Here is a 195,695-nt window from a genome sequence, read left to right on the forward strand (position 1 = left end):
CGAAAGCACGTGTTCGGGCTGGGCCTGCTGCAGGTGCTGCTGACGATGTCCATCGCCACGGTCGGCGCGCTGCTGATCGCCCGGCTGCTGCTGCCGCCGACATGGCAACTGGGCTGGCAGACCGCGCTGGCGCTGTCGGGCGCGCTCACCATGAGCAGCACGGCCATCGTGGTCAAGCTGATGGCCGAGCGGCTCGAACTCGAGAGCGAGCACGGCAAGCGCGTGATGGGCGTGCTGCTGTTTCAGGATTTGGCCGTGGTGCCGCTGCTGGTGCTGATCCCCGCATTGGGCGCACCGCCCGAGGCGTTGGCCAAGGCGCTGGGCCTGGCGCTGCTGAAGGCGAGCTTCTTGATCGGCGTGCTGCTCTACGGCGGCCCGCGCATCATGCGCTGGTGGCTCACGCTGGTGGCGCGGCGGCGCAGCGAAGAGCTCTTCATCCTGAACGTGTTGCTGATAACGCTGGGCCTGGCCTGGCTCACCGAGCTGGCCGGCCTGAGCCTGGCGCTGGGCGCGTTCATCGCGGGCATGCTGGTGTCGGAGACCGAATACAAGCACCAGGTCGAGACCGACATCCGCCCCTTCCACGACGTGCTGCTGGGGCTGTTCTTCATCACCGTGGGCATGTCGCTCGACTGGCACATCGTGGTCGAGCGCTGGCTGCTGGTGGGCGTGCTGCTGCTGGTGCCGCTGGCGTTCAAGCTGGGGCTGGTGACGGTGCTGGCGCGGGTGCTCGGGGCCACCTCGGGCGTGTCGCTGCGCACCGGCCTCTACCTCGCGCAGGCGGGCGAATTCGGCTTCGTGCTGTTGACGCTGGCGCAGGAACGCAGCCTGCTGCCGCCGTGGCTGGCCAACCCGGTGCTGGCGTCGATGGTGCTGTCGATGCTGGCCACGCCTTTCATCATCATGTACAGCAACGCCATCGTGCGAAAGCTCGTGGCCAGCGATTGGCTGCAGCAGTCGCTGCAGATGACGAGCATCGCGCGCAAGACCATCAACACCGCGCAGCACGTGATCATCTGCGGCTACGGGCGCTGCGGCCAGAACCTGGCGCGCATCCTCGAACGCGAGGGCATTCCGTACATGGCACTCGACCTCGACCCTGACCGCGTGCGCCAGGCCGCCGCCGCCGGCGACTCGGTGGTGTTCGGCGACGCGGCGCGGCTGCAGGCCCTGATGGCCGCGGGCCTGGCGCGTGCCAGCGCGGTGGTCGTCACTTATCTCGACGTGCCGGGCGCGATGAAGGTGCTGGCCAACACGCGCGCCCATGCGCCGCACGTGCCGGTGATCGTGCGCACGCAGGACGACCACGATCTCGAAAAGCTGCAGGCCGCAGGCGCCACAGAGGTGGTGCCCGAGGCCATCGAAGGTTCGCTGATGCTCGCGAGCCATGCGCTGGCGCTGGTCGGCGTGCCGATGCGGCGCGTGATCCGCGTGGTGCAGGACCAGCGCGATGCCCGCTACAACCTGCTGCGCGGCTACTTCCACGGCGCCGACGACGACAACGCCGACGAGATCGACCACGAGCGCCTCAACAGCTTCACCCTCAACGCCGGCGCACGTGCGGTCGGCCAGACGCTGGAGCAGATGGCGCTGCACACGCTGGGCGTGCGCGTCGCCAGCCTGCGCCGGCAAGACGGCCAGCCCCGCGCGCTGGCCGACAACCCGGTGCTGTCAGACGGCGACACGCTGGTGCTGTCCGGCAAGCCCGCCGCGCTGGCGATGGCCGTGGAGCGGCTGCAAAAAGGCTGACGATCCGGCAGCCTTCGCTTCGGTCCCGGCCGATCAGTTGATCAGGCTCGGGTTGCGCTTTTCTTCTTCGAGTCGCTGCTGACGACGCACTGCTTCGCACTGCGCATGGGCCTTGAACTCGGGCTTCAGGCACTGGGCCGCCATGCACTGGGCCTTGGCGATGAAATTGCGGTCGCCGCACATGGCCTGAGGCTCGGCAGGGGCGGCAGGTGCCGGCGGCGGAGCGGGAGCGACGACCGGAGCAGCGGGTTCAGGCGCGTTCGACGGCTGCACGGCGGCGGTCGCCTGCTTACGCGGCTTGGCAACGGGCTTGGGTGCAGGTGCGGCTTCCGCGGCAGGCGGCGTCTCGGCTGGCTCGACGGGCTGGGGGTCCGCCGGCGCCGCGGGCGCTGCAGGCGGTGACGACTCGGTCGGCGGCGGCAGCGGCGGGGCCGCGGGAGCGGGGGCCTCGACGGTTGGCGCAGCCCCTTCGGCGGCGGCAGGCGCCTTGCGCGTCCCGTAGCCGTACCAGCCCGCGACGATCATCGCCACCGCAACCACCAGCAGGCCGAGCCACAGCAGGATCACGCGCTTGCGCGGCGGCCGTTCGACCGGTACGGACTGCCGGACCTTGGCCCGGCGTCTCTTCTTCATTTCGGGCTTCGAGGCCCAAGTCGACTCCAGCCCCGGCGACGCAGCGGGCGGCGCGGGCGAGCGCGGCAACCCGTCGTCGTGCACCATCAACACGGTCTGTGAGTGTTCGTCGTTCTGCCGCGCGGCGGGCGTCCGGCTGAAGAACGACGAGCGCGCGGGCGGCGGCGGCTCCTCCGGGTCGAACAGCGGCGCCGGAATGGTCGGCGCGCGCAACTGGGCGGGGGCGGTGGTGGCCCATTCGCGTTCAGGGCTCGGCGGCGGCGGAATCCGGTCTCCCGCGGCGGACAGCTTGACGCCGCAACTCCTGCAGAAATTCGCGCCGTCACGGTTTTCCGTGCTGCAGACCGGACAGATCAGGGCCATGGCTTACTTGCTGACTACTCTCTACTCTCGGGGTCCAGAACGGAAACTGGCTTGCTGGTCGACTATCCGGCGGTGGGCGATCGGGGTTTCGTCAGGTCACGGCAACGCGCTTGGAGCGGTGCGCCATGCGCTTGGCGATCACGGCGCCGAGCGCCATCGCGATCTCCAGTGCCATGTTGGGCTGGCGGTTCGACATTTCCGCAAAGCGGATCGCCGTGAGGCGCCACACACGGCCCGCGCCAGTGACCACCACGTTGGCCGAATGCGGCTGCCGCGAGAAGAACGAGCCTTCGCCGACCACCGAGCCGGGCGTGAGCACGGCCAGCCGCATCTGCTCCTTGCTGCTGACACGGTGCACGCTGATGGCGCCGCTCTCGATGAAGAACACCGAGCGGTCGGGCGTGCCCTGCTCGATCAATATGTCACCGACGCCGGCATCGATGGGCTGCAGATAGCCCGCCAGCGTTTCCCACTGCTGGACATTGAACGTCAACGCAAACGCGTCGGTGCTCATGTTCTCCGCGATGGCGCGGCTCAGGTTCTGGATTGACATGTTTCTTCGGCCCCCGATGTGAGCCGAAGTATCCGCGATGGCCGCGAGGTTCGGCTACAACTGTTTACGTTTTTCAGGTCGCCTGTAGTTATTTACCAATGCAGAAGCGCGAAAAGATGACCCCCAGCAGGTCATCCGCGCCGAATTCGCCGGTGATCTCGTTCAGGGCGTTCTGGGCCAGCCGCAACTCTTCGGCCAGCAGATCGAGCAGCTGGGCCTGTGCCACCAGGTGGCTGGCGGCCAGCGCCAGGTGCGTTTCGACCCGCGCCAGCGCCTGCACGTGGCGCGCCCGCGCGAGGTACACGCCCTCGGGCACGGCCTGCCAGCCGGCCATGGCCAGCAGCTGTTCGCGCAGGGCCTCGATGCCCAGGCCGGTCTTGGCGGACAGGGCGATGCCTTGCTCGGGGTTGGTAGCGGGCGCTGCGTCCTGCTTGTTCCAGACATCGAGCACCGGCACGCTCGCGGGCAGCTTCTGCCGCAGGCCGGCCAGGATCTCCGCATCGGCGGCGGCATAGTCGCCCAGGTGCGCGCGGGTGAGGTCGTGCAGGAACAGCACGGCATCGGCGCTTTCGATCTGGCCCCAGGCGCGCGCCACGCCGATCTGCTCGACCTCGTCGCTGCTCTCGCGCAGGCCGGCGGTGTCGGCCACGTGCAGCGGCACGCCGTGGATCTGGATGGTCTGCGAGACCACATCGCGCGTGGTGCCCGCCACCGCGCTCACGATGGCCAGTTCGGCGCCGGCCAGCGCATTGAGCAGCGAACTCTTGCCCGCGTTGGGCTGCCCCGCAATCACGACCTTGATGCCCTCGCGCAGCAACGCGCCCTGGCGCGCGCGCTGCTGCACGGCGGCGAGTTGCGACTGCAGCCTTGCCAGCTGCCCGGTGGCATCGGCCTTCTGCAGGAAGTCGATTTCCTCTTCCGGGAAGTCGAGCGTGGCCTCGACCAGCATGCGCAGGTGGATCAGCGCGTCGCGCAGCGTGTGGATCTCGCGCGAGAACGCGCCCGACAGCGAACGCCCGGCGCTGCGCGCGGCCGCCTCGGTGCTGGCGTCGATCAGGTCGGCAATGGCCTCGGCTTGCGCCAGGTCGATCTTTCCGTTGAGAAATGCCCGCTGGCTGAACTCGCCGGGCTCGGCCACCCGCAGGCCGGGCAGGCGAGGGCGGCCGGTGACGGGGTCGAGCTCGGCCGCGGCTTCGAGGCAGCGCGCCAGCAGCAGCTGCAGCACGACCGCGCCTCCGTGGGCCTGCAGCTCGAGCACGTCCTCGCCAGTGAAAGAGTTCGGCGAAGGGAAGTGAATGGCCAGGCCGTGGTCGACAGGCTCGCCGTCCGCATCGCGGAACGGCAGGTAGGTGGCCTCGCGCGGCTTGAGCACGCGGCCACAGAGGGCTTCGATCAACGGCGCCAGCTTCGCGCCCGACACCCGCACGATGCCGACCGCCCCGCGCCCCGAGGCTGTGGCGACGGCGACGATGGGATCGGTGGTGCGGGCGAGCATGGGCGGATTCTTTCAGCAAAAAGGGCCGCTGACGCGGCCCTTCGTGGGATGGCTGGGGTGGTGTGCGGCTACTTGGTGCCGAGCACGCCCAGTCGCTTGTTGATGAACCACTGCTGCGCGATCGACAGCACGTTGTTCGTGATCCAGTACAGCACCAGGCCGGCCGGGAAGAAGATGAACATCACGCTGAACGCGAGCGGCATGATCCACATCAGCTTGGCCTGCATCGGATCGGGCGGCGTCGGGTTGAGCCAGGTCTGGAACAGCGAGGTGGCCGTCATCACGACCGGCAGGATGTACCAGGGGTCCGGTGCCGACAGGTCGGTGATCCAGCCGATCCACGGTGCGTGGCGCATTTCGACCGACGACAGCAGCACCCAGTAGAGCGCGATGAACACCGGGATCTGGATCACGATGGGGAAGCAGCCGCCCATCGGATTGACCTTTTCGGTCTTGTAGATCCGCATCATTTCCTGCTGCATTTCCTGCGGCTTGTCCTTCAGCCGCTCGCGCATTTCCATGATCTTCGGATTGATGGCCTTCATCTTGGCCATGCTGGCGTAGGCCTTGGCGTTGAGCCAGTAGAAGGCCGCCTTCAGCAGCACCACCAGCGCGACGATCGACCAGCCCCAGTTGCCCAGGATGCCGTGCAGCTGGTTCAGCAGCCAGTACAGCGGCTTGGAGATGATCGCGAAGATGCCGTAGTCCTTCACCAGGTCCAGGCCGGGGGCGATGGCTTCGAGCTTCTTTTCTTCCTCGGGGCCGGCGAACAGCGCGCTGTTCACGACCTGCGTGGCGCCCGGGGCGATCTTCGGCAGCGTGGCCACCATGGCAACGGTGAAGAGGTTGTCGCCCAGGTCCTTCACGCGGAACTCGCGGCGCAGCTGCTCGCTGGCCGGGTCGCCCTTGAGCAGCCAGGCCGACACGAAGTAATGCTGCACCATCGCGATCCAGCCATCGTTGGCCGGCGGAGGCGGCTCGATCTTGCCCTTGGCGATGTCCTTGAAGTCGAGCTTGTGGAACTTCTTCTCGTTGGTGTACGCGGCCGGACCGGTAAAGGTGTTGGTGCCGAACATCGTGCTGGCGGCCACCGTGCCGTGGCGCAGCAGCTGCATGTAGAGCTGCGCGTCGCGCGGCTGGTCGCTCACGTTGACGACTTCGTGGCGCACGCCGATGGTGTAGTCACCGCGGTGGAACACGTAGGTCTTGATGTACTTCAGGCCGCCGACGGGGGCGCTCTCGAAGCCCACTTCCAGCGTGTTCTGGCCATCGGCCATTTCGCGCGGACCGGCCTTCGGCGTCATCGGCGTCAGGTGGTTGGGGAAGCGCTCACCGGTGTCGACCTGGTTCAGCAGGCCGGTCTGCGCGACGTAGCGCGTGGCGGACGAGCCGTTTTCGAACAGCACCACGTGCTTGGTGCGGTCGGCTTCGTCGTACTTCAGCAGTTCGAGGTGGTTGACCGTGGCGCCTTCGCTGTCGATCGTTGCCTTGAACAGGTCGGTGGTCACGTTGACCTGCTCGCGCGGCGCGGCCGCGGCGGCTTGCGTGGGCACGGCGCCCGCGTTGCCGCTGGTGCCGGATGCGGTCGGCACGCCGTTGTTGGCTGCAGGTGCGTTGGCTGGGGCGGCGGCCGTGGCGGCCGGCTTGGTCGACGGCAGGAAGGTCGGCTTGTTGCCGTTGAAGACCTGCCATTGGTCCCACAGCAGCACCAGCGAGAACCCAAAAATCACCCACAGTATCGTGCGGCGGATATCGTTCATGACGAAGACTTCTTGTCGGAGGAGAGAAGAGACGAAAACAGCGATCCTGACTTGTCAGTGCGACGCTGAGATTTCGGTGGAACCGGATCGTGGCCGCCCTGGCACCAGGGCTGGCAGCGCGCGATGCGGTGCAGAGTCAGGTAGCTGCCCTTGAGCGCGCCGTGCACCTCGAGCGCCTCGATCGAATACACGGAGCAGGTCGGCGTGAAGCGGCACGACTGGCCGAGCCAGGGGCTCAGCAGCAGGCGGTAGGCCTTCACGAGGCCGATCAGCAGGCGTTTCATGGCGAAGAGGAGGGAGCCGCAGGCGCCGCGGGAGTGCGCGCAGCCCGCGCCAGCAGTTGCTGGAGCTCGGCGCGCACGGCGGCCTTGAGCTTGTCCGAGGTGGCGCTCACGAATTCCTTGCGGTCGAAACCGGCGCGCAGGCGCACCACGTGCGCAGCACGCGGCAAGGCGACGCCGGGAGCGGCACTCACGGCGTAGATCTGACGCTTGATGGCATTGCGCGTGACAGCACGACGCGCCCAGCGCTTGGGCACCATGGCACCCAGCCAGACGTCGTCGGACGCGAACAACGGCTGTGCGCTCGATGCGAGATCGAGCGCACAGCGATGCAATGCGAAATGAGCAGTGCGCGCCACGGTGGCACCTGCGAGGACGGCCTGGAATTGCGCGCGGGTCTTGAGCCGCTGCATGGAAGCCGGGCTGTGCACGTCATTGCCGGTTGGACCGGAAGCGCTGGCTGCGGGAGCCTGCGCTGACGTGTCGGCTGCTGGCAACGGCAGGTGGTCTGCCGTCAGACGGCCAGGCGCTTGCGGCCCTTGGCGCGGCGTGCGTTGATGACGGCACGGCCGCCGCGGGTCTTCATGCGGACCAGGAAGCCGTGGGTACGGGCGCGGCGGACTTTGGATGCTTGGTATGTGCGTTTCATGATGGTTCCAGATTCCCTGATTTCCGCATGAAAAAACCTGCGGGCGCTGGGGAGCGTGTTTCGGATGGCCCCCGAAAGACGCAATGAGGTTTTCAGGGAAACCCGCAATTATCGCAAACATTGGCCGCCGGAACAATCTTCGAGCAGATTTGCGGGCCTTTCGACATGCCGGCCAGCGTGTGGATAAGGTTTTGACAAGTTAGAATGCCGAGCGCCTTCCAGCAGAGAATATCCACAATACCTATACCAAAAATGCCCGAGGGTCTCATCACTTTTTCAAGCGCCCATGTCGACTGACGGCATCGGCGAAAGCCTGTGGCAGGCCTGCGTCGACCAGCTCGCGCAGGAGCTGTCCGAGCAGCAGTTCAACACCTGGATCAAGCCCCTGACAGCGCAGGTCGCCGACGACCTGTCGCGCATGACGGTGTTCGTTGCCAACCGCTTCAAGCTCGACTGGATCCGGGCCCAGTACGCCGGCAAGATCGCCGCCATGGCCGAGAAGATGTACGGCCAGCCGGTTGCCATCGAGTTAGCGCTCGCTCCGCGCGAAGTGCCCGTGCGCTCTGCGCCCGTGGCCGTCATGACCGAAACGGACGTGCCGCGCGACGTGGCCGGACCGGGCGAGGAGCCGGCCGCGGCCGGCTTCAAGAACCGCCTGAATTCCGGCCTCACTTTCGACACCCTGGTCGAGGGCACGGCCAACCGCATGGCGCGCGCCGCGGCCATGCACGTGGCTGGCATGCCTGGCCATCTTTACAACCCGCTTTTCATCTACGGCGGCGTCGGCCTGGGCAAGACCCACCTGATGCACGCTGTGGGTAACCGGCTGCTGGCCGACAAGCCGGATTCCAAAGTTCTCTACATCCACGCCGAGCAATTCGTCTCGGATGTGGTCAAAGCCTATCAGCGCAAGACTTTCGATGAGTTCAAGGAGCGCTACCACTCGCTCGATCTGTTGCTGATCGACGATGTGCAGTTCTTCGCCAACAAGGACCGGACGCAGGAAGAATTCTTCAACGCGTTCGAGGCCCTGCTCGCCAAGAAGTCGCACATCGTGATGACCAGCGACACCTATCCGAAGGGGCTGGCGGACATCCACGAACGCCTGGTTTCGCGCTTCGATTCGGGCCTCACGGTGGCCATCGAGCCGCCCGAGCTTGAAATGCGCGTGGCCATCCTGATCAACAAGGCGCGCGCCGAATCGGCCGAAATGCCGGAAGAAGTGGCCTTCTTCGTCGCCAAGAACGTGCGCTCCAACGTGCGCGAGCTCGAAGGGGCGCTGCGCAAGATCCTGGCGTATTCGCGCTTCAACCAGAAGGAGATCTCGATCGCCCTGGCGCGTGAGGCGCTGCGCGACCTGCTGTCGATCCAGAATCGGCAGATCTCCGTCGAGAATATCCAGAAGACGGTGGCCGACTACTACAAGATCAAGGTCGCCGACATGTACAGCAAGAAACGCCCGGCCAGCATTGCGCGGCCGCGGCAGATCGCGATGTACCTGGCCAAGGAGCTCACGCAGAAAAGCCTGCCGGAAATCGGCGAGCTGTTCGGTGGGCGCGACCACACGACGGTGCTGCATGCGGTGCGCAAGATCTCGGGCGAGCGCCAGCAGCTCACCGAGCTCAACCAGCAGCTCCACGTGCTCGAACAGACGCTCAAGGGCTGACCGCCGAATGTCATCAAGGGTGCCCCTCGCGACAGCGGAGAATGGCGTCTTACAGGCTGATTCAAAGAGATAGAGAAGAGGAAGAAGACATGATCGTTTTGAAGGCAAACCAAGACAAAGTCCTCGCCGCGCTGCAGTCGGTGGCGGGCATCGTCGAGCGGCGTCACACCTTGCCGATCCTGGCGAACGTGCTGATCCGCAAGACCGGCGGCCAGCTGCAGCTGACCACGAGCGACCTCGAGATCCAGATCCGCACCACCGCCGAGCTCGGCGGCGACGAAGGCAACTTCACCACCACCATCGGCGCGCGCAAGCTGATCGACATCCTGCGCACCATGCCGGCCGACCAGACCGTGAGCCTCGAATCGAGCGCGAGCAAGCTGGTGCTCAAGGGCGGCAAGAGCCGCTTCACGCTGCAGTCGCTGCCCGCCGAAGACTTTCCGCTGGTTCAGGAAGCAGCCAATTTCGGCCCCGTGTTCAGCGTGCCGCAAAAGACGCTGAAAGACCTGCTCTCGCAGGTGTCGTTCGCCATGGCCGTGCACGACATCCGCTACTACCTGAACGGCATCCTGTTCGTTGCCGAAGGCAAGCAGCTGAGCCTGGTGGCCACCGACGGCCACCGCCTGGCGTTCTCGTCGGCCACGCTCGACGTCGAAGTGCCGCGCCAGGAAGTCATCCTGCCGCGAAAGACCGTGCTCGAAATGCAGCGCCTGCTGTCCGACGCCGAAGGCGCCATCGAGATGCAGTTCGCGAACAACCAGGCCAAGTTCAGCTTCGGCGGCATGGAGTTCGTCACCAAGCTGGTCGAGGGCAAGTTCCCCGACTACAACCGCGTCATCCCGAAGAACCACAAGAACACCGTCACGCTGGGCCGCGCGCCGCTCCTGGCCAGCCTGCAGCGCACCGCCATCCTGACCAGCGAGAAGTTCAAGGGCGTGCGCCTGAACATCGAGCCGGGCACACTGCGCATCGCGTCGAACAACGCCGAGCAGGAAGAAGCCCAGGACGAGCTCGACATCGACTACGGCGGCGACGCCATCGAAATCGGCTTCAACGTGACCTACCTGATCGACGCGCTGTCGAACATGGATCAGGACATGGTCAAGCTGGACCTTGCCGACTCCAACAGCTCGGCCTTGTTAACCATCCCCGAGAACGCATCTTTCAAGTACGTCGTGATGCCGATGCGTATCTAGCAGACACACCACGCAGCGCCTTGCGCATACAGCCCGCGGCCCTCCGCGGGTTTGCGCTTTCAAGAGGCTGCGAATTGAGCTTTTGAGAGCCCGAAATATCACGTGAATACCGTGAGAGTTAGAGGAATATCCGAATGAGTGCTGAAGAAAACAAGCCCGACGTGCCCCACACCGAGCCCGTCTACATCCCCGAGATCGACACCGTGGCCCCCGACACCAGCTACGGCGAAGGCTCCATCACGATCCTCGAAGGGCTTGAAGCCGTGCGCAAGCGCCCCGGCATGTACATCGGCGACACCTCCGACGGCACCGGCCTGCACCACCTGGTGTTCGAAGTCGTCGACAACTCCATCGACGAGGCCCTGGCTGGCCATTGCGACGACATCGTCGTGACCATCCACAGCGACAACTCGATCTCCGTTACCGACAACGGCCGCGGCATCCCGACCGGCGTGAAGATGGACGACAAGCACGAGCCCAAGCGCTCGGCTGCGGAAATTGCGCTCACCGAACTGCACGCCGGAGGCAAGTTCAACCAGAACAGCTACAAGGTGTCGGGCGGCCTGCACGGCGTGGGCGTGAGTTGCGTGAACGCGCTGAGCGTGATGCTGCGTTTGGTGGTGCGCCGCGAAGGCAAGATCCACGAACTCGAATTCAGCCGCGGCTTCGTGCAGAACCGCCTGCTCGAGACGGTGAACGGCGTCGAAGTCTCGCCCATGAAGATCATCGGCGACACCGACAAGCGCGGCACCGAGGTGCACTTTCTTCCTGACACCCAGATCTTCAAGGAGAACTCGGACTTCCATTACGAGATTCTCAGCAAGCGCCTGCGCGAACTGAGCTTCCTGAACAACGGCGTGCGCATCCGCCTGAAGGACGAGCGCACCGGCAAGGAAGACGACTTCTCCGGCGCCGGCGGCGTGCGCGGCTTCGTCGAGTTCATCAACAAGGGCAAGACCGTCCTGCATCCGAACTCGTTCTATGCCGAAGGCGAGCGCCCGGCCGACACCTACGGCGGCATCCCCGGCACGCACATCGGCGTCGAAGTGGCGATGCAGTGGAACAGCGGCTACAACGAGCAGGTGCTGTGCTTCACCAACAACATCCCGCAGCGTGACGGCGGCACCCACCTGACCGGCCTGCGCGCCGCGATGACCCGCGTCATCAACAAGTACATCGAAGAGAACGAGTTCGCGAAGAAGGCGAAGGTCGAAGTCACCGGCGACGACATGCGCGAAGGCCTGTGCTGCGTGCTGAGCGTGAAGGTGCCCGAGCCCAAGTTCTCGAGCCAGACCAAGGACAAGCTGGTGTCCAGCGAAGTGCGCGCGCCGGTGGAGGACATCGTCGGCAAGCTGCTCACCGACTACCTGCAGGAACGCCCGAACGACGCCAAGATCATCTGCGGCAAGATCGTCGAGGCCGCCCGCGCCCGCGAAGCCGCCCGCAAGGCCCGCGAAATGACGCGCCGCAAGGGCGTGCTCGACGGCATGGGCCTGCCCGGCAAGCTGGCCGACTGCCAGGAGAAAGATCCGGCGCTGTGCGAGGTCTACCTGGTGGAGGGTGACTCCGCCGGCGGCTCCGCCAAGCAGGGCCGCGACCGGAAGTTCCAGGCCATCCTGCCGCTGCGCGGCAAGATCCTGAACGTCGAGAAGGCTCGCTACGAGAAGCTGCTCACCAGCAACGAAATTCTCACCATGATCACCGCGCTGGGCACCGGCATCGGCCGTGCCGGCGCAACCACCGCGGGCGGCGGCGCGGACGACTTCAACGTCGCCAAGCTGCGCTACCACCGCATCATCATCATGACCGACGCCGACGTCGACGGCGCCCACATCCGCACGCTGCTGCTGACGTTCTTCTATCGCCAGATGCCCGAGCTGGTTGAGCGCGGCCACATCTACATCGCGCAGCCTCCGCTGTACAAGGTGAAGGTCGGCAAGGAAGAGCAGTACCTGAAGGACGGCCCCGCGCTCGACGCCTTCCTGCTCAAGGTGGCGCTGAAAGACGCGAGCCTGCAGACCGGCGGCGCTAACTCCACCACGCTGAGCGGCGATACCCTGGGCGAGCTGGCGCGCAAGCACCAGGTGGCCGAGGCCGTGATCGCGCGCCTGCGCAACTTCATGGACGCCGAAGCACTGCGCGCCATCGCCGACGGCGTGGCGCTCGACCTCGACACCACGCCCGCCGCCGAGGCATCGGCCGTGGCGCTGCAGGCCAAGCTGCGTGAGCTCAACACCACCGGCATTCCGGCCGAGGTGAGCAGCGAGTTCGACGCGCGCACCGACAAGCCGCTGCTGCGCATCAGCCGCCGCCACCACGGCAACATCAAGAGCAGCGTGCTCACGCAAGACTTCGTGCACGGCGCCGACTACGCCGCGCTCGCCGAAGCAGCCAACACCTTCCGCGGCCTGCTGAGCCCCGAAGGCGCGCTGGTCAAGCGCGGCGAAGGCGAACGCGCCAAGGAAGAAAAGGTCGACGACTTCCGCCAGGCCATGAAGTGGCTCATCGGCGAAGCCGAGCGCGCCACCTCGCGCCAGCGCTACAAGGGCCTGGGCGAGATGAACCCCGAGCAGCTGTGGGAAACCACGATGGACCCGACCGTGCGCCGCCTGCTACGCGTGCAGATCGACGACGCGATCGAAGCCGACCGCGTGTTCACGATGCTGATGGGCGACGAAGTGGAGCCGCGTCGCGAGTTCATCGAGCAGAACGCGCTGCGGGCGGCGAATATCGACGTTTGATCTTGTAGGTTCTCAGAGTAGATCACCCTTCAGATCAAGAAGACGGACAGGTACTCGAACACATGGTCCAGCGGCAGGTGATCCCTGAGTTGATCGAAGTCATCGAAGCCATCAGGCAGTGGCAAGCCAATGCCTTCGATCCCGTCCACCACCACTGCTCCTCCCCACGCTACTTGAGTAGTAGAGTTCTTCAAGACCTCACTGACCGTCATTCCGGCCCACAGCTTGCCCTCATAGCGGCCTTCGAACCTGGAGTTGCACATCACCGAGTAGATCAGTCGGTTCTCGCCATGGCCGATGGTGATCAATCCATCGTCGATGGATACGGCACCCTCGAAGACTTCCAGCACATGGTGGTTCCGGAGGCCATCGATTACCGTGTCGATGGAGGTCCGAAGAGCAATGCCACCGAGTGACTTGGCCGGCACGATAGCATTGGTCAGTCTCATGTTTCGCAGCTACCAGCCGATGGGCTCTCCGTCCTCGTCGGTGACGGAAACTTCCGTCCGGCTTCTGAGCCAGGAGAGGAATCTGAGCAGGTCCGCCTGGATACTAGGAGGACGGCTACTAAGTTCCAGCAGGATCTCTGATTGGAGTCCTGCAGAAAGATCCGGACGTCATAGGTCCAACGACCGTTCGCAGCCCTGTCTTCAAACCCCTGCAACCAATACTCGCTGCCATCGGTCTTCGAGAAAGTCGGGAGCATTCTGATCTGCGCCGACAGCCCTTCAGCATGCCTCGGGAGCCATCCAGTGTCCCGGAATGAAACGTAGAACTCTGCTGCCATAAGAAAGCGGTCAGGCGGCGAGAGACAGTTCAGTGATGGTCATGGGACAAATTCGGAGCCTGCGCGTGGCGGAGGGTAGATGTCGTCGGGAGCGGCTTTCGAGCCAGTATCTTGAAGTTCACTCTCGAAGACCATCCACGATTGATCGTCTATGGAAACAGCGTACCAGTTGCCTTCGGCGGTTGGTGAAATACCCAGAATGACGCCGCACTTGCCGTTGATCGCGCTGTTTTGCTGCGCCTTCGAACTCACCCTGACCGCGCTGAATAGGTCCATGTTGCTTTGAAGTGGCTGTCTCGATGGGCGTCTTGTTTCTTGGTTCGGACGGAGGCGATTGAAGCGCAGACGCTCGTCCTCGTGGCAGCCGGGGCCGTGTCAATCCTCGTGCGCGAAATCCTCGTACTCCCACGCGAAATAGCGCTGTAGCGCAGCGCACGAGTCTTCCCAGGTGTCACGCGTGCATTTTTCGAGGATATCCTCGATCGTCTGCCTGAGCAGTTCGTAGTCGAACTTCTCGACCACCAGCACGCGGTGCTCAGCGATCAAGAAGCCCTTGGCCCGGCGGCGCAGGGCCTCGGGTGTCGCAACCTTCACGCAGAACAGATTGCTGCCTCGTGCACCGTCGCTCATCGAGACGTCGAGGTCGAGCGTGGTGTAGGTGTCCTCGAGCGTTCGGGGGCGCCATTGCTCGAGCGGATCGGTCATTGTCGATGACATCTCCCGCAGGACGAGTTGGTACTTGGCTTTTCGCATGATTGTTCTCTGTCAGTGCACATCCAGGTGGACATTGCCGACGACATCGCCATCGGCGTTTTTCGTTTCGACGTTGACTTGCTTTCCAGTTCTTGACCACGGCCGACCGTTGACCCTGTCGAAACCCCTTTTCTCTGCCGGGAAGCGGAAAGTCCGCTTGCCATCGGCAGACACCAGGCCTTTGCCGTTCGACATCGGACGATGCTCCGGTCCGACGAAGGCCTTGCCCAGCTTCATCGCATCCTTCGGCGAAACGCTTCCGGTGATGCCTCGGTTTCCGCCCGCCGCAGTCTGGTTGAGGATGCGCTTCATCTTGTTGCGCATCGCTGTTGATGGCCCTAATCACGATTCCTCAACAAATTTGAGAACCTACAAAGCCGCTAGGCGCGCGTTTTCTTTGGCGTGGGACCAGCGTCCGTCGCCGACTCTTCATCGCGCAGCCGCCGCCACAGCGTGGCGCGGCTGATGCCGAGCACGGCGCAGGCCTTGGCCTGGTCGCCCTGCACCGATTGAAGCACCTCGCGCACGCGACGTAGTTCAGCGGCGCGGCGCGCACCCTTCAGCAGGCGCTCGCGCACGGGCGCCGGGCGAGCTTGGGTGCATTCGGGAAACACCTCCAGCAGACGGGCCCGGTCCAGGTTGCCGGCGGGCGCCAGGTAGCTGTGACAAGCCAGCAGGCGCTCGACCAGGTTCTCCAGCTCGCGCACGTTGCCGGGCCAACCGTAGCCCGCGGCCAGTTCCAGCAAAGCGGCGAGCCAGGCCGATGCCTGCGCTGCCGGTACGCCAGCCCTGCCGGCGCGGCGGGCCATTAGTTCGGCCGCCAGGAGTGCGATGTCGGCTTCGCGATCGCGCAGGGGAGGCATCTCGATACGCAGCACCGCGAGCCGGTAGTACAGGTCGCGCCGGAAGAGGCCGCGCTCCACCTGGGACGCCAGGTCGGCATGTGTGGCCGCGATCACGCGCAGGTCCACCGGCACGGCAGCGGTCGCCCCGAGGCGAAGCACCTCCCGCTCCTGCAGCACGCGCAGCAGCCGGGTCTGCAGCGCCAGCGGCATGTCGCCGATCTCGTCGAGAAACAGAGTGCCCGTGTGGGCGGCTTCGACCAGGCCTGTCTTACCGCCGCGCCGCGCGCCAGTGAAGGCGCCTTCCTCGTAGCCGAACAGCTCGCTCTCCAGCAGGCTCTCTCCCAGGGCGGCGCAGTTCACGGCCAGGAACGGCTGCGTCGCTCGCCGGCTGGCGGTATGAATGCCCTGCGCCACGAGCTCCTTGCCAGTGCCGCTCTCACCGACGATGAGGACCGTGGCCTCGCTTGAGGCGCATTGCGCAGCATGCTCGCGCACGCGCTGCGCCAGGGCGCTGTTGCCTGTGAATGCGTCAAGCCGGTATCGCGTGGGAGCGCCCCGCTGCCGCTGGTTGGCGCGCAGGTGGCGGTCCGCGCGCTGGATCACCGCCGGGTCGCGGCACACGAGCAGCGCGCCGGTGACCTCGCCGCCTTCGATGACCGGCGCGCGCCGGACCACCAGCGTACGCATGCCGATCTGCAGCACCTCCTCGGCCGGGGCCTCGCGCAGGCGCAGCGTGGCGCCGAGGTCCAGCACGGGCTCCACTTCGCCCAGCACGCGGCCCGCCAGTTCCTGGACGGAGGCTCCCAGCAGTTCCGCCATGACCGGGTTCAGCGCCTCGATGCGCTGCTGCAAGTCCACCGCGACCACGCCGTCCTGCAGCTGGCCGAGGACAGTGTTCAGCCGTTCGTGGCGCGCCCGCTCGGCAAGGCTGTGGCGCGCAAGATGGATGGCGTCCTGAAGCGCCTGGCGCACGGCATCGTCCGAATACATCAGCACGCTGGCGATGCCGGCTTGCTCGGCCAGGTCGGCGACCAGGCCGGGCGCGACCACTGCCTGGACGCCAGCCGCGCGCAGCGCCTCCACGCAGGCGGGGGCGTCGTCGGCACCCCGATAGCTGAATTGGGCGATGCCCATGCCGAACAGCGCGTCGAGCTGCGCCAGATGCTCCGAGGGACCGTCGAACGACACGAGCCCCACCCGGGGCGAGAGGGCGCGCGCGGCCGCCAGCGCACGCATCAGGTCGAAGCCGCGTACCTCCACCATGGCCACCGGGATGTCCAGATGCTGGCGCAGCCATTCGCCGCTGGCACCTGCCGCCACCACCGCATCGACCGGTGCGCGCGCATGCAGTTCGCGCACCGCTTCGACGGCCTCGTCGAAGGCAAGACCTACCAGTTCGATTTGCGCCTGCGCCGCCACCTCGGGTAACAGCCGCACCAGCACGCGGCCCAGTCGGTGGCGAGCCACGGCCACGATGCGAGGCCGGCGAGGCACAGCGGACGAATGGACAGGTGGCAGGACGAGTGCGTTCATTCGGCGAATTCTATGGTTTCAAAAGTGAAATGAATCTGAAACATCGCGCATTGAAAAACCACCGAAGAAAGTCACAAATTCCTTTTGGATCAATGACTTATATCCAACGACTTGCGAATCCGGTCTATGGCATAGCGCTTGCGCACCCTGGATAAGACCCCCCGTGGTCTTGCTTTCCCAAATAACCAGGAGCCAACCGTGAACTTCCGTCGCCTTTCTGCAGTGACATGCGCAACTGCCGCCGCCCTGGCTTGCACGCTATCTCTGAGCGTCCAGGCACAGACATGGCCTACCAAGCCGATCCGGCTGGTCGTGCCGTTCTCTGCGGGCGGTGCCAACGACCTGATGGCGCGCGCCGCGGCCGAAGGAGCATCGAAGCAACTGGGCCAGCCGGTGATCATCGACAACAAGCCCGGTGCGGGCGCCATCCTCGGCGCCGACGTGGTCGCCAAGAGCGCGCCCGACGGCTACACCTTCCTGGTGAGCGCGGCCGGCGTGGTGTCGAACAGCATGATCAAGAAGAACATGCCCTACAAAGACGAGGCACTGGTGCCGGTGGCCATGATCGCGCTGGCGCCCTCGGTGGTGGTGGTGCCGGCCAACGCGCCCTACAAGGATCTGAAGGAGTTCGTCGCCGCGTCGAAGAAAGCTGGCAACGGCTTCCACTGGGCCACGGCGGGCACCGGCAGCACGCCGCATTTCGTCGAAGGCATTCTCGAGACGAAGTACGGCAGCAAGCTCGACGTGGTGCCCTACAAGAGCGGCTCGGAGTCGATCACCGCGGTGCTCGGCAACCAGGTCGAGGCGACGTCGGAGGCCAGCATCGTGGTGCTGCCGTACATCAAGAGCGGCAAGCTCAAGGCACTGGCAGGCACGTGGACGCAGCGCATCTCGGCCTACCCCGAGCTGCCGACGGCGACTGAAGAGGGCTTCCCCGAGATCCGCATCGCGCACTGGGCCGGCGTGCACGCGCCGCGCGGCACGCCCGACGCCATCCTCGACAAGATGGCCGCTGCGATCGACGCAGCCATGAAGTCGCCGGAGACGGCCAAGCGCCTGAAGGACATGGGCATCGAGCCCATCGGCGGCACTCGTGCGAGCTTCACCAAGTTCGTCGACGAGGAGCGCGCAAGGCTCGGTGGCGTCGTGAAGGCCACCGGCATGAAGGAAGACTGAGAACCCCATGAGCACGACCAACGAATCTCCGAAGAAAACCCTGCGCCGGCTGGCCGAGGCACGCCGCAGCGTGCTGGTGCCGGGCGCGTTCAACGCGATGTCGGCACGCGTGATCGAAGACCTCGGCTTCGAGGCGATCTACATCACCGGCGCGGGCGTCACCAACATGTACCTCGGCCTGCCCGACCAGGCCTTCATGGGCCTGCACGAGATCGCCGAGCACACGGCGCGCATCCGCGACGCGGTGAACCTGCCGCTGCTGGTCGACGCCGACACCGGCTTCGGCAATGCGCTGAACGTGCGCCACACGGTGCGCGTGCTCGAGCGGGCAGGGGCAGACTGCATCCAGCTCGAAGACCAGGTCAGCCCCAAGCGCTGCGGCCACTTCTCGGGCAAGGCGGTGATCGACACCGACGAGATGCTCGGCAAGATCAAGGCGGCTGTCGACGCCCGGCAGGACAGCGACCTGCTCGTCATGGCCCGCACCGATGCGGCCGCCGTGCACGGCTTCGAGGCCGCCATCGAGCGCGCGCAGAAGTTCAGCGAGGCCGGCGCCGACATCCTGTTCGTCGAAGCCGTGACACTGGCCGACGAAGTGCGTGCGATGCCGCAACGCTTGAACAAGCCGCAGCTCATGAACATGGTGATCGGCGGCAAGACGCCGACCTTCGGTGCGCAGGAATTGGGCGCGCTGGGCTACGGCTTCGTGCTCTACGCCAACGCCGCCTTGCAGGGCGCGGTGGCCGGCATGCAGAAAGCGCTCACCGCCCTGCGGGACGACAAGCGCCTGGAGGAAGATCCCGCGCTGGTAGCCCCTTTCGCCGAGCGCCAGCGCCTCGTCGGCAAACCCCAATGGGACGCGCTCGAGCGTCTCTACATCTAGGCCCAGGCAGTGCCATGAACAGGCTTTCAACCGCAGAGATCCAGCGATCGGCGCTGCTGGTCATGGACTACCAGCCCGGCATCCTCGGCTTCCTTCCCGATCCGGCAACGCTGTTCGCGAAGATCATGCCGGTACAGCAGTTGATGCGCTCGCGAGGCGCGAAGGTGGGCTTCGTGCGCGTGGCTTTCGATGCGGCCGACCTCGAGCGCTTCCCCAGGCACAGCGCCATGGGCGCGCGCGTCAAGGCGGCGGGCGCCCATATGCATCTCGATTCCCCATCGACCGCCGTCCATCCGGATTTGGGCGTCGCGCCGGGCGACATCATTGTTCGCAAGACGCGGGTGGGCGCCTTCTCGACGACCGACCTTCACGCCCAACTGCAGCGCGCGGGCATCGAAACCCTGGTGCTCGCCGGCGTACACACCAGTGGCGTTGTGCTTTCCACGGTTCGCGAGGCGCACGACCTCGACTATCGGGTCATCGTCCTGTCGGACGCGTGCGCCGATCCGGATGCCAAGGTGAACGAGTTCCTGTTGCGCGAGATCTTTCCAAGACAGGCGACCGTGGCCACTACGGCGGAGTTTTGCGAAGCGATTTCGCCTTAGCTTCGGGCGCCGCGGACACGTCCTGCCGGGCGCTTGTCATTGGAGGTGCAGAGTCGAGACCTGCGAGCCTTCGGTGCAGGGGCCGTCTGAATATTCGGCCGTGCCGGAAGGCGTGACGCACTTGGTCACCGTAGAGCGAGCAGGCGCTGCCGCTACTGGCAACACATCGGAAGGGGTGGATGGCGAGGCCGGCAAGGCGGATGCCCGAACGGGCAGGGCAGCCGAACTCGCCGGTAGTGCATCGCCGGAGCGAGCGGTCGCCGGCGGCTGCCGAACGACCGCAGGGACCATGGCCGCCTGGACAGGCGCTCGCGCCGCGCGCTCCCTCAGCAAGTCCGTCAGTGCCACGTAGAAGAGGAACACCGCCAGCAATGCCAACGCCAGGCACGGCGCCCAATAGCGTTGCGACCCGAGGCCGGTTTCCGGCCGCCCGCTCAGTGCCGCGGCCATGCCAGGCCCCCGCTCTGCAACGTCCCCGCCAGCTTTGCGATTCCGCCAGTGCCGCTGGCCGCGCGCCCGATCAACGCACCGCCCGCTGCGCCCGCCACGATGCGCGTCAGGAACGACCGGCTGCGGCCCGCCGCCAGCAGCAGCAATACGCCCGCACCCAGCACCACGAAGTGCTCGCCCGGGTAATCCGCCCGCTGGGCGTCCACTTTCTTGAACTCTTCGATCGTCGATTCGAGGGTCATGGCTGAAGCTCCGTGTGTCCGTTCAGCAGTTCATATCGCGCGCCGCGATGCACCGCTGTAGGCGCGCACCCCTGCACGTTTGCGGATTCAGACGCCAAAACGCCGCATGACTCGGCGAAAAAGCACGGATCAGGGTTTCCGTGAGGTCTGTTAATAAAAGTAGCCCGCACGCGCGTCACACGGCCGTCATCAGCTATGAAAACAATAGCATTCAGTTCCAATCCGAAGATCGTTCCTCGTAAACGCTATATCTAGCCCGACTCTTGCTAAGCAAAATCCTCGACGGATTTCACGTCACGCAAGATCGAGGACCACACAGCAATGAACCCTACGCGTCTCCGCCGGCCCCTGGCCGCGCTGGTATTGGGCGGTACAGCAGCATTCCTCGGGGCCGTGACTTCGGCCCATGCGTTCTCGAACCCGCCCATCCAGGTGGCGCAGGGCATCGAATACATGTGCGGTGGCGCCGCCAGGGATGAAGCCGCATTCATGGAAATGGTGTCGCCGCGCTGGGCCGCGACCATCGAGTTCGGCGTGAGTGACGGCAAGGGCGCGCAGGTGGCCGGCTTTCCGGCCAAGGCCCTGATCGAGGTGCGCCAGAAATACACCGGCCAGGTCGTGATGGACGTGCAGTCGCAAGGCCCCTACATGCTGGCGCGCCTCAATCCGGGCGCCTACGACGTGAACGTGACGCTCGGCGGTCTCACGCTGACGCAGTCGCTGGTGGTGATTGCCGGCATGCCGGCGCGCACCTCGTTCGTCTGGCCGTCGAATTTCGACATGGCTTCGGTGACGCCGGCGCTGCCGCAGACGCAGGCCCTCGCGCAAACTTCCGCCGCCCGCTGAGCGGTCGGCCGCTCCGCTACCCGGCCTGGCAGGCCGGTCAGCCTTTCCTAAGTCACGCGCCGCACAGTGGCACCGTGGCTTCTCGCCACGACGACCAGGAAAGGATCCAGACCATGACCCCCCGTTTTCCATCATCGCGCACGATGCGGCCGCTGGCGGCCGCGGTGTTCTGCGGCGCTGTTCTGCTCGGCGCGCTTTCGTCGGCCCAGGCGGCGGTGAACCCGCCGATATACATGGCGCACGGCGTCGAGTACATGAGCGGCGGCATCGGCAGCGACGAGGCCCAGTTGATGGAGACGGTGTCGCCGCGCTGGCCCGCCACCTTCGAATTCGCTGTCAAGGACAGCAAAGGCGCCGACTTCGCGGCCAATGTGCACGTGACGGTGCGCGACAGCAGCGGCGTCGCATTGCTCGACAACGTGGTGTCGGGCGGCCCGTTCATGGTGGCGCGGCTGGACCCGGGCAACTACGAGGTCGAGGCGCGGATCGGCAGCCAGGTGCTGAAGCAGCCACTGCACGTTCTGCAGGGCGCGCCGACCAAGGCGACCTTCGTCTGGCCGGCGGGCACCGACATGGCTTCGGCCAGCACGCGCACGGTGCAGTAGCGCGGCGAAAGTGGGCGCCGGCACCGCATCCGGCCGGCACCCGCTTTGTTAGCTCCACCAGGCCATAACGCCTGCTATCCGGGCGCCTTGCGCTATAGAAAAAATAGCGATTGCGGCGTCTCCCGGTATCTTGAATGCGCGGCATGCGCCTTGCAGGTGGTGTATCCCGGGCAGTGCCCGAACCCATTGCCCCGATGCCGATCCGTCCCCTGAGCGCTCTGACCGCGCTGTTGCATGTCTATATAGCGCTGCGCCTGCTGCCCGCGCTGGCCATGCTCACGCCCGCATGGCCGCTGGCGTTGCTCGCGCTGGTGGTGTCGGCGGTGACGATTCCGCTGCCTTTCGCATCGCGCCGCATCGGGCGCGACGCATCGGCGGGCGAGGTGCTCAAGTGGGTCGGCCTGATCAGCATGGGCTGGTTCTCGTCGATGTTCGTGCTGACGCTGGTGCGCGATGCGGGCCTGCTGCTGACCTGGCTCGCGAGTGCGCTGGGCGGCGTGCAGGTGCACTGGAACGCCCTGCAGCCATGGAGCGCGCTGGCGGTGCTGACGATGGCCACGGCCACGTCGGTAATCGGTTTTCTCAATGCGCGCCGAACGGCCAGCGTGAAGCGGGTGGACGTGCCCATCCAGGGCCTGCCGCAGGCGCTCGAAGGCTTCACCATCGCGCAGCTCAGCGACATCCACGTGGGGCCGACGATCCGCAGCGCCTACATCCAACGCATCGTCGATGCGGTGAACCGCCTCGGCGCCGACGCCATCGCAATCACCGGCGACCTGGTCGACGGCACGGTGCCTGAACTGCGCGAGCACATCGCGCCGCTGGCCGGGCTGCGCGCGCGCCACGGCACCTTTGTGGTCACGGGCAACCACGAGTACTACGCGGGCGCGCATGCCTGGATCGATGAGCTGCGCCGGCTGGGCCTGAAGGTGCTGCTCAATGAACACGTGGTGCTGCAGACGCGCAACGTGCGCGGCGCGCAGACCGACGAAGAACTGTTCGAAAGCGCGCTGGTGCTGGCCGGCGTGACCGACTTCACCGCCGGGCACTTCGATGCTGCGCATGCCAGCGATCCGCACCTGGCGCTGCATGACGCACCGCCGCTGGTGCACACGCGCGTGCTGCTCGCGCACCAGCCGCGCAGCGCGGTGCTGGCTGCAGCTGCCGGCTACCAGCTGCAGCTGTCGGGCCACACGCACGGCGGCCAGTTCTTTCCGTGGAACCTGTTCGTGCCGATGCAGCAGCCCTTTACGGCGGGCCTGCACCGACTGCACGACATGTGGGTGTACGTGAGCCGGGGCACCGGCTATTGGGGCCCGCCGAAGCGCTTTGGCGCGCCTTCTGAAATCACCCTGCTGACGCTGGTGCCGGCAAAGCCCTGAGCGGCTCGCTCGATCAGGATTCCAGTTCGGCCAGCCGGCGGGCGTTGGAGGTGGCTGCTGCGTGAATCGGCTTGAGGCCTTCGCGCGCTATGCGTACCGCAATGCCTGGGAACTGGCTCGCTGCGTTGACCGTGCCGGCTGCCGACTGCACGAATGCGTCGCCATGCGCTGCCGCCTGGGCCGGCGTGACGCTGCCCGCCAGCGAGAAGAAAGCCGTCGTGCTCTGAACCCATTGCTGCAGCACGCGGTTGGCGAGCGAGAAATGGCTGCGGTGCCACTGCTTCACCATCGCAATGCCCGATTCGCTCGCAGCCGCGAGCTTCTCGTCGCCCATGAGCTGGAATTCCGCCAGGTCGGCCGCGCTAGGCGCGAGCCCGGCCTTGGCGATGCGCTCGGTCCGGATGCGGATCACCGAGCCGGAGGACAGCAGCATCTCGTTGGTCTTGAGCGCCAGGTCGAGCCACTGCATGAGCGGATTGGCCAGACGGGCGGCGGAGGTAAGAGACGACATGTGAGGCGGTGCGCTCGAAGGCGGTTGTAGGAGGTCGGACCACTATAGGCTTCGCTGGCTGCAGATGTTGCAGTGCAGCAAACCTGACTCCGCATTTTTGTTGATCAAGTCCCGCTTTCCGATGTGGAAATTACGTGCTGATCGAATATCGAACGCGGCGGAAACCAATGATGCCGACTTATTCCCACTTCATGCATTCAGAAGTCACATCGTGAGATGCACCGGCTGCGCTACACCTACCACTTCTAGCGCCCTGGCCTCGCCGGCACGCGCAGCCGCCTGGCCCTCGCTTCGGTGACCAGATAGCCCAGCGTGGCCACCACCAGCGGCAGCAGGTAATACAGGCCGCGATAGGCCAGCAGCGCGCCGAGCAGCTTCGCTTGTGGCACCTCGTGCGCGAGCAGCGCCACGAACACCGCCTCGAGCACGCCGAGCCCCGCCGGCACATGCGTGATGACGCCTGCCACCGCCGCCACCAGCAGCACCGCGAGCACCTGCGCGTAGCCGACCTGCCCCTGCAGCAGGAACCAGATCACGCCACCCATCAGCGACCAGTTGGTGCACGACATGGCCAGCTGCAGCAGCGCCATCGGCAGCCCCGGCACCTTGAAAGCATGGCCGCGCACGCGCCAGGTGCGCCCCTGTGCCGTGGCGCACAGCACCAGGTAGGCCAGTGCCGCCATCAGCAGCACCGCGCCGAGGATGCGCAGGCCCTCGCCGTCGATCTTCCAGCTGGGCGGCAGCGTCATCGGCCAGAAGCAGAAGGCCGTGCCGGCCACCACGAGGTAGCCAAGCCAGTTGGTCAGCATGCTGAAGCCGAGCACGCGCGTGATGGTGTCGTTCGCAAGCCCCAGGCGCGAATAGAGCCGGTAGCGGAACGCCACGCCGCCCACCAGCGAACCGAGGTTGAGGTTGAAGGCGTAGCTGATGAAGGTCACGCCCATCACCGTGCCCGTGCCGAGCCGGTGCCGCGTCAGGTGCCGGCCCAGCAGGTCGTACGTGCTGTAGAGCGCAAAGCTGCAGGCCACCAGCGCGCCGGCCGCGAGCAGGAAGATGAGAGGCAGCGCGCGAATGGCGTCGAGCACCTCTTCCCAATCGATGGTGCGCGCCTGCCGCACGAGCAGCCAGGCGATCAGCGCGAAAAAGCCCCACATCGCCGCGCGGCGGGCCCAGGGCCACCAGCTGTGGCGGGAGAGTGCCATCGTGCTCATTGCGATACGGCCTTTCCGCTCAGGCGGTTTCCGTCTGCGTAGCACCGCCGGCCGGATTGCTGCGCCCGGTGTCGCGCCGGCTCGCAAGGTCGGTGGCCTCGGCCGGCGTCAGGCGCGGCACATGGCGCGGCAGGCGGCCCAGGAGGGCCGGATACCAGCGCAGGATGTGGAAGACGAAGAAGCTGCGCACCAGCCGCCAGCCGCTCCATTCGCTGGCGAGGTCGGCCGCCTCCACCTGCTTGCAGCTGTGCTGCATCAACTGGTCCATGCGCTCCCACAGCACCTTGTTGAAGGCTTCGTCGCGCACGATCACGTTGGCTTCCAGGTTGAGCGACAGGCTCAGCGGGTCGAGGTTGCTCGAACCCACGGTGCTCCACTTGTCGTCCATGAGCGCGACCTTGCCGTGCAGCGGGCGGTCGCAGTATTCGTAGATGCGCACGCCGGCGTGCAGTAGGTGGTGGTACAGCATGCTCGCGGCGGTCTTCACGATCGGCATGTCGGGCTCGCCCTGCAGGATGAGCCGCACGTCCACGCCGCGCCGCGCCGCACGCCGCAGCTCCTTGATGAAGCGGTAGCCCGGAAAGAAATACGCATTGGCGATCACGATGCGCTCGCGCGCCGTCCGGATCGCGGCGCGATAGTGGCGCTCGATGTCGTTGGTGTGGCGCCGGTTGTCGCGTGTGACGAACATGGCTTCGGCCTCGCCGGCGCGCACTTGCCCGGCGCGCGGCGCCTGCTTCAGCCGGCGGCGGAACCAACCCGCGCCCTTGCCGCCGAGCGCGATGGCGCGCAGCACGAACTGATGGACCTCCGCCACGATCGGCCCCGCGAGTTCGACCGCATAGTCCTGCTTGGCCTTGGGGCCGAAGTCGAGCAGGTGGTCCGCCGAATAGTTGATGCCGCCGACGAAGGCGCGCGCGCCGTCGATCACCACGATCTTGCGGTGCATGCGGCGAAACACGTTGAGCCGCTGGCCCATGAAGCGCTGCCCCGGGTCGAACACACGCACCTTCACGCCGGCCGATGTCAGGCCTTCGATGAACTCCCGCGAGAGATCGGGCGAGCCGAAGCCGTCGATCAGCACATCGATCTTCACGCCGCGCTGCGCCGCTTCGCGCATGGCGGCATGAAGCTGCATGCCCACCTTGTCCTCGAACAGGATGAAGGTCTCGATGATCACCTCGCGCTGCGCCTGCCGGATGGCGTCGAACACGCGCGGGAAGAACTCCTCGCCGTTCTCCAGCAGCTCGATGCGGTTGCCGCCGATCCAGCGGTTGTTGTTGTTGCTCATGTCTTGCCCGCTCACAGGTCGATGTCCGCCACCAGCGGGGCGTGGTCCGACAGGTGCGACCACGGCCGGCGCGGCAGCACCACGGGCGCGTGCACGCCGGCATTGCGCACGTAGATGCGGTCCAGCTGCAGCACCGGGAAACGCGCCGGAAAGGTCCTGGCCGCGCGGCCGTGGGCGTGCACGAACACCTCGCGCAACGCGGCGCCTTTTTCCAGGATGTCGTGCGCGCGGCCGCGCCAGTCGTTGAAGTCGCCCGCCACGATCAACGGCGCATCGGACGGCACCTCGTCGCGCACGATGTGGCACAGCAGTTCCAGTTGCTGCTCCCGGTGCGCCTCGGCCAGCCCGAGGTGCGCGCAGATCACATGCACGTCGACGACGCGGCCCGGCAGCCGCAGCACGCAGTGCAGCAGGCCGCGCTTCTCTGGGCCGCTCACCGAAACGTCGTGGTTGCGGAAATGCACGATCGGGAATTTCGAGAGCACCGCATTGCCATGGTGGCCTTTCGGGTACACCGCGTTGCGCCCGTAGGCGAACTGCGGCCACATGGTGTCGGCCAGAAATTCGTAGTGCGGCGCCTCCGGCCAGTTGTTCACCCTGCGCGAATGGCGCGAGTGGGTGCCCAGCACTTCCTGCAGGAACACGACGTCGGCCCCCACGGTGCGCACTGCATCGCGCAACTCGGGCAGGATGAATTTGCGATTGAGCGCGGTGAAGCCCTTGTGGGTATTCATCGTCATGACCTTGAGCGAGGTCGGCAAGACCGGCATGGCCGCCGCGGCGTCGGGAATGGGCGAAGAAGACATCGTTGTGCGGGTTGTACGTGGCCCCGCGCGCGCTGACTGTAGGAACGCGCCACCTTCTTCGGACCCATTCGCCCCTTTCGCTGCGCGGCGGCGGGCTCCCCATGGCGGCCGGCTCCTACAGGCAGGCCTGCCGCACCCCCACACGACGGGGATTTCACCGCTCCTACGGTGAATTCAGGGCTCGAGAAAAGCAGCCCGCGTTTTCATCCACCGATATCGATACAAGCCACAAGGAGCAAGCCATGAAGCAAGTCACTTTTCGCGCCACGGTTCTCGCCGCGCTGCTGGGTACGGCAGGCATCGCCCTGGCCCAGACCACGTCCATTCCCGCCCAGCCCGATCCCTCGGCAGGCGGCGAAGCCAGCACCATGACGCCGGCCGGCGTTGCCAACCCGCCGCAGCGCCCCGACAACTCGATGCCCGCATCGCGCGAAGCGGTGAGGGCCGAGGCCCGCGCTCAGAACCGCAGCAACGCCACCACGATGGTGCCCAAGGGCGAGGCAACGACCATGATCAACCACCAGCCGAACGCCATGCCGCAGCCGACCGGCGAGATGTCGCGCGCTGAAGTCAGCCAGACAGGGCGCAAGGTCAAGCCGCAGTTCGGCCAGAAGGGCGAGCGCCCGAACGTGGTGACCAACCCGACGGACAAGGCCGGCACCGGCACGCCGGACTAATCGGCAAGGCGGCCCGTCAATGAAAAAGCCCGCAACGCGAAAGCGTTGCGGGCTTTTTCTTCGACAGCGCCGTCACCGGCGCGTCGCGGGCGGGGGTCAGCCCTTGGCGGGTGCCGGCGCACCGCGGTGGCCGTCATGACCGCGATGGCCATCGTGGCCACGGGGGCCGCCGAAGTGCGCGGTCTCGGCGTCGAAGGTCTTCTGCTGCTCGGGCGTCAGCGCGGCATAGAAGGTCTTCGTGGCGTCGGCACGCTTGGCGAACATCGCGCTGCGCTCGGCCTGACGGGTCTGCATGCGTTCCAGGCGCTCCGGCGTGGTCAGCTTGGCGAACTCGGCGCGGTCCATGTGCGGGCGCGGACCGGCGGGCGGCTGCGTCGCGGTGGTGAAGGAGCTCCACGCGCCTTCCTGTGCCGAAGTGAGCTTGAGCTTTTCCTTCAGGGCGGCAAGACGCTTGGCGCGGTGCTCCTGCATGCGCTCCATGCGCTTGGCGGGGTCCATGCGCTTGTGCTGCGCCTTGGGCGCGGCGGCGCTGTCGGCCTGGGCCACCGCGGCGGCGGGTGCGGAGGGAGCAGCGGCCGGCGCTTGAGCAAAGGCGCCCGAAGAGGCGAGGGCGGCCGAACCCAGCAGGCTGGCCCAGACGATGCGTTGGCGAAGAGAAATCATGAGAGTTGCTTCCTTTCGAAGAAGCCCGCCACCGATGGGCAGCAGGTGAGACGAAGTGTGGAAGAGCTCTGTGTCGCGCCAGTTAGCCCTGCGTGAGCTTGCGTAAAGAATGATGAACCGCGACCGTGGGCACAACGCATGGCGTGACTTATTGCCTCGATTGGCCGGCCACAGTCGCTTCAGGGGTGAACAGGCTCAGCCCAGCTTGCCGTTCTGGAAATCGTGCACGGCTTGCTTGACCTGCTCCTGCGTGTTCATCACGAAGGGCCCGTATTGCACGATGGGTTCGTGCAGCGGCTTGCCGGCGATGAGCAGCGCGCGCGCCGGGCTGTGGTTGGTTGCGCCGGCGCGCAGCACCACGCCGTCGCTGCCCGCGTCGTTGGCCAGGATCGCCATGCGCCGCGTCGGAATTTCGCTGCCCGCGATCCACAGCGATTCGCGGAACACGTAGACCAGCGCGTTGTGATCGTCCGGCAGCGGCTGCGCGAACTCGGCGCCCGGCGGCAGCGTGATGTCGAGGTACAGGGGCTCGGTGTGCTCTCGCCGCACCGCACCCTCGATGCCGTGGCTTGCGCCAGCAATCACGCGCACGTGCGCGCCGCCGGTGGTGGTGAACTCGGGAATCTCTTCGCTCTGGACGTCGCGATACCAGGGCTCGCGCATCTTGTCTTTGGCAGGCAGGTTGAGCCACAGCTGAAAGCCCTCCATCAGGCCTTCTTCCTGCTCGGGCAGCTCGCTGTGCACGAGGCCGCGGCCGGCGGTCATCCACTGCACGCCGCCGTTCTCGAGCAGCCCTTCGTGGCCCTCGCTGTCGCGGTGGCGCATGCGGCCCGCGATCATGTACGTGACGGTCTCGAAGCCGCGGTGCGGATGGTTAGGAAAGCCGCCGATGTAGTCGCCCGGGTTGTCGCTGCCGAAGGCATCGAGCATCAGGTACGGGTCTAGCCGCTTCTGCAGGGGCTGCTGCAGCACGCGGGTGAGTTTCACGCCGTCGCCGTCGCTGGTGGAAACACCGGCCACGATGTGGTCGATGCCGCGCGGCGTGGCGACGGGATCGGTGGGGTGGTTGGCGTGGTGGTTGGCATTCATCATGCGTCCATGGTGGCACTAACGCGCCCGCCGCGCCACCCGCCCCGTCAAGGCCACTGCTGGCGCTGCCAGTAGCTGTACTTCCAATGCGTCTCGAAGCCGGCCCGGCGGTAGAGCGACAGCGCCGGGTGGTTGTGTGCGTCGACCTGCAGGAAGACCCGCTCGAAGCCGCGCGCCGATGCGGCCTGCGCCAGCCCGGCGAGCACGCGCCCCGCAAGGCCGCGCCCGCGTTGCGCCTGGTCGGTGCGCATGCCGTGCACGCTGGCCCAGCCGTGGCCGAACGCCATTGCGCCGGCCGCCAGCGTGCGGCCGCCTTCGCGCACGCTGGCATAGAGCGTGCCCTTGGCCCGCGACAGCATCCGCACGCGATGGGCGCCGTCCACCGGATCGAAGCCCTCGCCGAGGAACAGCGCCGACCAGGCGTCGTCGGGCGCGCGGTCGACATCGGCCAATGCGCCGCCCGGCGCGACCACCTGCCGCATGCGCTGCACCGACCCGATCTGCACGCAGGTCGGGCTATCGCCGATGTAGTGCCGCCGCTCCAGCTCGGCGCGCAGCCCGTCGAAGCAGGGCGCGTCGGCCAGCCGCAGCGCGGGCACGACCTGGCGGCTGTCGTAGCGGTCTTCGATGCGGTCGAGCGTTGCGTGGTCGACCGCGCTGCGGTGCAGCGGCACGGCCGATCTGGCGCGCTTCACGGTGCCGCCGGCAAAGGGCAGCAGCCAGCCGTCGAGCTCCTCGGTCAGGTCGGGCGACACGGCCGCGATGGTGGCGCGCTCGATGGCTTCGATGTCGGTGACGTTCAGTGTCCTGGTGTTCATGGCGTGGCCTCCGGCGCCGTGAACTTCGCCGCGGCCACGCCCTTGAGCAGCGCTTCGCGCTGGTTCCGGCTGATCCCGCGGATGCCCTCGGCAACCCACTTGATGCGGTCGGCGTCGATGTGGCCGTCGCGCCGCCATTGCTCGAGCACGGCCTGCGGCTTGTGCAGCATGGCGGCGAGCCACACGGCCTGCGCCGGTTCGAGCGTGCGTGCGCTGCGCTTGAAGTAGCGGCGCGCCGCGGCCTCGGCGCCGCAGATGTTGCCGCCCCAGGGCGCGTTGTCCAGGTACAGCTGCAGGATGCGGGCCTTGCCCAGCGTCTGCTCCATCTCGACCGCGTAGAGCAGCTCGCGCAGCTTGCGCTCGGCCGTGCGGTCGCTGCCCGTCACCAGCAGCTTGGCCAGCTGCTGCGTGAGCGTGCTGCCGCCGCGCCGGATCTGGCCGGGCTTCTGGTTGTTGTCGATCGACGCGAGGATCTCGGTCAGGTCGTAGCCGCTGTGGGTGAAGAAACGCTGGTCTTCGGCGGCGATGACGGCGCGCGCCAGCCAGCTGTCGTTGGCGAGCTTGGCCGAGGGGCCGCAACTGGTGCGCGCGTTGAGCATGGCTTCGGTGCCCAGCCCCTCGACGGTGAACTGGCTGATGACGGGTTGCACGGCGAAGGTGGCCTCGGGCAGCACGAACTGGCCGCGCAGCGCCAGCGTGCCGCCGATGCGTGCGCGCTGCAGTTCGGGCAGGGTGGGCACCAGCACCGCGTACCAGCGCGCGATGGGTGCGTCCTGCACGCTGGCGTTCAGATGAATGTTCTTCGGCGCGAGCCTGCCGTCCCAGTTGCCTTGCAGCCGGGTGGTGTCTGTGCCTTGGGGCGTGGCCTCGAAGGTGCCGTTGAGCGTGTTGCCGTCGCGCTTCACGGTGGCGACCAGGCGCTCGACCCTGATCGGCTGAGTGCCGAGCGCCGGCACCTCTGCACTGCAAGGCGCGCACTGCATCTCGAGCAGCTCGCCGGCCGGCTTCCAGGCGAAGCGCACGGTGCCGAAGCTGGTGTCGAGCGAGCGCCCGTCGAGGTAGGGCGCGAACCACGACGAGGTGGCCACGCGCACTGCGGTCGGAATGCCGATCTCGAAATTCAGCGGGCCCGTCTTCACCGTGGTGCTCCACTCACCCGCAGTCGGCGCGAGCGCCAGCTTGACTATCAAAAAGATAGCTACACACGCTGTAATGACCAAGGCCAGCAGGCCATAGAGCACGAATCGCAGGATCTTCTTCAAGGCACGTTCTCGGATCGTCAGATCGGTTTTGCCACCGTGACAGCTTGCCACGGCCCATGGGATTGGCCGCTGGCCGCTGCCCAGTACCAGCTTGAAGTGTCTGTGAAAGCAGTGCCCCGGGCATCGACGATGCGCTCGCAAACGCGGATTTTTTGCGCGCCGTGCCGTTGCGCAACAAAACAGCGCCACATGCGCTCCTGTGCATCGCGTTCCAGGCGCGCCTGTTCGATGCGGTAGCCCAACGCGCGATAGCAATCGGTCGCCGGGTGCAGCATGCGCGTGGGCTGCGCCACTTCGCGCATCACCAGGGTCTGCGTGCCGTCGGTCATGCGGCCGATGGCGCCGGGGAAGCGGTCGGCAAAGCGCTGCTCCACGTCGCTCAGGGCCAGCGGGCGCAACGGAACGCCATCCCACTCGCCAGGCCATTCGTGCGACATCACTGCAGCAACCGGTTCGGCTGGTGCGCGCATGGCCGCGGTCGCCGACCACAGCACGCACAGCACCATCGCCAGCGCAAAGGCTGTCTTGTGGCCGATGCGGTTGATGAAATGGTTTGCAAACCAACGTTCAAAGAACGGTGTCGACATGGCGGCTTCCTTGGGTGGTGATCAGGCCTGGAATGGGGTGTTCGGCAGCTTGGGGTTCGGACTGCGCCGGCACCATGAGGCGGGCGATGGCGCCGCACACCACGGCCAGCACCAGCAGGCCCAGCGCGTTGTGTGCCCACGGCGCAAGCGGATGGCCAGCGCCTTCGAAGGCGATCAGCACGCTGTTGCGCACGATGTTCCCGGCCAGCACGAAGAGGCCGACCATCGGCAGGCGGCGCATGAAGGCGCGGTCGCTGCGGCGCGCCCACAGTGCGACGGCGCAGGCCGTGAAGTAGCCGAGCCACACCATCTGCACGCCCGAGCAGGGCGCATCGACGATCACCAGGCGGCCATCGATCATCAGGCTCGTGCCCTCGCGCGCCACGTCGAAGCCCGGCGCCAGCAGCCAGCGGCTGACTTCGGCCGTCAGCACGCGCAGCGGATAGCCGGCATAGAACTGCAGCGACGACAGCAGCGGCAGCGCGAGCACAGCAAGGCCAGCCACCGGAAACGCCGCTACACGGCGCGGCAGAAAAGCCAGCAGCCCGCAAGCCAGCGCCAGCACGGCCACCAGCCCGGCCGCGAGCGGCGGCAGCGCGGGCACGAAGCCGAGCCCCGTGCGCAGCAGCGTCGCGAGCATGGTGCCAGCGCCGGCCAGCGCGAGCCAGCCCAGCCGCGGCGAGGCGCGCAGTTCATGCCGGCGGCTCCAGGTCAGCGCTGCGAGGGCGAGCAGCGCCAGCAGACCCATCGGATCGTCGGAGCCGTCGCGCATGCGCTGCACCATCCAGACCCAGGTCGGCATCAGCGCGATGAATTGCAGCCCCAGCCAGCCGGCGGCCGGCGTGCGGTCGATGTGGATGCCCCAGTCCACGATGCGCGGGTGGCGGTGGGCGAGCGTTGCCAAAGACATTTTTCTTCTCTCTCTTTTGCTTTTGTTCAAGCAGTGAAACGACGCGCGTCGCTGCGGCGCGCACGGCGGCGCAGCATCGCGAGCATCGACAGCACCACGGCGATGGCGCCCAGCGATTCGGGTTCGGGCGTGCTCGGCACTTCGGCGCCCAGCGCGAGATTGCTCACGCCCTGCGGCATCGGCAGCGGCTGGTTCACGCCCACGCTGTCTTGCGGCGCCACGTTGCGCACCACCTTGTCGACGGCGATGAAGCTCGTGTACTGCGTGAGCAGGCTGTACTTCAGGCCGAGCTCGGTGATGCGTTCCTTGAAGGCCGTGCCGCCTTCCAGCGTTTCCTGGTCGCTCAGACTCTGGATGCGGTGGCGTGCCCACAGCGTGCGAAGCGCGGCGGTGTCCTGTCGGGTGCGGTCGTCGATGCGAACTTCCTGGCGGTACGGGCCGCTGGCGCTCTGGCCTTCGATGATCACGCGGCCCTTGGCTTCGCCACGCCATTTGCCGAACACGATCACCGGGCGTTCGCCGAGCACGTCGGGCAGGGCCTGCGGTTCCACGTCGTACACATCGAGCCCGCCGAAAGTGGCCTTCACGCTGGTGAGCACCGGCGACTCGACCATGCGGCGAAACCGCGCGGCCTGCTCAGGCGCCTGCACCGGGTCGGTGATGATGAAGGGCTCGCCCATGCCGGCGCGTGCAATGCCTTCCATCAGGCTGCGGTTGACCGACGAACCAATACCGAAGGCGAACACATTGGCCTTCGAGAGGTTGTTGCGCACCAGCTCGAAGGCTTCACGCTCGACCGTCACGTAGCCGTCGGTCACCACCACGATGCTGCGCGATACGTTTTCTTCCTTGGGCTCGGCGTACGCGCGCTTGAGCGCAGGAATGAGTTCGGTGCTGCCGCTGCCGCTGTAGTTCTGGATGGTGGCGAGCGCCTGTTCGATGTTGGCGCGCGTGGCCGGCACCGACTTGGGCGAGAGCATCTTGTTGCTGCCCGAGAACAGCAGCACGTTGAAGGTGTCGCTGGGGCGCAGCCCGCCGATCAGGCGTTCGAGCACCGTCTTCGCGGTGTCGAGCGGAAAGCCGTGCATCGAGCCCGAGATGTCCACCACGAAGATGTAGTCGCGCGGCGAGATGGCGCTGGCGGCCACGGCCTTGGGCGGCTCGACCATCGCGAGGAAGAAGTTCTCCGCGTTCTCGCCTTGGCCCTTGTAGAGCATCAGGCCCGATTCGATTTTTTCGCCCGCCAGGCGGTAGTCGAGCACGAAGTCGCGGTTGTCAGCGGGGCGACCGTCGGCCTTGAGCGCGATGTCGGCGTGCTGGTCTTCGTCGCTCTTCTTCACGTCGATGGTGTGCGTGGCCGAGCGGATTTCCTTGATGCCCATCGGCGTGTCGATACTGGCCTTGAGCTTGAAGCTCGTGCTCGGCGCCACGCCAGCGGGCAGCGTGGGCTGCGCGACCCACTTGGCCTGCGCGTTCTCCGATTGCGGCGAGTTGTAGCGCGGCCCGACCACGGTCGGAAACACGAACTGGTAGTTGCCCGACTGCGGCACCAGCAGTTCGGTGTAGCGCAGCTCCACCTTCACGTCGTCACCGGGCAGGATGTTGGCGACGTTCATCTGGAACACGTTGGGCAGGTGCTGCTCGAGCAGCGCGGCGGTCTTGCCTTCCTTCTTGGCGGTGTCGTATTCGATCTGCGCCTGCTGCTTCTCGCGGATCTGCGCGGTGATGAGCCGGTCGGCCAGGCGCACGTTGAGGCCGCTCACGGCAGCCTTGGTCGAGCCGGGGAAAACGTACTTCGCTTCGATGGCGCGCTGGCCTTCGTTGCGGTAGGTCTGCGTGACCGTCACGTCGGCGATCACGCCCGAGATCTTCACCGAGACCTCGGTGCCCTTCAACGGCAGGCGGTCGACCGAGGGATCGTCGCTCTTCACGAAGAAATAAGGGCTTTCGGTCTTCAGGCGCGGGCCGGCGGGGGCTTCCTGCGCATGCGCCGGGCGCACGCCCATGGCGATGAAGCCCGCGGTCGCCAGGCTCACGGTGGCGAGCCAGAGCCAGCGGCCGGGACGTGGGGTGGTGATGTGGGCATCCATGGCGGGGGTCCTTGTCCGTGCGAACTTGCACAGCCGCAACTGTCGGCACCACGCGAGAAGGCAGTTGGAAGGCTTCTTGAAGTCGAAAACACCCGAGCCCGGCTCTGTGAAGTCTGTGTGAAGCGAAGCGGCGCGCACGCTTCACACGGCCTTCGGATCGCGCGGCGAGCATCGCGGCTTCGCTACAGACGAGGAGAGAAAAAATGCTTCAGTTGTTGAAGGCCCTTCAGAGCTCGGTGCTGGCCAAGGTCGCCGGCCTGTTCTTCCTGCTGTTGCTCCTGTGCATTCCGCTGGGGGAGATCGACTCGATCAACCGCGCCCGCGGCGAGAGCCAGCGCGAAGCAGCCGACGAGCTCGCCGCCACCTATGCGGGCCGCCAGACGATGGTCGGCCCGCTGCTGCTGGTGCCGTATGTGGAGCGCTGGATGGAGCCGCTGCGCGACGCACAGGGCAAGGTGATCGGCCAGGAGCCGCGCAGCAAGGAAATGGCCCACGTGGTGTTCCCTGACAAGCTGCACATCGAAGGCACGATGGCGCCGCAGGAGCGCTATCGCGGCATCTTCAAGATTCCGTTCTACACGCTCAACGCTGCGCTCACTGGCGGCTTCACGGCCTTCGACCCGAAGGCCGTGCCGCACAGCGAGTCCGACTCGAGCATCGAATTCAAGGCTCCCTTCATTGCTTTCAACGTGAGCGACCTTCGTGGCCTCGACGGCTCGCCCGCGATGACGGTGGGCAGCGAGACACTGCGCTTCAAGCAACGCGTGCCGGGCCTGGCCGACGGTGCATGGTTTGCAGACGGCATCCACGCGCCGCTCACCGGTGCAGCGCTCAGTGCATGGCAGGCCAGCACACCGATCGCGTTTGAAATGAAGCTCGGCCTGGTCGGGCAGGACACGCTCTCCATCGCGCCCATCGCCGAGGAAACGACCGCGCATCTGACCTCGCCCTGGGCACACCCCAGCTTCGGCGGTCGCTTTCTCGCGGCCGAGCGCAGCGTGACGCCGCAGGGCTTCGACGCGCACTGGCGTGTGTCGTCGCTCGTGACTTCGGCTCGCGAACAGGTACGCGCGGGTCTCTCGGGTCGCGGCAACGCCGCTGAAGCCGCCACCACCCAGGCACGCCAGAACATAGGTCCGCTGCAGACCTTCGACGTGTCTCTCGCGCAGCCCATCAACGTGTATTCGATGAGCACGCGCGCCGGCAAGTACGGTGCGCTGTTCATCGGGCTGGTGCTGATGGCCGCCTTCATGTTCGAGCTGTTCCGCAAGCTGCGCCTGCATCCGATCCAGTACGGCCTGGTCGGCCTGTCGATCGCGCTGTTCTTCCTGCTGCTGCTCGCGCTGTCGGAGAAGCTCGCGTTCTGGATGGCATATGCGGGTGCCGCCACGGCGAGCGTCGCGCTGCTGGCCGTGTACTTCAGCGCGGTGCTGGGAGGCTGGCGGCGCGGCCTGTCCTTCGGCGCCTTCGTGGCGCTGCTCTATGGCGCGCTCTACGGCCTGCTGGCTTCCGAAAGCAACGCACTGCTGCTCGGCGCGCTGTTGATCTTCGGCATGCTGGCCACGCTGATGCTCGTCACGCGCAAGGTCGACTGGTATGCGCTCTCGCGGCGCGTGGAACCGGCACCGGAAGCGCAGGCGGCATGAGACTGCTGCGGGTCATCGCGAGTGCATCGGGCTGGCTGGCCCTGGCCACACTGTGGTTCTGGGCCTGGCACCTGAAGGACCCGCATCTGCGCTTCATGCGCGCGTGGGAACTGCCTCTGCTGTTGGCGATGCTGGTGGCCGGCATCGCAATCGCCTGGCGGTTTGCACGGGGCAACTTGCGCCCGGTCGCTCTGGGCCTGGCGTTCGCGGCCTTGCTGACTGCCCTGTGCAACGAAGCGGCATCGCACCAGCACCGGGCCGAAGTGAATGCATCGGAGGGCCCGCTCGCACAGGCGCTGGGCGCGCATTTCATCGTCGGGTACGACGATGCGAAAAACCTGCGAGAGCTGGCCAGGAAGGGGCTGATCGGCGGAATCTTCGTAACCGGCCGCAATGTAAAGGGCCGCACGGCCGCTGAACTGCGCGATGAAATCGAGGGCCTGCAGGCATTGCGCCGCGAAGCCGGCCTGCCACCGCTGATCGTCGCAACCGACCAGGAAGGCGGCTCGGTTTCGCGTCTCTCGCCACTGGTCGAACGCCAGCCTGCACTCGCCTCGCTACTCGACGCCGATGTGCCCGACAACGAGCTCACACAACGCGCCCATGCCTACGGCGCGCAACAGGGCAAGGCGCTCGCGGCTCTTGGCATCACGCTCAATTTCAGCCCAGTGGTCGACCTGCGCCCCGGCCGCGCACCGGGCCGCTGGGACTTCCACACCCGCATCGACGAACGCGCGATCTCGGCCGACCCCGCCATCACTGCGCAGGTGGCGCTCGCTTACGAGCTGGGCCTTGAATCCGCAGGCGTTCGCGGCACGCTCAAGCACTTTCCCGGCCTGGGCGGCGTGGCCGAGGACACCCATCATTTCGCCGCCGAACTGCGCACGCCTGTCGCCCAACTCGCGGCGCACGACTGGAAGCCGTTTCAAGACGTGTCGAAACATTCGGATGCCGCGATCATGCTCGGCCATGTCATCCTTGTAGAGTTCGACGCCGAATATCCGGTCTCTTTCTCGCGCAAAATCGTGCAGCGGGTGATTCGAGGCGAATGGGGCTACCAGGGCCTGCTCGTCACCGACGATCTCACGATGGGCGCAGCCTATAACCGCGGTCTTTGCGATGCCACCGTTCGCGCCCTCGGCGCAGGCGTGGACCTGTTGCTGATCGCCTTCGACCACGACAAGTATTTCGATGCCATGCATTGCGCGCTGCAGGCTGCGCGGCAAGGCACGCTCGACCTCCCGATGCAGGAACGCAGCAGCGCGCGGCGGCTCCAATCCTTTCGCTAGCCAGTAAGCAGCCAACTCTTATGTTCAAACGCTCAAGCTCCAAACCTTCCGACGACGGCAATGCGGCGTCCAACGAACCCCGCGCGCCATGGAAGCGCATTGCCGGCTGGGGCGCCATCGCGGTCGGCTCCGGCGCGCTCGTGGTGCTGGTCGCAGCCATCGTCGCGGTGGTCGCCATCTATCCGAAGCTGCCCGACGTATCGGAGCTCTCCGACTACCGGCCCAAGCTGCCGCTGCGCGTGTACTCGACCGAAGGCCAGCTGATCGGCGAGTTCGGTGAAGAGCGCCGCAACCTCACGCCCTTCGCCAACATTCCGAAGGTCATGAAAGACGCGGTACTGGCTGTGGAAGACGCGCGCTTCTACGACCACGGCGGTGTGGACTACAAGGGCTTCCTGCGCGCAGCGGTGGCCAGCCTGAAGGGCGGCCGCAAGCAGGGCGCGTCGACCATCACGATGCAGGTTGCGCGCAACGTGTACCTGAGCTCGGAGCGGACGATGAGCCGCAAGACCTACGAGATCCTGCTGGCGCTGCGGCTCGAACGGCAACTCACCAAGGACCAGATCCTCGAGATCTACCTGAACCAGATCTACCTGGGCAATCGCGCCTACGGCTTTGCGGCCGCGGCCGAAACCTATTTCGGCAAGCCGCTGCAGAACGTCACCGTCGCCGAAGCCGCAATGCTGGCCGGCCTGCCGAAGGCGCCCGGTGCCAACAACCCCGTGGCCAACCCGCGCCGCGCGCGGGCGCGCCAGCTCTACGTGATCGACCGCATGCAGGAAACCGGCTTCATCACCGCCGACCAGGCTGCAGAAGCCAAGAAGGAAGAACTGCACCTGCGCGACGCCGCCGATCCGAACCGCCTCCATGCCGAGTACGTGGCCGAGACGGTGCGCCAGATGATGTACGCGCAGTACGGCGACAGCATCTACACCAGCGGCATGAAGGTCTATACCTCGCTCGTGGCGGCCGACCAGGCAGCTGCCTACAGGTCGCTGCGCAAGGGCATCATGGACTACGAGCGCCGCCAGCCCTACCGCGGCCCCGAGAGGTTCGTCGACCTGCCGACCGAGCAGAAGGAAATCGACGAAGCCGTGGACGATGCGCTGGCCGAACACCCCGACAACGGCGATGTGGTTGCGGCCGTGGTGCTCGACGCGAACGCGAAGGAAATCAGCGCCGTGCGCGCGAACGGCGAAACCATCCAGATCACGGGCGATGGCCTGAAGCCCGCGCAGTCGGGCCTCGCGGCGAAGGCGCCGCCGAACATCAAGATCCGCCGCGGCGCAGTCATCCGCGTGGCGAAGACGCCGAAGAACACCTGGGAGATCACGCAGCTGCCCGAGGTCGAAGGCGCCTTCATCGGCATGGATCCGCGCAGCGGTGCCATCAAGGCGCTGGTCGGCGGTTTCGATTTCGGCAAGAACAAGTTCAATCACGTGACGCAGGCCTGGCGCCAGCCGGGTTCGAGCTTCAAGCCCTTCATCTACTCGGCCGCACTTGAAAAAGGCTTCACGCCCGCAACCGTGGTGAACGACGCGCCGCTGTACTTCGACGCCAGCGCCAACGGCGGCCAGCCGTGGGAGCCGAAGAACTTCGAAGGCACCTACGAAGGCCCGATGCCGCTGCGCACCGCGCTGATGAAGTCGAAGAACCTCGTCACGCTGCGCGTGCTGGAGTCGATCGGCGCGCCCTATGCGCAAGACTGGATCACCAAGTTCGGTTTCGACAAGGACAAGCATCCTGCCAACCTGCCGATGGGCCTGGGCGCCGGCTCGGTCACGCCGATGCAGATGGCGGTGGGCTATTCGGTGTTCGCCAATGGCGGCTACCGCGTCAATCCGTACCTGGTCACGCGCGTCACCGACATGAGGGACAAGGTCATCATGGAAACCGAGCCGCCTGTGCTCGACGAAGCGCGCCGCGCCATTCCGCAGCGCAACGCCTTCATCATGGATTCGCTGCTGCAGAGCGTGGTGAAGAACGGCACCGGCTTCAAGGCGCACCAGGCCCTGAAGCGCGACGACCTCTACGGCAAGACCGGCACCACCAACGACTCATTCGACACCTGGTTCGCGGGCTTCCAGCCGACCATGGTCGGCATCGCGTGGATCGGCTACGACACGCCGCGCCAGCTCGGCGTGCGCGGTGAAACCGGCGGTAGCCTGAGCCTGCCGATCTGGATCGGCTACATGCAGACCGCGCTGCAGGGCGTGCCGGTGACGCAGCCCGCGGAACCGCCTGGCGTGGTGAACGTCGATGGCGAGTGGTACTTCGACGACTTCACGCCGGGCCACAACGTAGCGAGCCTGGGTCTGGAAAGCGAAGCGCCGCCACCGCCGGCCGAAGAACTCACGGGTGCGCCCATCGGAGCGCCGCCAGTACCGGAAGAACGCAACAGGATCCTCGATTTCTTCCGGTAAGTCGCAAAGCTGAAAAGAGAAGGCGGGTCGCGGTGCCTACACTCGGTGCTGCTTCCCGCCTTCTCTTTTTCTTCTCCACGCATCCATGGAAATTCTTACTCTGGTGGCACTCTTTGCCGCTGGCTTCTACATCCTCAAGTCCAGGGAACAGCGCATGCGCATCGCGCTGCTGGCCAGCCACCTCGGCCGCTACCAGATCGAAAGGCTGATGGAGAGCCTCACCTCCGGCTACATGCGCTGCCTCGGCGAAGACGACGCCGAGCGCCGCCAGCAGATCTGGCACCTGCTCGACGCCACCGAGGAAAAGCTCTCCGCCCAGTTCGACAGCTTCGCCGCCGAGTTCTCGCGCATGCCCGAACCCGCCACGCGCGTGAGCAAGCTGCCGGTGGCCATTCCGCTGTTCACACAATTCTTTCCGGGTTCGACCTTCGATGTGCGCCAGGCCCTGCTCATCCACGCACGCGGCGTTGCCGGCGTGATGCGCAACGAAGCCGGGCGCACGCCTAAATCGAAAGCCTTCACCATGTCGGCCGAGCTGTTCCTGATGCAGCACACCTGCCACTGGTATTGCCGCTCGAAGACGGTGGCGTCGGCTCGCATGATCGGGCAGCACCAGACGCAGTACCTGCAGGCGCTCGGGGCTGTGAGTCCGGAAACTCGCAGCGCCTATTGCGCGCTGATCGGCCACCCTCAGTGATGTGACAACAACGGCAGCGTGAGCGTCGCCACGGCGCCACCGCGCGACGCGTTGCCCAGATCGATCCGGCCGCGGTGCAATGCCGCGATCTCCTTCACGAACGCCAGCCCCAGCCCCGTGCTCTTCTTCTGGCTGTGCGGCCTGGCGAGCGAATAGAACTTCTCGAAGACTTTTTCCTGCGCGTATTCCGGAATGCCCGGGCCGTGGTCGCGCACGCTCACGCGGGCCAGCTTCGACGTCGTTTCCAACGTGAGCAGAACTTCGCTGTCGCGCGGTGAAAAATCGATGGCGTTGTCGAGCAGGTTGCTGATGGCGCGGCGGAGCAGGAAGGGGTCGCCTTCGGTGCGGGCATCGTCGCGGATGTTCACGAGCAGTTTGATGTTGCGCTTGGCTGCCGCGGGTTGTGCGCTGGCGGCGATGTCCTCGATCAGCGAAGCCAGCACCACCGGTTCTGTGCGGTCCAGCGTGCGCCTCGTCTCGAGCGCGGTGAGCTCCATCATGCGGTCGACGATTTCCTGGATGCGTTGCGTCTCGCGTTCGATGTTCTTCAGGAATCGTTCGCGCTCGGCATGCGGCATCGACGGCTCCTGCAGCAGCTCGGCCGCGCCGCGGATGGCCGAGAGCGGGCTTTTCACTTCGTGCGTAAAGGTCTGCACGTAGTCGGCCACGTAGTTGCGGCCGGTGAGGGCATCGCGCATTTCGCTGAAGCCGGTGCGTACGCCGTCGACCGCGCGCCGCGCCATGCGCACGAGGCTCAGGCTGCGCTGCGCGCGCACCCAGGCCCAGTAGTCGCGTATCAGGCCGAAGGGCCGCACCAGCCAGATCGAGACGATGAGCGTGAGCAGCAGCAGCGCGAGTGCCGAGCCGACGCCCACCCAGATGGTGCGCACGCGGGCGTCTTCCACGAACTGGCCGAAGCTCTGTACCGGCTTGCCTACGCTGACCATGCCGACGATCTCGTTGTTCCAGCGGATCGGTGCGCCCACGTACATGACCGAAGTGCGCGGGTCGCCGTCGACATCGCGCGAGGTGCGCGCGCCGTACAGGCCGGCGAGCGTGCGGCTCACGTCGGCCCACTGCGAATAGTCGGCACCGAGATGCCTGCCGAGCGAATCGAACATCACGCGGCCATTGCGGTCGGTGACGTACACGCGCAGTTCGACGCGGCTCTTGTGCAGGTTGTAGATCTGGGCGGAGAACTCGCGCGCGTAGACCGTTCGGAACAGAGGCTCGAGCCGCGCCGTGTTGATGGCACCGGCGATCACGTCCTGCTCGACCAGGCTGGCCACCAACTGCGAGGTTTCGACCAACGATTCCTCGGCCGATTCACGGTAGCGCGGGTCGATGTCGGAAACGACGCGGTAGAGCAGGAAGGCGATGCCCGCCGTGTAGATCAGCAGGATGCCGATGAAGATCCGCGTGCGCCGGGTCACGACGCCTTGGCGGGCAGTTCTTCGTTCAGTGCGTAGCCGGTGCCGCGCAGCGTGCGGATCGGCTCCACTTCCGGCGCGATTGCCTTGAGCTTGGCGCGCAGGGTCTTGATGTGCGCGTCTACCGTCCGGTCGAAGCTGTCGCTGGAATCGTCCCAGACAAGTTCGAGCAGTTCGTCGCGCGTGAAGACGCGGCCGGGCCGTTGCACCAGCAGTCTGAGCAACCCGTATTCGTAACGGGAGAGTTCCAGCAGGCGTCCGTAATAACGAATCTGCATGCGCTCGTTGTCGAGCGAAAAGGGCAGTGCGGGTGCCTGTGAGCTCGCTGGAGGCGTCTGGGCCTGGATTTGATGGGGTATCCCATGGTTTGGAGCCGCGCCCGCTGTGGAGGCTCCTGCGCCGTTTCTGGCGCTGCGCCGCAGGATAGTCCGCACGCGGGCGACGAGTTCGCGCGGCGAAAACGGCTTGGCGATGTAGTCGTCCGCGCCCAGTTCGAGGCCCACCACGCGGTCTATTTCGTCGCTGCGGGCCGTCAGGAACACCATGGGCACCTCCGGGCCGCCCATGGACTGGTTGAGCGCCTGGAGGCGCTTGAAGAGCTCGAAACCATTGAGATCGGGCAATCCGATGTCCAGAATGGCCAGCGCCGGGGGTTCCTGCGCGAACTGGGCGATGGCTTCTTCGGCCGTGGCGCACCAGACCGGAATGAACCCGTCGCTCTTGAGGACGTACTGCAGCGTGTCGGCGATGCCTGATTCGTCTTCGGCAATCAGGATCCGGGGTTTGAAGCTCATCCACGAATGTTACCGAGGGGAGTGGAACGGGAGGACTGGTTTTGTTCAAAGGCGCCATTGACTGGCGCGGCCGTTCGCGGCTTTTTTTTCGCGCGCAGCTTTCCCTTTCCCTGTCTTCTTATTCTTCTTATTCAAATTAGTAGTAGTAGATAAGGGTTGCCCTCTTCTGTGGACATGCCGTTTTTTTCGTTATGTGACAAGCACTTGTCATGGCTCTGTCACTGTGCGCAGCTGCGCTTCCGGTTTGTACCCGCCACATGAACAACATTGGGTAACCGATCCGGCCTGTGGATAAGCCATGGCTTGTTCAAAAACTGTCCCCAGAGTTGTGCTTTGACTCCTTCCGGAAAATCTGCGAAAGGCGGTTTTTCCCCGGAGAAATTCATTGCTGAAAATTTGGGCGATCTGTAGATTTCCCTTTTAAATCAAAGGCTTGCAACTCCGCTACACAGAAGTACCAACGTTATCCACAGAGTTACTCAAGGTTTGTGGGGAGAAGCTCGCCGGAACCTTCCGGCCCCTTCGACGACCGAACCTGATCCTTCATATTGCGAAATGTTGAACATGACACCTTCAGAAACAAAGTCGATAGTTACCCTGAGCCTTCTGGCTGCCTTTGTCGATGGTGAGAAGCACGAGCGTGAACGGGCCGAGATCAAGCGGATTGCCGAGGGCCTGTCGCAGGCCGACGGCCTGAACCTGCCGACGCTGTACCAGGACGTGCTGATGAAGCGCGTGTCGTTGGCCTCGGTGGCCGGAGAGCTGAAAAGCAGCGAAGCCAGGCAGCTCGCCTACGAGATGGCGGTGTGCGTGTGCGACGCGGACGGCACGCAGTCGGAGGCGGAGCGCATGTTCCTGGCCGATGTGCGCACGTCGCTGGGGCTGGATGCTTCGGCGGCCGCGTTTTCGCAGCAGGCCGAAGACATTGCGGCGGTGCCTGTTGCTGCTGCTGCCGGCACCGCGGTTGCGGTGCCATCGACGCCGAATACGCCCGACACCGCCGAGCTCGACAAGTCGATCCTCAACGCTGCAATCCTCAACGGCGCGCTGGAGCTGCTGCCCGAGACGCTCTCGACCATGGCGATCATTCCGCTGCAGATGAAGCTGGTCTACCGCATCGGCCAGTCGTACGGCTATCAGCTCGACAGCGGCCACATCAAGGATTTCCTGGCCACGGTCGGCGTGGGCCTGACTTCGCAGTACCTGGAGCAGGCCGGGCGCAAGCTGCTCGGTGGCCTCCTTGGCAAGGTTGGCGGTGGATTGCTTCGCGGGCTGGGCAATCAGGCCGTGAGCTCGGGGATGAGCTTTGCTTCGACCTACGCACTGGGCCATGTGGCCAAGCGCTACTACGCCGGCGGCCGCACGCTCTCTACGCAGATGCTGAAGGACGCGTTCTCGGGCGTGGTGAAGGAAGGGCAGAGCCTGCAGACGCAGTACCTGCCGGCCATCCAGGAAAAGGCCCGCACGCTGGATGCAGGCAAGGTGCTGTCGCTGGTGCGGGGCGCCTGATCTAGACCTTGCTCAGGTCGTCGAGGATGGGGCAGTCCGGCCTTGCGTCGCCGTGGCAGCAATGAACCAGGTGGGCCAGCGTGTTGCGCATGGATTGCATGTCGGCAATGCGCTGCTCCAGTTCACCAAGATGCTTTTCGGCGATGCGCTTCACGCTCGAGCTTGCGCGCCGACGGTTGTTCCACAGCCCGACCAGCTCCGCGATTTCTTCCATCGAGAAACCCAGGTCGCGCGAGCGCTTGATGAAGCGCAGCGTGTGGATGTCGGCCTCCCCATATTGGCGGTAGCCGCTCTCGGTGCGTGCCACCGCCGGCAGCAGGCCCAGCCCTTCGTAGTGGCGGACCATACGGGCCGACACGCCGGAGCGCTGCGCCGCTTCGCCGATGGCGACGTGGCCCGTCGTCATTGAACCGCGTAGCCCGCGTTCTCGATCGCGGCCACGATGTCCTTGCGCGGCTGTTCGCTCAATACGTCGACATGGCCCGTTTCCAGATCGACCGTGACCTGCGCTTCGGGGTCCACCGTTTGCACCGCGTTCTGCACCGCGCTCACGCAGTGGCCGCAACTCATGCCCGTGACCTGGAATTTCTGGCTCATCGTGGTAGCTCCTTGAAAGTGATTGACTGAGGGCGCAAGTTTGAACCCTCTCACGATGTCAATGTCCAGCGCAGGGGCACTGAATTTTTTCGCTTGACCTTGCCATGGTGTGAGGCTTTAGCCTTGGCGCATGGAAAAAGTTCTGCAGCAGCAAATCCCCGGCACCACCACGCTCGACCTCTCGGTCGGCGGCATGACTTGCGCCTCGTGCGTGATGCGTGTCGAACGTGCTCTGAAAAACGTGCCGGGCGTGCAAGACGTGAGCGTGAATCTCGCGACCGAATCGGCCCGCGTGGTGACAGGCGGCAACGAAGACATGGACGTCCTGCTGCGCCGAGCCGTACGGGCCGCAGGCTACGAGCCGCGCGCGGCGAGCACAGCGGCCGAAGAAGCCGCGCTGTCGCCATGGCACGGTTTCGGCCCGGTCGCTGTCGGCCTGGTGCTTTCGATTCCCTTGCTGGCACCGATGCTCGGCGATCCTTTCGGGCAAGACTGGATGCTGCCGCCATGGTTGCAGCTGCTGCTCGCAACGCCGGTGCAGTTCTGGCTGGGAGCGCGCTTCTATCGCGCGGGCTGGCATGCGGCAAAAGCGCGCACCGGCAATATGGATCTGCTGGTGGCGCTCGGCACCAGCGCAGCCTTTGGCTTGTCGCTCTGGCTCTGGTGGCGCGCGGCCAGCGGCGAGCATGCGGGCCACGGTGCGATGCCGCACCTGTACTTCGAGGCTTCGGCGGTGGTGATCACGCTGGTGCTGCTCGGCAAGTGGCTGGAGGCGCGTGCCAAGCGCCAGGCCACGTCGGCGATCCGCGCGTTGCAGCAGTTGCGGCCCGAAGTGGCGCACCTGGTCGGCGCGCGCGGCAAGGAAAGCGATGTGCCGCTGGCCGAGGTGATGGTGGGCGACCGCCTCGCGGTGCGGCCCGGCGAACGCGTGCCGGCCGACGCACGCGTGATCGAAGGGCAATCCGAAGTCGATGAATCGATGCTCACCGGCGAGCCGCTGCCCGTGGCCAAAGGGCCGGACGATGCATTGACCGGCGGCGCGGTGAACGGCGATGGCCGCATGGTCATCGAAGTGAGCGCGATCGGCGCCGAGAGCGTGCTCGCGCGGATCATCCGGCTCGTCGAAGACGCACAAGCGGCGAAGGCGCCGATCCAGCGGCTGGTGGACAAGGTTGCGGCCGTGTTCGTGCCGGTGGTGCTGGTGATCGCGCTTGTCACACTGGCCAGTTGGCTGATTGCGGGCGCGGGAATCGAGACTGCGTTGATCCATGCCGTGGCAGTGCTCGTCATTGCCTGCCCGTGTGCGCTGGGCCTCGCAACGCCTGTCGCGGTGATGGCGGGTACGGGCGTGGCGGCGCGTCACGGCATCCTGATCAAGGATGCGCGTGCGCTGGAAATCGCGCACCGCGTCGACACCGTTGCATTCGACAAGACCGGCACGCTGACGATCGGCCGGCCGGTGCTCACTGCGCTGGTACCCGTGGCAGGCACCGATGCCAGTGAAGACCAATTGCTGGCGACGGCCGCCAGCCTGCAGAGCGGCAGCGAGCATCCGCTGGCCAAGGCGGTGCTGGCCGCTGCGGCGCAGCGCAACGTGCAGGTGCCTGCGCTGGGTGTGATGCAGGCGTGGCCGGGTCGCGGTGTGCGTGGTGAAGTCGACGGTGCGCACTGGGCCATCGCCAGCCTGCGTTGGTGCCGTGAACTCGACGCGATGACCGACGCTGCGGAAGTCGATCGTCTGCAGTCTCAAGGTGCCACGGTGTCCGCGCTGTTGCGCTTCGATGAAGCCGGCGCCGCGCACGTGCATGCATTGTTCGCCTTCGCCGACGAGCCCAAGCCGCAAGCCGCAGAAGCCATCCGCACGCTGCGTGCACGCGGCCTGCGCGTGGTGATGATCTCGGGCGACAACCTGCGTGCGGCTCAAGCCATGGCGGCGCGGCTGGGCATCGCGGCCGAAGACGTACGCGCCGATGTGCTGCCGGCCGACAAGGCGGCGCAGGTTTCAGCATTGAGGAAGAACGGGCAGGTCGTGGCGATGGTCGGCGACGGCGCGAACGATGCGCCCGCGCTGGCCGCGGCCGACGTGGGCATCGCGATGGCACCTTCGGGTGGCGGCACCGACGTGGCGATGGAAGCGGCCGGCATCACGCTGATGCGTGGCGATCTCGCGCTGGTGGCACAGGCCTTCGAGCTCTCTGCACGCACGGTCGCGAAGATCCGGCAGAACCTGTTCTGGGCCTTTGCCTACAACGTGGCCGGTATTCCGCTCGCCGCCTTCGGCTTGCTGAGCCCGGTGGTGGCCGGTGCAGCCATGGCGCTGTCGAGCGTGAGTGTGATGGCCAACGCGCTGCTGCTGCGGCGCTGGAAGCCCTGACGATGCCTTTTCAGTCGAACAGCAGCGCCATCACGTACTCGTCGACATAGTTCTCTTCGCCGGCCCGCTTGTAGTACTTGCGCAGCGTACCTTCGCGCTCGAAGCCCAGCTTCTCGTAGAAGCGCAGTGCGGGCGCGTTGTCGCTTTCGGCGAAGAGCTCGATACGCTTGACGCCGGCAGTCTTCAGTGCGTCGATGGCCTCGCTGACCATGGCGAGCGCAACGCCCTGACCATGGAATGCGGGATCGACAGCGAGCGTACCGAGGCCGGCCACATGCTGAATGCGACCCGGATGGCGCGTGGCGCGGTAGAAGCCGGCGATGCGTCCTTCGCGTTCGTAGACGTAGAAGCACCGGGTGTCGAGCAGTGCCTGGTAGATGGCGCGAAAGTCTTCGATCGGCATCGGGTCGTAGCCGAGGAAACGCACGACCCTCTCGTGCATGTAGAGGGCAAAAACGGCGTCGATGTCTTCGGGTGTGGCCAGCCTGCGCATGATGATGGAATGCTCCCGGTGCGATGAGAGCGCCGAGCATACATAGCGAGGCCGTCAGGCGAGCAGTACCGCCGAAATTCCCAGCAAGGCCAGCTGTGCGCACCAGGCCCATCGCAGCCGCAGTTGCGAGTCGAGCACGGCGCCAATGGACCAGAAGCCACCAACGGCCAGCGCAAGCAGTCCCAGTCCCGTCTGGAACGCGAGGTCGTCGGCGCGCCACAGAAAGGCCAGCGTCACGCCGACCCAGCACGCGAAGTGAATCGAGGCCGAAGCCACCTGCGGGCGCGTCAGCACCGGATCGTGAATGTGCATCGCTTCTTCCAGCGAAAAGGGTGCATCGGGAAACCGCTGTGCCACGTCGGCCGGCCGCCAGCCCGGCGGCTTGAACCACACGGCAATCTTGTCCTGCCAGCGCCGCGTGTACCAGGCGTCTCGCAGCAGCGGCAAGTAGGGACCGATGATTGCGCGCATCGGGTCGAAGCTCGCAAGCGCCTTGCGTGTGCCGTAGACGCAGCGCTCTTTCTCTTCGGCGAAGGTGCCGAACATGCGGTCCCACACCACGAGCATGCCGCCGTAGTTGCGGTCCACGTAGCCGTCGTTCACCGCGTGATGCACGCGATGGTTCGATGGTGACGAGAACACGCGGTCGAACCAGCCGAGCTTGCCGATGTGCTCGGTGTGGATCCAGAACTGGTAGACCAGCACGATCAGCCCCGCAAGGCCGAACTGCTCGGGCGGCACCCCCACCACCGCCATCGGCAGGTAGAAGGCCCAGCCCAGAAAGGCCACGGTGCTTTCCTGCCGCAGCGCAGTGGAAAAATTGAAGTGCTGGCTCTGATGGTGCACCGAGTGCGCAGCCCAGAACACGGCCGATTCATGGCCTGCGCGATGCAGCCAGTAGTCGAAGAAGTCGAACAGCAGCACGGCGACGATCCAGCCAATGACGCTGTCCCAGAAGCTGGGCCGCGTCCATATCGCGACCAGCGGATAGACCATCGCGTAGAGACCGATCTGGAACAGCTGCGTGCAAACCGACAGTGCCTGGCTCAGCAGCCCTTGGCTCAGGCTGCCGAGTGTGTCGCTGAAGCGGTAGGTGTTGCGCCGCTTGAGCCAACCCCATGCGAACTCGCACGCCATGAGCAGCGCGAACACGGGCACGACGAAAACAACCAGCCGGTGCACCGCGTTCGTTTTTCAGGAAGGGTTCAGCGAATCTTCAGCGTCAGGACGCGCGGCCGGCCACGATGACCGCGTTGGTGCCGCCAAAGGCGAAGGAATTGGACAGCACATAGCGGATGCCCTTGGCCTCGCGCGCCTCGCCTTGCACGAAGTCGAGATCGAATGCGGCATCAGGCGTCTGCAGGTTGGCGATGGGCGGCAGCGTCTCGCGCGCCAGTGCGCGCAGCGCTGCAACGAGCTCGATCGCACCACCACCGCCGAGCACGTGGCCGTGGATGGCCTTGGTCGCGCTGACCGGTGTGTGGTTGCCGAACACCTCGCGGATAGATTTGGCTTCGGCCGCATCGCCTGCGGAAGTGGCCGTGCCGTGCGCGTTGATGTGGCCAACGTCGGAGGCTTCGATGCCCGCGTCGCGCAGTGCGGCGCGCATCGCGCGCACCTGGCCCGGGGCGTCGGGGTTGGTGATGTGCGTGCCATCGCAGTTGGTGGCGTAGCCCGTGAGCACGAAGGGCGCGGCTTCGGCGCCGCGCGCGGCTGCATGCGCTTCGGATTCGAGCACCAGCGCGGCCGCGCCTTCGCCAATGGCAAAGCCTGCGCGGTCACCCGAGAACGGGCGGCAGGCCGAAGAGGGCGCATCGGCCGGCGGCGGAGCCATTACGCGCATCGCGTGCCAGCTGGCCATCACGCCGGGCGTGAGCATGGCGTCGTGGCCGCCGACGATGGCAACGTCGATCCAGCCACCGCGAATGGCGCGCATCGCCTCGCCGATGGCCACGGCCGAGGAGGCGCAGGCACAGGCGTATGCAATGGCCGAACCGCGCGCGCCGAAGTGCAGCGCGAGTTCGGCCACGGCGGCGTTGGGCATCACGGTGAGCACTGTCGTCGGGCGCATGCGGCGCTGTTCGCCGTAGAGCGCGCTGGTGGTGTTGTCGAAGGTGCCGGCGCCCGCGAGGCCGCTGCCCCAGAAGATGCCGAGGCGGTCGCGGTCGATGGTGTCGAGGTCGAGCCTGGCTTCGCTGGCGGCGTCCTGCGCGGCAGCCAGCGCCATGGCGGTGCCGCGGTCCAGTGGCAGGCGCGAGGTGCTGCGCACGCCGTTCGAATCGAAGTCGCAGGCGGCAACGGCGAGCAGCATCGGGTCCATGCCCTTGATCTCCAGCGTCTGCGCGCGCACGGCCGAGCGACCCGCGAACAGCGCCTCGTCGAAGGCCTCGACGGTGCGACCGATGGGCGTGACGAAACCGATGCCGCTCACGCGCACCGGCGCGGAGGCGGCGCGTGCGGCCGAAGCGGCGAGCGCGGCGTGGGCTGCACCGCTGCTCATGCGGTGGCTTCGGCGGGCTGGGCGGCGGCTGCGCTGCCGGCACTTTCCGTGTCGATCACTTCGCACAGGCGCTGCAGCGTGATGCCGGCTTCGCGCGGGTCGAGGCGGTCTTCGGGAATGCGCAGGTGGAAGGCGTCTTCGACGGCGAAGACGAACTCCATCAGCGCGAGCGAGTCGAGGCCCAGGTCGGACAGCGCGGTGTCCGGCGAGATGGCCGAGCGCTCGACGCGGAAGTCGGTTTCCAGGATCGCGGCGATGCTGTTGAAGGTAGGCGAAGAAGCGTTGGAAGAAGACATGGAAATGCTTTCCTTTCGGGCGTGATCGAACGTTGTCGAAGGTGTCAGGCGTACAGCGGATGCTCGGGCATCGTGCCATGCGCCACGGCATCGACGAACGACACTGTTTCGCGCACAACCTGTTGACGATCGTTGTCGATTGTGATCATGTGGTAGCTGTTGGCGACCACCACGGTGCGGAAGGCGCGGCAGCGCAGGCCGCGCGCGAGGATGTCGAGGTTGGCCACGCTGGCCACTTCGTCCTGCTGGGCGTGCAGTGCGAGCACGTTGTCGCATCGCACGCTGTTGAGGTTGCGGCGCACGTGGCGGATGAGCCGGTCGTGCTCGCGCAGATGGCCCACGCCGATGACGGAACTGCCGGCCCGCGAGACCTTGCGGTGGCGCAGCTCGCGCTCGATCCAGGCGCGCACGCGTTCGTTCTTCACGCCGTAGGGCGGGCGTTCGCGGTATTGCCAGAGCCGGCCGAGCGGCGTGTAGAAGGCCAGCGGCAGCAGGAACTGTGTGCGGGGAATGGCCCAACCGTCGAAGCGCAGCGTGGTCGACATGAGCACCAGCGCATCGACTTCGCTGCCGCAGCGGATGGCTGCGCCAAGGGCCAGCGAAGAGCCGGCGGAAATGCCGACCAGCATCACGCGGTCGTGCTGCGCGCGCAGTGCCTTCACCTGCGCCTGGATCTCATCGAGCCAGCGTTCGTACGGCGCCGCGCGCTGCAGCGGCGCATTGGCGTCGAACGAGTAACCCTCGATCGACAGCGGGTGCACCGAGTAGCCGCGGCTGCGCAGGGCAGACTGCACGGTCAGCAACTCGTCAGGCGTGCTGCATAAACCATGCAGCAGGACCACGGCGGTGCGTTGCACCTCCGGAGGCACCAGGCTCAAAAGATCGGAGGGTTCACGCGCGCTCATCGTGTGGCGTCGGCCATGAAAATGGCCCGTATTTCATCTTGCTGTCGTATGCTCATGTTGCGTTTATCGCTTGGAGCGACTGACCGGCCGCTGACCCGTCGTTCGCAAGGCAGATCACCCCCAACCACTCAATAACCATGCGAATTCTGCTTGTCGAAGATGACGCCGTTCTGCGCGATGTGATGGTGCGCAGCCTCGCGGATGCCGGCCATCGCGTCGACGTGTCGACCAACGTCGAAGATGCCGATCACCTGTGGCGCGTACAGCCCTTCGATGCCGTGCTGCTCGACCTCAACCTGCCGGCCACCGCGAGCCCGACCAGCGGCCTCGCAAGCGGCCTCACCGCGCTGCGGCAGGCACGTGCGCGCGGCGACCGCACTCCTGTGCTGGTGCTCACCGCGCGCGGTCGCACCGAGGAGCGCATTGCCGGCCTCGATGCGGGCGCCGACGACTACCTCGGCAAGCCCTTCGACCTGGCCGAGGTCGAAGCCCGCCTGCGTGCACTGGTACGCCGCGCCAAGGGCACCGAAGACATCGTGCTGCTGGGCCAGCTGAAGCTCGATCGCAAGGCACGCCGCTTCTCGACCACGAGTGGTCCGCTCGACCTGCCGGCGCGCGAGTTCGAAGTGCTGTGGGAACTCATGAGTCCGCCGGGCCGCACCGTGAGCAAGCGTGCGCTGTCCGACAAGCTGTCGAGCTTCGACGAATCGCTCGGCGACAACGCGCTCGAGGCCTTCATCTCCCGCCTGCGCAAGAAGCTGCAGGGCACGGGCGCGAGCATCCGCACGCTGCGCGGCATCGGCTACCTGCTCGAAGCCGAGGTGTGATCCGCGCGTGACCGAGCCGCAGCAACAGCCGACGGAAACGCAACCCGCGGCCATCGTGCGTGCGCCGTCGCTCACGCGGCGCGTGCTGCGCAACGTGCTGGTGCCGCTGGCGCTCACGTGGATGGTCGGTGCTGTCATCGCGCTGGTCATCGCCAACTACTTTTCCGAGCAGGCCTTCGACCGCGGCATGCTCGACGATGCCTATGCGCTGTCGGCCAACGTGCAGGCGGGTGAGCGCGGCATCGAACTGCTGCTGACGCCGCGCGAAGTGGCCACCGTGCTCTTCGACCAGGTCGACAAGGTGTACTTCGCGGTGCAGAGGCTCGACGGCTCACTGATCTCGGGGCAATCGGGCCTGCAGGCGCCGCTGCCGGTGGACGGCTCGCGCTACCGCTTTTCCGACATCCGCTACGAAGGCGGCACGCTGCGCGCGGTGGTGCTCGAGCATGACGCCGAGCCCGACATCAGCATGCCCTACCGCGTGATCATTGCGCAGACCACGCTGAGCCGGACCGCACTGGTGCGGCAGCTGCTGGGCTATGCGCTGGCGCCGCAGATCGTGCTGCTGATCCTGCTTGCAGTCTGGCTCTGGTACGGCATTCGCAGCGATCTGCGCCCGCTCGCCGACCTGCAGCGCGCGCTCGACAGGCGTGACGTGCGCGACCTGTCGCCGGTGGCGGTGGCACAGACTTCGCGCGAGCTTCAGCGCCTGGGCAATGCGGTCAACTCGCTGTTCGAGCGTCTCGGCAACAGCGTGCAGGCACAACGCGAGTTCGTGGGCAACGTGGCGCACGAACTGCGCACGCCATTGGCCGGCATCCGCGCGCTGGCCGAGTACGGGCTCGCGCAACAGGACACCAACGTGTGGCGCGAGCAGCTCGAGCGTGTGTCGGAACGGCAGGCGCGCGCAAGCCACCTGATCGACCAGCTGCTGGCGCTGGCGCTGGCCGAGGAAGCGCGCACCGAGCTCAAGCGAGTGCCGGTGCGGCTCGACGTGCTGGCCGAGCAGACGGTGCTGCGGCACCTCGCGCGTGCCGATGCACGCGGCGTCGACCTCGGCGCGCGCGGCCTCGACGACGGCGTGGTCGTGCATGCCAACGAGGCGCTGGTGGAAGGCATCCTCGACAACCTGATCGACAACGCGCTGCGTTATGGCGGGCGCACCATCACCGTCGAGCTCGCGGGCCGCACGCTGAGCGTGATCGACGACGGGCCTGGCATTCCGCTCGAGGCGCAACGTGCCCTGATGCAGCGCTGGGCGCAAGGGCCCGCGGGCGAGAAGCTCGGGCAGGGCTCGGGGCTGGGGTTGTCGATCGTGTCGCGCTATGCGGAGTTGCTGGGGGCTGAGCTGCGGCTTGAAGCGGCCGAGCCCACCGGCCTGCGCGTGAGCGTCGCGTTCGGCGAGGCAATCTAGAGCGTTTGGAGCGGTGTGCCCTGGTGGAACGCCATGCGCCAGCGGCCGGCGCGGCGTTGCCACAGCGAGCTGCGCAGCGAGTCCGCGGCGGGGCGCTGCGCAATGGCTTCGCGGTGCGCGCGATAGGTGACCAGCGCCACATCGGGTGCCATGCGCAGCACGCGAAAGTCCGACATCGTCCGCTGCGAAAACGCCTCGTCGCGCAGCGCTTCGATGATGGCGGCCCGCGTCCACACCGTGCCCGAGACGCCCAGTTCATGGAAGTCGTCGTCGAGCAGTTCTTCGAGTCTTGCGGCGTTTGCGCGCACCTCGCGAAGATGCAATGCGCCTTCGAGTTTCAGCAGCAGCGCGTCGAGATCGTCGTCGGGCGTGGCTTCGTAGAGTTCGAGCGGAAGGCCGTCGGGATCGGCGAAGAAGGTGAAGCGCCGGCCCGTGAATTCATCGGTGCGCAGTGGCTCGACCGCAATGCCCTGTGCTGCGAGTTCGTCGGCCGCGGCCTGCACGTCGGGCACCTCGAAAGACAGGTGACGCAGCCCCTGCGCCTCGGGCCGCGTGAGGCGCGCAGGCGCATCGGGGAAAGAGAAGAGTTCGATCTGCGAGCCGTCAGGCAGTGCCAGGTCGAGCTTGTACGAGTCGCGCGCGGCGCGGTAGTTTTCGGCGATCACGCGCAGGCCGAGCACTTCGGTGTAGAAGCGCTTCGACACTGCGTAGTCGGCGCAGATGATCGCGACGTGATGGATGCGGGCCAGCTGCATGGCGGTCACTTCAATGGCTTGCGCAGGAAGACACGAGTGCGCTCCGCGAAGGCGAGGCGCTTGTATTCGACATAGCCGATGTGTTCGTAGAGCGCTCGGTTCTCGGTCATCTTCTCGTTGGTGAAGAGGTAGATCGAGTCGTGGCCTTGCCGCAGTGCTTCCTGCTCGGCGAGTTCGAGCAGTGCGCGGCCCACGCCGGTGCCCTGGTGTTGCGGCAGCACCGCGATCACGTCGATCAGGAAGCCTTCGTCGGTAGTGTCGAGCACCAGTGCGGCGATGGTCTCGCCATGCTGCGTGGCGACCCAGACCTGCGCATTGGCGATGGCCGCGCCGTAGTCCCTGGTCATCGGAATCGGCGTGAGGCCCAGGCGCGGAATGTAGTGGCTGAAGGCTTCGACGGCGCAGTTGGCGACGGATGTTGCATCGCTCTCGGTGGCGCGCCTGATGGTCCACGTCGTCATGCGTCGAATTCCACTTCGCCTTCGATCTCGACCGGTATGTTGAACGGCAGCTCGGCCATGCCCACCGCGCTGCGCGAATGCGTGCCGATGTCGGGTCCGAAGAGCTCGAGGATGAGGTCCGAGAAGCCGTTGATCACTGCTGGCTGTTTGTCGAAGCCGGGCGCCGAAGCGACCATGCCGAACACGCGTGTCCAGGCCGTGATGCGGTCGAGATCGCCGAGCGCGCGCTGCAGGCTGCCGAGCATCGCGAGCCCCGTGAGACGTGCGGCGGTGTAGCCCTGCTCGACGCTCAGTTCGCGGCCCAACTTGCCAAGCGGCGCGGCGATGGTGCCATCGGCATTGAGCGGGCCGTGACCCGAGATCAATGCGCGGCGGCCGACGATGCGGATGAATTGAAAGGGCAGCACGACGCCGGGTGGCGGCGTCACTGTCGGTGGAAGAACGAGGCCGAGCGCGGCCAGTCGTTGCTCGATGCGGGCCATGGCATTTCTCTCCTGGGGCGGACACAAAGCGTCCGCCGCATCTTGCCATGGCCTTTTCCGGATTACGCCAGTGCGGGGTAGTCCGTGTAGCCCTTCGCACCGCCACCGTACATGGTGGCCTTGTCGAGCTCGTTGAGCGGTGCGTTCTCGCGCAGGCGGCGCACGAGGTCGGGGTTCGAGATGAAGGGCTTGCCGAAGGCCACGAGGTCGTCGCCTTCCTTCAGCGCTTCTTCGGCCAGCGGGCGGTCGTAGCCGTTGTTGACCATCCATGCACCCTTGCCGCCGGCTTCGCGGTAAGCGGCCTTAAGCGCTTCGTAGTCGAAGGGCCGGTCTTCGATTTCGCGCGGGCCACCGGTGGCGCCTTCGATGATGTGGATGTAGGCGAGGTTGAGCGTGGCGAGCTGCTTCACCACGTAGGTGAACAGCGGCTGCGGGTTGCTGTCGTGCACGTCGTTGGCCGGCGTCACGGGCGACAGGCGGATGCCGGTCTTGCCGCCGCCGACGGCGTCGACCACGGCACGCGCGGATTCGAGCAGCAGGCGGGCGCGGTTCTCGATGCTGCCGCCGTAGTCGTCGGTGCGCTTGTTGCTGCCGTCCTTGAGGAACTGGTCGAGCAGGTAGCCGTTGGCGCCGTGCAGTTCCACGCCGTCGAAGCCGGCGGTCTCGACCGCGCTGCGCGCGGCCACCGCGTAGGCGTGCACGATGCCGGGCAATTCGCCGGCGTCGAGCGCGCGCGGCTCGGAGGTCTCGACGAAGGTGGGCACGCCTTCCTTGATGAGCACGGTCTTGGTCTTGGCGGTGATGGCCGAGGGGGCGACGGGCTTGCCGCCACCGGGTTGCAGTTCGGTGTGCGAGACGCGGCCCACGTGCCACAGCTGCACGACGATCTTGCCGCCCTTGGCGTGCACGGCGTCGGTCACGTGCTTCCAGGCGTCGAGCTGCTCGGTGCCGTAGAGGCCGGGCACGTCGGCATAGCCCTGGCCCTGGTGGCTGATGGCGGTGGCCTCGGTGATGAGCAGGCCGGCACTGGCGCGCTGGGCGTAGTAGGTGGCGGCGATGTCGGGTGGGATCGCGTTCGGCGAGCGGTTGCGCGTGAGCGGCGCCATCACGATGCGGTTGGCGAGCTTCAGGTCGCCGGCCTGGACGGGGTCGAAAAGGGTGGACATCGTGCGATCGAAAGCAAAGTTGAAAGAGGCGCAAGGCTAAGCCCCCGGCCTCAACCCTGCTGTCGCACGGTTGTCCCGATTGGTGCTAGGCAAGCAACGCCAGCAGCGCGGGGCTTGCGCGCAGGGGCATGGCCAGCAGGATCTGGCCCATGCCCTTGCCGAGCGGGTCGTTGCGCAGCGAGGCCATGCCGCCGCCGCCCAGCGCCTGCTCGCAGACGAAGTTGAAGGCGCCGATGCCCGGCACCTCGTAGCGCGTGACGCGGCCCTTGACCAGGTGCGCGAGCCATTCGGCCACGCGCGCTTCGGTGAGCTGTTCGCGCAGCAGCGGCAGCAGGGCAGGGTGGCGCGCGATGACGCCGATGTTCGATGTGTCGCCCTTGTCACCGCTGCGAGCCCAGGCGAGGCGTATGAGAGGTACCTCGATGGCGTCAGGGGCCAGGGGTGCTTCATGCGTTTCTGGCGCTCTGACAGGCGATGGGATGGGGGCTGACGCGGAAACCTCGCTGCGCGGAACATCGACGCGTTTCCCATCGATGGTCACCGTGGCTTCCACCCGCGACTTGTCGAGCAGGAACGCGTATTGCCGGATCGAAGGCGACACCGAGGCGCGCCCGCCGCCCGCACCCGTGGTGCCTGGCGCCCACGACGTGCCCGCCGGTGCGACCTCGCGTGCGAACAGCTCCAGCGCTTCCTTGCGTGGATGCGTCACTGCGAGCCGCAGCACCGCTTCGCGCGTCTGCAATGCCTGCGCATGCGGGCCGTAGCAAGATTCCGCGCCCAGCACTTCGAGCTGCGTGCCGCTGTACGGCCCGAAGCCGTATTGCGAGAACAGCGTGCCCGTGCGCGCGAGGATGGCTTCGCCCGTGCGCTTCGCCTTGGCCACCGCATCGAAGCCCACGATGGTGAGTTGCGCCGCCGTCTTGAAGCCGTCGACATACGTGGTGCTGACCTTGTAGCTCGCGGTCGGCGCATGGCCGCGCGCGCCGTGCACACGCACGCGGTGCTCGCCGGCCTGCTCGATGCGCACCTGCGTGAAGTCGGCCACCACGTCGGGCAGCAGGTACGCCGCGGGGTCGCCGATCTCGTAGAGCATCTGCTCGCCCACCACCGCGGGCGTGAGCTTGCCGCCGGTACCCTCCGGCTTGGTGACGACGAAGCTGCCGTCGGCGCTGCATTCGACGATGGGATAGCCGATGTTCGGCCAGTCGGGCACGGTGTCCCAGTCGGTGTGCAGGCCGCCGGTGGCCTGGCAGCCGCATTCGATGATGTGGCCCGCGAGACTGCCGGCGGCCAGCAGGTCGTAGTCGCCCGACTGCCACTTGAATTCGTGCATGAGCACGCCGAGCGTGACGGCGGAGTCGACACAGCGGCCGGTGATGACGACCTGCGCACCTGCATCGAGCGCAGCCTGTATCGGCCGTGCGCCGAGATACGCGTTGGCGGTGAGCACGCGTTCGGGCAGCGCGGCGCCGCTCTGCAGTTCGCGCAAGGGTGGTTGTGCCTGGCGCAGTTGCGGCAGCAGCGGGGACACATCGTCACCGCTCACCACGGCGATCTTCAATGCGATGCCCTGCTCGGCGGCCAGCGCGGCGAGTGCGTCGGCGCAGCCTTGCGGGTTGACGCCGCCAGCGTTGCTCACCACGCGGATGCCCTGTTTCACGGCGTCCTTCAGCACGGCCTTCATCGCGACGGAAACGAAGTCGGTTGCGTAGCCCAACTCGGGCTTCTTGAGCCGGGCACCCGCGAGGATCGACATGGTGAGTTCGGCGAGGTAGTCGAACACGAGGTAGTCGATCTGCCTGCTGCCCACGAGTTGCGGCGCGCCCACGCTGCTGTCGCCCCAGAAGCCCGATGCGCCGCCGATGCGGACGACGCGTTCGTTGTTGTTGCTGCTGTTCATCGGCCACTCCATTGCGGCTTGCGCTTCTCGCGGAAGGCGAGTTGTCCTTCGGCGGCGTCTTCGGTGAGTGCGAACAGGCCGATCTGGCTTTCGGTGAAGGCCATCGATTCCTCGAAGGCCATCGCCTCGATCTTCTTCATTGTGTAGAGGCCGCGGCGGATGGCGGCGGGCGACTTGTCGAGCATGCGGCCGAGCAGCCAGTCGATGCCTTCGTCGACGTCGTCGCTCACGCGGTTGACGAGATTCAGTTCGAGCGCCTGCGCGGCGGTGATGGGCTCACCGGTGATGCACATCTCGGCCAGCACGTGGCGCGGCAGCAGGCCGCCGAGCACGCTGAGCACCTGTGCGGGAAAGAGGCCGACCTTCACCTCGGGCAGGCCGAACACGGCCTGGCTGCTGGCCACGGCCATGTCGCACATCGCCATGATCCCCATGCCGCCGGCCATGCATGCGCCGTTGACGCGCGCGATCAGCGGCACGGTCGATTGCCGGGCCTGGCGGAACAGGTTGGCAAAGCCCTGGTAGGGCGCGGCGTAGTCGAACTTGAAGGAGGTGCCGCTCTGCAGGTCGGCGCCGGCGCAGAAGGCGCGCGTGCCAGCACCGGTGATGACCACGGCGCGCACGGCGGTGTCGTTGTTGGCGCGGGCCAGTGCGTCGCTCAGGCCGGCGAGCACTGCGCCGTTGATGGCGTTGCGGCGCTCTTCGCGGTCGATGGTGAGCCACATGACGGGCCCGCGCATCTCTTCGCGCAGTTCGACGGGGGGCGGGGTTTCGGGCATGGCGCGGGTTCCTTCTTCGGTCGTCTGAAGTTCTGCCCGTAGCGTGACCCGAAAAAAAAGCCGCATCGTGCGGCTTGTGGCTGAAGCAGTCCGGGTTTTCCCCTAGAGGGCATCCGGCCGCTTCAATGCTTCTGCACGCTTTCGCGTGCTTCGGCTTACTTCAGCAGGCCTTCGGCCTTCATTGCATCCTGCACCGCGGGGCGGGCGCCAACGCGTGCGTGCCAGGCCTGGACGTTGGGAAAGCCGGAGATGTCCACGCCCGTGGGCTTGGTCCAGTTGGTGACGGTGAACAGGTAGCCGTCGGCCACGCTGAAGTGGTCGCCCATCAGGTATTGCTTGTTGGCCAGTTCGCCGTCGAGCCATTGGAAGCGCGACTTGAGCTTGTCCTTGAAGATGGTCTTGGCTTCTTCGGGCATGTTCGGGTTGAACAGCGGGCTGAAGCCCTTGTGCACTTCGGTGCCGATGAAGGTCAGCCACTCCTGCAGGCGGTAGCGCTGCAGGGTGCCGGCTGCGGGCGCGAGGTTTTTGATGGGTGCGAGGTCGGCGATGTACTGCAGGATGGCCGGGCCTTCGCGCAGGCGGGTGCCATCGTCGAGCTCGAGCATCGGCACGTAGCCCAGCGGGTTGATGCCGTAGTAGTCGGTGCCGTCCTGCAGCTTGTGGCTCTTGGTGCTGGCCAGCACGGGTTCGACGGCGATGCCTGCCTCGTGCAGCGCGATGTGGGGCGAGAGCGAACAGGCACCGGGCGAGTAATACAGCTTCATTCGAAAAACTCCAATGGATGACGAGGTTGATTGATTGTTGTGGGAGATCGCAGCGGATGCTAGCGGGTTTGGCTGCCTCGCGTTTTTGTCCTACGGCCGCACGCGCGAGGCGACTATCGGGCGCGAGCGGGCCGCTTTCTAAGCTGCGTCGCACGGTGGGCAAGGCCTGCTGCAAGGAGTACCCGATGTTGAAGTACGCGATCATTTTTGCGGTCATCTCCCTCGTGGCCGGCCTGCTCGGCTTCGGTGGCGTGGCGGCCGGGGCTGCCGGCATTGCCAAGCTGCTGTTCGGCCTGTTCCTAGTGCTGGCTGTGCTGTTCGTCGTGCTGGCCGCGCTTGGCGTGGGTGCGGTGAAAAAGGCGCTCGACTGATGCACATCTCCCACGTCGATGCGCAGCTCGACTACGAGGTCGTCGCGCCGGCCCACATGCTGCTCAACATCGAAGCGGCGCGCTCGGGTGCGCAGGCCGTCGTCAGCGAGGAGCTGACGATCGAGCCGCCGACCGAGATGCAGGTGTTCTGCGACGAGGGCAGCGGCAACCGCTTCATCCGTTTCGACGCGAAGCCCGGGCCGCTGAAGATTCGCTACAAGGCCAGCGTGCAGCGCGCGCATGTGGTGGTGCCGACCGACCTGCGAGAGGTGCCGGTCAGCGAAGTGCCCGACGAGGTGCTGCACTACATGATGCCGACGCGCTACTGCGAGTCAGACCTGATGTCGCGCTGCGCGCAGCAGCTCTTCGGCGACCTGCCGCCGGGCATCGGCCGTGTGCAGGCCATCGTCGACTGGATCCACGAGAGCATCGCCTACGAGCCGGGCAGCAGCGACTCGACAACGACGGCGCGCGAGGTGTTCGTGGAACGCGCGGGCGTGTGCCGCGACTTCGCGCACCTGGGCATCACCTTCTGCCGCGCGCTCAACATTCCGGCGCGGCTGGTGGTGGGCTATGTGTGGTTCGACGAGCCGCCGCAGGATTTCCACGCCGTGTTCGAAGCCTGGCTCGGCGGGCAGTGGGTGCTGTTCGATCCAACGCGCATGGCGCCAGTCGACCGGGTGGTGCGCGTGGGCACGGGGCGCGACGCGAAGGACGTGGCCTTCTGCACGATCTTCGGCAACGTGCGCATGACGGACAAGAAGCTCGTTGTTCGCGAGCTGCAGGATGAAAGCCTTGAACCGTCGAAGGCGCCGCCGCCGACTGGCGCGCTGGTCGGCATCGAGAAGCCTGTGCCGGTGGTGCAGGTGGCCGAAGCGACGGGCTGACGCGGATAGTTAGCTATGAAATATATAGCAAACTATCGAGGTTCCGTGGGCATTGGCGGGTAATTTGGCATGGCCCTCTAGCTTGTCCACACAAAGGGCGCAGATCGGCCTGGACGATTAAAATCAGTGCCCCTTTTGCGCCGCGCACGCGTCAGTTGTGCGCTCCCCATTTCAAATGCTGTACCCCGAAGAATTCGACGTGATCGTCGTCGGCGGTGGCCATGCCGGCACCGAAGCCGCGCTCGCCGCTGCGCGCATGGGCGCCAAGACGCTGCTGCTCTCCCACAACATCGAGACGCTGGGGCAGATGAGCTGCAACCCGTCGATCGGCGGTATCGGCAAGGGCCATCTGGTGAAGGAGGTCGATGCGCTCGGCGGTGCGATGGCGATTGCCACCGACGAGGCCGGCATCCAGTTCCGGATTCTCAATTCGAGCAAGGGCCCGGCGGTGCGCGCCACTCGCGCGCAGGCGGATCGGGTTCTGTACAAGGCGGCCATCCGCCATCGGCTGGAGAACCAGCCGAACCTGAGCCTGTTCCAGCAAGCCGTCGACGACCTGATGGTGGAGGGCGATCGCGTGGTCGGTGCCGTCACGCAGGTGGGCATCGCATTCCGTGCCCGTACCGTGGTGCTGACGGCGGGTACTTTTCTCGATGGCCGCATCCATGTCGGCCTCGACAACTACCAGGCTGGACGCGCGGGTGATCCGCCGGCGATCAGCCTGTCGGCGCGGCTCAAGGAACTGAAGCTGCCGCAAGGCCGGCTCAAGACCGGCACGCCGCCACGACTCGATGGCCGCAGCATCGATTTTTCGAAGTGCACCGAGCAGCCCGGCGACGGCATGCCCGGTGGGACAGGGCCGATGCCGGTGTTTAGCTTCATGGGCCGCGCGGACATGCATCCGCAGCAAATGCCCTGCTGGATTACTCACACCAACGCGCGCACGCACGAGATCATCCGCTCGGGCTTCGACCGCAGCCCGATGTTCACCGGCAAGATCGACGGCGTGGGTCCGCGCTACTGCCCGAGCGTGGAAGACAAGATCAACCGCTTTGCCGACAAGGAAAGCCACCAGATCTTTCTCGAGCCTGAAGGCCTGACGACCAACGAGTACTACCCGAACGGGATCTCGACGAGCCTGCCGTTCGACATTCAGTACCAGCTGGTGCGCTCGATGCCCGGGCTGGAGAACGCGCACATCCTGCGGCCGGGCTACGCCATCGAGTACGACTACTTCGATCCGCGCGAACTCAAGAGCAGCTTCGAGACCCGCTCGGTCAAGGGCCTGTTCTTTGCCGGACAGATCAACGGCACGACCGGCTATGAAGAAGCCGCGGCCCAAGGTTTGTTCGCCGGCATCAATGCTGCGCTGCAATGCCGTGGCGAAAATGCCTGGCTGCCGCGTCGCGACGAAGCTTACTTGGGCGTGCTGGTCGACGACCTGATTACAAAGGGCGTGACCGAGCCGTACCGCATGTTCACGAGCCGCGCAGAGTTCCGCCTGCAACTGCGTGAAGACAATGCCGACATGCGTCTGACCGAAGCAGGGCGCAAGCTGGGCTTGGTAGACGACGCGCGCTGGGATGCTTTCAGCCGCAAGCGCGACGCTGTTTCACGTGAAACAGAGCGGCTCAAGTCGATCTGGGTGAACCCGCGCAACCTGCCAGCCGCCGAGTCGGAGCGGGTGCTGGGCAAGGCCATCGACCACGAATACAACCTGGCCGACCTGCTGCGCCGGCCCGACGTGAACTACGAAACGCTGATGTCGCTGGACGGCGGCAAGTACGGTGCCCAGACGGCGCTGAGCGAAACCGAGATCGAGCAGATCGAGATCTCGGCCAAGTACTCTGGCTACATCGAGCGTCAGCACGACGAAGTGGAGCGGGCCGCGCACTTCGAGAACCTGAAGCTGCCGGCTGATTTCGACTACGGCCAGGTCAAGGCGCTGAGCTTCGAGGTGCGGCAGAAGCTGGACAAGCACCGGCCGGAAACGCTGGGCCTCGCCTCGCGCATCTCCGGTGTGACGCCTGCCGCCATCTCCCTGCTGATGATTCATTTGCGCAAGGGCGGCCACAAGGCCTTCGCCCGCGATACCGCCACCACGGAAGCAGCCACCGAGCCGCAGTCCGCGGAATGACGGCGCCGATCGATACGCTGCGCGCCGGCGCAGCCGCCATGGGCGTGGCGCTGTCCGATCTTCAAGGTGAACAGCTGCTGGCCTACGGCACGTTGATGCTCAAGTGGAACAAGGTCTACAACCTCACGGCGCTGCGCGATCCGGGCAGCGTGCTGACGCACCACCTGCTCGACAGTCTGGCGGCCGTCGCACCGCTGCAGCGCGAGTGGGCAGGGAAGGGCAAGCTGCTGGACGTGGGTTCCGGCGGTGGCTTGCCGGGTGTGGTGATCGCCATCATGCGGCCCGATCTTGAGGTGAGCTGCCTCGATGCGGTCGCCAAGAAGGCTGCCTTCGTCCAGCAAGTGGCAGCCGAACTGGAGCTCCCGAACCTTCGGGGACTGCACGCCCGGGTCGAATCCCTGGTCGGCAGCTACGAAGTCATCAGCTCGCGCGCCTTCGCATCGTTGCCGGATTTCTTCAACGGCTCGATGAATCTGCTCGCGCCTGGTGGTGTCTGGTTGGCCATGAAGGGCAAGGTACCGACCGACGAACTCGCCGTCTTGCCGAAGGGCGTGGCAGTGTTTCACGTGGAACAACTGACGGTTCCCGGCCTGGATGCCGAGCGTTGCATCGTCTGGGCACGCAAAGAAGCTGCCGAAATCGGCGCCTGAATCCGCAAAAGAAGCGGCGACACCGGTAAAAGCCGGTGTCCGAACGATCCTCGCGGCGGTGTGCTCGCTTAGACTCGATGCCTCCCTCTGGTCCCTTTCCTGGCTCGCTTTTTCGAGGCAAATCCCATGTTCGGCATCGCTGACTACGGCGCATTCGTCGCCGCCATCGTCCTGTTCCTTCTGATTCCCGGTCCGGGCAATCTGGCGCTGATCACCTCGACGAGCAAAGGCGGCATCCGCGGAGGACTCGCCGCAACAGCCGGCCTGATCATTGGTGACCAGTGCCTGATGTGGGCCGCAGTGGCTGGTGTGTCGGCCGTGCTGGCCGCGTACCCGACAGCTTTCAAGGCCGTGCAGTGGCTGGGCGCCGCCTACCTGGCGTGGCTGGGCCTCAAGATGTTGCTGGCCAAGCCCGGCTCGGCGCCCATCCTCGACATCAAGCCCAGCCATTTCCTGCGCCAGGCCTTCACCATCACCCTGCTGAATCCCAAGGCGATCGTGTTCTACATGGCCTTTTTCCCGCTGTTCGTCGACCCGGCCCGCCATCAGGGCCTGGTCACTTTCGGCGCGATGGCCGTGACGATTGCGGCGCTGACCTTCCTGTACGGCCTGACCTCGACGCTGCTCACGCACTTCCTGGCTGAGCGCATCCGTGCGAATCCCCGCATTTCCGCCACGCTCGAGAAGCTTGCCGGCACCTTTTTGATCGCCTTCGGCGTCAAGCTCGCAATCTCGCGCTGATCGATCCTCCGGTACTGACATGGCCAAGATTTTCTGCATTGCCAACCAAAAGGGCGGCGTCGGCAAGACCACCACCACCGTCAACCTCGCGGCCGGCCTGGCCAAGGTCGGCCAGCGCGTGCTGATGATCGACCTCGACCCGCAGGGCAATGCCACCATGGGCTCGGGCATCGACAAGCGCCAGCTGGAGCTGACGGTGTACGACGTGCTGCTCGAATCGGCCTCGGTGGCCGAAGCCCGGGTCAAGGCCGACAAGCTGGTGGAGGGCGGTTGCGGCTACGACGTGCTGGGCGCCAACCGCGAACTGGCGGGTGCCGAAGTCGAAATGGTTGCGCTCGACCGTCGCGAAAAGCGCCTGCGCACCGCGCTGGCCGCGGTCGGCGCCGAGTACGACTTCGTGCTGATCGACTGCCCGCCGAGCCTGAGCCTGCTGACCCTCAACGGCCTGTGCGCCGCCCACGGCGTGATCGTGCCGATGCAGTGCGAGTACTTCGCGCTCGAAGGGCTGACCGACCTGGTCAACACCATCAAGCAGGTACACGCCAACCTCAACAAGAACCTGCAGATCATCGGCCTGCTGCGCGTGATGTTCGATCCGCGCATCACGCTGCAGCAGCAGGTGAGCGAGCAGCTCAAGTCCCACTTCGGCGACAAGGTGTTCGACACGGTGATCCCGCGCAATGTACGGCTGGCCGAGGCGCCCAGCTACGGACTGCCGGGCGTGGTGTTCGACCCGGCCGCCCGCGGCAGCCAGGCTTTCATCGCCTTCGCCCAGGAGCTGGTCGACAAGATGCCGCCCGCGAGCGCCTTTGCTTCGGGCGCGGTGGCACCGCCGATTGCGCCGGTCACGCGCATCGCACCGGACCTGCCAATTCCCGATGACGTGATGGCACCCGCGCCCGCATCCGACTCCACCAGTGAAAACAATGCCTGACGCTTGCCGCTGCTCGGCAAGGTGCTATCAAGTTCGTAGCAAATGACAACTCCGCGCATCCTGCTGCTGCCCGGTTGGCAGAACAGCGGCCCCGGCCATTGGCAAACCCGCTGGGAGTCGGTGTACGGCGACCACCGCGTCGATCAGCACGAGTGGATGCGCCCGTTGCGCGGCGACTGGTCCGCCCGGCTCGAAGAAGAAGTGCTGGCCTCGCCCGGCCCGGTGGCTTTTGCGGCGCACAGTCTCGGCTGCATCCTCGTTGCCGCGTGGGCCGCGCACTCGCGCAACACACACAAAGTGCGCGGCGCGCTGCTGGTCGCGCCCGGCGACGTCGAGAGCGACAACCTGCGCCAGCTGATTCCTGGCTGGGCGCCGATCTTGCGCAAGCCGCTGCCGTTCCCGGCGGTGCTGATCGCCGCCAACGACGACCCGTACTGCGAAGCCTCGCGCTCGCAGCAGCTTGCCAAAGACTGGGGCGCACGCTTCATCGATGCCGGCCCGGGCGGCCACCTGAATGCCGAATCCGGCCTGGGCGACTGGCCCGAGGGCCGGAAACTCCTGAACGAAATCTCGAAAGAAAAGAACTGATGGCGACCAAGAAACCCAAGGGCCTGGGCCGCGGCCTCGAAGCGCTGCTCGGCCCGACGGCCGCGCCTTCCGCCGACAACGGCAATGGCGGCAATTCGGGCTCGGAAGAGGGCGGCGCACAGAGGAATCCGACGACGCTGATGCTCGACCAGATGGTGGCCGGCGTCTACCAGCCGCGCACACGCATGGACGAAGGCGCGCTCTACGAGCTGGCCGAAAGCATCAAGGCGCAGGGCATCATGCAGCCGATCCTGGTGCGCCGGCTCGACGCCGAATCGGCAGCCGCCAAGAACGCCGAGTACGAAATCATCGCGGGCGAACGCCGCTTTCGCGCCGCCAGGCTCGCGGGCCTCGACAGCGTGCCGGTGCTGGTGCGCGACGTGCCCAACGAAGCCGCCGCGGCGATGTCGCTCATCGAGAACATCCAGCGTGAAGACCTCAACCCGCTGGAAGAGGCCCAAGGCCTGCAACGCCTGGTGAACGAGTTTGGGCTCACTCACGAGCAGGCCGCACAGGCCGTGGGTCGTTCGCGCAGCGCGGCGAGCAACCTGCTGCGCCTGTTGAACCTGGCCGAGCCCGCACAGCAGATGCTGATGGCCGGCGACATCGACATGGGCCATGCCCGCGCGCTGCTGTCGCTGGACCGTGGCACGCAGATCACGGCGGCCAACCAGATTGCGGCCAAGAAGATGTCGGTGCGTGAAGCCGAGGCGCTGGTAAAGAAGCTCGCGGCCGAATTCACGCTCACGCCCTCGCGACGCGGCAACGACGGCGAAAAGTCGCGCGACCTGCAGCGCGTGGAAGAAGAACTGGCCGACCTGCTCACCGCCGAGGTCGAGGTGCGCATCAAGAAGCGCAGCAAGCGCGGCGGCCGCATCGAGGAAAGCGGCGAGCTCGCCATTCACTTCGGCTCCATCGAAGCACTCAACGGATTGATCGAGCGCATCCGCCGAACGGCCTAGTGTTGTGAACGAGGGGGCTGGCGTTCGTTTGATTGATTCCTGCAATCCTTTGCGCGTATCCTCGACCGCTGGTTTTTTCAATCCCAGATCTCTGAACAAACAGAGGGAGTCCACCATGCAGCTCACCAAGTTCCCGCTCGCGGCCATTGCCGTCGGCGCAGTTCTCCTCACCGGTTGCGCCACGACCGATATGCAAATGGGCAGCCAGTCGGCCAAGACCATGGCTACCGGCAGCGCCGCAGGCGGCGCCACCGACAACGCGAGCAGCCAGCTCGAGCGCTGCGAATCGCCGCTCGGCACGGTCTCGCTGATCGAGAACCAGAGCGCTGGCTGGTACACCATCCTCACCGGCGAATACAAGCTGCCGCCCACGGCCAACCTGCTGCGCCTGCTGGTGCAGCAATCGAACTGCTTCATCGTGGTCGAACGTGGCGCGGCCGGCATGAACGCCATGACGCGCGAACGCGCGCTGCAGCAGTCGGGTGAAATGCGCGGCGGCAGCAACTTCGGTCGCGGCCAGATGGTGGCGTCCGACTACGGCCTGTCGCCCGAAATCGTCTTCAGCAACAGCGATGCCGGCGGCGTCGGCGGCGCGCTCGGCGGCCTGGTGGGCGGCGGCCGTGGCCGAGCCCTCGCGGCCCTCGGCGGCAGCATGCAGACCAAGGAAGCCAGCGCGTTGCTGACCCTGATCGACAACCGTTCGGGCGTGCAGGTTGCGGCCGCGGAAGGCAGCGCCTCCAAGACCGACTTCGGCGCTTTCGGTGCGCTGGCCGGTCGCAGCGGTGGCGGCGGCGTGGGTGGCTACACCAACACGGCGCAGGGCAAGGTGATTGCCGCAGCCTTCATGGACGCCTTCAACCAGATGGTTCGTTCGCTGCGCAACTACAAGGCGCAGACGGTGCGTGGGCAGGGCCTTGGTGGTGGCGGGCGTCTGGGCGTGGATGGCGGCGCTGCGCCGTCGCAGACCTATGTGCCTGCGGAGAAGGCACCGGCACGCCGCCGCAGCAACAGCACCAACTGATAGCGCGGCAGCTGCCGCAAGCAAATCAAAGAAGCCCGGCGCTCTTGCGAGCCGCCGGGCTTTTTCATTGAACGCCTGAGCGAACGGGTCAGAGGCTGAAGATCTTGCCCGGATTCATGATGTTCTTCGGGTCGAGCGCGCGCTTGATCGTGCGCATCATGTCGATCGCACCCACGCCCGCTTCGGTGACCAGGAAGTCCATCTTGTGCAGCCCCACGCCATGCTCGCCGGTGCAGGTGCCTTCGAGCGCCAGCGCGCGGCTCACCAGCGCGTGGTTCAGCTCTTCGGCCTTCACGCGCTCTTCGGGAATGTTCGGGTCGAGCAGATAGCCGAAGTGGAAATTGCCGTCGCCCACATGGCCGACGAGGAAGTACGGAATACCGCTCGCATCGGCTTCGGCCACCGAGTCGAGCAGGCAATCGGCCAGGCGCGAGATCGGCACGCAGGTGTCGGTCGAGATCACGCGGCAGCCGGGGCGCGACTGCACCGCCGCGAAGTAGCTGTTGTGCCGCGCGGTCCACAGGCGCGTGCGCTCTTCCGGCGTGCTGGCCCATTCGAATGCGTTGCCGCCATGGCCGCTCGCGAGCTCCTGAACCGTCTCGGCCTGTTCCTTCACGCCGGCAGGCGAGCCGTGGAATTCCATCAGCAACATCGGTTCTTCGCGCAGGTTGAGCTTGGCGTATGCGTTCACCATGCGCACCGTGTTCACGTCGATCAGCTCGACGCGTGCGATCGGCACGCCCAGCTGGATGGTCTCGATGGTCGTGCGCACCGCGGCCTCGATGCTCGGGAACGAGCAGATCGCCGCCGACACCGCCTCGGGCAGCGGGTAGATGCGCAGCGTGATCTCGGTGACCACGCCCAGCGTGCCTTCGCTGCCCACCATGAGGCGCGTGAGGTCATAGCCGGCCGACGACTTCTTCGCGCGCGTGCCGGTGCGGATGACCTCGCCGGCAGCAGTGACCACTTCGAGCGCCAGTACGTTCTCGCGCATCGTGCCGTAGCGCACCGCGTTCGTGCCGCTGGCGCGCGTGGCCGTCATGCCGCCGATGGAAGCGTCGGCGCCCGGGTCGATGGGGAAGAACAGGCCCGTGCTCTTGATCTCTTCGTTGAGCTGCTTGCGCGTGACGCCGGGCTGCACCGTCACCGTGAGGTCGTCGGCATTGATCGACAGCACCTTGCTCATGCGCGACACGTCGATGCTGATGCCGCCCTGCACCGCCAGCAGGTGGCCTTCGAGCGAGGAGCCCACACCGAAGGGAATGACGGGCACGCTGTGCTCGCTCGCGAGCTTCACCGCGTCGGCCACGTCCTGCGTGCTCTCTGCGAACACCACGGCGGAGGGGGGTGGTGCGTCGAAGGAAGACTCGTCGCGCCCGTGCTGCGTGCGCACTGCCATGGCCGTGGAGCAGTTGGCGCCGAAGCGGGCCTTCAGCCCGTCGATCAGGCTGGCCGGGACGTCGCGCAGATGAAGCTCCGGCATCAGGTGCGAGGTTTGGGTCGGGGCGTTCATCGGGAGTCTCCTGGCGGGTGAGGTGATCGGCCATTTTACGGAGCGAGCACCATAATGCGCTTCGGAAAAAACATGAACCCCACGACCCTCAGCGCTCTCGTGGCCTTCCCGTCGCAACTGGAGGCCCACTACGCGGCCATTCCCACCGCCTACAGGCATTGGGCGCCGCCCTCGTGGGAGGGCGTGCCCAGCGAGGCCTTCACCGCCATCGAGCAGCTTTGCCATGTGCGCGACATCGAGATCGAGGGCTACCACTTGCGCTTTCGCCGCACGCTGCAGGAGACGCACCCGACGCTCGCCTCCATCGACAGCGAACCGCTGGCCATCGAGCGCAACTACGGCGCGGCCGATGCGGCGAAAGTGCTGGCCGAATTCCGCATGGCGCGCGTGCAGACGATGGAAATCATCTCCAGCCTGAGCGACGCGCAGCTCGCGCGCACCGCGGTGTTCGAAGGCTACGGCCCGCTCACGATGCGCAGCCTCATCCACTACCTCTGCAGCCACGACCAGCAGCATCTTGCGGGCCTGCAATGGCTGGCAGGCAAGATCGACGCATCGACCGTCGATCAGTAAGAACAGGAGCCTCCATGGGCAACCGACTCTCCCAGATCGCCACCCGCACCGGCGACGACGGCACCACCGGCCTCGGCGACAACACGCGCGTGCCCAAAGACCACTTGCGCGTGCACGCGATGGGCGACGTGGACGAACTCAACTCGCACATTGGCGTGCTGCTGTGCGAGCCCATGCCAGAGCCCGTGCGCGAGCTGCTGGTCGATGTGCAGCACCAGCTCTTCAACCTCGGCGGTGAGCTGTCGATGCCGGGTTTCACGTTGCTGAAGGCCGATGCGCTGCTGCAGCTCGACAACGCACTGGCCGAGCACAACGCCGCGTTGCCGCGCCTGGCCGAATTCATCTTGCCGGCTGGCACGCGCGCGGCATCGCTCGCGCATGTGTGCCGCACGGTGGCGCGGCGCGCGGAGCGTGCGGTGGTTGCGCTCGGCGCCACCGCCGAACTCAACGACGCCTTGCGCCAGTACCTCAACCGGCTTAGCGACTTGCTCTTCGTGCTTGCACGCGTGCTCAACCGGATGAACGGCGGCGACGACGTCTACTGGAAGAGCGAGCGCATGGCACGCGCAGCCGCTGCAGAAGCCGAAGCAGACGACACCAACACCAAGGAGGTTCCATGAAATTCCCGATCGACACCCTTCGCACCTCGCTCGCCGTGACGATGGCTGCCGCGCTGTGGCTGCCAGCCGGTGCACAAGCCCAGAGCGCGGACAACCCGCCCCAGGCGCAACGCGCCCACACCATCAAGTCGCCCTCCCGCAGCGGCAAGGTCGTGGGCAGCGTGCAGCGCGGCACCAACGCCGCGGGCCGCGGAGTCAACCGCGCAGACGCTGCCACGCGACGTGGCGTGAACAACGTGTCGGAGAAGGCCAGCCGACCGGTGCGCAACGTGGGCGAGGCCTTTGGCCGCAAGTTGTCACCCGGTTCCAGCGGTCGCGCTGCACCGCCGCCTGTCGGTCCGCAAGGCAGCGCGCCTTGATCCTCGCGGGTCAGTTTGGGGCGCGCTCACGCCGACGGGGGACATTCGCGGAGGGGAGTACCCGGTGTCATTCGCACGCACCCCGAACAAAACCTCCAAGGCACAAATGGCAAGAAACATCGAGATCAAGGCCCGTATCGACAGCGTAGACCGCGTCGCAAGCATCGCCCTAACGCTGGCCGACCAGGGCCCCATCGAGATCGCGCAGGACGACACCTTCTTCCGCTGCAACGACAGCGCCGACCGCCTCAAGCTGCGCACCTTCGCGCCCGACCGTGCCGAGCTGATCTTCTATCGCCGCGCGAACAGCACCGGACCGAAGGAGTCGTTCTACCTGATCACGCCCTGCAGCACGCCCGACGTGCTGCGCGAATCGCTCACGCTCGCATGGGGACAGGCCGGCCGGGTTCGCAAGCAGCGCCGGTTATTCATCGTGGGCCGCACGCGCGTGCATCTCGACCGTGTCGAAGGCCTCGGAGAATTCCTCGAACTCGAAGTGGTGCTGGAAGAAGGCGAGCCCGCCGAAGCCGGCACAGCCGAAGCACGCGCACTCATGTCGCAGCTCGGCATCAGCATCGACCAGTTGGTGCAGGGCGCCTACGTCGACCTGATCAACGGTTGATCAGCGCCAGCCAGCAGCCTTGAGCTGATCCGCCAGAAGCTGCGCGACCTTTTCATAGCCTCGTGCATTGGCATGGATGCGGTCGGAGCGCAGCGACGAATCCGACAGGACGCTCGAATACACATTGGCGACCAGCAGCGCCTGCTGCGACTTCGCCACCTCTTCGTAGAACGGCGCATCGCTGAGCGAGCCGACGGCCGCGCGCATGGCGTCGGGCGCCGGCGTGGCCAGCACTGCGACATAGGGCGTGTGCGCACGCGCCTGGGTGATCAGCTCGACGAGGTTGTCGCGCGTGGCCGTGGCCGACACGCCGCGCAGCATGTCGTTGCCGCCGATGCCGATCAGGATCGCGTCGTAGCTCTGGGCACTCAGCAGGCCCGGCAAGCGCTGCAGCGCGCCTTCAGAGGTGTCGCCGTTGACGCCCGCGTTCTCGACCTGCCAGCCCGTGAGCGCGCCCAGTTTCACGGGCCAGGCTGCGTCGGGCGGTGCGCCATAGCCATGAGTCAGGCTGTCGCCCAGGGCCAGCACGTGGGCATCGGATTTCAGCGCGGTGGCCGACGCCTTGCGCTTGCCGCAGGCCGACAGAAGGGTGATGGCAGGCACGCCGGCCAGCAGGTGGAGGAGGTGTCGTCGCTTCATGTGGCGCGCAGCTTAAACGCAGCCTGAGGGCGCGCGGGCGCTTGTCCCTTTGCTCGGAAAGCGCATAAGCCTCCCCGTTTTTGTTCGTTCCCGGCCGGTGGGCGCAGGCGAAGAATCGTTGCCCTGCACCTTCATTCATCTCCGGGGTTCGACACCATGCCGCTGCTCACTCGCCACCGCTTCCTGCGTCATGTGGCCGCTCTCTCCATGGCCTTGCTGGCCGCGCCCGTCATCGCCTGGGCCGCGCCCGCCACCGGCGAGCCCGTGTGGTTCGGCGTGAGCGGTCCGCTCACCGGGCAGAACGCGCAGTACGGTGCGCAGTGGAAGGCGGGCTTCGACCTTGCCCTCGAACACATCAACGCGCAGGGCGGCATCCATGGCCGGCCGCTGGCCTACAACTTCGAGGACAGCCAGAGCGATCCGCGCCAGTCGGTGGCCATTGCGCAGAAGCTGGTGAACGACAAGCGCGTGCTCATCGAGCTCGGCGACTTCTCCAGCCCGGCCTCGATGGCGGCCTCGCCCATCTATCAGCGCGCGGGCCTGGTGCAGCTGGGCTTCACCAACTCGCATCCCGACTTCACCAAGGGCGGCGACTACATCTGGAGTCCCTCGATCAGCCAGGCCGACGCGCAGCCGCTGCTCGCCGAACTCGCGGTGAAGACGCTGGGCTTCAAGCGCATCGCCGTGCTGTACCTCAACACCGACTGGGGCCGCACCAGCAAGGACGTGCTGGTGAAGGCCGCGCAGGAACGCGGCGCGCAGCTCGCGATTGCCGAGGGCTACCAGGCGGATGAGAAAGACTTCCGCTCGACGCTGGTGCGCGTGCGCGACGCCAACCCCGACGGGCTGGTGCTCATCTCCTACTACCCTGACGGCGCGCTCATCGCGGGCCAGGTGCGCAGCGTGGGCCTCAAGCAGCCGATCGCCGCCGTAGGCTCGGTGTATTCGCCGAAGTTCATCGAGCTCGGTGGCGCGGCGGTGAACGGCATCTACACCAACACCGCCTTCTATCCAGAGGAGCCGCGCGCCGAGGTGCAGGACTTCGTGAAGAGCTTCCGCGCGAAGTACGGCAAGGAGCCCGATGCCTTCAACGCCTATGCCTATGACGCAGTCGTGTACGCCGCCGCAGCGCTGCGCCAGGCGGGCCCGAAGGCCGACCGCAAGGCCGTGCGCGATGCGTTCTACAAGATCAAGGACGTGCCCAGCGTGATCTTCGGCAAGGCGAGCTTCGACCCGCAGACGCGCCGCGTGATCGGCGTGAAGAGCGTCAACCTCGTCGTGAAGGACGGCAAGTGGGCGCAGGTCGACGAGAAGGCAGCCGTGGCAGTGGCCAGGTAGTCGATGAGCTTCACCTCCTTCTTCGACTACACCGTCAACGGCCTGATCATCGGCAACATCTATGCGTTGCTGGCAGTCGGCCTCGCATTGATCTTCGGCGTCTCGCACCTCATCAACTTCGCGCACGGCTCGGTGTACACGGTGGGCGCGTACATCGGCTGGGCGTTGATCACCTTCCTGCACACGCCGCTGCCGGTGACCATCCTGCTGGTGGTGCTCGGCTCGGGCGCGCTCGGCATGCTGATCGAGCGCGTGGGCCTTCGCCCGCTGCAGGGCGCGGCACGCATCGCGCCGCTGCTGGCGACCATCGGCATCAGTTTCGTGCTCGACATCGTCGTGCAGCTGGTGTTCAGCCCAGACCCGCGCTCGCTGCCCACGCAGCTGCCCGACTGGCGCCTGCAGATCGGCACCGGCACCATCGGCGCGCTCGACATCCTGATCGCGGGCATCGGCATCGCGAGCGCGGCCGTGCTGTTCGTCTTCCTGCGTTTCACGAAACTCGGCTGGGCCGTGCGCGCCACCGCACAAGACCGCGACGCGGCCCAGCAGATGGGCGTGGACGTCGACCGCGTGAACCAGACCGTGTTCGCCATCGCCGCCGCGCTGGGCGGTCTCTCGGGCCTGCTGGTGGGCATGTACTACAACAACATCAGCCCGGCGATGAGCTTCCAGGCCACGCTCAAGGGCGTGGTGGCCACCGTGGTCGGCGGCGTGGGCAACGTGCCGGGCGCCATCGTCGGCAGCCTGCTCCTGGGGCTGATCGAGAGCTATGGCGTGGCGATCCTCGGCACGCCGTATCGAAATCTCTTTGCCTTCGCGCTGCTGCTGGTCATCCTGGTGTGGAAGCCCAACGGGTTGTTCGGACGCAAGCGCGCGTTGCCGCCGGAGCCGCTGACGGGCACCTTCATTGCACCGAGCAAGCCGTGGCATGTGCCGCGGCGTCTGCTCCTTGCGTTGTTTGTAGCGGCGGTGGCGTTGCCGCTCTTCGATCCATCGCCGTACCTGCTGCAGACGCTCACCAATGCGTGGCTCTACGGTGCGCTCGCGTTGAGCCTCACGCTCGTTGCCGGCACCATCGGGCAGATCTCGCTGGGTCATGCGGGGCTGCTGGCCATCGGCGCGTATGCATCGTCGCTGCTGGTGCTCGACCTGCACCTGCCGGTCGGCACAGGCATCGTGCTCGCGGGCATCCTCACCTCGCTGATCGGTACTGCGCTGATCTTCCCTGCCTTCAGGCTGCGTGGCCACTATGTATCGATTGCCACGCTCGGCATCGGCGAGATCGTGGCGCTCACCATCCTCAACTGGGAAAGCCTCACGCACGGGCCCATCGGCGTCTCAGGCATTCCGCCGCTCTCGCTGTTCGGGCGCGATGCATCGTCGAACGAGGCTGTCTACTGGGCGTCTTTCGGCGCGATGGTGCTGCTGGCCTTGCTGCAATGGCGCCTGCTGCGTTCGCACCTGGGCCGCACCTTCCGCGCGGTGCGCGAAGACGAGGTGGCCGCGCGCGCCTACGGCGTGAGCCCCGATCGCTACAAGGCGCTGGCCTTCGGCTTCGGCGGTTTCGCGGCCGGCGTGAGCGGTGCCTTCACCGCGCACATGTACTCGTACATCAATCACGAGACCTTCGGCTCGCAGATCTCGATCCTCGCGCTGACGATGGTGATCCTCGGCGGGCTCGGGAACATCAGCGGCGCTCTGCTCGGCGCGGTCGCGCTCGTGAGCCTGCCAGAGCTGTTTCGCGTGACGGCCGAGTACCGCATGCTGATCTACGGCGTCGCGCTGCTTCTCTTGATCCGCTTCCGCCCGCAAGGCCTGCTGGGCACTGTCTGAAAGAACACATCCCCATGAGCAACCTCAACGACTACCTCGCCGAGAAACGCGCCGCCGTGCTGGCACGCAATGCCGCCGTCGAAGCGGGCACCGCACAGCCCGTGCAGCTGAAGGCCAGCGTGAAGGCAGAAGGCCGCAGCGGCGTGCGCCGCCTGCGCATCCGCGAGCACCAGATCATCAGCGACAGCCCGCCGGACTTCGCGGGCTACAACCTCGGCCCCAGCTCGCCCGAGCTGCAGCTGGGCGTGCTCGGCACCTGCGTCACGCACATCTTTCTGATCCAGGCGGCCGAACGGCAGGTGCCGCTCGAAAGCCTCGAAGTGGAAGTGACCGGCGTCATCGATCCGCGCGGCGGCAAGCCGGGCCACGAGAAGACACCGATCTGGCCGCACGAGATCGGCTACACGGTGCACATCGATTCGTCCGCGAGCCGCGAAGACATCGACGCGCTGTTCGAGGCGGTGGAGCGCAACTGCCCGATCCTCAACCTGCTGCGCAATCCGCAGACCATTCGCGCCGAGGTGAAGCTGATCAACTCGAAGGCGCAAGCGGCGAAGAAGGAAGCCGATGCCATCGCTGCTTGAGATACGCGGCCTCGTGCGCCGCTTCGGCGGGCTCACGGCCGTCGATGCCGTCGACCTGCACGTGAGCGAGGGCGAACTGCTGAGCGTGATCGGGCCGAACGGCGCGGGCAAGACTACGCTGTTCAACCTCGTCACCGGCCTCGACAAGCCCGACGCGGGGCAGGTGCTGTTCGACGGACAGGACATCACCGGACTGCCGGCAGAGCAGCTCGCGCAGCGCGGGCTGGCGCGCACCTTCCAGCATGGGCGTGTGTTCGCGAACCTCTCGGTGCTCGACAACGTGCTGGTCGGCGCACACACGCGGCTGCGCGTCGTGAAACCTCGCATCGGTGGTGTGCCAGGGTTGGGTGCGTTGGCCGAACTCGCGCTCGCGCTGGTGCAGCCCGGTGCCGTGCGCCGCGAAGAGCAGGCGCTGCGTGAGGAGGCGCGAGAAATCATCGCGCTCTTCGGCGAACGCCTCGCACCGCGCATCGACCATCCCGCGTACAGCCTCTCGTACGCCAATCGCCGCCGCGTGGAGATCGCACGGGCGCTGGCGCTCAAGCCGCGCTTGCTGCTGCTCGACGAGCCCACTGCCGGCATGAACGAGAGCGAGACGGCGGAGATGCTGGAGATCATCCGCGGCCTGAAGGCGCGCGGCCAGACCATCCTGCTGATCGAGCACAAGCTCGACCTGGTGATGCAGCTGTCCGACCGCGTGGCCGTGCTCGACGACGGCCGCAAGATCGCCGAAGGCCTGCCCGATGAAGTGCGCAACGACCCGGCTGTGATCGAGGCGTACCTGGGCCATCGCCATGTCGGCGAGGCGGTGCCCGCATGATCGCCACCGTCGCACGCACCGGTCTTTCTCCTTCGCCTCTCTGGGGAGAGGGCAGGGACGAGGGGTTGCCCGAACGCGCCGCTGCACCTGCTTCCAGCGGATCGCTGCAGCCCCTGCTCCAACTCAGGAAGATCAACAGCTTCTACGGCCCCGTCCAGGCCCACTTCGACCTCGACATCGAAGTGCGCAAGGGCCAGATCGTCAGCCTGCTCGGCGGCAACGCCAGCGGCAAGTCGACAACAATGAAGATCGTGCTCGGCCTGCTCAAGCCGCGCTCGGGCGAAGTCAATTTCAACGGCGAATCGATGCTTGGGCTGAGCACTCCGCAGATCATCCGCCGCGGCATAGGCTCGGTGCCCGAAGCGCGTCGCCTGTTTCCGGCAATGACCGTGCGCGAGAACCTGCTGATGGGCGCCTATGCGCGCAGCGACCGCAAGGCCGTGGCCGAAGACCTCGAGCGCATGCTGGAGCTGTTTCCGCGCGTGGCCGAGCGCATCGAGTTCCAGGCCGGCACGCTCTCGGGTGGCGAGCAGCAGATGGTGGCGATGGCGCGCGCGCTCATGGGCCGCCCGCAGCTCATCTGCATGGACGAGCCGACCATGGGCCTGTCGCCGCTGTACGTCGACAAGGTGCTGGAGCTCATCGCGCGCATCAACAGCCAGGGCGTGTCGGTGTTCATGGTCGAGCAGAACGCGAGCCTCGCGCTGCAGATTGCGCATCACGGCTATGTGCTGCAGACGGGGCGCATCGTGCTCTCGGGTCCGGCGCGCGAGCTGCTGGCCGATGCGCGCATCCGCGATGCCTACCTTGGCGGTGATGGCGCGGCGCGCACTGCTTCCTGATCCGGCCATCCACGGGAGAAAACACATGCCATTGAAACTCGACCACATCGTCATCGCGGTGCACGACCTCGAACGCACCATTGCCGACTACGGCACGCTGGGCTTCCATGTGCTGCGCGGCGGCGACCATCCGGGCCGTGCCACGCACAACGCGCTGGTGGTGTTCGGCGACGGCAGCTACTTTGAGCTGATCGCATGGCGCGAACCGTCGCCCACCGAACGCTGGTGGCAGCTGCTGCAACGCCACGGCGAAGGCATCGTCGACTTCGCGCTGCTGCCGCGCGACACCGCCGCCACCGTGGCCGACGCGAAGGCGCGGGGGCTCGCACTCGATGGCCCGCTCGACGGCGGCCGCGTGCGCCCCGATGGCGAGCGCCTGCGCTGGCAGACGGCGCGCGCGCCTTCGGCCGACTTGCCCTTCCTGTGCGGCGACCTCACGCCGCGCGCATTGCGCGTGCCCGAAGGCGATGTGCGCGTGCATGCCAACGGCGCGCTCGGTGTGGCGAGCCTGGCCATTGCGGTGCGCGATCTCGACGCCACGCTGGCGCGCTACCGCGCCTTGCTCGGCACCGTGCCCGACGATGCCGACACGCACATCGGCGAGCCCGTGGCGGTGCCCGGCAGCAACGTGCGGGTGGCGATCATCGCGTTGGGAGGCAGCGTGCTCGTGCTTTCATCGCCGCGCGAGAACAACAATGTGCCGGATGCGGAGGAGGGCAGCGGCATCCTCGCGCAACGCATTGCGGCGCGCGGCGAGGGCCCGTATGCGCTGGTGCTGCATACCGACAGGCCGCAATCGACCGGCACCTTCGACCTTGCACGCGCGCATGGTGCACTGATCGAACTCGACCTGCCACCGCTGGACCGTCACGTGAAGCATGGCAGCAGCTCGCGCAGCGACCTGGTCAACAGCCTGGTCGGCGGATGAGCTGGCCGTTGCCGCACCCTTGAGCATCTTGTATCGACGTTGGTGCCCGCCGAGATGTGCCTTGCGCAGCTCGGCCTGCATCTTCTTCTGCATACTGGCACTGCTTGCATTCAACAAGCGGTTGTTTCAGTCCTCACGAAGGAGAACCGGTATGAGAAAGCTCATCCTCCAGATGCAGATGTCGGTCGACGGCTATGTCTCGCCGGCCAATGGCAACCTCGACTGGCAACTGTGGGGCTGGGGCGAGCGCTGGGGCTGGGACGACAGACTGAAGCAAGACTTCAACGCCGTCTTCGAAGGCATCGACACCATCCTGCTGAGCCGGCTGATCGCGGAAGAGGGCTACCTTGATCACTGGGGTCGCGCGGCGAAGAACTTTCCCGCGAACCCGCACTACGCCTTTGCGCAGAGGATCGTCGATGCACGCAAGGTGGTGCTCACCGACAAGCTCGCGGCCTCGCGCTGGGAGCGCACGGTCATCGCGCGCGGCGGCATGGCCGAGGAGGTTAATGCGCTGAAGCGTGAACCGGGCAAGGACATCATCACCATCGGCGGTGTCGGCTTCGCATCCGCGCTGGTTGCAGCGGGGCTGGTCGACGAGTTCCAGTTCTTCGTGAACCCCATGGCGGTGGGCGCGGGGCGTTCGGTGTTCCACGACCAGCGCAAGGGCCACAAGCTGCGGCTGCTGCGTTCGACGGCGTACGAATGCGGCATGGTGGTCAACTGCTACACGCCGGGTTGAGCGGCTTGAAGGACAAGGCGCCGCGCGGATACCAGCGCTTACCTGATTTCACCTGACCGCGACCTGAAGTGCCCGAAGCGGACACAAGTGCGGCCCACAATGGACTCGTCATCAACGCATGAAGGAGTTCCAGATGATCAGCAATTCAAAGAGCATGGCAGTCGCCGCAGCAGCGCTCGCGATGTGCATGGCCGCAGGGAGCGCCTTTGCGCAAGACCGTCATGGCGATGGCCGTCCGGGCGATGGCCGTCCAGGCGACGGACGCTATGAACAGCGCGACCGCAATTTCGACCGCCGGGGTGGTCCGCAAGGCGGTTACTACCGCGGCAACCAGGACTTCCGCGACGGCCGCCAGTTCGATCGCCGTGGCTTCCCGCAGCCGCATGCCGAATGGCGCCGTGGTGGCCGCGTGCCGCCCGAGTACCGTGGCCGCAACTACGTGGTGCAAGACTGGCGTGCCTACCGCCTCCAGCAGCCGCCCCGTGGCTATCAATGGGTTGGCGTGGGCGGGGACTTCGTGCTCGCGGCAATCGCCACCGGTGTGATCGCAAACATCATCGCTGGCCAGTAAACAGCCGGCCAGACAGCACAAAAACCGCCACAGGCAACTGTGGCGGTTTTTCTTTTGATGGAACGCCGGAGCGGGCGTTCAGACCAGCGCGGTGGGCGCCGATTGGGCGCACACATTGCGCCCGGTGATGGTCAACCGCAGGCCGCCACCATGCCACTCGAGCCAGTTGAGGCTCACGTACGCGTCGATGTCGGCGTCGTCGATGCGGTCTGCCTGGCGGCTTTGCAGCAGCTCTACCGTTGCGGGCAAGGCTCGTCTCAATCTCTCACGCCGCTCGGCTGCATTGGCCGCCTTGAGGGCGGCCCTTGTTTGCTGTTGCTGCTGCTGCGGGGTCGATGCCATTGCTGATCCGTTTCCAGGAAGCCAGGGAATTAACCCGAATGTACGCCCCTTGTGTGAAGCTGCATTCTTCTTTTTTAACCATTCTGTCGTCCGCAGTACACACCACGCCGCAGCCTCTGGACAGGCTCTAGATTTCGTAGTGAGAGGCCCTGGCCTCGTCGCCCAGAGCCTTCTCGACGACCGCGCGCGTCAGCGTCGGCGCGAACGACTCGATGAAGGCATAGACGTACTTGCGCAGGTAAGTGCCACGCCGCACCGCGAGCTTGGTGAGGTTGATGCCGAACAGCCGACCCGCATCGAGCGCGCGCAGCTGCGTGTCGCGCTCGGCTTCGTAGGCCACGCCGGCGACGATGCCAATGCCCAGGCCCAACTGCACGTAGGTCTTGATCACGTCGGCGTCCATCGCGGCCAGCACGATGTTGGGTTGCAGCCCGCGCTGCTCGAAGGCTTCGTCGATGCGCGAACGGCCCGTGAAGCCCGTGTCGTAGGTGATCAGCGGATAGCGCGTGAGCGCTTCGAGCGTCAGCGGCGCGTCGAGCAATGGATGCTCCGGCGGCACGATCACCGAATGCGTCCAACGATAGCAGGGCAGGGCAACCAGCTGCGGATAGTCGCCCAGAGCCTCTGTGGCGATGCCTACGTCGGCTTCGCCGTCGAGCAGCATCTGCGCGATCTGCTTGGGCGAGCCCTGGTGCAGGTGCAGCTTCACGTTCGGAAACTGCGTGCGAAATTCCTGCACCGCCACCGGCATCGCATAGCGCGCCTGCGAATGCGTGGCGGCCACCGAGAGCAGGCCGCTCTGCTGCGCGACGAATTCCTGGCCCGCATGGCGCAGGTTGCTGCTCTCCATCAGCATGCGCTCGATGATCGGCAGCACGTGCCCGCCGGGCTCGGTGAGCCCCGTGAGCCGCTTGCCGGCGCGCACGAAGAGCTCGATGCCGAGTTCCTCCTCAAGCTCGCGGATCTGCCGGCTCACGCCGGGCTGGGAGGTGTGAAGGGTGTGGGCGACTTCGGTCAGGTTGAAGCCGCAACGAACGGCCTCGCGTACCGAGCGCAGTTGTTGGAAGTTCATCTGGCGCGGAGGAGTCATCAGGGCCCCGGTTGGGGCCGACCGGCGATTCTCGGCAGAAGTGCTTATTCGGGGAACGATGCGTTTGTTGGTTTCACATGAGTAAAACATCTTTAAGGTGCTCCAGGAGTGGCTGCTTGAAATTTCGCACGGCTGTGCTAAAGTTCGCCGCATGGACGCCAAGACCCAGAAAAGCGAACTCACCCGCGCCGCCATCGTCGGCGCGGCGATGAATCTTGCGCTGGCCGAAGGCCTGGAAGCGATCACGCTGCAGGCCGTGGCCAGCCGGCTGGGCCTGTCCAAGAGCGGCGTGTTCTCGCGCGTGGGTTCGCGCGAGGCGCTGCAGAAGGCCGTCATCGAAGAGTACGGCCGCGGCTTCCTGGCCGAGGTGTTCGTGCCCGCCATGCAGAAGCCCAAGGGCCTGCCCCGGCTCAACGAGATCGTCGCGCGCTGGATCGCCCGCACGCGCGACGTCGAAATGCACACCGGTTGCCTCTACACAGCCGGCGCCTTCGAGTTCGACGACCGCGAAGGCGAGCTGCGCGACATGCTACTGGGCGAGATCACCCGCTGGCGCGCTGCGCTGCGTCGCACCGTGCTGCAAGCCATCGAGACCGGCGAGCTCAAGGCCGACACCGACCCCGCACAGCTCGTGAGCGAGCTCAACGGCCTGACCATGACCCAGCTGCACGACGCGCGCTTCCTGCGCGATCCGCAGGCGGCCGACCGCGCCATGCAGACCTGGCAACGGCTTCTTTCCAGCTACCTCGCCTGACCTGTTCACGAAGCAGGCGGATCTCTCACGTTTCCATTTGCCAGAATTTCGCACAGTCGTGCGATAAATAGGAGAAGCACCATGCTGATCATTGCCCTCTTTCTTGCCGCCTACGCGCTCGTCGTTGGTGCCAAGGGCCTTCGCGACACCTTGCGCAGCCTGCCCCGAAGCAACCAGGACTGGGTCTGGTACTGAACGCCCTGAAGGAACGCCACGTCATGACGAGCACTTCCACCCCGGCCGCCGGCCACGCCGCGCAGTCGAACTACTACAAGCCCAGCCGCACGATGCGTGCGCTGCGTTTCGGCCTGACCACGTCGCAGCGGCTCTGGCCCGCGCTGGGCGTGCGCGCCGCCTACCGCCTGTTCGGCACGCCGCTGCCGCCCAAGTGGCTCTACCGCGGCCAGGGCCCCGGCGCGGAATGGCGGCGCGAGGGCTGGGCCTTCGAAGACGCGAGCGTCGGCATCTACCACCTGGCTGCGCAGGACTCGGGTGCCGAGTCGGCGCCGGTGGTGCTGCTGGTGCATGGCTGGGGCGGGCACGCGGGGCAGATGCTGCCGCTCGCGCAGGCCGTGGCGGCTGCGGGCCTGCGGCCCGTGCTGCTCGAGCTGCCGGCGCATGGCCGCAGCGCGGGCACGATGAGCAACTCGCCGCAGTTCGCGCGCGCCATTGCCTACGTCACGGCCCGGCTCGTGGCAGATGGCCACGCGTTGCGTGCCGCAGTCGCGCACTCGCTTGGCGCCAACGGGCTTGCGCTCGCTGCGGCGCGTGGCCTGCCGGCAGAGCGCCTCGTGCTGCTCGCGCCGCCCGCTTCGCCGCGCGAATACACGCGCTACTTCGCGCACACCTTCGGTCTCAACGAAGCCACGCGCCTGTCGATGCAGCGGCTGTTCGAATCGCGCGAGGGCGTGCTGATGCCGCAACTGGAGCCAGCGGCGGTGGGCCCGCGCATCGCGCAGCCCACGTTGATCGTCCATGACCGCGATGATCGCGTGAACCGCTTTGCCGACGCCGAGGCGTATCGCGACGCGATAGCGGGCGCCCGGCTCGTGGCTACGCAGGGCTGGGGGCATCGCCGCATCCTCAAGGAGGCCGAGGTACTGGCGCAGGTCACGCGTTTCGTGGCGGCTGACTGAACGCGGCGCGCTACCAGGTAGGGTGGACGGGCGTGAACACCGGCCTGAACAGGTGCCGCCGCACGATCTCCCCATACCCCCGGTAGTAGAAGTTGCCGTTCGCCGCGAGCACCGCCGCGCGATGCCTGCGGAAATACACCGGTAGCTCGTACCAGGGCATGGTGGGCGCGCGGTGGTGCACGTGGTGCAGGTTGTTGAAGAGGTACAGCAGCCCGAACACGAGATTCGATTCGACGATGGCCACGCGCTCGTGCGGTGTGTCGGCCCAGCGATGCTCGGTGAAGGTGCGCAGCGACCCCAGCATCATCCCCGGGTACACGAAGTACAACAGGTACTCGCCGAAGCCCATGCCGCAGACGGCGGTCACGTAGTACAGCACCGGCGCCACGCTCAGCACATGCCAGAGCCACGTCGGCAGGCGCGAGAAATTGCCCGACAGCACCTGGGCGGTTTCGAAGTGCACCAGCTTCCACAGCCGCAGGAACGGCCCCAGCACCACGCGGAACGCGATCGTCTGGTTGGCCATGTAGATCCATCGCCACACCGGGCCGTAGCCCGCCCACGCAGGCGCGGAGTGGTAGGCACTTTCGTTGTCGCGCTCCGGGTGCGTGAGGTGGAAGTTGACGTGGTGCGAGCTGTGGCCGCGGTTGTAGAACGGATACGGCAGCCACAGGTTCAGCGGCGGCCACACCACCGCGTGGCGCAGCCACTTCGGCAGGTGGCGCATCGCATGGATGCTCTCGTGCTGCAAAGAGAAGTGCAGTTGCGCGAGAAAGCCGCCGGCAAGGAACAGCGCCCAGCCCGGCAGCGCCGCGTGCCACCACAGCAACGCGGCCCATGCGGCATAGAGCACGGTGGCCAGCAGCAGCGTGGGCACTTCGTAGTGCCACCACCAGTGCCGGCGTGTGCGTGCCAGGGCGATGGACGGGTCGGCAGTCGTTGTCATGGTGCGAAGGACTGCGATGCTAGGCATGAAGAACCTGTCTGCATGCGCGCATTTCGCATAAGCATCGGCGTGAAACTTCTTTCCCGCATTGGCGCTATGCGGTCTACGCTTGGTTTTCTTGCCGTTGTTCAGGGTGCGATCACGCCGATGGGGGACATTCGCGGAGGGGAGTACCCGGTGTCATTCGCACGCACCCCGAAAGCAAGTACACATGAATCCGACCAGGGCAAAAACCGTCACCCCCGCAGACCTGCAGGCTCTGCTGCTGCAAGAGCCCGCAGCCGAGCTGGCGCTGCTCGACGTGCGCGAAACCCGGTGGTTCGTCCAGCGCCACCCCAACCTCGCGCGCAACGCACCCTTCAGCGGGCTCGAGCTGCAAGCCGGCACGCTGGTGCCGCGCCGCTCCACGCCCGTCGTGCTCTACGACGACTACAACGCGCCCGACGGCGTTGCACAAGCCGCCGTGGCCGTACTCGCGCGCCTGGGCTACACCGACGTGCGCACGCTCGACGGCGGCCTGCAGCGCTGGGTGACCGAAGGCCTGCCCGCCATCGACGGCTACGGCACGTTGGTCAAGGCCTTCGGCGACCGCGTGCGGCTGCACTACGGCACGCCGGCACTGCCCATCGAGGCGCTGCGCGCACGCCAGCGCGAAGGCCGGCCGACCACGCTGGTCGATGCGCGGCCGCGCGCCGAGTTCGAATTTCTCTCGCTGCCCGGCGCGCGCAATCACGCAGGCACCGAGCTGGCGCTGCGCCGCTTCGAGCCGCACGGGGCCGATGACCATCTCTGGGCCATCAACTGCTTCAGCCGCACCCGCGGCATCATCGGTGCGACCACGCTGCGGCTGCTGGGCCGCGCGCCCGATGCAGTGTTCGTCGAGGACGGCGTCATGGCCTGGGGCCTGCAGGGCGCACCGACCGTGCAGAACGCAGCCCCCAGCGACGAATTGCCGCCCGAATCCCCCGAAGTGCTGCGCCGCATCGCCGACGACCTGCTCGAACGCTTCGCCTTGCCCGTGGCCGACGCCGCACAGCTCGCCCACTGGCGCGACGACAACGACCGCACCCTCTACGTCTTCGACGTGCGGCCTGCCGTCGACCCGGCCTTCGCGGGCACAGGCGTGCAGCAGGTACCGGGTGGCCAGCTGCTGATGCATTTCGAGAACCTCGTCGGCACGCGTGGCGCGCGCATCGTGCTGCTCGATGATCCGGCGCATCGGCTGCGCGCCGCCATCACCAGCTTCTGGCTCACGCAACTCAACCAGGCCGAGATCTACGTCTACGAAGGCGAGCTGGCACCGGACCAGGCACCGCCTGCCACCGCAGTGACGGTGAACGATGCCCCTTCGCATCTCGCCCCCGACGCGCTGGCCCAGTTGCGCAGGAACGGCGCCGTCACGGTGATCGACGTCGGCCCCAGCCTCGACTACGAGCGCGGCCACCTGCCGGGCGCGCTCTACATGCTGCCGGCCTCGCTGGCGCCACTGGCTTCGCACGCCGTGGCTGGTCGCACACTGGTCTTCACCTCGCCCGACGGCACGGCTGCCGCCCGCGTGGCGCGCGATGCGCACCAGCGCTGGCCAGGTTCGGGGGCGGTGTTCACCTGGCTCCAGGGCGGAACACAGGGCTGGAAGGCTTCTGGCAGGCCGCTCGCGACCGCTTTCGTGGCGGCCCAGCTGCTGACCCCCTTCGACGACGACTGGGGCTCGGTAATGCGCGTGTTCGGTCCGCGCCGCGATGCGGCCTGGGCCGACTACCTCGCGTGGGAACGCGCATTGGCAGAACGGGTCCTGCAGGACCCGTCCGTGCGCTTTCGCTTCTTTCCGCTCAGCGCGCCGGCGCAGGAGTCGGGTCGGGCAGCTCGATCTTGATGTCGAGCACTTCGAGGTTGTCCTGGGTCTCCAGGTGCACCTTGATGTCTTCCGCGTTGATGGACACGTACTTGGAAATCACCGCCACCAGCTCGCGCTGGAGTTCGGGCAGATAGTCGGGCCGCTTCTTGCCGCTGAGGCTGGACCGCTCGTGCGCGAGGATGATCTGCAGCCGCTCCTTCGCGACGCTGGCAGTCTTCTTCTTTTCGCCCAGCAGGAACGAGAGAAAGGACATGGACTACTTGCCTCCGAAAATCCGCTTGAAGAAGCCCGGCTTCTCGGCGTCGACGAAGCGCATCGGCTTGTCTTCGCCGAGAAAGCGCGCCACCACGTCGCTGTAGGCCTGCGCCACGTCGGTTTCCTTGTCGTGGATCGCGGGCACGCCCTGGTTGGAAGCGTGCAGCACGCTTTCCGACTCGGGGATCACGCCGATCAGCTTGATGCGCAGGATGTCCTGGATGTCTTCGAGCGACAGCATCTGCCCGCCCGCCACCCGGTTCGGGTTGTAGCGGGTGATGAGCAGGTGCTCCTTGATGGGCTCGCTGCCGTCCTTGGCGCGCTTGGTCTTGCTGCTGAGCATGCCCAGGATGCGGTCCGAGTCGCGCACCGAAGAAACCTCGGGGTTGGTCACCACCAGCGCCTCGTCGGCGAAGTGCATGGCCATCATGGCGCCGGTCTCGATGCCCGCGGGCGAGTCGCAGACGATGTATTCGAAGTCCATCGCGGCGAGGTCGGTCAGCACCTTCTCCACGCCTTCCTGCGTGAGCGCTTCCTTGTCGCGCGTCTGCGATGCGGCCAGCACGAACAGGTTGTCGCACTGCTTGTCCTTGATGAGTGCCTGGCTCAGGTTGGCTTCGCCCTGGATGACGTTGATCAGGTCGTACACCACGCGGCGTTCGCAGCCCATGATCAGGTCGAGGTTGCGCAGGCCCACGTCGAAGTCGATCACCGCCGTCTTCTTGCCCGCGAGCGCGAGGCCCGACGCGAAGCTGGCGCTGGTCGTCGTCTTGCCGACGCCGCCCTTGCCCGAAGTCACCACCACAATTTTGGCCATGGCCATTCCTTCTTGTTTCGATTCAGTTGTTGCTTGTCAGGGTCGCCGCGTTCCTTGAGCCGGTGATCCGGGTCATGGAATAGCGTCGATCGCAATTTTCTTGCCGTCCAGCCGCACCTGGGCCGACTTGCCCAGCACCGTGTCGGGCAGCGGCACCTCGTTGGTCCGGTAGATGCCCGCAATGGCCACCAGCTGCGCTTCCATGCAGGTCGAGAAGATCCGCGCCTCGGTGTTGCCCCGTGCGCCGGCAATGGCCTTGCCGCGCAGCGGTGCGTACACATGCACGTTGCCGTCTGCGATGACCTCGGCGCCGAAGCTCACCACCGCCGTCACCACCACGTCGCCGCCCCGGGCGTACACCTGCTGGCCCGAGCGCAGTGGCTTGTCGATCAAGAGCGTGCCATTGGCCGGCACCGGCACCTCGCGCACGATCTGCGGGGCTTCCGAGGCGGGGGCCTCGGCTGGCGGCGCCGGGGCGCGGGGTGCGGGGGCTGCGGGCATGGCCGCCACCGAAAGGCCGGCAGCCCGGGCCGCGGCGTTCTGCCCGGCATTGCCGCCGCGCACCGCGATGGGTTGGGTCTGGTGGCGCGCCAGCAGGCTGCGCAGGGCGGCAAAGTCGATGTCGCCGACGGCTTCGCCACCCTCGCCCTGTGCTTCCTGCAGCAGCGAGAGGTCGATCACCACCGGCTCCTGCTCGAAGAAGTCGGGCGAATCGGCCAGCTGGGCGTCGAGTGCCTCGGCCAGCACGTCCAGGTCGGACGTCTTGAGGATCACTGCGATCAGCGGCAGCGTGGCGCTCTTGAATTCGAAAACCGCCTTGGTGCGCGCGGCGGAGACATCGGCCATTGGAAAACGTCGGTGCGAAAAGCGTTGGAGTCTAACGGGCGCGGGCCAAACCCCGGTGACCTGCCCCCGCAACAGGCCCCTCGGAGAACACTTCTTTCATGAGGTTGCACTTTTCCGGGGGCTTCGCTTCAGTTCTTCGAACGGCCCAGCAGGGCGTAAAGAATGATCGCGCCGAAGGTCGCGGTACCGATGCCGCCAAGAGCGAAGTCGCCGAACTTCAGCGTGAAGTCGCCCGTGCCGATGATCAGCGTGATGGCCGCCACGATCAGGTTCTTGTTCTGCGAGAAGTCGACCTTGTTGTCGACCCAGATCTTGGCGCCGGCAATGGCGATCAGGCCGAACACCACGATGCTCACCCCGCCCATCACCGGCAGCGGAATCGCCTGGATCAGCGCGCCGAACTTGGGGCTGAAGCCCAGCACCAGCGCGATGACGGCCGCCACCACGAACACCGCCGTCGAGTAGATGCGCGTGGCCGCCATCACGCCGATGTTCTCGGCGTAGGTGGTCACGCCCGTGCCGCCCGCGGCACCGCTCACCACCGTGGCAATGCCGTCGCCGATGAAGGCGCGGCCCATGTACGGGTCGAGGTTGCGGCCCGTCATGGCCGTCACCGCCTTCAGGTGGCCGAGGTTTTCGGCCACAAGGATGATCGCCACGGGTGCGATCAGCAGCATCGCGTTGGCCGTGAACACCGGCGTCGTGAAGGTCGGCAGGCCGAACCACGCCGCGTTGGCAATGCCGCTCAGATCGACCGGCTTGCCCATGCCCATGACGTTGGTCAGCACCGCATAGACCACAGTGGCCAGGATCAGCCCCACCAGGATCAGCAGGCGCTGCAGCATGCCGCGCGCGAACACCGCCACCAGGCCCACGCAGAGGAAGGTCACGGCCTGCATCCACGAGTCGAAGTTGCTGGCCGCCATGTTCTTGATCGGTACGCTCGCCAGGTTGAGGCCGATCACCGCCACCACCGCGCCCGTGACCACCGGCGGCATGAAGCGCTCGATCCAGCCCGTGCCGACGGCCTGCACGATGGCCCCGATCAGGATGTACACCACCCCGCAGGCCACGATGCCCCCCAGAGCCACCGCGATGTTGGCGTTTGGCCCCTTGCCCGCATAGCCGCTGGCCGCGATCACCACGCCGATGAAGGCGAAGCTCGAGCCCAGGTAGCTGGGCACCTTGCCGCCGGTGACGAAATAGAAGATCAGCGTGCCGATGCCGCTCATCAGGATCGCGATGTTGGGGCTGAACCCCATCAGGATCGGCGCCAGCACCGTGGCGCCGAACATCGCGATGACGTGTTGCACACCCATGGCGCCGGTCTGCAGCCAGGGCAGCCGCTCGTCGGGCGCGATGACCGCGCCGTTGGCCAGCGAGGACGCGGGCCGTTCAGTCCAGTTGAACATTTCTTGTCTCCTCTTGTTGGTTGTTGGTGGGGCGTGATTGTGGTCGATGAACCCCGCGCTGAACACACCGCAAGAGAAGAAGGAATGGCAGCCGCCCGCCGTCGCACTCTGCCTCAGCGCGGCTGCAGCACCGCCATCGTGATGCGCGACACGCAGGTCAGTTCGCCCGCCTCGTTCGTCAGGTCGATCTGCCAGACCTGCGTGGTGCGTCCGCGGTGCACCGGCCGCGCCGTGCCGATCACCCAGCCGCTGGTGACGGAGCGGATGTGGTTGGCGTTGATGTCCAGGCCCACGGCGCGGTCGCCTTCGGGGGCCGAGTAGTGGGCGCCGCAGGAGCCCAGCGTCTCGGCCAGCACCACCGACACGCCGCCGTGCAGGATGCCGTAGGGCTGGCGGGTGCGTTCGTCCACCGGACAGCGGGCGCGGATGAAGTCGTCGCCCACCTCCAGGAATTCCATGCCCAGTGTCGATACGACGGTGCCCACGTGGTTGCGCGTCAGCGCCTCGACGGAGATTTCTTTTTTCCAGATACGCATGGCGTGCTTCTTTCTTTGTGCCTGTAACAGTGGCCAAAACTATAGCGATGGCGACTGACAAACCGAGTCGCCTTTGCGTGTTACCTTGAATCGATGAAGCACCCCGTCCGCCGCTGGCTCATTGGCATTGCCGTCGCACTGCTGCTGGGCGTGGGCGTGCTGGTGTGGGTGGTGAGCGCGCGCCTGCCCACCGACGACGAGGTGGCCGCGAAGATCGCCGAAGGCTTCGAGAAGCGCTTCGGCGTTGCCCTGAAGGTGGGCGGCGCCCACTGGTCGCTGCTGCCGGTGCCCGTGCTGGTGCTGTCCGACATCGCCACCGACCAGCCGCGCCCCATCACCCTGCGCCGCGCCACCCTGCGGCTGCAGCTTGCACCGCTGCTGCAGCGCGTCATTGCCGTGGACGAGATCGAAATCGAAAGCCTGGTGCTGCCGCGCGCCTCGGTGCGGGCGTTCCGCGGCAAGGGGCCCAAGCCGCAGGAGGGCAGCGGCAACGTCGTCGCGCTGCCCGCGCCATGGACGCTTGCCCCCGTGCCCGTGGAACTGCTGCGCTGGCGCGACGTGGTCTGGATCGACCGGCGCGACATCTCGCTGGCCTACGACGGCGACGTCCGCTTCGACCCCGGCTGGCGCCCGCGCCAGGCCCGGCTCGAGCGCGCCAGTGTCACGCCACCCGTGCGCCTGCGCCTGGACCGCCAGGCCGGACAGGACCGCTGGCGCACCCGCATCGACGCGGGCGGAGGCACCTGGAACGGCGTCTCCCGCCTGGAGACACTGCCCGACGGCAAGCTGCAGTTTTCCGCCGAACTGGAGCCACGCCAGATCGACATCGAGAGCCTGGTGCAGGCCTTCGACCGCCGCACCTCGGTGGCGGGCAAGTTCTCGGGCAACACCACGCTCGTGGCCGAGGCCGGGAGCTCCGAGGAACTGGGCACGCTGATCCGCAGCCTGCACACCCGCACCACCTTCTCGGTGCAGCCCGCCACGCTCACCAAGCTGGACGTGGCCAAGGCCGTCGCCACTGCAGGCGTCAGCCGCGGTGGCACGACGCAGCTGGACGAGCTCACCGGCACAGTCGACACCCAGGGCACCGAAGACGGCGTGGTGATCCAGTACACCAACCTCAAGGCCCGCTCGGGCGTGCTCACGGCAAGCGGCAACCTGAAGCTCTTCAACCGCAAGCTCGACGGCGAGATCGCGGTGGACCTTGTCGACGGCGTGATCGGCGTGCCGCTGAAGATCGGCGGCACCGCGAGCGACCCCGAGCTCTCACTGACCGGCGCCGCGCTCACCGGCGCGGCCATCGGCAGCGCGGTGCTGCCGGGCGTGGGCACGGCCATCGGGGCGCGCGTGGGGCAGCAGGTGGAGAAGATGTTCGGCGGGAGCAAGCCGAAGCCCAAGCCCAAGCCGGCGCCCAGGCCGCGCACCGGCCCTAGGCAAACGCCTTGATCGCCGCCGGCACCGTCAGCACCGCCGTGTAGTACCCCATGAACTGCACGCCGGTGTTGAATCCGATCGCGCGCGACAGCAGCCCGCCCAGCAGCCCCATCGTCAGGATCACCAGCAGCCCGAGCAGCTGGCCTTCCCATACGCTGATGACCACGATCAGCCCGACGAAGGTCGCGATGATCGCCTCGTGGCTCACCTTGCGCGACACGAACAGCGCCGCGCGGCGCGCGAAGTTCATCGTGAACGGATAGGCCACCAGGGCAGCGAGCACCACCGCCAGCATGCCGTAGCCCAGGAACTCCCAGTGGTTCAGCAGGTTGTGCAGGTTGTGCGTCTGGCCGGTGGCCGCATCGATGGTGAACACCGGCGGCGCGTTGAACAGCGGCGCGGCCGGGCCGGCCGCCACAGGGCTCAGCGGCAGGCCGATGGCGATCAGCGGGATCAGCGCCTCGGCGATGTAGGTGGCCTCGGTCACGCCGTTGCGCGCGGCCAGCGTGGTGGTGAGCCGGTGATACGCATGCTTGATGCGCGAGCCCACCAGTTCGCCCAGCACCACGGTCATCGCGACCGGGCTGAACACGAAGGTGGCGCTGGAGATCGCGGCCGTCGCGAAGGTCCACTTCACCTGCGTGCGGTCCAGCACCTTGAACGGATTCGGGAAGTAGCCCGACCAGCCCTTCACGTCGGGGGCGAGCGAGAAGGTGCGGACCTTGTCGCGCTTCATGCGTGCGCGCGCCGCCGGCGAGATCACCGAGAACAGGTCGGCCACCAGCGGCCCGATGGCGATGCCCAGGAAGTAGCTGATGCCGAGCTTCACGCCGTACTTGCCGGTGAGCGCCTGCAGCGCCACGATCACCATCACGAACGGCACCAGCGTGGCCACCGAGGCCCAGCGCCCGCTGGAGAAGTACGCGATGGCCACGGCCGCCACCACGAAGATCCACGGGGCTGCCTTGGTGATGGCCGCGCCGTAGGGCGCCAGCAGCACCGCGAACAGCACGGCCAGCGGCACCGCGATGAAGGCCGCGATGATCGCGCCCGACACCATCTTGCGCAGCGCGATGTGCGGCACGCCGAGGTTGCGCAGCACGTTCGCATCCTGCAGCAGCGGCGTGGCCATGGTGTCGCCCGGAATGCCCAGCAGCGCGGTGGGCACCGCATGCGTCATGTGCTTGGCCACGGCCGCCGCCAGGAAGAAGGTGAACACGCCTTCGGGCGGCACGCCGAGCAGCACCACCAGCAGGGTGAGCGGCGCGAGCGTGGTGGTCTCGTCGGTGCCCGAGACCAGGCCGATGGCCGCGAACACGACGGCGCCGACCAGGCCCATGCCGGTAGCCACGAGGATCTGGTTCAGGAGTGCGGCATCGATCATGGCGCGGCTCCTTCGGTGCGGCGAGCGCGGGGCTTGTACGACGCGAACAGGTCGTGGATTTCGAGTTCCTTCATCTCGCGCACCACGGCGGGCGGCAGGTCGTCCACCGAGCCGAGGTCGCCTTGCTCGCCGGCCAGTTCGGCCAGCACCTCTTCGCGCCAGCGCGGATCGGCCGCTGCTCCTTCGCCGACTTCGCGCTTCGGCGTGAAGAGCTTCGCGCAGATCAGGCCCGACACCACGCAGCCGCTCAGGCCGGCGAGCATGGCGTAGGCCCGTGCCAGCTCGGGCGTGCCGACAGTGCTCATGAGCACGCGGCTGGCCACGAGGTAGCCCGTGAGGCTCACCGCGATGCCGATGACGATCGACCACGCGAGGTGGCCCAGGTCGGCCGTGTCGCCCCATATCTCCACCAGCCGCCAGCGGGCGGGCGTTGTACTGTCTGCACTCATTTTTCGATGTCTCCGTCTGTGGTTATCTGACGGCCGTCTTGCGTGGCCGCCGCGGTGCTCGTCTGCTTACTTCTTGCGCAGCGCTTCGAGCAGTGCGACCGCGCGGTCGGTGCGCACGTCGTGCTCGGCCGCCATCTGCTTCGCGATGCTGTCGACCTCGTCCCCGGTGGCGCCCGCGACCAGCGCGATGTTGCGGGCATGCAGCGCCATGTGGCCGCGCTGGATGCCTTCGGTGGCGAGCGCGCGCAGCGCGCCGAGGTTCTGCGCGAGGCCCACGGCCACCGCGACTTCGCCCAGCTCCTGCGCCGACTTCACGTCGAGGATCTTCAGCGCGAGCCGTGCGAGCGGGTGTGTCTTGGTTGCACCGCCGACCAGGCCCACCGGCATCGGCATCTCGATGGTGCCGACCAGCGCGCCCGCGGTGTCCTTCTCCCAGGTGGTCAGCGAGGTGTAGCGCCCGCTGCGGCAGGCATAGGCATGCGCGCCGGCTTCCACTGCGCGCCAGTCGTTGCCGGTCGCGACGATCACGGGATCGACGCCGTTCATGATTCCCTTGTTGTGCGTCGCCGCGCGGTAGGGGTCGATGGCCGCGAAGGTGTATGCGTCGATCACGCCCTCGACTACCTCTTCGCCGCTGCGCTCGCGCGTGGCCAGCACCGAGGGTGCCAGCCGCACGCGGGCGCGCGCCAGCCGCAGATCGGCCAGGTTCGACAGGATGCGCAGCCGCACCGTGCCGCCCGTGAGCTTCTCGACCAGCGGCGAAACCGCCTCGGCCATGGTGTTGACGGTGTTCGCGCCCATCGCGTCGCGCACGTCGACGATCAGGTGCATCACCACCATCGCGCCGCGCGGCGTGTCGCCGAACACATGCACCTCGATGTCGCGGCAGCCGCCGCCCAGGCCGATCAGTACCTTGTCGCGGCTGTTCGCCACGGCAAGGATTTGGTCGCGCGCGCGCAGCAGCGCCAGTCGCGCGCCGTACGGGTCAGTGATGCCGATCACCTGCACCTGTGCGCGCATCAGCGGGCCAGTGCTCGAAGCCTCGAAACCGCCGCCCTCGCGCGCCAGCTTGGCCATGAAGGAGGCGGCGGCCACCACCGAGGGCTCCTCCACCGCCATGGGCACGAGGTAGTCGCGCCCGTTGACGGTGAAGTTGCCGGCCACGCCCAGCGGCAGCTCGAAGGTGCCGATCACGTTCTCGACCATGCCGTTGGCGCGGTCTACGCGGAGGGCGCCAGGCTGGGCGAGCAGCGCCACCTCTTCGTCGCCCAGGGACGCGGCCTGCGCGATGTGGGCCAGGCGCTGCGCGGGCGTGAGTGCGCGGAAGTTGGGAATGCGGGAATCGGCGACCATCGTTGCTTGTCTCTTCGGAAGATGAATTCGGAGCAGGCAATTTAGGTCGGCTGTACCGCCGGTGGAAGGCACAGTTTGGCGGGACAGTGCGGACAGTGGTGCGCGAAAGCGGGCCGCTGTGTCACAGTCGGCGCCCATGACCACCATTGCCGATTCGCTCGCCGAGACTCTCGCGCGCCAGATCGCCAGCGGCGCCTACAAGGCCGGCGACAAGCTTCCTTCTTTGCGCGAGCTTGCGCAGCTTCATCGCTACGCCAAGAACACCGTCGTGGCCGCCTTCGAGCTGCTGGTGTCGCGCGGGTTGGTCGAGCCGCGCCGCGGTTCGGGCTACTTCGTGCTGCCGCAGCAGGTGGTCAAGCCGGTGGAAGAAGACGCCGGCAGTCTCGGCCGCGCCATGGACATCGTGTGGCTCATGCGCGAGCAGCTCAAGACCCAGCCCGACGCCATTGCGGTGGGCGATGGCTTTCCACCAGTCGAATGGCTGGCCGACGTGCGGCTCGACAAGTACCACCCGAAGGTGGTCCGCACGGGGCTCGGCGCGCTGTTCCGCTACGGCAGCCGCTTCGGCTATGCGCCGCTGCGCGACCATCTCGTGCGCAAGCTGGCCGACTTCGGCATCGGCGCCGAGCCGCGGCAGATCGTGCTGACGCACGGCGCCAACGAGGCGATGGACATCGTCATCCGCTACTTCGTGCCTCCCGGCGGCAAGGTGCTGGTGGACGACCCTGGCTACTACCCCCTCTTCGGCAAGCTCAAGCTCGCGGGCGCGCAGGTGCTGGGCGTGCCGCGTCTGGCCGACGGGCCCGACCTCGAGGCGCTGGAGCGCCTGCTCGTTGCCGAGCGCCCGCGCCTGTTCTTCACGCAGTCGATCGCGCACAACCCCACGGGCTCCGACATCTCGCCCGCCAAGGCCTTCCGTGTGCTGCAGCTCGCGCAGAAGCACGACCTGCTGATCGTCGAGAACGATCCGCTGGCCGACTTCAAGCCCACTTCGCTGCCGCGCCTGGCCGCGCTCGACCAGCTGGAGCGCACGATCTACATCGGCAGCTTCTCCAAGTCGTTCTCCGCAGCGCTGCGCGTGGGCTTCATCGCCTGCGGCGCCGACCTGGCGAGCGACCTCGCGGACCTGAAGGCGCTGATCCACGTGAGCAGCTCGGAGTATTGCGAGCGCACGGTCGACGTCATCCTGAGCGAGGGCCACTACCAGCGGCACCTCAATCGCCTGCAGGCGCGGCTCGGCGAGGCCACGCGCAACGCGATCAAGCTGTTCGACTCGGTCGACGCAGAGGTGTTCGCGCGCACCCCGCAGTCGCTCTACGTGTGGGCCGCGCTGCCCGGCGTGGCCGACTCGCTGGCCTTCGCGAAGGAGCTGCTGCCACGCAAGATAGTGATGGCGCCGGGGCGCATCTTCAGCGTCGACTCGACGCAGGTGTCGCGCTGGTCGCGCTTCAACGTGGGCGCCATGGCCGACCCGCGCTTCGCCAAGGCGCTGCGTACCACGCTGCGCTTCTTCAGCGCTTGAACTCCCCGTGGCGACCGGCGCCACCGGCGAAGCGCGCCGCGCCGGCTTCGCCTTCGGCGAAAACCATCGGCACGCCCTGCGCACCCTCGCGGCGCAGCGCCTCGGCCAGCGGCATGTCCCACTGCGCGTAGGCGGAGCGGCGGTCGGCCAGCATGCATTGCTGCGGGAATGCAGAGAGCTGGTGAGCCAGTTCCTGCGCGGCGGCCAGCGCACCGCTGGGCGGCGTCACGCGGTTGACCAAACCCATCGCCAGCGCCTCGGGCGCGCCCACCGGACGGCCCGAAAGAATCATGTCGAGCGCGCGCCCCATGCCCACGATGCGCGGCAGCCGCACCGTGCCGCCGTCGATCAGCGGCACGCCCCAGCGGCGGCAGAACACGCCGAACACCGCGTCGTCGTCGGCCACGCGCAGGTCGGCCAGCAGCGCGAGTTCGAGGCCGCCCGCCACCGCATAGCCGTTCACCGCCGCGATCAACGGCTTCGACAGCGCCATGCGCGTCGGCCCCATCGGGCCGCTGCCACCGCCTTCGGTATCGAGCTCATTGCGCCGGGCCGGGTCGCCTACGGCCGAGAGGTCGGCGCCTGCGCAGAAGTTGCCGCCCGCGCCGGTCAGCACCGCGACGCGCAGTGCGTCGTCGGCTTCGAAGCGCTCGAAGGCCTGGCGCAATTCGGCGGCCACCACGCCGTCGACCGCATTGCGTTTCTCCGGGCGGTTCAGCGTGATGGTGCAGACCGTGCGGTCCACGTCGTACGCCACGTACTGCATGGCCATGCGTGCATCCTTTCGGGCTAAATTACATTAGCGGTCGCTCGGTTGCATCGTAGGAAATATTTCTCTGTTTCGCAATTATGGACAAAGTATGTAATGTGCCGGTCGCCATCCCCAGCGCGCCGGAGCTGATCCTCGATCTGCTGGTGGCTGATGGCGGCACGCTGAGTTCGCAGGCGCTGTGCCGCGCGGGCGAGCTCATGGGCATCGGTGAATCGACGCTGCGCGTGGGCCTGACGCGGCTCGCGGCCGAGGGCAAGATCGCGCGCGGCGAGCGAGGCAGCTACGCGCTCAACCGCAAGGGCCCGGCACTGTCGCGCGCGGTCGACGACTGGCGGCACAAGCAGGCGCAGGCCGTCGCGTGGCGCGGCGACTGGCTCGCCGTGCACGACGCCGGCGTGCCGCGTGCCGACAAGACGGCGTGGCGCCATCACGCTCTTGCGCTGTCGCTGCGCGGCTTTGCGGCGCTGCGGCCGGGGCTGCTCATCCGGCCCGACAACCTCGCGGGTGGGCTGGAAGGCGAGCGCGTGCAGCTGGCGGCCCTGGGCCTGTCGCGCACCGCCCTGGTGTTCCGGCTGGCCGATCTGGACGATGCTGCGCAGGCCGCCGCACGCAAGCTTTGGAATGTGCGTGCGCTGACGGCCGATTGCAGCCGCCTGCAGACGGGCCTGGAACGCAGCGAGAAGCGGCTGCGCACCCAGCGGCTCGAAGTGGCCACGCGCGAGTCGCTGCTGCTGGGGCGTGCCGTGATCGCGCACCTCATCCGCGATCCGCTGCTGCCGGCCGAACTCATGTCGCCCGAACCGCGCGCCGCGCTGCTCGCCGCCACGCGGCGCTACCAGGACAAGGCGCTGGTCCTCTGGCGCAAGTGGCTGGCGCTGCCGTAGGCCTTCAGTGGACGGTGCCCAGCTCGTCGAACTGCACCACGCCTTCCTTCATGACCAGCGGAATGCGCTCGCCCTGGCCCAGCAGGCAGCCGACGTCGCGCAGCGGGTTGCCGTCCACCACCAGGATGTCGGCCAGTGCACCGGGCACCAGCCGGCCCAGGCGTTCGCTCATGCCCAGCACCTCGGCCGCGACCGTCGTTGCGCTGGCAATGGCCTCGGCGGGTGACAACACTTCAGCGCGCAGGCGGAACTCGTCGCTCTGCAGGCGCTGCGATTCGCCCAGCAGGTCGGAGCCGTAGCCCATCTTCACGCCCGCTGCCTTGTAGATCTCCAGCGAGCGCAGGCCGGCCTCGCGCACGCTGGCCACCTTGGCCACGCTTTCCTTCGGCAGCCCGAAGCTCTCGCCCTCGTTGGCCAATGCGTCGTAGGTGACCAGCGTTGGCACCACATACGCGCCGAGCTGCGCCATGAGTTCGGCCGTGGGCGCATCGACAAGGTTGCCGTGCTCGATGGTGCGCACGCCGCAGCGCACGGCCCGCGCGATGGCCTCGGCGGTGTAGGCGTGTGCCATCACATAGGTGCCGCGCCCGCGGGCCTCTTCGACGATGGCGCGGATCTCGTCCTCGCTGTAGCCGAAGGCGCCCACCGGGTCGGTCGGGGAGGCCACGCCGCCGGAGGCCATGATCTTGATCTGGTCCGCGCCCATCTGCAGCTCCTCGCGGACGGCACGGCGCACCGCGTCCACGCCGTCGACCACGCGCGCCAGCGCACCGACGCGCACGCAGGTGGCGCACGCCCCGTCGTTGCTCATCAGGTAGTCGGAGCGCGCGCGCATGTCGCCGTGCCCGCCGGTCTGGCTCAGTGCGCGGCCGGAGACGAACAGGCGAGGACCCTGCGCCAGCCCCGATTCCACCGCCTGCTTGAACGCGAAGCCCGCACCGCCCGCGTCGCGCACCGTGGTGAAGCCACGGCGCAGCATGCCGCGCAGCATGGGCACGCTGCGCAGCGTGATGAGCACGTTGGGCATGTGCACCTGCCGCGAGAGATTGAGCTCCACCGCGATCACGTGCACGTGCAGGTCGATGAGGCCGGGCATCACCGTCTTGCCCTTCACGTCGATCGTGCGCGCCGAGGGGCTGTGGATAGGCTTGTCGGAAACCTCGCGGACCACGCCGCCTTCGACCAGGATGTGGTGGGTTTCCAGCAGCTCGGGGCGCTGCGGGTCGAGCAGGTTGGCGTTCTTGAAAAGCACGGTGTTCGTCATGCCGTGGACTCCTTGGTCTGTTGTGCCATCACGGCGGGCAGCGCCAGCTGCGCGAACACGCGCGCGGGCTCGATGTGCCCGGTGTCGTACCAGTTTTCCTCGTGCAGCATGTTGAGCGTGCCCAGCGTCTCGCCGCGCCAGCGCAGCGGAATGTTCAGCACGCTGCGGCAACCCAGCGACACGATGAGCTCGTGGTCGTAGAACACGTCGCGCAGGTCGTCGGCGTTGCGGCCGATGTAGGGCAGGCCGCGCTGCATCACCTGCTGCATCCACGGCGAATCGGTGATCGGCTTGCGCCCGCCCACCGGGTAGGCCTCGCGCATGTTGGTGTAGATGCGTTCCGACTCGCGCGCCTCGCGGTGGTGCACCAGGATGGTGAAGAGCCGGTGGCCGATGGTCGCGGCCACCGCCTTCTCGAGCGCGTCGAAGGTGGCCTGGGGTTGTTGCGTGTCGGCATGCGCGCGCGCGACGGCCGACAGCGATTCATCGAGAAGCTTGGGTTGCATGGATGCCCTGAGTCAGGAAAGTTCGGCGGCCGCAATGTCTTCCAGCGAACGGCCGCGCGTCGGGATGCCCATGAAGGTGACGGCCGCCGCGCCCAGCAGCAGCACTGCCGTCGTCATGCCGAACACCCCCGCGAAGCCCAGCGCCGGATAGATGAAGCCCACCAGGATAGGCGCCGTGATGCCGCCGATGCGCCCGATGGCCGACGCCAGGCCGGAGCCGGTCGCGCGCACCTGCGTCGGAAAAACCTCCGGCGTGTAGGCATAGACGCCCGCATAGGTGCCGTTCATGAAGAAGGACAGCAGCACGCCCGCCGCCATGATCTGCCCGTCGCTGTGCGTGAAGGCCAGCCCCAGCGCCGAGAGCCCGCCCAGCAGCATGTAGCTCACGATGGTGGCCTGCCGGCCGATCTTCTCGTTGAGCCACGCGGCCGAGAAGTAGCCCGGAATCTGCGCGAGGTAGATCACCAGCGAGTAGCCGAAGCTCTTGGTGATCGTCATGCCGTTCTGGATCAGCAGGCTCGGAATCCAGGTGAAGAACGAGTAGTAGCTGAAGGTGATCGCCAGCCACATCAGCCAGGTCATGGTGCTGATGCGGATGAGCTTGCCGGAGACCAGCGTGGCGTAGTTCTTCAGCAGGCTGCCGCGGCTGTTGCTGGGCGGCGGGGCGGCCACGTCCTCTGCGTTGAGCGCGGGCAGCGCAAGGCCGCGCTGCACGGTCTCGGACTCCATCGCGTCCACGATGGTCCCGGCCTCGGCCTGCCGCCCCTGGCTTTCCAGCCAGCGCGGCGACTCGGGCAGCGCGCGCCGCCACCACAGCAGCAGCACCACCGGCATCGCGGTGATGAAGATGACGATGCGCCAGCCCTGCGGATGCGCCGGCACGATGAAGTAGCCCAGCAGCGCTGCCGCCACGAAGCCGAACGAGAAGAAGCCCGCCAGCGCGCCGGTGAAGGTGCCCCGGTAGCGGCGCGCCACGAACTCCGACAGGTAGGGCGCGATGATCGCGCTCTCGGCGCCCGCGCCGAAGCCGGCCACGATGCGCAGCCCGAGGAACACCGTCCAGCTATCGACCATGCCGCTGAAGAGCGACGCCACGCAGTAGATCGCCAGTGCCGACATCATCACCACGCGCCGCCCGAACAGGTCGCCGCAGGTGCCGGACGCGAGGGCGCCGAAGAAAAAGCCGATGAAGTTCGCGCTGGCCAGCACGCCGATCTGCACGCTGCTGAGCCCCCATTCGGTGCGCAGCACCGGCAGCACGAAGGCGATCACCGCGGCGTCCATCGCGTCGAAGGTGTAGCCCAGTCCTCCCATGAGGAGCAGGCGCCGATGGAAACCGGAGAACGGCAGGCGCTCGATGCGGGCCGACAGCATGGTCATGTGAATCCCTCGACTTCGGTGGTGCAGAGAAGCGGCAGATCGTAGGATCGCGGGGATATCACGACAAATTTATACGTGTGATTGTGTTTATTGATTCAGTGAATGGTCAGGCCGCACGATGAACTACCGCTCCGCCGATCTCAACCTGCTGAAGGTGTTCGAGGCCCTCATGACCGAGGGCAACGTCACGCGTGCAGCCAGCAAGCTGTCGCTGACGCAGCCCGCGGTCAGCAACGCGCTGCGCCGGCTGCGCGAGACCTTCGACGACGCGCTGTTCGTGCGCAGCGGGGCCGGCGTCAACCCGACGCGGCGGGCCATCGACCTGTGGGAGCCGCTGTCGCAATCGCTGCATGCGATTCGCGGCACGCTCGACCTGGAGCGCTTCGATGCGCTGCGCAGCACCGCCAGCCTCAGCATCGCGATGTCCGACTACGTCTCGGGCATCGTGGTGCCGCGGCTGGCCAGCAAGCTCAGCAAGGCGGCGCCGTCGATGCTGATCCACGCCATTCCCAACACACTGGTGGATTTCGACAAGGTGCTGGCCGACAACAAGGCCGACTTCGCAATCAGCGTCTACAACGAGGAAGTGCAGCGGCCGGCGTTTCTCAAGTCGAGGGCGCTGTGGTCACCTGACTTCGTGTGCGTCATGCGCACCGGGCATCCGCTGGCGCGCGCCGACAGGATTCCGCTGAAGAAATTCCTCGCGGCGCGCCATGTGGACGTGAGCCTTGTCGGCAAGACCACGCCGACCTACGACCTGTTCCTGCACAGCCGAGGGCTGCAGCGCAACCTGGTCGCGACGGTGAACCACTACGGCGCGGCGTACGAAGTGGTGCGCCGCTCCGACCTGATCGCGGTGCTGCCGTGGTCCGAGAAGTTCGAGCCCGCGCGCCTGGCCGGCCTGCGCCGGATGCCCGTGCCGCTGGAGGCACCGGCGCGCGTCATCGAACTGTTCTGGCACCAGCGGCACGAGACCTCCGCGTTGCACCAGTGGCTGAAGAACACGCTGCTGGCGCTGTTCGAGCAGCCTTCGTGATGATCAGGCGCGCAGCCGCACCACCTGCAGGTCGTCATCGGCAAGGGCGTGCAGGCGTGCCACGTCCGCCGCGCGTCGCGTGAGCACCGCGCGCTGGTTGATGTAGCCCTTGTCGGTGATCTCGCCCGCATCGAGGCTCGGCGGCTCGGCCAGCACCAGCGCGCAGGCCGGGCATTGCGAGGAGCCCGCGCCTTCGTCGCGCAGCGAACGCAGCACGCCGGCGATGCGCTCGCCCATGGCCTCCGGCGGCAGCGCCGCGCCTTGCGGGCTCGCAAACACCAGCATGCCGATCTCGTCGCGGTCGTGGCCGGTGAGCACCACGTCCTGCGCATGCGGCGCGAGCATCGACACCAGCTTCACGCGCAGCGTGCCCACCGACACCCAGGTGCCGGTCGAGAGCTTGAAGTCTTCCGCCACGCGGCCGTTGAAGATCACGCCATGCGCGGGCTGCACCGGGTTCGCGAGAAAGCCGGCGTCGCCGATGCGGTAGTAGCCTTCTTCGTCGAAAGCCTGCGCCGTTTCGCGCGGCGCATCGCGGTAGCCGGGGAACACCGAGACGCCCTTGACGCGCATCTCCAGCTTCTCGCCGTTGGGCACGAACTTCAGCTCCAGCCCCGGCAGCGGCGCGCCGATGCAGCCGGCGCCGTCGAGCTTCCAGTGCGCGGAGGTGATGGCGGGCGAAGTCTCTGTCGCGCCCCACGAGGTGGTGAGCCACAGCGGCCGCGTGGGCCGCACGCGCTTTGCCACCGCTTCGAGCCGCTGCCAGGTGGAGGGCGCCAGCGCCGCCGCCGCATAGAAGGCAAGCCTTAGCCGCGAGAACACTTCGGCGGCCAGCGCGTCGTCGGCTTCGAGAAAGGGCAGCAGCATGTCGAAGCCGCGCGGCACGTTGAACAGCAGCGTGGGCTTCACCTCGCGCAGGTTGCGCACCGTCTTCTCGATCAGCCCCGGCGCGGGCCGGCCCTCGTCGATGTAGAGCGCGCCGCCGTGGCACAGCACCATGTGCAGGTTGTGGTTCGCACCGAAGGTGTGGCTCCAGGGCAGCCAGTCGACCAGCACCGGCTTTTCCTGCGCGAGGAAGCGCCAAGTCTGCGCCATCATCTGCTGGTTGGCGCAAAGCATGCGGTGCGTGTTGATGACCACCTTGGGCTTGCCGGTGGAGCCGGAGGTCAGCAGGTACTTGGCGTGCGTATCGGGCAGCACGTCGGCGAAGGCCTGCATGACGGCGGGTGTTTCCTTCGCTGCGAGCAATCGTTCAAACCCGATCGCACCGGGATGCGCATCGGCGTTGCGGCTGAACACCGTGACCGCTTCCACGCCACAGCCCGCGAGCGATGCGCCGTATATCTTGGCGTCGGATGCATAGATCAACGCGGGCTTCAGCGCCTGCAGCATGCCGTGCAGTCGCGACGGGTCCTTGGCCATGCGCGAGTAGGCGCTGGAGAGCGAGCACGCGGTGCGGCCGATGTGCATGGTCGCGAGCATCAGCACGGCATGGTCTATGGCGTTGTCCGAGAGGATCACCACCGGCTGGCCTGCCGGCAGGTTCAGGTCGAGCAGGGCTTGCGCCACGGAGCCGACTGTTTGGCGCAGCGCACGGTAGTCGAGCTTGCGCCAGCCTTCGCCTGTTTCGTCGCGCTCGGCGAAGGCCAGTGCGTCGGGCGTTTCCGTGGCCCACCGTTCCAGCCATTCGCCGATGCAGCGTGCGTAGGGCTTCAGCGCCATTGGCGAGCGCAATGTGAACGAGCCGTCGTCGAAGTCGATGCGCACCGTGCGGGGTGGGGCGATCAGGCTTTCGTCATTGAGGAAGTCGGTCATTTCAGTGTTCCGGGGTTTGTTCAGGGCGTGTGCGAATGACACCGGGTACTCCCCTCCGCGAATGTCCCCCGTCGGCGTGATCGCACCCCGAACGAACAACGCGAAAAATCGAAAAGCAAGCTTTCATCTAGTCGAGCTTGCCGGTCTCTGCCTTCGCGCGAATCAGGTTTAACAGCAGGGTGTCGCGCGCAGCTTCAAGGTCGCTGGTGCGGCGTGAGCCCAGTTCGTCGGCCACGCCTTGCGTCACTTTCTGCTTGAGATCTGCCGTCATCGACGGCGCGCCCAGGTCCTTCCACCAGTCCTCGATCGGCCCACCCAGGTGCGCGAGCACGTGCTCGATACCGCCCGCACCGCCCGAGAGATGCAGGTTCATGAACGGCCCCATCACCGCCCAGCGCAGGCCGGGTCCGTGCGCGATGGCCGTGTCGATGTCGGCCACGCTCGCCACGCCTTCGTTGACGAGGTGGAAGGCTTCGCGCCACAGCGCCGCCTGCAGCCGGTTCGCGATGTGGCCTTTCACCTCGCGCTTCACGTGGATCGGCCGTTTGCCGATGGCCGTGTAGAAGTTCATCGTGCGCTCGATGGCTTCGGCCGAGGTCTGCTCGCCACCGATCACCTCCACCAGTGGAATCAGGTGCGGCGGGTTGAACGGATGCCCCAGAACGACGCGCTGTGGATGCGCGCAGCCTGACTGCACGCCGCTGATCGCAAGGCCCGACGAGCTCGACGCAAGAATCGTTTCCGGCGGCGCGGCGGCATCCATGCGGCGGAACAGGTCGATCTTGAAATCCATGCGCTCGGGGCCGTTCTCCTGCACGAAGTCGGCCACGGACACCGCGTCTTCCAGGCTGTCGTGGAAGCGCAGCCGGTCTACCGACGCACCCGGCACCAGGCCGAAGCGCTCCAGCGTGGGCCAGTGCTGCGCCACCGCAGCGCGCAGCCTGTCTTCGGCGCCGGGCGACGGATCGGTCGCGTTCACGTCGAGCCCGTGCGCGAGAAAGTACGCGACCCAGCTCGCACCGATCACCCCGGTGCCGACAACCGCCACGCGCTTCACGCTCGAAGAAGAAGTGCTCATGCTCATGCTGATTTCCACCGCGCGCAGCGGCTCTCTGCCTTCGTGGTCCATGCGGCCTCGCCGCGGATCGGCTCGACCACCTTGTAATAGTCCCATGGCTCCTTCGACTCGGCCGGCGTCTTCACCTGCATCAGGTGCATGTCGTGCACCATCAGCCCGTCGTCGCGCAGCCAGCCGCCCTTGACGAACATGTCATTGAACTTCGTCTTGCGCAACTGCGCCATCACCTTGTCGGCATCGTCGCTGCCCGCGGCCTTCACGGCCTGCAGGTACTGCATCGCGGCCGAGTAGTCGCCGGCATGGAAGGAGGAGGGCATGCGCTTGTGCTTGTCGAAGAAGCGGCGCGCCCATTCGCGCGCCTCGGGGCTCTGGTTCCAGTACCAGCTGTCGGTGAGGTACATGCCCTGCGAGCTCTTCAGGCCCAGCGCATGAACGTCGTTGATGGTGATGATCATGCCGGCCAGCTTCATGTTCTTGCTGATGCCGAACTCCGCCGCCGACTTGATGGCATTGACTGTGTCGCCGCCCGCATTGGCCAGCGCCAGCACCTGCGCTTTCGAACCCTGCGCCTGCAGCATGAACGAAGAGAAATCGCTCGCGCCCAGCGGATGCTTCACCGAGCCCGCCACCGTGCCGCCACTGGCCTGCACGATCTTGGCCGCGTCGTTCTGCAGCGCCGCGCCGAAGGCGTAGTCGGCCGTCACGAAGTACCAGCTCTTGCCGCCAGCCTTGACCACCGCGCTCGCAGTGCCGCGTGCCATGGCCACCGTGTCGTAGGCGTAGTGCACCGTGTAAGGCGAGCAGTACTCGTTGGTGAGGCTCGACGCGCCCGAGCCCACCACGAAGTACGGCTTCTTCTTGTCGGCTGCCACGCCAGCCATCGCAATGGCCGCGCCCGAGTTGACGCCGGCGATCAGCATGTCGACCTTCTGCACGTCGAACCACTCGCGTGCTTTCGCGGCGGCGATGTCGGGCTTGTTCTGGTGGTCGGCCGTGACCAGCTCGATCTTCTTGCCGCCGATGGCGCCGCCCATGTCGGCAATGGCCATGCGGATGGCCTCGGCGCCCGCCGGGCCGTCGTAGTCGCGGTAGATGCCCGACATGTCGCTGATGAAGCCGATGCGGATCACGTCGTCGGACACTTGGGCAAAGGCGCTTGCTGCGAAAGCCGTGCCCAGGGCGAGGGCCAGGGCGGTGCGGGAAATGTTCATGTGCCTGTCTCCGTTCGTTCGTTGTTCTGGTTCTTCTTCGTCGTCAGCCCAGCGCGAACTCGGGCCGTGGCGTGCCTACGCGCGGCAGGCCCATCATCTGCCGCGCCTCGGCCGGCGTGGCCACCTCCATGTCGAGCTCGCGTATCACCCGCACGATGCGCTCGGTGAGCTGCACGTTGGTGGCCAGCTCGCCCTGGCGGAAGTAGAGGTTGTCTTCCAGGCCCACGCGCGCATGGCCGCCCAGCAGCAGCGCCGCCACGTTGGCTTCAAGCTGCGAGGGGCCGATTCCGCTCACGCAGAAGATGCTGCCCTTGGGCAGGGTGTCGACCATCATCTGCAGGAAGCGCGGCGAGTAGGGCATCGCGTTCTGGAAGTTGCGGTGCACGTTCATCACCAGGTTGATGAAGTAGGGCTCGTCGTCGTGGCCTTCCTGGATCAGCGTGGTCGTGTCCTGCAGGATGTGCGTGGGGCTGAACACCTCCCACTCGGGCTTGATGCCGCGCGCCTTCATGCCGGCGGCCAGTTCGCGGCCGCGGGTGATGGGCGTGTCCATCAGGATCTGCCTGCCCTCGAAGCTCAGGTTGAGCGTGGTCGCGTCGAGCGTGCACATCTCGGCGCCGGCGTCCATGCCCTTGATGCGCTCTTCCCATGCGATCTCCCAGCGCTCGCCGGCCAGCGGCTTCACCATGTCGCCGTGCACGCCGCCACCAGTGGAGTTGTTGATGACGATGTCGCTGCCGCCCGCGCGGATGCGGCTGTTGATGTCGCGGTACACGTCGGCGTTGCAGGTGGCGCCGTCGTCCGGGCGGCGCGCGTGGATGGCCACCACGCTGGCGCCGGCATTCCAGCAGCGCAGCACGTCGGCAGCGATTTCGGCGGGCTGCGTGGGGAGGTGGGGGTTCTGCGACTTGTGCGCCATGCCGCCGGTAGGGGCGATGGTCACGATCACTTTGCGCTTCGACATGCTCGGGGACTCCTGGTGTCTTTCATGGGGGCGCGTCATTATTTTTTGGGGCGCATTTGCACTCAGTCATCGCGACGACATTTGGGGGCAGGGTTTACGCTGCGCCAAACGCTAAAGTCGCCCCAGCGCCATTGCGCGCATCAAGGAGAACCAATGAGACTACTGCCCATCCTCCTGGCCGCCGCGGCCGCGCTGACCTCGACCTGGACGCTCGCGCAACCGGCAGGCCCCGCCACTTGCGAAGCCAAGCGCGAGGCCATTGGCCGCGACATCGAGGCGGCCAAGGCCAAGGGCCAGAAGCAGCGCGTGCGCGGGCTCGAAAAGGCGCTAGGCGAAGTGCGCCGCACCTGCAGCGACGCGAAGCTGGCGGCAGAGCACCAGCGGCGCATTCGCAGCCAGGAACGCAAAGTGGCAGAACGCGAGCGTGACCTGCGCGAGGCCCAGCACAAGGGCCGTGCCGACAAGATCGCAGACCGCGAAGAAAAATTGCGTGAAGCGCAGGCCGAGCTGCAACAGCTCAAGGGCGCGCAGTAAAAAGAAGATGCCCACGACCAGGCCCGCCATCCAGGCGGCATCGCTCGCGATTCCCCAGTTGCTCCAGGGCTCGGCCTGGTTCCCGCTGCTCGACGTGGCGGCGGGCGAGCGCGTGCTCGACGAGATACGCGAGGTCGACGTGGCCGCGGGTGCCGCACTGTGCCGGCGCGGCGACACGCCACTGCACTGGTACGGCACGCTCGAAGGGCTGCTCAAGTGGTCGATCACCTCGAGCGACGGACGCTCCGTGACCTTCGGCGGGCTCTCGGTCGGCAGCTGGTTCGGCGAGGGTACGTTGCTGCGAGCGCTGCCGCGTTCGGCCGACATCATCGCGCTGCGCCCGAGCCGCGTGGCGCAGCTGCCGCTGGAGACCTTCGAGTGGCTGCACCGCACGCAGCGCGGCTTCGACCACTTCCTGCTGCAGCAGATCAACGAGCGGCTGCACTGGTTCATGGGCAACTACGCGGCGCACCGGCTGCTCGATGCCGACAGCCAGGTGGCGCGCGCGCTGGCGGGGCTGTTCCACCCGTGGCTGCATCCGGGGAGCGAGCCGCACCTGCAGACCTCGCAGGAGGAGATTGCGAATCTCTCGGGCGTGTCGCGTCAGCGGTGCAATGCGGCGCTGAACCGGCTGAAGGAAGCGGGCTTCCTGCGGATCGAGTACGGTGGCATCACCGTGATCGATCTTGAAGGGCTGCGGCGCTTCATCGAATAGCAAAAAAGGAATCGGAGTACGCCCCATGCATGAATTCAGCATCTTTGCCGACTACTTCCAGTTCTACATCCAGGACGAGGCCGCAGATGGCGATCTCTCCGATGCGTGGACAGACGAAGCCGTGGAACGCATGCTTGCGACCGAAGCCGGCGTCGTCGGCATCGGCACCGTTCGCAACATGGACGTGCCCGTCACCGTCGAGATCCTCGACACGGAAAGCCCGCTCGATCTTGACCAGTGGGAGCATGTCGTCGAATGCACCCTGGTGACGCAGAGCGCCAACCTGGTCATCGCCGGTTGTACCGACTACTTTCCCGATGCGGCGCGCATTCCCGTTGCGCCCGGAATCTACAGGCTGCGTGCCTGCTATGCGGGCCTGGACACGCTTTCCGAAGACGGGCTGGAAGGCAGCGATCGCTACCACCTGCAGCTCTGGCCGGCGCCGGCCATCGAACCGACTGTTCTCAAGCAGCGCGTGGCCTGATTGCTCACTGCGTCAGCCGCAACCGCATGCGGGCGCACCCCTTCTACACGCCCAGCAGTTCTTCCAGCGCCTGCGGCTCGGCCAGCAGATCGGCCGAGGCCCCGTGCCGCACGATCTGCCCCTTCTCCATCACCACCGCAAGATCGGTGTGCGCCAACACCTTGCGGTAGTCGCGATCGACGATCAGCGTGGCGATGCCGGTCGCGCGGATCTCGCCGATCACGCGCCAGATCTCGGCCACGATCAGCGGCGCCAAACCCTCGGTGGCCTCGTCGAGTATCAAGAGGCGCGGGTTGGTCATGAGCGCGCGGCCGATGGACAGCATCTGCTGCTCGCCGCCCGACAGCTGCTGGCCGCCGTGCGATAGCCGCTCGGCAAGTCGCGGAAAGGTGGCCATCACGCGGTCGAAGGTCCACTCGCGCCGGCCGTCGATGCCGGCGCGTTCGCTCATCACGAGGTTCTCGCGCACCGACAGGTTCGGAAAGATGCCGCGGCCCTCGGGCACGTAGCCGATGCCCAGCCGCGCCATCTTCTCGGGCGGCAGGCCGGTGACGGTGCGGCCGTCGACCTGCACTTCGCCCGAGGCGGGGCGCACGTAGCCCATCATCGTGCGGATCAGCGTGGTCTTGCCCATGCCGTTGCGCCCGAGCAGGCCGACCGATGTGGCCGCCGGAATGCCGGCGTGCACGCCGCGCAGGATGTGGCTGTTGCCGTAGTAGGTGTTGAGATCGCGGACGATGAGCATCAGTGGTCTTCTCCGAGGTAGGCGGTGCGCACTTCGGGGTTCTCGCGAATCTCTTTGGGGTTGCCTGTGGCGATGACGGTGCCGTTCACCATCACCGTGATGCGGTCGGCAATGCGGAAGACCGCGTCCATGTCGTGCTCCACCAGCAGGATGGCATGCGTGGCTTTCAGCCGTGCGAGCAGCGTGAGCATGCGGTCGGTTTCCTCCGCGCCCATGCCGGCGAGCGGCTCGTCGAGCAGCAGCACGCGCGGGTTGGTCGCCAGGCACATGGCCACTTCGAGCTGGCGTTGCGCGCCGTGGCTCATGGTGCCGGCGATGCGGCCCGCTTCATGGGCGAGGCCGGCAGCTTCGAGCGCCGCGTCGGCCGATGCGTTGCTGGTGGCGCAATCTTTCGACGATTGCCAGAACGCCCAGGGCTTGGGCGTGGCGGCTTGCGCGGCGAGCCGGCAGTTCTCGTGCACGCTGAACTCCGGGAAGATGGTCGTGCGCTGGTAGCTGCGGCCCACGCCGTCGCGCGCGCGCTTCGACTGGGCGCGGCCGGTGATGTCCACGCCGTCGAGCGCGATGCGGCCTTCGGAGGCTTCGATCTCGCCGGAGAGCATGTTGATCAGCGTCGACTTGCCCGCGCCATTGGTGCCGATCACCGCATGGACTTCGCCGACGTGCAGGTCGAGCGTGACGGCGTTGACGGCCGTGAGGCCGCCGAAGCGGCGCGTGAGGCCTTCGACGGAAAGCAGTGCGGTCGTCATGCGGCCCCCTTCGGCGACAGGCGTTGGACCAGGCCGATCAGCCCCTTGGGCAGCAGCGCCACGAACACGATGATCGTCAGCCCCAGCGTCAGCTGCCAGTGGTCCGCCAGCGGGCCCATCACCGCATGCGTCGAGAAGATTTCCTTCAGCAGCGTGAACGCGATGGCGCCGATCACCGCGCCGCGCAGATGGCCGAGGCCGCCGAGGATCACCATCAGCAGCACTTCGCCCGAGTTGTGCCATGCCATCAGCTCCGGGTTGACCACGCCGTCGCGCGAGGCCAGCAGGAAACCCGCGAGCCCGGCCAGCGCACCGGCCAGCACGAAGGCCGCGAGCTTGTAGCCATACACCGCGAACCCTGCCGCGCGCATGCGCTGCTCGTTCACGCGGATGCCGGCCAGCGCTGCGCCGAAGCGCGAGCGGCGAATGAGTGCCAGCAGCCCGTAGGTGAACACCAGCGACGCCAGCACCACGTAGAACAGCACCGTGCGGTTCTCCATGTCGAGCGCGCCGATGGCAGGGCGTACATACATGTAGATGCCGTCGCTGCCGCCGCCGACCTTGGTGTCGTGGAACACGAAGAAGGCCATCTGCGCGAAGGCCAGCGTCACCATGATGAAGTACACGCCGCGCGTGCGCAGGCTCAAGGCACCGACGAACAGCGCATAGAGCGCCGCCGCGCCCATGGCCAGCGGCAGCAGCAGCGCGAAGTTGCCGCCCTCGCTGCCCGAGGCGAGCACGGTCATGTACGCACCGATGCCGTAGAACGCCGCGTGGCCCAGGCTCACGAGACCCGTCATGCCCACCAGCAGCTCCAGGCTCAGCGCGAAGATCGACAGGATCATCACCTTCACGATGAAGTCCGACGCATAGTTGCCCAGCAACGGACCGGCGATGCCGATGGCCACCGCGCAGGCTACGGGCAGGAGGAAGGCGTTTTTTTTCATGGCTGTCATGGCCGCCTCCCCATCAGCCCCTCGGGCTTCCATATGAGCACGATGGCCATCAGAAGATAGATGCCGATGCCGCTGAGGTCCGCGAAGAACACCTTGCCGAAGGTGTCGACGAAGCCCACCAGCAGCGAGGCCACCAGCGCCCCGGTGATCGAGCCGATACCGCCGATCACCACCAGCACGAAGCAGATGATGAGCACGCTCGCACCCATGTTCGGGTACACCGAGGACATCGGCGCGGCGATCATGCCGGCCAGCGCCGCCAGCGCCACGCCGGCCGCGAACACGATGCGGTAGAGCCGCTTCACGTCGATGCCCAGGCCACGCACCATGTCGCGGTTGCTTGCGCCGGCGCGGATCATCATGCCCAGCCGCGTGCGGTTGACCACCCAGTACAGCCCCACGGCCAGCACGATGCAGGCGGCCGAGGCGAAGAGGCGATACCACGGGTAGCTCATGACATTGCCCAGCGCGAAGCTGCCGTCGAGCCATGCGGGCACCTTCACGCCGTGCACGTCGTTGCCCACCAGGATGGAGCGCAGTTCCTCGAACACCAGGATCAGGCCGTAGGTCATCAGCACCTGCTGCAGGTGGTCGCGCTGGTAGAGGTAGCTGAAGAAGGCCCATTCGAGCAGGTAGCCGAACACGGCGGCCAGCACCACGCCGGCCACCAGCATCAGCAGGAACTGGTCGCCGAACAGCGGCGCGAGCGCGAACGCCATGTACGCACCGATCATGTAGAAGCTGCCGTGGGCGAGGTTGATGACGCCCATGATCCCGAAGATCAGCGTCAGCCCCGAGGCCACGAGAAAGAGCAGGAGTCCGTACTGAACCGAGTTCAGGCACTGGACCAAGAAGGTTCCGAAATCCACGAGGAGGTTCTCTCTGGGCGGGATCGTTGTTCAATGGGAATGCACTGCGCGGGACACCGCGGAACCGGCTTTGCCGGGCCGCAGGTGTCGCCCCCTGCAAGGGGGTTGGCGCAGCACACGAAGTGAGCGAAGCCTGGGGGTGAGCCTATTTACATCCTGCAGCCGCGGGCTGGGTCGGCCAGTCCCTTGATGGCCGTGCTCACCAGCTTGTTTTCCTTGCCCTCGACCTTGCGCAGGTAGATGTCCTGCACCGGGTTGTGCGACTTGCTCATCGTGAACGTGCCGCGCGGGCTGTCGATCCTGGCCTTCTCGATGGCGGCCGTGAACTCGGCCTTCTTGCCGATGTCGCCCTTGGTGGCGGCAAGGCCCACGCCCAGCATCTGCGCCGCGTCGTAACCCTGCACGGCGTACACGTCGGGCTGCAGCTTGAAGGCCTTGGCATAGCCGACGCGGAAGGCGTTGTCGCGCGCGGTGTTCAAGCCGTCGGCGTAGTGCAGCGTGGTCAGCATGCCTTGTGCCGATTCGCCCTGCGCATCGAGCGTGCCGTCGGTCAGGAAGCCGGGGCCGTACAGAGGAATGGTCTTGTTCAGGCCTGCGGCCTGGTAGTCCTTCACGAACTTCACCGCGCCGCCGCCCGCGAAGAAGGCGTACACCGCATCGGGCTTGGCCGCCGCGATCTCGGTCAGCAGCGCCTGGAACTCCACGTTGGGGAAGGGCAGCGTGAGCTGCTTGTCGACCTTGCCGCCGTTCTTCTCGAAGCCTTCCTTGAAGCCGTTGACCGACTCGTCGCCGGCAGCGTATTTCCAGGTGATGGTCATCGCCTTCTTCTTGCCCTGCTGCTTGGCCGCCACTTCGCCCATGGCGAAGGCCGGCTGCCAGTTGCTGAACGAGCTGCGGAAGATGTTGGGCGCGCACATCGGCCCGGTCACGGCGTCGGCACCGGCATTCGGCACGATCAGCACGGTGCCGCTTTCCTTGGCGGCCTTGGCCATGGCCATCGCGACGCCCGAGTGCACGGTGCCGACGATCACGTCGACGTTGTCGCGCTTGATGAGCTTGTTGACGTTGTCGGTGGCCTTGGCGGGGTCGGACTCATCGTCGACCTTGAAGTATTCGATCTCGCGGCCGGCGAGCTTGCCGCCTTGCTCGTCGACGTAGAGCTTGAAGCCGTTCTCGATGGCCACGCCCAGGGCGGTGTAGGTGCCGCTGTAGGGCAGCATCAGGCCGACCTTGAGCTTGCCGGTGCCCTGGGCGCCGGCGGCCGAGGCCAGCGCGGCGAAAGCGATGGCCGTGAGGGCCAGTCGGGCTGTACGCACGGAGGTGGGAAGGGTCATGGTGTCTGTCTCCTGTTTTTGGTGATGAAAGAAGTGGCCGCGACGATGACACGATCCGGCTGATCGCGATGCGGGGAATGCCCGCATTCAGGGATTTCGAGCAGCTCGCAACCACTGACGCGCGCGGCGATGCCGCGGATCTGCGCGAGCGTGCCGTACTCGTCGTCGATGCCCTGCATGGCAAGCACGGGGCAGCGGATGGTGTCGAGCTCCGCCTCGATGTTCCAGTCGCGAAAGGGCGGGTGCAGCCAGATGCGGTTCCAGCCCCAGAAGGCGGAGTCGGCGCTGTCGTGATAGCGGCCGAGCTTCTTCGGCAGGTCGGTGCCCAGGTACGCGGTGCGGGCGATCTCGATGTTCGCGACGGTCTTGTCTTCCACGAAGATGTGCGGAGCGAGCACGACCAGGCCTTCGACTTTTCCGGGAAAGCGCGCGGCGTACAGCAGCGCGATCGAGCCGCCGTCGCTGTGGCCGAAGAGCCAGGGCTTTTCATCGCCGAGCCCCAGCGCGGTGAAGAGGGCGGGCAGCACTTCGTGCGCCTGGCGGTGCATGAAGTCGACGTCCCAGATTTCGTCGTCGGCGCGCGGGGTGGAGCGGCCGTAGCCGGGGCGCGAGAAGACCAGGCCTCGCGCGCTGGCGGCTTCGCAGACTCGCGCGGGGAAGTCCTTCCACATGGCGACGGAGCCGAGGCCTTCGTGCAGGAACACGATGAGCGGGGCGTCGGTGCGCTCGGGGGCGATCCACTGGCACTCGATGCGCACAGTGCGACCGCGCCAGTCGATGGCGGCGAACTCGGGCGTGCTCATGCCTGCTTCTCGCGCTCGCGCAGCCTGAAGCGCTGGATCTTGCCGGTCGCCGTCTTCGGCAGCTCGCTCACGAACTCCAGGAAGCGCGGGTATTTATATGGCGCGAGGCGTTCCTTGACGAAGGCCTTCAGCTCTTCCTCGGTTGCCGCGCTGCCGTCTTTCAGCACCACGAAAGCCTTGGTCTTGGTCAGCCCTTCGGCGTCTTCCTTGCCGATGACTGCCGCTTCGAGCACGGCCGGGTGCTGCATCAGCGTGGCCTCGACCTCGAAGGGCGACACGTAGATGCCGCTGACCTTGAGCATGTCGTCGCTGCGGCCGGCGTAGGTGAAGTAGCCGTCCGCGTCGCGTGTGTACTTGTCGCCGCTCTTGGTCCAGCCGCCCTGGAAGGTCTCGCGCGACTTCTCGCGGTTGGCCCAGTACATCAGGGCCGAGCTGGGGCCGCGGATGTAGAGGTCGCCCACTTCGCCGTCGGGCACCGGGCGGCCGTCTTCGCCGCGCAGCTCGACCTCGTAGCCGTCCACCGGCTTGCCGGTGGTTCCGTAGCGGATGTCGCCGGGGCGGTTGGAGATGAAGATGTGCAGCATCTCGGTCGAGCCGATGCCGTCGATGATCTCGCAGCCGAAGTGCGCCTTGAAGCGCTGAGCGATCTCGCCCGGCAAGGCTTCACCGGCCGATGAGCACATGCGCAGCGCCACCGCTTCGCGCGCCGGCAGCTTGGGCGATGCGAGCATGCCCGCGAAGCCCGTGGGCGCACCGAAGAACACTGTGGGCTTGTGCTCCACCCAGCGACGGAAGGTGGCGTCGGGCGTGGGCCGCTCGGCCATCAGCACGACGGTGGCGCCGACGGTGAGCGGGAAGGTCAGCGCATTGCCGAGGCCGTACGCGAAATACATCTTGGCGGCCGAGAAACACACGTCGTTCTCGGTGAGGTCGAGCACAGGCTTGCCGTAGAGCTCGGCCGTCCACCACAGGTTGGCGTGCGTGTGGACCGTGCCCTTGGGCTTGCCGGTGGAGCCGGAGGAGTACAGCCAGAAACCCGGGTCATCGGAAGCGGTTGTCACGGGCGACGCCAGGGGCTCGACGGCGGCGAGCGCGGCATTGAATTCCTTCGCGCCATCGGGCAGGGCGCCCGTGGGCTGCGACACGAACAGCGTGTGCACTTCATGGCCGCCGCGTGCCATCGCCTCCTGCAGCGTGGGCAGCAGCGCGCCCGACACCAGCACCGCCTGCGCGCGGCTGTGGTCGAGCATGTAGGCGTAGTCGTCGGGCGTGAGCAGCGTGTTGACAGCGACCGGCACGACGCCGGCATAGAGGCAGCCGAGAAAGCTCACGGGCCAGTCGTTGCCATCGAGCATCAGCAGCAGCACGCGCTCTTCGCGCCGGATGCCTGCGGCCTTCAGCGCGGCGGCCAGGCGGCGCGCGCGGTCTTCGAGCTGGCCGTAGCTCAGCGTGCCGCGGTCGTCGATGTAGGCGGTGCGTTCGGCGCGGCCGCGGTTGAGGGCGAACAGATGCTCGGCGAAGTTGAATCGTGTGGGCAGGGTCATGGTCTTGTCTCCTTCGGCCGTGTTCTTGTTCTAGAGGCCGAGCGCGGCGATGACGCCGGGGCTCGCCTGAACCGCGCTGCGGCGGTGATAGAAATCGAGCGCTCGCAGCCCGCCGAGCTCTGCACCGCCCCCCGCGCGGCCGGGGCCGCCATGCAGCGACATCGGCATCACGTTGCCGTGGCCGGTGTGGGCCTGTGCCACTTCGGGGGTGATGACGTGCACGCGGCCGTGACTGGGCGCGACCGACAGCGCGACTTGCGCCAGAGCTGCGTCGTCGCTGCCATATAGAGAGGTGACGAGCGAGCCCTGGCCGCGATGCGCCAGCGCGATGCCGTGCGCGAGGTCGCGGTAGGGCAGCAGCGTGGCCACGGGGCCGAACACTTCCACGTCGTGCACGCGCTGCGCCGCATCGGCATCGCGCGCGCCAAGCAGCACGGGGCCGATGCAGGCGGCGATGTTCGGGTCGGCGTCGATCAGCGGCTTGTTGCGGCCATCGTGCAGCACAGTTGTTTGCGCGGCCAGTGCGTCGAGGCCTTCACGCACTGCGTTCAACTGCGCGCGGCTCACGAGCGAACCCATGCGCACGCTCTCGTTGCGCGGATTGCCGACGGTGATGCCCGCGAGCTTGGCTCCGATGGCTTCGGCCGCCGCGTCGTACACCTCGGCTGGCACCAGGATGCGGCGGATGGCCGTGCATTTCTGGCCCGACTTCACCGTCATCTCGCGCACCACTTCACGCACGAGCAGGTTGAAGGCCTCGCTGCCGGGCGCGGCGCCGGGCAGCAGCAGGGCGCTGTTGAGGCTGTCGGCCTCGATGTTCACGCGCACCGAGCGTTCGGCCACGGCGGGGTGCGAGCGGATCACTGCGGCCGTCTCGGCCGAACCGGTGAACGAGGCCACGTCGAAGGGCTGCAGCGCATCCATCAAGCCGGCCGAGCTGCCGCAGACGATGGAGAGCGCGCCAGCGGGCAGCACGCCTGCATCGACCACGTCCTTCACCATGCGCTGCGTGAGCCAGGCGGTGGCCGTGGCGGGCTTCACGATCACGGGCACGCCCGACAGCAGCGCGGGCGCAGCCTTTTCCCACAAGCCCCACGAGGGGAAGTTGAAGGCGTTGATGAACAACGCCACGCCCTGCGTCGGCACCTGCAGGTGCTGCGACTGGAATACCGGCTCCTTGCCGAGCTTCACGGCTTCGCCGTCGCGCAGCGCACGCACGTCGCCGAGCGTGTCGCCCCATTTCGCGTACTGGCCGAGCGTGAAGATCGCACCGTCGATGTCGACGGCCGAGTCGTTCTTCACCGTGCCTGAATTGGCGGTGGCGATCTCGTAATAAGCATCGCGGTTGGCCTGTAGCACTTTCACGATGGCTGCGAGCAAGACGGCGCGCTGGCGGTAGGTGAGGGCGCGCAGCGCCTCACCACCCTGTTCGCGTGCAAAGGCAAAGGCCGCGGGCAGGTCGAGGCCGGTGGCATCGACGCGCGCGAGCTCGGTGCCCAGCACCGGGTCGAACAGGGGCGTACCGGCGCCCGATCCGCTTTGCCAGCGGCCGGCGACGTAGTTGGAAAGGAGCTCGGTCATTCGATGGGTCTCAACGTGGGCAGGTTCGGGGAACACCGCGGAACCGGCTTTGCCGGGCCGCTGGTGTTGCCCCCGGCGAGGGGGTTGGCGGCCACACGAAGTGGGCAAGCCTGGGGGAGTGCTTCATACGGTGAACTTGATCTGCCCTTCGGGCAGCAGATACAGGACGAGCGCGCGGCCACTGGCCACGGTCGGGCGGTGCGCGGTGCCGGGCCCGTAGACGCACCAGCCCGCGGGGCGTCCGTCGAAGGTGGCGGCGCTGTCGTCGAGCGGCATGATCAGGTCGATCTCGCCGTTCGGATGCGTGTGGTGCGGGCCGGCGATGTCCTTCATGTCGACCACGTCGACCGAGAAGCGGTGCAGCGCGTCTTCGGCCTTGAAGACGCGGCCGTACCTGATGCCGCCGCCTTCGCGTTCGCAGAGCCAGCCTTCGGCGACGCCGCCGATGCAGGCCTGGCGCAGTTGTTCGAAGCTGGCGCTGCCCGCGCCGTGGGTGGCGTTGAGCCACTGGTCGAGCGTGCCGTCGAGCGGCCTGCCGGCAATCTCGGCGGTCAGGCCGGCGATCAGCTGGTGAAATGCTTCCTTGCCGGTAGCGGGAGTGCTGCTGTCGGACATTGTGGGGCCTCGAACTTTGGAACTACCTTGCAGGATCACTGTGCGTGCAGTATCTTGCGTGTGGCCGAACAATAAGCATCGAGGCAATGAGTGTCAAGCAATATAGTGCATCTATGGTGTTTACCCTGAGCGCGCACAATCCCGGCGAAGAACGAGGAATTGCATGAATGAGCATGTAGACGCGGGGCTGGCTGCCGCGCTGGAAAGCGGCAACGGCAGCAACGGTGCCCAGGGTCACGCCGTCGCCGGGGAGGCGAAGAATCCGCTGCTGGTGGCGCTGGGCGACCGCGTGCGCAACCTGCGCGCGCAGCGCGGCCTCACGCGCAAGGCGGTGGCTATTTCGGCCGACGTGTCGGAGCGCCACCTGGCGAATCTTGAATACGGCATCGGCAACGCGTCGATCCTGGTGCTGCAGCAGGTGGCCGGTGCGCTGCACTGCTCGCTGGCCGAACTGGTGGGTGACGTCACGACCAGCTCGCCCGAGTGGCTGCTGATCCGCGAACTGCTCGAGCACCGCAGCGAAGCCGACCTGCGCCGCGTGCGCGTGGCGCTCGGCGAGTTGCTGGGCACCGCCTCTGTCGACCCGGCGCGGCACCGGCGCATCGCCCTCGTGGGGCTGCGCGGCGCGGGCAAGTCGACGCTGGGGCAGATGCTGGCCGAAGACCTGGAACTGCCCTTCATCGAGCTGAGCCGCGAGATCGAGAAGCTCGCCGGCTGCAGCGTGCGCGAGATCCACGACCTGTACGGCACCAACGCCTACCGTCGCTACGAGCGCCGCGCGCTCGAGGAGGCTGTGCAGATCTACAGCGAGGTGGTCATCGCCACGCCCGGCGGCATCGTGTCAGACCCGGCCACCTTCAACGAACTGCTCGCGCACTGCACCACCGTGTGGCTGCAGGCCGCGCCCGAGGAGCACATGGGCCGTGTGGCCGCGCAGGGCGACACCCGCCCGATGGCGGCCAGCAAGGAAGCGATGGAAGACCTGCGCCGCATCCTGAATGGCCGGGCCGCCTTTTATTCGAAGGCCGATCTGTCGGTGGATACGAGCGGCAAGACCTTGTCGCAGAGCTTCCAGGCCTTGCGCTCCGTCGCCCGCCAGTCCATGGGACTGGTCTAGGCGCCTGAAATCTGAAAAAAAGTGCACTAGGCATTGACTTGCCTATTTGCATGCAGCATGATGCATGTCATCGGAGCAAGAAAGTGCATTATCTTTCCTGTTCACGGTTTCCGAACACTGCCCCACAGGAGACTTCCGCATGACCGACACCACCACCACGCTCCAGGCGCCCCCGCGCGTCGACTACCGCACCGAGCCCGGCCAATACCGCCACTGGTCCCTGAGCTTCGACGGTGCCATCGCGCGCCTCGTGCTCGACATTGCGGAAGACGGCGGCATCCGCCCCGGCTACAAGCTCAAGCTCAACAGCTACGACCTGGGTGTGGACATCGAGCTGAACGACGCGCTCAACCGCGTGCGCTTCGAGCACCCCGAAGTGCGCAGCGTGATCGTCACCAGCGGCAAGGACCGCATCTTCTGCTCGGGCGCCAACATCTTCATGCTCGGCGTCTCGGGCCATGCGTGGAAGGTGAACTTCTGCAAGTTCACGAATGAAACGCGCAACGGCATCGAAGACTCCTCGAAGCATTCGGGCCTGAAGTTCCTCGCGGCCGTGAATGGTGCCTGCGCGGGCGGCGGCTACGAACTGGCACTGGCTTGCGACGAGATCCTGCTGGTGGACGACCGCTCCTCCGCCGTGTCGCTGCCCGAAGTGCCGCTGCTCGGCGTGCTGCCCGGCACCGGCGGCCTGACCCGCGTGACCGACAAGCGCCACGTGCGCCATGACCTCGCCGACATCTTCTGTACCAGCGTCGAAGGCGTACGCGGCCAGCGCGCGGTCGACTGGCGTCTGGTCGATGCCGTGGCCAAGCCCGCGCAGTTCGCCGCAGCGGTGCAAGACCGTGCTTCGCAGCTCGCCGCAGGCAGCGACCGCCCCGCCGGCGGCAAGGGCGTGGCCCTGACCCGCCTCGAGCGCACCGACAGCGCCGACGGCATCGCCTATTCGCACGTCAACGTGCAGATCGACCGCAGCAAGCGCACCGCCACGATCACCGTCAAGGCGCCCACCGGCGCGCAGCCGGCGGACATCGCCGCCATCGAGGCCGCAGGCGCCGCCTGGTGGCCGCTCGCGATGTGCCGCGAACTCGACGACGCCATCCTCAACCTGCGTACCAACGAACTCGACACCGGCACCTGGCTGCTCAAGACCGAAGGCGATGCCGCCGCCGTGCTCGCGTCGGACGCCGTGATGCTCGCCAACAAGGACCACTGGCTGGTGCGCGAAACCATCGGCGCGCTGCGTCGCACGCTGGCACGCCTCGATGTTTCTTCGCGCAGCCTGTTCGCGCTGGTCGAAGCCGGCTCGTGCTTCGCCGGCACGCTGGCCGAGCTGGCCTTTGCGGCCGACCGCACGTACATGCTCGCGCTGCCCGACGATGCCGACCGCGCACCCAAGCTCACGCTCGACGAGTTCAACTTCGGTTTCTTCCCGATGGTGAACGACCAGAGCCGCCTGCAGCGCCGCTTCTATGAAGAGGCCGCGCCGCTCGAAGCCGCGCGCGCCGCCGCAGGCAAGGCGCTCGACGCCGACGAAGCGCTGAAGCTCGGCCTGGTCACCGCCGCACCCGACGACATCGACTGGGACGACGAGATCCGCATCGTCATCGAGGAGCGCGCCGCCATGTCGCCCGACGCGCTCACCGGCCTCGAGGCCAACCTGCGCTTCGCGAGCAAGGAAAACATGGCCACCCGCATCTTCGGCCGGCTCACCGCCTGGCAGAACTGGATCTTCAACCGCCCCAACGCCGTCGGCGAAAAGGGTGCGCTCAAGGTCTACGGCACCGGCGAAAAGGCCGGCTTCGACATGAACCGCGTTTGAGCTGACAGTCCGTACAACCCAAGGAACAACGATGAGCACGATCAACTACAGCGAGAAGATCCCCAACAACGTCAACCTCGGCGAAGACCGCACGCTGCAGCGCGCGCTCGAAGGCTGGCAGCCCAACTTCATCAACTGGTGGGACGACGTGGGCCCCGAAGGCTCCACCAACCACGAGGTGTACCTGCGCACGGCCGTGAGCGTCGACCCGCAGGGCTGGGCCCAGTTCGGCCACGTGAAGATGCGCGACTACCGCTGGGGCATCTTCCTGAACCCGGGCGACGCCAACCGCGAAGTTCACTTCGGCGACCACAAGGGCGAGAAGGCCTGGCAGGACGTGCCCGGCGAACACCGCGCCAACCTGCGCCGCATCATCGTGACGCAGGGCGACACCGAGCCCGCATCGGTCGAGCAGCAGCGCCACCTGGGCCTCACGGCGCCAAGCATGTACGACCTGCGCAACCTGTTCCAGATCAACGTGGAAGAAGGCCGCCACCTGTGGGCGATGGTCTATCTGCTGCACAAGCACTTCGGCCGCGACGGGCGCGAGGAAGCCGAGGCGCTCTTGCAGCGCACCTCGGGCGACGAGAACAACCCGCGCATCCTGGGTGCCTTCAACGAGCGCACGCCCGACTGGCTCGCGTTCTTCATGTTCACGTACTTCACCGACCGAGACGGCAAGTTCCAGCTTTCGGCGCTGGCCGAAAGCGCGTTCGATCCGCTGGCGCGCACCACGAAGTTCATGCTGACCGAGGAAGCGCACCACATGTTCGTAGGCGAAAGCGGCGTGTCGCGCGTCATCGCGCGCACCGCTCAGGTGATGAACGAGCTGAAGACCGATGACGCGCAGAAGGTGCGCGCCGCGGGCTGCATCGACCTGGGCACCATCCAGCGCTACCTGAACTTCCACTACAGCGTGACCATCGACCTGTTCGGCGCCGACCAGTCGAGCAACGCCGCCATCTTCTACAGCTCGGGCCTGAAGGGCCGCTACGAAGAAGGCAAGCGCACGGACGATCACATCCTCAAGGGCCAGACCTACAAGGTGCTGGAAGTGAAGGAAGGCCAGCTCGTCGAGAAAGACGTGCCGATGCTCAATGCACTGAACGAAGTGCTGCGCGACGACTTCATCAAGGACTCGGTGGCCGGCGTCGGCCGCTGGAACAAGGTGCTGGAAAAGGCCGGCATCCCGACGCGCCTGGTGGTGCCGCACAAGGCCTTCAACCGCCAGATCGGCGCGCTCGCCGGCATCAAGATGTCGCCGGAAGGCCGCGTGGTGAACGACGTGGAATGGGCCGCCAAGCGCGACGAATGGCTGCCGAGCGCCGAAGACTTCGCTTTCGTGGCATCGTTGATGGGCCGCGTGGTGGAGCCGGGCAAGTTCGCAGGCTGGATCTCGCCGCCGGTGATGGGCATCAATCGCCAGCCCGTGGACTTCGAATACGTGCGTTTCGGCTGAGCGCCTGGATATGAATCCCTCGTCCCCACGGCGAGGGGATGGAGAACAACATGGACATGGCCGTTGAAGCCGGGGTCATCAAGCAGCACCTGATCGACCCCGAGATCTGCATCCGCTGCAACACTTGCGAGGCCACCTGCCCCGTCAACGCGATCACGCACGACGACAACAACTACGTCGTGCGAGCCGACGTCTGCAACGGCTGCATGGCCTGCATCTCGCCGTGCCCGACGGGCTCGATCGACAACTGGCGCACGATGCCGCTGGTGCGCGCGTACACGATCGAGGAACAGCTCACCTGGGAATCGCTGCCCGCCGAGCTCTCACCCGAAGAACTGGAAGCGGCCGGCGTGTCTGCCGAAGCCGCTGGCGATGCCGCCGCGCCTGAGCAAACCCAGGCGCAAGCCCAGGCTGCAGTCGAATCCGTCGAGCCGGCCTTCAACTCCGCGCAGTACGGCGCCACCGTGCCGCCCTGGTCGGCTGCGCACGCCTACACCAATCTCTTTCCGCCGAAGACGCCGACCACCGCCACCGTGGTGGGCAACTTCAACTGCACCGAGGCCGGCTTCGACAGCGAGACGCATCACATCGTGCTCGACTTCGGCGTGTTGCCATTCCCGGTGCTCGAAGGCCAGTCGATCGGCATCGTGCCTCCGGGCATTGATGCCATCGGCAAGCGCCACCATGCGCGCCAGTACTCGGTGGCCAGCCCGCGCAACGGCGAGCGGCCCGGCTACAACAACGTCTCGCTCACCGTGAAGCGCGTGACCGAAGACCATGAAGGCGAGCCGGTGCGCGGCGTGTGCTCCAATTACGTGTGCGACCTGAAGGTGGGCGACACGGTGCAGGTGGTGGGGCCCTTCGGCGCGTCGTTCCTGATGCCGAACCACCCCAGGTCGCACATCGTGATGATCTGCACCGGCACCGGCAGCGCGCCGATGCGCGCCATGACCGAATGGCGCCGCCGGCTGCGCAAGAGCGGCAAGTTCGAAGGCGGCAAGCTGATGCTGTTCTTCGGCGCGCGCACGCAGCAGGAGCTGCCGTACTTCGGCCCGCTGCAGTCGCTGCCCAAGGACTTCATCGACATCAACCTCGCGTTCTCGCGCACGCCGGGGCAACCCAAGCGCTACGTGCAGGACCTGATGCGCGAACGCGCCGCCGACCTGGCCGCACTGCTGAAAGACGGCAGCAGCCATTTCTACGTGTGTGGCCTCAAGAGCATGGAAGAGGGCGTGGTGCTCGCACTGCGCGACGTGGCGAAGGAAGCGGGGCTCGACTGGGACTCCGTCGGCGCTGCCCTGAAGCGCGAAGGCCGCCTGCACCTCGAAACGTACTAAGCTGCGGCGGATGAAGTTCGCCGACTTCCATGCGGGCCAGGTTATCGAGGCCGGCCCTTACGTGCTTGCCGAAGCCGAGCTCCTGCAGTTCGCGCGGGCCTACGACCCGCAGTGGTTTCACACCGATGCCGACGCGGCTGCCGACAGCCCTTTCGGCGGGCTGATCGCCAGCGGCTGGCATACGTGCTCCATCGCGATGCGGCTGGTGGTCGGCGCGGCGCTCGCCGGCTCCGAGTCTTTTGCGTCGCCGGGGCTCGAGCATGTGCGCTGGCCCAACCCCGTGCGGCCCGGCGACGCGCTGCGATTGGTGGCAGACGTTATCGAGGTGCGCCGCTCCGAGAAGCGCCCCACGCTCGGCATCCTGCGCTGGCGCTGGCGGCTCTTCAACCAGCGCGAGCTGGTGGTGCTCGACGCGGAAGTCACCAGCCTGTTCAAGCTCAAGCTGGCCGACTGAGGCTTCATCAATAAAAAAGCCCGCAACGCGGGCGCTGCGGGCTTTCTTCGGCTTGGCCGCCGGGGTTACTGCTGCTTGATGTCGACAGCGCCCGAGCCTTGGGCCTTGGCGCGAGCCTTCGCGCCGGCGTTTGCCGGCTTCACGGTACCGGCGGTCGAGCCCACGGCGCCGGTTGCGCCATTCAGCGTGCTGCCAGCGGTGTTCGCCACGCCGCCCACTGCATTCGTGGCGCCGCCGACAGCGCCGGTGGCACCACCCAGCACGCCACCGACGGCATTGCCAACGCCGCCTGTCGAGTTGCCGGCCGCGTCGGTGGCGGTAGTGCCGGCATTCGTGCGGGCGCCTGCGGCCGCACCGGTGCGTGCACCGGCGCCTGCTGCGGCTCCGCCCTGTGGGGAGCCGGTGCCGGCGGCGCCCGAAGTGTTCACGTCTGCATTGACTCCCACGCCGACCCCGACGCCTTGCGCCTGGGCTGCGCCGCCGACGGCCAGGAGGCCTGCGAGCAGGGCGCCGAGGAAGATGCGGTTGTGTTGCTGTTGCTTCATGGGTGACTGTTCCTTTCGTAGCATGGTCACGATTTCAAGAACCGACCGAGGTTCGATCGATTCGGGTGCAACCATGGCCGGGCCGCCATCTGTCGCCATGTGCGCGACAGTCGCCCACACGTGTGGGAATCGGCTGTCGGCGAAATCAGAGGCTCGTACGTTAGGCCCCGGCCCGCATCAAGGCAGCAGATGCGTGCTGAAGAACGCTGTTGTCTTGCGGTTCACGTCCGGTAACACGCCGCTGCGGTCGAAGCCAGATGGGTCGTTGAGCATGTCGCCGATCAGCCCGGTGAGTCCCGGCGGCAGCGGCGACAGCAGCGAACCGTGCCCGGCGGTGGGCATGTCGGCGATCAGTTCGCAGCGCGGCAGGCAGGCCGCCAGCACCCTGTCGCTGTGAAAGCGCGGGATCAGCCAGCGGTCTTGCCGGGCGGTGATGAGCCCCAGCGGCACGCGCGGGTCGGCCAGCGAGGCCATGTCGAAATCGGCCGACGAAGGCACGGCCGCCGCGATGGCGGCGATGCGCGGGTCGGTGTGCTCGCGCGGGGTGGCGTCGTCGAAGCGATGGCGGATGACCCACAGCGCGGCCCATTTCTTCAGGCCATCGAAAGGCCCGCCCGTCAGCCGCATAATCAGGCCGACACAGGACTGGAAGTCGTCCACCAGGTTCGCCTCGCAATGCTGTTTGAACCCGGCCGGGGACCAGCGCCCGCCCGCGAGGCTCAGCGCCGTATGCCCGCCGGCCGACATGCCGTACATGCCGACCTTGTCGAGCTGCAGCAACGGGGCGAAGCGCGGGTCGCGTGCTACTGCGTCGATGGCGCGCGACACCTCGGCCGGGCGCATCGTCCAGCTGTCGGGGCCGGGGTTGCTGTCGTCCTTGTAGTTGTCGGCCTTGTGCTCGGGCATGGCGACGATGAAGCCGGCGTCTACCAGGCTGCGCGCCAGGTCCACGTGCACCCATGGCGCGCCGCCGGAGCCGTGCGAGACGACGACCAGCCGGCCATTGCCGCGCACCGGTGCGCCCTGCGCCGCCACGTCGAGCGTGAAGCGGGCGCGCCGGGTCGGCTGGGCCGCATCTGCGGACGAGTAGAACACCGTGACCGGGCCGTCGTCAGCCGTGGCAGGAAGCTCCGCCATGCCCATCGAGGCTTGCGCCCATCCGGACCACAGGGCAAGCAGGAAGATGAAATGGAAACGTCGTCGCATCGAACTCCTTGTCATCGGAGGCCCATGCCCCCGGCGACCCGGACGATGCAGCGGCGCGCCGGCCGCGTCTTGCCGAAAGCCGCAAACGCGGTTTTCGGCAAGAGATTTCAGGATTCGGCCAGCTTCTGCTTGCGGAATTCGGTGGGCGTGAGGCCGGTGGCGGCCTTGAACGCGCGGTTGAACGGGCCGATGGACTGGAAGCCCGCGGTCAACGCGATGGTCAGCACCGGTAGATCGCGCTTCGAGGAGTCGGCCAGCGCCGCTGTCGCCTCGGCCAGCCGGAAGCCGTTGACGAAGGCGTTGAAATTGCGGTGGCCCAGCCGCTGGTTGATGAGGCGGCGCAGGCGGTATTCGGGCACTGAGAGCCGTGCGGCGAGGGCGGCGATGCTCAGGTCTTCGCTGCGATAGGCGTGATCGACCGCCATGGCGTGTTGCAGGGATTCGGCGAGGCGGTCTTCGGCGGGGTCGGGGGCCGGAGGTTCGACGGGGGGCGGTTCGACCGTTGGGATAGGCGCATCCGGAACCACCGCGGCCGGAAACAGCTCCGACCCCGCCAGCCGCACCATCCGCCAGGCCACCACCGCCACGATCAGCAGCAGCATCGCCACATCAGCCGTCGCCGACAGGCTGGACAACTGCCCGTGCGGCGAGGCCAGCCGGACGACCAGCATCCCGACGCTGTAGCCGACGCCCGTCACCACGATGAACACGCGCAGCCGGCGCCGCCCCTCCACCAGATCCGCCCGCCATTGCGAGGCTGCCGCCATCGCGGCCAGCACCGCGAACACCAGTGGCACGGCGCGCTGAACTCCCATCGTCACCGGTGCGAGCACCGAGGCGCTGCCCGCCACCACCGCGCAGTTGAGCGCGGCCACCGCGGCCACCACGAGCCAAGCGGCAATGTGCACGGGCCGCGGCCTGAAGTCATCGTTGAACAGCGCCTGCACGAACACCCAGAACAGCACGGCATTGCCGACCGCCACGGCGACGAATGGCGACTGCCACACGCGCGGCACGAGCGATTCGAAGGCCGGCGCGGAGCCGATGACCTGGATGCACAGGCCCAGCGTCAGCAGCACGCCGGCGCGCGCGACCGGCAGGCGAGGGCGGTCGCGGCCGAGGACCAGCGCGAGCACGAGCAGCAAGGCCAGCAGCACGCCGCGCAGGGCGGCGTCGAGCAGGGTTGTCGGGGCGGGCGTCATGGTGGGGTTGGTGCGGCCGGCCCGATTCTCACCTCAGTGTCGTGACAACCGACGGGCGTTCCGGCCCCGCAAGACCCTTCGGCACGCCATGACAAACATATGCAACTCATAATGTTGCATGAAACGAGACAGCAAGCTTTCAGCCGTTCTCCATGTGCTCCTGCACATGGCCGAGATGAACGACCCCGTCACGTCCGAGTCGCTCGCGGCCGCGATGCACACCAACCCGGTCGTCGTGCGCCGCCTCATGGCCGGCCTGCGGCAGGCGGGGTTCGTCAGCTCGGCCAAGGGCCATGGCGGCGGCTGGGTGCTGTCGTGCTCGCTGGCGGCGGTGACGCTGGGCGACATCCACAACGCCGTCGGCGCGCCCGCGCTGCTGGCAATGGGCAATCGCACCGAGAGCCCGGGCTGCATCGTCGAGCAGGCCGTGAACGCGGCGCTCGACGGAGCGTGCGACGAGGCCGAGGCGCTGCTGCTCAGGCGTTTCAACAGCATCACGCTGGCGGATCTTTCCAGGGACTTCCACCGCCGCATGACGGGCGGCGGCTTTACATCGAAGGACATTGAGCATGCGCTATGACGCACTGATCGTGGGCGGCAGCTTTGCCGGCCTTTCCGCTGCCATGCAGCTGGCTCGCGCGCGAAGGAACGTGTGCGTCGTCGACGCGGGCGCGCCGCGCAACCGCTTCGCCGCGGCGTCGCACGGCTTCTTCGGGCAGGACGGCATGCCGCCCTTGAAGATGATTGCCGACGCGCGCGACAAGCTGCTTGCGTATCCGTCCGTCAAGTTCGTCAATGCTAGTGCGGTGGCCGCGAACGCCGAGGGCGCGGAGGGGTTCACGATGTCCCTGGACAACGGCGAGCAAGTCTCGACCCGCAAGCTGCTCCTGGCCTACGGCATTCAGGACGGCCTGCCCGACATCGCCGGCATCAGCGAGCGCTGGGGCAAGAGCGTGTTGCATTGCCCCTATTGCCACGGCTACGAGTTCAGCGGGCGCCCGCTGGGCGTGCTGTTCCACAGCGGACACCCACCGGACCATTCGCTGCTGATCAACGAGTGGGGCCCGACCACGATCTTCCTGAATGGCGGCGAGGGGCCCGATGCCGAGACGCGCGCGAGACTGCAGTCGCGCGGCGTGGTGATCGAACCGAAGCGCATCGTGGGCCTGGAAGGCGCGGCGCCTCAGCTTGCCGGCGTGCGCATCGACGACGGCAGGCTCGTGCCGATCGAGGCGCTGTACGTGGTGCCGCACACGCGTCCGTCCAGCCCGCTGGCCGAACAACTCGGCTGCGCCTTCGACGACGGCCCCTTCGGCCCGGTGCTGCGCGTCGACGGCATGAAGATGACGACGGTGCCCGACGTCTACGCGGCGGGCGACCTCTCGATGAAATTCACCAATGCCACGCTGGCCTCGGCGGACGGCCTGATGGCCGGCGTGTCGCTGCATCGGTCGCTGGTGTTCGACGCTTGAGCGAACTTTTTTCCCGGATCCGGGAAAAGTGGCTCAAGATCACCCTATAATCTGAGGCTTCACGCGGGAATAGCTCAGTTGGTAGAGCGCAACCTTGCCAAGGTTGAGGTCGAGAGTTCGAGACTCTTTTCCCGCTCCACATTGCAGAAAAAAAGGCCACCTCATCGGGTGGCCTTTTTCATTGGTGCCTCAGGTCAACCCCTGGCCGCCAACACCGTCCCCCGGCTCTCCCCAAACCCGATGCGCGCATGCCCCGGCTTCTCGCACCAGCCGCGCAGCAGCACCGCATCGCCGTCTTCCAGAAAACCGCGCTGTTCGCCATTGCTCAGCGTCACCGGGCTTTGCGCGGCGCGCGTCAGCTCGATGATTGCGCCGGCTTCACCTGCACCGGGCCCCGAGATCGTGCCGCTGCCGAACAGGTCGCCCGGGTTCAGGCTGCAACCGCCCATCGTGTGGTGCGTCACCATCTGCGCGACGCTCCAGTACTGGTGCCTGAAGCTCGTGGACGACAGGCGCGACGGTCCGGTCTTCTCCTTGCGCACCTTCTCGCTTTCGAGCCAGACCTCCAGGCGGATGTCGAGCGCACCGCTCTCGCGATTCTTCGCGTTCTCCAGGTACGCGAGCGGTTGGGGCTCGCTCGCTGGCCGCGTCCACGCCTGCCGGTAGGGCACGAGCGCTTCCATCGTCACGATCCATGGCGAGATCGTGGTTGCGAAGTTCTTCGCGAGGAAGGGACCGAGCGGCGCCATCTCCCAGAACTGGATGTCGCGCGCAGACCAGTCGTTCAGCAGGCAGATGCCGAAGATGTGTTCTTCCGCATGTTCGAGCGCAATGGGCTCGCCCTGCGCATTGCCCGTGCCGATCCACACGCCAAGCTCCAGCTCGTAGTCGAGCCGCGCGCAGGCCTGATACGTCGGCGCCTTCGCGCCCGGCGCCATCGCCTGCCCCATCGGCCGGTGAAAGCGCTGGCCGCTCACGCCGATGGTCGACACGCGCCCGTGGTACGCGGTCGGAATCCAGCGGAAGTTGGGCGTCACGTCGCCTTCGGGGTTGAACAGGCGCGTGATGTTCAGCGCATGGTCGATCGAGGTGTAGAAGTCGGTGTAGTCGCCGATGCGTGCAGGCACCGTGTATTCGACTTCGGCCTGCGGCACCAGGCATTCGCGCACGGCCTGCACCGTGGCGACGGGTGCGTCGTTCTTCAGCAGGTCGAAGAGCGCGTGCCGCAGCGCCTTCCACGCGGCGCCGCCGAGCGCGAAGAAGTCGTTCAGCACGGGCAGCGCGGCTGCTCGCGCCGCATCGAGTGCAAGACCGTCGAGCTGTTGCTGGGCGGCCAGCGCCGCAAGGTCCAGCACCTGGTCGCCGATGGCGACGCCGCCGCGAAACGCCTCGCTGCTGCCCGCGCGGCGAAACACCGCATGCGGCAGGTTCTGGATCGGAAAGTCGCTGTTCGCTGCATTGGCCGATTCGACCCAGCTGCGCGCGTTGGCGTCGTGCGTGTGGTTGAGTGCGCTCATGGTGAAGAGGCCCTCACACCGAAGCCATCAGCGCGTCGTCGAAGATCGCGACCGCGCGCGTCCACCCCGCCGACGCGCCGCGGATCTTGTGCGGAAAGCAGCTGATGAAGAAGCCCGTGGGTGGTAGCACCTCGAGGTTGTGCAGCTTCTCGATGTGGCAGTAGCCGATGTCGCGGCCGGCCTTGTGGCCTTCCCAGATCAGCGAGGCGTCATGCGTCTCGCCGTACTTCTTCGCGGTGTGCACGAAGGGCGCGTCCCAGCTCCATGCGTCGGTGCCGGTGAGGCGCACGCCGCGCTCCAGCAGGTACATCGTCGCCTCGTAGCCCATGCCCGCGCCGGCCGACACGTAGTCGGGGTTGCCGTAGCGCGAGCCGGCGCGCGTGTTGACCACCACGATCTCCAGCGGACTCAGCGCGTGGCCGATGCGCTTCAACTCGGCCTCGACGTCGTCGGCCGTCACCACATAGCCGTCGGCGAAGTGGCGAAAGTCGAGCTTCACGCCCGGCTGGAAGCACCATTCGAGCGGCACGTCATGGATCGCGATGGCGGGCTTCTTCTCGCCCAGCGCCTTGTCCATGGTCGAGTGGAAGTGATAGGGCGCATCGAGGTGCGTGCCGTTGTGCGTCGACAGCTGCACCAGCTCCACCGCCCAGCCTTCGCCGTCGGGCAGGTCTTCGCGCTGAAGGCCGGGAAAGAAGGGCTCGATCTGCTCGTAGGTCTGCTCGTGCGTGAAGTACTGGATCTTCGGTGCGAAGGCCGGCGGGTCGGAGAGCACGTCGTTTTCGAGAAAGATCGAGAGGTCGACGAATTTGCGTGGCATGGCGGGGCTCCTTGTGGGGTGTTCGTGTTGGAAGAAAAGGAAAGAGAGGGAAAGAGAAGAGGAAGGAATCAGGGCTGCTGCCAACGCAGCAGGCGTTTCTCGGCAAAGGCCAGCAGCGCGTTGCTCGCGAAGCCGATGAGCCCGAGCAGCACGATGCCGGCGAACAGGTCGCTGGCGCGAAAGGCGCGTGCTGCCAGCAGAATGGCCTGGCCCAGGCCGCTTTGCGAGGCGATCATTTCGCCCACCACCGCGACGATCAGCGCAATGGTCAGCGCGAGCCGCATGCCGGCCAGGATGTCGGGCATTGCATTGGGCAGGCCCATCTTCCAGATGTACGCCGCGCGCGACATCTGCAGGCAGCGCGCCACTTCCGACAGGCGCGGCTCCACCGCCGCGAAGCCGTGCACCGTGGCCAGCAGCACCGGCCACATCGCGCCGAAGGCGACCACGAAGAGCACCATGCCGGGGTTCAGCCCGAAGATCGAAATCGCCAGCGGCAGCAGCGCCGAGGCGGGCAGGGGGCGAATGAACTCCAGCGTCGGCTGCACCCACGCACGCACCGAGGGCGACACGCCGATGGCCGCGCCCAGCAGCACGCCGAAGAGCGAAGCAAGCAGCCAGCCCTCGATCATCCGGCCCACAGTGGCCTGCGTGAAACCGAGCAGTTCGCCGTTGCCGCCTTCGCCGGAGAGGTTGAGTCCTTCGAGCAGGCTGGAGAAGGTAGCCTGCGGCGTCGGCAGGAACACGCGGCTGACCCAGCCCGCGTTGCTCGCGACCCACCACAGCGCGATCAGCGCGAGCAACACGCCCAGCGAGCCGAGCCAGTTCAGGCCGGTGCGATCGTTGTTGTTGCCGCTCATGACGGCACCCCCATGCGCCGCGACACCACGCGCTGCAACAGCAGCATGCCCGCATTGACTGCGAAGCCCACCACCCCGATCCAGCCCAGCCAGGCGAGCATCAGCGCGGGGTCGAAGCTCTGCTGCGCGATCATCATCGCGTAGCCCATGCCGTTCGGGTTGGCCGCGATCTCCACCGTCACGGCCACCACCAGCGCCACCGCCACGCCCAGCCGCAGCGCGACGAACAGGCGCGGCACGATGGCCGGCAGCACGATCTTGAAGGCCCGCTCACGCGCCGACAGGCCCAGCACGCGGCTGACTTCGAGCAGCCGTGGCTCGATCTGCTGCACCGCCGACTGCACCAGCACCAGCAGCGGCCAGAAGGTGGCAAACGCCACGATGGCCAGTTCCATGCGCACGCCGAAGCCGAAGGTCAGCATCGCGAGCGGGATCAGCGCGACCGAAGGCACCGGGCGCAGCACCTCGATGGAGACGGAGCCGAGCTGCGCCGCGCGGCGCGAGAGTCCGAGCACCATGCCCAATGCGATGCCGAGCACAGCGCCCAGCAGCAAACCAAGTGCCGCGGTGCCGAGCGTGAAGCCGGTGGCCTGCCAGAGCGAGCCGTCCATGGCCGTGCCGACGAATGCCTTGGCCGCAGCACTCGGCGGCGCGAGCGCATCGCTGCCCAGCGCGGCTGCACGTCGCGCGTACCACTCGAAGGCTCCGACGAGCACCACCGGAAACACCCACGGCCGCATCCAGCGAAGGAGCCGGTTCTCAGTCATGGCCCTGCTCGATGAAGGCGAACAGTTCACGCCGCAACTGCAGGTACTCCGGATGCTCCTTCGTCGTGAGCTGGTCGCGCGGCCGGGGGATCTTCACGTCGATCATCCGTGCGAGACTCGGCCGCCCCGGCCCCGGGTTGGCCTGCAACGCGATCACGCGGTCACCGAGGTAGATGGCCTCTTCCAGGTCGTGCGTGACGAACAGCACTGTGAGCCCGTCGTCACGCACCAGTCGCGCGAGCTCGTCCTGCAGGCTTTGCCGCGTGAGCGCGTCGAGCGCGCCGAAGGGCTCGTCCATCATCATCAGCTCGGGCTTCTGCGCGAGGCAGCGCGCAATCTGCGCACGCTGCTGCATGCCGCCCGACAGCTGCACCGGAAACTTCTGCGCATGCTTCGCGAGGCCGACCTTGCCAAGCACGTCGGCGATGCGCGGCGCGCGTTCGGCGGCGGGCACGCCGGCCGCTTCCAGCGCGAGGCTCACATTGCCTTCCACCGTGCGCCACGGCAGCAGCGCGCGGCCATAGTCCTGGAACACGAAAGCGACTTCGCGCGAAGGCTCGGTCATCTTCACGCCGTTGCGCCGCACCTCGCCCGCGCTCGCGGTGACGAGCCCGCTGGCTGCGCGCAGCAGCGTGGTCTTGCCGCAGCCGCTGGGGCCGACGATGCAGACGAACTCGCCGCGCGCCACGTCGAACGAAGTGGGCGACAGAATCTCGCGCCCGCCGAGGCGGATGGTCACGCCGTCGAAGCGCAGGAAGGGAGTGGCTTGCATCGTGGGGCTGGCCGGCGAATGAAAGGCGCTCGCCGACAGTGCGGCGCGTGCGGTGATGGGGGCAGGTGCTGAGATCACTTCGCCACCAGCTTCGCAACGTCGATGCTCGCCTTGAGCATGTCTTGCTCTTTCATCAGCCCGGTCCAGTAGGCGAGCTGCTTTTCCGTTACCACGGGGCCGGGCGGCGAGATCTGCACCTTGGCCAGCATTTCGGGCGGCAGCTTGATGTATTTGCCGATGGCAGCGCGCACCTTGGCGTCGTTCTTCGGCTGCTGCATGAACCCACCCGACTCGACCAGTGCTTCGCGAAAGGCGCGTGCCGCCGCCGGATTCTTCGCCACCCACTCGCGCTTGGCCGCATGCACGATGGTCTGGTTGTTCTCGGGCAGGAAGGTCGAGTAGTACGAAGCCACGTAGCCCGCACCGCTCTCGGTGATGCGGCTCATGAACGGATCGGCCGACACCACCGCATCGACCGAGCCGCCGCGCAGCAGGTCGGCATGCTGCGGGAATGCGGCCTCGACGAAGTTGACCTTGCGGTAGTCCACGCCGCTGTCTTTCAGCCATGCGCGGAAGGTCACGTGCAGGAAGGCGCCGAGGCCCGGCACGCCGATCTTCTTGCCCACGCAGTCCTGCGGGCTCTTGATGCCCGAGCCCGCGCGCGCCACCAGGCCGAAGCCGGTGATGGTCTTCGAGGTGAGGCCGCCGCCGGCCACCAGCACCAGGTCGAGCCCGCCATCCACCGCCTGCAGGAACACCGAGGGCGTGGGTCCGCCGATCTGCAGCGAGTCGGATTGCAGCGCCGCCGGGATCGTCGAGTTCAGCGGGATGAACTTGAGTTCGACCTCGAGATTGCGCTTCTTGAAGTAGCCCTCTTCGGCCGCCACGAAGACCGAGGCGAAGTCGGTCACGGCCGTGTAGCCGAACACGATCTTCGGATTGGACTGGGCGCGCGAAGGCAGCGCGGCAATGGCCGACGTCGCGGCAAGCGCCGACAGCAGGGTGCGTCGTTTCATCATGGCTTTTGTCTCCTGGAGATGGTCTTGTTCGTGCGTGGGGTCTTGGGCCGCGGCAGCGCGGCGCGCAGGCCGCCCACGATGAAGCTCACCAGCATCGGCGCCACGGCCGGGTCGGCGCGCGTGTTCTCGCCGCGCGAGAGCCGTTCGATGCGGCTGTCGTTCAGGTGGTGCAGCAGCGAGCCCAATGCGAACTGATAGCCCCAGGCCGCCTGGCTGCGCGTGGCATGCGGCAGCGCGACGTGCAGCGCATCGATGTACGCCTCGGCCAGCGGGTCGAAGTAGGCGCGCAGCACGCGGTCGGCTTCCTCGGTGGCGTGGTACAGCTCGCGCGCCACCAGCAGCGCGTAGTACTCGCCCTCTGAACTTGCGCGCAGCGCCAGCACGGGCGCGGTGAAGGCTTCGATGATGCGCGGCAGCGTGCGCGTGTCGTCGGGGTCGATGTTCACAGCGGCCAGCCCCGCGAGCCGCGCCTCGATGGAGTGGCCCCAGTGCTCGAAGATCGCGTGAAACAGCTCGTGCTTCTGGCCGTAGTAGTAGCCCACCAGCGCCAGCGGCACGCCGGCCTCCTCGGCGATCTGGCGGATCGTCACCACGTGGTAGCCGTGCTGCGCAAAAAGCTTCTCGGCCGCCAGCAGGATCGCCTGCTTGCGGTCGGGCCGCGCAGTCGCGATGGCGACTGCGGCGGGGGGCGGCGTCGCGGCGCGCGAGGTGCCGCGCCTTGCGGTAGGTGTGCGGGTGCTCATGAGGGCGTATTGAACGCTTGTACAAAAACATTGAACACACGTACAAACCCTGAGGTCAACCCCGATTGAGCACGGTCGTTCGCAGCGCTACGCTCGTGCCATGCCCGCTCCCAACATCCCCCAGATCCGCCTCTATCAAGACTGGCTGCGCGAGACGCGCGGCCTCGTGTTCGACAGCTACGACGCCCTGTGGCGCTGGTCCGTCACCGAGCTCGATGCCTTCTGGCAGAGCATCTGGGACTACGCCCGCATCGAGTCGCCCACGCCGCACACAGCCGTGCTCGCCGAATCGCGCATGCCCGGCGCGCGCTGGTTCCCGGGCGCCCAGGTCAACTACGCACGCGAGGTGCTGCGCCATGCCGATGCGGCACACGCGGCCGGCATGCCCGCCATCGTGAGCGACAACGAACGCGGCGAAGTGCGCGAGATGTCGTGGCCCGAAATGCGCCGCCAGGTTGCGTCAGTAGCGCTCACGCTCAAGTCGCTCGGCGTGCAGCGCGGCGATCGCGTTGCGGCCTATATGCCCAACGTGCCCGAGACCATGGTGGCCTTTCTCGCGTGCTCCAGCATCGGCGCGATCTGGAGCGTGTGCGCGCCCGACATGGGCACGGCCGCCGTGGCCGACCGCTTCCGCCAGATCGAGCCCAAGGTGCTGATCGCCGTCGATGGCGTGCACTACGGCGGCAAGCCGCTCGACCGCAGCGCCGTGCTGCAGGAGCTGCGGGGCCAGCTGCCGAGCGTGCAGAAGCTGCTGCTGGTGAAGTCGCCGTACGCCGCCAATGCCGTGCCGCACGATGTCGACTGGGCGCAGGCCACCGAGCGCAACGGTGCCGAGGTTGCCGCCTTCGAGCCCGAATGGCTGCCCTTCGACCACCCGATCTGGATCGTCTATTCGAGCGGCACCACCGGCCTGCCCAAGCCCATCGTGCACGGGCAGGGCGGCATCATCCTCACCATGCACGCCTGCGGCCTGCACAACGACGTGGGCGCGAGCTACGGCGCCAACAACTTCGGCGAGCGCTACCACTGGTACAGCTCCACCGGCTGGGTCATGTGGAACTCGCAGCTCTCGGGCATGGCCTTCGGCGCCACCATCTGCATCTACGACGGCAACCCGGCGGGCAGCAAGGAGAAGCCCGACTGGAGCGTGCTGTGGCGCTTCGTGGCGCGGCACAAGGTCACGTTCTTCGGCGCGGGCGCGGCCTACTTCACCAACTGCATGAAGGCCGGCCTTGTCGCGAAGGAATGCGGCGATCTGTCGCGCGTGCGTGCACTCGGCAGCACCGGCTCGCCGCTGCCCGAAGAGGTGCAGCGATGGGGCTCGAAGCAGATTCTCGAGGCGGGTTCGAAAGAGGTGTGGTGGTGCAACATTTCCGGCGGCACCGATTTCTGCGGCGCCTTCGTCGGCGGCAACCGCGACCTGCCCGAAGTGCCGGGCCAGATGCAGTGCCGCGAACTCGGCCATGCGGTCGAGGCGTGGAACGAGCAGGGCCAGCCGGTCATCGGCGAAGTCGGCGAGCTGGTGTGCACCAAGGCCATTCCGTCGATGCCGCTCTACTTCTGGGGCGACGAAGGCAATGCGCGCTACGTGTCGAGCTACTTCGACACCTACCCCGGCGTGTGGCGCCACGGCGACTGGATCAGGATCGGCGAGGACGGTGGCTGCATCATCTACGGCCGCAGCGACGCCACCATCAACCGCCAGGGCCTGCGCATGGGCACCAGCGAGATCTACAGCGCCGTCGAGGGCCTGCCCGAGGTACTCGACTCGATGGTGGTCGACCTCGAATACCTGGGCCGCGACAGCTACATGCCGCTGTTCGTGGTGCTGCGCCCCGGCGTGTCGCTCGACGACGCCATGCGCGCGCGGCTCAACAACGCCATCAAGACTTCGCTGTCGCCGCGCTTCGTGCCCAACGACATCTTCCAGGTGGCCGAGATCCCGCGCACGCTCTCGGGCAAGAAGCAGGAGCTGCCGATCAAGAAGCTGCTGCTGGGCCAGCCTATCGAGAAGGTGGTCAACCGCGAGGCGATGGCAAACCCCGGCAGCCTGGACTGGTACGTGGCCTTTGCCGCACAGCGTGCCTCCGCAAGTGCCTCCGCATAATGGCCGCATGAAAAGACGCACCAGCCTCCTCATGTTCTCCGTCATCGCAGGCGCCTCGTTGCTGAGCGCTTGCGCAGTGCCTTCTTCGCCAGCTGCAGGCGGTGCCGCGCAGCTTCGCGTGAGCGGCACCGTCACCTACCGCGAACGCATCGCGCTCGACCCCGCGGCCGAAGTCGTGGTTCAGTTGCTCGACGTGTCGCGCATGGACGCGCCCTCGACCGTGCTTGCCGAGCAGCGCATCAAGGCCAACGGCAAGCAGGTGCCCTTTGCCTACGAGCTGAAGGTGGATGCCGCGCGCATCGACCCGCGCATGCGCTACGCCGTGTCGGCGCGTATCTCGCGCGGCGGCCAGCTGCTGTTCATCAACGACACGCAGTATTCCGTGCTCACGCAAGGCGGCGCCACCAGCGCCGACCTGGTGCTGGTGCGCGTCGCCCAGGCTCCGCGCTAGGAAGTCATCAACTCGTAGAGCACCATGCGCGTCTGCCGGCCGCGCAGTTCCGCCTGCTCCTCGATGCGCCGCGTGTGAAGCCGGCCGCCGAGCCCGGCGAAGGTGGTTTCCGACATCAGCGTCTGCGTGCCGAGCTGCTTGTTGAAGCCCTCGATGCGGCTCGCCACGTTGATCACGTCGCCGAACGCCGTGTACGACAGCCGGTCGTTCGAGCCCAGCACCCCCGCGATCACCGTGCCTGTGTGGATGCCCACGCGCGTGCGGAACTCGGGCAGGCCCTGTGCCGCCCACTTGCGGTTGAGATCGTCCATCTCCACGTGCAGCTCCAGCGCGGCCAGGCAGGCCTTGTATTCCGCGTCCTTCAGGTCGGAGGGCGCGCCCCACAGCACCATGATGCCGTCGCCGATGAACTTGTCGACCACGCCGCCGTGCCGCGCGAACACGCCCGTCGCCAGGTTGAAGTACTCGGTCAGCATGACCACCAGCACGTCGGTGTCGAGCGACTCCGAGATCGAGGTGAAGCCCTCCACGTCGGTGAACATCACCGTCACGCGCCGCGGTGAGCCGCTGGGTGCGAGCGTGTGGCCCGCGTCGATCAGCTGGTTGATCACGTCCACCGGCACGAACTTGCTGAAGGCCTTCAGGCTGCGCGCCGAGTCGTCCAGGGCCTGGTCCAGGTGCTGTATCTCGAGCACGCGGCTCGGTTCGCGCGGCAGGTTGTCCAGCTCCAGCAGGCCGATGCGGCGCGCGATGTGGGAGAGGTTCTCGACCGGCGCAGTCACCAGCTTCGACAGCTTCAGCGACATGAACAACGCCATCGCCAGGAAGACCAGTGCCAGCGCCAGGCCCCACAGCACCGCGCGGTGCAGGTCGCCCAGCAGCATGTCTTCGGGCACCCAGCTCACCAGTTGCCAGCCGGTGCTGGGAATGCGCGAGGCCTGCACCAGATAACGGCGGCCTTCGTGGGTGAAGGAGAACTCGGTGTCGGTGCCGCCGCCCGCCGTGCCGTCGGCCACCATGTGCGCATGCAATGCACCGAGCACGCCGCTGGGCGGCTGCAGCTCGTGCAGCACGCCCGGCATGTCGCTGCGCGCGAGCACGCGGAAGTCGGCGCTCAGCAGCGCGCTGTCGCCGTAGCCGTCGCTGCTGAACTGGCGCACGAATTCCGACAGCCGCCCGAGCGACACGTCGCCCGCCACCACCAGCGCCTGCGCGCTGCTGTCGGCGTAGCGGCGCTTGCTGGGCAGTGCGTAGGTCACGCCAAGCTCCTGCGCGGCTGCGAACACGTACGGCTGCGTCCAGATGGGCCCCTGTGCCTTGCATGCCTGCACGTACCAGCTGCGCTGCGTCGGGTTGTAGTTGCTGCGGAACGACTCGAGGCGCTGCGTGGCATAGCGCTGCTGCACGTCGGCCTCGGCATCCAGCGGCAGCTTGTACTGCCAGGTCTCGGTGGTGGAGCCTGCGCCGCGCTCGATGTAGCGCATGGCCGGCACCGGGTAGCGCAGCGCCATCAGCATCTGGCCCTTCTCGTTGCTGACGTAGATGCTGTCGAGCTCGGGCGACTGCTGCAGCAGCGTCCAGAGCAGCTCCGCCGTTCTTTCGGAGTGCTCGCCCGCGGGCTGCAGGCTGGGGGCTGTGCCCACCGCGTTGATGACCGACTCGGCCTTCTGCAGAAAGGCCAGCACCTTGTCTTCGGTGCGGTCATGGTTGGCCTTGTGCGCGGACACGCCGATGCGCGACACCAGCCGCTGCGAGCCCCAGTAGCCGAGCGACACCAGCAGCAGCGACTGGGCCAGCGCCACGACGCTGACGATGGTGCCCACGTCCACCCGGAAGCGGCGCGAGCGCCCGGCCGGTGCCGGTTGTGTGACAGATTTTTCGACCGACGGCTTTCCAGCCACTTCCGGATTCCCGGAAGAGTTCTTGTTGTTCATACAGCTCCCTGACGACCACTCGAACGCACCCGCTGCAGCGAAGCCGCGGGCCGACCTTCGGTGAGCCACGGCCTCGATCGTTGGTGTCGGGGATCCTGGTGGCGCCGGAGGCGGGCGCGATTTTCGCTCGACTTCGGCTGTCTGTGCGGCACTGAACAGCGCCGCGGTGGCTCAGGCCTGTCTAGACCGGAGTCGTGGAAGCGCGTGGAAGCGGCCTGTCAGCGCGCGTCGTGAAAGATGATGCCCAGCGTATGCCGCCGGCCCGAACGCACGCGGCTCACGCCGTGGCGCATCGTCACGCGGTAGCTGCCGCGCGTGCCGGCCACAGGCCGCTGGTTGACCGCGAAGATCACCGCCTCGCCCTGCGCGAGCGGCGCCACCTCGGCGCGCGACTGCATGCGCGGGCGCTGCTCGGTCAGCACGAACTCGCCGCCGGTGAAGTCTTCGCCCGGTTCGCTCAGCAGCACCGTGAGCTGCAGCGGAAACTGCAGGTCGCCGTACAGATCCTGGTGCAGGCAGTTGTAGTCGCCCTCGTCGTAGCGCAGCAGCAGCGGGGTGGGGCGCAACTGGCCCGCCGCGTGGCAGCGCGCGAGATACGCGGCGTGGTCCGGCGGGTAGTCGGCCGGCTGGCCCATCGCCGCAGCCCACGCATTGGCCAGCGGCGCGAGGCGTTCGTACAGCGCGCTGCGGTATGCCGCGAGCCTGGGCGGCAGCGGGTTTGCAAAGTATTGGTACTCGCCTTGTCCGAAGCCGTGGCGCTGCATCACCACGCGGCTGCGAAAGCGGTGGCCTTCGTCGTACATGGCTGTGAGCGCGGCGCATTCCTCGGGAGTGAACAGCTGGCCGGTGACGGCGCAGCCGCGGGTGGCGAGGTCCGCTTCGATGCGGGGCCAGTCGAGCGAATCGATGCGGGAAGGCTTTCTTGTCATGCGCCCAGTGTCCCGCCTGCGAGCCATCGAGGCTCGCCGTTTCCGGACGCGGGTTTCGATTCGCTCGGCATCACGCTGCGCTAGCGGCGCGTCAACCCTGCCGGGCCTGCTCCAGCAGCCAGTCGCTGAAGAACTTCAGCAGCGGCCGCTGATCGGCTCGCTCCGGCGTCACGAGGTAGTAGTTGCGCTCGCCCGACAAGGGCCGTGCGCACGCCACCACCAGTTCGCCGCGCGCCAGTTCGTCGGCCACCAGCATCGTCGGCATCAGCGCCACGCCGAGCCCGTGCGACGCGGCCGCGGCCAATATCGAGAACAGCTCGTAGCGCGGACCACCGCGCGCGTTGGGCGCGTCGATCTGCTGCGCGTCGAACCACTGGCGCCAGCCGTCGGGCCGCGTGCTTTGCTGCAGCAGCGGCATCTTCGCGATGGTGGCCGGCGTTACGGCCTTGCCGCGTGCGAGCAGCGACGGGCTGCACACCGGCACCACGTCTTCGTGCATCAGCAGCAGCGCGCGCGTACCGGCCCAGTTCTCGACCTGCGCGGGCGTGCCGGCGTACAGCGCGGCGTCGAACTCGGCGTCGGCAAACAGAAAGGGGCGGGTGCGCGTCTCGATGTGCACCACCACGTCGGGCTGCAGCGCCGCGAAGCCCTTCAGGCGCGGCATCAGCCAGCGGGTGGCGAAGGTGGGCACGGCCGCCAGCGAGAGCGAGCCGCCTTCGCCCTGGTGGGCCATTGCGTCGAGCGTGTCGCGCTCCATCGCTTCCAGCCGCTTGGTGATCTGCCGCGCGTAGGCCGCGCCGCTGGCCGTGAGCGCTACCCCGTGCCGCGTGCGGCGGAACAGCGCCACGCCGAGGAAGGCTTCGAGCGTGCCGATCTGGCGCGACACGGCGCTTTGGGTGAGCGCCAGTTCCTGCGCAGCGCGGGTGTAGCTCTCGTGGCGCGCGGCGGCGTCGAAGCACACGAGGGTTTGCAGGGGTGGGATCTTGCGGCGCATGTATGCCTCGGGTGTATGTATGAAACCCTGGCCTTACCAATGAAGAGGCCGATCGAACATCTTGCAAGACATTCTACGAACGCATATCTGGGTGCGGAATCATCGTTTGCGTCATGCCCCCCGCATGGCTAGCATCGGCCCCATTCCCCCTCTTTTCACCTTTCCCCTAATTTCCGGAGACAGCCACATGGCCGCCAAAGCGCAATTCCACTGGGACGACCCCCTTCTTCTCGACCAGCAACTGACCGACGAAGAACGCATGATCCGCGACGCGGCCAACGCCTACTGCCAGGAGCGCCTTGCGCCCCGCGTCATCGAAGGCTTCCGCACCGGCGAAACCGACCCCGCCATCTTTCGCGAAATGGGCGCACTCGGCTTGCTGGGCCCGACGATCCCCGAGCAGTACGGTGGCCCCGGTCTCAACTACGTGGCTTACGGCCTGATCGCCCGTGAAGTCGAGCGCGTCGACTCGGGCTACCGCTCGATGGCCAGCGTGCAGAGTTCGCTGGTGATGGTGCCGATCTTCGAATTCGGCACCGAAGCGCAAAAGCAGAAGTTCCTGCCCAAGCTCGCCACCGGCGAATGGATCGGCTGCTTCGGCCTGACCGAGCCCGACCATGGCTCCGACCCCGGCAGCATGGCCACGCGTGCCAAGAAGGTGCCGGGCGGCTACTCGCTCAGCGGCTCGAAGATGTGGATCAGCAACTCGCCCATCGCCGACGTGTTCGTGGTGTGGGCCAAGGAAGTCAGCGAAAGCGGCACGGTCGGCCCCATCCGCGGCTTCGTGCTCGAAAAGGGCATGAAGGGCCTGTCGGCTCCGGCGATCCACGGCAAGGTCGGCCTGCGCGCCAGCATCACCGGCGAGATCGTGATGGACGGAGTGTTCTGCCCCGAAGAAAACGCCTTCCCCGAAGTGCAGGGCCTCAAGGGCCCGTTCACCTGCCTCAACAGCGCCCGCTACGGCATCTCGTGGGGCGCGATCGGCGCTGCCGAAGACTGCTGGCATCGCGCCCGCCAGTACACGCTGGACCGCAAGCAGTTCGGCCGCCCGCTCGCCGCCAACCAGCTCATCCAGAAGAAGCTGGCCGACATGCAGACCGAAATCACGTTGGGCCTGCAAGGCAGCCTGCGCCTGGGCCGCATGAAGGACGAAGGCATCGCCGCGGTGGAAATCACCTCGATCATGAAGCGCAACAACTGCGGCAAGTCGCTCGACATCGCCCGCATGGCGCGCGACATGATGGGCGGCAACGGCATCAGCGACGAATTCGGCGTGGCCCGCCACCTGGTGAACCTGGAAGTGGTCAACACCTACGAAGGCACGCACGACATCCACGCGCTCATTCTGGGCCGCGCCATCACCGGCATTGCAGCTTTCGCCAACTGAGCCGCATGACCAAGCCCGCAGCACTCGACGGCATCAGGGTCCTCGATCTGTCCCGCGTGCTCGCGGGCCCGTGGTGCACGCAGATCCTGGCGGACCTGGGCGCCGACGTCGTCAAGATCGAGCGCCCTGGCGTCGGCGACGACACGCGCACCTGGGGTCCGCCCTTCATCAAGGACGCGGACGGCAACGACACCGACCAGGCGAGCTACTTCACGTCCTGCAACCGCAACAAGCGCTCGGTCACGGTCGACATGGCCACGCCCGAGGGGCAGGCGCTGCTCAGGCAAATGGCGGCGCAGGCCGACATCGTGGTGGAGAACTTCAAGACCGGTGGCCTCAAGCAATACGGCCTCGACCACGAGAGCCTGCGCGCGGCCAACCCGCGCCTCATCTACTGCAGCGTGACCGGCTTCGGCCACGACGGCCCTTATGCCGAGCGCGCGGGCTACGACCTGATGATCCAGGCCATGACCGGCATGATGAGCATCACCGGCCGCCCCGATGACGTACCCGGTGGCGGCCCGTTGCGCGTGGGCGTGGCGCTCACGGACCTGTTCACCGGCGTCTACGCCAGCACCGCCATCCTTGCGGCGCTGCAGGTGCGTGACCGCACAGGCGAAGGCCAGCACATCGACATGGCGCTGCTCGACGTGGGCATGGCCATCCTCGCCAATCAGGCGAGCGCGTTCCTCAACACCGGCAAGGCGCCCGAACGCCAGGGCAACACGCACCCGAGCCTCGCGCCGTATCAGGACTTTCCGACGCAAGACGGCTCGATGCTGCTGGCCATCGGCAACAACGGGCAGTTCGCGCGCTTCTGCGAAGCAGCCGGCCATCCGGAATGGGCGACCGACGCGCGCTTTGCCACCAACACACTGCGCGTGAAGCACCGCCTGGTGCTGATCCCGATGATGGAAGAACTCACGCGCACCCGCACCACGGCCGCGTGGGTCACGCTGCTCGAAGACAAGGCCGTGCCCTGCGGCCCGATCAACGACATTGCCCAGGCCTTCGATGACGCGCAAGTCAAGGCGCGCGGCCTTGCGGTCACGCTGCCGCGCGATGCGGGCGACGGCATCGCCAGCATCACCGGCGTGGCGAGCCCGCTGCGCCTGACGGCCACGCCGCCCGTGCTGCGCCATGCACCACCGGCGCTGGGCCAGCACACGCAGGAAGTGCTGGCGGAAATGGGCATCGACGCCGCCCGCTTCGACGCCCTGCGATCGGCCGGTGTGGTCTGACCACCAGGCAGCCATGACGAGCCCGATGCGCACGCCACCGTTCTCGGTGCTGCGCATCGACCACATCGTGCTGCGCGTGAAGGACATCGAACGCGCCATCACGTTCTACCGCGACGTGTTGGGCTGCGCCATCGAGAAGCGCCGCGACGACCTGGGGCTCGTGCACCTGCGCGCCGGCGCGAGCCTGATCGATCTGGTCACGCCCGATGGCCCACTGGGTAAACAGGGCGGGGCGCTTGCTGGCGTGGAAGGCCGCAACGTCGACCACATCTGCCTGCGCATCGAGCCTTTCGACGAAGCCGCCATTCGCGCGCTGATGGCTGCCCACGGCGTAGCGGTGAATGGCGAGGTGCAGAACAACTTCGGCGCCGAGGGCAACGGCCCCTCGATCTACATCGCCGACCCCGACGGCAACACCGTAGAGCTCAAGGGCGCTCCTCGCTGACCTGCGGCTCGACCGAGTGGCCGCTTTGTACGCCAGTGTGTCTGGCCGCCCGCCGCACACACGGGCATGCAAAAGTGCGCCCCGCTCGACACATCGCGGATACAGCCCGCCGATTCAATCCATGCATCGCCATTCCGGCGAGCCTGAAAGGAATCCCCATGAGCTCCACCACCGCAAAGATCCTCTACACCGGCAAGACCCACACCACCGGCGGGCGCGACGGCGCATCGCGCAGCGACGACGGGCGCCTCGACATCCGGCTTTCGTCGCCCGGCACCTCTGGCGCGGGCACCAACCCCGAGCAGCTGTTCGCCGCGGGCTGGTCGGCCTGCTTCATCGGCGCGATGGGCAAGGCGGCCGGCGCGATGAAGATCAAGCTGCCCGCCGACCTGGCCGTCGATGCCGAGGTCGACCTGGCCAACGAAGACGGCCAGTACTTCCTGCGCGCGCGCCTGAACGTGAGCCTGCCGGGCCTCGAGCGCGAAACCGCCCGCGCTGTGGTCGACGCCGCGCACCAGACCTGCCCGTACTCCAAGCTCACGCGCGGCAACATCGACGTCGAGCTCAACCTGGTCTGAGCGCCGCAGCCTCAGCCAGCCCGCCCGATGGTCGCCACTCCGAACACGATCACGCCCAACACCAGGTTCACCATCACCAGCTTGCGCACGGTGTTGAGCCGCGCGGCCGCTACTGGCCAGGCGCTTTCTTCCACCGCGCGCCGCATTGCCTTGTACACCGAGGCGCGGATGTAGACGTAGATGGCGGCCATCACGATCGCGATGCTCATCATCGCCTCGATGCGCCAGTGCAGGCCGCGGAAGCCGCCCGCCGAGAGGATCATCGCCACGCCGGTCACGAACAGCAGCGTGACCGATGCGTCCACCCCCACGAAGAAGCGCCGCAGCGTCGCGGCCATCATGCGCAGGCGCAGCGGCGGCTCCAGCGTGGCGACGGCGGAAGGGCGCACCGCGAAGTGCATGGTCGCCATGCCGCCGACCCAGAAGGCGGCGCAGAGCAGGTGAATGAAAAGCGGAATGGCGTACGACATGGGGCCCGATCAGAACACCGAAAGGGCGAGGCGCGCAATGTCGTGCCTCATGCCGCAGCGCTTCGTGCACGCGAGGCTGCGCGCTTCTCCGCTTTCTCCGGCGGCGGCCAGATCGGCATAGCGCCGCATGTCGGCCACCACGCACCGCAGCAATTCGGCAGCGGCCGGCGACAGCATGCGCCCGTGCCGCGACACGATGTGCGAGCGGCCCTGCGACAGCAGCGGGTTCTTCATCGGCAGCTCGACCAGTTCGGGGTTGGTGGCGTTCGGCGTGAGCGAGATGCGCGTGCCCAGCGCATAGCCCAGCCCGGCCGACACGAAGTGGCCGAGCGCGCTGAACGAGGTGGTGGTCAGCAGCGATGGCAGTCGCACGCCTTCGCTGACCTCGGCCGCCTCGATGTGCTGGCGCACGCCGAAGTTGCGATGCAGCGTGGCGCCCGGGTAGGGCAGCAGGTCGGCCAGCTTCAGCGGACGGCCCAGCTGCGCGAGCGGGTGCGTGGCCAGCACCAGCGCCTGGATCGGCTGCGAGTGCGACTGGTGGGAGGTGAGCCTGTCGTCCTTCGGCGGCTGGAACAGCATGCCGATGTGGGCGCGTTCCTCGACCACGCGCTGCACGATCTCGTCGGTGCTCGCCACGTCGAGGTCGATGGTGATCTTCGGGTGCCGGGTCATGAAGTCGCGCAGGCTGTGGCGCATGAGCCAGTCGACGTACCCCTCGCCGGCCACGACGTCGATGTGGCAACGCTCGATCTTGCGGATGCTGTCCATCTGCGCCATCAGGTGCTGCTTCTGGCTGTTCTGGCGCCGCACGTAGCCAGCCAGCATCTCGCCCGCGTCGGTGGGCACCACGCCGCGGCCGTGGCGCTCCAGCAGCGGCACGCCGCACTCCTGTTCGAGGATGCCGATGGCGCGGCTCACGGCCGAAGGGTCCATGTCGAGCACGTCGGCGGCGCCGCGCACCGAGCCGCTGTCGAGCACCTGCATGAAGTAGCGCACGCGGCGCGTGTCGAGCTTGTCGTCCATGGCCCGGTCTCCTGAAGTTCGTGGCGAGTGTTGCATTCAATGCATCGAATATCCCGATTTACGGTCATTGATGCAATAGACCTGCAAGCCGAAACTCGCTGGCACCCCGCAGGTACTGCGCCACGAAAAGACGCCCCACCCATGACCTCTGCCGCCTCCGTCCTTGCCGCTGCCGCGCCCTCCAGCGCCTCCGGAAAACTCAAGCTCGCGCTCGTCACCCTGGCCATCGTGGCTGTGGCCGAGCTCATCGGCCCGGTGCAGTTCAGCGTCGGCCCGGGCAAGGTGGCGCTGCTGCCGATGCTGTGGGCGCTGCTGATCGCGGCCGCATGGGGCATAGCGCACAGCCGTGTGCCGGGCGTGGCGCGCGTGGCGACTGCCGAGCAGTCGTTTGCCGGCGGCCTGCTGAATGCGGGCCTGCTGCTGTTCGTGGTGAAGCTGGGCCTCACGGTCGGTGCCGCGTTGCCGCAGGTCAAGCAGGCCGGCTGGGCGCTGCTGTTCCAGGAGTTCGGCCATGCACTGGGCACGCTGGCGCTGGGCCTGCCGCTGGCGCTGCTGCTGGGCATCAAGCGCGAGGCGGTGGGCGCCACCTTCTCGGTGGGCCGCGAGGGCAACCTCGTGATCATCGGAGAGAAATACGGCATGGCCTCGCCCGAGGGCCGCGGCGTGCTGGCCGAGTACATCACCGGCACGGTGCTGGGCGCGCTCTTCATCGCGGTGCTGGCGGGCTTCATCGCCAGCCTGCACATCTTCGATCCGCGCTCGCTGGCCATGGGCGCCGGCGTGGGCTCGGGCAGCCTGATGGCCGCGGCGCTGGGCGCCATCGCCGCGCAGCAGCCGGCCGAGATGCTGCCGCAGCTCACCGCCATCGCTGCCGCGTCGAACCTGCTGACTACGGTGGCAGGCTTCTACTTCACGCTGTTCCTGTCGCTGCCGTTGTGCTCATGGCTCTACGGCAAGCTGGAGCCGGTGCTGGGTCGCTTCTCGAAGCGCGGCGCGCAGGACTCGGCAGGCACGGACGCCGTGTCGCAGGTCAGCGTGGCGCATGGCGGTGCCTTGCCACTGCGCGACACGCTCATCGCCTGGGCGGTGGTGGGTGGCGGCGTGCTCATCGGCAATTCGCTGACCTACAAGGTGCCGATGCTGGTCTCGCTCGAAGGCATGGCTGCGGTGGTGGCGATCGCGCTGGCGGTCGAGGGCATCAAGCGCCTCGTGCCGCGCCTGCCGATGGTGCTGGTGCTGTCGGTGGTGGCTACCGTGGTCGGCATTCCGGGCCTGTTCCCGTTCTCCGATGCGCTGATCGCGCTCACCGCCAAGCTCAACTTCCTTGCCTTTACGACGCCGGTGCTCGCGCTGGCCGGCTTCTCCGTCGCGAAAGATTTGCCGGTGTTCCGCCAGCTGGGCTGGCGCATCGTGGTGGTGTCGCTCACCGCCACGGCCGGTACCTTTCTCGGTGCGACCCTCATCGCCGAATTCTTCCACTGACAACCCACGAGAGAACTGCCATGTACCGCGACCCCGACATCGACGAAGACACCCGCGCCCGCATGCTGAGCTGGCGCCGCGACATTCACGCCAACCCCGAGACCGCCTTCGAGGAACACCGCACCGCCAACGTCGTCGCCAACGCGCTGATGCTGATGGGCCTGACGGTGCATCGCGGCCTGGCCGGCACTGGCGTGGTCGGTACGCTGAAGAATGGCGAGGGCCCGGGCATCGCGCTGCGCGCCGACCTCGATGCGCTCAACATGCAGGAGCTGGGCACGCAGGCGCATGCCTCCAAGTGCGCCGGCAAGATGCACGCCTGCGGCCATGACGGCCACACCGCCATGCTGCTCGGCGCGGCCGAGCACCTGTCGCGCCACAAGCCATTCAAGGGCACGGTGCACTTCGTGTTCCAGCCCGCCGAAGAGAACGAGGGCGGTGGCCGCGTGATGGTGGAAGAGGGCCTGTTCGAGCAGTTCCCGGCCGACGCCGTCTACGGCATGCACAACTTCCCGGCCCTGCCGCGCGGCCAGTTCGCGATCCGCAAGGGCACGATGACGGCCTTTCTCGACACCTTCGAGATCGTCATCACCGGCAAGGGCAGCCACGGCGCCATGCCCGAGACCGGCATCGACTCGGTCGTGGTCTCTGCCCAGCTGGTGAACGCACTGCAGACCATCGTGAGCCGCCGCACCGGCGCGACCGATTCGGCCGTGGTGAGCGTCACGCAGATCCACGGCGGCGACACCTGGAACGTGATCCCCGAGACCGTGGTGCTGCGCGGCACCGTGCGCACGCTCGACCCCGTCATTCAAGACCAGACCCAGGCCGCGATGCAGCAGATCTGCGACGGCGTTGCGGTCACGCACGGCGCCCGGGTGGCGCTCGACTATCGCCGCGGCTACCCCGGCGTGGTCAACACGCCCGCCGAGACCGACGCCGCCATCGCCGCCGCCGCCAGCCTGGTCGAGCGCGAGCAGGTGCACACCGACATCCCGCCGGCCATGGGCTCGGAAGACTTCGCCTTCATGCTGCAGAAGCGCCCGGGCGCCTACATCGGCATTGGCGCGGGCGAGGGCCCGAACGATCCGAACGTGCACAACCCGTACTACGACTTCAACGACGCCATCCTGCCGCTGGGCGCCGCCTACTGGGTGGCGCTGGTCAAACAGCAGCTTCCCGTCGCATGATGCGCTGATGCTCTCTGCCTTCGACATCTTCAAGATCGGCATCGGCCCGTCCAGTTCGCACACCATCGGGCCGATGCGCGCGGCGCTGCTGTTCGCGCAATCGCTCGAACAGCGCGGCGTGCTTGCACAAGTGGCGCGGCTGCATGTTGACCTGTTCGGCTCGCTCGGTGCCACCGGGCACGGCCACGCGACTGACCAGGGCGTGATCCTCGGGCTCTTCGGCGACGCGCCCGACACGGTGCGGCCCGAGACCGTGCAGCCGCGGCTGGAGGCGCTTCGCCGCACCGGCCAGCTGAGCCTGCTGGGCACCACGCCCATCGCATTCGACCGCGTGCGCGACATCGCTTTCCGCGGCGAAGAGTCGCTGCCCGAACACCCCAACGCCATGCGCTTCACGGCCTTCGCGGCCGATGGCGGCACGCTGGCCGAGGGCACGTACTTCTCGGTCGGCGGCGGCTTCGTCGTCGAAGGCGGGCAGGCCGTGGCCGCAACGGTGGCGGCTGCTTCCGCCGTGCCACATCCCTTCACTACCGGCGACGAACTCATGGCGCAATGCCATGACAACGGCCTGTCGGTGGCCGCGCTGGTCATGCGCAACGAATGCGTGTGGCGGCCCGAGGCGGAAGTGCGCAGCGGCCTGCTGCGCATCTGGGGCGTGATGCAGCAGTGCGTGCAACGCGGCTTCGGCATCGACAACCCGCTGGCCGCGCATGCGCTGCCCGGCCCGCTGCGCATGCGACGCCGTGCCCCCGAGCTGAACCGCGAGCTGCTGGCGCAGGCCGGCGCGGCCGACCCACTCGCGGTGATGGACTGGGTCAATGCCTTCGCGATGGCGGTGAACGAGGAGAACGCAGCCGGCGGCCGCGTGGTCACCGCGCCCACCAACGGCGCTGCGGGCGTGGTGCCCGCCGTGATGCACTACTACCAGCGCTTCGTGCCGCAGGCGAGCGACGAGGGTATCGTCGACTTCCTGCTCACCGCGGCGGCCATCGGCATGCTCTACAAGACCAACGCTTCCATTTCGGGCGCCGAAGTCGGTTGCCAGGGTGAGGTGGGCGTCGCCTGCTCGATGGCGGCCGGCGCGCTGGCCGCGGTGCTCGGCGCCACGCCGGCGCAGGTCGAGAACGCCGCCGAGATCGGCATGGAGCACAACCTCGGCCTGACCTGCGACCCGGTCGGCGGCATGGTGCAGATCCCCTGCGTCGAGCGCAACGCGATGGGCGCGGTGAAGGCGATCAATGCGGCGCGCATGGCTCTGCGCGGCAACGGTAGCCACTACGTGTCGCTCGACGCGGTGATCCGCACCATGAAGCAGACCGGCGAGGACATGAAGTCGACGTACAAGGAAACCTCGCTCGGCGGCCTCGCGGTGAACGTGGTGGAGTGCTGACCGCGCCGAAGCTCAGGGCACGAACATGTCCCACGGCGCCTTGCCCTCCGGCAGCCGGGGCCGCGCGGTGAGCGAAGCCAGTGGTTCGCCGGCCTCGAAGCGCACAGCCAGCGCTTCGGGGTCGAACACCACGCCCATGAAGTTCTCGGCATAAGCGCCGCTGCCGAAGAAGGCGCTGACTTCCTCGGCTGTTTCGAACACGTCGTGCTGCAACTCGAGCCGGTGGCCGTCGGGGTCGCGGTAGTACATCGAGATGGTCGGCCCGTGGTTGATGCACCAGTAGGGCCGGATGCCGCGCGCGGCCAGGCGGCGATGGTTGGCCAGCAATTCGCCGAGCGAGCCGTAGGTGAAGGCGATGTGCTCCAGGCCCGTGCTCGCGTCGGCTTCGTGTTTCAGCTCCGGTCCTGCGATCAGGCCGATGCGGTGGTGCTCGTCGTCGTAGGTCAGGAAGCACAGCATCTCGTTCTCGAACGCGGCATGGGCCTGCAGCACGTCGAGGTACCAAGCACGCGAACGCGCCAGGTCGCTCACGCGCAGCACTACGTGCGCCAGCTTGACGGGGCTGAGTGCGGTGCGCGTGAAGTCGGGTAGCGGGCGTACCGGGGTCGCAATGTCGTTCATGGGTGTCTCCTTCTTTCTTTGGGGCGCAACGCTCAACCGGCGGGTTCGGCAATCACGGGGTTCTCGATGTGGCCGATGCCTTCGATCTCCACGCGCACCACGTCGCCCGGCACCAGGTAGCGCGGCGGGTCCATCAGCCCGCCGACTCCAGCGGGGCTGCCGGTGCTCAGCACGTCGCCCGGCTCCAGCGTGAAGGCGGTGCTCAGTTCGACCAGCATGGCCTCGATGCGGTGGATCATCTGCGCGGTGTTGCCGTCCTGCCGCAGCTCGCCGTTGACCCAGGTGCGCAGCCGCAGCGCGTGCGGGTCGGCAATCTCGTCGCGCGTCACCAGCCAGGGCCCGAAGGGGCCGTGCGTGTCGAAGGACTTGCCCAGCGTGTGCGTGGGCGCGCGCATCTGCCAGTCGCGCACGCTCATGTCGTTGACCACCACGTAGCCCGCGACCATGGCCATCGCGTCTTCCGCGCGCACGTGGCGGCAGCGCCTGCCGATGACCACGCCGAGTTCGCCCTCGTAGTCGAACTGGTCGGACACGCGGGGCTTGTGCACCGCATCGAAGGGGCCGGCCACGCACGACACCTGCTTGTTGAACCACACCTGGCCCGGTGGCCGCACGAGCCCCAGCTTCGCGGCCTCCTCCAGGTGCGAGGCGTAGTTGCCGCCGAGCCCCAGGAACTTCTGCGGCGCGGGAATGGGCGCCGCCAGCCGCACGCCGGCCAGTGCCACGCGGGGTGCTTCCGCCAGCACGGCGTGCAGCCACGCGATACCTTCGTCGCCGCGCGCAAGGAGCTCGCGCAGCCCGGGCGGCGCGCCGGGCTGGTCCGTCAGGTCGGCGATTTCCTCGTTTCGGACCACGCCGAAGCGAAGGGCGTCGCGGTGGTGGAAGCTGGCGAGTTTCATGGCGTGTGCTGGAACGGGTGGTTGACCGACAGGGAGCGATCGATGATGCTGGTGGAACGAACGCAGAACAATTCGCCCGGCATGAACGGATCGTTCTGCCGGTGGAACGAAAAACAGAACGAGAGACATGGAAGACCTCAACGACCTGGCGCTCTTCGCCCACGTGGTGACGCAGCAGGGCTTCAGCGCAGCGAGCCGGCACCTGGGCATTCCCAAGTCGCGCCTGAGCCGCCGCATCTCGCAGCTCGAGGAGCGTCTGGGCGTGCGACTGCTGCAGCGCAGTTCGCGCCGCCTGCTGCTCACCGGCGTGGGCCGGGAGTTCTACGAGCGCTGCCAGGCCACGGTGGCGGCGGGCGACGAAGCCTTCGACGTGCTGCGCCAGGCCACCTCGCAGCCGCAGGGCCTGCTGCGCGTGAGCTGCCCGTTCACCCTCGCGCAGTTCTGGCTCACGCCGCTGATTCCGGCCTTCATGCGTGCCTGCCCCGGCGTGCGGCTGCAGCTGGAAGTGAGCAACCGGCGCGTCGATCCGATGCAGGAGAACATCGACGTGGTGCTGCGCGTGCGGCGCCCGCCCTTCGAGGACTCCAGCCTCATCGCCCGGCCGCTGGGCTCCACCGTCGACGTGCTGCTGGCCAGCCCCGCGCTGCTGGCGCAGCTTGGCGCGCCGCTGGGGCTCGCCGACCTGGCCGCATGGCCCGTGCTGTCGTTGCCCGCAGAGAACGACCGCTACCGCTGGACGCTGGAGCGCGGCGCGCAGGTGCAGGAATTCGGCTTCACGCCGCACTTCGTCACCGACGACATGTTCGCGCTCAGGCACCTCGCCGAGCAGGGCATGGGCCTGGCGCTGCTGCCCGAGATCATGTGCCGCGATGCGCTCGCCGAAGGCCGCTTGGTGCGCGTGTGCGGCGAATGGGCCTGTGCGACCAGCGAGATCCAGGCCGCGTTCGCTTCCCGGCGCGGCATGCTGCCGGCGGTGCGCGCCTTCATCGACTACCTGCTGCAAAACCCGCCGGGCGAGGCTGTCGCGCGGACAGGCTTATCCTGACCGGCCCTTCTTTCGTTCCAACTCCCGCAAGACAAACAAAGGCACTGCAATGACCCGTACCGTCGCCGAGAAACGCGCCGACTTCCGCGCCCTTCACGAACAAGGCTGCTTCGTCATTCCGAACCCCTGGGACACGGGCAGCGCGCGCTTCCTCGAAGGCCTGGGCTTCAAGGCGCTGGCCACCACCAGCTCGGGCTTTGCGTGGTCGCAGGGTCAGGCCGATGGGGCGATGTCGCGCGAACTCATCCTGGCGCATTTGCGTGAGCTGGTGGAAGCCACCGACCTGCCCGTAAATGCCGACTTCGAGAACGGCTTTGCCGCCGATGCACAGGGCGTGGCCGAGAGCGTGCGCCTCGCGATCGAGACCGGTGTGGCGGGTCTGTCCATCGAAGACTCGACGGGCAATGCCGCCGACCCGCTCTTTTCCATCGACGTGGCGGTCGAGCGCATGCGCGCCGCGCGCAAGGCCATCGATGCATCGGGCGCCGACGTGCTGCTGGTCGGCCGCGCCGAGAACTTCTTCGCCGGGCGACCCGACTTGGCCGACGCCATCGCGCGGCTCAAGGCCTATTCGAACGCGGGCGCCGATTGCCTCTACGCGCCCGGCATCAAGACCCGCGAGCAGATCGCGGCCGTGGTTGCTGCCGCAGGAGGCAAGCCGGTCAACCTGCTGGTGGGTGCGGCCAGCGAGCTCACGATGCAGGACATTGCCGGGCTTGGCGTGCGCCGCGTGAGCGTGGGCGGCGGCATGGCGCGCGCGGCCTGGGGCGGCTTCATCCGCGCCGCGCGCACGCTGGCCGACCAGGGGCGCTTCGATGGCTTTGCAGATGCCGCACCGGGCGCCGAGCTCAACGCCTTCTTCCGCCCGTTCGCCGGCTGAGGCACCGTGGATGCGCTGCTCGCCGAGATCCGCGCCTGCCGCGAATGCGAGGCGCATCTGCCGCTGGGCCCGCGGCCGGTGGTGCAGGCCAGCGCGAGTGCCCGGCTGCTGATCGTCGGCCAGGCGCCCAGCATGACCGTGCACCGCACGGGCGTGCCGTGGGACGACAAGAGTGGCGAGCAGCTGCGCCGCTGGCTCGGCATCGACCGCGACGTGTTCTACGACGCGACGCGCATTGCGATCGTGCCGATGGGCTATTGCTACCCGGGGCGTGGTGCCAGCGGCGACCTGCCGCCGCGCAAGGAGTGCGCCGAGCTGTGGCACGAGCGGCTGCTCGCGCAGATGTCGCGCATCGAACTGACGCTGCTCATCGGGCAGTACGCGCAGCGCCACTTCCTCGGCAAGACGGCGCGCGGCAGCGTCACCGAAACCGTGGAGGCCTTCGCCGACTATGCGCCGCGCTTTGTTCCGCTACCGCATCCTTCACCGCGCAACACAGGCTGGTTCAAGCACCACCCGTGGTTCGAGAGCGATGTGCTGCCGGTGCTGCGCGAGCGGGTGCGGCGTGTGTTAGGGCCATAGCTGCACTTGCCGCGGAGCCGTATTTGGCTAAGTCAAGGAAGAGGGAAATCGGGCCTGCGCTGAGCTGCTACTGCTCCGGTGTCGGTCATATCGACGCTGGAAGCACCGATGAGAAATCGAATGGGTCCCTTTCTTCATGATCAAGGCAATTCCATTTCCCGCCACGAGCTTCATGGTCTACTCAGCTTACTGAAAATCAAGCCAACTGCAGCACGCATCTGAGGTATCTTCCCGCGGCAAGTGGGCTGCCACAACTGGCAACTCTTATGGAAAGTCATCAGATCTCGCAGGAAGGCGAAGCGCAGAAGAACTCCTCACTTTCACAGTGAGAGTAATCGGAGGCGCATGAAAATTCTGGGCCAAAACTTTCTGTCGATCGGCTACTGCTCACGTTAAATGTTCGAGCGCACAACGCCTTCGCGGGCTAAGTAATATGGAAAAACTCGTCGAATTCTTCGTTCAGAACGCTACCACCGACAAGATGTGGATAGCGTTCCTCGCACTCGCGATCTATTACGTCCTGAAGAAGGAGCCGTTCAAGGTGTTCGAGCACTTCTCTCAGAAGCAAGAGAAGGAACACACGCTTGCTAAGGAACTTCTTGAAACCGGGAAATTGTCAAAAGACGCCAACGAATTTCTTCGCGAGCATCTGGAACACTATGCATTTAAGCGTTACTACGGCATCTCGGCAGATGCCGAGATGCGCAACGCGCTACTGAAGTTTCAGCGGAAACATCAACGAGAGATTTCTTGGGCGCAGGTTCGACGGGCATGCATAAATATTAAGCTTCGTGGCTCGAAGCTAGAGGCAAAGCTTGGGTTGCTAGATCACATCTTCAGGTGGTTCGTCACAACATTGTGTTGGCTGGTTGGCGCATACGCCCTTTTCGTCATTGGCCTTGCTGTTTATGCCGGTTCTCAGATTGGTCGACCGCAGTTCTTTGGGCTCACTGCTGTCGCACTAGTGCTTCTGCTTGTAGCCATGTTCTTTTCAAGCATGAATTGGCCGTATCACAACACTCGTACCGTCATGCGGCTATTGACGCAAGAGGAATAGGTGGGTTACGGCTTTCCGTAGACGATCTCGTTGTGATAGCCGATATATTGCTCATCGATCGCGTGGCCCGGCACGGAACGTAGGTCGGATGCACTGACCTTGCGAAACCCGAGGTCCATCTCAGCATGGTGATTCGGGCACAGGCACATGATGTTTTCGATGCGGTCCGGTCCGTCGTGGGGACGACCCAGTGGACGGATGTGATGCGCCTCCGCGTAGCGGCTTCCATTGGCCAGCGCGATGAAGTGCCCGCATAACTGGCACGAATAGTTGTGCATTTCCTTCACACGACGAGCAAGGAGCGTGTCGCGGATGATCCGATAGGTGATGGATTTTTGCCGATTGGAAGGTTCGTCAATATCAATCGCTGTAGGCGGCTCCGGCGGATCTGGCGGCAGGGTCATAGGAAGATAAGGAGACCAGTCGAATGATCTCGAGAGATTGATCTGCTTCAACCACCATTCAAGGTCTCCCGGGCGTTTGCCGAACAGCCTGAAGTAACCGCCCGCCGGCTCGTTCTTGTCGGTGGTGTCGATGATCAAGCCGGTAATTCCTGGTTTGCCAGTCGACGCTGTCCAGTCGGCAAGGTTGGTGAGCTCCTGCGCCTTGAGACTTTCCCCCCAGGTCTCTCGAATCTGAGTAAGCCCCAGAGCGATATGGGCTGCTTTGTATCCGATGAACGCTTGATCAGCTTCTGATCCTCCGCTCTGCAATTTCCCGACGAGCAGTGCCAAGAGTGACTGTCCTTGGGAGTCCAACTGGCTAGATGCGCGATCCATGGTCATTTCCTTGTTGCTTGGGAAGTTGTCATCTTGCGCGCCGCAGGCCGGCGCGGCGGCTTCGCCTCCAGCACCAGCTCGGCCGGCAGCGCGTCGTTCCATGATTCGGTGAAGTACGCGCGGTCGCTCGGCACCAGCTGGGGCAGCGCTTCGCGCAGCAGGCTCAGCGACTGTTCCGCCGCCTTCAGGTCGCCCGCGTGCGCCGCATACCAGGCGTGCTCGAACAGCAGGCTGCAATGCTGCAGCCCCGGGTAGCGGCGGCGCCCCGCCTGGTGGTCGGCAAGCCGCGCCTGCGCCACGTCGACCCAGCGCGCGGGCCAGTTCGTCGCATCGAAGGCATCGGCGAGCGGACCGGCCAGCTTCGAGATGGCGGCCGGGTCCAGTGGCTTCTGCGCACGGAACTGCGCAAGCGCGGGCTGCTTCTCTGGCCGGCAGTGGCCGCGCGCGATGCGCATCAGGTAGATCGCATTCCACGCCGAGCGGCCCTGGCCGTCGGTGTGGCCGCAGAGCCATTCGCTGAAGGCGATCCATTGCACCGCGCGCCGCGTGGTGTCGGCCTTGCCGTCGTGTGCAAGCGCGGGCAGGTCGGACAACCCTACGCGATCGAACAGCCATGCGGCCATGCCCATGTTGGCGGCCACGTGCTGCGCCGCGTCGAAGGAGTGCGATTCGAAGGCGGCCGCCAGCGCCTCGCCGAAGCGGCGCAGTGATTCTTCGGCCAGCGCGGCTGAGGCAGGCTTGTCTTCGGCCGACAGCGCCAGCGCGCGCGAGCGGCACACCAGCGCCCACAGGTTGCACCACTCGAAGCGCACGTCGGGGTGGTGCCGCAGCACCAGCCCGCGCGCCGCATCTTCGGCCATGCCGCTCAACAGCGACTGCGCCAGCGGCAGGTCGCGCGCGGTGTAGGCGCACCATGCGGAGACGATGCATTCCATCGCACCGAGGTAGTCGTTGCCCGCCACGTGGTGCGCGAGCCGCTGCTTCTTCAGCGCGTGCAGCCGCCGACGCGCCTGCTCGTTGTCGCCGAGCCGGCGCCACAGCATGGCCTCGTTGAGCGTGACCAGCGCGCGCTGGAAGTCGGTGGCTGCCAGCGTGCCGGCGAGGCGGATCGATTCGAGCGCGCTTCCGTTGCCACTGCCGTTCCCGCCCGCCACCGGCGCCATCAGCCGGCCCTGCCGCGCCGCCTGCTGCGAGGCGACAAGCTGCTTCCAGAAGGCCGCATCCTGCAGATGCACCGCGTCGGGCGGCGGCGAGCCGGCGGCTTGGGCTTTGCGCGAACGCAGGCCGAGGAACGACGCCACTTCGGCAGCCGTGGCCGCGCGGCCTTGCACCAGCACGCGCACGCGCTTCGCCTCGGCGGCGGGAAGCCAGAACGGACCCTGGCTGCGCCGCTCGGCATTCAGGAAGCGGGGCTCGCGCTGGGTGTCTTCGCCCCAGCCGACCTCGATGTTCCAGGCCTTGAAGTCGCGGAACGCGCGGCTCACGACCATGCGCAAGGTGCTGGCATCGGACACTTCGCCGCGCAGGTCGGCCAGCCGCACGACACCGGCGCCGGCATCGTGCGCATGCTGCATGCGCACCAGCAGCCAGAGCGATTGAAAGGCCGCGCGCCGGCCGTTGACCGACTGCGGCGAGGTGAGTTCGATGGAAAGGAGAGCAGGCTTGGGCACGCCCGAATTGAACCTCAAATCGGGCGCAGAACCTGATCAGTGCCGATGGCGGTCCAGCAGTTCGGGCACTTCGCTGCGCCCGATACCCAGGTCGCGCAGATCGTGGTCGCTCATGCTGGCCAGTTGCCGCGAGTCGGCGTGCGCGCGGCGGCTGTTCACCACCCGGCGGCGCCAGCCGCGCAGGGCATGGATCAGGCGTTGATGAAAAGACGATGGCTTGGGCGCGGTCACGATGGGCTCCTTGGTTGGGAGCGCTCATCTTCCGGCGGTGCATGCTATTGTGGAAGTTGAGATTCCTGACACTTCCCATCACCTTTACTGATACTGAGGCGACCCGATGCGACAGCTCAACCTCGATCAACTGCGCACCCTCATCGCCATCGTCGATCTCGGCACCTTCTCGGCGGCGGCCAGGGCGCTGCACCTGGCGCAGCCCACGGTGAGCCTGCACATCAGCGAACTCGAATCGCGCCTCGACGCGCCGCTGGTGGTGCGCGGCAACCGGCGCATCACGCCCACGGCCGCCGGAGCGGCGCTGGTCGAGCGCGGACGCAAGCTGCTGCGCGACACCGACGACGCCGTCGAAGCAGTCAAGCGCCAGGCCGAAGGGCGCGTGGGCCGCGTGCGCCTGGGCACTTCGACCGGCGTGCTGGTCGACCTGCTGCCGCAGGTGCTCGAAGCGCTGGGGGAGGAGCATTCGGGCATCGACGTCGAAGTGAGCATCCGCGGCTCCTACGAGGCCATGGAACGGCTGGCGGCAGGCACGCTCGACATTGGCCTGGTCGCCATTCCGCAGCCGCCGCTGCGCGGCATCGTCGTCACGCCGTGGTGCGAGCAGCCCATGATGGCCTTCGTGCCGCAGCGCTGGAAGGCGCCCAGGCGCGTCACGCCGGCCTGGCTGGCGACTCAGCCGCTGATCTTCAACGAGGCGACCACGCACATGTACCGGCTCACGATGGAGTGGTTCGCAGATGCCGGCTTCGCGCCGCGCGCACGCATCGAGCTCAACTATGACGCTGCCATGCGCAGCCTGGTGGCGGCGGGCTATGGCGCCGCGCTGCTGCCGCTGCAGCAGTCCACCGACACGGTGCGCAACGACCGCATGCAGATCCTGCCGGTGAGCCCGAAGCTCACGCGCCGCGTGGGCATTGCGCATCGCCAGCACGCGATGCTCGACGGCGCGACGCTGAGCGTGCTGGAGGTGCTGACGGCGTTCAGCCAGGCCTGAGCATCCCGAGCCGGGCGCTCATGCGCGCCAGGCGCTGGGGCAGCGTGCGCACATCGTCGGCAATGCCGTGGTTGCGCCAGCCGAAGATGCGGCGCACATAGGCATCGGCTGCGCCGTCCACCGCAATGCAGGCGGTGTGCACGCCGGCTTCGCGCGCCTCGGCCACGGCTTGGCGGGCGTCTTCGACCAGGTACCCGGGGTCGTGCACGTCGATGTCGGAAGGCGCGCCGTCGGTCACGAGCAGGATCGCGCGCTGGCCCGCGGGCTCGCCGCGCAGGTGCGAGGTCGCATGGCGAAGCGCGGCGCCCATGCGCGTGGAGTAGCGCCCCTGCACCGCGCCGATGGTGGCGCGCGACGCGGCATCGAGCGGCTGGCCGAAGTCGAGTAGGCGGTAGTAATAGATCTCGGCGCGCGTGTTCGACGAAAAGCCGTGGATCGCGAGGCGGTCGATGCCTTGCGTGTTCGATGCGGCAAGCAGCAGGGCGGCCCGCTTTTCGATGTCGAGCAGCGAGACGGTGTGCGGGCCCGCATCGTTCGCCGATGCCGACAGGTCGAGCAGCACGAGCAGGCTCGAAGGGCGCGGGCCCTTGCCGGGGCGCATGAACAGGCGGGGGTCGGGCTGCAGGCGCAGGCGGCGGTCGATCAGCACTTCGATGGCGGCGTTCAGGTCGATTTCATCGCCTTCCCATTGGCGGCGCAGCCGGTGCGTGCGGTCGAGATGGCGGGAGCGGGGCAGGGCGAGCGGAGGGATGCGTTTGCTGTCGGCCGTGGCTTGCTCGCGCAGTGTGGTGAGGCCTTGCCATGCGGGCAGCTTCTCGATCACCGTGCACCAGTCGGGGCGCAGGCGCTCCAGCTTGCGGTCCCATTCGGGGTAGGTGTAGCGGCCCAGTTCCATCTCATCCATGCCGCCGGCTGACGGGTGGCCGCTGCCTTCGCCAAGCGCACCCGATTGCTGGAGCGCGATGGCCTCATCCGGCGGCGTATCGGCTTCGCCGAAATCCCAGAGGTAGCTGTTGTCGTCGCGATAGGGCGCGGGCACCGCGTAGTCCCGGGGCTCGAAGCGCACGCGCATCTGGCCGAGGTCGTTGGCGAGGATGGAGGCGACGGCGCGGAAGGCGTCGCGGTCTTCCAGACCGGCATGCGCGATGGTTTCGTCGAAAAGGCGGCGAGCCTTGTTGACCCAGTGGTTGTCGTCCTGCCATGCGGGCAGCATCAGCATGCGGTCCATGCGCGCGACGAGCGCCGCGAAGCCCAGGTCCAGCGGGTCGGGCACGGGCGCCAGCGATTCAGCGAACCAACCGTGCAGGCCGGGGAAGTCGCGGCACAGCAGGCGTTCGACGCGCGCGTCCTCGATGGCCGAGATCACCGCGATGCCCATGGGCTTGAGGGTGCGCGCCGGGCGGGCGGGCGTGGAGTGGCGCAGGTGCGCGACCGCATGCGCGACCATGGCGCGATGCAAGCGTTCTTCGCCGGCGCCCTCGGGCAGCAACAGGCGCTTGCCGACCAGCACGACGCGCGTTCCGGCCAGCGCCTGCACTTCGACATCGATGCCGGCAAGGCCACGGGCCAGCAGCGACAACGCAGCGTTCATCCGAACTGCGCTTCGACAAAGCCCTGTAGCGCGCTCGCCATGTCGGGGTCGTCGGTCAGCGCGCGCGTCATCGTCATCTCGCAGCTCTCGCGCGGCGTCACGCCGTCGCGGATCAGCACGCCCGCATAGATCAGCATGCGCGTCGACACGCCTTCGTCGAGCCCCCGGTGCTTCAGCTCGCGCGAGCAGCGCGCGATGGCCACCAGCTTCGTCGCGAGGTCGAGTTCGATGGCGGCTTCGTGCGACACGATCTCCGCTTCGAGCGTGCTGCCGGGGTAGTCGAATTCCAGCGCCGCGAAGCGCTGGCGCGTCGAAGGCTTCATGTCCTTCGTGCTGCTCTGGTAGCCGGGGTTGTATGACACCACGAGTTGAAAGTCGGGATGCGCACGCACCAGCTCGCCCTTCTTGTCGAGCGGCAGGATGCGCCGCGCGTCCGTCAGCGGGTGGATCACCACGGTCGTGTCCTGCCGCGCCTCCACCACCTCGTCGAGATAGCAGATGCCGCCGTGCCGCACGGCGAGTGTCAGCGGCCCGTCGTGCCAGGCCGTGCCGTTGGCGTCGAGCAGGTAGCGCCCGACGAGGTCGGAGGCCGTCATGTCCTCGTTGCAGGCCAGCGTGACCAGCGGCCGGCCCAGCGACCACGCCATGTGCTCCACGAAGCGGGTCTTGCCGCAGCCGGTCGGGCCCTTGAGGATCAGCGGCATGCGGTGGCGGTACGCCTGCCGGTACAGCGCCACCTCGTTGCCCGCGGGCCGGTAGAAGGGCTCGGTCTCGATGCGGTAGGCAGCCAGCGGATCGGGAACCGCCGCGTTCATCGGTGCTGGGCCGGCTCGTTCGGAATGCCCTCGATGGGGCACTCCGGCGTGCCCACCGTGCTGCGCGTGAACGACTCCACCATCTCGCGCGTGCCCTCGGGGTCGTTGATCCACTTCGTGTAGAAGTTGTACGGGCAGGCTGCCACGCCCTTGTCGCCGTCGCCGGAGTTGATGGTGCCGGTGTAGCCGCGGTGCACGAGCTTGAACAGGTGGTTCTGCGACTGGCCATTCTTGCGCGCGTCGCGGATCAGGCCCATCGAGAGCTCGGCGTAGTTGATGCCCATCTCTTCCTCGCCGCATTCGCCCAGCGTGCGGCCGTCGAAGCCGATCAGCGCCGAGTGGCCGAAGTACGAGTACACGCCGTCGAAGCCCGCCGCGTTGGCCACCGCCACGTAGGTGTTGTTCATGAAGGCCATGGCCTTCGACACCATGATCTGCTGCTCCTTGGCCGGGTACATGTAGCCCTGGCAGCGCACGATGAGCTCGGCGCCGCGCATCGCGCAGTCGCGCCAGATCTCGGGGTAGTTGCCGTCGTCGCAGATGATCAGGCTGATCTTCATGCCCTTGGGGCCATCGCTCACGTAGGTGCAGTCGCCCGGATACCAGCCCTCGATGGGCACCCACGGCATGATCTTGCGGTACTTCTGGACGATCTCGCCCTGGTTGTTCATCAGGATCAGCGTGTTGTAGGGCGCCTTGTTCGGGTGCTCCTCATGGCGCTCGCCGGTCAGCGAGAACACGCCCCACACGTTGGCGCGGCGGCAGGCGTCGGCAAAGATCGCGGTCTCCTCGCCCGGCACGGTGGCCGCGGTGTCGTACATCTCCTTGGCGTCGTACATGATCCCGTGCGTCGAATACTCCGGGAAGATCACCAGGTCCATGCCCGGCAGGCCCTTCTTCATGCCGACCAGCATTTCGCCGATCTTGCGGGCGTTGTCCAGCACCTCTGCCTTGGTGTGCAGGCGGGGCATCTTGTAGTTGACGACCGCGACGCCCACGCAATCGTTGCTGCTCGAAATATCACCATGTCTCATGACGCTGCTCCTGAAGGATGGTTGAGAAAGAAAACAAACAAAAAAGGCCCGAACCGGGGTTCAACCGGTTCGGGCCTGTCTGTCTGCGGTGCAACGGGTTCGTGTCGTCGAAGCCGATTGTTCTCAACTCAGCGCGGGCTGCACATACGTCATTTCGCTGATTGCGGTGGGTGCTGTGTTCAGCGGGGGCGTGCGTAGCCGGATTCGATCCAGGCGGTGGCGCTGGAGGCGGTGAGCCTGAAGGCGGGCGACACGTTGACGCTGGCGAGCTCGGAGTCGTCGGCGTCGTCATAGGCGGTGAGCGTGGCCGAGGGGTTGTCCTCGTCGGGCACGATGCCCAGGGCCACGCGAATGCGCTGGTCGTTGCGCGCGGTGACGGTCACGCTCTTGTTGAGCGTGGCGTGCAGCTGCTGCTCGTGGCGGCGGATGACTTCGGCGGCGGTCTTCACCAGCGTGGAAAAGGCGGGGCCGTCGAGCGGCTTCGGGTTCTTCTTGTCGCGGCCCATGGTCCAGGGGCCGACCAGTGCCGGCTCGGGGTCGCCGTGGCGGGTCATCTCGACGGCCCAGCCGTCGTCTTCCTCGTTCTTGATGATGCGGGCGGTCCAGCGGTCGTCGCGCCAGAGGCGGTCTTCCTGCAGGGGGAGGGTGTCGGAGTCTGTCGGGTCGGTCATTCGGGTGTCGTTGGTCTGGCGCGGGGTATTTTCGCCTCTGCCGCAGGGCCACCGATATAGAGCGAGAGGCCTTCGACCAGTGCGTCGAAGGCGGCGCGGCAGCGCGGGCTGTTGCGCAGGTCTTCGTGCATCGTGACCCAGGTGTCGAGCTTCAGCGAGAAGGTGCGCGGCATGAGCCGCACCAGCGCGTCGTTGCGCCTGGCCAGCGCCACCTGGCAGATGCCGACGCCCGCGCCCGCACGGATCAGCGCCAGCTGCGCGAGGTCGCTGTCGGTGCGCAGCGAGAAGCCATCGCGCGAGAAGACCTTGAGCGACTTGCCCGCGTTGCGCACGAAGGCCGAGGGCTGGTCGTAGCCGATCACCGAATGCGCGGCCAGCTCCTCGAGCTTGCGCGGCGTGCCGTGGCGGGCGAGGTAGTCGCGGTGCGCATGGAAGCCCAACTCGATGTTGCCGATGCGGCGCGCCAGCAGCTGCTCTTGCCTGGGCCGCACCATGCGCACGGCGATGTCGGCCTCGCGCTGAAGCAGGTCCTGCACGCGATTGGTCGACACCAGCTCGACCTTCAGCGCCGGGTGCGCCTCGCGCAGCCGCGCCACGATGGGCGGCAGCACTTCGACGCTGACCACCTCGCTGGCCGACACCCGCACCACGCCGCGCACGCCTTCGCCCTGGCTGCTGGCGGCCCGCTCCAGCGAGGCGGCGGTGCTTTCCATGGCCTCGGCATGCGCGCGCAACGACAGCGCCACCTCGGTGGGCAGCAGCCCGGTCTGCGAGCGTGTGAAGAGCACCACGCCCAGCGCCTTTTCGAGCGCTGCGACGTGGCGCCCGGCCGTGGGCTGGGTGATGCCGAGCGCGCGCGCCGCGCCCGAGAGAGAGCCCTCGCGCAGCACGCCGAGGAAGGAGCGGTACAGCTCCCAGCCAATATTCGAAGTCATACATAAATGTATGGCCGATGGCTTATGTTCGGCAATTCCAATTGAACCCTGCCGAACCCAGAATTCCTCCATCGACAACTGTTCTGGAGCATTTCATGGCACGCAACGACACGGTTCTGGTTCTTGGCGCAACGGGCGGCATCGGCGGCGAGGTAGCCCACCAGCTGCGCGATGCGGGCTGGGAGGTGCGCGCGCTCAAGCGCGGCGCGACCGAAGGACGCAGGGACGGCATCACCTGGCTGGCCGGCGACGCGATGGATGCGCAGGCCGTACTGCAGGCCGCGAAGGGCTGCTCGGTCATCGTGCATGCGGTCAACCCGCCGGGCTACCGCCGCTGGTCGGAGCTGGTGCTGCCGATGCTCGACAACACCATCGCCGCCGCGAAGGCCGAAGGCGCGACGATCGTGCTGCCCGGCACGGTCTACAACTTCGGCCCCGATGCCTTCCCGCTGCTGGCCGAAGACTCGCCGCAGCATCCGGCCACGCGCAAGGGCGCGATCCGCGTCGAGATGGAACGGCGCCTCGAAGACGCCAGCCGCCAGGGTGCCTGCGTGCTGATCGTGCGCGCTGGCGATTTCTTCGGACCGAAGGCCGGCAACAACTGGTTCTCGCAGGGGTTGGTGAAGGCTGGCCAGCCCGTCAAGGGCGTGAGCTACCCTGGCCGCGCCGGCATTGGCCACCAGTGGTCGTACCTGCCGGACGTGGCCCGCACCATGGTCGAGCTGCTGGCGCGGCGTGACCGGCTCGAAGCCTTTGCCCGCTTCCACATGGCCGGCCATTGGGACGCCGACGGCACGCGCATGAGCGATGCCATCCGCAAGGTAGTTGCTCGCCGCACCGGCGCCAAGGTGAGTGTGTCGGCCTTTCCGTGGTGGCTGCTGGCGCTGGCCTCGCCCTTCGTCACCACCTTCCGCGAAATGCGCGAGATGCGCTACCTGTGGCAAACGCCCGTGGGCATGGACAACGCGAAGCTGGTTGCCTTCCTGGGACGTGAGCCGCACACCGCGCTCGACGAGGCAGTGGAGGCCGCGCTGGAAGGCATGGGCAGCCTGGCCACGGCGCCGATGGCCATGGCGGCCTGATCGATCAGAAGACCGACAGCCCCGTGCGCGCGACGAAGAGCTCCAGTGCCTTCATGCCCAGCAGCGAATTGCCGGTGGCATCGAGCGCGGGCGACCACACGCACAGCGTGAGCCGGTCGGGCACCACCGCCACGATGCCGCCGCCCACGCCGCTCTTGCAGGGCAGGCCGATGGAAAAGGCCACGTCGCCCGCCGCGTCGTAGGTGCCGCAGGTGAGCATCAGCGCGTTGATGCGGCGCGTCTGCCGCTCGCCCGTGATCTCGGGTTCGCCGTCGATCGGGTGTGCCCCGTCGCGGCACAGGAAGGCAGCGGCACGCGCCAGTTGCCGGCAGCTCATGCGCAGCGAGCACTGGTGGAAGTAGGTGTCGAGCACGGTGGCAACGTCGTTGTCGATCTTGCCGAAGCTCTTCATGAAGTTGGCCAGCGCGACGTTGCGAAAACCCGTGTCGGCCTCCGACTGCGCCACTTCGTCGTCGAAGCCGATGGACTCGCCGCACAGGCTGCCCATGAGCGCGAGGATGTCGGCCTTCGCGCTGCCGCCGGTGGCCTTCGCCTGGCTCACCAGCCGGTCGGCCACCGCGATGGCGCCGGCATTGATGAACGGGTTGCGGGGCTTGCCCTGCTCGTTTTCGAGCTGCACCAGCGAGTTGAACGGATTGCCCGAGGGCTCGCGCCCGATGCGCTCCCACAGCGCGTCGCCCATGCGCTGCATGGCGAGCGTGAGCGTGAAGAGTTTCGACACGCTCTGGATGGAGAAGGGCGTCTCGAAGTCGCCCGCGCCGGCTTCTTCGCCCTGGCAGGTACGCAGCGCGATGCCGAACTGCCGCGCGTCCACGCGGGCGAGCGCCGGGATGTAGCTCGCGACGGTGCCGCCCTGGCCGAGCTGCGGACGCAGCGTGGCGACGATCTCGTCGAGAACGGGCTGGAAGTTCGTTGTGGTCTTGCTCATGCCGAGCGTTGTACCGCAGGCCGCCGGTTCACCAGCACGATGCCCAGCGCCACGCCGGCCAGCGCCACGATCAGCTGCGCCGTGAGCGGCTCTTTCAGCAGCACCACGCCGAACACCAGCGCGAACAGCGGCGTGAGAAAGGTGAAGGACGACATTTGCGTGGCTGGGTAGTGCCGCAGCAGCCACATCCACGCGAGATAGCTGGCGAAGGCGCCGACCACCGTCTGCAGGCCGATGGAAGTCCAGGCCCATGCGGAATACGAAAAGCCCCAGTGCTCGCCGAGCGCGAGCGACAGCACCGGGCACACCGCCGCCGTTACCGCCACTTGATAGAACAGCGTCTTCTCCGCACTGGCCGTGGCCAGGCGCGTGGTGCGCAGCGTGAGCGTGGTCAGGCCCCAGAGCATGCCGGCCGCCAGCGCCATGCCGTCGCCGATGAGCTGCGACGAACTCATGTGGCCGAAGCCCTCGCTGAAGGCCAGCACCACACCCGAGAACGCAATGAACAGCCCCAGCCACTGGAAGCCCCGCAGCCGCTCGGCCGGCACCCAGCGCGGCAGCAGCAGCGACACCCAGAAAGGCGCGGTGTAGAGAAACACCGTGAGCCGCGAGGCGCTGGTGTGCTGCAGCCCCAGGTAGATGCCGGCGAACTCGCCAGAGAACAACAGGCCGGCCAGCAAGCCGGGCCACAGCGTGCCGTCGCGCTCGAACAGTGGCACGCCTCGCGATACACACCACAGCCACAGCAGCACCGTGGCGCCGATCATGCGGATCGAGGCCTGCCACATCGGCGGCACCTCGGCCACGGTGGTCTTGATGAGGATCTGCTGCAGGCCCCAGAAGGCGCAGCAGGCAATGAGCAGGCCGATGGCGAGGGAGTCGAGGTGGGTCTTGCGCTGGATCATTCGGGGCCGGTCAGTCGCGGCGGGTTGCCGCGTAATTCATCCGATGATCGTATCGTGCCGGCGTGTTTATTGTGCGAACGCGGTCAGCGAAGGCAGCGGCGCGCGCTGCTCGAAGCGCTTTTCGATGGCCAGCAGCGCAGCCTCCAGGAACTGCAGGAACATGCCCATGGCCACCGCCGTGGCCTGGCCCGCGCGCTGGTAGAGGCAGCTGAACGAGCGCGCCCCCGCGTCGGCCAGGCCGGTCCACACCAGCGTGCCGCGCTCCACGTCTTCGGCCACGTTCTCGGGAATGAGAAAGCCGATGCCCGTGCCGCCGGCCACCAGCCGCCGCACCATCGCGACCGAGCTGGTCTCCACCAGCGGGCGCACCTTGCGGTGCTCGCGGTGGTCGATCTGGTCGACCATGGCGCGCAGCTCGGTGTCTGGCGTCATGAGGATCAGCGGGTGGTCCAGGCAGTCGCGCAGCCGCGGCAGCTTGCCCAGCGCCGCCAGCGGATGGCCGGGCGGCGTGACCAGGCCCAGGTGCTGCGGAAACGCGCGTATCTCTTCCACGCCGGGCGGCGGCTTGCGGCGCAGGCAGAAGCCGATGTCCGATTCGCCGTTGGCCACCCACTTCAGGATGTTCTCGCCGCTGCCCGAGCGCACGCTGTAGGTCACGCCCGGGTAGTTCTTCATGGCCGCCTCGATGACCTCGGGCACCAGCTGTTCGGCCGACGAATGCGACACCGCCAGGTTGATGTGCCCGCGCCTGAGCGACCGCAGGTCTTCCACCTGGGCCAGGGCGTTGTCGAAGTCGCGCTGCCCGCGCCGCACGGCGGCCACCATGATCTCGCCGGCCGTGGTCAGCTGCATGCCGCGCGGCAGCCGGTCGAACAGCGGCGTGCCCACCTGTTCCTCGAGGTTGAGCACCTGCTGGTGCACGGCGGCCGCCGTGAGGTGCAGCGCCTCGGCGGCCTTGCGCACCGAGCCGCGGCGGGCCACTTCGTCGAAACAGCGGAAGGTCTGGGAGATGGCGCGCATGGTGGCGGGGAGTGTATGGATTTTCTATACGCACCGTACGAAACAAACAGATTTTCCTGACGGGCGATGCGGCCTAGATTCGCACCACTCTTCAAACTCCCGAGGTTCGCTTCCGTGACCACCACCACCGTCGACCAGATCACCCAGCGCCGCCGCGGCACCGGCCTGATCGCCCACGACCCGGCGCTCAGCGCCGGCGGCTACACCCTGATCGCGCCGCAGACCGATGACGGCAACGTCTACCTGATCGACATCGAGGGCCGCGTCGCGCACCAGTGGAAGATGCCTGTGCGCCCGGGCCGCGCGGCGGTGATCCTGAAGAACGGCAACCTCGGCTACAACGGCAACCACGCGAACTCGCCCGAGATCTACGGCGCCTGGTCGCTGTGGCACGGCGGCGATTTCTACGAGGCCACGCCCGGGGGCGAGATCGTCTGGCGCTTCGAAGACCCGACGCACCACCACGACGCCCGCTGGCTCGACAACGGCCACCTGCTGTACGCCGGCTGCGCGCCGGTGCCGCCCGGCTTTGCCGAACGCGTGCCGGGTGGCACCGCCCACGGCCCCGGCGAGGCCATGTACGGCGACGTGATCCGCGAGGTCGACCGCGACGGCAAGCTGGTGTGGGAATGGAAGGCCTGGGAGCACCTGGCGCCGGAAGACTTCCCCATCCACCCCGGTTTCGGCCGGACCCACTGGCCGCTGGTGAACGGCCTGGACGTAACGCGCGAGGGGCTGGTGCTGATGAGCCTGCGCACCACCTCCGGCATCGTCGGCGTCGACAAGGCCACGGGAGGCGTGAAGCTGCACATTCCGCCGTCGGTGCTGTCGCACCAGCACGCGCCCGTCGCGCTGGCCAACGGCCACATTCTTGCTTTCGACAACGGCAACTTCCGCACCGGCAAGCATGTGGCGTTCTCGCGCGTTCTCGAAATCGACCCGGCCTCCAACGAGGTCGTGTGGCAGTACGCGGACGAGCTGGTCAACGCGTTCTACACCGCCTACATGGGCAGCGCGCAGCGCCTGCCCAACGGCAACACGCACGTCACCGAGTCGGCCACGGGGCGCCTGTTCGAGGTCACACCGGCCGGCGAGGTGGTGTGGGAGTACGTGATTCCCTGGTTCGCCGAATACCCGGACGAGGCCGCGCGCAAGTACGTGCCCGGCCGGCAGAACAGCGTGTTCCAGACCTTCCGCTACAGCGCGGCGCAACTTCCATGGCTCAAGGTTTCCGCATCATGATTTCTTCCGCCCTTCGCATTGCGTTCCCGTTGGCGCTGGCGGCGGTGCTGCCTCTTTCCGCGCAGGCTGCCGACGCTCCCAAGCCCGTGCGCATCCTCAGCAACTGGTTCGCCCAGCCCGACCAGGCCGGCTACTGGCAGGCCCAGCAGGACAAGCTCGGCAAGGAGGCCGGCATCGAGATCAGCGTGCTGCAGGGCGGCCCGAAGATCCAGACCATTCCGCAGGTGGCCTCGGGCCAGGCCGAGTTCGGCATCGGCAATGCCGACGACGTGCTGCTGGCCCGCCTGCGCGGCGCGCCGGTGCGCGCGGTGTTCGCACACCTCGACTACGTGCCCTACACGCTGGTCTACCACGCCGACCCGGCCGTGAAGTCCATCGCCGACCTGCAGGGCCGCACCTTCGCGGTGAACATCGGCAACGCCTACTGGGAGTGGACGAAGAAGCAGTACAAGCTCACCGGCACGCGCGAGATCCCGGTGAGCGGCGACCTGAGCCTGTTCCGCAACGACCCGAAGATGGTGCAGCAGGGCTACTCGCTCTTCCTGCCCGCGCGCATGGCCGCGGCCGGCGTGCAGGTGCAGCAGGTCACGCTGGCGTCGCTGGGCTACCGGCCCTACGACGTGCTGTTCACCACCGACGACATGATCCGAAAGAACCCCGCGCTGGTGAAGGCCACCATCGCGGCGGTGCAGAAGGGCTGGGCCAACTACGTGCGCAACCCCTCGGGGCTGAAGCCGCTGATCACCGGCATGAACAAGCAGATGACGCCCGAGATCTACGACGCGGCCAACAAGGAAATGATCGAGACGCTGATCTCGCACGACCTAGGCCGCATCGGCTGCATGACCGACGCGCGCTGGAGCGAACTGGCGGGCCAATTGCGCAGCGTCAACTTCCTGCCGGCGAACTTCGACGCGAAGCAGGGCTACGACCGCACGCTGGTGCCGGGCTGCAACCCATGAGCGGCGCGGCCGTCGGGCTGGAGGGCGTGTCCAAGCGCTTCGACTCCGGGTTGCAGGCGCTGGGCACGGTCGACCTCGCGCTGCGCCCCGGCGAATTCGTCTCCATCGTCGGACCTTCTGGCTGCGGCAAGTCGACGCTGCTGCGCATCATGGCGGGGCTCATCGCGCCGAGCACGGGCCGTTGCACGCGGCCCGACGGCATCGAGACCGCCTTCGTGTTCCAGGAAGCCGCGCTGCTGCCCTGGCGCACCGTGGAGCGCAACGCGCAGCTGCTGATGGAGCTCGAAGGCCATGCGCCCGCGAGCTACCGGGCGCGTGCGGCCGAGGCGCTGAAGCTGGTGGGGCTTGCGGGCTTCGAGAAGTCGTACCCGCACCAGCTTTCGGGCGGCATGCGCATGCGGCTGTCGCTGGCGCGCGCGCTGGCGTTGCGGCCGGGGCTGCTGCTGCTCGACGAGCCACTGGCGGCGGTCGATGAGCTCACGCGCGACGTGCTGCAGGAAGAGCTCTCGTCGTTGTGGCGCCAGGCCGGCTTCACCGGCGTGCTGGTCACGCACAACGTGCATGAGGCGGTGTACCTGTCCAACCGGGTGGTGGTCATGTCGCCGCGGCCGGGGCGCATCCTCGACGTGATCGACGTGCCTTTCGAATTCCCGCGCGCGCCCGAGTTGCGCGCCAGCGCCGGCTTTGCGGCGCTTACGGGACAGGTGACGGCGGTGCTGCGTGCGCAGCACCATGCGCAAGCCGTGGCTTGAGGGAGATGGCGATGACCCGGTCTGATTCTTCTTCTTCGGCCATGGCTTTCGTGCGCAACGCCGCCCCCGTGCTGGTCGTCGCGCTGCTCGCCATCGGCCTGTGGTGGCTGCTGAGTGCCACCGTCTATCAGGGCAAGGGCTATCTGCTGCCGTCGCCGCAGGAAGTGGCGGCAGCCACGGCCGAGAACGCCGCAGTGCTCGCGGGCGCGACGCTCTCTACGCTGAAGGAGGCGCTGCTGGGCTATGCGCTGGCCATCTTTCTCGGCATCGCGGGTGCGGCGGTACTGGCGCAGTCGCGGCTGCTGGAGCGCAGCCTGTACCCGTACGCGGTGCTGCTGCAGACCGTGCCGGTGGTGGCGATCGCGCCGCTCATCGTGCTCTGGTTCGGCTACAACGAGCTGTCGGTGGTGATCGTCAGCTTCATCATGTCGCTGTTCCCCATCATCAACAACACGATGCTGGGCCTGCGCTCGACCTCGCGCAATCTTGCGGAGCTGTTCGCGCTGCACCGCGCGAGCGGGCTGGTGTCGTTCTGGAAGCTGCGGTTGCCGGGTGCGCTGCCGCACATCTTCGCGGGACTGCGCATCTCGGCAGGGTTGTCGGTGATCGGCGCCATCGTGGGCGAATTCATCATCGGCTCGGGCAATGCCGAAGGCGGGCTGGGCGTGCAGATCGTGTTCGCGCAGGGGCGCATGTACACCGCACTGCTGTTCGCGGAGGTGATCGCGGCGACGCTGCTGGGCTTTCTGTTCTTCCTGGTGGTGAGCGCGATCGGCCGGCTGCTGCTGCGGCACTGGCACGAATCGGCATTGGGAAGCTGAGTGCCAGGGGCCCTATTTCGCGGCCAGCGGGTAGGGCGGCTTGCCCCGCGTGCCCACCATCAGGTCGGGCACCACCGTCTCCACATCGGGCAATGCACGCGCCGCGCGTTCCAGCTTCTTCGCCAGCGCCGCGTTCGGCACGCAGCCCTGCAGGTACACCCAGCGGCGCTGGATCATGACCCACACGCTGCCCTTGTTCACTCCGGGCACCGCCAGCAGCGCGGCGCGCACCTTGGGTGCGAGGGGCTTGTCGTAGCGGTAGGCGTTGCTGTCGGTGCATTTGCCGGCCAGCCAGCAGCTGGTGCCGCGCTCCAGCCGCGAATGGGTCTGCATGAGGCGCTCTTCGGCGGTGTAGAACGGCCCCTCGGGCATGGCGCAGGCCGGCAGGCCCGCGGACACCTGGAAGAACGGGTCGTCGAACCAGTTCTGCTTGAGCGGCCCGTTCGCTTCCTGCGCCATGCCGGTCTGTGCGGCAAGCAACAAGACAGACGACAGGAGCGCAGGGCGGTTCATTACAAGGGATGCTCGGTGTAGAAGCGCCCGCCGTGGAACAGCAGCGGCGAGGCGCCCGCGTCGTGCGTGCAGCGCTCCACCTCGCCCACGAAGATCACGTGGTCGCCTTCGTCATAGCGGCTGCGGTTGAAGCACTCGAAGCTGGCCGCCGCGCCTACCAGCACCGGCGCACCGCCGAGGCCCTCGGTGAAGGCCACGTCTGCCCAGCGGTCGATGTTCTTGGTGGCGAAGCGCTCGGCCAGCGCCTTCTGGTTGGCCGCCAGGATATTCACCGTGTAGTGCGAGCCGGTGCTCAGTGCGGGCATCGAGCCGGCCGCGCGTGCAAGGCTCCACAGCACCAGCGGCGGTGCCAGCGACACCGAGTTGAACGAGTTGGCGGTGAGGCCGACCAGCGTGCCGTCGGCCGCGCGCGCAGTGACCACGGTGACGCCGGTGGCGAACATGCCGAGCGATTCACGAAACTCGTCGGTCGAAAAGGAGGGCGGCTGGGCCCGGCGGGGAGTGGTCACGAAAGAGGCTGGGCGGTGGTCGGCAGGAGGGCCATTTTGGCTCAGCGCCCGGCGGGCTGCCTGACCGGGCCCATCAACTCTGTCACCAGGCGGGTATAGACGGTGGCGGCGGCCGAGGGCGTTCGGCCCGCGAGCGTCACCAGGCTGTAGTGCGTCTGCATGCGGGCAAAGCCGACCACCGGCAGTGGCACGAGGGCGTTGGTGTCGGTGTTCAGGGCCGGCGCGTGGGGCGCGAGGATGACCGCGTTGGCGGTCAGGGCCAGGTGGCGCAGGGTGCCGGCGTCGTCGCAGGTGACGTTGAACACGCCGCGGTCGTCGCGCTGGATCTGGCTGTCGAAATACGCAGCCACCTCGGCGGGGAGGTTGGGGCCGGCCACGGGATAGCGCATGGCTTTTTCCAGCGTCACCTGCTTCAGCCGGCGCAGCGGGTGCTTCGGCTGCACGAAGAACGAGACCGGCAGGTCGGGCAGCCGGGCAAGCTTGAGGCCGGGCTGCTTCTTCAGGTCGCGAGTGTCGGCGATGAACAGGTCGAGCTGGCGCCGGTGCAGGCGCTCGCTGAGCGTGGCGGTGTCGGCCACTTCCATGCGCATCAGGAGTTGCGGATGGCGCTGCGTCATCAGCGACAGGGCCATGCGCCCGAGCGTGCTCGCGGCGAAGGGACCGAGCCCCACGGCGAGGCTGCCGATGGCGAGGCCTTCGAGCTGCAGCACGTCGCGCTGGATCTGCTGCGCATCGGCCAGCAGTTCGCGGGCACGCGCCAGCACGAGCTCGCCGGCTTGCGTGAAGCGCACGGTGCCATAGGCCCGGTCGATCAGGCGCGCCTGCAGGCTGTCTTCCAGGGTGTCGATGCTGCGCGAGAGCGCGGGCTGCGACAGGTGCACGGCCTGCGCTGCGCGGCCGAAGCTGCCCTGCTCGGCAAGGGCAACAAGATGCTGGAGCTGGCGCAACTGCATTTTGCGTTTCACTTTAAAAGGAAGCGCGTATTTTGCATTTGCCAATGCTTCTGCCGCTTCGGAGAATTGCCGGATGACCCCTTCTTCCTTCTCCACAGCTGCATTCGTCGCACTGGCTTGCGCGCTCGGCGCCCCGTCGATCTCCGCGCAGATCGCGCCCAAGGCGCCCGAGCCTTCCACGCTGCAAGCCAACGCCGACATGGCGAAGACGCTGCCTTTCGCCAACCGGCAGGACTTCGAGGACGCGATGCGCGGCTTCGTCGGCACCGTGCCCGATGCGCTGGTGCCCGGCAGCGGCACGCGGCCGGTGTGGAGCATGAAGCCCTACGACTTCCTGAAGGCAAACGAAGCGGCCGACACCGTCAACCCGAGCCTGTGGCGGCAGGCGCAGCTCAATGCGATCCATGGCCTCTTCAAGGTGACCGACCGCGTCTACCAGGTGCGCGGCTTCGACATCGCCAACATGACCATCGTGGAAGGCGACAGCTCGCTGATCGTCATCGACCCGCTGCTGGCCGCCGAAACCGCACGCGCCGCGCTTGCCCTGTACTACCAGCACCGCCCGCACAAGCCGGTGGGCACGGTGATCTACACGCACGGCCATGCCGATCACTTCGGCGGCGTGAAGGGCGTGATCGACGAGGCCGACGTGAAGGCCGGCAAGGTGCAGGTGCTCGCGCCCGCGGGCTTCATGGAAACGGCCGTGGCCGAGAACATCCTCGCGGGCAATGCGATGAGCCGGCGCTCGCAGTACCAGTTCGGCACGCTGCTGCCGCCGGGCGCGCGCGGGCAGGTCGACACGGGCCTGGGCAAGGCGCTGGCGCGCGGCACCATTTCGCTGATTGCGCCCACGGCCACAATCGACAAGCCGACCGAAGAGCGCACCATCGACGGCGTGCAGTTCGTCTTCAAGCTCGTGCCGGGCTCGGAGGCGCCGTCGGAAATGATCATGTACCTGCCGCAGTTCCGCGTGCTGAACATGGCAGAGGACGTGACGCACAACATGCACAACCTCTACACCATCCGCGGCGCGGAGGTGCGCGACGGCAACCTGTGGTCGAAGTACATCGACGAGGCGCGCGTGGCCTTCGGCGACAAGACAGACGTGCTCATCGCCCAGCACCACTGGCCCACCTTCGGGGGCGGGCGCATCGTCGACCTGCTGAAGAAGCAGCGCGACATGTACAAGTTCATCAACGACCAGTCGCTGCGCCTGCTCAACCAGGGCTACACGTCGGCCGACATCGCAGAAACGCTGCGCATGCCCGCGAGCCTGGAGCAGGAATGGTCCGCGCGCGGCTACTACGGCACGTTGCGGCACAACGCCAAGGCCGTGTACCAGAAGTACCTGGGCTGGTACGACGCCAATCCCGCCAACCTGAACCCGCTGCCGCCGGTGGCCTATGCGAGGAAGACGGTCGAGTACATGGGCGGCGCAGACGCGGTGCTGGCGCGTGCGCGCGAAGACTTCAAGAAGGGCGAGTTCCGCTGGGTGGCCAGCGCGATGAGTCAGCTGGTGTATGCCGACCTAGCCAATCGCGCAGCCCGCGAGCTGGGCGCCGATGCGCTCGAGCAGATGGGCTACCAGTCGGAGGCCGGCACCTGGCGCAGCGCGTATCTGGTGGGTGCGATGGAGCTGCGCAATGGCGTGCCGAAGATTCCGGGCGGCAACAGCTCCAACGCCGACACGCTGAAAGCGGTGAGCAACGACCTGTTCTTCGACTTCCTCGGCGTGCGGCTCGATGCGGCCAAAGCCGAGGGCAAGAAGATGGTCATCAACTGGAACTTCACCGATTCGAACCAGCAGTTCGTGCTGACGCTGGAGAACTCCGCGCTCACGCACATCGCCGGTCAGCAGCCGGGAGCCGATGCCACGGTCACGCTGAGCCGCGCCACGCTCGATGCAGTCACGCTGAAGGAGACGAGCTTTCCTGCTGCGGTGCTGGCGGGCAAGGTGAAGATCGATGGTGACCGGGCGAAGCTGGGCGAATTGCTCTCGATGCTTGATACCTTCGAGCCGATGTTTCCTGTTGTCGAGCCGCGGAAGTGAGGGTTCGGGGGGTGTGCGAATGACACCGGGTACTCCCCTCCGCGAATGTCCCCCGGCCTGCGGCCTCCTCCTTTATTTCGCTGCGGGGAGCACCCGGTGCCATTCGCACATGGACGCAGCGCTCATGCCGGCCTATCAACAAGTGCTCTGAACGATCACGTCGATGGGGTGCCTTGCGCAGCGAAATAAAGGGGGAGGCCGCAGGCCGGAGGACATTCGCGGAGCAAGGTACCCCGTCGGCGTGATCGCGCCCCGAAACAACGCCGAGTCCTAGCCAAAGAACCAATAGCAGACCGCGACAGCCGCCACAACACCGGCCAACTCTGCCAGCAACGCGCAGGCCACCGCATGCCGCGCTCTCTGGATGCCAACGGCGCCGAAATACACGGCCAGCACGTAGAAGGTGGTTTCGGTGCTGCCCTGGATGGTGGCGGCCACCAGCGCGGGAAAGCTGTCGACGCCCTGGCTCTTCATGGTCTCGATCAGCATCGCGCGCGCCGCGCTGCCCGAGAAGGGCTTGACCAGCGCGGTGGGCATGGCGTCGACGAAACGAGCGTCGAAGCCGCCGGCGTTCACCAGCCAGCGCAGGCCGTTCAACGCGAAGTCGAGCGCGCCCGAAGCGCGCAGTACGCCGACCGCGCACAGCATCGCGACGAGGTACGGCAGCAGGTTCTTCGCGATGTCGAAGCCTTCCTTCGCGCCTTCGATGAAACACTCGTACACCTTGATGCGGCGTATCGCCCCGGCCAGCAGGAACACGACGATCACGCCGAATAGCGTGAGGTTGCCCAGCAGCGAAGACAGCGATGCAATGGCCGCCGCCGACAGCGTGCCCAGCAGCGCCATGAAGCCGCCCAGCAGCAGCGCGCCCGGCAGCAGGTAGGCCAGCACCACCGGGTCCCAGAGCCGCAGCCGCTGCGCCACCGCCACCGAGAGCAGCCCGACCAGCGTGGAGGCGCTGGTGGCCAGCAGGATCGGCAGGAACACCAGCGTCGGGTCGCCCGCGCCCTGTTGTGCGCGGTACATGAAGATGGTGACCGGCAGCAAGGTCAGCGACGAGGCATTAAGTACCAGGAAGAGGATCTGCGCGTTGGTGGCCGTCACCGGGTCGGGGTTCAGCCGCTGCAGTTCGCGCATTGCCTTCAGGCCGATGGGCGTGGCGGCGTTGTCCAGCCCCAGCGCGTTGGCCGCAAAGTTCATCGTGATGAGCCCGAGCGCCGGATGCCCCGCCGGCACGCCCGGCATGAGCCGCCGGAACAACGGCCCCAGCAGCCGCGCGAGCCAGCCGACCAGCCCCGCGGCCTCGGCGATGCGCAAAAAGCCCAGCCACAGCGTGAGCGTGCCGAACAGCAGCACCATCACCTCGACCGCCAGCCGCGCCATCGCGAACAGGCTCTCGACCAGCGCCGCGAACACGGTCGGGTCGCCGCCGATGAGCCACCGCCCCAGCGCCGCCAGTGCCGCCACCCCGAAGAAACCAAGCCACAAGCCGTTGAGCACGCTTCTTTTCCTTTTGTTTCGCTTCGATGATAGGGCCGCCATCCGGGCCCGCCGCGAGCTACAGTTCGGGCCATGCGCGCCCTCATCGTCCGTCGTTTTGCCGCCTGCCTGAGCGTCCTGGCGGCCATTTGGCTCACCGGCTGCGTCAGCCTGCCGCCGCCCGAGCCGAAGGCGAACGTCACGGCGTTCACCGACGTGGCGCAGACAGAACTGGGGCAGCTGGCGGCCAAGGGCGCGCCGGGCGATTCCACCGCGCTGTCGGGCTTCCGGCTGCTGCCCGAGGCGGCGTTTGCCTTCGACGCCCGCATCTCGCTCGCGCGGCATGCCGAGAAGTCGCTCGACGTGCAGTACTACCTGGTGCAGCGCGACGACATCGGCCTGCTGTTCCTGCGCGAACTGCGCGAGGCCGCGGCGCGTGGCGTGCGGGTGCGCCTGCTGGTGGACGACCTCTACACCGGCGGCGAGGACGAGCTGTTCGGCACGCTCGCGGCCTTTCCCAACGTAGAGGTGCGGCTGTTCAACCCGCTGCCTTCGCGCGCCAGTTCGCTCGGCACGCGGCTGCTCATGTCGCTGACCGACTTCGGCCGCATCAACCACCGCATGCACAACAAGCTGCTGGTGGCCGACAACAGCTTTGCCGTGTCGGGCGGCCGCAACATCGGTAATGAGTACTTCATGCGCAGCACGGCCGCGAACTTCATCGACATGGACGTGATTTCCAGCGGCCCGGTCGTGCGGCAGATGTCCGAAGGCTTCGACCGCTACTGGAACAGCTCGCACGCATGGCCCATCGAGCGCATCGCGCCGCTGCACGGCATGACGCGCGAGGCGGCGCAGCGGCGCTTCGACGAAATTGCGCGCACGGCCGTGCCCGACGTGCCCATTCGCCCGCGCGACGTGCTCAACAAGTCGCCCGTGGGCGAGCAGCTCATCACCGGCAAGCTCGACCGTTATTGGGCGCCGGCCACGCTGTTCATCGACGACCCCGACAAGATCACGCGCAAGGCCGACGAGGCCTACATCGGCAGCGTGACCGAAGGCGCGCTCAGCGTGATCAACGCCACGCGGCGCGAGGTCGTCATTGCCTCGCCGTACTTCATTCCGGGCCCCAAGGGCCTGGAGGAAATGCGGGCGTGCATCGCCAAGGGCGGGCGCATCACGGTCGTGACCAACTCGCTGGGCGCGACCGACGAGCCGCTGGCCTACGCGGGCTACGAGCGCTACCGCGCCGACATGCTGAAGATCGGCGTCACCATCTTCGAGATCGCGCCCACGCTAAGCGGCAGTTCGGGCCGCTTCGGCGACTTCGGCAAGTCGATCAGCCGGCTGCACGCCAAGCTGGCAATCGTCGACAACGAGCGCTTCTTCGTCGGCTCGATGAACCTCGACCACCGCTCGGCCGCCGTCAACACCGAGATCGGCCTGGTCATCGACAGTCCCGAGCTGGTGCAGGACTACAACAAGCTCATGTCGGGCGAGCGCGTGAACCTCGGCTACCGGCTGCGGCTCGGGCCCAACGGCCGGCGCGTGCAATGGCTGGAGTACGACGACGCCGGCGGCGACATCGTCCACGAGGACGAGCCCGGCGAATTCCTCTGGCTGCGCTTCAAGAACTGGCTGCTGCTGCCCATCGTGGGCGAAGAGCTGCTTTAGCGAAGTAGCTGCCGCTGTCATCTCAGGTGGAGAGTGGGTGCGTTACATTCCTTGAAAGAATGTGAATTTTTGTCACTAACGCATTACCTCCTGGAGACTTCGACCATGACCGTTCCCGTGCCGCGCGAGTCGATTGCGCCGCTTTCCACCAGCCGTCGGCGTGCGCTGACCGGGCTGGCCGCAGCAACCGCCGCCGCGGGCCTGGGTTTTCCGGCGCTTGCGCAGAACCGGCCGGTGCGCATCGGCACCACCTTCGACAACAGCAGCGTCGAGAAGGCCAACGGGCAGGGGCTGTTCCAGGGTTCGAGCGCGTTCTTCAATGCGCTGAACAAGGCGGGCGGCATCAACGGCACCAAGGTCGAGCTCGTGATGGCCGACGACACCTTCAAGCCCGACGTGGCCAAGGCCAACGCGCTGGCCTTCGAGAAAGACAGCTCCGTGCTTGCGCTGCTGCACCCGCTGGGCACGCGCCAGACAGCCGAGGTGATGGACGCTGTGCCCGGCATGGCCGTGGTCGGCCCGATCACCGGCACGATCGCGCTGCGCAAGAAGGCTTCGCCCAACACCTTCTGGGTGCGCGCCAACTACGACCAGGAAGTCGACAAGCTCGTGAGCACCGCCGCCGTGCTGGGCCAGAGCCGCATCGGCCTCGTGCATTCGAACGACCCGCTGGGGCAGTCGGTGCTGGCGGCCTTCAAGAATGCGCTGGCCAAGGCCAAGCTGGAGCCGGCGGTGATCGCGACCACGCCCAACACCACCAGCATGGAAGTGGGCCCCGCCGCCGAAGCGATCGCCAAGGCCAAGCCGCAGGTGGTGGTGGTCGGGCTGGCCGGCACGGCGCCGGTGTTCCTGAAGGCACTGCGCGAGGCGGGCAACAGCAGCTCGGCCTATGGCCTGTCGATCACGGCCAGCGCGCTGTCGGCCATGGGCGACCTGGCCAAGGGCCTGGGCTTCGTGATCGTGGTGCCGTCGCCGTACTCGACCAAGTTCGAGATCGTGCGCCGCTATCAGGCCGACATGGTGGCCAACGGCGTCAAGGACTTCTCGCTCACGAGCCTGGAGGGCTATCTGAACGCCGCAGTGCTGGCTGAAGGCATGCGCCGTGCCGGTGGTTCGCTCACGCGTGCGTCGGTGATGTCGGGGCTGGCGAGCATCGAGAACTTCGACCTGGGCGGGGTGAAGATCAACTACGGTCGGACCAACCGCGAAGGCGGGCAGTTCGTGGACGTGGCCGTCATCGGCAGCCGCGGGCAGATGCTGAGCTGAACGCCGTCAGGCTTGCTCGGCGATTCCCACGCCGAGCAAGCCTTCGAGCAGATTCCTGTCTGCCGCGAGTTCCGCGCTCGGCCCCGCATGCACCACGGTGCCGCGCTCCAGCACGATCGCCTTGTGCGTCATCTCCAACGCGAGCACCGGATGCTGCTCGACCACGATCGACGCCAGTCCTTCCGACTCGCACAGCCGGCGGATCGCTGCAGCCAGCTCTTCCACGATGATCGGCGCGAGGCCTTCCATCGGCTCGTCGAGCAGCAGCAGCTTGGGGTTGGTCATCAGCGCGCGGCCGATGGCGAGCATCTGCTGTTCGCCGCCGGAGAGCTGGTTGCCGTAGTTGCCGCGCCGCTCGCGCAGGCGCGGGAAGAAGTCGTAGACGCGCTTCAGGTTCCAGCCGCCGAGCCGCGATATCACAGTGAGGTTTTCTTCGACGGTGAGCGAAGGGAACACCTCGCGCTCCTGTGGCACCCAGCCCAGCCCCGCGCGCACGCGCTGGTGCGACGGCCAGCGTGTGATGTCGGCGCCTTGCCAGCGGATTGAGCCCTGCATCACGCGGGTGTTGCCCATCAGCGTTTCGAGCAGCGTGGTCTTGCCCACGCCGTTGCGCCCGAGGATGGCGAGGCTCTCGCCTTGCGGCAGCGAAAAGTCGAGCCGGTCGAGCACGACCGCGTTGCCGTAGCCGGCGGTGACCTGGTCGAAGGCGAGTGCTTCAGGCATGGTGGTGATGGCGGGGTGAACTTCCGAGATAGACCTCGCGTACGCGCGGGTCGGCGCCGATTTCCGAAGGCGTGCCCTCGGTCAGGATGCGTCCGCCCACCAGCACCGAGATGCGGCGCGAGAAGCGGAAGACGAGCTTCATGTCGTGCTCGATGAACAGCACGCTGATGTCGGGCGGCAGCGCAGCGATGGCCTCGAACAGCTCGCCGCTCTCGTCCTCCGGCACGCCGGCAGCGGGTTCGTCGAGCAGCAGGATGCGGGGCTTGGCCGCGAGTGCGAGCGCGATCTCCAGCAGCCGCTGCTTGCCATAGGCCAGCTCGGCCACGGGCACGTCGGCGAGGCTGTCGAGCCGGAGCGTGCCGAGCAGCGCATGCGCCTCGTCGAACACCGCCGTGCAGCCCTTGAGCGGCCGCCACCACGTGGCGCCCAGCCCTTCGCGCTCGCTGATTGCCAGCACGACCGACAACAGCGGCGTGAGGCTGGGGAACAGCGTGTTGATCTGGAAGGTGCGCGCCAGGCCCATGCGCGCGCGCTTGTCGCCAGGCAGGCGCGTGATGTCGCGATCGCCCATGTGGATGCTGCCGCTGGTGGGCTTGAACACGCCGGTAAGCAGGTTGATGAGCGTGGTCTTGCCCGCGCCGTTGGGGCCGATCAGCGCCTGCCGCGCGCCGGGTTCGAGCGAGAGGTTCACATCGCTCACGGCCTGGAAGGTGCCGAAGCGGATGCCCAGGCCGTGTGTGCGCAGCGTGTGCGTGGTGGTGGAACTCATCGCGCCTTCCCTATGCGAACGAAACGCGAGAGCGCACCCATGATGCCGCCGCGGCCCAGCATGACGGCCGCAATAAGGAAGATGCCGAGCCAGAACATCCAGTACTGCGGGTTCATGTCCGCGAACCAGTCGTGCACCAGCATGTAGACGATGGCGCCGATCATTCCGCCGTACAGCCGCCCGGTGCCGCCGAGCACCAGGATGATGAGCACCTCGGCCGAGCGGTTGAAGCCGATCGACTCGATGCCGACGAACTGCGTGATCTGCGCCAGCAGCGCGCCCGCCACGCCGGCCACCGCGGCCGAGAAGGCGTATGCCATGCGCAGCCGCGCCTCCACCGGCGAGCCGATGGCCGTCATGCGCTTGCGGCTGTCGTGAATGCCGCGCAGCGCCAGGCCGAAGGGCGAGCGCAGCACGAGCCGCACGAGCAGGAACATCGCGAGCACCACGCCGAAGGCATAGCCGAATGCGGTCTTGCCGTAGAGGTCGAAGTCGAAGAGGCCGAGCACCGGCGCGATGACCACGCCTTGTAGCCCATCGGTGCCGCCGGTGATGCCCGAGAGCCGGTTGGCCAACTCGTACAGCAGCACGCACACGCCGATGGTGATCATCAGCCGCGTGAGGTCGGCGCCGCGCACCACGAGGTAGCTCAATACATAGCCGAGCACGCCGCACACTGCGAGCGCGAACACGAGGCCGCTGAAGGGCTCGCTCCAGCCGTACTTGGCCAGCAATCCGGCCGCGTAGGCGCCCGCGCCGAAGAAGGCCGCGTGGCCCACGGTGAGGATGCCCGCGTAGCCCAGCGCCATGTCGAGCGACACGGCGAACAGGCCGAAGATCATGATCTGGCTCATCAGCGTGAGCTTGTCGGGCAGCAGGAAGAAGCTCGATGCGAGTGCCAGCCAGAAAGCGATTTCGGCGATGCGCAGGTGCGCGGGAGAAAGATGCAGGGCTTTCATGCGAGCCCCTTCTTCGCAACGATGCCGTTCGGCCGCACCAGCAGCATGACGATCATGAAAACGTAGATGAGAAAGGCGCCCGCTTCCGGCAGGTAGTACTTGCCCGCCACGTCGACGATGCCCACCAGCAGAGCCGCAATGAAGGGCCCGGTGACGGTGCCCGCACCGCCCACGCACACCACCATCAGGAAGTAGACGAGGTACTTGAGCGGGAACGACGGCTCCAGCCCCAGCATGCCCAGGCTCAATGCACCGCCGAGCCCCGCGAGGCCGCAACCGAGAGAGAAGGTCAGGAAGAACAGCCGCTGCACGTTGATGCCGGTGCCGCCCGCCACGCGCTGGTTGTCGACCGCCGCGCGCACCATCGCGCCGTAGCGCGTCTTGCCCAGGCCCAGCAGCAGCGCGGCCAGCACGGCCACGCCGCAGACGATCAGGAACAGGCGGTAGCGGCCCACTTCGAGGCCCAGCAGAGACATCTGCCCGTCGAGCGCCGGCGGCAGCGTGAAGGGCTGCATCGTCGGGCCGAAGAAATACGTGAAGGCGGCGATCGACACGAACACCACGCCGATCGACAGCAGCACCTGGTCGAGCGGATGCGCGCGGTACAGCCGACGGTAGAACACGAACTCCAGCACCGCACCCGCAACGGCAGCCGCCGCGAAGGCCGCCGCCAGCGAGAGGCCGAAGCCCAGGCCGAAGTGGTTCATCAGCACGCTCGCGGCGTAGCCGCCCACCATCGCGAAACTGCCGTGCGCGAGGTTGACGAAATTCATGAGCCCCATCGTGATGGACAAGCCCACGCCGATGAGAAACAGGAGCATGCCGTAGGCCACTCCATCGAAGATCACGATGCCCATGAATTTCCTGCTGGCTGACGAACTGGCTGGCTTACTTGGCTGCGGCTTCCTTGGCCGGGTCCTTCACGCGGTCGAACTTGTCGAACTCGACGTTCACCAGCTGGCCGTTCACGCGCTCGGTCTTGCGGATGTAGACGGTCTGCACGATGTCGCGCGTGGCGGGGTCGATCTCGATGGGGCCGCGCGGGCTCTCGAAGCTCAGGCCCTTCAACGCCTCCATGAACTTGTCGCCGCTGGCGTCGCCCTTGGTCTTGGCCAGTGCGAGGTCGATGGCGGCCATGGCGTCGTAGGCGGTCACGGCGAAGTAGCTCGGGCGCAGCTTGGCGCCGTTGTCGGCGGCGAAGTCTTTCACGAACTTCTGGTTTTTGGGCGAGGGGTGCGCGAACGAGTAGTGGTGGCTGGTGACCAGGCCCAGCGCCACGTCGCCGGTGGCGTCGAGGTAGCTGTCGTCGGTGGCTTCACCCGTGGCGTAGAGCTTGATGCCGGCCTGCTCCATGCCGCGCTCCTTCCACACCTTCAGGAAGGCCGGCGGCATCACGCCCGAGGGGAAGAAGAAGAACACGGCCTGGGGCTTGGCGTCCTTGATGCGCTGCACGTAGGCGGAGAAGTCGGGGTTGTTCATCGGCGTGCGCACTTCGCCCGAGACCTTGCCGCCGCCGGCGGTGAAGGTTTTCTTGAACGCGGTTTCGGCATCGACGCCCGAGGCGTAGTCGGCGACCACGGTGTAGGCGTCCTTGATGCCTTCCTTGAGCATGTAGCGCGCCATCGGGTCCGTTACCTGCTGCACGGTGAACGACAGGCGCGCCACGTAGGGCGAGCTGGTGGTGATGGCCGACGATGCCGCGTTCATCACGATCGTCGGAATCTTCGCCTGCGTGGCGATGGCGCCCACGGCGTACGCGTTGGGGCTGAAGTCCAGGCCGGTGAGCACGTTCACCTTGTCGCGCACGATGAGCTCCTGCGCGATGCGCTTGGCGGCGTCGGGCGCGGGGCCTGCGGTGTCCTTCTTGATGATCTCGACCGTGCGGCCGCCCACCTTGCCGCCGTGCTCCTTCAGGTAGAGCGCGATGCCGGCGTCGAACTGGCGGCCGTAGTCGGCGTACGGGCCCGAGTAGGTGGCGATGAGGCCGATGCGCAGCGGCTCGTCGGCGGCGTGCGCCGTGGCGCCCAGCAGGCCGAGGCTGGCGAGCAGCAGGGTCGAGAGGATGGTTCTCTTGGTCATCGTTGGGTTCACGGGAAAACGCCTTTCAGGTGGAGTGGATGCGCCACGTCGGGCGCCGCTGTCATGTAACCGAATATGCAAACAAAGCGGGCGATGATGCCCGAGCCGTCCTTCAAATCTGGGTATCGGGCACGCGGACCCTGAGGCCATCGAAGGCTGCGGTCACGCTGAGCTGGCAGCTCAGGCGCGAGCCGGACCTGCGCTCGGACGCGACGGCGTCGAGCAGCGCGCTCTCCATGTCGTCGGGCGGCGGCAGCAGGTCGATGAAGGCGTCGTCCACGTAGACGTGGCAGGTGGCGCAGGAACAGCAGCCGCCGCACTCGGCGTCGATGCCGCGCACGTTGCCGCGGATGGCGGTCTCCATCACGCTGGCGCCGACCTTGGCGTCGACTTCGCGGGAGGTGCCGTCCTTGAGGATGTAGTGGATCGTGGGCATGGTTTCAGAACATGTCGAAGTACTCGCGGTGTTCCCACTCCGAGACTTCGAGGTTGAAGCGGGCGATTTCCGCTTCCTTGATGTGGCAGAGGTAGTCGATGAAGACTTTGCTCATCTGCGTGTTGAGCATCTCGTCCTTGCGCAGGCAGGCGAGGGCGTCGCTCAGGGAGCGAGGCAACTGCTCCGCCGGTGTTTCGTACGGCGCATCTGCCGAAGGACCAGGGTCGGTCTTGTTGCGGATGCCGTCGAGCCCCGAGAACAGTTGCGACGCGAGGTACAGGTACGGGTTGGCCGTCGGCTCGCCCACGCGGTTCTCGATGCGCGAGGCGCTCTGGCCCACGCCGCCGAGCACGCGCAGCATCGCGCCGCGGTTGTCCTTGGCCCAGATCGCCCGGTCGGGCGCGAGAGAGAAGGGGCGGTAGCGGCGGTAGCCGTTGATGGTGGGGCTCGCCAGCGCCGCGGCGCCGCAGGCATGCGCCTTGAGTCCGCCGAGGTAATGCATGCCGATCTCGCTGAGGGTCTGGCCTTCGGCCTCGGGCATGAAGGCGTTGACGCCGTCGCTCTTGCGGCGCAGCGACTGGTGCAGGTGCCAGCCGCTGGACATCACGTTCGGAATCTTCGGGCGGCACATGAAAGTGGCGTGCAGCCCGGCGCGCTGGCAGATCTGCTTGATGGCGCTGCGCAGCAGCACCATGGTGTCGGCCGGCATCACGCCGGCGGTGGGGCCGAAGGTCAGCTCGAACTGGCTCGGGCCGAATTCGATTTCGAGCGATCGCAGCGGCAGGCCGAGCGCGATGAGGTTCGAGCGCAGCAGTTCCATCAGCCCGTCGACGCGGTCGTAGCGCAACTCGGTGAGGTACTGGTGGCCGTGCGACAGCAGCGACACGCGCGGCGGTTCGCCGGGCTGGCCCGAATCGGCCAGGCCCATGCGGGCGTCGTCGAGCTTGAAGACGTGGAACTCCACCTCGAGGCCGGCGATGAAGTCCAGCCCCAACTCGTCGAGCTGGCGCACCGCGCGCTGCAGGATCTGGCGCGTGGCAAAGGGGCAGGGCTTGCCGTCGGCCATGTAGGCATCGCACATCACCCAGCCGGTGCGCGGCGACCACGGCAGCACCTTGAAGGTGGCGGGGTCGGCCACGATGGTGAAGTCGGCGCCGCCCTGCAGGCCCTCGATGGCGAAGCCGCCGCCTTGCGTGAACACCGGGAACACGGTCTTGTGCGAGGTGTCCTTGGCGAGCAGCGTGGAGGTGAGGTTCACGCCTTCCCATAGGGCAGAGCGCGCCTCGGTGGCGACGAGCGTCTTGCCGCGCAGGATGCCGTGCTGGTCGGGCCAGGCGAAGCGCACGAGGTCGACCTCGCCGCTATCGATGCGGCGCACCAGCTCCCTGGCCTGCGCATGCTGGTCGTCGGACCAGAGGCCGAAGCGGTCGACGAATGTGTGGCTGCTGCTCATGGCGTGCGTGCTCAGGCGGCGAGCCGTGCGGAGGCCCAGTCGGACTTCAGGCGGCGCGCGCGGTCGGCGTCCTGCCAGTAGGCCTCGGTGGCTGCCTCGTCGCTGACGTTGCGGCCGATGCCGTCGATGGAGGGCGGGCCGGTCATTGCGCTGGCCTGTGCGGCGTCGATGAGCATTGGCGCGCTCTCGCCGGCCAGCGTGGCTTCGATGGCCTTCACCAGCACGCGGCGGTAGGCAATGATGCCCTTGTCGGTGCTGCCCAGATGCTCGCGCGTGCGGTCCTGGATGGCGCCTTGCGACTCCACCGCCCACTGGTCGTGCACGTTGATGTCGTCGCCCATGCCGGTGTAGGTTTCGGTCAGCTGCTCTTCGATGCTGTAGCCGTAGTTGTTGCGCTTGTTCTTGCGCGAGGTGTAGTCGGGCAGCTCGTAGAGCTTCAGGCGCTGGTCGCGCATCTGCTGCTTGTCGACCGGGCCGGTGAAGCTGGTGAAGATGGCGTACCAGTAGCAGTGCGTGTCGTCCACCGGCACGTGCCATTGCGAGATGGTCATCTCCGCGCTCATCGGGATCACGAAAGCCTGCGGGAACACCACGTTGGTCACGCGCACGTGGGTGGTGTCTTCGGACAGCTTGCGCAGCGCCTTCAGGCGGAAACCGTAGTCGGTGGGCTCCACGCTGATGTCGGGACGGTCGTACTCGCGCAGCACCTTGGTGATGGGCATGTCGGAGTCGGCCGACGCGCCGCGGAACTGTTTGCCGTAGCTCCCGGAGGTGTCTTCGTCCTCGAAGAAGCGGTGCAGGTACGAGGCGTGTGCCGGGTCGATGCCCACTTCGAGCGCCTGCAGCCAGTTGCATTCGAACAGGCCCTTGAACGCGAAGGTGTGGCTGTCGGGCGCGACGAAGCAGTCGAACTCGGGGAAGGCGGGCGGCTCGCCCTCGCCGATGAACGCGAAGACGACGCCGCTTTTTTCGACCACCGGATAGGCCGACTGCTTGATGCGGCTGCACAGCTTGCTGGTGGCGGGCTCGGCCGGGGTTTCGAGGCAATTGCCCTTGGCGTCGAACAGCCAGCCGTGGAAGGCGCAGCGCAGGCCGCCGTTTTCGAGCCGGCCGAAGGCGAGGTCGGCGCCTCGGTGCGGGCAGTCGCGGTCGAGCATGCCGAGCTGGCCGTTCTCGTCACGGAACAGGACGAAGTCCTGCCCCATGAGCTTCACGGGCTTGACCGGGCGCGGGCCCGCAAGTTCGTCGGCCAGGGCCACCGGCTGCCAGTAGCGGCGCAGCAGCTTGCCGGCGGGCGCGCCGGGTCCGACGCGGGTGATGAAATCGTTCTGCTCTGCGCTGATCATCGTGCGGGCTCCATCGTGGGGACTGTGGAAAGAGGCTTGCAGCTATTGCATGCAACTGTATGCATTGTCTTGGTGATCCTCGATCCGGGTCAAACTTTCATCTGCGATTTCGCCCCGATTTGGAGCTCGAAGAGGCAAAAATCAGGGTAAACGCTGAGCTGCTCGTTAGTTTTTGACACTTGTTGTGACGCAATGCATGCAACAACCGAGCCAAGCTAAATATGCTGCGTGCAGTGTCGGGCTCGTCTCCTAGAATCCGCCGATGGACTCCCAACAATCCCGCGTGCTCGTGCAACTGCGCGACATGATCCTCAAGGGCGAATTCGTGCCCGGAGAGCGGCTGGCCGAGATCCCGCTCGCCGAGAAGCTCGAAGCCTCGCGCACCCCGGTGCGGCTCGCGCTGGCCAGCCTGGAGCACGAAGGGCTGATCGAGCAATCGCCCAGCGGCGGCTACCAGATGCGCCGCTTCACCTCGCAGGAAGTGGCCGACGCCATCCGCGTGCGCGGCGTGATCGAAGGCTTCGCCGCGCGCCTGTTGGCCGAAGACGGTGCATCGCGCCAGCTGCTGCGCGACCTGAAAGAGTGCCTGGAAGACGGCGACCGCGCCGTGAACAAGCCCAGCATGGAGATCGACGACTACGCGGCCTACGTCGAGATGAACGACCGCTTCCACAAGCTGATCGTCGAAGGCTGCGGCAATCTCGCGCTCAAGCGGGTGATGGACATGCTGGGCGGCCAGCCTTTTGCCGCTCCGAGCGCGATGCTGCCGATGCAGTCGTCGATGGAAGAGGGCCAGCAATGGATGCGGCAGGCGCACCGCACGCACCACGCGATCGTGCAGGCCATCGAGCGCGGGCAAGGCTCGCGGGCGCAGGCGCTGGGCGAGGAGCATGTCGAGATCGCGCGCATGAACCTCGACTACGCGCTCGAGCGCCCGGAACTGGCGGCCGAGCTGATGCCGGGCATCCGCCTGGTGTCCAAGGGCAGGGGCGCCTGAGATCGGGCAAACCGGCGCGTCTGTATAAGACTGGCTGGTATTTCGGCATCCACGCCGTCTGCCCAGCGACGGGCGAGACTAGAATTTCCGGCATGAGTGCCACCGCCCCCGCCAAGACCTCGTTCAAGGAACAGATGCTGCAGGCCCGCGAGGAGGCCATCGTGCAGACCGCGAACCGCCTGCTCGCCGAGAAGGGCTTCGAATCGATGACGGTCGACGAGGTGGCCGCAACGGTCGGCATCGCCAAGGCCAGCCTCTACAAGCACTTTCCCAGCAAGGAAGACCTGGCGGCCGCCGCGATGGTGCGCATCATGCAGCGCACCCTGGATTTCCTTGCCGCGGTGCCGGCCGAGAACAAGCCCGTCGACAAGCTGCGCGCCGTGGTGCGCTGGGCCATGCAGATGCAGCTGGCCGGCGAGATGCCTTCGCTGCCGCACCAGAACTCGAGCCTGCGCGCCGCGCTGATGAACAACCGGGGATATCTCGACCGCCTGGTCACCATCAGCGACCAGCTCGGCGGCTGGATCCAGGCGGCGCAGGCCGACGGCTCGCTCAACCCGAAGCTGCCGGCGATTGCCGTGCTCTACACGTTGTTCGCACGCGCCTGCGATCCGGTGCTCGGTTTCCTGAAGGCCGGCGGGCTGCAGACAGACGAGCAGATCGTCGAGCTTGTGCTCGCAACCTGCTTCGACGGCCTGGCCGCGCGCTAGCTGCTGAGCGCGCGCCGCGGCGTCACCACGGCTTCGACCGCTGCGCCCACCGCGAGCAGCCGGTGATCGGTGTTGCCGATGCTGGCCACCATCAGCCCGACCGGCGCCGTGCCCGCGTCGTGGCAGGGCACCGAGAGCGCGCAGCCGTCGAACAGGTTCACCACCGAGGGGTTGCGCAGCATGCGGCCGTTGATGCGGTAGTAGGTGTCGTCGTCCTTCAGAACCTCGGCGATCGGCGGAGCGATATCGGGCGTGGTGGGCATCAGCATCGCGTCGTAGCCCACGGCGGCCGTGTTGATCGAACGGATGAACTGGCGGCGCAGCGCCTGCAGCTGCAGATAGTCAGGCGCGGTGATGGTTTCGCCGGTCTTGATGCGGGCCAGCACGCGCGGGTCGTACTTGGCGGCACCTGTCTTGATGAAGTCGCGGTGCCAGGTGAAGGCTTCGGCGGCGGTGATCATGCCGCGCGGGTTGATGGTCGGCGCCTTCGCGAACTCGGTCATCGGCAGTTCGGTGACTGTCGCGCCGGCGGCGGAGAGCTTGGCCAGCGCCGACGCGAATGCCGCGGCCACGGGCGGCGACAGATCGTCCTGGAAGAAGGTCTTGGGCACCGCGAAGCGCAGGCCGCGCAGCGGCAGCACACGCAGCGGGCGCTGCAGTTCGGCGGCCAGCACGGCGTCGAGCAGGGCGCAGTCTTCTACCGTCCATGCCATCGGCCCGGCCGAATCGAAGGAGGTCTACAGCGGCATCACGCCGTCGAGCGGAATGCGCCGCTGCGTCGGCTTGAAGCCCACCAGCCCGTTGAGCGCCGCCGGGATGCGCAGCGATCCGCCGGTGTCCGTGCCGATGGCGCCGGCCGCCATGCCGTCGGTCACCGAGATCGCGCCGCCCGAGGTCGAGCCGCCCGGGATGCGGCCTGTTGCGCGGTCGTAGATATTTTTCGGCGTGCCGTAGTGCGGGTTGACGCCCAGGCCGGTGTAGGCGAACTCGACCGTGTTGGTGCGCCCGATGATGATCGCGCCGGCGCGTCGCAGCCGCTCGACCACAAGGGCATCGCGCGCCGCCGGCGGCTGGCCGGCCAGCACCATCGAGCCGCCGAGCGTGGTGATGCCGGCTTCGTCGAACAGGTCCTTCAGGGAGATCGGGATGCCGGCGATCGGCGAGGCGGCCGGGCGGCCGCTCTTGCGCTCGGCGTCGAGCCGTGCGGCGGTGGCGCGGGCCGAATCGGCGTGCACGCGGATGAAGGTGCGCGCGCCTTCGCCCGCGGGGTTCTGGATGGCGGCCAGTGCTTCTTCTACTAGTTGGCTGCTGCTGAGGGTGCCGGCGGCGAGGCGGCGCGACATTTCGGCTATCGACAGCTGGCCCATGGCCCTGCCGGCGGTTTCGTTCGGTCCCTGGGCGAAGGCCCGGGGCCACAAGGAGAGCAGTCCAGTGGCCGCGGCGGCGCCGGCGGTCTGCTGCAGGAAGTTGCGTCGTTGTTGTTGCTGTTGCGTCATGGCGCTCTCCTCCATCGGTGAGATGGGCTCGGCCAGTCTACACAGCCGTGGTGGCGAACGCGTTGCTGGCCGTTACCGTCTGCGCGACGGTGCGGCCGGTCAGCGCACGTCGATAAGCAACTGGGGCTTGTAGCCTTCCTGTTCGCCGTTGCGTGCGTAGCCCAGCGGGTTGGCCACCACGCGGCAGCCGTTCTTCACATAGTCGGACGGACAGTGCAGGTGGCCGTGCAGCCACAGCTTCGCATGGGGCAGCAACTCGTCGAGCGCATTGCAGAAGCCGGCCGTGCCGGGTGTCAGGCCGTAACGCGGGTCAGCACTTTCGAGGCTCGGCGCAAAGTGGGTGATGGCCACCGTGGTGCCGTCGAAAGGTTCGGCCAGCGCCTGGGTGAGCCAGGTCTGGCAGGCCAGCGCCTGGTCGCGCAACTGTGCGGCGAGAAAGAGTTCGCCGTTACGCATGGTGGCTGCTTTTTCAAGATAGAAATCGGCCGAGCGCATGGCCTTGCCACGTTTCTTGAGCGCCTCGGCCAGGCTGTCGGTGGGTTCGGCCAGTGCGTCGAAGTCGGCCCACAGCGTGGTGCCCACGAAGCGGATGCCGTTGATTACCCGGGTTTCGCGCTCCAGCCAGAGGATGTCGAGTTCTTCGCAGAGCGTGCGCAGGCGGTCGTGGGTCTCGTCGAAGTCGACGTTGTCGTATTCGTGGTTGCCCGGCACGTAGACAACCGGCACCGGCCAGCCGTTGCGAGGCGAAAAGCGGCCCAGGCCGAAATCGGTATCGGTCAGGCGGGAGCCTTGTTGGTAGGAGCCGATGTCGCCCGCCAGGATCAGCATGTCGGCGCCCGGCACGGGCTCGGCATGGAAGCGGGGATGGGACTCCAGATGCAGGTCGGAGAGCAGTTGCAGCTTCATCGTCGGGCCAGTCTAGGTGAATTGCCCCATGCGTGAAGTGCATAAGGTTTGTCTTGATTAACTAGGGATAACCCTTATTCTTGAAACATCAACCACTCCAGCGCAGCCACGAGCCGCGCACCGTCATGTTCAGCCTCATTGCCCAAGTGGCCCGTTTCTTCCGTTCTTCCAGCGCCAATGCTCCGGCCAGCCACGCCGCAGCGCTGATGGAAAGCGCCGACATGCGCGCCGGCCGCGGAGCCCACCACGCGCAGGAACTGCGCGCCGCAGCCAGCGCCTGGCTCAGCGTCGTTCGCTAAGCGAACCCGGTCAGCCGGGCACTTTCTGCCCGAGGACCGATCCGGCGAAAGCCGCGGCTGCCGAGCGCAACAGCGCATTGCGCAGCCACTCGTGCGAATGCCCATGCTGGGCGCGCCGATGCCAGATGGCATCCACGTGCACCGGCGGCTGGTCGAAGGGCAGGTCGCGCAGCACCAATTGATCGTCGATGCCGGTCACCGTCACGAAGTGACGGGGCAGCACGGTCAGCAGGTCTGAATTGGCGACCACCCGGCCGGCCGTGAAGAACTGGTTCACCGTCACCACGATGCGCCGCTCGCGCCCCAAGGCGCCCAGCGTCTGGTCGATGAAGCCGTAGGGCCTCCCCGAAAAACTCACCAGCAGGTGCCGCGCGGCACAGTAGTCGTCGAGCGTGAGGGGCGCGCTCGCCAGCGGATGGCCGCGCCGCATCACGCATACATACTGACCCAGGTAGAGCCGCTGGGTCTCGAACGGCACCCCCACCCCAGATTGCCCGCGCGCCGCGAGGCTGGCGATCACCGCCGGGAAATAGCCGACGGCCATGTCGACTTCTTCCAACTCCAGCATGCGGCGCGGATCGCGTGTGGTCAGCGGCAGCACGCGCAACGAAATGGCGGGCGCTTCCTTTTCGGCGATCTGCACCAGGCCAGGGATGAGTTCGGCTGCGGTGGCGTCGGCCATCGCTAATAGGAAGGTGGTGTCGGCGGTGCCTGCATCGAACTCGCCGGGAGCCAGTGTGTGCTGCAGCTGGCGCAGGGCATCGCGCACGGTCGGCCAGAGGGCAAGCGCCCGTGGCGTGGGCTCCACGCCGGCGCCGGAGCGGCGCACCAGCTCGTCCCCCAGTACTTCACGTAAGCGCCGCAGCGCATTGCTTACCGCCGGTTGCGTGATCGAGAGATTGCGGGCGGCGCGCGTGAGGTTGCGCTCCGCCATCACCTCGTCGAAGACGCGAAGCAGGTTGAGGTCGAGTGTGCGAAAGTTGACATCCATCAGTCTTGTGAATGATAAACATCAGAAAGATAAAGTGGACGAACACTGGGGTAATCCCTAATATCACTGCATCGGCCTTGTTCGCCACCACTGATTACCACTGTCCCAGGAGGGATGCATCATGACTAGTTTCGTTCACGTTGACCAACCTACTGTCCACCCCGGCGTGCGTCGCGCCGAAGTCCTGTTCGGCCAGATCCAGGCCGCCCGCGCCGGTGCCAATGGCGCCCGTCCGCTCGTTGCCCTGCTGATCGTCGCCATTGCGGCGGCCGTGCTGGTGGTGACTGACTCGCTCGTTTCCAACTGGAACGAAGGCGGTCTGCTCGCTGCCTGGACTGTGTTCTGCGTCGCAGCCATCGCCTTGTTCGCGCTGTTCGCAGGCTCGGTGCGCCAAAGCAGCATCGCCGGTGCCTGGCGCGCTGCAGCCGAACGCCGTGCCGCTGCCCGCGCCGACGCCCGCTTCCTGGAAACCGCCAAGAGCGACCCGCGCGTGATGCAAGAGCTGCAGGCTGCGATGTGGCGCCAGCAATCGGAAGGCACGGTGCCTGCCGCTGAGGCTGCCAAGATCGACGCGCTGGCCCGCATGAGCACCCGTTCGCAGGAAGTGCGCATGCCCACGCTCTATGAAGCGATGCGCCGCATGAACAGCTCGCGCTATTACTAAGTAGCAACTTGCTGTATGTAAGAAAGCCGCCCTCGGGCGGCTTTCTTTATGGGGGAGCGTAGTCTTCGAGGAGGTGCCTCGGAACTTGGGCGAAAAAAGTTCTTGGAGGTTGATGGCACCTCCAAATCTGTCATATACTCGTGGGCTTCGCTGATGAATGCCACTGGTGTTTGAGGCAGTTGATGCTTCTTCTGGGGCGTTGATTGTTGGCGGTGAAGAAAGTCTTCGAAAGTTGACGCAGTTTGAAAAAACGGTGCATAATCGAAGGCTTCGCTGAAACGGCTTCAGCGGCTTGCGAC

196 protein-coding genes, 1 tRNA gene and 1 pseudogene (1 of these 198 cut by a window edge) are annotated in these 195,695 nt (G+C 66.9%); 84 read left to right on the top strand and 114 right to left on the bottom strand.

The features are described from left to right. Nucleotides 1-1,749, top strand: the 3' portion of a protein-coding gene (locus ACZYSP_RS20290) for a monovalent cation:proton antiporter family protein (protein ID WP_093076438.1). It extends 240 nt beyond the left edge of the window; the window shows 1,749 of its 1,989 coding nt (coding positions 241-1,989); its start codon lies off the left edge, out of view; the stop codon is at nucleotides 1,747-1,749. Nucleotides 1,750-1,782: 33 nt separating this feature from the next. Here the strand turns inward: ACZYSP_RS20290 and ACZYSP_RS20295 are convergent, their stop codons facing one another. From ACZYSP_RS20295 to rpmH, 7 genes are all read right to left on the bottom strand, one after another. Continuing rightward, complete coding sequence (locus ACZYSP_RS20295) at nucleotides 1,783-2,745, bottom strand: zinc ribbon domain-containing protein (RefSeq protein WP_093076440.1); 963 nt, start codon at nucleotides 2,743-2,745, stop codon at nucleotides 1,783-1,785. Nucleotides 2,746-2,836: 91 nt separating this feature from the next. Then, complete coding sequence (locus tag ACZYSP_RS20300) at nucleotides 2,837-3,298, bottom strand: Crp/Fnr family transcriptional regulator (RefSeq protein ID WP_093054982.1); 462 nt, start codon at nucleotides 3,296-3,298, stop codon at nucleotides 2,837-2,839. An 88-nt stretch (nucleotides 3,299-3,386) separates the two neighbouring features. Beyond that, nucleotides 3,387-4,793 carry a tRNA uridine-5-carboxymethylaminomethyl(34) synthesis GTPase MnmE gene (mnmE, locus tag ACZYSP_RS20305; protein WP_093076441.1) on the bottom strand — a complete coding sequence of 469 codons (1,407 nt, stop codon included), beginning with the start codon at nucleotides 4,791-4,793 and terminating at the stop codon, nucleotides 3,387-3,389. 68 nt (nucleotides 4,794-4,861) lie between these two features. Next, entirely contained in the window at nucleotides 4,862-6,553 is a 1,692-nt protein-coding gene (gene yidC, locus ACZYSP_RS20310) for a membrane protein insertase YidC (RefSeq protein WP_093076443.1), read from the bottom strand. Next, complete coding sequence (gene yidD, locus ACZYSP_RS20315; protein ID WP_093054976.1) at nucleotides 6,550-6,837, bottom strand: membrane protein insertion efficiency factor YidD; 288 nt, start codon at nucleotides 6,835-6,837, stop codon at nucleotides 6,550-6,552. Before yidD ends, yidC begins: the two co-directional genes overlap by 4 nt. Then, entirely contained in the window at nucleotides 6,834-7,247 is a 414-nt protein-coding gene (locus tag ACZYSP_RS20320; RefSeq protein ID WP_093054974.1) for a ribonuclease P protein component, read from the bottom strand. Before ACZYSP_RS20320 ends, yidD begins: the two co-directional genes overlap by 4 nt. Nucleotides 7,248-7,348: 101 nt before the next feature. After that, the gene (rpmH, locus tag ACZYSP_RS20325) at nucleotides 7,349-7,483 is read right to left on the bottom strand and encodes a 50S ribosomal protein L34 (RefSeq protein WP_007834827.1); all 135 of its coding nucleotides are present in this window, start codon (nucleotides 7,481-7,483) and stop codon (nucleotides 7,349-7,351) included. A 286-nt stretch (nucleotides 7,484-7,769) separates the two neighbouring features. Here rpmH and dnaA point away from each other — a divergent pair, with 286 nt between their 5' ends. The 3 genes from dnaA to gyrB all read left to right on the top strand — a co-directional run bounded on the left by dnaA (nucleotide 7,770) and on the right by gyrB (nucleotide 13,086). Then, nucleotides 7,770-9,149: a chromosomal replication initiator protein DnaA gene (dnaA, locus tag ACZYSP_RS20330; RefSeq protein WP_019653666.1), complete on the top strand. Its 1,380-nt coding sequence runs from the start codon at nucleotides 7,770-7,772 to the stop codon at nucleotides 9,147-9,149. Between the two features lie 89 nt (nucleotides 9,150-9,238). Continuing rightward, nucleotides 9,239-10,345 carry a DNA polymerase III subunit beta gene (gene dnaN / locus ACZYSP_RS20335; RefSeq protein ID WP_093054972.1) on the top strand — a complete coding sequence of 369 codons (1,107 nt, stop codon included), beginning with the start codon at nucleotides 9,239-9,241 and terminating at the stop codon, nucleotides 10,343-10,345. A gap of 134 nt (nucleotides 10,346-10,479) precedes the next feature. Beyond that, on the top strand, nucleotides 10,480-13,086 hold the full coding sequence (gyrB, locus tag ACZYSP_RS20340; protein ID WP_093054970.1) for a DNA topoisomerase (ATP-hydrolyzing) subunit B: 2,607 nt from the start codon (nucleotides 10,480-10,482) through the stop codon (nucleotides 13,084-13,086). Between the two features lie 29 nt (nucleotides 13,087-13,115). Here gyrB and ACZYSP_RS20345 read toward each other — a convergent pair whose 3' ends face one another. The 5 genes from ACZYSP_RS20345 to prpR all read right to left on the bottom strand — a co-directional run bounded on the left by ACZYSP_RS20345 (nucleotide 13,116) and on the right by prpR (nucleotide 17,004). Further along, the gene (locus ACZYSP_RS20345) at nucleotides 13,116-13,535 is read right to left on the bottom strand and encodes an META domain-containing protein (protein ID WP_093076444.1); all 420 of its coding nucleotides are present in this window, start codon (nucleotides 13,533-13,535) and stop codon (nucleotides 13,116-13,118) included. 377 nt (nucleotides 13,536-13,912) lie between these two features. Beyond that, nucleotides 13,913-14,149: an Imm31 family immunity protein gene (locus tag ACZYSP_RS20350; protein WP_093076446.1), complete on the bottom strand. Its 237-nt coding sequence runs from the start codon at nucleotides 14,147-14,149 to the stop codon at nucleotides 13,913-13,915. Nucleotides 14,150-14,248: 99 nt separating this feature from the next. Further along, a complete protein-coding gene (locus tag ACZYSP_RS20355; RefSeq protein ID WP_218149750.1) occupies nucleotides 14,249-14,626 on the bottom strand; it encodes an Imm8 family immunity protein in 378 nt (125 codons plus the stop codon). 12 nt (nucleotides 14,627-14,638) lie between these two features. Beyond that, a complete protein-coding gene (locus ACZYSP_RS20360; protein WP_093076447.1) occupies nucleotides 14,639-14,950 on the bottom strand; it encodes a hypothetical protein in 312 nt (103 codons plus the stop codon). Between the two features lie 56 nt (nucleotides 14,951-15,006). Then, nucleotides 15,007-17,004, bottom strand: coding sequence for a propionate catabolism operon regulatory protein PrpR (prpR, locus tag ACZYSP_RS20365; RefSeq protein WP_489016157.1), 1,998 nt, complete (start codon nucleotides 17,002-17,004; stop codon nucleotides 15,007-15,009). Nucleotides 17,005-17,226: 222 nt separating this feature from the next. On the opposite strand from prpR, the gene ACZYSP_RS20370 reads away from it, so the two are divergent. From ACZYSP_RS20370 to ACZYSP_RS20380, 3 genes are read left to right on the top strand one after another with little or no spacing between them, the layout of a single operon-like run. Then, a complete protein-coding gene (locus tag ACZYSP_RS20370; RefSeq protein ID WP_093057153.1) occupies nucleotides 17,227-18,180 on the top strand; it encodes a tripartite tricarboxylate transporter substrate binding protein in 954 nt (317 codons plus the stop codon). A 7-nt stretch (nucleotides 18,181-18,187) separates the two neighbouring features. Continuing rightward, entirely contained in the window at nucleotides 18,188-19,063 is an 876-nt protein-coding gene (locus tag ACZYSP_RS20375; protein WP_093076452.1) for an isocitrate lyase/PEP mutase family protein, read from the top strand. 14 nt (nucleotides 19,064-19,077) lie between these two features. Beyond that, the gene (locus ACZYSP_RS20380) at nucleotides 19,078-19,668 is read left to right on the top strand and encodes a cysteine hydrolase family protein (RefSeq protein WP_093076453.1); all 591 of its coding nucleotides are present in this window, start codon (nucleotides 19,078-19,080) and stop codon (nucleotides 19,666-19,668) included. 36 nt (nucleotides 19,669-19,704) lie between these two features. On the opposite strand, the gene ACZYSP_RS20385 is transcribed toward ACZYSP_RS20380, so the two are convergent. Next, the gene (locus ACZYSP_RS20385) at nucleotides 19,705-20,118 is read right to left on the bottom strand and encodes a DUF4124 domain-containing protein (RefSeq protein ID WP_489016160.1); all 414 of its coding nucleotides are present in this window, start codon (nucleotides 20,116-20,118) and stop codon (nucleotides 19,705-19,707) included. Then, a complete protein-coding gene (locus ACZYSP_RS20390) occupies nucleotides 20,103-20,360 on the bottom strand; it encodes a hypothetical protein (protein ID WP_489016162.1) in 258 nt (85 codons plus the stop codon). Before ACZYSP_RS20390 ends, ACZYSP_RS20385 begins: the two co-directional genes overlap by 16 nt. 321 nt (nucleotides 20,361-20,681) lie before the next feature. Between ACZYSP_RS20390 and ACZYSP_RS20395 the strand changes: the two genes are divergently transcribed. The 3 genes from ACZYSP_RS20395 to ACZYSP_RS20405 all read left to right on the top strand — a co-directional run bounded on the left by ACZYSP_RS20395 (nucleotide 20,682) and on the right by ACZYSP_RS20405 (nucleotide 23,193). Then, a complete protein-coding gene (locus tag ACZYSP_RS20395; RefSeq protein ID WP_093057146.1) occupies nucleotides 20,682-21,206 on the top strand; it encodes a hypothetical protein in 525 nt (174 codons plus the stop codon). A 113-nt stretch (nucleotides 21,207-21,319) separates the two neighbouring features. After that, nucleotides 21,320-21,811 (top strand): hypothetical protein, encoded by a 492-nt coding sequence (locus ACZYSP_RS20400; RefSeq protein WP_093057145.1) that lies wholly within the window; start codon nucleotides 21,320-21,322, stop codon nucleotides 21,809-21,811. A 134-nt stretch (nucleotides 21,812-21,945) separates the two neighbouring features. Beyond that, a complete protein-coding gene (locus ACZYSP_RS20405) occupies nucleotides 21,946-23,193 on the top strand; it encodes a metallophosphoesterase (protein ID WP_489016165.1) in 1,248 nt (415 codons plus the stop codon). A gap of 13 nt (nucleotides 23,194-23,206) precedes the next feature. Here ACZYSP_RS20405 and ACZYSP_RS20410 read toward each other — a convergent pair whose 3' ends face one another. From ACZYSP_RS20410 to ACZYSP_RS20425, 4 genes are all read right to left on the bottom strand, one after another. Continuing rightward, nucleotides 23,207-23,704, bottom strand: a complete 498-nt coding sequence (locus tag ACZYSP_RS20410; protein ID WP_093057143.1) for a polyhydroxyalkanoate granule-associated phasin — start codon at nucleotides 23,702-23,704, stop codon at nucleotides 23,207-23,209. A 245-nt stretch (nucleotides 23,705-23,949) separates the two neighbouring features. Further along, a complete protein-coding gene (locus ACZYSP_RS20415; RefSeq protein ID WP_489016168.1) occupies nucleotides 23,950-24,915 on the bottom strand; it encodes a lysylphosphatidylglycerol synthase domain-containing protein in 966 nt (321 codons plus the stop codon). Between the two features lie 19 nt (nucleotides 24,916-24,934). After that, nucleotides 24,935-26,206, bottom strand: a complete 1,272-nt coding sequence (gene clsB / locus ACZYSP_RS20420) for a cardiolipin synthase ClsB (RefSeq protein WP_489016170.1) — start codon at nucleotides 26,204-26,206, stop codon at nucleotides 24,935-24,937. 11 nt (nucleotides 26,207-26,217) lie between these two features. Continuing rightward, nucleotides 26,218-27,012: an endonuclease/exonuclease/phosphatase family protein gene (locus tag ACZYSP_RS20425; RefSeq protein WP_489016172.1), complete on the bottom strand. Its 795-nt coding sequence runs from the start codon at nucleotides 27,010-27,012 to the stop codon at nucleotides 26,218-26,220. Nucleotides 27,013-27,254: 242 nt separating this feature from the next. Here ACZYSP_RS20425 and ACZYSP_RS20430 point away from each other — a divergent pair, with 242 nt between their 5' ends. Continuing rightward, nucleotides 27,255-27,689: a serine/threonine protein kinase gene (locus tag ACZYSP_RS20430; protein WP_489016174.1), complete on the top strand. Its 435-nt coding sequence runs from the start codon at nucleotides 27,255-27,257 to the stop codon at nucleotides 27,687-27,689. 96 nt (nucleotides 27,690-27,785) lie between these two features. Here ACZYSP_RS20430 and ACZYSP_RS20435 read toward each other — a convergent pair whose 3' ends face one another. The 7 genes from ACZYSP_RS20435 to ACZYSP_RS20465 form a co-directional block, all read right to left on the bottom strand. Continuing rightward, nucleotides 27,786-28,352: a Spy/CpxP family protein refolding chaperone gene (locus tag ACZYSP_RS20435; RefSeq protein WP_093057138.1), complete on the bottom strand. Its 567-nt coding sequence runs from the start codon at nucleotides 28,350-28,352 to the stop codon at nucleotides 27,786-27,788. A gap of 195 nt (nucleotides 28,353-28,547) precedes the next feature. Next, nucleotides 28,548-29,444 (bottom strand): pirin family protein, encoded by an 897-nt coding sequence (locus ACZYSP_RS20440; RefSeq protein ID WP_093057137.1) that lies wholly within the window; start codon nucleotides 29,442-29,444, stop codon nucleotides 28,548-28,550. Between the two features lie 44 nt (nucleotides 29,445-29,488). Then, a complete protein-coding gene (locus ACZYSP_RS20445; protein WP_489016176.1) occupies nucleotides 29,489-30,259 on the bottom strand; it encodes a GNAT family N-acetyltransferase in 771 nt (256 codons plus the stop codon). Next, nucleotides 30,256-31,521 (bottom strand): biosynthetic peptidoglycan transglycosylase, encoded by a 1,266-nt coding sequence (locus tag ACZYSP_RS20450; protein WP_489016177.1) that lies wholly within the window; start codon nucleotides 31,519-31,521, stop codon nucleotides 30,256-30,258. Before ACZYSP_RS20450 ends, ACZYSP_RS20445 begins: the two co-directional genes overlap by 4 nt. Before the next feature lie 17 nt (nucleotides 31,522-31,538). Further along, nucleotides 31,539-32,108: a hypothetical protein gene (locus tag ACZYSP_RS20455; RefSeq protein WP_093174660.1), complete on the bottom strand. Its 570-nt coding sequence runs from the start codon at nucleotides 32,106-32,108 to the stop codon at nucleotides 31,539-31,541. Then, nucleotides 32,089-33,018 carry an exosortase Q gene (gene xrtQ, locus ACZYSP_RS20460; protein ID WP_097197544.1) on the bottom strand — a complete coding sequence of 310 codons (930 nt, stop codon included), beginning with the start codon at nucleotides 33,016-33,018 and terminating at the stop codon, nucleotides 32,089-32,091. The genes ACZYSP_RS20455 and xrtQ overlap by 20 nt, the downstream gene beginning before the upstream one ends. Before the next feature lie 26 nt (nucleotides 33,019-33,044). Further along, nucleotides 33,045-35,108, bottom strand: a complete 2,064-nt coding sequence (locus ACZYSP_RS20465) for a VIT and vWA domain-containing protein (RefSeq protein WP_489016180.1) — start codon at nucleotides 35,106-35,108, stop codon at nucleotides 33,045-33,047. Nucleotides 35,109-35,311: 203 nt separating this feature from the next. Here ACZYSP_RS20465 and creD point away from each other — a divergent pair, with 203 nt between their 5' ends. The 4 genes from creD to ACZYSP_RS20485 all read left to right on the top strand — a co-directional run bounded on the left by creD (nucleotide 35,312) and on the right by ACZYSP_RS20485 (nucleotide 41,163). Then, a complete protein-coding gene (gene creD, locus ACZYSP_RS20470) occupies nucleotides 35,312-36,754 on the top strand; it encodes a cell envelope integrity protein CreD (RefSeq protein ID WP_489016182.1) in 1,443 nt (480 codons plus the stop codon). 95 nt (nucleotides 36,755-36,849) lie between these two features. Then, a complete protein-coding gene (locus ACZYSP_RS20475) occupies nucleotides 36,850-38,043 on the top strand; it encodes a glycoside hydrolase family 3 N-terminal domain-containing protein (protein ID WP_489016184.1) in 1,194 nt (397 codons plus the stop codon). Nucleotides 38,044-38,063: 20 nt separating this feature from the next. Continuing rightward, nucleotides 38,064-40,466 carry a penicillin-binding protein 1A gene (locus tag ACZYSP_RS20480; protein WP_093076474.1) on the top strand — a complete coding sequence of 801 codons (2,403 nt, stop codon included), beginning with the start codon at nucleotides 38,064-38,066 and terminating at the stop codon, nucleotides 40,464-40,466. Between the two features lie 85 nt (nucleotides 40,467-40,551). Further along, a complete protein-coding gene (locus ACZYSP_RS20485) occupies nucleotides 40,552-41,163 on the top strand; it encodes a hypothetical protein (RefSeq protein WP_489016187.1) in 612 nt (203 codons plus the stop codon). Here ACZYSP_RS20485 and creC read toward each other — a convergent pair. Both creC and creB read right to left on the bottom strand, forming a co-directional pair. Then, entirely contained in the window at nucleotides 41,157-42,596 is a 1,440-nt protein-coding gene (gene creC / locus ACZYSP_RS20490) for a two-component system sensor histidine kinase CreC (RefSeq protein WP_426390958.1), read from the bottom strand. The two genes, ACZYSP_RS20485 and creC, sit on opposite strands and share 7 nt — an antisense overlap. Then, nucleotides 42,593-43,387, bottom strand: coding sequence for a two-component system response regulator CreB (gene creB / locus ACZYSP_RS20495; RefSeq protein ID WP_093057126.1), 795 nt, complete (start codon nucleotides 43,385-43,387; stop codon nucleotides 42,593-42,595). The genes creC and creB overlap by 4 nt, the downstream gene beginning before the upstream one ends. Before the next feature lie 564 nt (nucleotides 43,388-43,951). Here creB and ACZYSP_RS20500 point away from each other — a divergent pair. After that, nucleotides 43,952-44,896: a YcjF family protein gene (locus tag ACZYSP_RS20500; protein ID WP_489016189.1), complete on the top strand. Its 945-nt coding sequence runs from the start codon at nucleotides 43,952-43,954 to the stop codon at nucleotides 44,894-44,896. A gap of 1 nt (nucleotide 44,897) precedes the next feature. Here the strand turns inward: ACZYSP_RS20500 and cueR are convergent, their stop codons facing one another. Together cueR and ACZYSP_RS20510 are read right to left on the bottom strand one after the other, a co-directional pair. After that, entirely contained in the window at nucleotides 44,898-45,302 is a 405-nt protein-coding gene (gene cueR, locus ACZYSP_RS20505) for a Cu(I)-responsive transcriptional regulator (RefSeq protein ID WP_093057125.1), read from the bottom strand. Next, nucleotides 45,299-45,493 (bottom strand): heavy-metal-associated domain-containing protein, encoded by a 195-nt coding sequence (locus ACZYSP_RS20510; protein WP_007833622.1) that lies wholly within the window; start codon nucleotides 45,491-45,493, stop codon nucleotides 45,299-45,301. Before ACZYSP_RS20510 ends, cueR begins: the two co-directional genes overlap by 4 nt. A gap of 130 nt (nucleotides 45,494-45,623) precedes the next feature. On the opposite strand from ACZYSP_RS20510, the gene ACZYSP_RS20515 reads away from it, so the two are divergent. Next, a complete protein-coding gene (locus ACZYSP_RS20515; protein WP_489016192.1) occupies nucleotides 45,624-47,867 on the top strand; it encodes a heavy metal translocating P-type ATPase in 2,244 nt (747 codons plus the stop codon). 10 nt (nucleotides 47,868-47,877) lie between these two features. On the opposite strand, the gene ACZYSP_RS20520 is transcribed toward ACZYSP_RS20515, so the two are convergent. The 5 genes from ACZYSP_RS20520 to ACZYSP_RS20540 are packed head-to-tail and all read right to left on the bottom strand — an operon-like array spanning nucleotide 47,878 to nucleotide 52,061. Further along, the gene (locus ACZYSP_RS20520) at nucleotides 47,878-48,360 is read right to left on the bottom strand and encodes a GNAT family N-acetyltransferase (protein ID WP_489016194.1); all 483 of its coding nucleotides are present in this window, start codon (nucleotides 48,358-48,360) and stop codon (nucleotides 47,878-47,880) included. A 54-nt stretch (nucleotides 48,361-48,414) separates the two neighbouring features. Continuing rightward, nucleotides 48,415-49,542, bottom strand: coding sequence for a sterol desaturase family protein (locus ACZYSP_RS20525; RefSeq protein ID WP_489016196.1), 1,128 nt, complete (start codon nucleotides 49,540-49,542; stop codon nucleotides 48,415-48,417). A gap of 40 nt (nucleotides 49,543-49,582) precedes the next feature. Then, nucleotides 49,583-50,860: a beta-ketoacyl-[acyl-carrier-protein] synthase family protein gene (locus ACZYSP_RS20530; RefSeq protein WP_489016198.1), complete on the bottom strand. Its 1,278-nt coding sequence runs from the start codon at nucleotides 50,858-50,860 to the stop codon at nucleotides 49,583-49,585. Beyond that, on the bottom strand, nucleotides 50,857-51,156 hold the full coding sequence (locus ACZYSP_RS20535) for an acyl carrier protein (RefSeq protein ID WP_093057120.1): 300 nt from the start codon (nucleotides 51,154-51,156) through the stop codon (nucleotides 50,857-50,859). Before ACZYSP_RS20535 ends, ACZYSP_RS20530 begins: the two co-directional genes overlap by 4 nt. 44 nt (nucleotides 51,157-51,200) lie before the next feature. Further along, nucleotides 51,201-52,061: an alpha/beta hydrolase gene (locus ACZYSP_RS20540; RefSeq protein WP_097197533.1), complete on the bottom strand. Its 861-nt coding sequence runs from the start codon at nucleotides 52,059-52,061 to the stop codon at nucleotides 51,201-51,203. A gap of 137 nt (nucleotides 52,062-52,198) precedes the next feature. Here ACZYSP_RS20540 and ACZYSP_RS20545 point away from each other — a divergent pair, with 137 nt between their 5' ends. Both ACZYSP_RS20545 and ACZYSP_RS20550 read left to right on the top strand, forming a co-directional pair. After that, nucleotides 52,199-52,888: a response regulator transcription factor gene (locus tag ACZYSP_RS20545; RefSeq protein ID WP_489016201.1), complete on the top strand. Its 690-nt coding sequence runs from the start codon at nucleotides 52,199-52,201 to the stop codon at nucleotides 52,886-52,888. Nucleotides 52,889-52,895: 7 nt separating this feature from the next. Next, the gene (locus ACZYSP_RS20550) at nucleotides 52,896-54,302 is read left to right on the top strand and encodes a sensor histidine kinase (RefSeq protein WP_176928844.1); all 1,407 of its coding nucleotides are present in this window, start codon (nucleotides 52,896-52,898) and stop codon (nucleotides 54,300-54,302) included. Here the strand turns inward: ACZYSP_RS20550 and gloA2 are convergent. The 7 genes from gloA2 to gstA form a co-directional block, all read right to left on the bottom strand. Next, a complete protein-coding gene (gene gloA2 / locus ACZYSP_RS20555; protein WP_489016204.1) occupies nucleotides 54,299-55,057 on the bottom strand; it encodes an SMU1112c/YaeR family gloxylase I-like metalloprotein in 759 nt (252 codons plus the stop codon). The two genes, ACZYSP_RS20550 and gloA2, sit on opposite strands and share 4 nt — an antisense overlap. A gap of 5 nt (nucleotides 55,058-55,062) precedes the next feature. Further along, entirely contained in the window at nucleotides 55,063-55,518 is a 456-nt protein-coding gene (locus tag ACZYSP_RS20560; RefSeq protein WP_426390964.1) for a GNAT family N-acetyltransferase, read from the bottom strand. After that, the gene (locus ACZYSP_RS20565; protein ID WP_489016206.1) at nucleotides 55,515-56,000 is read right to left on the bottom strand and encodes a RidA family protein; all 486 of its coding nucleotides are present in this window, start codon (nucleotides 55,998-56,000) and stop codon (nucleotides 55,515-55,517) included. Before ACZYSP_RS20565 ends, ACZYSP_RS20560 begins: the two co-directional genes overlap by 4 nt. Nucleotides 56,001-56,062: 62 nt before the next feature. After that, a complete protein-coding gene (locus tag ACZYSP_RS20570) occupies nucleotides 56,063-57,166 on the bottom strand; it encodes an alkene reductase (protein WP_093174690.1) in 1,104 nt (367 codons plus the stop codon). Between the two features lie 85 nt (nucleotides 57,167-57,251). Next, the gene (locus ACZYSP_RS20575) at nucleotides 57,252-59,066 is read right to left on the bottom strand and encodes an acyclic terpene utilization AtuA family protein (protein WP_489016209.1); all 1,815 of its coding nucleotides are present in this window, start codon (nucleotides 59,064-59,066) and stop codon (nucleotides 57,252-57,254) included. Then, entirely contained in the window at nucleotides 59,063-59,845 is a 783-nt protein-coding gene (locus ACZYSP_RS20580) for an enoyl-CoA hydratase/isomerase family protein (protein WP_489016211.1), read from the bottom strand. The genes ACZYSP_RS20575 and ACZYSP_RS20580 overlap by 4 nt, the downstream gene beginning before the upstream one ends. 155 nt (nucleotides 59,846-60,000) lie before the next feature. Then, nucleotides 60,001-60,609 carry a glutathione transferase GstA gene (gstA, locus tag ACZYSP_RS20585; RefSeq protein WP_093076490.1) on the bottom strand — a complete coding sequence of 203 codons (609 nt, stop codon included), beginning with the start codon at nucleotides 60,607-60,609 and terminating at the stop codon, nucleotides 60,001-60,003. Between the two features lie 185 nt (nucleotides 60,610-60,794). On the opposite strand from gstA, the gene ACZYSP_RS20590 reads away from it, so the two are divergent. The 9 genes from ACZYSP_RS20590 (at nucleotide 60,795) to ACZYSP_RS20630 (ending at nucleotide 68,900) form a co-directional block, all read left to right on the top strand. Beyond that, nucleotides 60,795-60,980 carry a DUF1328 family protein gene (locus ACZYSP_RS20590; protein WP_013538518.1) on the top strand — a complete coding sequence of 62 codons (186 nt, stop codon included), beginning with the start codon at nucleotides 60,795-60,797 and terminating at the stop codon, nucleotides 60,978-60,980. Further along, nucleotides 60,980-61,867, top strand: a complete 888-nt coding sequence (locus ACZYSP_RS20595; protein ID WP_093076492.1) for a transglutaminase-like domain-containing protein — start codon at nucleotides 60,980-60,982, stop codon at nucleotides 61,865-61,867. Before ACZYSP_RS20590 ends, ACZYSP_RS20595 begins: the two co-directional genes overlap by 1 nt. 175 nt (nucleotides 61,868-62,042) lie before the next feature. After that, the gene (mnmG, locus tag ACZYSP_RS20600; protein ID WP_489016215.1) at nucleotides 62,043-64,004 is read left to right on the top strand and encodes a tRNA uridine-5-carboxymethylaminomethyl(34) synthesis enzyme MnmG; all 1,962 of its coding nucleotides are present in this window, start codon (nucleotides 62,043-62,045) and stop codon (nucleotides 64,002-64,004) included. Beyond that, nucleotides 64,001-64,654 (top strand): 16S rRNA (guanine(527)-N(7))-methyltransferase RsmG, encoded by a 654-nt coding sequence (gene rsmG, locus ACZYSP_RS20605; RefSeq protein ID WP_489016217.1) that lies wholly within the window; start codon nucleotides 64,001-64,003, stop codon nucleotides 64,652-64,654. The genes mnmG and rsmG overlap by 4 nt, the downstream gene beginning before the upstream one ends. Nucleotides 64,655-64,780: 126 nt before the next feature. Continuing rightward, entirely contained in the window at nucleotides 64,781-65,395 is a 615-nt protein-coding gene (locus ACZYSP_RS20610; RefSeq protein ID WP_093057109.1) for a LysE family transporter, read from the top strand. Between the two features lie 19 nt (nucleotides 65,396-65,414). Continuing rightward, nucleotides 65,415-66,329, top strand: coding sequence for a ParA family protein (locus ACZYSP_RS20615; protein WP_093057108.1), 915 nt, complete (start codon nucleotides 65,415-65,417; stop codon nucleotides 66,327-66,329). A gap of 42 nt (nucleotides 66,330-66,371) precedes the next feature. Then, nucleotides 66,372-66,917: an RBBP9/YdeN family alpha/beta hydrolase gene (locus tag ACZYSP_RS20620; RefSeq protein ID WP_489016220.1), complete on the top strand. Its 546-nt coding sequence runs from the start codon at nucleotides 66,372-66,374 to the stop codon at nucleotides 66,915-66,917. Further along, nucleotides 66,917-67,879 carry a ParB/RepB/Spo0J family partition protein gene (locus ACZYSP_RS20625; RefSeq protein ID WP_093057106.1) on the top strand — a complete coding sequence of 321 codons (963 nt, stop codon included), beginning with the start codon at nucleotides 66,917-66,919 and terminating at the stop codon, nucleotides 67,877-67,879. The genes ACZYSP_RS20620 and ACZYSP_RS20625 overlap by 1 nt, the downstream gene beginning before the upstream one ends. Before the next feature lie 115 nt (nucleotides 67,880-67,994). Next, on the top strand, nucleotides 67,995-68,900 hold the full coding sequence (locus tag ACZYSP_RS20630; protein ID WP_093057105.1) for a CsgG/HfaB family protein: 906 nt from the start codon (nucleotides 67,995-67,997) through the stop codon (nucleotides 68,898-68,900). Between the two features lie 88 nt (nucleotides 68,901-68,988). Here the strand turns inward: ACZYSP_RS20630 and ACZYSP_RS20635 are convergent, their stop codons facing one another. Then, nucleotides 68,989-70,413 carry an FAD-binding oxidoreductase gene (locus tag ACZYSP_RS20635; protein ID WP_093057104.1) on the bottom strand — a complete coding sequence of 475 codons (1,425 nt, stop codon included), beginning with the start codon at nucleotides 70,411-70,413 and terminating at the stop codon, nucleotides 68,989-68,991. 72 nt (nucleotides 70,414-70,485) lie between these two features. Here ACZYSP_RS20635 and ACZYSP_RS20640 point away from each other — a divergent pair, with 72 nt between their 5' ends. The 4 genes from ACZYSP_RS20640 (at nucleotide 70,486) to ACZYSP_RS20655 (ending at nucleotide 72,587) form a co-directional block, all read left to right on the top strand. Beyond that, on the top strand, nucleotides 70,486-70,986 hold the full coding sequence (locus ACZYSP_RS20640) for a DinB family protein (RefSeq protein WP_489016223.1): 501 nt from the start codon (nucleotides 70,486-70,488) through the stop codon (nucleotides 70,984-70,986). Between the two features lie 14 nt (nucleotides 70,987-71,000). Then, entirely contained in the window at nucleotides 71,001-71,606 is a 606-nt protein-coding gene (locus ACZYSP_RS20645) for a cob(I)yrinic acid a,c-diamide adenosyltransferase (protein WP_489016225.1), read from the top strand. After that, entirely contained in the window at nucleotides 71,603-71,965 is a 363-nt protein-coding gene (locus tag ACZYSP_RS20650) for a hypothetical protein (RefSeq protein ID WP_489016227.1), read from the top strand. The genes ACZYSP_RS20645 and ACZYSP_RS20650 overlap by 4 nt, the downstream gene beginning before the upstream one ends. Before the next feature lie 106 nt (nucleotides 71,966-72,071). Beyond that, a complete protein-coding gene (locus tag ACZYSP_RS20655) occupies nucleotides 72,072-72,587 on the top strand; it encodes a class IV adenylate cyclase (protein ID WP_489016229.1) in 516 nt (171 codons plus the stop codon). Here ACZYSP_RS20655 and ACZYSP_RS20660 read toward each other — a convergent pair whose 3' ends face one another. Next, on the bottom strand, nucleotides 72,588-73,226 hold the full coding sequence (locus ACZYSP_RS20660) for a GDSL-type esterase/lipase family protein (RefSeq protein WP_489016231.1): 639 nt from the start codon (nucleotides 73,224-73,226) through the stop codon (nucleotides 72,588-72,590). Nucleotides 73,227-73,382: 156 nt separating this feature from the next. Here ACZYSP_RS20660 and ACZYSP_RS20665 point away from each other — a divergent pair, with 156 nt between their 5' ends. The 8 genes from ACZYSP_RS20665 (at nucleotide 73,383) to ACZYSP_RS20700 (ending at nucleotide 80,884) form a co-directional block, all read left to right on the top strand. Beyond that, on the top strand, nucleotides 73,383-74,564 hold the full coding sequence (locus ACZYSP_RS20665) for an ABC transporter substrate-binding protein (protein WP_489016233.1): 1,182 nt from the start codon (nucleotides 73,383-73,385) through the stop codon (nucleotides 74,562-74,564). 3 nt (nucleotides 74,565-74,567) lie between these two features. Continuing rightward, on the top strand, nucleotides 74,568-76,397 hold the full coding sequence (locus tag ACZYSP_RS20670) for an ABC transporter permease (protein ID WP_489016236.1): 1,830 nt from the start codon (nucleotides 74,568-74,570) through the stop codon (nucleotides 76,395-76,397). A gap of 14 nt (nucleotides 76,398-76,411) precedes the next feature. Then, the gene (locus ACZYSP_RS20675; protein ID WP_489016238.1) at nucleotides 76,412-76,981 is read left to right on the top strand and encodes an OsmC family protein; all 570 of its coding nucleotides are present in this window, start codon (nucleotides 76,412-76,414) and stop codon (nucleotides 76,979-76,981) included. After that, the gene (locus tag ACZYSP_RS20680) at nucleotides 76,965-77,801 is read left to right on the top strand and encodes an ABC transporter ATP-binding protein (RefSeq protein ID WP_489016240.1); all 837 of its coding nucleotides are present in this window, start codon (nucleotides 76,965-76,967) and stop codon (nucleotides 77,799-77,801) included. The genes ACZYSP_RS20675 and ACZYSP_RS20680 overlap by 17 nt, the downstream gene beginning before the upstream one ends. Next, entirely contained in the window at nucleotides 77,798-78,643 is an 846-nt protein-coding gene (locus tag ACZYSP_RS20685) for an ABC transporter ATP-binding protein (RefSeq protein ID WP_256216735.1), read from the top strand. Before ACZYSP_RS20680 ends, ACZYSP_RS20685 begins: the two co-directional genes overlap by 4 nt. Before the next feature lie 25 nt (nucleotides 78,644-78,668). Beyond that, the gene (locus ACZYSP_RS20690; RefSeq protein WP_489016243.1) at nucleotides 78,669-79,571 is read left to right on the top strand and encodes a VOC family protein; all 903 of its coding nucleotides are present in this window, start codon (nucleotides 78,669-78,671) and stop codon (nucleotides 79,569-79,571) included. A 151-nt stretch (nucleotides 79,572-79,722) separates the two neighbouring features. Beyond that, complete coding sequence (locus tag ACZYSP_RS20695; protein WP_489016245.1) at nucleotides 79,723-80,313, top strand: dihydrofolate reductase family protein; 591 nt, start codon at nucleotides 79,723-79,725, stop codon at nucleotides 80,311-80,313. A gap of 133 nt (nucleotides 80,314-80,446) precedes the next feature. Beyond that, nucleotides 80,447-80,884: an RcnB family protein gene (locus ACZYSP_RS20700; protein WP_093076666.1), complete on the top strand. Its 438-nt coding sequence runs from the start codon at nucleotides 80,447-80,449 to the stop codon at nucleotides 80,882-80,884. 78 nt (nucleotides 80,885-80,962) lie between these two features. Here the strand turns inward: ACZYSP_RS20700 and ACZYSP_RS20705 are convergent, their stop codons facing one another. Both ACZYSP_RS20705 and ACZYSP_RS20710 read right to left on the bottom strand, forming a co-directional pair. Next, nucleotides 80,963-81,226: a hypothetical protein gene (locus tag ACZYSP_RS20705; RefSeq protein WP_093057093.1), complete on the bottom strand. Its 264-nt coding sequence runs from the start codon at nucleotides 81,224-81,226 to the stop codon at nucleotides 80,963-80,965. A gap of 127 nt (nucleotides 81,227-81,353) precedes the next feature. Then, nucleotides 81,354-82,298, bottom strand: a complete 945-nt coding sequence (locus ACZYSP_RS20710) for a CysB family HTH-type transcriptional regulator (RefSeq protein ID WP_093057169.1) — start codon at nucleotides 82,296-82,298, stop codon at nucleotides 81,354-81,356. Between the two features lie 169 nt (nucleotides 82,299-82,467). On the opposite strand from ACZYSP_RS20710, the gene ACZYSP_RS20715 reads away from it, so the two are divergent. Both ACZYSP_RS20715 and ACZYSP_RS20720 read left to right on the top strand, forming a co-directional pair. Continuing rightward, nucleotides 82,468-83,070: a TetR/AcrR family transcriptional regulator gene (locus tag ACZYSP_RS20715; RefSeq protein WP_093057092.1), complete on the top strand. Its 603-nt coding sequence runs from the start codon at nucleotides 82,468-82,470 to the stop codon at nucleotides 83,068-83,070. 218 nt (nucleotides 83,071-83,288) lie between these two features. Continuing rightward, the gene (locus ACZYSP_RS20720) at nucleotides 83,289-84,206 is read left to right on the top strand and encodes an alpha/beta fold hydrolase (protein WP_426390980.1); all 918 of its coding nucleotides are present in this window, start codon (nucleotides 83,289-83,291) and stop codon (nucleotides 84,204-84,206) included. 10 nt (nucleotides 84,207-84,216) lie between these two features. On the opposite strand, the gene ACZYSP_RS20725 is transcribed toward ACZYSP_RS20720, so the two are convergent. Continuing rightward, nucleotides 84,217-85,152, bottom strand: a complete 936-nt coding sequence (locus ACZYSP_RS20725) for a fatty acid desaturase (RefSeq protein ID WP_489016249.1) — start codon at nucleotides 85,150-85,152, stop codon at nucleotides 84,217-84,219. A gap of 211 nt (nucleotides 85,153-85,363) precedes the next feature. On the opposite strand from ACZYSP_RS20725, the gene ACZYSP_RS20730 reads away from it, so the two are divergent. Next, nucleotides 85,364-87,025 (top strand): rhodanese-like domain-containing protein, encoded by a 1,662-nt coding sequence (locus ACZYSP_RS20730; RefSeq protein ID WP_489016251.1) that lies wholly within the window; start codon nucleotides 85,364-85,366, stop codon nucleotides 87,023-87,025. On the opposite strand, the gene minE is transcribed toward ACZYSP_RS20730, so the two are convergent. The 5 genes from minE to ACZYSP_RS20755 form a co-directional block, all read right to left on the bottom strand. After that, nucleotides 86,982-87,260, bottom strand: coding sequence for a cell division topological specificity factor MinE (minE, locus tag ACZYSP_RS20735; RefSeq protein ID WP_093057088.1), 279 nt, complete (start codon nucleotides 87,258-87,260; stop codon nucleotides 86,982-86,984). The genes ACZYSP_RS20730 and minE overlap by 44 nt on opposite strands. A gap of 3 nt (nucleotides 87,261-87,263) precedes the next feature. After that, on the bottom strand, nucleotides 87,264-88,079 hold the full coding sequence (minD, locus tag ACZYSP_RS20740) for a septum site-determining protein MinD (RefSeq protein ID WP_093057168.1): 816 nt from the start codon (nucleotides 88,077-88,079) through the stop codon (nucleotides 87,264-87,266). A gap of 72 nt (nucleotides 88,080-88,151) precedes the next feature. After that, nucleotides 88,152-88,925, bottom strand: coding sequence for a septum site-determining protein MinC (gene minC / locus ACZYSP_RS20745; RefSeq protein ID WP_097197515.1), 774 nt, complete (start codon nucleotides 88,923-88,925; stop codon nucleotides 88,152-88,154). Nucleotides 88,926-89,053: 128 nt separating this feature from the next. Beyond that, a complete protein-coding gene (locus tag ACZYSP_RS20750; protein ID WP_093057086.1) occupies nucleotides 89,054-90,337 on the bottom strand; it encodes a solute carrier family 23 protein in 1,284 nt (427 codons plus the stop codon). A gap of 113 nt (nucleotides 90,338-90,450) precedes the next feature. Then, on the bottom strand, nucleotides 90,451-90,873 hold the full coding sequence (locus ACZYSP_RS20755) for a hotdog fold thioesterase (RefSeq protein WP_489016255.1): 423 nt from the start codon (nucleotides 90,871-90,873) through the stop codon (nucleotides 90,451-90,453). A 93-nt stretch (nucleotides 90,874-90,966) separates the two neighbouring features. Between ACZYSP_RS20755 and ACZYSP_RS20760 the strand changes: the two genes are divergently transcribed. Then, entirely contained in the window at nucleotides 90,967-92,319 is a 1,353-nt protein-coding gene (locus ACZYSP_RS20760; RefSeq protein WP_489016257.1) for an AsmA family protein, read from the top strand. On the opposite strand, the gene ACZYSP_RS20765 is transcribed toward ACZYSP_RS20760, so the two are convergent. The 3 genes from ACZYSP_RS20765 to ACZYSP_RS20775 form a co-directional block, all read right to left on the bottom strand. Beyond that, entirely contained in the window at nucleotides 92,303-93,691 is a 1,389-nt protein-coding gene (locus ACZYSP_RS20765; protein WP_093057083.1) for a tripartite tricarboxylate transporter permease, read from the bottom strand. The two genes, ACZYSP_RS20760 and ACZYSP_RS20765, sit on opposite strands and share 17 nt — an antisense overlap. Then, nucleotides 93,688-94,140, bottom strand: a complete 453-nt coding sequence (locus ACZYSP_RS20770; RefSeq protein ID WP_489016260.1) for a hypothetical protein — start codon at nucleotides 94,138-94,140, stop codon at nucleotides 93,688-93,690. Before ACZYSP_RS20770 ends, ACZYSP_RS20765 begins: the two co-directional genes overlap by 4 nt. A gap of 66 nt (nucleotides 94,141-94,206) precedes the next feature. Then, nucleotides 94,207-95,493 (bottom strand): hydroxymethylglutaryl-CoA reductase, degradative, encoded by a 1,287-nt coding sequence (locus ACZYSP_RS20775; RefSeq protein ID WP_489016262.1) that lies wholly within the window; start codon nucleotides 95,491-95,493, stop codon nucleotides 94,207-94,209. A gap of 136 nt (nucleotides 95,494-95,629) precedes the next feature. Between ACZYSP_RS20775 and ACZYSP_RS20780 the strand changes: the two genes are divergently transcribed. After that, nucleotides 95,630-97,015: an aminotransferase-like domain-containing protein gene (locus ACZYSP_RS20780; RefSeq protein ID WP_093057080.1), complete on the top strand. Its 1,386-nt coding sequence runs from the start codon at nucleotides 95,630-95,632 to the stop codon at nucleotides 97,013-97,015. Here ACZYSP_RS20780 and ACZYSP_RS20785 read toward each other — a convergent pair. Beyond that, the gene (locus ACZYSP_RS20785) at nucleotides 97,005-97,787 is read right to left on the bottom strand and encodes a crotonase/enoyl-CoA hydratase family protein (protein WP_489016264.1); all 783 of its coding nucleotides are present in this window, start codon (nucleotides 97,785-97,787) and stop codon (nucleotides 97,005-97,007) included. The two genes, ACZYSP_RS20780 and ACZYSP_RS20785, sit on opposite strands and share 11 nt — an antisense overlap. A 77-nt stretch (nucleotides 97,788-97,864) precedes the next feature. Between ACZYSP_RS20785 and ACZYSP_RS20790 the strand changes: the two genes are divergently transcribed. Further along, nucleotides 97,865-98,671: a PaaX family transcriptional regulator gene (locus ACZYSP_RS20790; protein WP_489016266.1), complete on the top strand. Its 807-nt coding sequence runs from the start codon at nucleotides 97,865-97,867 to the stop codon at nucleotides 98,669-98,671. Nucleotides 98,672-98,675: 4 nt separating this feature from the next. Here the strand turns inward: ACZYSP_RS20790 and ACZYSP_RS20795 are convergent, their stop codons facing one another. The 3 genes from ACZYSP_RS20795 to ACZYSP_RS20805 are packed head-to-tail and all read right to left on the bottom strand — an operon-like array spanning nucleotide 98,676 to nucleotide 101,821. Beyond that, entirely contained in the window at nucleotides 98,676-99,935 is a 1,260-nt protein-coding gene (locus ACZYSP_RS20795; protein ID WP_489016268.1) for a metal-dependent hydrolase family protein, read from the bottom strand. After that, nucleotides 99,932-100,441, bottom strand: a complete 510-nt coding sequence (locus ACZYSP_RS20800) for a GAF domain-containing protein (RefSeq protein WP_489016270.1) — start codon at nucleotides 100,439-100,441, stop codon at nucleotides 99,932-99,934. The genes ACZYSP_RS20795 and ACZYSP_RS20800 overlap by 4 nt, the downstream gene beginning before the upstream one ends. Before the next feature lie 12 nt (nucleotides 100,442-100,453). Beyond that, complete coding sequence (locus tag ACZYSP_RS20805; protein WP_097197508.1) at nucleotides 100,454-101,821, bottom strand: MFS transporter; 1,368 nt, start codon at nucleotides 101,819-101,821, stop codon at nucleotides 100,454-100,456. 118 nt (nucleotides 101,822-101,939) lie between these two features. Between ACZYSP_RS20805 and ACZYSP_RS20810 the strand changes: the two genes are divergently transcribed. Continuing rightward, a complete protein-coding gene (locus tag ACZYSP_RS20810; protein ID WP_093057074.1) occupies nucleotides 101,940-102,857 on the top strand; it encodes a LysR family transcriptional regulator in 918 nt (305 codons plus the stop codon). Nucleotides 102,858-102,860: 3 nt separating this feature from the next. Here the strand turns inward: ACZYSP_RS20810 and ACZYSP_RS20815 are convergent, their stop codons facing one another. The 4 genes from ACZYSP_RS20815 to ACZYSP_RS20830 all read right to left on the bottom strand — a co-directional run bounded on the left by ACZYSP_RS20815 (nucleotide 102,861) and on the right by ACZYSP_RS20830 (nucleotide 107,925). Next, nucleotides 102,861-104,672 (bottom strand): feruloyl-CoA synthase, encoded by a 1,812-nt coding sequence (locus tag ACZYSP_RS20815; RefSeq protein WP_489016273.1) that lies wholly within the window; start codon nucleotides 104,670-104,672, stop codon nucleotides 102,861-102,863. A gap of 127 nt (nucleotides 104,673-104,799) precedes the next feature. After that, on the bottom strand, nucleotides 104,800-105,750 hold the full coding sequence (locus ACZYSP_RS20820) for a 3-hydroxyacyl-CoA dehydrogenase NAD-binding domain-containing protein (protein WP_489016275.1): 951 nt from the start codon (nucleotides 105,748-105,750) through the stop codon (nucleotides 104,800-104,802). A gap of 2 nt (nucleotides 105,751-105,752) precedes the next feature. Continuing rightward, nucleotides 105,753-106,961 (bottom strand): ABC transporter substrate-binding protein, encoded by a 1,209-nt coding sequence (locus tag ACZYSP_RS20825; protein ID WP_489016277.1) that lies wholly within the window; start codon nucleotides 106,959-106,961, stop codon nucleotides 105,753-105,755. 43 nt (nucleotides 106,962-107,004) lie between these two features. Then, nucleotides 107,005-107,925 (bottom strand): beta-keto acid cleavage family enzyme, encoded by a 921-nt coding sequence (locus tag ACZYSP_RS20830; protein WP_093057071.1) that lies wholly within the window; start codon nucleotides 107,923-107,925, stop codon nucleotides 107,005-107,007. 153 nt (nucleotides 107,926-108,078) lie between these two features. Between ACZYSP_RS20830 and ACZYSP_RS20835 the strand changes: the two genes are divergently transcribed. From ACZYSP_RS20835 to ACZYSP_RS20845, 3 genes are read left to right on the top strand one after another with little or no spacing between them, the layout of a single operon-like run. Continuing rightward, nucleotides 108,079-108,459: a DUF1090 domain-containing protein gene (locus ACZYSP_RS20835; protein ID WP_258351997.1), complete on the top strand. Its 381-nt coding sequence runs from the start codon at nucleotides 108,079-108,081 to the stop codon at nucleotides 108,457-108,459. A 7-nt stretch (nucleotides 108,460-108,466) separates the two neighbouring features. Further along, entirely contained in the window at nucleotides 108,467-109,174 is a 708-nt protein-coding gene (locus tag ACZYSP_RS20840) for a Crp/Fnr family transcriptional regulator (protein ID WP_489016280.1), read from the top strand. Between the two features lie 25 nt (nucleotides 109,175-109,199). Then, on the top strand, nucleotides 109,200-109,658 hold the full coding sequence (locus ACZYSP_RS20845; RefSeq protein ID WP_489016282.1) for a hypothetical protein: 459 nt from the start codon (nucleotides 109,200-109,202) through the stop codon (nucleotides 109,656-109,658). Nucleotides 109,659-109,701: 43 nt separating this feature from the next. On the opposite strand, the gene ACZYSP_RS20850 is transcribed toward ACZYSP_RS20845, so the two are convergent. From ACZYSP_RS20850 to ACZYSP_RS20890, 9 genes are all read right to left on the bottom strand, one after another. Beyond that, the gene (locus ACZYSP_RS20850; RefSeq protein ID WP_093076543.1) at nucleotides 109,702-110,403 is read right to left on the bottom strand and encodes an ABC transporter ATP-binding protein; all 702 of its coding nucleotides are present in this window, start codon (nucleotides 110,401-110,403) and stop codon (nucleotides 109,702-109,704) included. Further along, on the bottom strand, nucleotides 110,403-111,152 hold the full coding sequence (locus tag ACZYSP_RS20855; protein WP_093057066.1) for an ABC transporter ATP-binding protein: 750 nt from the start codon (nucleotides 111,150-111,152) through the stop codon (nucleotides 110,403-110,405). Before ACZYSP_RS20855 ends, ACZYSP_RS20850 begins: the two co-directional genes overlap by 1 nt. Beyond that, a complete protein-coding gene (locus ACZYSP_RS20860) occupies nucleotides 111,149-112,099 on the bottom strand; it encodes a branched-chain amino acid ABC transporter permease (protein ID WP_371258807.1) in 951 nt (316 codons plus the stop codon). The genes ACZYSP_RS20855 and ACZYSP_RS20860 overlap by 4 nt, the downstream gene beginning before the upstream one ends. Before the next feature lie 5 nt (nucleotides 112,100-112,104). Then, nucleotides 112,105-112,977 carry a branched-chain amino acid ABC transporter permease gene (locus ACZYSP_RS20865; protein ID WP_093057064.1) on the bottom strand — a complete coding sequence of 291 codons (873 nt, stop codon included), beginning with the start codon at nucleotides 112,975-112,977 and terminating at the stop codon, nucleotides 112,105-112,107. Nucleotides 112,978-113,126: 149 nt separating this feature from the next. After that, the gene (locus ACZYSP_RS20870; protein WP_093057063.1) at nucleotides 113,127-114,311 is read right to left on the bottom strand and encodes an ABC transporter substrate-binding protein; all 1,185 of its coding nucleotides are present in this window, start codon (nucleotides 114,309-114,311) and stop codon (nucleotides 113,127-113,129) included. Further along, complete coding sequence (locus ACZYSP_RS20875; RefSeq protein ID WP_489016286.1) at nucleotides 114,308-115,114, bottom strand: alpha/beta fold hydrolase; 807 nt, start codon at nucleotides 115,112-115,114, stop codon at nucleotides 114,308-114,310. Before ACZYSP_RS20875 ends, ACZYSP_RS20870 begins: the two co-directional genes overlap by 4 nt. Further along, nucleotides 115,111-116,658 (bottom strand): benzoate-CoA ligase family protein, encoded by a 1,548-nt coding sequence (locus ACZYSP_RS20880; protein ID WP_489016288.1) that lies wholly within the window; start codon nucleotides 116,656-116,658, stop codon nucleotides 115,111-115,113. The genes ACZYSP_RS20875 and ACZYSP_RS20880 overlap by 4 nt, the downstream gene beginning before the upstream one ends. A 30-nt stretch (nucleotides 116,659-116,688) precedes the next feature. After that, complete coding sequence (locus tag ACZYSP_RS20885; protein ID WP_489016290.1) at nucleotides 116,689-118,239, bottom strand: 3,4-dehydroadipyl-CoA semialdehyde dehydrogenase; 1,551 nt, start codon at nucleotides 118,237-118,239, stop codon at nucleotides 116,689-116,691. A 123-nt stretch (nucleotides 118,240-118,362) separates the two neighbouring features. After that, nucleotides 118,363-118,854 carry a DUF4863 family protein gene (locus ACZYSP_RS20890; protein WP_093057059.1) on the bottom strand — a complete coding sequence of 164 codons (492 nt, stop codon included), beginning with the start codon at nucleotides 118,852-118,854 and terminating at the stop codon, nucleotides 118,363-118,365. Between the two features lie 163 nt (nucleotides 118,855-119,017). Here ACZYSP_RS20890 and ACZYSP_RS20895 point away from each other — a divergent pair, with 163 nt between their 5' ends. From ACZYSP_RS20895 to ACZYSP_RS20915, 5 genes are all read left to right on the top strand, one after another. Next, nucleotides 119,018-119,971, top strand: coding sequence for a helix-turn-helix transcriptional regulator (locus tag ACZYSP_RS20895; RefSeq protein ID WP_093174760.1), 954 nt, complete (start codon nucleotides 119,018-119,020; stop codon nucleotides 119,969-119,971). Nucleotides 119,972-120,110: 139 nt separating this feature from the next. After that, nucleotides 120,111-121,790 (top strand): 2,3-epoxybenzoyl-CoA dihydrolase, encoded by a 1,680-nt coding sequence (boxC, locus tag ACZYSP_RS20900; RefSeq protein ID WP_489016293.1) that lies wholly within the window; start codon nucleotides 120,111-120,113, stop codon nucleotides 121,788-121,790. A 31-nt stretch (nucleotides 121,791-121,821) separates the two neighbouring features. After that, entirely contained in the window at nucleotides 121,822-123,249 is a 1,428-nt protein-coding gene (gene boxB / locus ACZYSP_RS20905; RefSeq protein ID WP_093057056.1) for a benzoyl-CoA 2,3-epoxidase subunit BoxB, read from the top strand. A 50-nt stretch (nucleotides 123,250-123,299) separates the two neighbouring features. Then, the gene (gene boxA / locus ACZYSP_RS20910; RefSeq protein ID WP_093174946.1) at nucleotides 123,300-124,586 is read left to right on the top strand and encodes a benzoyl-CoA 2,3-epoxidase subunit BoxA; all 1,287 of its coding nucleotides are present in this window, start codon (nucleotides 123,300-123,302) and stop codon (nucleotides 124,584-124,586) included. Between the two features lie 10 nt (nucleotides 124,587-124,596). Next, nucleotides 124,597-125,040 carry a MaoC family dehydratase gene (locus ACZYSP_RS20915; RefSeq protein ID WP_093174767.1) on the top strand — a complete coding sequence of 148 codons (444 nt, stop codon included), beginning with the start codon at nucleotides 124,597-124,599 and terminating at the stop codon, nucleotides 125,038-125,040. Between the two features lie 65 nt (nucleotides 125,041-125,105). Here the strand turns inward: ACZYSP_RS20915 and ACZYSP_RS20920 are convergent, their stop codons facing one another. From ACZYSP_RS20920 to ACZYSP_RS20930, 3 genes are all read right to left on the bottom strand, one after another. After that, the gene (locus ACZYSP_RS20920) at nucleotides 125,106-125,585 is read right to left on the bottom strand and encodes an adhesin (RefSeq protein WP_093057054.1); all 480 of its coding nucleotides are present in this window, start codon (nucleotides 125,583-125,585) and stop codon (nucleotides 125,106-125,108) included. Between the two features lie 177 nt (nucleotides 125,586-125,762). Further along, nucleotides 125,763-126,791, bottom strand: a complete 1,029-nt coding sequence (locus ACZYSP_RS20925; RefSeq protein ID WP_489016296.1) for an alpha/beta hydrolase family protein — start codon at nucleotides 126,789-126,791, stop codon at nucleotides 125,763-125,765. A gap of 107 nt (nucleotides 126,792-126,898) precedes the next feature. Next, complete coding sequence (locus tag ACZYSP_RS20930; protein WP_489016298.1) at nucleotides 126,899-127,993, bottom strand: AraC family transcriptional regulator; 1,095 nt, start codon at nucleotides 127,991-127,993, stop codon at nucleotides 126,899-126,901. Between the two features lie 118 nt (nucleotides 127,994-128,111). Here ACZYSP_RS20930 and ACZYSP_RS20935 point away from each other — a divergent pair, with 118 nt between their 5' ends. The 3 genes from ACZYSP_RS20935 (at nucleotide 128,112) to ACZYSP_RS20945 (ending at nucleotide 129,604) form a co-directional block, all read left to right on the top strand. Further along, a complete protein-coding gene (locus ACZYSP_RS20935) occupies nucleotides 128,112-128,573 on the top strand; it encodes an RrF2 family transcriptional regulator (RefSeq protein ID WP_093057051.1) in 462 nt (153 codons plus the stop codon). Then, nucleotides 128,563-129,465 (top strand): NAD(P)/FAD-dependent oxidoreductase, encoded by a 903-nt coding sequence (locus tag ACZYSP_RS20940; RefSeq protein ID WP_489016301.1) that lies wholly within the window; start codon nucleotides 128,563-128,565, stop codon nucleotides 129,463-129,465. The genes ACZYSP_RS20935 and ACZYSP_RS20940 overlap by 11 nt, the downstream gene beginning before the upstream one ends. Before the next feature lie 63 nt (nucleotides 129,466-129,528). Next, a tRNA-Gly gene (locus ACZYSP_RS20945) sits at nucleotides 129,529-129,604 on the top strand. 55 nt (nucleotides 129,605-129,659) lie between these two features. On the opposite strand, the gene fahA is transcribed toward ACZYSP_RS20945, so the two are convergent. The 7 genes from fahA to ACZYSP_RS20980 form a co-directional block, all read right to left on the bottom strand. After that, nucleotides 129,660-130,982 (bottom strand): fumarylacetoacetase, encoded by a 1,323-nt coding sequence (fahA, locus tag ACZYSP_RS20950; RefSeq protein WP_489016303.1) that lies wholly within the window; start codon nucleotides 130,980-130,982, stop codon nucleotides 129,660-129,662. A gap of 13 nt (nucleotides 130,983-130,995) precedes the next feature. Further along, entirely contained in the window at nucleotides 130,996-131,802 is an 807-nt protein-coding gene (locus tag ACZYSP_RS20955; RefSeq protein ID WP_093057047.1) for a cyclase family protein, read from the bottom strand. A gap of 68 nt (nucleotides 131,803-131,870) precedes the next feature. Continuing rightward, complete coding sequence (locus ACZYSP_RS20960; RefSeq protein WP_093174783.1) at nucleotides 131,871-132,662, bottom strand: ABC transporter permease; 792 nt, start codon at nucleotides 132,660-132,662, stop codon at nucleotides 131,871-131,873. After that, entirely contained in the window at nucleotides 132,659-133,429 is a 771-nt protein-coding gene (locus ACZYSP_RS20965; RefSeq protein WP_489016306.1) for an ABC transporter permease, read from the bottom strand. The genes ACZYSP_RS20960 and ACZYSP_RS20965 overlap by 4 nt, the downstream gene beginning before the upstream one ends. Next, nucleotides 133,422-134,279 (bottom strand): ABC transporter ATP-binding protein, encoded by an 858-nt coding sequence (locus ACZYSP_RS20970; protein ID WP_093057044.1) that lies wholly within the window; start codon nucleotides 134,277-134,279, stop codon nucleotides 133,422-133,424. Before ACZYSP_RS20970 ends, ACZYSP_RS20965 begins: the two co-directional genes overlap by 8 nt. Further along, nucleotides 134,276-135,220 (bottom strand): ABC transporter substrate-binding protein, encoded by a 945-nt coding sequence (locus ACZYSP_RS20975; RefSeq protein ID WP_489016308.1) that lies wholly within the window; start codon nucleotides 135,218-135,220, stop codon nucleotides 134,276-134,278. Before ACZYSP_RS20975 ends, ACZYSP_RS20970 begins: the two co-directional genes overlap by 4 nt. Beyond that, the gene (locus ACZYSP_RS20980) at nucleotides 135,217-135,963 is read right to left on the bottom strand and encodes a TetR/AcrR family transcriptional regulator (protein ID WP_489016310.1); all 747 of its coding nucleotides are present in this window, start codon (nucleotides 135,961-135,963) and stop codon (nucleotides 135,217-135,219) included. Before ACZYSP_RS20980 ends, ACZYSP_RS20975 begins: the two co-directional genes overlap by 4 nt. A 100-nt stretch (nucleotides 135,964-136,063) precedes the next feature. Here ACZYSP_RS20980 and ACZYSP_RS20985 point away from each other — a divergent pair, with 100 nt between their 5' ends. Beyond that, entirely contained in the window at nucleotides 136,064-138,070 is a 2,007-nt protein-coding gene (locus tag ACZYSP_RS20985; protein WP_489016312.1) for an acetoacetate--CoA ligase, read from the top strand. Nucleotides 138,071-138,077: 7 nt separating this feature from the next. Further along, nucleotides 138,078-138,521 carry a YbaY family lipoprotein gene (locus ACZYSP_RS20990; RefSeq protein WP_489016314.1) on the top strand — a complete coding sequence of 148 codons (444 nt, stop codon included), beginning with the start codon at nucleotides 138,078-138,080 and terminating at the stop codon, nucleotides 138,519-138,521. Here the strand turns inward: ACZYSP_RS20990 and ACZYSP_RS20995 are convergent. From ACZYSP_RS20995 to ACZYSP_RS21005, 3 genes are all read right to left on the bottom strand, one after another. Beyond that, nucleotides 138,518-140,455 (bottom strand): adenylate/guanylate cyclase domain-containing protein, encoded by a 1,938-nt coding sequence (locus ACZYSP_RS20995; protein ID WP_097197489.1) that lies wholly within the window; start codon nucleotides 140,453-140,455, stop codon nucleotides 138,518-138,520. The two genes, ACZYSP_RS20990 and ACZYSP_RS20995, sit on opposite strands and share 4 nt — an antisense overlap. Nucleotides 140,456-140,673: 218 nt before the next feature. Further along, complete coding sequence (locus ACZYSP_RS21000) at nucleotides 140,674-141,384, bottom strand: 2OG-Fe(II) oxygenase (RefSeq protein ID WP_489016316.1); 711 nt, start codon at nucleotides 141,382-141,384, stop codon at nucleotides 140,674-140,676. Between the two features lie 91 nt (nucleotides 141,385-141,475). Next, a complete protein-coding gene (locus ACZYSP_RS21005) occupies nucleotides 141,476-142,378 on the bottom strand; it encodes a LysR substrate-binding domain-containing protein (RefSeq protein ID WP_489016318.1) in 903 nt (300 codons plus the stop codon). 187 nt (nucleotides 142,379-142,565) lie between these two features. Between ACZYSP_RS21005 and ACZYSP_RS21010 the strand changes: the two genes are divergently transcribed. From ACZYSP_RS21010 to ACZYSP_RS21025, 4 genes are all read left to right on the top strand, one after another. Beyond that, the gene (locus ACZYSP_RS21010; protein ID WP_093057036.1) at nucleotides 142,566-143,765 is read left to right on the top strand and encodes an acyl-CoA dehydrogenase; all 1,200 of its coding nucleotides are present in this window, start codon (nucleotides 142,566-142,568) and stop codon (nucleotides 143,763-143,765) included. 5 nt (nucleotides 143,766-143,770) lie between these two features. Continuing rightward, nucleotides 143,771-145,006: a CaiB/BaiF CoA transferase family protein gene (locus ACZYSP_RS21015; protein WP_440533115.1), complete on the top strand. Its 1,236-nt coding sequence runs from the start codon at nucleotides 143,771-143,773 to the stop codon at nucleotides 145,004-145,006. A 13-nt stretch (nucleotides 145,007-145,019) separates the two neighbouring features. Then, nucleotides 145,020-145,451, top strand: coding sequence for a VOC family protein (locus ACZYSP_RS21020; RefSeq protein WP_489016321.1), 432 nt, complete (start codon nucleotides 145,020-145,022; stop codon nucleotides 145,449-145,451). Nucleotides 145,452-145,609: 158 nt separating this feature from the next. Next, nucleotides 145,610-146,029: an organic hydroperoxide resistance protein gene (locus ACZYSP_RS21025; protein WP_093057033.1), complete on the top strand. Its 420-nt coding sequence runs from the start codon at nucleotides 145,610-145,612 to the stop codon at nucleotides 146,027-146,029. A gap of 11 nt (nucleotides 146,030-146,040) precedes the next feature. Here ACZYSP_RS21025 and ACZYSP_RS21030 read toward each other — a convergent pair whose 3' ends face one another. Continuing rightward, entirely contained in the window at nucleotides 146,041-146,499 is a 459-nt protein-coding gene (locus ACZYSP_RS21030) for a CopD family protein (protein WP_489016323.1), read from the bottom strand. Between the two features lie 9 nt (nucleotides 146,500-146,508). Further along, nucleotides 146,509-147,522 (bottom strand): LysR family transcriptional regulator, encoded by a 1,014-nt coding sequence (locus tag ACZYSP_RS21035; protein WP_489016325.1) that lies wholly within the window; start codon nucleotides 147,520-147,522, stop codon nucleotides 146,509-146,511. Between the two features lie 141 nt (nucleotides 147,523-147,663). Between ACZYSP_RS21035 and ACZYSP_RS21040 the strand changes: the two genes are divergently transcribed. Genes ACZYSP_RS21040 through ACZYSP_RS21050 form a run of 3 tightly spaced genes read left to right on the top strand, consistent with a single transcriptional unit; the run spans nucleotide 147,664 to nucleotide 151,584 of the window. Beyond that, nucleotides 147,664-149,004 carry a DUF3100 domain-containing protein gene (locus tag ACZYSP_RS21040; RefSeq protein WP_489016327.1) on the top strand — a complete coding sequence of 447 codons (1,341 nt, stop codon included), beginning with the start codon at nucleotides 147,664-147,666 and terminating at the stop codon, nucleotides 149,002-149,004. 20 nt (nucleotides 149,005-149,024) lie between these two features. Further along, nucleotides 149,025-150,194 (top strand): M20 aminoacylase family protein, encoded by a 1,170-nt coding sequence (locus tag ACZYSP_RS21045; RefSeq protein WP_093174811.1) that lies wholly within the window; start codon nucleotides 149,025-149,027, stop codon nucleotides 150,192-150,194. Nucleotides 150,195-150,198: 4 nt separating this feature from the next. Continuing rightward, on the top strand, nucleotides 150,199-151,584 hold the full coding sequence (locus ACZYSP_RS21050) for an L-serine ammonia-lyase (RefSeq protein WP_489016384.1): 1,386 nt from the start codon (nucleotides 150,199-150,201) through the stop codon (nucleotides 151,582-151,584). A 12-nt stretch (nucleotides 151,585-151,596) separates the two neighbouring features. Here the strand turns inward: ACZYSP_RS21050 and ACZYSP_RS21055 are convergent, their stop codons facing one another. Beyond that, entirely contained in the window at nucleotides 151,597-152,205 is a 609-nt protein-coding gene (locus ACZYSP_RS21055) for a VOC family protein (protein WP_489016330.1), read from the bottom strand. Nucleotides 152,206-152,237: 32 nt separating this feature from the next. Beyond that, entirely contained in the window at nucleotides 152,238-153,104 is an 867-nt protein-coding gene (locus tag ACZYSP_RS21060; RefSeq protein WP_489016332.1) for a fumarylacetoacetate hydrolase family protein, read from the bottom strand. 127 nt (nucleotides 153,105-153,231) lie between these two features. On the opposite strand from ACZYSP_RS21060, the gene ACZYSP_RS21065 reads away from it, so the two are divergent. From ACZYSP_RS21065 to ACZYSP_RS21080, 4 genes are all read left to right on the top strand, one after another. Continuing rightward, nucleotides 153,232-154,149, top strand: coding sequence for a LysR substrate-binding domain-containing protein (locus tag ACZYSP_RS21065; RefSeq protein ID WP_489016334.1), 918 nt, complete (start codon nucleotides 153,232-153,234; stop codon nucleotides 154,147-154,149). Between the two features lie 49 nt (nucleotides 154,150-154,198). After that, on the top strand, nucleotides 154,199-155,029 hold the full coding sequence (locus ACZYSP_RS21070; RefSeq protein ID WP_093057024.1) for an isocitrate lyase/PEP mutase family protein: 831 nt from the start codon (nucleotides 154,199-154,201) through the stop codon (nucleotides 155,027-155,029). A gap of 6 nt (nucleotides 155,030-155,035) precedes the next feature. After that, the gene (locus tag ACZYSP_RS21075) at nucleotides 155,036-155,611 is read left to right on the top strand and encodes a uracil-DNA glycosylase family protein (protein ID WP_489016336.1); all 576 of its coding nucleotides are present in this window, start codon (nucleotides 155,036-155,038) and stop codon (nucleotides 155,609-155,611) included. A gap of 433 nt (nucleotides 155,612-156,044) precedes the next feature. Next, on the top strand, nucleotides 156,045-156,668 hold the full coding sequence (locus tag ACZYSP_RS21080; RefSeq protein ID WP_489016338.1) for a hypothetical protein: 624 nt from the start codon (nucleotides 156,045-156,047) through the stop codon (nucleotides 156,666-156,668). Nucleotides 156,669-156,673: 5 nt separating this feature from the next. Here ACZYSP_RS21080 and ACZYSP_RS21085 read toward each other — a convergent pair whose 3' ends face one another. From ACZYSP_RS21085 to ACZYSP_RS21095, 3 genes are read right to left on the bottom strand one after another with little or no spacing between them, the layout of a single operon-like run. Beyond that, complete coding sequence (locus ACZYSP_RS21085; RefSeq protein WP_489016340.1) at nucleotides 156,674-157,402, bottom strand: HNH endonuclease; 729 nt, start codon at nucleotides 157,400-157,402, stop codon at nucleotides 156,674-156,676. Between the two features lie 47 nt (nucleotides 157,403-157,449). Next, entirely contained in the window at nucleotides 157,450-159,135 is a 1,686-nt protein-coding gene (locus ACZYSP_RS21090; RefSeq protein ID WP_489016342.1) for a hypothetical protein, read from the bottom strand. An 18-nt stretch (nucleotides 159,136-159,153) separates the two neighbouring features. Then, entirely contained in the window at nucleotides 159,154-159,348 is a 195-nt protein-coding gene (locus ACZYSP_RS21095; protein WP_489016344.1) for a YjiS-like domain-containing protein, read from the bottom strand. A 106-nt stretch (nucleotides 159,349-159,454) separates the two neighbouring features. Here ACZYSP_RS21095 and ACZYSP_RS21100 point away from each other — a divergent pair, with 106 nt between their 5' ends. Then, the gene (locus tag ACZYSP_RS21100) at nucleotides 159,455-160,345 is read left to right on the top strand and encodes a LysR family transcriptional regulator (RefSeq protein WP_093057022.1); all 891 of its coding nucleotides are present in this window, start codon (nucleotides 159,455-159,457) and stop codon (nucleotides 160,343-160,345) included. Here the strand turns inward: ACZYSP_RS21100 and ACZYSP_RS21105 are convergent. The 5 genes from ACZYSP_RS21105 to ACZYSP_RS21125 all read right to left on the bottom strand — a co-directional run bounded on the left by ACZYSP_RS21105 (nucleotide 160,332) and on the right by ACZYSP_RS21125 (nucleotide 165,391). Continuing rightward, entirely contained in the window at nucleotides 160,332-161,936 is a 1,605-nt protein-coding gene (locus ACZYSP_RS21105) for a nitric oxide reductase activation protein NorD (protein ID WP_489016346.1), read from the bottom strand. The two genes, ACZYSP_RS21100 and ACZYSP_RS21105, sit on opposite strands and share 14 nt — an antisense overlap. Beyond that, nucleotides 161,933-162,751, bottom strand: a complete 819-nt coding sequence (locus tag ACZYSP_RS21110; RefSeq protein ID WP_489016347.1) for a CbbQ/NirQ/NorQ/GpvN family protein — start codon at nucleotides 162,749-162,751, stop codon at nucleotides 161,933-161,935. The genes ACZYSP_RS21105 and ACZYSP_RS21110 overlap by 4 nt, the downstream gene beginning before the upstream one ends. Next, the gene (locus ACZYSP_RS21115; RefSeq protein ID WP_093076596.1) at nucleotides 162,748-163,785 is read right to left on the bottom strand and encodes an aliphatic amidase; all 1,038 of its coding nucleotides are present in this window, start codon (nucleotides 163,783-163,785) and stop codon (nucleotides 162,748-162,750) included. Before ACZYSP_RS21115 ends, ACZYSP_RS21110 begins: the two co-directional genes overlap by 4 nt. 179 nt (nucleotides 163,786-163,964) lie before the next feature. Further along, complete coding sequence (locus ACZYSP_RS21120) at nucleotides 163,965-164,456, bottom strand: hypothetical protein (protein WP_093057018.1); 492 nt, start codon at nucleotides 164,454-164,456, stop codon at nucleotides 163,965-163,967. After that, nucleotides 164,453-165,391 carry a LysR family transcriptional regulator gene (locus tag ACZYSP_RS21125; protein WP_097197476.1) on the bottom strand — a complete coding sequence of 313 codons (939 nt, stop codon included), beginning with the start codon at nucleotides 165,389-165,391 and terminating at the stop codon, nucleotides 164,453-164,455. Before ACZYSP_RS21125 ends, ACZYSP_RS21120 begins: the two co-directional genes overlap by 4 nt. 95 nt (nucleotides 165,392-165,486) lie before the next feature. On the opposite strand from ACZYSP_RS21125, the gene ACZYSP_RS21130 reads away from it, so the two are divergent. Continuing rightward, nucleotides 165,487-166,473, top strand: coding sequence for an NAD-dependent epimerase/dehydratase family protein (locus tag ACZYSP_RS21130; RefSeq protein WP_489016350.1), 987 nt, complete (start codon nucleotides 165,487-165,489; stop codon nucleotides 166,471-166,473). Between the two features lie 4 nt (nucleotides 166,474-166,477). On the opposite strand, the gene ACZYSP_RS21135 is transcribed toward ACZYSP_RS21130, so the two are convergent. From ACZYSP_RS21135 to ACZYSP_RS21145, 3 genes are all read right to left on the bottom strand, one after another. Beyond that, on the bottom strand, nucleotides 166,478-167,422 hold the full coding sequence (locus ACZYSP_RS21135; RefSeq protein ID WP_097197474.1) for a glutaminase: 945 nt from the start codon (nucleotides 167,420-167,422) through the stop codon (nucleotides 166,478-166,480). Then, on the bottom strand, nucleotides 167,419-168,327 hold the full coding sequence (locus ACZYSP_RS21140) for a DMT family transporter (protein ID WP_093076603.1): 909 nt from the start codon (nucleotides 168,325-168,327) through the stop codon (nucleotides 167,419-167,421). Before ACZYSP_RS21140 ends, ACZYSP_RS21135 begins: the two co-directional genes overlap by 4 nt. Nucleotides 168,328-168,393: 66 nt before the next feature. Next, nucleotides 168,394-169,347, bottom strand: a complete 954-nt coding sequence (locus ACZYSP_RS21145; protein WP_489016353.1) for a LysR family transcriptional regulator — start codon at nucleotides 169,345-169,347, stop codon at nucleotides 168,394-168,396. A gap of 114 nt (nucleotides 169,348-169,461) precedes the next feature. On the opposite strand from ACZYSP_RS21145, the gene ACZYSP_RS21150 reads away from it, so the two are divergent. Genes ACZYSP_RS21150 through ACZYSP_RS21165 form a run of 4 tightly spaced genes read left to right on the top strand, consistent with a single transcriptional unit; the run spans nucleotide 169,462 to nucleotide 173,124 of the window. After that, the gene (locus ACZYSP_RS21150; protein ID WP_256216738.1) at nucleotides 169,462-170,589 is read left to right on the top strand and encodes an aryl-sulfate sulfotransferase; all 1,128 of its coding nucleotides are present in this window, start codon (nucleotides 169,462-169,464) and stop codon (nucleotides 170,587-170,589) included. Next, the gene (locus tag ACZYSP_RS21155; RefSeq protein ID WP_093076607.1) at nucleotides 170,586-171,551 is read left to right on the top strand and encodes an ABC transporter substrate-binding protein; all 966 of its coding nucleotides are present in this window, start codon (nucleotides 170,586-170,588) and stop codon (nucleotides 171,549-171,551) included. Before ACZYSP_RS21150 ends, ACZYSP_RS21155 begins: the two co-directional genes overlap by 4 nt. Further along, nucleotides 171,548-172,303 carry an ABC transporter ATP-binding protein gene (locus ACZYSP_RS21160; protein ID WP_093076609.1) on the top strand — a complete coding sequence of 252 codons (756 nt, stop codon included), beginning with the start codon at nucleotides 171,548-171,550 and terminating at the stop codon, nucleotides 172,301-172,303. The genes ACZYSP_RS21155 and ACZYSP_RS21160 overlap by 4 nt, the downstream gene beginning before the upstream one ends. Before the next feature lie 11 nt (nucleotides 172,304-172,314). Beyond that, complete coding sequence (locus ACZYSP_RS21165) at nucleotides 172,315-173,124, top strand: ABC transporter permease (protein ID WP_093076673.1); 810 nt, start codon at nucleotides 172,315-172,317, stop codon at nucleotides 173,122-173,124. 12 nt (nucleotides 173,125-173,136) lie between these two features. On the opposite strand, the gene ACZYSP_RS21170 is transcribed toward ACZYSP_RS21165, so the two are convergent. Genes ACZYSP_RS21170 through ACZYSP_RS21180 form a run of 3 tightly spaced genes read right to left on the bottom strand, consistent with a single transcriptional unit; the run spans nucleotide 173,137 to nucleotide 175,111 of the window. Then, on the bottom strand, nucleotides 173,137-173,637 hold the full coding sequence (locus tag ACZYSP_RS21170) for a BON domain-containing protein (protein ID WP_489016357.1): 501 nt from the start codon (nucleotides 173,635-173,637) through the stop codon (nucleotides 173,137-173,139). Then, entirely contained in the window at nucleotides 173,637-174,146 is a 510-nt protein-coding gene (locus ACZYSP_RS21175) for a flavin reductase family protein (protein WP_093057008.1), read from the bottom strand. Before ACZYSP_RS21175 ends, ACZYSP_RS21170 begins: the two co-directional genes overlap by 1 nt. 41 nt (nucleotides 174,147-174,187) lie before the next feature. After that, on the bottom strand, nucleotides 174,188-175,111 hold the full coding sequence (locus ACZYSP_RS21180; RefSeq protein WP_256216739.1) for a LysR family transcriptional regulator: 924 nt from the start codon (nucleotides 175,109-175,111) through the stop codon (nucleotides 174,188-174,190). A 61-nt stretch (nucleotides 175,112-175,172) separates the two neighbouring features. Here ACZYSP_RS21180 and ACZYSP_RS21185 point away from each other — a divergent pair, with 61 nt between their 5' ends. After that, the gene (locus tag ACZYSP_RS21185) at nucleotides 175,173-177,149 is read left to right on the top strand and encodes an alkyl/aryl-sulfatase (protein WP_489016360.1); all 1,977 of its coding nucleotides are present in this window, start codon (nucleotides 175,173-175,175) and stop codon (nucleotides 177,147-177,149) included. A gap of 270 nt (nucleotides 177,150-177,419) precedes the next feature. Here the strand turns inward: ACZYSP_RS21185 and ACZYSP_RS21190 are convergent, their stop codons facing one another. Then, nucleotides 177,420-178,649, bottom strand: coding sequence for a nucleoside recognition domain-containing protein (locus ACZYSP_RS21190; protein ID WP_093057005.1), 1,230 nt, complete (start codon nucleotides 178,647-178,649; stop codon nucleotides 177,420-177,422). Nucleotides 178,650-178,721: 72 nt separating this feature from the next. Between ACZYSP_RS21190 and ACZYSP_RS21195 the strand changes: the two genes are divergently transcribed. Together ACZYSP_RS21195 and ACZYSP_RS21200 are read left to right on the top strand one after the other, a co-directional pair. Further along, nucleotides 178,722-180,302 (top strand): phospholipase D family protein, encoded by a 1,581-nt coding sequence (locus tag ACZYSP_RS21195; RefSeq protein WP_093174866.1) that lies wholly within the window; start codon nucleotides 178,722-178,724, stop codon nucleotides 180,300-180,302. A 105-nt stretch (nucleotides 180,303-180,407) separates the two neighbouring features. After that, a complete protein-coding gene (locus tag ACZYSP_RS21200; RefSeq protein WP_093057003.1) occupies nucleotides 180,408-181,568 on the top strand; it encodes an ABC transporter substrate-binding protein in 1,161 nt (386 codons plus the stop codon). Nucleotides 181,569-181,574: 6 nt separating this feature from the next. On the opposite strand, the gene ACZYSP_RS21205 is transcribed toward ACZYSP_RS21200, so the two are convergent. The 8 genes from ACZYSP_RS21205 to ACZYSP_RS21240 form a co-directional block, all read right to left on the bottom strand. Continuing rightward, nucleotides 181,575-182,291 carry an ABC transporter ATP-binding protein gene (locus ACZYSP_RS21205; RefSeq protein WP_093057002.1) on the bottom strand — a complete coding sequence of 239 codons (717 nt, stop codon included), beginning with the start codon at nucleotides 182,289-182,291 and terminating at the stop codon, nucleotides 181,575-181,577. Then, nucleotides 182,284-183,060 (bottom strand): ABC transporter ATP-binding protein, encoded by a 777-nt coding sequence (locus ACZYSP_RS21210; protein ID WP_489016364.1) that lies wholly within the window; start codon nucleotides 183,058-183,060, stop codon nucleotides 182,284-182,286. Before ACZYSP_RS21210 ends, ACZYSP_RS21205 begins: the two co-directional genes overlap by 8 nt. Next, nucleotides 183,057-184,019 carry a branched-chain amino acid ABC transporter permease gene (locus ACZYSP_RS21215; RefSeq protein WP_489016366.1) on the bottom strand — a complete coding sequence of 321 codons (963 nt, stop codon included), beginning with the start codon at nucleotides 184,017-184,019 and terminating at the stop codon, nucleotides 183,057-183,059. The genes ACZYSP_RS21210 and ACZYSP_RS21215 overlap by 4 nt, the downstream gene beginning before the upstream one ends. Beyond that, nucleotides 184,016-184,876, bottom strand: a complete 861-nt coding sequence (locus ACZYSP_RS21220; protein WP_093056999.1) for a branched-chain amino acid ABC transporter permease — start codon at nucleotides 184,874-184,876, stop codon at nucleotides 184,016-184,018. Before ACZYSP_RS21220 ends, ACZYSP_RS21215 begins: the two co-directional genes overlap by 4 nt. 31 nt (nucleotides 184,877-184,907) lie before the next feature. Continuing rightward, nucleotides 184,908-186,098, bottom strand: coding sequence for an ABC transporter substrate-binding protein (locus tag ACZYSP_RS21225; protein ID WP_489016369.1), 1,191 nt, complete (start codon nucleotides 186,096-186,098; stop codon nucleotides 184,908-184,910). Between the two features lie 112 nt (nucleotides 186,099-186,210). Next, nucleotides 186,211-186,534 carry a 2Fe-2S iron-sulfur cluster-binding protein gene (locus tag ACZYSP_RS21230; RefSeq protein WP_097197466.1) on the bottom strand — a complete coding sequence of 108 codons (324 nt, stop codon included), beginning with the start codon at nucleotides 186,532-186,534 and terminating at the stop codon, nucleotides 186,211-186,213. Nucleotides 186,535-186,538: 4 nt separating this feature from the next. Continuing rightward, nucleotides 186,539-187,987, bottom strand: coding sequence for a glutamine synthetase family protein (locus ACZYSP_RS21235; RefSeq protein ID WP_093174878.1), 1,449 nt, complete (start codon nucleotides 187,985-187,987; stop codon nucleotides 186,539-186,541). A gap of 11 nt (nucleotides 187,988-187,998) precedes the next feature. After that, nucleotides 187,999-189,333, bottom strand: a complete 1,335-nt coding sequence (locus ACZYSP_RS21240) for an aromatic ring-hydroxylating dioxygenase subunit alpha (protein WP_489016372.1) — start codon at nucleotides 189,331-189,333, stop codon at nucleotides 187,999-188,001. A 262-nt stretch (nucleotides 189,334-189,595) separates the two neighbouring features. On the opposite strand from ACZYSP_RS21240, the gene ACZYSP_RS21245 reads away from it, so the two are divergent. Together ACZYSP_RS21245 and ACZYSP_RS21250 are read left to right on the top strand one after the other, a co-directional pair. After that, nucleotides 189,596-190,330, top strand: coding sequence for a GntR family transcriptional regulator (locus tag ACZYSP_RS21245; RefSeq protein WP_093056994.1), 735 nt, complete (start codon nucleotides 189,596-189,598; stop codon nucleotides 190,328-190,330). Between the two features lie 92 nt (nucleotides 190,331-190,422). Then, nucleotides 190,423-191,040, top strand: coding sequence for a TetR/AcrR family transcriptional regulator (locus ACZYSP_RS21250; protein WP_489016374.1), 618 nt, complete (start codon nucleotides 190,423-190,425; stop codon nucleotides 191,038-191,040). Here ACZYSP_RS21250 and ACZYSP_RS21255 read toward each other — a convergent pair. After that, nucleotides 191,037-192,407: pseudogene (locus tag ACZYSP_RS21255) on the bottom strand (amidase). The gene ACZYSP_RS21250 and the pseudogene ACZYSP_RS21255 overlap by 4 nt on opposite strands. A gap of 228 nt (nucleotides 192,408-192,635) precedes the next feature. Continuing rightward, nucleotides 192,636-193,442: a metallophosphoesterase gene (locus tag ACZYSP_RS21260; protein WP_489016376.1), complete on the bottom strand. Its 807-nt coding sequence runs from the start codon at nucleotides 193,440-193,442 to the stop codon at nucleotides 192,636-192,638. 80 nt (nucleotides 193,443-193,522) lie between these two features. Between ACZYSP_RS21260 and ACZYSP_RS21265 the strand changes: the two genes are divergently transcribed. Further along, a complete protein-coding gene (locus ACZYSP_RS21265) occupies nucleotides 193,523-193,741 on the top strand; it encodes a hypothetical protein (RefSeq protein WP_093056991.1) in 219 nt (72 codons plus the stop codon). Nucleotides 193,742-193,751: 10 nt separating this feature from the next. Here the strand turns inward: ACZYSP_RS21265 and ACZYSP_RS21270 are convergent, their stop codons facing one another. Then, nucleotides 193,752-194,732 (bottom strand): LysR family transcriptional regulator, encoded by a 981-nt coding sequence (locus ACZYSP_RS21270; RefSeq protein ID WP_093056990.1) that lies wholly within the window; start codon nucleotides 194,730-194,732, stop codon nucleotides 193,752-193,754. Between the two features lie 121 nt (nucleotides 194,733-194,853). Between ACZYSP_RS21270 and ACZYSP_RS21275 the strand changes: the two genes are divergently transcribed. Then, nucleotides 194,854-195,396 (top strand): hypothetical protein, encoded by a 543-nt coding sequence (locus tag ACZYSP_RS21275; protein WP_093056989.1) that lies wholly within the window; start codon nucleotides 194,854-194,856, stop codon nucleotides 195,394-195,396. Nucleotides 195,397-195,695: the final 299 nt, after the last annotated feature.

Source organism: Variovorax sp. F042 (assembly GCF_057814215.1).

What these genes read in the sequence shown, in the direction of transcription:
- ACZYSP_RS20295 (WP_093076440.1), bottom strand. Translation starts at nt 2,745, where the DNA reads ATGGCCCTGATCTGTCCGGTCTGCAGCACGGAAAACCGTGACGGCGCG.
- ACZYSP_RS20300 (WP_093054982.1), bottom strand. Translation starts at nt 3,298, where the DNA reads ATGTCAATCCAGAACCTGAGCCGCGCCATCGCGGAGAACATGAGCACC.
- mnmE (WP_093076441.1), bottom strand. Translation starts at nt 4,793, where the DNA reads ATGCTCGCCCGCACCACCGATCCCATCGTCGCCGTCGCCACAGCCTCG.
- yidC (WP_093076443.1), bottom strand. Translation starts at nt 6,553, where the DNA reads ATGAACGATATCCGCCGCACGATACTGTGGGTGATTTTTGGGTTCTCG.
- yidD (WP_093054976.1), bottom strand. Translation starts at nt 6,837, where the DNA reads ATGAAACGCCTGCTGATCGGCCTCGTGAAGGCCTACCGCCTGCTGCTG.
- ACZYSP_RS20320 (WP_093054974.1), bottom strand. Translation starts at nt 7,247, where the DNA reads ATGCAGCGGCTCAAGACCCGCGCGCAATTCCAGGCCGTCCTCGCAGGT.
- rpmH (WP_007834827.1), bottom strand. Translation starts at nt 7,483, where the DNA reads ATGAAACGCACATACCAAGCATCCAAAGTCCGCCGCGCCCGTACCCAC.
- dnaA (WP_019653666.1), top strand. Translation starts at nt 7,770, where the DNA reads ATGTCGACTGACGGCATCGGCGAAAGCCTGTGGCAGGCCTGCGTCGAC.
- dnaN (WP_093054972.1), top strand. Translation starts at nt 9,239, where the DNA reads ATGATCGTTTTGAAGGCAAACCAAGACAAAGTCCTCGCCGCGCTGCAG.
- gyrB (WP_093054970.1), top strand. Translation starts at nt 10,480, where the DNA reads ATGAGTGCTGAAGAAAACAAGCCCGACGTGCCCCACACCGAGCCCGTC.
- ACZYSP_RS20345 (WP_093076444.1), bottom strand. Translation starts at nt 13,535, where the DNA reads ATGAGACTGACCAATGCTATCGTGCCGGCCAAGTCACTCGGTGGCATT.
- ACZYSP_RS20350 (WP_093076446.1), bottom strand. Translation starts at nt 14,149, where the DNA reads ATGGACCTATTCAGCGCGGTCAGGGTGAGTTCGAAGGCGCAGCAAAAC.
- ACZYSP_RS20355 (WP_218149750.1), bottom strand. Translation starts at nt 14,626, where the DNA reads ATGCGAAAAGCCAAGTACCAACTCGTCCTGCGGGAGATGTCATCGACA.
- ACZYSP_RS20360 (WP_093076447.1), bottom strand. Translation starts at nt 14,950, where the DNA reads ATGCGCAACAAGATGAAGCGCATCCTCAACCAGACTGCGGCGGGCGGA.
- prpR (WP_489016157.1), bottom strand. Translation starts at nt 17,004, where the DNA reads ATGAACGCACTCGTCCTGCCACCTGTCCATTCGTCCGCTGTGCCTCGC.
- ACZYSP_RS20375 (WP_093076452.1), top strand. Translation starts at nt 18,188, where the DNA reads ATGAGCACGACCAACGAATCTCCGAAGAAAACCCTGCGCCGGCTGGCC.
- ACZYSP_RS20380 (WP_093076453.1), top strand. Translation starts at nt 19,078, where the DNA reads ATGAACAGGCTTTCAACCGCAGAGATCCAGCGATCGGCGCTGCTGGTC.
- ACZYSP_RS20385 (WP_489016160.1), bottom strand. Translation starts at nt 20,118, where the DNA reads ATGGCCGCGGCACTGAGCGGGCGGCCGGAAACCGGCCTCGGGTCGCAA.
- ACZYSP_RS20390 (WP_489016162.1), bottom strand. Translation starts at nt 20,360, where the DNA reads ATGACCCTCGAATCGACGATCGAAGAGTTCAAGAAAGTGGACGCCCAG.
- ACZYSP_RS20395 (WP_093057146.1), top strand. Translation starts at nt 20,682, where the DNA reads ATGAACCCTACGCGTCTCCGCCGGCCCCTGGCCGCGCTGGTATTGGGC.
- ACZYSP_RS20400 (WP_093057145.1), top strand. Translation starts at nt 21,320, where the DNA reads ATGACCCCCCGTTTTCCATCATCGCGCACGATGCGGCCGCTGGCGGCC.
- ACZYSP_RS20405 (WP_489016165.1), top strand. Translation starts at nt 21,946, where the DNA reads ATGCGCGGCATGCGCCTTGCAGGTGGTGTATCCCGGGCAGTGCCCGAA.
- ACZYSP_RS20410 (WP_093057143.1), bottom strand. Translation starts at nt 23,704, where the DNA reads ATGTCGTCTCTTACCTCCGCCGCCCGTCTGGCCAATCCGCTCATGCAG.
- ACZYSP_RS20415 (WP_489016168.1), bottom strand. Translation starts at nt 24,915, where the DNA reads ATGAGCACGATGGCACTCTCCCGCCACAGCTGGTGGCCCTGGGCCCGC.
- clsB (WP_489016170.1), bottom strand. Translation starts at nt 26,206, where the DNA reads ATGAGCAACAACAACAACCGCTGGATCGGCGGCAACCGCATCGAGCTG.
- ACZYSP_RS20425 (WP_489016172.1), bottom strand. Translation starts at nt 27,012, where the DNA reads ATGTCTTCTTCGCCCATTCCCGACGCCGCGGCGGCCATGCCGGTCTTG.
- ACZYSP_RS20430 (WP_489016174.1), top strand. Translation starts at nt 27,255, where the DNA reads ATGAAGCAAGTCACTTTTCGCGCCACGGTTCTCGCCGCGCTGCTGGGT.
- ACZYSP_RS20435 (WP_093057138.1), bottom strand. Translation starts at nt 28,352, where the DNA reads ATGATTTCTCTTCGCCAACGCATCGTCTGGGCCAGCCTGCTGGGTTCG.
- ACZYSP_RS20440 (WP_093057137.1), bottom strand. Translation starts at nt 29,444, where the DNA reads ATGATGAATGCCAACCACCACGCCAACCACCCCACCGATCCCGTCGCC.
- ACZYSP_RS20445 (WP_489016176.1), bottom strand. Translation starts at nt 30,259, where the DNA reads ATGAACACCAGGACACTGAACGTCACCGACATCGAAGCCATCGAGCGC.
- ACZYSP_RS20455 (WP_093174660.1), bottom strand. Translation starts at nt 32,108, where the DNA reads ATGTCGACACCGTTCTTTGAACGTTGGTTTGCAAACCATTTCATCAAC.
- xrtQ (WP_097197544.1), bottom strand. Translation starts at nt 33,018, where the DNA reads ATGTCTTTGGCAACGCTCGCCCACCGCCACCCGCGCATCGTGGACTGG.
- ACZYSP_RS20465 (WP_489016180.1), bottom strand. Translation starts at nt 35,108, where the DNA reads ATGGATGCCCACATCACCACCCCACGTCCCGGCCGCTGGCTCTGGCTC.
- creD (WP_489016182.1), top strand. Translation starts at nt 35,312, where the DNA reads ATGCTTCAGTTGTTGAAGGCCCTTCAGAGCTCGGTGCTGGCCAAGGTC.
- ACZYSP_RS20475 (WP_489016184.1), top strand. Translation starts at nt 36,850, where the DNA reads ATGCGCGCGTGGGAACTGCCTCTGCTGTTGGCGATGCTGGTGGCCGGC.
- ACZYSP_RS20480 (WP_093076474.1), top strand. Translation starts at nt 38,064, where the DNA reads ATGTTCAAACGCTCAAGCTCCAAACCTTCCGACGACGGCAATGCGGCG.
- ACZYSP_RS20485 (WP_489016187.1), top strand. Translation starts at nt 40,552, where the DNA reads ATGGAAATTCTTACTCTGGTGGCACTCTTTGCCGCTGGCTTCTACATC.
- creB (WP_093057126.1), bottom strand. Translation starts at nt 43,387, where the DNA reads ATGAGCTTCAAACCCCGGATCCTGATTGCCGAAGACGAATCAGGCATC.
- ACZYSP_RS20500 (WP_489016189.1), top strand. Translation starts at nt 43,952, where the DNA reads ATGACACCTTCAGAAACAAAGTCGATAGTTACCCTGAGCCTTCTGGCT.
- cueR (WP_093057125.1), bottom strand. Translation starts at nt 45,302, where the DNA reads ATGACGACGGGCCACGTCGCCATCGGCGAAGCGGCGCAGCGCTCCGGC.
- ACZYSP_RS20510 (WP_007833622.1), bottom strand. Translation starts at nt 45,493, where the DNA reads ATGAGCCAGAAATTCCAGGTCACGGGCATGAGTTGCGGCCACTGCGTG.
- ACZYSP_RS20515 (WP_489016192.1), top strand. Translation starts at nt 45,624, where the DNA reads ATGGAAAAAGTTCTGCAGCAGCAAATCCCCGGCACCACCACGCTCGAC.
- ACZYSP_RS20520 (WP_489016194.1), bottom strand. Translation starts at nt 48,360, where the DNA reads ATGCGCAGGCTGGCCACACCCGAAGACATCGACGCCGTTTTTGCCCTC.
- ACZYSP_RS20530 (WP_489016198.1), bottom strand. Translation starts at nt 50,860, where the DNA reads ATGAGCAGCGGTGCAGCCCACGCCGCGCTCGCCGCTTCGGCCGCACGC.
- ACZYSP_RS20535 (WP_093057120.1), bottom strand. Translation starts at nt 51,156, where the DNA reads ATGTCTTCTTCCAACGCTTCTTCGCCTACCTTCAACAGCATCGCCGCG.
- ACZYSP_RS20540 (WP_097197533.1), bottom strand. Translation starts at nt 52,061, where the DNA reads ATGAGCGCGCGTGAACCCTCCGATCTTTTGAGCCTGGTGCCTCCGGAG.
- ACZYSP_RS20545 (WP_489016201.1), top strand. Translation starts at nt 52,199, where the DNA reads ATGCGAATTCTGCTTGTCGAAGATGACGCCGTTCTGCGCGATGTGATG.
- gloA2 (WP_489016204.1), bottom strand. Translation starts at nt 55,057, where the DNA reads ATGCAGCTGGCCCGCATCCATCACGTCGCGATCATCTGCGCCGACTAC.
- ACZYSP_RS20560 (WP_426390964.1), bottom strand. Translation starts at nt 55,518, where the DNA reads ATGACGACGTGGACCATCAGGCGCGCCACCGAGAGCGATGCAACATCC.
- ACZYSP_RS20565 (WP_489016206.1), bottom strand. Translation starts at nt 56,000, where the DNA reads ATGGCCCGCATCGAGCAACGACTGGCCGCGCTCGGCCTCGTTCTTCCA.
- ACZYSP_RS20570 (WP_093174690.1), bottom strand. Translation starts at nt 57,166, where the DNA reads ATGTCCACCCTTTTCGACCCCGTCCAGGCCGGCGACCTGAAGCTCGCC.
- ACZYSP_RS20575 (WP_489016209.1), bottom strand. Translation starts at nt 59,066, where the DNA reads ATGAACAGCAGCAACAACAACGAACGCGTCGTCCGCATCGGCGGCGCA.
- ACZYSP_RS20580 (WP_489016211.1), bottom strand. Translation starts at nt 59,845, where the DNA reads ATGCCCGAAACCCCGCCCCCCGTCGAACTGCGCGAAGAGATGCGCGGG.
- gstA (WP_093076490.1), bottom strand. Translation starts at nt 60,609, where the DNA reads ATGAAGCTGTATTACTCGCCCGGTGCCTGTTCGCTCTCGCCCCACATC.
- ACZYSP_RS20590 (WP_013538518.1), top strand. Translation starts at nt 60,795, where the DNA reads ATGTTGAAGTACGCGATCATTTTTGCGGTCATCTCCCTCGTGGCCGGC.
- ACZYSP_RS20595 (WP_093076492.1), top strand. Translation starts at nt 60,980, where the DNA reads ATGCACATCTCCCACGTCGATGCGCAGCTCGACTACGAGGTCGTCGCG.
- mnmG (WP_489016215.1), top strand. Translation starts at nt 62,043, where the DNA reads ATGCTGTACCCCGAAGAATTCGACGTGATCGTCGTCGGCGGTGGCCAT.
- rsmG (WP_489016217.1), top strand. Translation starts at nt 64,001, where the DNA reads ATGACGGCGCCGATCGATACGCTGCGCGCCGGCGCAGCCGCCATGGGC.
- ACZYSP_RS20610 (WP_093057109.1), top strand. Translation starts at nt 64,781, where the DNA reads ATGTTCGGCATCGCTGACTACGGCGCATTCGTCGCCGCCATCGTCCTG.
- ACZYSP_RS20615 (WP_093057108.1), top strand. Translation starts at nt 65,415, where the DNA reads ATGGCCAAGATTTTCTGCATTGCCAACCAAAAGGGCGGCGTCGGCAAG.
- ACZYSP_RS20620 (WP_489016220.1), top strand. Translation starts at nt 66,372, where the DNA reads ATGACAACTCCGCGCATCCTGCTGCTGCCCGGTTGGCAGAACAGCGGC.
- ACZYSP_RS20625 (WP_093057106.1), top strand. Translation starts at nt 66,917, where the DNA reads ATGGCGACCAAGAAACCCAAGGGCCTGGGCCGCGGCCTCGAAGCGCTG.
- ACZYSP_RS20630 (WP_093057105.1), top strand. Translation starts at nt 67,995, where the DNA reads ATGCAGCTCACCAAGTTCCCGCTCGCGGCCATTGCCGTCGGCGCAGTT.
- ACZYSP_RS20635 (WP_093057104.1), bottom strand. Translation starts at nt 70,413, where the DNA reads ATGAACGCCCCGACCCAAACCTCGCACCTGATGCCGGAGCTTCATCTG.
- ACZYSP_RS20640 (WP_489016223.1), top strand. Translation starts at nt 70,486, where the DNA reads ATGAACCCCACGACCCTCAGCGCTCTCGTGGCCTTCCCGTCGCAACTG.
- ACZYSP_RS20645 (WP_489016225.1), top strand. Translation starts at nt 71,001, where the DNA reads ATGGGCAACCGACTCTCCCAGATCGCCACCCGCACCGGCGACGACGGC.
- ACZYSP_RS20650 (WP_489016227.1), top strand. Translation starts at nt 71,603, where the DNA reads ATGAAATTCCCGATCGACACCCTTCGCACCTCGCTCGCCGTGACGATG.
- ACZYSP_RS20655 (WP_489016229.1), top strand. Translation starts at nt 72,072, where the DNA reads ATGGCAAGAAACATCGAGATCAAGGCCCGTATCGACAGCGTAGACCGC.
- ACZYSP_RS20660 (WP_489016231.1), bottom strand. Translation starts at nt 73,226, where the DNA reads ATGAAGCGACGACACCTCCTCCACCTGCTGGCCGGCGTGCCTGCCATC.
- ACZYSP_RS20665 (WP_489016233.1), top strand. Translation starts at nt 73,383, where the DNA reads ATGCCGCTGCTCACTCGCCACCGCTTCCTGCGTCATGTGGCCGCTCTC.
- ACZYSP_RS20670 (WP_489016236.1), top strand. Translation starts at nt 74,568, where the DNA reads ATGAGCTTCACCTCCTTCTTCGACTACACCGTCAACGGCCTGATCATC.
- ACZYSP_RS20675 (WP_489016238.1), top strand. Translation starts at nt 76,412, where the DNA reads ATGAGCAACCTCAACGACTACCTCGCCGAGAAACGCGCCGCCGTGCTG.
- ACZYSP_RS20680 (WP_489016240.1), top strand. Translation starts at nt 76,965, where the DNA reads ATGCCATCGCTGCTTGAGATACGCGGCCTCGTGCGCCGCTTCGGCGGG.
- ACZYSP_RS20685 (WP_256216735.1), top strand. Translation starts at nt 77,798, where the DNA reads ATGATCGCCACCGTCGCACGCACCGGTCTTTCTCCTTCGCCTCTCTGG.
- ACZYSP_RS20690 (WP_489016243.1), top strand. Translation starts at nt 78,669, where the DNA reads ATGCCATTGAAACTCGACCACATCGTCATCGCGGTGCACGACCTCGAA.
- ACZYSP_RS20695 (WP_489016245.1), top strand. Translation starts at nt 79,723, where the DNA reads ATGAGAAAGCTCATCCTCCAGATGCAGATGTCGGTCGACGGCTATGTC.
- ACZYSP_RS20700 (WP_093076666.1), top strand. Translation starts at nt 80,447, where the DNA reads ATGATCAGCAATTCAAAGAGCATGGCAGTCGCCGCAGCAGCGCTCGCG.
- ACZYSP_RS20705 (WP_093057093.1), bottom strand. Translation starts at nt 81,226, where the DNA reads ATGGCATCGACCCCGCAGCAGCAGCAACAGCAAACAAGGGCCGCCCTC.
- ACZYSP_RS20710 (WP_093057169.1), bottom strand. Translation starts at nt 82,298, where the DNA reads ATGAACTTCCAACAACTGCGCTCGGTACGCGAGGCCGTTCGTTGCGGC.
- ACZYSP_RS20715 (WP_093057092.1), top strand. Translation starts at nt 82,468, where the DNA reads ATGGACGCCAAGACCCAGAAAAGCGAACTCACCCGCGCCGCCATCGTC.
- ACZYSP_RS20720 (WP_426390980.1), top strand. Translation starts at nt 83,289, where the DNA reads ATGACGAGCACTTCCACCCCGGCCGCCGGCCACGCCGCGCAGTCGAAC.
- ACZYSP_RS20725 (WP_489016249.1), bottom strand. Translation starts at nt 85,152, where the DNA reads ATGACAACGACTGCCGACCCGTCCATCGCCCTGGCACGCACACGCCGG.
- ACZYSP_RS20730 (WP_489016251.1), top strand. Translation starts at nt 85,364, where the DNA reads ATGAATCCGACCAGGGCAAAAACCGTCACCCCCGCAGACCTGCAGGCT.
- minE (WP_093057088.1), bottom strand. Translation starts at nt 87,260, where the DNA reads ATGTCCTTTCTCTCGTTCCTGCTGGGCGAAAAGAAGAAGACTGCCAGC.
- minD (WP_093057168.1), bottom strand. Translation starts at nt 88,079, where the DNA reads ATGGCCAAAATTGTGGTGGTGACTTCGGGCAAGGGCGGCGTCGGCAAG.
- minC (WP_097197515.1), bottom strand. Translation starts at nt 88,925, where the DNA reads ATGGCCGATGTCTCCGCCGCGCGCACCAAGGCGGTTTTCGAATTCAAG.
- ACZYSP_RS20750 (WP_093057086.1), bottom strand. Translation starts at nt 90,337, where the DNA reads ATGTTCAACTGGACTGAACGGCCCGCGTCCTCGCTGGCCAACGGCGCG.
- ACZYSP_RS20755 (WP_489016255.1), bottom strand. Translation starts at nt 90,873, where the DNA reads ATGCGTATCTGGAAAAAAGAAATCTCCGTCGAGGCGCTGACGCGCAAC.
- ACZYSP_RS20760 (WP_489016257.1), top strand. Translation starts at nt 90,967, where the DNA reads ATGAAGCACCCCGTCCGCCGCTGGCTCATTGGCATTGCCGTCGCACTG.
- ACZYSP_RS20765 (WP_093057083.1), bottom strand. Translation starts at nt 93,691, where the DNA reads ATGATCGATGCCGCACTCCTGAACCAGATCCTCGTGGCTACCGGCATG.
- ACZYSP_RS20770 (WP_489016260.1), bottom strand. Translation starts at nt 94,140, where the DNA reads ATGAGTGCAGACAGTACAACGCCCGCCCGCTGGCGGCTGGTGGAGATA.
- ACZYSP_RS20775 (WP_489016262.1), bottom strand. Translation starts at nt 95,493, where the DNA reads ATGGTCGCCGATTCCCGCATTCCCAACTTCCGCGCACTCACGCCCGCG.
- ACZYSP_RS20780 (WP_093057080.1), top strand. Translation starts at nt 95,630, where the DNA reads ATGACCACCATTGCCGATTCGCTCGCCGAGACTCTCGCGCGCCAGATC.
- ACZYSP_RS20785 (WP_489016264.1), bottom strand. Translation starts at nt 97,787, where the DNA reads ATGGCCATGCAGTACGTGGCGTACGACGTGGACCGCACGGTCTGCACC.
- ACZYSP_RS20790 (WP_489016266.1), top strand. Translation starts at nt 97,865, where the DNA reads ATGGACAAAGTATGTAATGTGCCGGTCGCCATCCCCAGCGCGCCGGAG.
- ACZYSP_RS20795 (WP_489016268.1), bottom strand. Translation starts at nt 99,935, where the DNA reads ATGACGAACACCGTGCTTTTCAAGAACGCCAACCTGCTCGACCCGCAG.
- ACZYSP_RS20800 (WP_489016270.1), bottom strand. Translation starts at nt 100,441, where the DNA reads ATGCAACCCAAGCTTCTCGATGAATCGCTGTCGGCCGTCGCGCGCGCG.
- ACZYSP_RS20805 (WP_097197508.1), bottom strand. Translation starts at nt 101,821, where the DNA reads ATGACCATGCTGTCGGCCCGCATCGAGCGCCTGCCGTTCTCCGGTTTC.
- ACZYSP_RS20810 (WP_093057074.1), top strand. Translation starts at nt 101,940, where the DNA reads ATGAACTACCGCTCCGCCGATCTCAACCTGCTGAAGGTGTTCGAGGCC.
- ACZYSP_RS20815 (WP_489016273.1), bottom strand. Translation starts at nt 104,672, where the DNA reads ATGACCGACTTCCTCAATGACGAAAGCCTGATCGCCCCACCCCGCACG.
- ACZYSP_RS20820 (WP_489016275.1), bottom strand. Translation starts at nt 105,750, where the DNA reads ATGAGCACTTCTTCTTCGAGCGTGAAGCGCGTGGCGGTTGTCGGCACC.
- ACZYSP_RS20825 (WP_489016277.1), bottom strand. Translation starts at nt 106,961, where the DNA reads ATGAACATTTCCCGCACCGCCCTGGCCCTCGCCCTGGGCACGGCTTTC.
- ACZYSP_RS20830 (WP_093057071.1), bottom strand. Translation starts at nt 107,925, where the DNA reads ATGTCGAAGCGCAAAGTGATCGTGACCATCGCCCCTACCGGCGGCATG.
- ACZYSP_RS20835 (WP_258351997.1), top strand. Translation starts at nt 108,079, where the DNA reads ATGAGACTACTGCCCATCCTCCTGGCCGCCGCGGCCGCGCTGACCTCG.
- ACZYSP_RS20840 (WP_489016280.1), top strand. Translation starts at nt 108,467, where the DNA reads ATGCCCACGACCAGGCCCGCCATCCAGGCGGCATCGCTCGCGATTCCC.
- ACZYSP_RS20845 (WP_489016282.1), top strand. Translation starts at nt 109,200, where the DNA reads ATGCATGAATTCAGCATCTTTGCCGACTACTTCCAGTTCTACATCCAG.
- ACZYSP_RS20850 (WP_093076543.1), bottom strand. Translation starts at nt 110,403, where the DNA reads ATGCTCATCGTCCGCGATCTCAACACCTACTACGGCAACAGCCACATC.
- ACZYSP_RS20855 (WP_093057066.1), bottom strand. Translation starts at nt 111,152, where the DNA reads ATGACGACCGCACTGCTTTCCGTCGAAGGCCTCACGCGCCGCTTCGGC.
- ACZYSP_RS20860 (WP_371258807.1), bottom strand. Translation starts at nt 112,099, where the DNA reads ATGAAAAAAAACGCCTTCCTCCTGCCCGTAGCCTGCGCGGTGGCCATC.
- ACZYSP_RS20870 (WP_093057063.1), bottom strand. Translation starts at nt 114,311, where the DNA reads ATGACCCTTCCCACCTCCGTGCGTACAGCCCGACTGGCCCTCACGGCC.
- ACZYSP_RS20875 (WP_489016286.1), bottom strand. Translation starts at nt 115,114, where the DNA reads ATGAGCACGCCCGAGTTCGCCGCCATCGACTGGCGCGGTCGCACTGTG.
- ACZYSP_RS20880 (WP_489016288.1), bottom strand. Translation starts at nt 116,658, where the DNA reads ATGACCCTGCCCACACGATTCAACTTCGCCGAGCATCTGTTCGCCCTC.
- ACZYSP_RS20885 (WP_489016290.1), bottom strand. Translation starts at nt 118,239, where the DNA reads ATGACCGAGCTCCTTTCCAACTACGTCGCCGGCCGCTGGCAAAGCGGA.
- ACZYSP_RS20890 (WP_093057059.1), bottom strand. Translation starts at nt 118,854, where the DNA reads ATGTCCGACAGCAGCACTCCCGCTACCGGCAAGGAAGCATTTCACCAG.
- ACZYSP_RS20895 (WP_093174760.1), top strand. Translation starts at nt 119,018, where the DNA reads ATGAATGAGCATGTAGACGCGGGGCTGGCTGCCGCGCTGGAAAGCGGC.
- boxC (WP_489016293.1), top strand. Translation starts at nt 120,111, where the DNA reads ATGACCGACACCACCACCACGCTCCAGGCGCCCCCGCGCGTCGACTAC.
- boxB (WP_093057056.1), top strand. Translation starts at nt 121,822, where the DNA reads ATGAGCACGATCAACTACAGCGAGAAGATCCCCAACAACGTCAACCTC.
- boxA (WP_093174946.1), top strand. Translation starts at nt 123,300, where the DNA reads ATGGACATGGCCGTTGAAGCCGGGGTCATCAAGCAGCACCTGATCGAC.
- ACZYSP_RS20915 (WP_093174767.1), top strand. Translation starts at nt 124,597, where the DNA reads ATGAAGTTCGCCGACTTCCATGCGGGCCAGGTTATCGAGGCCGGCCCT.
- ACZYSP_RS20920 (WP_093057054.1), bottom strand. Translation starts at nt 125,585, where the DNA reads ATGAAGCAACAGCAACACAACCGCATCTTCCTCGGCGCCCTGCTCGCA.
- ACZYSP_RS20925 (WP_489016296.1), bottom strand. Translation starts at nt 126,791, where the DNA reads ATGCGACGACGTTTCCATTTCATCTTCCTGCTTGCCCTGTGGTCCGGA.
- ACZYSP_RS20930 (WP_489016298.1), bottom strand. Translation starts at nt 127,993, where the DNA reads ATGACGCCCGCCCCGACAACCCTGCTCGACGCCGCCCTGCGCGGCGTG.
- ACZYSP_RS20935 (WP_093057051.1), top strand. Translation starts at nt 128,112, where the DNA reads ATGAAACGAGACAGCAAGCTTTCAGCCGTTCTCCATGTGCTCCTGCAC.
- ACZYSP_RS20940 (WP_489016301.1), top strand. Translation starts at nt 128,563, where the DNA reads ATGCGCTATGACGCACTGATCGTGGGCGGCAGCTTTGCCGGCCTTTCC.
- fahA (WP_489016303.1), bottom strand. Translation starts at nt 130,982, where the DNA reads ATGAGCGCACTCAACCACACGCACGACGCCAACGCGCGCAGCTGGGTC.
- ACZYSP_RS20955 (WP_093057047.1), bottom strand. Translation starts at nt 131,802, where the DNA reads ATGCCACGCAAATTCGTCGACCTCTCGATCTTTCTCGAAAACGACGTG.
- ACZYSP_RS20960 (WP_093174783.1), bottom strand. Translation starts at nt 132,662, where the DNA reads ATGAGCGGCAACAACAACGATCGCACCGGCCTGAACTGGCTCGGCTCG.
- ACZYSP_RS20965 (WP_489016306.1), bottom strand. Translation starts at nt 133,429, where the DNA reads ATGACTGAGAACCGGCTCCTTCGCTGGATGCGGCCGTGGGTGTTTCCG.
- ACZYSP_RS20975 (WP_489016308.1), bottom strand. Translation starts at nt 135,220, where the DNA reads ATGATGAAACGACGCACCCTGCTGTCGGCGCTTGCCGCGACGTCGGCC.
- ACZYSP_RS20980 (WP_489016310.1), bottom strand. Translation starts at nt 135,963, where the DNA reads ATGAGCACCCGCACACCTACCGCAAGGCGCGGCACCTCGCGCGCCGCG.
- ACZYSP_RS20985 (WP_489016312.1), top strand. Translation starts at nt 136,064, where the DNA reads ATGCCCGCTCCCAACATCCCCCAGATCCGCCTCTATCAAGACTGGCTG.
- ACZYSP_RS20990 (WP_489016314.1), top strand. Translation starts at nt 138,078, where the DNA reads ATGAAAAGACGCACCAGCCTCCTCATGTTCTCCGTCATCGCAGGCGCC.
- ACZYSP_RS20995 (WP_097197489.1), bottom strand. Translation starts at nt 140,455, where the DNA reads ATGAACAACAAGAACTCTTCCGGGAATCCGGAAGTGGCTGGAAAGCCG.
- ACZYSP_RS21000 (WP_489016316.1), bottom strand. Translation starts at nt 141,384, where the DNA reads ATGACAAGAAAGCCTTCCCGCATCGATTCGCTCGACTGGCCCCGCATC.
- ACZYSP_RS21005 (WP_489016318.1), bottom strand. Translation starts at nt 142,378, where the DNA reads ATGCGCCGCAAGATCCCACCCCTGCAAACCCTCGTGTGCTTCGACGCC.
- ACZYSP_RS21010 (WP_093057036.1), top strand. Translation starts at nt 142,566, where the DNA reads ATGGCCGCCAAAGCGCAATTCCACTGGGACGACCCCCTTCTTCTCGAC.
- ACZYSP_RS21015 (WP_440533115.1), top strand. Translation starts at nt 143,771, where the DNA reads ATGACCAAGCCCGCAGCACTCGACGGCATCAGGGTCCTCGATCTGTCC.
- ACZYSP_RS21020 (WP_489016321.1), top strand. Translation starts at nt 145,020, where the DNA reads ATGACGAGCCCGATGCGCACGCCACCGTTCTCGGTGCTGCGCATCGAC.
- ACZYSP_RS21025 (WP_093057033.1), top strand. Translation starts at nt 145,610, where the DNA reads ATGAGCTCCACCACCGCAAAGATCCTCTACACCGGCAAGACCCACACC.
- ACZYSP_RS21030 (WP_489016323.1), bottom strand. Translation starts at nt 146,499, where the DNA reads ATGTCGTACGCCATTCCGCTTTTCATTCACCTGCTCTGCGCCGCCTTC.
- ACZYSP_RS21035 (WP_489016325.1), bottom strand. Translation starts at nt 147,522, where the DNA reads ATGGACGACAAGCTCGACACGCGCCGCGTGCGCTACTTCATGCAGGTG.
- ACZYSP_RS21040 (WP_489016327.1), top strand. Translation starts at nt 147,664, where the DNA reads ATGACCTCTGCCGCCTCCGTCCTTGCCGCTGCCGCGCCCTCCAGCGCC.
- ACZYSP_RS21045 (WP_093174811.1), top strand. Translation starts at nt 149,025, where the DNA reads ATGTACCGCGACCCCGACATCGACGAAGACACCCGCGCCCGCATGCTG.
- ACZYSP_RS21055 (WP_489016330.1), bottom strand. Translation starts at nt 152,205, where the DNA reads ATGAACGACATTGCGACCCCGGTACGCCCGCTACCCGACTTCACGCGC.
- ACZYSP_RS21060 (WP_489016332.1), bottom strand. Translation starts at nt 153,104, where the DNA reads ATGAAACTCGCCAGCTTCCACCACCGCGACGCCCTTCGCTTCGGCGTG.
- ACZYSP_RS21065 (WP_489016334.1), top strand. Translation starts at nt 153,232, where the DNA reads ATGGAAGACCTCAACGACCTGGCGCTCTTCGCCCACGTGGTGACGCAG.
- ACZYSP_RS21070 (WP_093057024.1), top strand. Translation starts at nt 154,199, where the DNA reads ATGACCCGTACCGTCGCCGAGAAACGCGCCGACTTCCGCGCCCTTCAC.
- ACZYSP_RS21080 (WP_489016338.1), top strand. Translation starts at nt 156,045, where the DNA reads ATGGAAAAACTCGTCGAATTCTTCGTTCAGAACGCTACCACCGACAAG.
- ACZYSP_RS21100 (WP_093057022.1), top strand. Translation starts at nt 159,455, where the DNA reads ATGCGACAGCTCAACCTCGATCAACTGCGCACCCTCATCGCCATCGTC.
- ACZYSP_RS21105 (WP_489016346.1), bottom strand. Translation starts at nt 161,936, where the DNA reads ATGAACGCTGCGTTGTCGCTGCTGGCCCGTGGCCTTGCCGGCATCGAT.
- ACZYSP_RS21110 (WP_489016347.1), bottom strand. Translation starts at nt 162,751, where the DNA reads ATGAACGCGGCGGTTCCCGATCCGCTGGCTGCCTACCGCATCGAGACC.
- ACZYSP_RS21115 (WP_093076596.1), bottom strand. Translation starts at nt 163,785, where the DNA reads ATGAGACATGGTGATATTTCGAGCAGCAACGATTGCGTGGGCGTCGCG.
- ACZYSP_RS21120 (WP_093057018.1), bottom strand. Translation starts at nt 164,456, where the DNA reads ATGACCGACCCGACAGACTCCGACACCCTCCCCCTGCAGGAAGACCGC.
- ACZYSP_RS21125 (WP_097197476.1), bottom strand. Translation starts at nt 165,391, where the DNA reads ATGACTTCGAATATTGGCTGGGAGCTGTACCGCTCCTTCCTCGGCGTG.
- ACZYSP_RS21130 (WP_489016350.1), top strand. Translation starts at nt 165,487, where the DNA reads ATGGCACGCAACGACACGGTTCTGGTTCTTGGCGCAACGGGCGGCATC.
- ACZYSP_RS21135 (WP_097197474.1), bottom strand. Translation starts at nt 167,422, where the DNA reads ATGAGCAAGACCACAACGAACTTCCAGCCCGTTCTCGACGAGATCGTC.
- ACZYSP_RS21140 (WP_093076603.1), bottom strand. Translation starts at nt 168,327, where the DNA reads ATGATCCAGCGCAAGACCCACCTCGACTCCCTCGCCATCGGCCTGCTC.
- ACZYSP_RS21145 (WP_489016353.1), bottom strand. Translation starts at nt 169,347, where the DNA reads ATGCGCGCCATCTCCCAGACCTTCCGCTGTTTCGACGAAGTGGCCCGC.
- ACZYSP_RS21155 (WP_093076607.1), top strand. Translation starts at nt 170,586, where the DNA reads ATGATTTCTTCCGCCCTTCGCATTGCGTTCCCGTTGGCGCTGGCGGCG.
- ACZYSP_RS21160 (WP_093076609.1), top strand. Translation starts at nt 171,548, where the DNA reads ATGAGCGGCGCGGCCGTCGGGCTGGAGGGCGTGTCCAAGCGCTTCGAC.
- ACZYSP_RS21165 (WP_093076673.1), top strand. Translation starts at nt 172,315, where the DNA reads ATGACCCGGTCTGATTCTTCTTCTTCGGCCATGGCTTTCGTGCGCAAC.
- ACZYSP_RS21170 (WP_489016357.1), bottom strand. Translation starts at nt 173,637, where the DNA reads ATGAACCGCCCTGCGCTCCTGTCGTCTGTCTTGTTGCTTGCCGCACAG.
- ACZYSP_RS21185 (WP_489016360.1), top strand. Translation starts at nt 175,173, where the DNA reads ATGACCCCTTCTTCCTTCTCCACAGCTGCATTCGTCGCACTGGCTTGC.
- ACZYSP_RS21195 (WP_093174866.1), top strand. Translation starts at nt 178,722, where the DNA reads ATGCGCGCCCTCATCGTCCGTCGTTTTGCCGCCTGCCTGAGCGTCCTG.
- ACZYSP_RS21200 (WP_093057003.1), top strand. Translation starts at nt 180,408, where the DNA reads ATGACCGTTCCCGTGCCGCGCGAGTCGATTGCGCCGCTTTCCACCAGC.
- ACZYSP_RS21205 (WP_093057002.1), bottom strand. Translation starts at nt 182,291, where the DNA reads ATGCCTGAAGCACTCGCCTTCGACCAGGTCACCGCCGGCTACGGCAAC.
- ACZYSP_RS21210 (WP_489016364.1), bottom strand. Translation starts at nt 183,060, where the DNA reads ATGAGTTCCACCACCACGCACACGCTGCGCACACACGGCCTGGGCATC.
- ACZYSP_RS21215 (WP_489016366.1), bottom strand. Translation starts at nt 184,019, where the DNA reads ATGAAAGCCCTGCATCTTTCTCCCGCGCACCTGCGCATCGCCGAAATC.
- ACZYSP_RS21220 (WP_093056999.1), bottom strand. Translation starts at nt 184,876, where the DNA reads ATGGGCATCGTGATCTTCGATGGAGTGGCCTACGGCATGCTCCTGTTT.
- ACZYSP_RS21225 (WP_489016369.1), bottom strand. Translation starts at nt 186,098, where the DNA reads ATGACCAAGAGAACCATCCTCTCGACCCTGCTGCTCGCCAGCCTCGGC.
- ACZYSP_RS21230 (WP_097197466.1), bottom strand. Translation starts at nt 186,534, where the DNA reads ATGCCCACGATCCACTACATCCTCAAGGACGGCACCTCCCGCGAAGTC.
- ACZYSP_RS21235 (WP_093174878.1), bottom strand. Translation starts at nt 187,987, where the DNA reads ATGAGCAGCAGCCACACATTCGTCGACCGCTTCGGCCTCTGGTCCGAC.
- ACZYSP_RS21240 (WP_489016372.1), bottom strand. Translation starts at nt 189,333, where the DNA reads ATGATCAGCGCAGAGCAGAACGATTTCATCACCCGCGTCGGACCCGGC.
- ACZYSP_RS21245 (WP_093056994.1), top strand. Translation starts at nt 189,596, where the DNA reads ATGGACTCCCAACAATCCCGCGTGCTCGTGCAACTGCGCGACATGATC.
- ACZYSP_RS21250 (WP_489016374.1), top strand. Translation starts at nt 190,423, where the DNA reads ATGAGTGCCACCGCCCCCGCCAAGACCTCGTTCAAGGAACAGATGCTG.
- ACZYSP_RS21260 (WP_489016376.1), bottom strand. Translation starts at nt 193,442, where the DNA reads ATGAAGCTGCAACTGCTCTCCGACCTGCATCTGGAGTCCCATCCCCGC.
- ACZYSP_RS21270 (WP_093056990.1), bottom strand. Translation starts at nt 194,732, where the DNA reads ATGGATGTCAACTTTCGCACACTCGACCTCAACCTGCTTCGCGTCTTC.
- ACZYSP_RS21275 (WP_093056989.1), top strand. Translation starts at nt 194,854, where the DNA reads ATGACTAGTTTCGTTCACGTTGACCAACCTACTGTCCACCCCGGCGTG.